This is a genomic window from Massilia varians (assembly GCF_027923905.1).
Lineage (GTDB): Bacteria > Pseudomonadota > Gammaproteobacteria > Burkholderiales > Burkholderiaceae_D > Telluria > Telluria varians_B.
Map to the genome: position 1 here is coordinate 847397 of NZ_AP026966.1, position 202604 is coordinate 1050000.

184 protein-coding genes, 2 tRNA genes and 4 pseudogenes (2 of these 190 running past the window's edge) are annotated in these 202604 nt (G+C 66.3%); 116 read left to right on the plus strand and 74 right to left on the minus strand.

Annotation, left to right across the window (positions count from 1 at the left end):
• The 4 genes from MasN3_RS03920 to MasN3_RS03935 all read right to left on the minus strand — a co-directional run.
• Positions 1-374, minus strand: the 5' portion of a protein-coding gene (locus tag MasN3_RS03920; RefSeq protein WP_281912508.1) for a hypothetical protein. 16 nt of this gene lie to the left of the window's left edge; only the first 374 of its 390 coding nucleotides appear in the window; its start codon is at positions 372-374; the stop codon falls past the left edge of the window.
• Positions 375-440: 66 nt separating this feature from the next.
• Entirely contained in the window at positions 441-2744 is a 2304-nt protein-coding gene (locus MasN3_RS03925) for a hypothetical protein (protein WP_281912510.1), read from the minus strand.
• A 344-nt stretch (positions 2745-3088) separates the two neighbouring features.
• Entirely contained in the window at positions 3089-4423 is a 1335-nt protein-coding gene (locus MasN3_RS03930; RefSeq protein ID WP_281912513.1) for a sigma-54 dependent transcriptional regulator, read from the minus strand.
• A gap of 228 nt (positions 4424-4651) precedes the next feature.
• Positions 4652-6880 carry a hybrid sensor histidine kinase/response regulator gene (locus tag MasN3_RS03935; RefSeq protein WP_281912515.1) on the minus strand — a complete coding sequence of 743 codons (2229 nt, stop codon included), beginning with the start codon at positions 6878-6880 and terminating at the stop codon, positions 4652-4654.
• Positions 6881-7030: 150 nt separating this feature from the next.
• Between MasN3_RS03935 and ubiE the strand changes: the two genes are divergently transcribed.
• The 13 genes from ubiE to MasN3_RS04000 all read left to right on the plus strand — a co-directional run bounded on the left by ubiE (position 7031) and on the right by MasN3_RS04000 (position 18536).
• On the plus strand, positions 7031-7765 hold the full coding sequence (ubiE, locus tag MasN3_RS03940; RefSeq protein WP_036208714.1) for a bifunctional demethylmenaquinone methyltransferase/2-methoxy-6-polyprenyl-1,4-benzoquinol methylase UbiE: 735 nt from the start codon (positions 7031-7033) through the stop codon (positions 7763-7765).
• Between the two features lie 19 nt (positions 7766-7784).
• The gene (locus tag MasN3_RS03945) at positions 7785-8771 is read left to right on the plus strand and encodes a Tim44 domain-containing protein (RefSeq protein ID WP_281912519.1); all 987 of its coding nucleotides are present in this window, start codon (positions 7785-7787) and stop codon (positions 8769-8771) included.
• Between the two features lie 121 nt (positions 8772-8892).
• Positions 8893-9516, plus strand: a complete 624-nt coding sequence (locus MasN3_RS03950; protein WP_281912521.1) for a ubiquinone biosynthesis accessory factor UbiJ — start codon at positions 8893-8895, stop codon at positions 9514-9516.
• Positions 9516-11096: a ubiquinone biosynthesis regulatory protein kinase UbiB gene (ubiB, locus tag MasN3_RS03955; protein WP_281912523.1), complete on the plus strand. Its 1581-nt coding sequence runs from the start codon at positions 9516-9518 to the stop codon at positions 11094-11096. Before MasN3_RS03950 ends, ubiB begins: the two co-directional genes overlap by 1 nt.
• Positions 11086-11700 (plus strand): SAM-dependent methyltransferase, encoded by a 615-nt coding sequence (locus MasN3_RS03960; protein WP_281912525.1) that lies wholly within the window; start codon positions 11086-11088, stop codon positions 11698-11700. Before ubiB ends, MasN3_RS03960 begins: the two co-directional genes overlap by 11 nt.
• A gap of 442 nt (positions 11701-12142) precedes the next feature.
• Positions 12143-12445 carry an FmdB family zinc ribbon protein gene (locus tag MasN3_RS03965; protein WP_281912528.1) on the plus strand — a complete coding sequence of 101 codons (303 nt, stop codon included), beginning with the start codon at positions 12143-12145 and terminating at the stop codon, positions 12443-12445.
• 58 nt (positions 12446-12503) lie between these two features.
• On the plus strand, positions 12504-13091 hold the full coding sequence (locus MasN3_RS03970) for a DUF502 domain-containing protein (RefSeq protein WP_281912530.1): 588 nt from the start codon (positions 12504-12506) through the stop codon (positions 13089-13091).
• Positions 13092-13125: 34 nt separating this feature from the next.
• Entirely contained in the window at positions 13126-14928 is a 1803-nt protein-coding gene (aspS, locus tag MasN3_RS03975) for an aspartate--tRNA ligase (protein WP_281912532.1), read from the plus strand.
• A 91-nt stretch (positions 14929-15019) separates the two neighbouring features.
• Positions 15020-15478, plus strand: a complete 459-nt coding sequence (gene nudB, locus MasN3_RS03980) for a dihydroneopterin triphosphate diphosphatase (RefSeq protein WP_281912535.1) — start codon at positions 15020-15022, stop codon at positions 15476-15478.
• Between the two features lie 365 nt (positions 15479-15843).
• Positions 15844-16044, plus strand: a complete 201-nt coding sequence (locus MasN3_RS03985; RefSeq protein ID WP_281912538.1) for a hypothetical protein — start codon at positions 15844-15846, stop codon at positions 16042-16044.
• Positions 16045-16140: 96 nt separating this feature from the next.
• Positions 16141-16968, plus strand: a complete 828-nt coding sequence (locus MasN3_RS03990) for an endonuclease/exonuclease/phosphatase family protein (RefSeq protein WP_281912540.1) — start codon at positions 16141-16143, stop codon at positions 16966-16968.
• A 3-nt stretch (positions 16969-16971) separates the two neighbouring features.
• Positions 16972-18132: a cardiolipin synthase ClsB gene (gene clsB, locus MasN3_RS03995; protein ID WP_281912542.1), complete on the plus strand. Its 1161-nt coding sequence runs from the start codon at positions 16972-16974 to the stop codon at positions 18130-18132.
• Positions 18133-18152: 20 nt separating this feature from the next.
• A complete protein-coding gene (locus MasN3_RS04000; RefSeq protein ID WP_281912544.1) occupies positions 18153-18536 on the plus strand; it encodes an RNA-binding S4 domain-containing protein in 384 nt (127 codons plus the stop codon).
• Between the two features lie 9 nt (positions 18537-18545).
• On the opposite strand, the gene MasN3_RS04005 is transcribed toward MasN3_RS04000, so the two are convergent.
• The gene (locus MasN3_RS04005; protein ID WP_281912546.1) at positions 18546-19439 is read right to left on the minus strand and encodes a transposase; all 894 of its coding nucleotides are present in this window, start codon (positions 19437-19439) and stop codon (positions 18546-18548) included.
• Between the two features lie 231 nt (positions 19440-19670).
• On the opposite strand from MasN3_RS04005, the gene MasN3_RS04010 reads away from it, so the two are divergent.
• The 6 genes from MasN3_RS04010 (at position 19671) to MasN3_RS04035 (ending at position 28249) form a co-directional block, all read left to right on the plus strand.
• On the plus strand, positions 19671-20915 hold the full coding sequence (locus MasN3_RS04010; RefSeq protein WP_281912548.1) for a DUF819 family protein: 1245 nt from the start codon (positions 19671-19673) through the stop codon (positions 20913-20915).
• A gap of 288 nt (positions 20916-21203) precedes the next feature.
• Positions 21204-21821, plus strand: coding sequence for a TetR/AcrR family transcriptional regulator (locus MasN3_RS04015; RefSeq protein ID WP_281912550.1), 618 nt, complete (start codon positions 21204-21206; stop codon positions 21819-21821).
• A 45-nt stretch (positions 21822-21866) separates the two neighbouring features.
• Complete coding sequence (locus tag MasN3_RS04020; RefSeq protein WP_281912553.1) at positions 21867-23657, plus strand: acyl-CoA dehydrogenase C-terminal domain-containing protein; 1791 nt, start codon at positions 21867-21869, stop codon at positions 23655-23657.
• 61 nt (positions 23658-23718) lie between these two features.
• Positions 23719-26115: a 3-hydroxyacyl-CoA dehydrogenase/enoyl-CoA hydratase family protein gene (locus MasN3_RS04025; protein ID WP_281912555.1), complete on the plus strand. Its 2397-nt coding sequence runs from the start codon at positions 23719-23721 to the stop codon at positions 26113-26115.
• Positions 26116-26142: 27 nt separating this feature from the next.
• Positions 26143-27339: an acetyl-CoA C-acyltransferase gene (locus tag MasN3_RS04030; protein WP_281912558.1), complete on the plus strand. Its 1197-nt coding sequence runs from the start codon at positions 26143-26145 to the stop codon at positions 27337-27339.
• A gap of 130 nt (positions 27340-27469) precedes the next feature.
• Positions 27470-28249 (plus strand): enoyl-CoA hydratase, encoded by a 780-nt coding sequence (locus MasN3_RS04035; RefSeq protein ID WP_281912560.1) that lies wholly within the window; start codon positions 27470-27472, stop codon positions 28247-28249.
• A 1-nt stretch (position 28250) separates the two neighbouring features.
• Here the strand turns inward: MasN3_RS04035 and MasN3_RS04040 are convergent, their stop codons facing one another.
• From MasN3_RS04040 to MasN3_RS04050, 3 genes are all read right to left on the minus strand, one after another.
• On the minus strand, positions 28251-29306 hold the full coding sequence (locus MasN3_RS04040) for a porin (protein ID WP_281912562.1): 1056 nt from the start codon (positions 29304-29306) through the stop codon (positions 28251-28253).
• Between the two features lie 9 nt (positions 29307-29315).
• Complete coding sequence (locus MasN3_RS04045) at positions 29316-30017, minus strand: MarC family protein (RefSeq protein ID WP_281912564.1); 702 nt, start codon at positions 30015-30017, stop codon at positions 29316-29318.
• A 104-nt stretch (positions 30018-30121) separates the two neighbouring features.
• The gene (locus MasN3_RS04050) at positions 30122-32473 is read right to left on the minus strand and encodes a beta-galactosidase (protein WP_281912566.1); all 2352 of its coding nucleotides are present in this window, start codon (positions 32471-32473) and stop codon (positions 30122-30124) included.
• A 142-nt stretch (positions 32474-32615) separates the two neighbouring features.
• Between MasN3_RS04050 and MasN3_RS04055 the strand changes: the two genes are divergently transcribed.
• From MasN3_RS04055 to MasN3_RS04075, 5 genes are all read left to right on the plus strand, one after another.
• Positions 32616-33941 carry a BNR repeat-containing protein gene (locus MasN3_RS04055; RefSeq protein ID WP_281912568.1) on the plus strand — a complete coding sequence of 442 codons (1326 nt, stop codon included), beginning with the start codon at positions 32616-32618 and terminating at the stop codon, positions 33939-33941.
• The gene (locus tag MasN3_RS04060; protein ID WP_281912571.1) at positions 33911-35095 is read left to right on the plus strand and encodes a glycoside hydrolase family 88/105 protein; all 1185 of its coding nucleotides are present in this window, start codon (positions 33911-33913) and stop codon (positions 35093-35095) included. Before MasN3_RS04055 ends, MasN3_RS04060 begins: the two co-directional genes overlap by 31 nt.
• Positions 35096-35107: 12 nt before the next feature.
• The gene (locus MasN3_RS04065; protein WP_281912573.1) at positions 35108-36352 is read left to right on the plus strand and encodes a DUF2264 domain-containing protein; all 1245 of its coding nucleotides are present in this window, start codon (positions 35108-35110) and stop codon (positions 36350-36352) included.
• A 160-nt stretch (positions 36353-36512) separates the two neighbouring features.
• The gene (locus MasN3_RS04070; protein WP_281912575.1) at positions 36513-36698 is read left to right on the plus strand and encodes a hypothetical protein; all 186 of its coding nucleotides are present in this window, start codon (positions 36513-36515) and stop codon (positions 36696-36698) included.
• Positions 36699-36818: 120 nt separating this feature from the next.
• On the plus strand, positions 36819-37976 hold the full coding sequence (locus MasN3_RS04075) for an MFS transporter (protein ID WP_281912577.1): 1158 nt from the start codon (positions 36819-36821) through the stop codon (positions 37974-37976).
• A gap of 10 nt (positions 37977-37986) precedes the next feature.
• On the opposite strand, the gene MasN3_RS04080 is transcribed toward MasN3_RS04075, so the two are convergent.
• From MasN3_RS04080 to MasN3_RS04090, 3 genes are all read right to left on the minus strand, one after another.
• Positions 37987-38304, minus strand: coding sequence for an ArsR/SmtB family transcription factor (locus MasN3_RS04080; RefSeq protein ID WP_281912579.1), 318 nt, complete (start codon positions 38302-38304; stop codon positions 37987-37989).
• Positions 38305-38369: 65 nt separating this feature from the next.
• On the minus strand, positions 38370-39569 hold the full coding sequence (locus tag MasN3_RS04085) for an MFS transporter (protein WP_281912582.1): 1200 nt from the start codon (positions 39567-39569) through the stop codon (positions 38370-38372).
• Positions 39570-39599: 30 nt separating this feature from the next.
• Positions 39600-40913 carry an NAD(P)-binding protein gene (locus MasN3_RS04090; protein WP_281912584.1) on the minus strand — a complete coding sequence of 438 codons (1314 nt, stop codon included), beginning with the start codon at positions 40911-40913 and terminating at the stop codon, positions 39600-39602.
• Positions 40914-41068: 155 nt separating this feature from the next.
• Here MasN3_RS04090 and MasN3_RS04095 point away from each other — a divergent pair, with 155 nt between their 5' ends.
• From MasN3_RS04095 to MasN3_RS04115, 5 genes are read left to right on the plus strand one after another with little or no spacing between them, the layout of a single operon-like run.
• On the plus strand, positions 41069-41386 hold the full coding sequence (locus MasN3_RS04095) for an ArsR/SmtB family transcription factor (RefSeq protein WP_281912586.1): 318 nt from the start codon (positions 41069-41071) through the stop codon (positions 41384-41386).
• A gap of 6 nt (positions 41387-41392) precedes the next feature.
• Positions 41393-41875, plus strand: coding sequence for an arsenate reductase ArsC (locus MasN3_RS04100; RefSeq protein ID WP_281912588.1), 483 nt, complete (start codon positions 41393-41395; stop codon positions 41873-41875).
• A 12-nt stretch (positions 41876-41887) separates the two neighbouring features.
• Positions 41888-43168, plus strand: a complete 1281-nt coding sequence (locus tag MasN3_RS04105) for an arsenic transporter (protein WP_281912590.1) — start codon at positions 41888-41890, stop codon at positions 43166-43168.
• 8 nt (positions 43169-43176) lie between these two features.
• On the plus strand, positions 43177-43893 hold the full coding sequence (gene arsH, locus MasN3_RS04110) for an arsenical resistance protein ArsH (RefSeq protein ID WP_281912592.1): 717 nt from the start codon (positions 43177-43179) through the stop codon (positions 43891-43893).
• 8 nt (positions 43894-43901) lie between these two features.
• Positions 43902-44231 carry a DUF4326 domain-containing protein gene (locus tag MasN3_RS04115; RefSeq protein ID WP_281912594.1) on the plus strand — a complete coding sequence of 110 codons (330 nt, stop codon included), beginning with the start codon at positions 43902-43904 and terminating at the stop codon, positions 44229-44231.
• A gap of 5 nt (positions 44232-44236) precedes the next feature.
• On the opposite strand, the gene MasN3_RS04120 is transcribed toward MasN3_RS04115, so the two are convergent.
• Positions 44237-44860: a GIN domain-containing protein gene (locus tag MasN3_RS04120; RefSeq protein ID WP_281912595.1), complete on the minus strand. Its 624-nt coding sequence runs from the start codon at positions 44858-44860 to the stop codon at positions 44237-44239.
• Positions 44861-45129: 269 nt separating this feature from the next.
• Between MasN3_RS04120 and MasN3_RS04125 the strand changes: the two genes are divergently transcribed.
• The 3 genes from MasN3_RS04125 (at position 45130) to MasN3_RS04135 (ending at position 47518) form a co-directional block, all read left to right on the plus strand.
• Positions 45130-45597, plus strand: a complete 468-nt coding sequence (locus MasN3_RS04125; protein ID WP_281912596.1) for a GyrI-like domain-containing protein — start codon at positions 45130-45132, stop codon at positions 45595-45597.
• A gap of 352 nt (positions 45598-45949) precedes the next feature.
• Positions 45950-46756 (plus strand): DUF4142 domain-containing protein, encoded by an 807-nt coding sequence (locus tag MasN3_RS04130; RefSeq protein ID WP_281912597.1) that lies wholly within the window; start codon positions 45950-45952, stop codon positions 46754-46756.
• Positions 46757-46855: 99 nt separating this feature from the next.
• Positions 46856-47518: a DUF4142 domain-containing protein gene (locus tag MasN3_RS04135; protein WP_281912598.1), complete on the plus strand. Its 663-nt coding sequence runs from the start codon at positions 46856-46858 to the stop codon at positions 47516-47518.
• A gap of 59 nt (positions 47519-47577) precedes the next feature.
• Here MasN3_RS04135 and MasN3_RS04140 read toward each other — a convergent pair whose 3' ends face one another.
• The gene (locus tag MasN3_RS04140) at positions 47578-48114 is read right to left on the minus strand and encodes an FMN-binding negative transcriptional regulator (protein WP_281912599.1); all 537 of its coding nucleotides are present in this window, start codon (positions 48112-48114) and stop codon (positions 47578-47580) included.
• Positions 48115-48239: 125 nt separating this feature from the next.
• Here MasN3_RS04140 and pdxR point away from each other — a divergent pair, with 125 nt between their 5' ends.
• From pdxR to MasN3_RS04180, 8 genes are all read left to right on the plus strand, one after another.
• The gene (pdxR, locus tag MasN3_RS04145) at positions 48240-49727 is read left to right on the plus strand and encodes a MocR-like pyridoxine biosynthesis transcription factor PdxR (RefSeq protein ID WP_281912600.1); all 1488 of its coding nucleotides are present in this window, start codon (positions 48240-48242) and stop codon (positions 49725-49727) included.
• Between the two features lie 123 nt (positions 49728-49850).
• The gene (locus MasN3_RS04150; protein WP_281912601.1) at positions 49851-50531 is read left to right on the plus strand and encodes a class I SAM-dependent methyltransferase; all 681 of its coding nucleotides are present in this window, start codon (positions 49851-49853) and stop codon (positions 50529-50531) included.
• 174 nt (positions 50532-50705) lie between these two features.
• Positions 50706-51740: a glycosyltransferase family 9 protein gene (locus MasN3_RS04155; RefSeq protein ID WP_281912602.1), complete on the plus strand. Its 1035-nt coding sequence runs from the start codon at positions 50706-50708 to the stop codon at positions 51738-51740.
• A complete protein-coding gene (locus tag MasN3_RS04160) occupies positions 51737-52786 on the plus strand; it encodes a glycosyltransferase family 4 protein (RefSeq protein WP_281912603.1) in 1050 nt (349 codons plus the stop codon). The genes MasN3_RS04155 and MasN3_RS04160 overlap by 4 nt, the downstream gene beginning before the upstream one ends.
• A 24-nt stretch (positions 52787-52810) precedes the next feature.
• On the plus strand, positions 52811-53374 hold the full coding sequence (locus tag MasN3_RS04165) for a DNA-3-methyladenine glycosylase I (protein WP_281912604.1): 564 nt from the start codon (positions 52811-52813) through the stop codon (positions 53372-53374).
• Position 53375: 1 nt separating this feature from the next.
• The gene (gene mnmC, locus MasN3_RS04170; RefSeq protein WP_281912605.1) at positions 53376-55031 is read left to right on the plus strand and encodes an FAD-dependent 5-carboxymethylaminomethyl-2-thiouridine(34) oxidoreductase MnmC; all 1656 of its coding nucleotides are present in this window, start codon (positions 53376-53378) and stop codon (positions 55029-55031) included.
• A gap of 218 nt (positions 55032-55249) precedes the next feature.
• The gene (locus MasN3_RS04175; protein WP_281912606.1) at positions 55250-55951 is read left to right on the plus strand and encodes a sensor histidine kinase; all 702 of its coding nucleotides are present in this window, start codon (positions 55250-55252) and stop codon (positions 55949-55951) included.
• A complete protein-coding gene (locus MasN3_RS04180) occupies positions 55948-57645 on the plus strand; it encodes a tetratricopeptide repeat-containing response regulator (protein ID WP_281912607.1) in 1698 nt (565 codons plus the stop codon). The genes MasN3_RS04175 and MasN3_RS04180 overlap by 4 nt, the downstream gene beginning before the upstream one ends.
• A gap of 1 nt (position 57646) precedes the next feature.
• On the opposite strand, the gene MasN3_RS04185 is transcribed toward MasN3_RS04180, so the two are convergent.
• Entirely contained in the window at positions 57647-60910 is a 3264-nt protein-coding gene (locus MasN3_RS04185) for a patatin-like phospholipase family protein (protein ID WP_281912608.1), read from the minus strand.
• Between the two features lie 305 nt (positions 60911-61215).
• On the opposite strand from MasN3_RS04185, the gene MasN3_RS04190 reads away from it, so the two are divergent.
• On the plus strand, positions 61216-61392 hold the full coding sequence (locus tag MasN3_RS04190) for a hypothetical protein (protein ID WP_281912609.1): 177 nt from the start codon (positions 61216-61218) through the stop codon (positions 61390-61392).
• A 359-nt stretch (positions 61393-61751) separates the two neighbouring features.
• On the plus strand, positions 61752-62408 hold the full coding sequence (locus MasN3_RS04195) for a PEP-CTERM sorting domain-containing protein (RefSeq protein WP_281912610.1): 657 nt from the start codon (positions 61752-61754) through the stop codon (positions 62406-62408).
• Positions 62409-62509: 101 nt separating this feature from the next.
• Here the strand turns inward: MasN3_RS04195 and MasN3_RS04200 are convergent, their stop codons facing one another.
• Complete coding sequence (locus tag MasN3_RS04200; protein ID WP_281912611.1) at positions 62510-63223, minus strand: PhaM family polyhydroxyalkanoate granule multifunctional regulatory protein; 714 nt, start codon at positions 63221-63223, stop codon at positions 62510-62512.
• 125 nt (positions 63224-63348) lie between these two features.
• On the opposite strand from MasN3_RS04200, the gene MasN3_RS04205 reads away from it, so the two are divergent.
• The 5 genes from MasN3_RS04205 (at position 63349) to MasN3_RS04225 (ending at position 70275) form a co-directional block, all read left to right on the plus strand.
• Positions 63349-64455, plus strand: a complete 1107-nt coding sequence (locus tag MasN3_RS04205) for a DUF3108 domain-containing protein (RefSeq protein ID WP_281912612.1) — start codon at positions 63349-63351, stop codon at positions 64453-64455.
• 2 nt (positions 64456-64457) lie between these two features.
• Positions 64458-65210 carry a DUF3108 domain-containing protein gene (locus tag MasN3_RS04210; RefSeq protein ID WP_281912614.1) on the plus strand — a complete coding sequence of 251 codons (753 nt, stop codon included), beginning with the start codon at positions 64458-64460 and terminating at the stop codon, positions 65208-65210.
• 165 nt (positions 65211-65375) lie between these two features.
• Positions 65376-66746 carry a hypothetical protein gene (locus MasN3_RS04215; protein WP_281912615.1) on the plus strand — a complete coding sequence of 457 codons (1371 nt, stop codon included), beginning with the start codon at positions 65376-65378 and terminating at the stop codon, positions 66744-66746.
• Positions 66739-67443: a hypothetical protein gene (locus MasN3_RS04220; protein ID WP_281912616.1), complete on the plus strand. Its 705-nt coding sequence runs from the start codon at positions 66739-66741 to the stop codon at positions 67441-67443. The genes MasN3_RS04215 and MasN3_RS04220 overlap by 8 nt, the downstream gene beginning before the upstream one ends.
• Before the next feature lie 9 nt (positions 67444-67452).
• Positions 67453-70275: an ATP-binding protein gene (locus MasN3_RS04225; protein ID WP_281912617.1), complete on the plus strand. Its 2823-nt coding sequence runs from the start codon at positions 67453-67455 to the stop codon at positions 70273-70275.
• Positions 70276-70362: 87 nt separating this feature from the next.
• Here MasN3_RS04225 and MasN3_RS04230 read toward each other — a convergent pair whose 3' ends face one another.
• Together MasN3_RS04230 and MasN3_RS04235 are read right to left on the minus strand one after the other, a co-directional pair.
• Positions 70363-71553, minus strand: a complete 1191-nt coding sequence (locus MasN3_RS04230; protein WP_281912618.1) for an IS4 family transposase — start codon at positions 71551-71553, stop codon at positions 70363-70365.
• Positions 71554-71798: 245 nt separating this feature from the next.
• The gene (locus MasN3_RS04235) at positions 71799-72320 is read right to left on the minus strand and encodes a hypothetical protein (protein ID WP_281912619.1); all 522 of its coding nucleotides are present in this window, start codon (positions 72318-72320) and stop codon (positions 71799-71801) included.
• A gap of 122 nt (positions 72321-72442) precedes the next feature.
• Here MasN3_RS04235 and MasN3_RS04240 point away from each other — a divergent pair, with 122 nt between their 5' ends.
• Positions 72443-72628 (plus strand): hypothetical protein, encoded by a 186-nt coding sequence (locus MasN3_RS04240; RefSeq protein ID WP_281912620.1) that lies wholly within the window; start codon positions 72443-72445, stop codon positions 72626-72628.
• 4 nt (positions 72629-72632) lie between these two features.
• Here the strand turns inward: MasN3_RS04240 and MasN3_RS04245 are convergent, their stop codons facing one another.
• Positions 72633-73631, minus strand: a complete 999-nt coding sequence (locus MasN3_RS04245) for a sodium-dependent bicarbonate transport family permease (protein WP_281912621.1) — start codon at positions 73629-73631, stop codon at positions 72633-72635.
• A 92-nt stretch (positions 73632-73723) separates the two neighbouring features.
• Here MasN3_RS04245 and MasN3_RS04250 point away from each other — a divergent pair, with 92 nt between their 5' ends.
• Positions 73724-74626: a LysR family transcriptional regulator gene (locus tag MasN3_RS04250; RefSeq protein ID WP_281912622.1), complete on the plus strand. Its 903-nt coding sequence runs from the start codon at positions 73724-73726 to the stop codon at positions 74624-74626.
• Here the strand turns inward: MasN3_RS04250 and MasN3_RS04255 are convergent.
• From MasN3_RS04255 to MasN3_RS04265, 3 genes are read right to left on the minus strand one after another with little or no spacing between them, the layout of a single operon-like run.
• Entirely contained in the window at positions 74623-74994 is a 372-nt protein-coding gene (locus tag MasN3_RS04255) for a hypothetical protein (protein WP_281912623.1), read from the minus strand. The genes MasN3_RS04250 and MasN3_RS04255 overlap by 4 nt on opposite strands.
• 25 nt (positions 74995-75019) lie before the next feature.
• Positions 75020-79459, minus strand: coding sequence for a translocation/assembly module TamB domain-containing protein (locus tag MasN3_RS04260; protein ID WP_281912624.1), 4440 nt, complete (start codon positions 79457-79459; stop codon positions 75020-75022).
• A complete protein-coding gene (locus MasN3_RS04265) occupies positions 79459-81309 on the minus strand; it encodes an autotransporter assembly complex protein TamA (protein WP_281912625.1) in 1851 nt (616 codons plus the stop codon). The genes MasN3_RS04260 and MasN3_RS04265 overlap by 1 nt, the downstream gene beginning before the upstream one ends.
• 148 nt (positions 81310-81457) lie before the next feature.
• Between MasN3_RS04265 and queC the strand changes: the two genes are divergently transcribed.
• A complete protein-coding gene (gene queC, locus MasN3_RS04270; RefSeq protein WP_281912626.1) occupies positions 81458-82168 on the plus strand; it encodes a 7-cyano-7-deazaguanine synthase QueC in 711 nt (236 codons plus the stop codon).
• A gap of 91 nt (positions 82169-82259) precedes the next feature.
• Here the strand turns inward: queC and MasN3_RS04275 are convergent, their stop codons facing one another.
• Positions 82260-82688 (minus strand): hypothetical protein, encoded by a 429-nt coding sequence (locus MasN3_RS04275; RefSeq protein WP_281912627.1) that lies wholly within the window; start codon positions 82686-82688, stop codon positions 82260-82262.
• An 89-nt stretch (positions 82689-82777) separates the two neighbouring features.
• On the minus strand, positions 82778-83170 hold the full coding sequence (locus tag MasN3_RS04280; RefSeq protein WP_281912628.1) for a RidA family protein: 393 nt from the start codon (positions 83168-83170) through the stop codon (positions 82778-82780).
• A 118-nt stretch (positions 83171-83288) separates the two neighbouring features.
• Here MasN3_RS04280 and MasN3_RS04285 point away from each other — a divergent pair, with 118 nt between their 5' ends.
• Positions 83289-84263, plus strand: a complete 975-nt coding sequence (locus tag MasN3_RS04285; protein ID WP_281912629.1) for a LysR family transcriptional regulator — start codon at positions 83289-83291, stop codon at positions 84261-84263.
• On the opposite strand, the gene MasN3_RS04290 is transcribed toward MasN3_RS04285, so the two are convergent.
• Positions 84199-84960: an SDR family NAD(P)-dependent oxidoreductase gene (locus MasN3_RS04290; RefSeq protein ID WP_281912630.1), complete on the minus strand. Its 762-nt coding sequence runs from the start codon at positions 84958-84960 to the stop codon at positions 84199-84201. The genes MasN3_RS04285 and MasN3_RS04290 overlap by 65 nt on opposite strands.
• Positions 84961-85178: 218 nt before the next feature.
• Here MasN3_RS04290 and MasN3_RS04295 point away from each other — a divergent pair, with 218 nt between their 5' ends.
• The 3 genes from MasN3_RS04295 to MasN3_RS04305 all read left to right on the plus strand — a co-directional run bounded on the left by MasN3_RS04295 (position 85179) and on the right by MasN3_RS04305 (position 88971).
• Positions 85179-86411, plus strand: a complete 1233-nt coding sequence (locus tag MasN3_RS04295) for a benzoate/H(+) symporter BenE family transporter (protein WP_370662329.1) — start codon at positions 85179-85181, stop codon at positions 86409-86411.
• Between the two features lie 27 nt (positions 86412-86438).
• Entirely contained in the window at positions 86439-87794 is a 1356-nt protein-coding gene (locus tag MasN3_RS04300; protein WP_281912631.1) for an MFS transporter, read from the plus strand.
• Between the two features lie 91 nt (positions 87795-87885).
• Positions 87886-88971: a porin gene (locus tag MasN3_RS04305; protein WP_281912632.1), complete on the plus strand. Its 1086-nt coding sequence runs from the start codon at positions 87886-87888 to the stop codon at positions 88969-88971.
• On the opposite strand, the gene MasN3_RS04310 is transcribed toward MasN3_RS04305, so the two are convergent.
• Positions 88968-89882, minus strand: coding sequence for a LysR family transcriptional regulator (locus tag MasN3_RS04310; protein ID WP_281914630.1), 915 nt, complete (start codon positions 89880-89882; stop codon positions 88968-88970). The genes MasN3_RS04305 and MasN3_RS04310 overlap by 4 nt on opposite strands.
• A 101-nt stretch (positions 89883-89983) precedes the next feature.
• Here MasN3_RS04310 and MasN3_RS04315 point away from each other — a divergent pair, with 101 nt between their 5' ends.
• From MasN3_RS04315 to pcaF, 11 genes are read left to right on the plus strand one after another with little or no spacing between them, the layout of a single operon-like run.
• Entirely contained in the window at positions 89984-91102 is a 1119-nt protein-coding gene (locus MasN3_RS04315) for a muconate/chloromuconate family cycloisomerase (protein ID WP_281912633.1), read from the plus strand.
• Between the two features lie 23 nt (positions 91103-91125).
• Positions 91126-91416: a muconolactone Delta-isomerase gene (gene catC / locus MasN3_RS04320; RefSeq protein WP_281912634.1), complete on the plus strand. Its 291-nt coding sequence runs from the start codon at positions 91126-91128 to the stop codon at positions 91414-91416.
• Between the two features lie 29 nt (positions 91417-91445).
• Positions 91446-92366, plus strand: a complete 921-nt coding sequence (catA, locus tag MasN3_RS04325) for a catechol 1,2-dioxygenase (protein ID WP_281912635.1) — start codon at positions 91446-91448, stop codon at positions 92364-92366.
• A gap of 10 nt (positions 92367-92376) precedes the next feature.
• Positions 92377-93747 (plus strand): benzoate 1,2-dioxygenase large subunit, encoded by a 1371-nt coding sequence (gene benA / locus MasN3_RS04330; RefSeq protein WP_281912636.1) that lies wholly within the window; start codon positions 92377-92379, stop codon positions 93745-93747.
• Positions 93744-94235: a benzoate 1,2-dioxygenase small subunit gene (gene benB, locus MasN3_RS04335; protein WP_281912637.1), complete on the plus strand. Its 492-nt coding sequence runs from the start codon at positions 93744-93746 to the stop codon at positions 94233-94235. The genes benA and benB overlap by 4 nt, the downstream gene beginning before the upstream one ends.
• Before the next feature lie 38 nt (positions 94236-94273).
• On the plus strand, positions 94274-95299 hold the full coding sequence (benC, locus tag MasN3_RS04340; protein ID WP_281912638.1) for a benzoate 1,2-dioxygenase electron transfer component BenC: 1026 nt from the start codon (positions 94274-94276) through the stop codon (positions 95297-95299).
• Complete coding sequence (locus MasN3_RS04345; protein WP_281912639.1) at positions 95296-96081, plus strand: 1,6-dihydroxycyclohexa-2,4-diene-1-carboxylate dehydrogenase; 786 nt, start codon at positions 95296-95298, stop codon at positions 96079-96081. Before benC ends, MasN3_RS04345 begins: the two co-directional genes overlap by 4 nt.
• Before the next feature lie 10 nt (positions 96082-96091).
• Complete coding sequence (pcaD, locus tag MasN3_RS04350) at positions 96092-96868, plus strand: 3-oxoadipate enol-lactonase (RefSeq protein WP_281912640.1); 777 nt, start codon at positions 96092-96094, stop codon at positions 96866-96868.
• A 31-nt stretch (positions 96869-96899) separates the two neighbouring features.
• A complete protein-coding gene (locus MasN3_RS04355) occupies positions 96900-97565 on the plus strand; it encodes a 3-oxoacid CoA-transferase subunit A (protein WP_281912641.1) in 666 nt (221 codons plus the stop codon).
• Positions 97562-98230, plus strand: a complete 669-nt coding sequence (locus MasN3_RS04360; RefSeq protein WP_281912642.1) for a CoA transferase subunit B — start codon at positions 97562-97564, stop codon at positions 98228-98230. Before MasN3_RS04355 ends, MasN3_RS04360 begins: the two co-directional genes overlap by 4 nt.
• 2 nt (positions 98231-98232) lie before the next feature.
• Entirely contained in the window at positions 98233-99435 is a 1203-nt protein-coding gene (pcaF, locus tag MasN3_RS04365; RefSeq protein WP_281912643.1) for a 3-oxoadipyl-CoA thiolase, read from the plus strand.
• A gap of 107 nt (positions 99436-99542) precedes the next feature.
• Here the strand turns inward: pcaF and MasN3_RS04370 are convergent, their stop codons facing one another.
• Complete coding sequence (locus tag MasN3_RS04370; RefSeq protein WP_281912644.1) at positions 99543-99938, minus strand: hypothetical protein; 396 nt, start codon at positions 99936-99938, stop codon at positions 99543-99545.
• A 249-nt stretch (positions 99939-100187) separates the two neighbouring features.
• Between MasN3_RS04370 and MasN3_RS04375 the strand changes: the two genes are divergently transcribed.
• The 3 genes from MasN3_RS04375 (at position 100188) to MasN3_RS04385 (ending at position 103019) form a co-directional block, all read left to right on the plus strand.
• A complete protein-coding gene (locus MasN3_RS04375; RefSeq protein WP_281912645.1) occupies positions 100188-100421 on the plus strand; it encodes a hypothetical protein in 234 nt (77 codons plus the stop codon).
• A gap of 70 nt (positions 100422-100491) precedes the next feature.
• Complete coding sequence (locus MasN3_RS04380; RefSeq protein WP_281912652.1) at positions 100492-100995, plus strand: hypothetical protein; 504 nt, start codon at positions 100492-100494, stop codon at positions 100993-100995.
• A gap of 83 nt (positions 100996-101078) precedes the next feature.
• Entirely contained in the window at positions 101079-103019 is a 1941-nt protein-coding gene (locus MasN3_RS04385) for a GAF domain-containing protein (protein WP_281912654.1), read from the plus strand.
• 112 nt (positions 103020-103131) lie between these two features.
• Here the strand turns inward: MasN3_RS04385 and MasN3_RS04390 are convergent, their stop codons facing one another.
• Together MasN3_RS04390 and MasN3_RS04395 are read right to left on the minus strand one after the other, a co-directional pair.
• The gene (locus tag MasN3_RS04390; protein ID WP_281912656.1) at positions 103132-104637 is read right to left on the minus strand and encodes a response regulator; all 1506 of its coding nucleotides are present in this window, start codon (positions 104635-104637) and stop codon (positions 103132-103134) included.
• A 189-nt stretch (positions 104638-104826) separates the two neighbouring features.
• On the minus strand, positions 104827-105567 hold the full coding sequence (locus MasN3_RS04395) for a DNA-formamidopyrimidine glycosylase family protein (RefSeq protein WP_281912657.1): 741 nt from the start codon (positions 105565-105567) through the stop codon (positions 104827-104829).
• 161 nt (positions 105568-105728) lie between these two features.
• On the opposite strand from MasN3_RS04395, the gene MasN3_RS04400 reads away from it, so the two are divergent.
• From MasN3_RS04400 to MasN3_RS04410, 3 genes are all read left to right on the plus strand, one after another.
• On the plus strand, positions 105729-106223 hold the full coding sequence (locus tag MasN3_RS04400) for a DUF3016 domain-containing protein (RefSeq protein ID WP_281912659.1): 495 nt from the start codon (positions 105729-105731) through the stop codon (positions 106221-106223).
• A gap of 437 nt (positions 106224-106660) precedes the next feature.
• Complete coding sequence (ltrA, locus tag MasN3_RS04405; protein WP_370662384.1) at positions 106661-108022, plus strand: group II intron reverse transcriptase/maturase; 1362 nt, start codon at positions 106661-106663, stop codon at positions 108020-108022.
• A gap of 216 nt (positions 108023-108238) precedes the next feature.
• Positions 108239-108727 carry a DUF3016 domain-containing protein gene (locus MasN3_RS04410; RefSeq protein WP_281912660.1) on the plus strand — a complete coding sequence of 163 codons (489 nt, stop codon included), beginning with the start codon at positions 108239-108241 and terminating at the stop codon, positions 108725-108727.
• A 63-nt stretch (positions 108728-108790) separates the two neighbouring features.
• Here the strand turns inward: MasN3_RS04410 and MasN3_RS04415 are convergent, their stop codons facing one another.
• The 4 genes from MasN3_RS04415 to MasN3_RS04430 all read right to left on the minus strand — a co-directional run bounded on the left by MasN3_RS04415 (position 108791) and on the right by MasN3_RS04430 (position 112309).
• The gene (locus MasN3_RS04415; protein WP_370662345.1) at positions 108791-109990 is read right to left on the minus strand and encodes an ISL3 family transposase; all 1200 of its coding nucleotides are present in this window, start codon (positions 109988-109990) and stop codon (positions 108791-108793) included.
• Positions 109991-110136: 146 nt separating this feature from the next.
• Positions 110137-111186 carry a hypothetical protein gene (locus MasN3_RS04420; RefSeq protein ID WP_281912662.1) on the minus strand — a complete coding sequence of 350 codons (1050 nt, stop codon included), beginning with the start codon at positions 111184-111186 and terminating at the stop codon, positions 110137-110139.
• A gap of 29 nt (positions 111187-111215) precedes the next feature.
• Positions 111216-111704 (minus strand): hypothetical protein, encoded by a 489-nt coding sequence (locus MasN3_RS04425; RefSeq protein ID WP_281912664.1) that lies wholly within the window; start codon positions 111702-111704, stop codon positions 111216-111218.
• Between the two features lie 8 nt (positions 111705-111712).
• Positions 111713-112309, minus strand: coding sequence for an RNA polymerase sigma factor (locus MasN3_RS04430; protein WP_281912665.1), 597 nt, complete (start codon positions 112307-112309; stop codon positions 111713-111715).
• Positions 112310-112456: 147 nt separating this feature from the next.
• Between MasN3_RS04430 and MasN3_RS04435 the strand changes: the two genes are divergently transcribed.
• On the plus strand, positions 112457-112840 hold the full coding sequence (locus tag MasN3_RS04435; protein ID WP_281912666.1) for a hypothetical protein: 384 nt from the start codon (positions 112457-112459) through the stop codon (positions 112838-112840).
• Positions 112841-112859: 19 nt separating this feature from the next.
• Here MasN3_RS04435 and MasN3_RS04440 read toward each other — a convergent pair whose 3' ends face one another.
• The 4 genes from MasN3_RS04440 to MasN3_RS04455 all read right to left on the minus strand — a co-directional run bounded on the left by MasN3_RS04440 (position 112860) and on the right by MasN3_RS04455 (position 116648).
• Positions 112860-113303 carry a thioesterase family protein gene (locus tag MasN3_RS04440; protein WP_281912667.1) on the minus strand — a complete coding sequence of 148 codons (444 nt, stop codon included), beginning with the start codon at positions 113301-113303 and terminating at the stop codon, positions 112860-112862.
• A gap of 15 nt (positions 113304-113318) precedes the next feature.
• Positions 113319-114770 (minus strand): PQQ-dependent sugar dehydrogenase, encoded by a 1452-nt coding sequence (locus MasN3_RS04445; protein ID WP_281912668.1) that lies wholly within the window; start codon positions 114768-114770, stop codon positions 113319-113321.
• Between the two features lie 96 nt (positions 114771-114866).
• Positions 114867-116168, minus strand: coding sequence for a M20/M25/M40 family metallo-hydrolase (locus tag MasN3_RS04450; protein WP_281912670.1), 1302 nt, complete (start codon positions 116166-116168; stop codon positions 114867-114869).
• A gap of 66 nt (positions 116169-116234) precedes the next feature.
• Positions 116235-116648, minus strand: a complete 414-nt coding sequence (locus MasN3_RS04455) for a BLUF domain-containing protein (RefSeq protein WP_281912671.1) — start codon at positions 116646-116648, stop codon at positions 116235-116237.
• Between the two features lie 256 nt (positions 116649-116904).
• Between MasN3_RS04455 and MasN3_RS04460 the strand changes: the two genes are divergently transcribed.
• From MasN3_RS04460 to MasN3_RS04475, 4 genes and pseudogenes are all read left to right on the plus strand, one after another.
• Positions 116905-117786, plus strand: a complete 882-nt coding sequence (locus MasN3_RS04460) for an SPFH domain-containing protein (RefSeq protein WP_281912672.1) — start codon at positions 116905-116907, stop codon at positions 117784-117786.
• A 12-nt stretch (positions 117787-117798) separates the two neighbouring features.
• Positions 117799-118020: a hypothetical protein gene (locus tag MasN3_RS04465; protein WP_281912673.1), complete on the plus strand. Its 222-nt coding sequence runs from the start codon at positions 117799-117801 to the stop codon at positions 118018-118020.
• 140 nt (positions 118021-118160) lie between these two features.
• On the plus strand, positions 118161-118718 hold the full coding sequence (locus MasN3_RS04470; protein WP_281912675.1) for a PEP-CTERM sorting domain-containing protein: 558 nt from the start codon (positions 118161-118163) through the stop codon (positions 118716-118718).
• A gap of 453 nt (positions 118719-119171) precedes the next feature.
• Positions 119172-120010: pseudogene (locus tag MasN3_RS04475) on the plus strand (group II intron maturase-specific domain-containing protein).
• Positions 120011-120074: 64 nt separating this feature from the next.
• Here the strand turns inward: MasN3_RS04475 and MasN3_RS04480 are convergent.
• From MasN3_RS04480 to MasN3_RS04490, 3 genes are read right to left on the minus strand one after another with little or no spacing between them, the layout of a single operon-like run.
• On the minus strand, positions 120075-120380 hold the full coding sequence (locus tag MasN3_RS04480; RefSeq protein WP_281912677.1) for a hypothetical protein: 306 nt from the start codon (positions 120378-120380) through the stop codon (positions 120075-120077).
• Positions 120377-121186 (minus strand): hypothetical protein, encoded by an 810-nt coding sequence (locus MasN3_RS04485; RefSeq protein WP_281912678.1) that lies wholly within the window; start codon positions 121184-121186, stop codon positions 120377-120379. The genes MasN3_RS04480 and MasN3_RS04485 overlap by 4 nt, the downstream gene beginning before the upstream one ends.
• Positions 121187-121190: 4 nt before the next feature.
• Entirely contained in the window at positions 121191-121730 is a 540-nt protein-coding gene (locus MasN3_RS04490; RefSeq protein WP_281912679.1) for a DUF882 domain-containing protein, read from the minus strand.
• A gap of 160 nt (positions 121731-121890) precedes the next feature.
• Here MasN3_RS04490 and MasN3_RS04495 point away from each other — a divergent pair, with 160 nt between their 5' ends.
• Both MasN3_RS04495 and MasN3_RS04500 read left to right on the plus strand, forming a co-directional pair.
• Positions 121891-123030: a PQQ-dependent sugar dehydrogenase gene (locus MasN3_RS04495; RefSeq protein WP_281912680.1), complete on the plus strand. Its 1140-nt coding sequence runs from the start codon at positions 121891-121893 to the stop codon at positions 123028-123030.
• Positions 123031-123262: 232 nt separating this feature from the next.
• A complete protein-coding gene (locus tag MasN3_RS04500) occupies positions 123263-126043 on the plus strand; it encodes a M16 family metallopeptidase (RefSeq protein ID WP_281912681.1) in 2781 nt (926 codons plus the stop codon).
• A 3-nt stretch (positions 126044-126046) separates the two neighbouring features.
• Here MasN3_RS04500 and MasN3_RS04505 read toward each other — a convergent pair whose 3' ends face one another.
• The gene (locus MasN3_RS04505; RefSeq protein WP_281912683.1) at positions 126047-127114 is read right to left on the minus strand and encodes a serine hydrolase domain-containing protein; all 1068 of its coding nucleotides are present in this window, start codon (positions 127112-127114) and stop codon (positions 126047-126049) included.
• Between the two features lie 88 nt (positions 127115-127202).
• Here MasN3_RS04505 and MasN3_RS04510 point away from each other — a divergent pair, with 88 nt between their 5' ends.
• Both MasN3_RS04510 and MasN3_RS04515 read left to right on the plus strand, forming a co-directional pair.
• The gene (locus tag MasN3_RS04510) at positions 127203-127793 is read left to right on the plus strand and encodes an isochorismatase family protein (protein ID WP_281912684.1); all 591 of its coding nucleotides are present in this window, start codon (positions 127203-127205) and stop codon (positions 127791-127793) included.
• A gap of 216 nt (positions 127794-128009) precedes the next feature.
• Positions 128010-128132 (plus strand): hypothetical protein, encoded by a 123-nt coding sequence (locus MasN3_RS04515; RefSeq protein ID WP_281912686.1) that lies wholly within the window; start codon positions 128010-128012, stop codon positions 128130-128132.
• 190 nt (positions 128133-128322) lie between these two features.
• Here MasN3_RS04515 and MasN3_RS04520 read toward each other — a convergent pair whose 3' ends face one another.
• Complete coding sequence (locus tag MasN3_RS04520) at positions 128323-129309, minus strand: LLM class flavin-dependent oxidoreductase (RefSeq protein WP_281912687.1); 987 nt, start codon at positions 129307-129309, stop codon at positions 128323-128325.
• 131 nt (positions 129310-129440) lie between these two features.
• On the opposite strand from MasN3_RS04520, the gene MasN3_RS04525 reads away from it, so the two are divergent.
• Positions 129441-130685, plus strand: coding sequence for a serine hydrolase domain-containing protein (locus tag MasN3_RS04525; RefSeq protein ID WP_281912688.1), 1245 nt, complete (start codon positions 129441-129443; stop codon positions 130683-130685).
• A gap of 132 nt (positions 130686-130817) precedes the next feature.
• Complete coding sequence (locus MasN3_RS04530; RefSeq protein WP_281912689.1) at positions 130818-131507, plus strand: hypothetical protein; 690 nt, start codon at positions 130818-130820, stop codon at positions 131505-131507.
• 112 nt (positions 131508-131619) lie between these two features.
• Here MasN3_RS04530 and MasN3_RS04535 read toward each other — a convergent pair whose 3' ends face one another.
• The 3 genes from MasN3_RS04535 to MasN3_RS04545 form a co-directional block, all read right to left on the minus strand.
• Entirely contained in the window at positions 131620-133242 is a 1623-nt protein-coding gene (locus MasN3_RS04535; RefSeq protein ID WP_281912690.1) for a methyl-accepting chemotaxis protein, read from the minus strand.
• Positions 133243-133437: 195 nt separating this feature from the next.
• On the minus strand, positions 133438-135027 hold the full coding sequence (locus MasN3_RS04540; RefSeq protein ID WP_281912691.1) for an FAD-dependent oxidoreductase: 1590 nt from the start codon (positions 135025-135027) through the stop codon (positions 133438-133440).
• Between the two features lie 212 nt (positions 135028-135239).
• Entirely contained in the window at positions 135240-136829 is a 1590-nt protein-coding gene (locus MasN3_RS04545; protein WP_281912692.1) for an outer membrane protein assembly factor BamB family protein, read from the minus strand.
• A 234-nt stretch (positions 136830-137063) separates the two neighbouring features.
• Here MasN3_RS04545 and MasN3_RS04550 point away from each other — a divergent pair, with 234 nt between their 5' ends.
• From MasN3_RS04550 to MasN3_RS04560, 3 genes are all read left to right on the plus strand, one after another.
• Positions 137064-137609 carry a DUF2058 domain-containing protein gene (locus MasN3_RS04550; RefSeq protein WP_281912693.1) on the plus strand — a complete coding sequence of 182 codons (546 nt, stop codon included), beginning with the start codon at positions 137064-137066 and terminating at the stop codon, positions 137607-137609.
• Positions 137610-137718: 109 nt separating this feature from the next.
• The gene (locus tag MasN3_RS04555) at positions 137719-138693 is read left to right on the plus strand and encodes a MerR family transcriptional regulator (protein ID WP_281912695.1); all 975 of its coding nucleotides are present in this window, start codon (positions 137719-137721) and stop codon (positions 138691-138693) included.
• 31 nt (positions 138694-138724) lie between these two features.
• On the plus strand, positions 138725-138934 hold the full coding sequence (locus MasN3_RS04560; protein ID WP_281912696.1) for a DUF2945 domain-containing protein: 210 nt from the start codon (positions 138725-138727) through the stop codon (positions 138932-138934).
• Here the strand turns inward: MasN3_RS04560 and MasN3_RS04565 are convergent.
• From MasN3_RS04565 to MasN3_RS04575, 3 genes and pseudogenes are all read right to left on the minus strand, one after another.
• The gene (locus MasN3_RS04565) at positions 138921-139166 is read right to left on the minus strand and encodes a DUF1059 domain-containing protein (RefSeq protein WP_281912698.1); all 246 of its coding nucleotides are present in this window, start codon (positions 139164-139166) and stop codon (positions 138921-138923) included. The genes MasN3_RS04560 and MasN3_RS04565 overlap by 14 nt on opposite strands.
• A 30-nt stretch (positions 139167-139196) precedes the next feature.
• Positions 139197-140595: pseudogene (locus MasN3_RS04570) on the minus strand (FAD-binding oxidoreductase).
• 82 nt (positions 140596-140677) lie between these two features.
• The gene (locus MasN3_RS04575; protein WP_281912700.1) at positions 140678-141517 is read right to left on the minus strand and encodes a DMT family transporter; all 840 of its coding nucleotides are present in this window, start codon (positions 141515-141517) and stop codon (positions 140678-140680) included.
• Between the two features lie 136 nt (positions 141518-141653).
• On the opposite strand from MasN3_RS04575, the gene MasN3_RS04580 reads away from it, so the two are divergent.
• The 7 genes from MasN3_RS04580 to MasN3_RS04610 all read left to right on the plus strand — a co-directional run bounded on the left by MasN3_RS04580 (position 141654) and on the right by MasN3_RS04610 (position 149185).
• Positions 141654-142769, plus strand: a complete 1116-nt coding sequence (locus MasN3_RS04580; protein ID WP_281912701.1) for a toxic anion resistance protein — start codon at positions 141654-141656, stop codon at positions 142767-142769.
• A 35-nt stretch (positions 142770-142804) separates the two neighbouring features.
• Positions 142805-143392, plus strand: a complete 588-nt coding sequence (locus MasN3_RS04585) for a TerD family protein (protein ID WP_281912702.1) — start codon at positions 142805-142807, stop codon at positions 143390-143392.
• Between the two features lie 34 nt (positions 143393-143426).
• Positions 143427-144326: a hypothetical protein gene (locus MasN3_RS04590; RefSeq protein ID WP_281912703.1), complete on the plus strand. Its 900-nt coding sequence runs from the start codon at positions 143427-143429 to the stop codon at positions 144324-144326.
• A gap of 108 nt (positions 144327-144434) precedes the next feature.
• The gene (locus tag MasN3_RS04595; RefSeq protein WP_281912704.1) at positions 144435-145877 is read left to right on the plus strand and encodes a TolC family protein; all 1443 of its coding nucleotides are present in this window, start codon (positions 144435-144437) and stop codon (positions 145875-145877) included.
• On the plus strand, positions 145874-146854 hold the full coding sequence (locus MasN3_RS04600) for an HlyD family secretion protein (RefSeq protein WP_281912705.1): 981 nt from the start codon (positions 145874-145876) through the stop codon (positions 146852-146854). Before MasN3_RS04595 ends, MasN3_RS04600 begins: the two co-directional genes overlap by 4 nt.
• Positions 146855-146861: 7 nt before the next feature.
• Positions 146862-148043 (plus strand): ABC transporter permease, encoded by a 1182-nt coding sequence (locus MasN3_RS04605; RefSeq protein ID WP_281912706.1) that lies wholly within the window; start codon positions 146862-146864, stop codon positions 148041-148043.
• Positions 148040-149185: an ABC transporter permease gene (locus MasN3_RS04610; RefSeq protein WP_281912708.1), complete on the plus strand. Its 1146-nt coding sequence runs from the start codon at positions 148040-148042 to the stop codon at positions 149183-149185. The genes MasN3_RS04605 and MasN3_RS04610 overlap by 4 nt, the downstream gene beginning before the upstream one ends.
• A 1-nt stretch (position 149186) precedes the next feature.
• Here MasN3_RS04610 and MasN3_RS04615 read toward each other — a convergent pair whose 3' ends face one another.
• The 3 genes from MasN3_RS04615 to gdhA form a co-directional block, all read right to left on the minus strand.
• Complete coding sequence (locus tag MasN3_RS04615; RefSeq protein WP_281914633.1) at positions 149187-149882, minus strand: SDR family NAD(P)-dependent oxidoreductase; 696 nt, start codon at positions 149880-149882, stop codon at positions 149187-149189.
• A gap of 10 nt (positions 149883-149892) precedes the next feature.
• Positions 149893-150552: an SOUL family heme-binding protein gene (locus tag MasN3_RS04620; RefSeq protein ID WP_281912709.1), complete on the minus strand. Its 660-nt coding sequence runs from the start codon at positions 150550-150552 to the stop codon at positions 149893-149895.
• Positions 150553-150718: 166 nt separating this feature from the next.
• The gene (gdhA, locus tag MasN3_RS04625) at positions 150719-152062 is read right to left on the minus strand and encodes an NADP-specific glutamate dehydrogenase (RefSeq protein ID WP_281912710.1); all 1344 of its coding nucleotides are present in this window, start codon (positions 152060-152062) and stop codon (positions 150719-150721) included.
• A gap of 414 nt (positions 152063-152476) precedes the next feature.
• On the opposite strand from gdhA, the gene MasN3_RS04630 reads away from it, so the two are divergent.
• Positions 152477-153325, plus strand: a complete 849-nt coding sequence (locus MasN3_RS04630) for a hypothetical protein (protein ID WP_281912711.1) — start codon at positions 152477-152479, stop codon at positions 153323-153325.
• 246 nt (positions 153326-153571) lie between these two features.
• The gene (locus tag MasN3_RS04635; RefSeq protein WP_281912712.1) at positions 153572-153997 is read left to right on the plus strand and encodes a hypothetical protein; all 426 of its coding nucleotides are present in this window, start codon (positions 153572-153574) and stop codon (positions 153995-153997) included.
• 67 nt (positions 153998-154064) lie between these two features.
• Here MasN3_RS04635 and MasN3_RS04640 read toward each other — a convergent pair.
• From MasN3_RS04640 to MasN3_RS04655, 4 genes are all read right to left on the minus strand, one after another.
• Positions 154065-154140, minus strand: a tRNA-Phe gene (locus tag MasN3_RS04640).
• Between the two features lie 67 nt (positions 154141-154207).
• Positions 154208-154774, minus strand: a complete 567-nt coding sequence (locus MasN3_RS04645) for a lipocalin family protein (protein ID WP_370662330.1) — start codon at positions 154772-154774, stop codon at positions 154208-154210.
• 81 nt (positions 154775-154855) lie between these two features.
• Positions 154856-155341, minus strand: coding sequence for an acyl-CoA thioesterase (locus MasN3_RS04650; protein WP_281912713.1), 486 nt, complete (start codon positions 155339-155341; stop codon positions 154856-154858).
• A gap of 75 nt (positions 155342-155416) precedes the next feature.
• Positions 155417-157177 (minus strand): methyl-accepting chemotaxis protein, encoded by a 1761-nt coding sequence (locus MasN3_RS04655; protein WP_281912714.1) that lies wholly within the window; start codon positions 157175-157177, stop codon positions 155417-155419.
• 216 nt (positions 157178-157393) lie between these two features.
• On the opposite strand from MasN3_RS04655, the gene epsC reads away from it, so the two are divergent.
• The 3 genes from epsC (at position 157394) to MasN3_RS04670 (ending at position 161542) form a co-directional block, all read left to right on the plus strand.
• Positions 157394-158311 (plus strand): serine O-acetyltransferase EpsC, encoded by a 918-nt coding sequence (gene epsC / locus MasN3_RS04660; RefSeq protein ID WP_281912715.1) that lies wholly within the window; start codon positions 157394-157396, stop codon positions 158309-158311.
• A gap of 83 nt (positions 158312-158394) precedes the next feature.
• Positions 158395-159090 carry an alpha/beta fold hydrolase gene (locus MasN3_RS04665; RefSeq protein WP_281912716.1) on the plus strand — a complete coding sequence of 232 codons (696 nt, stop codon included), beginning with the start codon at positions 158395-158397 and terminating at the stop codon, positions 159088-159090.
• Positions 159091-159238: 148 nt separating this feature from the next.
• Positions 159239-161542, plus strand: a complete 2304-nt coding sequence (locus tag MasN3_RS04670) for a trypsin-like peptidase domain-containing protein (RefSeq protein WP_281912717.1) — start codon at positions 159239-159241, stop codon at positions 161540-161542.
• A 38-nt stretch (positions 161543-161580) separates the two neighbouring features.
• Here MasN3_RS04670 and uvsE read toward each other — a convergent pair whose 3' ends face one another.
• Entirely contained in the window at positions 161581-162471 is an 891-nt protein-coding gene (uvsE, locus tag MasN3_RS04675; protein WP_281912719.1) for a UV DNA damage repair endonuclease UvsE, read from the minus strand.
• A 136-nt stretch (positions 162472-162607) separates the two neighbouring features.
• Positions 162608-163510 (minus strand): CAP domain-containing protein, encoded by a 903-nt coding sequence (locus MasN3_RS04680; RefSeq protein ID WP_281912720.1) that lies wholly within the window; start codon positions 163508-163510, stop codon positions 162608-162610.
• Between the two features lie 426 nt (positions 163511-163936).
• Here MasN3_RS04680 and MasN3_RS04685 point away from each other — a divergent pair, with 426 nt between their 5' ends.
• The gene (locus MasN3_RS04685; protein WP_281912721.1) at positions 163937-165262 is read left to right on the plus strand and encodes a GGDEF domain-containing protein; all 1326 of its coding nucleotides are present in this window, start codon (positions 163937-163939) and stop codon (positions 165260-165262) included.
• A gap of 57 nt (positions 165263-165319) precedes the next feature.
• On the opposite strand, the gene MasN3_RS04690 is transcribed toward MasN3_RS04685, so the two are convergent.
• Positions 165320-165829, minus strand: coding sequence for a host attachment protein (locus tag MasN3_RS04690; RefSeq protein ID WP_281912722.1), 510 nt, complete (start codon positions 165827-165829; stop codon positions 165320-165322).
• Between the two features lie 322 nt (positions 165830-166151).
• Here MasN3_RS04690 and MasN3_RS04695 point away from each other — a divergent pair.
• The 4 genes and pseudogenes from MasN3_RS04695 to MasN3_RS04710 all read left to right on the plus strand — a co-directional run bounded on the left by MasN3_RS04695 (position 166152) and on the right by MasN3_RS04710 (position 174244).
• Positions 166152-167027: pseudogene (locus MasN3_RS04695) on the plus strand (class I SAM-dependent methyltransferase).
• Between the two features lie 82 nt (positions 167028-167109).
• Entirely contained in the window at positions 167110-168246 is a 1137-nt protein-coding gene (locus MasN3_RS04700) for a branched-chain amino acid ABC transporter substrate-binding protein (protein ID WP_281912724.1), read from the plus strand.
• A 130-nt stretch (positions 168247-168376) separates the two neighbouring features.
• Positions 168377-170452 (plus strand): M13 family metallopeptidase, encoded by a 2076-nt coding sequence (locus tag MasN3_RS04705; RefSeq protein WP_281912725.1) that lies wholly within the window; start codon positions 168377-168379, stop codon positions 170450-170452.
• Positions 170453-170959: 507 nt separating this feature from the next.
• Positions 170960-174244 carry a DEAD/DEAH box helicase gene (locus MasN3_RS04710; RefSeq protein WP_281912727.1) on the plus strand — a complete coding sequence of 1095 codons (3285 nt, stop codon included), beginning with the start codon at positions 170960-170962 and terminating at the stop codon, positions 174242-174244.
• A gap of 23 nt (positions 174245-174267) precedes the next feature.
• On the opposite strand, the gene MasN3_RS04715 is transcribed toward MasN3_RS04710, so the two are convergent.
• Together MasN3_RS04715 and MasN3_RS04720 are read right to left on the minus strand one after the other, a co-directional pair.
• Complete coding sequence (locus tag MasN3_RS04715; RefSeq protein ID WP_281912729.1) at positions 174268-174714, minus strand: nuclear transport factor 2 family protein; 447 nt, start codon at positions 174712-174714, stop codon at positions 174268-174270.
• A 79-nt stretch (positions 174715-174793) separates the two neighbouring features.
• Positions 174794-175165, minus strand: coding sequence for a VOC family protein (locus MasN3_RS04720; RefSeq protein WP_281912730.1), 372 nt, complete (start codon positions 175163-175165; stop codon positions 174794-174796).
• Positions 175166-175325: 160 nt separating this feature from the next.
• Between MasN3_RS04720 and MasN3_RS04725 the strand changes: the two genes are divergently transcribed.
• The 3 genes from MasN3_RS04725 to MasN3_RS04735 are packed head-to-tail and all read left to right on the plus strand — an operon-like array spanning position 175326 to position 179193.
• Positions 175326-175865 (plus strand): hypothetical protein, encoded by a 540-nt coding sequence (locus MasN3_RS04725; protein ID WP_281912731.1) that lies wholly within the window; start codon positions 175326-175328, stop codon positions 175863-175865.
• Positions 175866-175913: 48 nt separating this feature from the next.
• On the plus strand, positions 175914-177506 hold the full coding sequence (locus MasN3_RS04730; RefSeq protein WP_281912732.1) for an AbgT family transporter: 1593 nt from the start codon (positions 175914-175916) through the stop codon (positions 177504-177506).
• Positions 177507-177543: 37 nt separating this feature from the next.
• Positions 177544-179193 carry a M28 family metallopeptidase gene (locus MasN3_RS04735; protein WP_307730401.1) on the plus strand — a complete coding sequence of 550 codons (1650 nt, stop codon included), beginning with the start codon at positions 177544-177546 and terminating at the stop codon, positions 179191-179193.
• A gap of 53 nt (positions 179194-179246) precedes the next feature.
• On the opposite strand, the gene MasN3_RS04740 is transcribed toward MasN3_RS04735, so the two are convergent.
• The 6 genes and pseudogenes from MasN3_RS04740 to MasN3_RS04765 form a co-directional block, all read right to left on the minus strand.
• On the minus strand, positions 179247-180002 hold the full coding sequence (locus MasN3_RS04740; protein ID WP_281912735.1) for a YoaK family protein: 756 nt from the start codon (positions 180000-180002) through the stop codon (positions 179247-179249).
• 80 nt (positions 180003-180082) lie between these two features.
• Positions 180083-180276 (minus strand): annotated as a pseudogene (locus MasN3_RS04745) (PhnA domain-containing protein); the annotation flags it as partial.
• Between the two features lie 220 nt (positions 180277-180496).
• Positions 180497-181144, minus strand: coding sequence for a PEP-CTERM sorting domain-containing protein (locus tag MasN3_RS04750; protein WP_281912736.1), 648 nt, complete (start codon positions 181142-181144; stop codon positions 180497-180499).
• An 81-nt stretch (positions 181145-181225) separates the two neighbouring features.
• Positions 181226-181504 carry a hypothetical protein gene (locus tag MasN3_RS04755; protein WP_281912737.1) on the minus strand — a complete coding sequence of 93 codons (279 nt, stop codon included), beginning with the start codon at positions 181502-181504 and terminating at the stop codon, positions 181226-181228.
• Positions 181505-181519: 15 nt separating this feature from the next.
• A complete protein-coding gene (locus tag MasN3_RS04760) occupies positions 181520-181864 on the minus strand; it encodes a zinc ribbon domain-containing protein YjdM (protein WP_281912739.1) in 345 nt (114 codons plus the stop codon).
• A 77-nt stretch (positions 181865-181941) separates the two neighbouring features.
• Positions 181942-182017, minus strand: a tRNA-Phe gene (locus MasN3_RS04765).
• A gap of 131 nt (positions 182018-182148) precedes the next feature.
• Between MasN3_RS04765 and MasN3_RS04770 the strand changes: the two genes are divergently transcribed.
• The 7 genes from MasN3_RS04770 to MasN3_RS04800 all read left to right on the plus strand — a co-directional run bounded on the left by MasN3_RS04770 (position 182149) and on the right by MasN3_RS04800 (position 190807).
• Positions 182149-183366, plus strand: a complete 1218-nt coding sequence (locus MasN3_RS04770; RefSeq protein ID WP_370662331.1) for an FAD-dependent monooxygenase — start codon at positions 182149-182151, stop codon at positions 183364-183366.
• 18 nt (positions 183367-183384) lie between these two features.
• Positions 183385-184104: a DsbC family protein gene (locus tag MasN3_RS04775; RefSeq protein WP_281912743.1), complete on the plus strand. Its 720-nt coding sequence runs from the start codon at positions 183385-183387 to the stop codon at positions 184102-184104.
• A 146-nt stretch (positions 184105-184250) separates the two neighbouring features.
• On the plus strand, positions 184251-184709 hold the full coding sequence (locus MasN3_RS04780; RefSeq protein ID WP_281912744.1) for a (2Fe-2S)-binding protein: 459 nt from the start codon (positions 184251-184253) through the stop codon (positions 184707-184709).
• A gap of 10 nt (positions 184710-184719) precedes the next feature.
• On the plus strand, positions 184720-186933 hold the full coding sequence (locus MasN3_RS04785; RefSeq protein WP_281912745.1) for a xanthine dehydrogenase family protein molybdopterin-binding subunit: 2214 nt from the start codon (positions 184720-184722) through the stop codon (positions 186931-186933).
• Between the two features lie 4 nt (positions 186934-186937).
• A complete protein-coding gene (locus MasN3_RS04790; RefSeq protein ID WP_281912746.1) occupies positions 186938-187510 on the plus strand; it encodes a nucleotidyltransferase family protein in 573 nt (190 codons plus the stop codon).
• Between the two features lie 79 nt (positions 187511-187589).
• On the plus strand, positions 187590-189419 hold the full coding sequence (locus MasN3_RS04795) for a M61 family metallopeptidase (RefSeq protein ID WP_281912747.1): 1830 nt from the start codon (positions 187590-187592) through the stop codon (positions 189417-189419).
• An 80-nt stretch (positions 189420-189499) separates the two neighbouring features.
• Entirely contained in the window at positions 189500-190807 is a 1308-nt protein-coding gene (locus MasN3_RS04800; RefSeq protein WP_281912748.1) for an amidohydrolase, read from the plus strand.
• Between the two features lie 5 nt (positions 190808-190812).
• Here MasN3_RS04800 and MasN3_RS04805 read toward each other — a convergent pair whose 3' ends face one another.
• From MasN3_RS04805 to rpe, 7 genes are all read right to left on the minus strand, one after another.
• Entirely contained in the window at positions 190813-191301 is a 489-nt protein-coding gene (locus MasN3_RS04805; RefSeq protein ID WP_281912750.1) for an energy transducer TonB, read from the minus strand.
• Positions 191302-191401: 100 nt separating this feature from the next.
• The gene (gene trpC / locus MasN3_RS04810) at positions 191402-192202 is read right to left on the minus strand and encodes an indole-3-glycerol phosphate synthase TrpC (RefSeq protein ID WP_281912751.1); all 801 of its coding nucleotides are present in this window, start codon (positions 192200-192202) and stop codon (positions 191402-191404) included.
• Positions 192203-192234: 32 nt separating this feature from the next.
• Positions 192235-193272, minus strand: coding sequence for an anthranilate phosphoribosyltransferase (trpD, locus tag MasN3_RS04815; protein ID WP_281912752.1), 1038 nt, complete (start codon positions 193270-193272; stop codon positions 192235-192237).
• A gap of 80 nt (positions 193273-193352) precedes the next feature.
• On the minus strand, positions 193353-193916 hold the full coding sequence (locus tag MasN3_RS04820) for an anthranilate synthase component II (protein WP_281912753.1): 564 nt from the start codon (positions 193914-193916) through the stop codon (positions 193353-193355).
• A 1-nt stretch (position 193917) separates the two neighbouring features.
• Complete coding sequence (gene trpE / locus MasN3_RS04825; RefSeq protein WP_281912754.1) at positions 193918-195414, minus strand: anthranilate synthase component I; 1497 nt, start codon at positions 195412-195414, stop codon at positions 193918-193920.
• 190 nt (positions 195415-195604) lie between these two features.
• The gene (locus tag MasN3_RS04830; RefSeq protein ID WP_281912755.1) at positions 195605-196303 is read right to left on the minus strand and encodes a phosphoglycolate phosphatase; all 699 of its coding nucleotides are present in this window, start codon (positions 196301-196303) and stop codon (positions 195605-195607) included.
• Positions 196303-196974 (minus strand): ribulose-phosphate 3-epimerase, encoded by a 672-nt coding sequence (gene rpe, locus MasN3_RS04835; RefSeq protein ID WP_281912756.1) that lies wholly within the window; start codon positions 196972-196974, stop codon positions 196303-196305. The genes MasN3_RS04830 and rpe overlap by 1 nt, the downstream gene beginning before the upstream one ends.
• Positions 196975-197132: 158 nt before the next feature.
• On the opposite strand from rpe, the gene apaG reads away from it, so the two are divergent.
• Positions 197133-197507 carry a Co2+/Mg2+ efflux protein ApaG gene (apaG, locus tag MasN3_RS04840; protein WP_281912757.1) on the plus strand — a complete coding sequence of 125 codons (375 nt, stop codon included), beginning with the start codon at positions 197133-197135 and terminating at the stop codon, positions 197505-197507.
• Between the two features lie 15 nt (positions 197508-197522).
• On the opposite strand, the gene MasN3_RS04845 is transcribed toward apaG, so the two are convergent.
• Entirely contained in the window at positions 197523-197660 is a 138-nt protein-coding gene (locus MasN3_RS04845) for a hypothetical protein (RefSeq protein WP_200879918.1), read from the minus strand.
• Between the two features lie 26 nt (positions 197661-197686).
• Here MasN3_RS04845 and mltA point away from each other — a divergent pair, with 26 nt between their 5' ends.
• On the plus strand, positions 197687-198916 hold the full coding sequence (gene mltA, locus MasN3_RS04850; RefSeq protein WP_281912758.1) for a murein transglycosylase A: 1230 nt from the start codon (positions 197687-197689) through the stop codon (positions 198914-198916).
• Between the two features lie 8 nt (positions 198917-198924).
• Here the strand turns inward: mltA and MasN3_RS04855 are convergent, their stop codons facing one another.
• A complete protein-coding gene (locus tag MasN3_RS04855; RefSeq protein ID WP_281912759.1) occupies positions 198925-200142 on the minus strand; it encodes an MFS transporter in 1218 nt (405 codons plus the stop codon).
• Between the two features lie 172 nt (positions 200143-200314).
• On the opposite strand from MasN3_RS04855, the gene MasN3_RS04860 reads away from it, so the two are divergent.
• The gene (locus MasN3_RS04860; protein WP_281912761.1) at positions 200315-201094 is read left to right on the plus strand and encodes an enoyl-CoA hydratase-related protein; all 780 of its coding nucleotides are present in this window, start codon (positions 200315-200317) and stop codon (positions 201092-201094) included.
• Positions 201095-201097: 3 nt separating this feature from the next.
• Positions 201098-202604, plus strand: partial view of a phospholipase D family protein gene (locus tag MasN3_RS04865; RefSeq protein ID WP_281912762.1) — the 5' portion only. It continues 59 nt past the right edge of the window; only the first 1507 of its 1566 coding nucleotides appear in the window; its start codon is at positions 201098-201100; its stop codon lies off the right edge, out of view.

Genomic DNA, 202604 nt, shown 5'->3' on the forward strand with positions numbered 1-202604 from the left:
TTGATGACGGTGGCGTTCTGGATCAGCACGTTCGAACCGCTGTTCTGGATCACCATCGGCAAGCCTTGCGCATTCGCGAACGAACCGCTGTCGATGACGTTGTTGCCGCTGACCGTATTGATCGCGGTGTTGTTGCCTACCGTACCGCCCAGCACCGCTTCGGTGTGGATGTTGTCGTCCTTGCCGGCGGTGCGCCCCAGGCGCTCGCTGGTAACGGCTTCGCCCCAGGCGCCGGTGTTGCCGCCTGCAGTCGGGGCAACGTTCACTTCGGTCAGGAAGCCGAGCTTGATCGGCAGCTTCTCCTGATCGGCAGCCTGGACCGCCAGCGGGAGCGCGACAAGCGCCGCCAGCAGGCATCGGTTCACAGCTTTCATAGGAATCTCCCCTTGAGTCGGAAAAACCGCCGCGCGGCATCGGCCGCGCGGCGGTCACTACTGGTCTTACTGGCCGCTGCCCACGTTCATGTTCGACTGAACGTTGACGCTCTGCTGGATCAGCGAGGAGAAGCCGTTGTTCTGGCTGATCACCGAGACGCCGGCTGCCGCCGCGGCGACGTTCGACATGGTGTTCGACATGTCGAAGGCGCCGGTGGTCACCGACTGGGTGCCGCCGTTGCCGCCGGTACCGTTGCCGCCGTTGCCGGCCATGGCTTCGCCGCCGGTGGTGGTGCCGCCCGCGCCGCCGTTGCCGCCGGTCGAGGTGCCGCCCATGCCGCCTTCGCCGCCGTTGCCGCCGGTACCCGAGCCCGAGGTGCCGCTGCCGCTGGCCGAATCGCCGTTGGTGGCTGCACCGCCTGCTTCGCCGCTGCCGCTGGAGTTCGAGGCCGCGCCGCTGGCCGCGCCCGAACCGCCCATGCCGCCTGCTGCGCCCGAGCCGCCTGCCGCGCCGGCGCCGCCGTCGCCGCCCGAGCCGCCTGCGCCGCCGGTGCCGCCTGCGCCGCCTGCTGCGCCGGCGCCGCCGGTCGAGGTGCCCGAAGCGCCCGCACCGCCGGTCGAGGTGCCTTCTGCACCATTGCCGCCGGTCGAGGTGCCTGCCGCGCCTGCGCCGCCTGCGCCGCCTTCACCGCCGCTGCCCGAAGCGCCGGCGCCGCCGGTGCCCGAACCTGCAGCGCCGCCGGTGCCGCTCAGGGCTGCGCCTGCGCCGCCGGTGCCGCCGGTCGATTGGCCGCCTGCCGCGCCTGCGCCGCCGGTCGAGGTGCCCGAGGCGCCTGCGCCGCCTTCGCCGCCTGCCGCGCCTGCGCCGCCAGCGCCCGAGGTCGAATCGCCGCCGGTGTTCATGGTATCGCCATTGGTGCCGGCGCCCGAGGTCACCGAACCAGCGGTGCCGTTGGCAGCGCCGCTGGTGCCGCCTGCGCCGCCTTCCATGCCTGGCATGACTGCGCCGCTGGAGGCGCCGTTGTCGCCCTGGCCGGCGCCGCCGGTGCCTGCGCCGCTGGACGCGGTCTGGGTCGAGCCGCTCGAGGAGCCGCCTGCGCCGCCCATGCCGCCTGCGCCGCCTGCTGCGCCCGCGCCGCCGGTGGCGCCCGAGCCGCCGCCCATGCCGCCTGCGCCCGAAGTGGTGGCGCCGCTGTTGCCGCCGTTGCCGCCGTCGAGGGCGCCGGTTGCGCCGCCTGCGCCGCCGGTGGCGTCGCCGCCCAGGCCGCCGGTGCCCGCACCGCCCGAGGCGCCTGCGCCGCCCATGCCGCCGGTGGCGCCCGAAGCGCCGCCCAGGCCGCCGGTCGCGCCCGAATCGCCGCCTGCGCCGCCGGTTGAGGCCGAACCGCCGCCGAAGCCGCCCGCGCCGCCGGCTGCGCCTGCGCCGCCGGCGTTGCCGCCCGCGCCTGCGCCGCCCATGCCGCCGGCCGCGCCCGCGCCGCCCATGCCGCCGGCTGCGCCCGAGCCGCCCATGCCGCTCGATGCGTTGCCGGTGTTGCCGCCGGCGCCGCCCATGCCGCCGGCTGCGTTGCCGATCGAGGCAGCGCCGCTCGAAGCGGCGCCGCTCACGCCCTGGCCGCCTGCGCCGGCCGAAGCGCCGTTGGCGCTACCGGCTGCACCGCCGGCTGCACCGGCAGCACCGTTTGCCTCGCCGCCGGTGGCCATGCCGCCCGCTGCACCGTAGCCGGCCGCGCCGCTGGCGTTGCCGCTGCTGTTGGCGACGTTGCCGATGTTGTTGATACGGTTGCCGCTGACTTCGCCGCGCAGGTTGCTGGTCGAATTGGCGCTCGAGCTGTTGTAGGAGTTGCTCATGCTCGAGGTCGCGTTGCCGCCGTTGTTGGCGGCGGCTGCGCCGGCAGCCGAAGCGGAAGCGTCGCCGGAGCTGCGGTTCTGGCCCGAGGCGTCGCGCGAGTTGTTGGTGTTGGTGGTGTTCGTGGTGGTGCTGTTGTTCGAACGGTCGCTATTGTCCGACGCGTCGGTGGTGGTCGTGTTCGTGGTGGTGCGGGTGCTGTTGTCCGAGTTGTCGCTGTTGTTCGAGCGGTCGCTGTTGTCCGAACGGTCGGTGGTGGTGGTGGTCGTGTTCGTGGTCGTGCGGGTGCTGTTGTCCGAGTTGTCGCTGTTATTCGAACGGTCGCTGCTGTCGGTATTGGTCGTGGTATTGGTACGGGTGCTGTTGTTGGTGTTGTCGGTCGAGTTGGTGCTGTTGTTCGAACGGTCGATGCTGGTGGTTTGGGTGTTATCGCCACGGACGCGGTCAACGGTGTTGCCGGTTTGTGCGTGGGCCAGACCAAATGCCGAAGCGATCGCGATCGCCAGAATAGTGCGCTTCATCTGTTACTCCCCTATGTGTATCACTGAAAAGTTGAAATGCCCGGCGTTCCATGTCACCGGTCCATCCTCCTCATAGCAGTTTGCGTGCCAGCTCTTTAGGATCTTGCAAGTCTTTGATTAATCTGGTGATTTTTATGCTGAGCAAGCTTGTAGGACTAAGTTGATGAGGCAGTTCAATAACTCTGAAAAAAGCTGTCTCAAAACTGTGACAGTTGTAACAAGATTGTCACCAGACTGTATCACCCTGTAACAGCGCGCACAGGCGTGCAGAAGCAGACGCGGAATTGCGCTTGCTTCGAGAATGTAGGAGAAAAAGAAGGGTAAAGCGCCCAGGCCAGGCGTGATCAGGGAGCGATCGAGTGCTTGGCCATCAGGCGATACAGCGTCATGCGCGAGACACCGAGCTCGCGCGCGGCCTGACTGATGTTGTTGCCGCACTTGGCCAGGCTGTTCCAGATGGCGGTGCGTTCCGCGCTGCCGCGCGAGTGGTCGAGGTCGTCACGCAGGATGATGGCGTCGTCCTGGGGCGCCAGCTCGAGGTCTTCCGGCATGATCAGACGGTGCTCGGCGAGCACCATGGCGCGCCGCATGCGGTTGATCAGCTCGCGGATATTGCCCGGCCAGTCGTGCTGGGCCATGGCGCGCAGGGCCTGCTTGCTGATGCCCTTGAGCTGCGGACTCTTCTCATCGGCAAATTTGTTAAAAATGATCTCGGTGATCAAGGGAAGGTCTTCCTTGCGCTCGCGCAGCGGCGGTACCCGGATCGGGAACACGCTGAGGCGGTAGTACAGGTCTTCGCGGAAGCGTCCCGCGGCCACCGCCTTGGGCAAGTCAACGTGGGTGGCGGTGATCACGCGCGCATCGACCGCCACCGTGCGGGTACCGCCGACGCGGTAGATGGTGCGTTCCTGCAGGAAGCGCAGCAGGCTGGCTTGCAGGTCGAGCGGCAGGTCGCCGATCTCGTCCAGGAAAATGCTGCCGCCGGAAGCTGCCTCGATCAGGCCCGGCTTGTCTCTCGCCGCACCGGTAAAGGCGCCGCGCTCGTAGCCGAACAGCTCGGAGTGGATCAGCGATGGCGGAATCGCAGCGCAATTAATAGCAATAAAAGGCCCGCTGGCGCGCGGCGACTGCGCGTGGATTTCCTGCGCCGCCAGTTCCTTGCCGCTCCCGCTTTCGCCCGAGATCAGCACCGGCGCGTCGACGGCGGCGATCTTGTCGATGTGGGCGCGCAGGCGCCGGATCGCTACCGAGTTGCCGTCGATGTGGCGCGCGTTTGACGCGCGCTTGTGCGGCGGCGTCGACCTGGCCAGCATGGCCATGCCGTGCGCGTGGCCGAGCGAATGGTGCAGGCGCACCGTGTCCACCGGACGGGTATGGAAATCGCACAGGTGGGTGGCGATGGCCTGGCGCAGCTGCGGCCGGTGCAGCAGGTCGGGACCGAACACGCCGATCCAGCGGACGTGGTGGTGCTGCTGCAGGAAGCGTTCGGTGTCGTCGTGCTCGAGGCTGCCGTCGCCGTCGAACAGCAGTCCGACCGCATAGTGCTGCTGTGCCAGCACCTTGCGCGCGGCCGCGATACTGTCGACCGTGCACACGTCCCAGCCCCGCAAGTCCCCGCAGGCGGCACGCACGCCCGCATTTCCCTCAGTTGTGATGCACAAGAGTCGTTTGACCGACACATTAACCTCGTTGTTATTCGTTATTGCTGGTAATGCAGGCGACCTTGCCGGCCGAAATCCCCGAAGGTTTTGTAGGAAAAACACCGGGGAGAGAATGCCGGACTCGTCCGACACCGCGTTGACTGTGATTTAACCAGAAACGGCCACTTTTTGGCGCACGAATATTGCCGAGTTGGTAATTCGCATCGTAAAAATTCCCACAGGAATCAATGCCTTATAGTATTTACTTCAGTGCGTGCGATTGGCGCCGGCACGGACCAGCAGGGTAACCAGGCGTTCGATGGGATAGGGCTTGGCCAGCACCTGCACCCCGGGAATGGCGGGCTGGCGTTCGGTGTAACCGGTGGCAAGCACCACCGGCAAGCCGGGGTCGCGCCGGCGCACGATGGCGGCCAGGTCGATGCCGTTCACGCTGCCCGGCATGACGATGTCGGAGAACACCACGTCGGGTTGGGCGCCGCCCTCGAGCAGGGCCACGGCCTGGTCGCCGTCGTGCGCCGTCAGCACCTCGAAGCCGGCTTCGGCGAGCGCGTGCGAGACCGCCTCGCGCACCAGTGGGTCGTCCTCGACGAACAGCACGACGCCGCGCCCGCGCGGCAGCGGCGCCTCGGTCGGCGCTGGCGTCGGCGGCTCCGGCGCCTGTTCGGCGCGCGGCAGCCAGAGGTCGACCCGGGTTCCCTTGCCGGGCTCGCTGTCGAGCAGCAGCAGGCCATGCGACTGCAGGGCAAACGCATAGGCTTGCGGGAGGCCGAGCCCGGTGCCCTGGCCTTGTGCCTTGGTGGTATAGAAGGGATCGAGCGCGCGCGCCAGCACCTCGGGCGTCATGCCGCTGCCGGTGTCGCTGACCGTCACGCGCACGTAGTCGCCTGCGGGGAGGGCTGCGAGGGCGGAGTCGCCGGCGGGCTGGGCAAGGCTGATGTTGCGTGCCTCGATGCGCAGCATGCCGCCGCGCGGCATGGCGTCGCGTGCGTTCACGGCCAGGTTCAGCAGCGCCAGGTCGAATTGCAGGGGCTCGACCTTCACCGGCCAGGCCGGCTCGTCGCAGTCGATCTGCAGGTCGATGTCGGCGCGCAGGGCGCCGCTCATCAGCTGGCGCGCGCTGCGCAGCTGCTGGCAGGCATCCACCGTTTGCTGGCGTGCTTCCTGGATCCGGCCGAAGGAGCCGAGCTGGCCGGTGAGGCCGGCGGCGCGCTGCACGGTCTTCTTGCAGGTCTGGAGCAGGCCGCGCACGGTATTGTCCCGGTTCTTGAGTTCGGCCAGCTGCAGCGCCGTGCTCAGCGTTTGCAGGAGGTTGTTGAACTCATGGGCGATGCCGCCGGTCAGGCGGCCCAGGGCTTCCAGCTTCTGCGACTTGAGCAGGGCGCCCTGCGCGCGCTCGGTGGCCGCGACGGCTTCGGCCACGCGCCGCTCGAGTTCCTGCTGGGCCTGGTGGATCTGGCGCCCGGCGTCGCGCATGCGCTGCGCCACGCTGTCGATCTCGACGATGCCTTGCGGCTGGTAGCCCGGTTCCTTGCCCTGGCCGAGTTCGTCGGCGGCCTGGCCGAGGCGCTCGATCGGCCCGATCGCGCGCCGCGCCAGCCAGCGCGCCGCCAGCACGCCGGCCGCCAGCAGGGCCGCCATCAGCCCGGCCAGCATGGCCGCGGCTTCCAGCGGCACGCGCCGGATCTCGCTCACCGGGATGCTGACCAACACCTTCCAGTCCGACATCGGCACCGTGCTGAAAAAAGCGCGCACGGCGATTCCGTCGAGGGTGCGGCTCGGGTAGATACCCTCGCGGGAGCGGTTCAGGATCTCGCGGCTGTAATTGCGCACCGGCTTGCCGACGAACTGTTCCGGCTGGCGCGAGCGGGCCAGCACCACGCCCTTGCGGTCGACGATGGTGGCAGTCCATCCGGTACGGAAATGCTGGCGCTCCAGCAGGTTTTGCAGGCTCGCCACGCTGACGCCCAGCAGCAGGTAGTAGCGCAGGGCGCCGTCCACCATTACCGGCACCTGCACGCTGTAGTCGTAGATCTTGCCGATCGGCGCCATGAAGACGTCGGACACATAGGTCGCCGCGGGGCCGCCACGCTGCATCAGTTCGCCGACGTTGGACGAGCGCCGCGTCGGCAGCGCCGCGCCGAAGGGCTTGCGTGTGTTGATCAGTTGCTTCCCATCCAGGTCGGCCAGCACGATCACGGTGTCCCATGCCGGTGCCATGCCGCGCGCATGCTCGTAGAATTCGCGCAGGTCGCCTCGGTGCAGGGACGGGGCGACGGCCAGGGTGCGCAGGACCGCGGTACGCGCCTGCAGTTCGTTGTCGACCATCAGGGCAAAGGCGCGGGTGGCCTCGCTGACGCTCTGCACCTGCGATTTCTGCTCTTCCCGGTAGACATAGCTGACCGCCAGCGCGGCTGCGATGAAGGAGGGCACCAGGATGGCCAGGACCAGGATCAGGAGACGGCTGCGGATACGCATGGGATGGCTGGAAGCCGCTATCTATGCAATTTGACGATTATACAAGAGCTGCAATGTTGTCAGGAAAGCTATTTGACGTTGCCCGGCCCGCCAAACGGCGCCGGCGCGGCCAGCTTGTATAATGTTGGCAACCCTACACCGCAAGCACATATGACCAATACCACCCACTTCGGCTACAAGACCGTCGCCGAGGACCAGAAGGTCCAGGAAGTCGCCAAGGTCTTCCATTCGGTCGCTTCGAAATACGACGTCATGAACGACCTGATGTCGGCCGGCCTGCACCGCGCCTGGAAGATGTTCACGATCGCGCAGGCGGGCGTGCGCCCGGGCTTCAAGGTGCTCGACATCGCCGGCGGCACCGGTGACCTGGCCAAGGCCTTCGCCAAGCAGGCGGGCCGCACCGGCGAGGTCTGGCTCACCGACATCAACGAATCGATGCTGCGCGTGGGCCGGGATAGACTATTGAATAAGGGCCTGGTGACCCCAACTTTGCTGTGTGATGCAGAGAAGCTGCCCTTCCCGGACAATTATTTCGACCGGGTCAGCGTGGCCTTTGGCTTGCGCAACATGACGCACAAGGACCAGGCGCTGGCGGAAATGCGCCGCGTCCTCAAGCCGGGCGGCAAGCTCTTGGTGCTGGAATTCTCGAAAGTCATCGAGCCGCTGCAGAAGCCCTACGACCTGTATTCGTTCTCGGTGCTGCCGTGGCTGGGCCAGAAGATCGCGGGCGATGCCGAGAGCTATCGCTACCTGGCGGAATCGATCCGCATGCATCCGGACCAGGAAACCCTGAAGTCCATGATGCTCGATGCGGGACTGGAGCGGGTCCAGTACCACAACCTGACGGCGGGTGTGGCTGCACTGCATACCGGTATCAAACTGTAGGACGACAAAGGAAGCAAAGATGAAAAAATTCGTGGCAACCATGGTTCTGGCGGTCACCGCGGTCTCGATGATCGCGGAGGCCACTGCACGCCCGATGGGCGGCAAGCGCTCGATCGGCCGCCAGTCTCAGCCCGTCAAGCAGATGCAGGCCCCGGCTCCGGCGCCCACCCCGGGCATGCAGCCGCAGCGCGCGCCTGCCGCGGCACCGGCTGCCGCCGGCGCTGCCGGCGCAGCCGCTGCCCAGGCCAAGCGCCCGAGCATGTGGAAGGGCATCCTCGGCGGCGCCCTGCTGGGTCTCGGCCTGGGTGCGCTGCTGTCGCACTTCGGCATCGGCGGCGCCCTGGCGAGCGCGATCTCGGCCATCCTCATGATCGGTCTCCTGGTGCTGGCCGTGCTGTTCATCGTGCGCATGTTCCGCCGCAAGGACACCCCGGCCAATCCAGCCTTCGGCGGCTACACCAACCCGGTACCGGCCGGCGCTTCGCCGAACCCGGCCGCCGGTGCGGTCGCGACCCCGGAAATCGGTTCCGGCCTGCGCCAGCCGGCGGGTTTCCAGAGCCAGAACGGGTTCGGCGGCGTCTCGCTGGGTAAATCTGATGCGGCAGCGCCTGCGGCGCACCAGCAGTGGGGCGTGCCGGCCGATTTCGACCAGGATGCCTTCCTGCGCCATGCGAAAGCTTCCTTCATCCGCATGCAGGCCGCCTGGGACCGCGGCGACACCAACGACCTGCGCGAGTTCACTTCGCCGGAAGTATTCGCCGAGCTGAAGATGCAGATCCAGGAGCGGGGCGGCGCCACCGACTTTACCGACGTGGTGACGATCGACGGCCAGCTGCTGGGCATCGAGACCACCGCTACCGACTACCTGGCCAGCGTGCAGTTCAACGGCATGATCCGCACCGCCCCGAACGCGCCGGCCGAGCCCTTCGTGGAAGTCTGGAACATGTCCAAGCCGCTGTCGGGCCAGGGCGGCTGGGTACTCGCCGGCATCCAGCAGGTTGCTTAATATTTTCCAGTTAAGTTCCGTGCTGCCGGGTTTGCGCCCGGCAAACTGGTAAGATCGAACCGCCCGCTAACACCGGGCGGTTTTTTTATAACGTGTGCTGCCAATGATCCCGAGTTCTTCCATGCTGGCGACGCCTGCCGTCGCCACGATCAACCACCTGCTGGCCCAGGAAGCCTGGGCGCGCGAATCGCTCGTCCGGCATGCCGGCAAGGAAGCCTGCATCGACACGGGCCACCTTCAGCTGCGCCTGCGCGTGGCCCGCGATGGCATGCTCGAGCCCGGCACGGCCGAAGGCCCGGCCAACGTGACCATCCGCGTCAAGTTGACCGACCTGCCGCTGATCGCCCAGAACCGCGACCGTGCTTTTTCCTACGTGAAAATCGAAGGCGACGCCGAGTTCGCCAACACCATCTCCTCGCTGTCGAAAGGTCTGCGCTGGGATGCCGAATACGACCTGGAGCGCATCGTCGGCCCGCTCGGTGCACGCGGCCTGGTGCAGGGCGCGCGCGGCGCCGCGACCGGGGCGCTGGGCGCCGGCCGCCGGCTGGCCGAGAACGTGGCCGAGTTCCTGCTGGAAGAGCGGCCTGTGCTGGTGCGTCCGACCGCGGTGAACGCATTCGCGGCCGACGTGGTGCGCCTGCGCGACGACGTCGAGCGCACCGCCAAGCGCATTGCAAAACTGGAGCAGCGCCTGGCGCAGAACGCTGCTCCGACGAAGAGCGTGATATTGAGTCCGGATAACTGATGATATTGAAATTCCTGCGCCTGCTGAAAATCCTCGCCGTCGCGACCAAGTACGGTCTCGACGAGATCGCGGTCACGAGCCTGCATGCTCCGCGCACCGCGCGTATCATGAGCACCCTGTTCTTCTGGCGCCGCATCACCTCGCCGCGCGCCATCCGCCTGCGCCAGGCGCTCGAGGAGCTGGGGCCGATCTTCATCAAGTTCGGCCAGGTGCTGTCGACCCGGCGCGACCTGATGCCGCAAGACATCGCCGACGAGCTGTCGCTGCTGCAGGACCGCGTGCCGCCTTTCGATTCCGACCTGGCGATCGCCCAGATCACCGAAGCGCTCGGCGCCCACCCCGAGCAGCTGTTCGGCAGCTTCGACCGGGTGCCGGTGGCCTCGGCCTCGATTGCCCAGGTGCACTTCGCGACCCTGAAGAACGGCACCGAGGTGGCGGTCAAGGTGCTGCGTCCGGGCATGCGCAAGACCATCGACGAAGACCTGGCGCTGATGGACATGGCCGCCGGCCTGATCGAAAAGGTGTGGGCCGAAAGCCGCCGCCTGAAACCGCGCGAGGTCGTTGCCGAGTTCGACAAGTACCTGCACGACGAGCTCGACCTGATGCGCGAAGCCGCCAACGCCAGCCAGCTGCGCCGCAACTTCGCCGGGTCGAACCTGCTGATGGTGCCGGAGATGTACTGGGACTATTGCTCGAGCAGTGTGATCGTGATGGAGCGCATGCGCGGCATCCCGGTGTCGCAGATCGACCGCCTGGCGGCCGAGGGCGTGGACCTCAAGAAGCTGTCGAGCGATGGCGTGGAGATTTTCTTCACCCAGGTGTTCCGCGACGGCTTCTTTCACGCTGACATGCACCCGGGGAACATCCTGGTCTCGGTCGAGAAGGAAACCTTCGGCCGCTACATTGCCCTCGACTTCGGCATCGTCGGCACCCTGAACGATTTCGACAAGGATTACCTGTCGCAGAACTTCCTGGCTTTCTTCCGGCGCGACTACAAGCGCGTGGCCGAGGCCCACATCGAGTCGGGCTGGGCGCCGCGCGACACCCGCGTCGACGAGCTCGAATCGGCGGTGCGCGCCTGCTGCGAGCCGATCTTCGACCGTCCATTGAAAGACATTTCCTTCGGCCAGATCCTGCTGCGCCTGTTCCAGACCTCGCGCCGCTTCAACGTCGAAGTGCAGCCGCAACTGGTGCTGTTGCAGAAGACCCTGCTCAACATCGAGGGCCTGGGCCGCCAGCTCGACCCCGAGCTCGACCTGTGGAAGACCGCCAAGCCCTACCTGGAACGCTGGATGAGCGAGCAGGTGGGCTGGCAGGGCATGGTCGAGCGCCTGCGCGCCGAAGCGCCGCGCTACGCCCACATCTTCCCGCAGCTGCCGCGCCTGCTGCACCAGACCCTGGAGCGCCACGCCCATTCGGGCATGGCGACGCAGAACGGGCATCCGGTCGGGAATGCCGACCTGATGGCGGCCCTGCTGGTCGAGCAGCGCCGCACCAACCGCCTGCTGGCCTTCCTGGGCGCCGTGGTGGTGCTGGCGGGCAGCCTGGTGGCCGGCTATGTCGTGCTGCATGGCGGCTGATCCGCCAAGCTTCGCCAGCCGCGATCCGCTCAGCCCGGCTTTCTGGGACGAGCGTTTCGCCACATCCTTCACACCCTGGGACCGCGGCGGCGTGCCGCAAGCCCTGCGTGACTTCGTGGCGCGCAGTCCGGCGCCGCTGTCGACCCTGGTTCCGGGCAGCGGAAGTAGCTACGAACTGGTGTTCCTGTGCCAGGCCGGCTGGGATGCCACGGCGATCGACTTCGCGCCGCAAGCGGTGGCGCGCGGCAAGGCGCTGGCAGGGCAGTGGGCAGATCGTGTGGTGGAGGCCGATTTCTTCGCCTGGCAGCCGCGGCAAGCGCTCGACTTCATCTATGAATGCGCCTTCCTGTGCGCCTTGCCGCCGGCCATGCGGCCGCGGGTCGCGGCGCGCTGGGCCGAGCTGCTGCCAGCGGGCGGCCGGCTGGGCGGCTTCTTCTTTTTTGACCAAACGGTAAAAGGTCCGCCCTTCGGAATCGACAGGGCCGGGCTGGAAGCGCTCCTGATGCCTTGCTTCGAACTGGTCGGGGATGCGCCGGTAACCGATTCGATTCCCATCTTCGCCGGCAAGGAACGCTGGATGCTCTGGCAGCGCCGCTCAAGCTAAATCGGGGTCAGGTCTGACATTCAGACACGGCCTCAAGCATGAGATAAAGCAGAGCTCGTGTCTAAATGTCAGACCTGACCCCCGCCGTACATAAATGTCAGACCTGACCCCCGCCGTACAAAAGAAAAGCCCGCATCAGCGGGCTTCCAAGTACAGCGTTCTTTTACGGACCAGCGGCGGTGCAGCACCGCGCAAAATCTTCTGTTTCTTCTTAACGGTGGGCAGCAGAGCTTGCCTACTGCCATCATGTTCTTAAGAAAGATGCTATTTAATCACCCGGGCCTGTTCTTGCGCAAACGAAACAGCGTATGGCGATGACGAAAAACAACACCTGGAAGGCCAGCGGGCACGCCCCCAGCCGGGCTGCTGCGGCTGAAACAGGCAAAGCCTCCCATAAAAGCTTTATAATTCAGGGTTTTGAAGATTTTTGCGGAGTACCGAGATGCCGATTTACGCTTACCGCTGCGATGAATGCGGTTTTACCAAAGATGTACTGCAAAAAATTTCTGACCCGGTGCTGACGGTCTGCCCGTCGTGCAGCAAGGAAGCCTTCAAAAAACAGGTGACCGCTGCCGGCTTTCAGCTCAAGGGCACGGGATGGTATGTGACCGACTTCCGTGGCGGCACCCCGCCGGCCACGGGTACGGCGAGCGGGGCTGCGGCCCCGGCGGCCGCATCCGAAGGCGCCAGCAGCACGCCGGCGCCTGCGCCTGCCGCCACCGGCGGCGACAAGAGCAGTACCTGAAGCAAATGAGCAGCTGCGGCCGGTGAGGCCGCAGCCCCAACAAGAACAAGAGAATTCGATGCGCAAATATTTCCTGACCGGCCTGCTGGTGCTGGTGCCCCTGGTGATCACGGTCTGGGTCCTGAGCGCCATCATCAGCACCCTGGACCAGTCGCTGCTGTTCGTGCCGGAAGCCTGGCAGCCGCGCTCCTTGTTCGGCAGGGACGTGCCCGGTTTCGGCGCGGTGCTGACGCTCGCCATCGTCTTCCTCACCGGCCTGCTGACCAATAACCTGGTCGGTCGCTACATCGTACGCCTGGGCGACCGCATCATGAAGCGGATTCCGGTGGTCAGCTCGCTGTACGGCAGCGTCAAGCAGGTGTCGGACACGCTGTTCTCCTCCTCGGGCAACGCGTTCCGCACGCCGGTGCTGATCCCGTACCCGCACGCGGATTCCTATACCATCGCATTCCTGACCGGCGTGCCGGGCGGCGACGTGAAGAACCACCTGGTGGGCGACTACGTGAGCGTGTACGTGCCGACCACCCCGAACCCGACCTCGGGCTTCTTCCTGATGATGGAGCGCAGCAAGGTCGTGGAACTGAACATGTCCGTGGACGCGGCCCTGAAGCACATCGTTTCGATGGGCGTCGTCGCTCCCGAGTAAACCAAAACGAATCAATCAACCTGGAACGAAAACCATGACCTCCATGCGTACCAACTACTGCGGCCTCGTCACCGAGGAACTGCTGGGCCAAACCGTCAGCCTGTGCGGCTGGGTGCACCGTCGCCGCGACCACGGCGGCGTGATCTTCATCGACCTGCGCGACCGCGAAGGCCTGGTGCAGGTGGTCTGCCACCCGGATAACGCCGAGGTGTTCAAGGCCGCGGAGCACGTGCGCAACGAATACTGCCTGCGCATCACCGGCACCGTGGTGAACCGTCTGGAGGGCACCGCCAACGCCAACCTGAAGTCGGGCAAGATCGAGATCAACACCACGGAGCTGGAAGTGCTGAACGCTTCGGTGCCGGTGCCTTTCCAGCTGGACGACGACAACCTGTCGGAAACCACCCGCCTGACCCACCGCGTGCTCGATCTGCGCCGCCAGCAGATGCAGCACAACCTGCGCCTGCGTTACAAAGTGTCGATGGAAGTGCGCAAGTACCTGGACAACCTGGGCTTCATCGACATCGAAACCCCGATGCTGACCAAGTCGACCCCGGAAGGCGCGCGCGACTACCTGGTGCCTTCGCGCGTCAATCCGGGCAACTTCTTCGCGCTGCCGCAGTCGCCGCAGCTGTTCAAGCAGCTGCTCATGGTCGCCAACTTCGACCGCTACTACCAGATCACCAAGTGCTTCCGCGACGAAGACCTGCGCGCCGACCGCCAGCCGGAATTCACCCAGATCGACTGCGAAACCTCGTTCCTGACCGAGCAGGAAATCCGTGACCTGTTCGAAGACATGATGCGCGTCGTGTTCAAGAACGCGGCCGGCATCGACCTGCCGAACCCGTTCCCGGTGATGGACTTCGCCACCGCCATGGGCTCCTACGGTTCGGACAAGCCGGACATGCGCGTCAAGCTGCAGTTCACCGAACTGACCGAGCTGATGAAGTCGGTCGAGTTCAAGGTGTTCAACGGCGCCGCCAACATGGCCGGCGGCCGCGTTGTCGGCCTGCGCGTGCCGCAGGGCGCGTCGATGCCGCGTTCGGAAATCGATGCGTACACCCAGTTCGTCGCCATCTACGGCGCCAAGGGCCTGGCCTACATCAAGGTCAACGAGAAGGCCAAGGGCCGTGACGGTCTGCAGTCGCCGATCGTCAAGAACATCTCGGACGAGATCCTGGCCCAGGTTCTGGAACTGACCGGCGCCGAGGACGGCGACCTGATCTTCTTCGGCGCCGACAAGGCCAAGGTCGTCAACGACGCCATGGGCGCGCTGCGCGTGAAAATTGGTCACTCGGAATTCGGCAAGAAGGCCGGCCTGTTCGACGACGTCTGGGCGCCGCTGTGGGTCATCGACTTCCCGATGTTCGAATACGACGAGGACGGCGACCGCTGGAACGCCACCCACCACCCGTTCACCGCACCGAAGGACGGCCACGAAGACATGCTCGAGACCAACCCGGGCGCCTGCGTCGCCAAGGCTTACGACATGGTCCTGAACGGCTGGGAGCTGGGCGGCGGCTCGATCCGTATCCACCGCGAAGACGTGCAGAGCAAGGTGTTCCGCGCCCTGAAGATCGATGCCGAAGAAGCCCAGCTGAAGTTCGGCTTCCTGCTCGACGCCCTGCAGTACGGCGCGCCGCCGCACGGTGGCCTGGCCTTCGGCCTGGACCGCCTGATCACCCTGATGACCGGCTCCGAGTCGATCCGCGACGTGATCGCCTTCCCGAAGACCCAGCGCGCGCAGGATCTCCTGACCAATGCGCCGTCGGAAGTCGACGAGAAGCAGCTCAAGGAACTGCACATCCGCCTGCGTAACGAGCCGAAAGTCGCTTAAGGAGTAGCGCGGTCGGCAAAGCCGACCGCGCATTCAACTGACGCGGGCGCGGCCATATAATGGCTCCGCCCGCGTTTGTTTTTCTAGCCCCATGCCCCACAAAATCCCCGAATCGGTCCTGGTCGTCATCCATACCTCCGCCATGGAGGTGCTGCTGATCGAACGCGCCGACCGCCCGGGTTTCTGGCAATCCGTCACCGGCTCGCTCGACGCCCACGACGAACCGCTCGAACGCACCGCGGCCCGCGAATTGTTCGAGGAAACCGGCATCGTCGCCGACGGCGAGCGCATCCGCCTGCACGACTGGCGACTCTCCAATGTCTACGAAATCTACCCGGTCTGGCGTCACCGCTACGCCCCCGGCGTCACCCACAATACCGAACACGTGTTCTCGGTCTGCGTACCGCGCGACATCCCCGTGGTCCTGAGCCCGCGCGAGCATACGCAATACGCCTGGCTGCCTTATCTCGAGGCTGCCGACCGCTGTTTTTCCTCCTCGAACGCCGAAGCCATACTCCAGTTGCCGCGCCATATCCTTGCTGCAGAGTAAATCTTTGCTCAATATCCTTTAGGCATAGGCTGATTGTTAATTCCTGCAGGAAAATAAACTGTCGTGGTACCACAACAATCACCAAATTTTTTTTTGTGCACGGTGATTCACTTCCTTGACAAGTTTCCAATCGTTTGTGTGGATTTGATGTCAACTTGATCTCATAAACTGTTGTTTTTGCAGATATTGCTGAGTTATTCGAGATGATTTTCGTAATTAGTTTGCCGAAGGAAATTAGTCTTTTTCTTATCTGCACGATAGATTCGTCGTTTGACAGCCGTCAATCTCTGGCATATCGTCGCTGAGGTCGCTTGTAACAATTTTCGCGACGCAACTCTAACTAGATAGATCTACAGGGAGAAAACATGGACCTCGAACTGAAGAACGACGATAAGGTAAAAGAGATCAGCATCGGCAACGGCTGTATCCAGATTGACCTGTTGTCTGGCCTGAGGTTGTCCGGACCTCTGCTGTCGAACGACGAAGTGACCCGTGTATCCGCGCGCCCACGCCGGATGATGGTAAGCGGCCACGAGGCCGTATCTGGCCAGATGGCATTTGTCTGAACGCAGCGGGCTCTGACCCCGCACCCGATCACCCGGCAGCGCACAATTGGGCCTCGTTCCACGAGGACAACCGCCCGATGCGGTTAGAATGTTCCCATGAAAATTCGTGTGGCTACCTACAACATTCACAAGGGCGTCTCGTCATTGCGTAGTACGCCCCGGGTGATCGCCCTCAAGAAAGCAATCGCAGAATTCAACGCCGACGTCGTCTTCCTCCAGGAGGTGCAGGGACGGCACGACCGCTTCCAGGCGCGCTACGGCAGGGAAGACCTGGCGCACCGGCACTGGCCCGAAACGGCGCAATACGATTACTTCAAGAACGAGAAGCACCACAGCGCCTACGGCATGAACGCGGTATACGACCACGGCCACCATGGCAATGCGCTGCTGAGCGCCTTCCCGATCGCGAATTCGCACAACCACGACGTGTCCGACCACGCCTACGAGCAGCGCGGCATCCTGCACTGCGTGCTGAACACGCAGGCCGGCAAGGTCCACTGCTATGTGGTGCACCTGGGCCTGTTCGAAGGCAGCCGCGGGCGCCAGACCGACGCCCTGATCGAGCACGTCAACGGGTCGTCCGATGGCGAACCGGTGATCATCGCCGGCGACTTCAACGACTGGCGCAACACCCTCAGCGACCGCCTGCGCAATGCGCTCGGCGTGAAGGAGGTGTTCGATGAGCTGGGACCGAAATCGCCGCTGGGCGACATGGTGCGCGGCTGGGCCGGCCGCCAGCCGCCGCCGCGCCGCCAGCCGCGCCTGGCCCCGGCGCGCACCTTCCCGGCCATGCTGCCCTGGTTCCGCCTCGACCGCATCTACGTGCGCGGCTTCAAGGTGGACAACGCCCAGGTGATGCACGGCCCGCTGTGGGCCAAGCTGTCCGACCATGCGCCGATCGTGGCGGAACTGCAGCTCTCGTAGGCCATGCGCCACGTCAGCTTCGTAGACAACAACGACGTCACCCTCCTGGAAAGCGGCACCGCCTATTTCCCGGCGCTGATCGCGGCGCTCGATGCGGCGCAGTACGAGGTCTTCTTCGAGACCTATATCTTCGCCGAGGACGACACCGCCGGGACCGTGCGCGACGCCCTGATTCGCGCATCGCAACGGGGCGTCAAGGTGCGCGTGCTGGTGGACTGGATCGGCACCGAGCACCGCCCATGCGCGCGCCTGGGCGAGGCATTCGCCGCGACGGGCGTGCAGTACCGCGTCTTCAACCCCTGGTGCAAGCGCGGCATCGCGCGCTCGCACCGCAAGATCGCCGTCATCGACCGCGAAGTCGCCTTCGTGGGCGGCATCAACATCAACGACGACTGGCAGTGCGACCACGCCGACAAGCACCGGCTGCCGGCCCCGCGCTGGGACTTCACGGTGCGGGTAACGGGGCCGCTGGTGGCCCAGATCCACGACGAAGCGCAAGGGCAGTGGCTGCGCGCGGGACGCCTGCGGATCCGGCAGCGCATCGAGCTGTTCAAGGAAATGCGCAAGGATCCGCCGCAATCCTGCGCGCATCCGGCGCGTGCCGCCTTCGTGGTGCGCGACAACCTGCGCAACCGTTCCACGATCCAGCGCGCCTACCTGCAGGCGCTGGGACGCGCCAAGGACAGCGTGCTGCTGGCCACGCCATATTTCGCGCCGGGCCGCAAGTTCCGCAAGGCGCTGGCCCATGCGGCGCGGCGCGGCGTGCAGGTCACCCTGCTGATCGGGGTAGGGGAGTTCAAGATTCAGGACATGGTGGCCCGTTCCTTCTATCCGAAGCTGCTGGCCGACGGCGTGCGCCTGGTCGAGTACCGCAAGACCCAGCTGCACGCCAAGGTCGCGGTGGTCGACGACGACTGGGCCACGGTCGGCTCGAGCAACTGCGACGGCCTGTCGCTGTTCCTGAACCAGGAAGCCAACGTGGTGGTGCTGGACCAGCGCTTCGCCGCCACCATGCGCGCGCACATCGAGCGCGGCATCGCCGACGGCGTGCCGGTCCGCGCCGAGGACTTCGCCCACATCGGCTGGTTCCGGCGCGCGAGCTATGGTTTGGCCTATATGGCGTATAAACTGGTCATGCGGATCTTTGCGATCGGCTATGCATGAATGGAAGCAAAAGGAACACCATGGAAGACAACAACGTACGCATCGATAAATGGCTGTGGGCCGCGCGCTTCTTCAAGACGCGCTCGCTGGCGGCCGACGCGGTCGACCGCGGCCGCGTGCGCATCGGCGGCGAACCGGTGAAACCGGCGCGCAACGTCAAGGTCAACGACAAGATCTTCATCGACAACGGCTCCGACCGCTGGGAAGTGATCGTGGCCGCCATCTCGGGCACGCGCGGCCCGGCGCCGGTCGCGCGCACGCTCTACTTCGAAACCGACGAAAGCATCGCCAAGCGCGAGAACGACAAGACCGCGCGCCGCCTGTTCCCCGAACCGAGCGCCGACATCAAGGGCCGCCCGACCAAGCGCGACCGCCGCGCCATGACCCGCGTCGGTGAAGAATAATAGCGGGGGTCAGGTCTGACATTTGGACACGGCCTCTGCTGTAGAGGATTCCTCGGCCCGGCAGCCCAGTTGTTCGAAGGCAGCGACCGCGCGGCTGACGGTCTTGGTCGACACGCCGAAGGCGCAGGCAATCTGCGGCATCGTGAAGGCGGTCGAGCGGTAGGCGCGCGCCATTGCCTCATCACGATTGGCGTAGCTGGCCTGATACTCGGCCAATGACAGCGCGACCGCCCGGCGCTCTGGCCGTGGCGCTTCGACGAAGGCTTCTGCCAGCTGCAATTTCTGGTGTGCCGAGACGAAGTCGTCGTCTCCCAGAAGAACTCGATGACGCACGGCGGCAAGCGGACTCGCTTTGCCTACGCCGGCCAGCACGAACGCCTGATAAGCGGCTATGGCAACTGCGGGCGCCTGGCCGAACTGGCTGAGCAACCAGTCGCGTTGGAACCATGTGGGTGCAGGCTTGCTACCGGTGAGGAAATGATGGCTGCTCCATTGCCATTCGTCTGGTGAAAACACCATCCCCGCCCGTAAAGGATTCAGCACGATGTAGCGGCTCAGTTCCAGCAGATGGCTCTCTTTCTGTACCAGGACGGCGTGATAGCGCCCCTGGAAAAGGTGCCCGACGAGTTCGTGGCGCCGGTTGATGTGCTGTGAATAGAGTCCATTGAGTTGGCGCATCCCTTGCGAGAGATTCGCCTCCACCGTTTCCACCAGCAAGTGATAGTGATTCGTCATCTGACAGAAAGCATGGACAACAAAATTGTGGCGTTCGCATACGTGCGCCAGCACGTCCAGCCATCGATGGCGGTCGGCGTCCTGATGATAAATTGGCTTGTGTCGGTTGCCTCGCGCCGTGACGTGGTAGAGCGCGTGGGGGAATTCGAGTCGGAGAGGTCGTGTCATGCCGAGCACCTTACTGGACGCGCAATGTCCGGCGCTGAGATGGCGCAGCGGTCGGCCGGATGGCGGGCCAACGCTTGAGCTCGTGTCCGAATGTCAGACCTGACCCCTGAGGTATTGGCCTTCTTTGCTGCCGGGAATGTAGAATGCGATTTCCCGGCCGCAAGAATCGCTGAGGCGTAAAGACGCACGAAGCGGCTTGGCGGTCTCCGCCAACCTCTTCGTTTCTTTCCCATGCAGACTGCTGTCCCTCTCGTCACCAACGATGCCGTCGTGCTCGGCATCCTCGCATCGATTCTCGGTTTCGTCTTCTGGTCCTCCTCGCGGGCCGATGGCTTCTGGAAGAAGTTCTATACCTATGTGCCGGCCCTGCTGCTGTGCTACCTGGTCCCGGCCATCCTGAATACCCTCGGCGTCATCGACGGCAGCCTGTCGAAGCTGTACCCGGTGGCGCGCGACTATCTGCTCCCGAGTGCGCTGGTACTGCTCTGCATCGCCATCGACTTCGGCGCCATCGTGCGGCTCGGCCCGAAGGCGATCATCATGTTCCTGACCGGCACCGCCGGCATCATGCTCGGCGCCGTTGCCTCGTTCGAGATCATGCGCGTCATCCATCCGGAGACGGTGGCCGGCGAGACCTGGCGCGGCATGACCACCATCACCGGCGCCTGGATCGGCGGCGGCGCCAACCAGGCCGCGATGAAGGAAGTGTTCGAGGTCGATGCCACCCTGTTCGGCCAGTTCGTCGCCGTCGACGTGCTGGTGGCAAACGTCTGGATGGCGGTGCTGCTGTTCCTGGCCGGTCGTGCCCAGGCTTTCGATCGCTGGACCGGCGCCGACCTCTCCGCCATCAATGCCCTGAAGGCGCGCATCGAGACCTACCAGGCCGAGCATGCGCGCATGCCGACCCTGACCGACGTGATGGTGATCCTGGCCGTGGGCCTGGGCGTCACCGGCCTGTCGCATGCGCTGACCGGTCCCACCGTGGGCTGGATCGCCAGCCTGCCGCAGGAGTGGCGCCTGCAGGACTACAGCCTGACCTCGTCCTTCTTCTGGATCGTGGTGTTCGCCACCACCTTCGGCATGCTGCTCAGCTTCACCAGGGCGCGCAGCCTGGAAGGGGCCGGCGCCTCGACGCTCGGTTCGGCCATGCTGTACTTCCTGGTGGCGACCATCGGCATGCAGATGGACCTGAACGCGCTGCTCGACCGCCCGTGGCTGTTCGTGCTGGGCCTGATCTGGATCTGCGTGCACGGCGGCCTGCTGCTGCTGGTGGCCAAGCTGATCCGCGCGCCGCTGTTCTTCATGGCGGTCGGCTCGCAGGCCAACGTCGGCGGCGCCGCCTCGGCGCCGGTGGTGGCCAGCGCCTTCCACCCGGCGCTGGCGCCAGTGGGCGTGCTGCTGGCGGTGCTGGGTTATGCGCTGGGCACGTATTGCGCCTATATCACCGGACTCGTGCTGCGCGGCCTGGCGACCTGAGGCCGTCATGGGCGGGCGCAGTGGCGCCCGCCTGAAATCTCCGGTACACGCCTGCGGCATACGCCACAAGCACCAAAAATGCTGTACCTTTACATCTGCGACAACGTTTGTCCTCGCCAGCTCTGGCGAGGAACGCTCCGCAGGCGGCTTCACCCCGCTTGCCGTTGTCCTGCATCAATAGAATCTCGCCTCTAAGTTCCCGTTTGACATTTCATCTCTGGTAGATAATAGTACGAGCGTTCGGATTTTTTCGATTCAGGGGCAGCTATCACTACTTCAGCCAAATTCATGCGCAAGGGCGAACTCACGCGGGCAGCGATCCTGGACGTGGCGCTCGAGCTGTCGAGCCGCGACGGCCTCGAAGGCCTGACCATCGGCGTGCTGGCCGACCGGATGAACATGAGCAAATCCGGGGTGTTCGCGCACTTCGGTTCGCGCGAGGACCTGCAGCTGGAGGTGGTCAAGCTGTACCACCACCGCTTCGAGCAGGAAGTGTTCTTCCCGAGCGTGCGCGAGCCGCGCGGCCTGCCGCGCCTGCAGTCGATGTTCGACCGCTGGCTGGCGCGCGTGTCGGTCGAGATCGCGTCCGGCTGCATCTATATCAGCGGCGCCGTCGAATACGACGATCGTCCGGGCCCGATCCGCGAGGAGCTGGTCAAGATGGTGCAGGACTGGCAGGACGCGCTGCGCCGCGCCGCGCGCCAGGCGATCGAGGTCGGCCACCTGCGTGCCGATGCCGATGCCGAGCAGCTGGTGTATGAAATGTATGGGCTGATCCTGGCCCTGCACCACGATGCCCGCTTCCTGCGCAATGCTGGCGCGGTCGAGCGCGCGCGCCGCGGCTTCGAGCGGCTGGTCGAGAACTATCGCAATCCAACTCCGCCGCAAGGCGCCCCGGCGCAATAACAGCCGGACAGTCAAACAACTTTTACCTTCGTTCAGGAGAAAACCATGGGTCAGTACGTCGCGCCAATCCGGGATATGCAGTTCGTTCTGCACGAATTCCTCAACGTCAGCGAAGAGTTCAAGAACCTGCCTGCCTACCAGGAGATCGACGCCGACATCATCAACCAGGTGCTCGAAGAAGGTGCGAAGTTCACGCAGGAAGTGCTGTTCCCGCTGAACCACTCGGGCGACCGCGAAGGCTGCCATTTCGACGCCGCCACCAAGGCCGTCACCACCCCGAAGGGCTTCAAGGAAGCGTATAAACAGTACGTCGAAGGCGGCTGGGCCGCACTGGCGTGCGATCCGGAATACGGCGGCCAGGGCCTGCCGGTCTCGCTGAACAACTCGTTTTACGAGATGCTGAACTCCTCGAACCAGGCATGGACCATGTACCCGGGCCTGTCGCACGGCGCCTACGAGTGCCTGAAGGAGCACGGCACCGACGAGCAGAAGAAGCTGTTCCTGCCGAAGCTGGTCTCGGGCGAGTGGACCGGCACCATGTGCCTGACCGAAGCGCACTGCGGCACCGACCTGGGCCTGCTGCGCACCAAGGCCGAACCGCAGGCCGACGGCAGCTATGCAATCACCGGTTCCAAGATCTTCATCTCGGCCGGCGAACACGACATGGCCGAGAACATCGTCCACCTGGTGCTGGCACGCCTGCCGGACGCGCCCGAAGGCTCGAAAGGCATCTCGCTGTTCCTGGTGCCGAAGTTCAAGGTCAATGCCGACGGCTCGCTGGGCGAGCGCAACGGCATCGCCTGCGGCGCCATCGAAGAGAAGATGGGCATCCACGGCAACGCCACCTGCCAGATGAACCTGGACGGCGCGATCGGCACCCTGATCGGCCAGCCGCACAAGGGCCTGCAGGCGATGTTCGTGTTCATGAACGCCGCCCGCCTGGGCGTCGGCATGCAGTCGCTGGGCCTGACCGAAGTCGCGTACCAGAACGCGCTGGTCTACGCCAAGGAACGCATCCAGATGCGTTCGCTGTCGGGCCCGAAGGACCCTAGCAAGCCGGCCGACCCGATCATCGTGCACCCGGACGTACGCCGCATGCTGCTCACCGCTAAAGCCTTCGCCGAAGGCGCGCGCGCCCTGACCTCGTACATCGCGCTGCAGATCGACCGCGAGCTGAACCACCCGGACGAGGAAGTGCGCAAGGAAGCCGCCGGCGAAGTCGCGCTGCTGACCCCGATCGTCAAGGCCTTCATCACCGACAACGGCTGGATCGCCACCTCGGAAGCGATGCAGGTGTACGGCGGCCACGGCTACATCAGCGAGTGGGGCATGGAGCAGTACGTGCGCGACGCCCGCATCAACATGATCTACGAAGGCACCAACACCGTGCAGTCGCTGGACCTGCTGGGCCGTAAGATCCTGATGGACAACGGCGCCAAGCTGCGCGCCTTCGGCGAGAAGATCAAGGCCTTCGTCGAAGAGAACGGCCTGGACGAATCGATGTCCGAGTTCGTGACCCCGCTGGGCGAGCTGGGTGAGAAGGTCACCAAGCTGACCATGGAAATCGGCATGAAGGCCTTCCAGAACCAGGACGAAGTCGGCGCCGCCGCCGTGCCTTACCTGCGCGTCGTGGGCCACCTGGTGTTCAGCTACTTCTTCGCGCAGATGGCGAAGATCGCGCTGGCCAAGCAGGATTCGGGCGACAAGTTCTACGAGGCCAAGCTGCACACCGCGCGCTTCTACTTTGCCCGCCTGTATCCGGAAACCGCGATGCTGATCCGCCAGGCACGTTCGGGTGCATCGAACCTGCTGGCCATGGACGCAGACCTGTTCTAACACACCATCACGCGGCCTTCGCTCGAATAGCGGAGGCCGCGACTTATCCAAGGAAATAAGAATGTCCAATTTCATCGTCAAGAAAGTCGCCGTGCTGGGCGCCGGCGTGATGGGCGCGCAGATCGCTGCGCACTGCGTGAACGCGAAGGTGCCGGTCGTGCTGTTCGACCTGCCGGCCAAGGAAGGCCCGAAAAACGGCATCGTCCTGAAGGCCATCGAAAACCTGAAAAAGCTGTCGCCGGCCCCGCTGGGCAACAAGGATGACGCTGCCCTGATCGAAGTGGCCAACTACGAGGACAACCTCGACGTGCTGGCCGGCTGCGACCTGATCATCGAAGCCATCGCCGAGCGCATGGACTGGAAGCACGACCTGTACAAGAAGGTCGCCCCGCACATCGCCCCGAACGCGATCTTCGCCTCCAACACCTCGGGCCTGTCGATCAACAAGCTGGCCGAGGGGTTTGATGACGAACTGAAGGCGCGCTTCTGCGGCGTGCACTTCTTCAACCCGCCGCGCTACATGCACCTGGTCGAACTGATCCCGACCACCAGCACCCGCCCGGAAATCCTGGACCAGCTCGAAACCTTCCTGACCTCGACCCTGGGCAAGGGCGTGGTGCGTGCAAAAGATACCCCGAACTTCATCGCCAACCGCGTCGGCATCTTCGGCATGCTGGCCACCATCCACGAAGCGGAAAAATTCGGCCTGTCGGTGGACGTGGTCGACGACCTGACCGGCGCCAAGCTGGGCCGCGCCAAGTCCGGCACCTTCCGCACCGCCGACGTCGTGGGCCTGGACACCATGGGCCACGTGATCAAGACCATGCAGGACACCCTGCAGGACGACCCGTTCTTCAGCCTGTACAAGACCCCGGACGTGCTGGCCAAGCTGATCGAGAAGGGCGCACTGGGCCAGAAGGCCGGCGGCGGCTTCTATAAAAAGGTCGGCAAGGAGATCCAGCGCCTCGACTTCGCCACCGGCGAATACGTGGCCAGCGGCGCCAAGGCCGCCGACATCGTCGGCCGCATCCTGAAAGAAAAGGACCCGGTCAAGAAGTTCAAGGCCATGCGCGAATCGACCAATCCGCAGGCGCAGTTCCTGTGGGCGATCTTCCGCGACGCCTTCCACTACATTGCGTTCCACCTGGAGTCGATTGCCGACAACGCGCGCGACGTCGACTTTGCGATGCGCTGGGGCTTCGGCTGGAGCGTCGGCCCGTTCGAAACCTGGCAGGCCGCCGGCTGGACCCAGATCGCCCAGTGGGTGAAGGAAGACATCGACGCCGGCAAGGCGCTGTGCAACGCACCGCTGCCAGCCTGGGTGTTCGAAGGCCAGGTCGCCGAGAAGGGCGTGCACACCGCCGAAGGTTCGTACTCGGCCTCGAAGAACGCCTACGTGCCGGCATCCGACCTGCCGGTGTACCAGCGCCAGCAGTTCCGTGCGCCGGTGCTGGGTTCCACCACGGTTGACCCGAAGACCTTCGGCACCACCGTGTTCGAAGACGACTCGGTGCGCCTGTGGCACTCGGACGACGAAGTGCTGGTCATCTCGCTCAAGACCAAGATGCACGTCATCGGCGAAGGCGTGGTGAAGGGCCTGCAGCGCGCCATGGCGGAAGCCGAGAAGGGCTTCAAGGGCCTGGTGATCTGGAATACCGACGCGGCCGAAGGCGGCGCCTTCTCGGCCGGCGCCGACCTGCAGTCGGCGCTGCCGGCCTTCATGATGGGCGGCGCCAAGGCGATGGAACCGATGGTGCGCGACCTGCAGAACGTGTTCATGCAGATGAAGTACTCGAACATCCCGGTGGTGGCCGCTGTCGCGGGCCTGGCGCTGGGCGGCGGCTGCGAGATGATGCTGCACGCTTCCAAGCGCGTGGCCTCGATCGAATCCTACATCGGCCTGGTCGAAGTCGGCGTCGGCCTGGTGCCGGCAGGCGGCGGCCTGAAGGAAGCGGCCGTGCGCGCCTTCACCGAAGCGAAAGGCAACGACATCCTGCAATTCCTGAAGACCGGCTTCACCAACGCGGCCACCGCGCAGGTGTCGAAGTCGGCCCTGGAAGCCAAGGCGATGGGCTACCTGAAGGAAGACGACGTCATCGTCTTCAACCCCTACGAACTGCTGCACGTGGCCAAGACCACCGCACGCGCCATGTTCGACGCCGGCTACCGCGCACCGATGCGCCGCCCGATTACCGTCACCGGCCGCTACGGCTGGGCGACGATCCGCGGCCAGCTGGTCAACATGCGTGACGGCGGCTTCATCTCGGCCTACGACTACCACCTGGGCGACACCATCGCCGAGATCGTGACCGGCGGCGACATCGACCAGGGCAGCGTGGTGTCCGAGCAGTGGCTGCTCGACATGGAGCGCAAGGCCTTCATCGCGCTGCTGAGCAATCCGAAGACCCAGGAGCGCATCATGGGCATGATGCAGAACGGTAAGCCGGTCCGTAACTAAGCGACGAACGAACAGGACGAACAAATCATGAGCAAACAACTTCAAGACGCATACATCGTCGCAGCGACCCGCACCCCGATCGGCAAGGCGCCGCGCGGCTTCTTCAACAAGACCCGCCCGGACGACCTGCTGGTGCACGCCATCCGCGGCGCCATGGCCGCCGTGCCGAACCTGGACCCGGCCCTGATCGTCGACGCCATCGTCGGCTGCTCGTTCCCGGAAGCGGAGCAGGGCTTCAACGTGGCGCGTAACGCGGTGGTGCTGGCAGGCCTGCCGAACACCGTGGGCGGCGTCACCGTCAACCGCTACTGCGCCTCGGGCATCACCGCCCTGGCCATGGCGGCCGACCGCATCCGCGTGGGCGAAGCCGACGTGATGATCGCCGGCGGCGTCGAATCGATGTCGATGGTCCCGATGATGGGCCACCATCCTTCGATTAACATGGAAACGTTCAAGGACGAGAACGTGGGCCTGGCCTACGGCATGGGCCTGACCGCCGAGAAGGTGGCCGAGCAGTGGAAGATCTCGCGCGAAGACCAGGACGCCTTCGGCCTGGAATCGCACCGCCGCGCCATCGCCGCCCAGCAGGCCGGCCTGTTCAAGGACGAGATCACCCCGGTGGAAATCGTCACCCGCACCCCGAACCTGAAGACCGGCGAGGTCGACGTCAAGCGCCGCACCGTCGACCTGGACGAAGGTCCGCGCGCCGACGCCTCGATGGAAGGCATGGCCAAGCTCAAGCCGGTGTTCGCCGCCAAGGGCAGCGTGACCGCCGCGACCTCGTCGCAGATGTCGGACGGCGCCGGCGCGCTGATCGTCGTCAGCGAAAAGATCCTGAAGGAGCACAACCTGACCCCGCTGGCCAAGTTCTCCTCCTTCGCCGTGCGCGGCGTGCCGCCGGAGATCATGGGCATCGGCCCGAAGGTCGCCATTCCTGCCGCACTGGCGGCGGCCGGTATCACCCAGGACCAGCTGGACTGGATCGAGCTGAACGAAGCCTTCGCCGCACAGGCGCTGGCCGTGATCCGCGACCTGGGCCTGGACACCAGCAAGGTCAACCCGATGGGCGGCGCGATCGCCCTGGGCCACCCGCTGGGCGCGACCGGCGCCATCCGCGCCGCGACCGTCGTGCACGCACTGCGCCGCAACAACCTGAAGTACGGCATGGTGACGATGTGCGTCGGCGCCGGCATGGGCGCGGCCGGTATCATCGAGCGCGTTTAATGAAAGAGGGCGGCGCGGTAACGCAGCCGCCACGTACCACCCCGTGGGCGGGAGGACCCGCCCACCCTACCAATGCGGAGCTGCCGCCCACGCGTTCAACCAGACCCAGAATAGACGGGAGACTCCAAGAATGGACATGCTGATCTCGAAGGCCAACGGCCTCCTGACCATCGAATTCAACCGCCTCGAGCGCAAGAACGCGATCACTGCCGCGATGTACCAGGCTATGGCCGACGCGCTGCTGGACGCGGAAAGCGACAGCGCCGTGCGCGCCATCCTCATCGCCGGCAAGCCGGAGATCTTCACCGCCGGCAACGACCTCGACGACTTCATGAAGAACTCGGCGCCCGTGCCCGGCGTGCCGGCCGAAAACCGCCCGGTCTTCCAGTTCATGCGCGCACTGCACGGCTCGACCAAGCCCGTAGTCGCTGCCGTCGCCGGCGCCGCCATCGGCATCGGCACCACCATGCTGATGCACTGCGACCTGGTCTACGCCGCCGACAACGCCAAATTCTCGGTCCCGTTCACCCAGCTCGGCCTGTGCCCGGAATTCGCCTCCTCGCTGCTGCTGCCGCAACTAGCCGGCTACCCGCGCGCCGCCGAGAAGCTGCTGCTGGGCGAAGCCTTCGGCGCCCAGGAAGCCTTCGAGATGGGCCTGCTGACGAAAGTGCTGCCGGCCGCCGAGCTGCGCGCCTTTGCCGAGCAGCAGGCCGCCAAGCTGGTGGCGCTGCCGGCCGCGTCGATCCGCACGACGAAAGCGCTGATGAAGCGCCCGCGCATCGCCGACATCGAAGCGGCGATCGCCGCCGAGAACGAGCGCTTCGCCGCCATGCTGCTGGCGCCGGAAGCGAAGGAAGCGTTTACCGCCTTCTTTGAGAAGCGCAAGCCGGACTTCAGCAAGTTCGACTGAGTCAGAAGTCGACACGGATGCCGACAGCAAGGGCCTGACCGCCCTTGAAACCGGCATCGAAATCGTCCAGCCCTCCGCGGCGCGGCGTGAGGACGGCGGTCGAGCCTTCCCGATAATATTCGGCGAACACCTTCAAGGCATCCGAGACCTGGTGGTCGACGCCGAGATGGACGATGTTGTCGCCATAGTGTTCCACCCTCGCCAGCATCAATTTGAACGTGGTCTTGCCCATCGCATAGCTGCCGAACAGGTTGAGCGCTTGGTTGCCGTCGCTCGAGAAGCTGCCGCGCTGGCGGTTCCCGGTGTCGAAACGCTCGTATTTGGCGGCCAGGTAGAGATTGCCGGCCTGGTGGCTGGCCGACAGCCCGACGATCCGGTTGCGCCCGTAACCGGCATCGCCGCGGTCGTCCACGCCGACCGCAAGGCGAGTATCGCCGCTGACATAGGTGGCGGCGGCTTGCCGGCGCGGCGCATCGATGCGCGAGGTCGAGCGTGCATTGCTACTGCGACCGGTGTAGGCAGCGCTGAACGAGAGTCCCGAGAATTCCGGCGAGGCATACGCAAGGGTTTGCGCCACCCGGAAGACGGTATAGGTCGCAAAGCCGCTGTAATAGGTGCTGAACATGTCCACCGGCGCCGCGACCGCATTGTAGTAGGGCATCCACTGCTGGCCGTAGGTGAGCGATCCGAAGCTGCCGCGCAAGCCGAGATGGGCGAGTCTGATGCGCTCCCCGTGGGGACGCTGGGCATCGCCCTGGTCGTAGGGATCGCGCATCCTGAAGTTGGCGGAATCGACGGGGAGTTCGAGTTGTCCCGTCAGCGCCAGTTCGGCGCCCAGCGGATAGTCGAACTTGACCCCCACCCGCGAGTAGGCGTCGCGGATGCCCACATAACTGTCCAGGCGCTCGTCGCGATCCGGGCTGACCGCCTCGGCCTGGGTACGCAGCGAGGCATAGAAGTCGACGGCGGGAGTGTCCTGGGCGGCGGCAGTGGTCCCCGCCAGGCAAGCCGCCAGTCCAAGCGACAGGCTTCCCGGTATTAAACGTGTATTCAACATGTTTGCTCCCTAGGCTGCAACCAGGTGGGTCGGCACGCTCATGACCTCGAGCAGCAGTTCGCTGACGCCATCCCACACGATCTGCACGCCAAGGCACAGCAGGATGAAGGCGGTCAGGCGCAGGAAGACGGCGGTGCCGGCTTCGCCGATCAGGCGCAGGAAGTGTTCCCCATAGCGGAAGGCGAGATACAGCAGCACGCCGATGAGCGCCAGCGCCAGCAGTGCCCCGCCCATCCGCGCCAGTGACAGCACCATCCGGACATCGTGCAGCGAAACGCCGACGGTGATGGCGACCGAGATCGAGGCCGGGCCGCAGCTGATCGGAAACGTCAGCGGATAAAAGGCCTGGCGGTGCGCATGGTCGGGTGTGTAGGCTTCGGCCAGGGCGGCGCGGCTGTCGGGCGTGGACGGTGTCGCCCCCAGCAGGCGCCAGGCCACCGAGGCGAGCAGCAGGCCGCCGCCGATGCGGACGATGGGCAGCGAGATGCCGAAGAAGTCGAGCACATAAGAACCGATCAGCATCGAGCCCGTCATCAGCCAGAACATGTTGCGCGCGATACGGCGCGCCAGCAGGGTGCGGGTCGCGGCCGATGCGCCATCGGTCATGCTGAGGAAAATCGGCGCTGTTGCTGCCGGATTCAGGATCGGCAGCATGGTTGCCAGCACAAACAGGAAGCCCTTGGCTGCCGCCAGCAATAATTCAGTCGTCATGACAATCTCTGCAGTTTACGACACGGGCTGCATCGCAAGAAGGTCTGGAACGAGAGTATAGGGCCGGGGCGAAAATCCTGACGCCCCGCTGCAGGTCCGGCGGCTTACATCTGCTGCACCAGCCGGTCGCCGACGTACACGCGATAACGTCGGATCCGCCCCGTCACGGTGTCCGGCCCCTGGCGCGGCGTATAGCGCAGCCCGGCGATATCGACCGGTGCGCCCAGGTCGATGATCAGCCGCGCCGGCCCCGCCGGAGGAAGCCCCTTGCTGTACGCCGTATGCCAGTAGTCGCTGGCCTGACCATTGATGGCATTCAGGGCGCCGCCGTCTTCCTTGTGCGCTTCTTCGCTGCTGGCGTAGGCGATCGTCCAGGCGCTCTGGTTCATCGGCTTGCCGTCCAGGCCGAGCAGGGCGAGTTCTGCCACGGCCGCATGCGGCTTGCCGTCGAAGCTGTCGACCACTTCGAGGCACAGCTGGCGCCCGCGCGCCGGCTGTTCGAACCTGGCTTCCTGGGTGGCGGGGCCGCTGGCGAACTGTCCGGCATGCACCGGCGCCACCCCGGTCAGGCGCGGACGCGCGGTGCTGGCCGGACGCGCCAGGTCGCGCTCGGGGTGCAGTTCATCGAGGATGGGCGTGGTGCGCCCTTCGATGCGGCTGGCGCGCGGCCCGGTGAGATCGAGCACCACGACCTCATTACGGCCCGTCTTCATCCAGGGACCTGGCAGGTACATGGTCTGGGTCGGGCCGATGCTCCAGTAGCGGCCCAGGCAGCGGCCGTTGATCCAGACGATGCCCTGGCCCCAGCTCGACATGTCGAGGAAGGTATCGGCCTGTTCCTTCACATCGAAGCTGCCGCGCCAGAAAGCCGGGCCGGCAACGCGTTTGGCCTGCCAGCGCAGGGGCCGCAGCTCGCCGTCGTCGCCGAAATCAATGGCGCGGATCTCCCAGCCAGTGAGCGCCCGCGCGGCGCCGTCCTTCGTGCGCAGCAGCACCGGGCCCTGCAGCCCCTTGCGGTCGTGGACCTCGACGCCGAAATTCACACGCGCGATCGTGTACAGCAGGATCTCGACCCGGGTCGGCTCGGTGCGCGCCGGCAGCTCGACGCCGAAACGGCGGTGGCGCGTATCCATGGTGCCCAGCAGGCGTTCGCCGGCGTAGACCCAGGCCAGGTCGCGCGCGTTCGCGGCTTCCAGCCTGGCCGCCGGGCCGGGCGGCAGCGTGATGGTGTAGGCAACGAGGCCGCGGCTGATGTCGTACTGTTCGATGTTGCGCGGCGAAGCGTCCCGGATCACCGCACCGGGCAGGTTCGCGAACACGGGCGCGGTCTCCTTCAGGGCAAAAGCGGGGATCGCCATCACGGGAAGCTGCGCCGGCGCCTCGGGCAGGGTTTCGCCGGGTTCCAGGTGCTTGCCGAGGCATTCGCGGTAGCTGCGGAATTTCTCGCCCAGCCATCCGGCCTCGCTGATCGGGGCATCGTAGTCGTAGCTGGTCGTATCGGGACGGAAGGGGCGGTCGCAGCCGCCCCACAGGCCGAAGGTGGTGCCGCCATGCGCCATGTACAGGCTGAACGAGCCGTTCGCCTTGAGCATGGTGTCGATGTCGCGGATGGCGCGCGCATTGTCGCCGCGCTTGTGCGGCGTGCCCCAGGTGTCGAACCAGCCGGAATAGTATTCGCCGCACATCAGGGGCCCTTGCTGTACGCTGGCCAGGGCCTTGAAACCGCGCTCCGGGTCGCTGCCGAAGTTGGCCACCGAGAGCAGTTCCGGGATGTGGGTCTTGGCCACCGCATTGGTCGGATTGCACTGGAACAGCGGGACATCGAAGCGCGCGTCGAGCAGGGCCTGGCGCATGAGGCGCATGTAGTCGCGGTCTTCGCCGAAGAAGCCATACTCGTTCTCGACCTGCACCATGAGGATCGGGCCGCCCTGGGTCAGCTGCATCGGCGCCAGCACCCGGCCGACTTCCTTCAGCCAGCGCCGCGCCGGTTCCACGAAGGCCGGGGCGCGGCTGCGCAAGAAACTGTCGCCCGGGTGCTTCAGCAGCCACCAGGGCAGGCCGCCCATTTCCCATTCCGCGCAGGCGTAAGGGCCGGGGCGCAGGATCACCCACAGGCCTTCCGCCTGCGCCATCCGGCAGAATTCGGCGGCATCGCGCTGCCCATCCCAGCGGTAGCGGCCTTCGCGCCATTCATGGTAGTTCCAGAATAGGTAGGCGCAGACCGTATTCAGGCCCATGGCCTTGATCGCTTTTAGCCGGTGCGCCCAGTATTCACGCGGGACCCGGGCGAAATGCATCTCGCCGCAGCGGATCTGCAGCGGCTTCCCGTCGAGCAGGAAATCCTTGTCGCCGATGGTGAAGCGGGGCGATGCGGCGGCAGCTCCCGGTACGTTCAATGCAAGAGCGGTGCCGGCGGCGGCGCCGAGGAAGCTGCGGCGCGATGGATGAAGGGGCATGGCTGGTCCTGGACGAAGGCGGGTATGCTTCATGGTAGAGGAACACGGCATGCCGCAGTGCGTCCCCCGCACAATACTCATCAGGATGATTCCGGCGGCGCGGATTTGCAGTGTAAGGTAGCCGGGTTCACGTGGAGAATTGATGAGAATCCTGCCGATCGGCATCGTGCTTGCCTGCTCCGTCCTGCTGTGCGCATGCGCAGGCCTGAAACAGCAGCAGGCCGTGCGCGTCGTCGAGGTGGCGGACGGCTGGGCGGCCAATTCGGTCAATGCCGTGGTGTTCCGCAAGAATTCGCTCGTCACGCACGAGGGCAGCCAGTACATCGCCTTCTACGACGCCGGCGGCAGGCTGGTGCTGGGCAAGCGCCGCCTGGGCGCCCTTGAGTGGCAGCTGGCGCCCACCCAGTACCTGGGCAAGGCCAGCGACGCCCATAACAGCATCAGCATCATGGTCGACGGCGCAGGCTTCCTGCACGTGGCCTGGGACCACCACAATGGCCCCTTGCGCTACGCGCGCGGCACCGCGCCCGGCGTCCTGCGCCTCGGCCCGCAGCAGGCGATGACCGGGCGCGGCGAGAAGTCCGTGTCGTATCCGGAGTTCTACCGCATGCCGGACGGCGGCCTGCTGTTCCTCTACCGCGACGGCGGCTCTGGCCGCGGCAACCTGGTGATCAACCGCTACGACCCGCAAGACCAGGCCTGGCAGCGGCTGCAGGACAATCTCCTGAGCGGGGAAGGGCGGCGCAACGCCTACTGGCAGGCCTTCGTGGACAGGGCGGGGACGCTGCATCTGTCCTGGGTATGGCGCGAGTCGCCCGACGTCGCCAGCAACCATGATCTGGCCTATGCCCGGTCGCGCGACGGCGGCCGCACCTGGGAGCGCAGCAGGGGCGGGCCTTACCGATTGCCGATCACCGCGGACACGGCGGAAGTGGCGGCGCAGGTCCCGCCAAGCAGCGAACTGATCAATCAGACCGCGATGGCCGCCGACCGCGACGGCAAGCCCGTCATTGTCAGCTACTGGCGCGATCCCGGCAGCACCGTTCCGCAATACCGCGTGGTGCGCCACGACGGCCAGGGCTGGCAAACGCAAAGCCTGGCTTTCCGGAAGACGGCGTTCTCGCTGTCGGGCCTGGGAACCAAGGCGATCCCGATCTCGCGTCCGCAGATCCTGGTCGGCAGCAGCGGGGCGGCCTGGCTTGTGTTCCGCGATGCGGAGCGGGGTCACAAGGTATCCGTGGCCTGCACGCCGGGCCTGGACCGGGGCCGCTGGCAGGTGAGCGACCTGCTCGAGCGTCCGATGGGGGCCTGGGAGCCGAGCTTCGACACCGAATTGTGGCGCGACACCGGGCAGCTCCATCTCTACCTGCAAGCGGTCCACCAGCTGGACGCCGAAGGCGTCGTGCCGAGCGGTCCGACCAGGGTCGGCGTACTCGAATGGACGCCGGCCTGCCCACCTTCACCATGAACGACATGAATCCAAAAAACATCTTCACCGGCATGCTGGCCGCGCTGGTCCTGGTCCTGGTGCTGGGCGGCTGCGCGGCGCCGCCGCCACCGGATGCCGGTGTCAAGCGCAGCGAGGTGCTCGCCATCATCGACAAGGTCAACACCCACTGGCAGGCCAGGACGCCCGCGAAGCAATGGGCCTTCTGGGACGTGGCGGCCTACCACACCGGGAACATCGAAGCCTATCGCGTCACCGGCATCGAGCGCTACCGCCGCTATTCGGAGGTGTGGGCCGAGCACAATGCCTGGATGGGCGCGAAGTCGCCGGACAAGCGCAGGTGGAAGTACGACTATGGCGAAACCGACGAACATGTGTTGTTCGGCGACTGGCAGATCGCCTTCCAGACCTATGCCGACCTGTACCAGCTGGACAAGGACCCGCGCAAGATCGCCCGCGCCCGCGAGGTCATGGAATACCAGATGGGCACCCCCAACAAGGATTACTGGTGGTGGGCCGACGGCCTGTACATGGTGATGCCGGTCATGACCAAGCTGTACAAGATCACCGGCAATCCCCAGTACCTCGAGAAGCTGCACGCGTACTACACGTATGCCAACAGCATCATGTACGACCCGGAAGAAAAGCTCTACTACCGCGACGCCAAGTACGTCTATCCGAAGCACAAGAGCGCCAGCGGCAAGAAGGATTTCTGGGCGCGCGGCGATGGCTGGGTGTTCGCGGGACTGGCCAAGGTGCTGGCCGAACTGCCGGCAAGCGATCCGCATCGCGCCGAGTACGTCGAACGCTTCCAGGCAATGGCGGCAAGCGTGGCGCGCAGCCAGCAGCCGGGGGGCTACTGGACCCGCAGCATGCTGGACCCGGCCCATGCGCCGGGACCGGAGACCAGCGGCACCGCCTTCTTCACCTACGGGATGCTATGGGGGATCAACAACGGCCTGCTGGCGCGCGGCGCCTACCTGCCGGTCGCGCAGCGCGGCTGGCATTACCTGAGCACCGTCGCCTTGCAGGCGGACGGCAGGGTCGGCTACGTCCAGCCGATCGGCGAGCGCGCGATTCCCGGGCAGGTCGTGAACCAGGACTCGACCACGCCTTTCGGCGTGGGCGCCTTCCTGCTGGCCGCGGCGGAAATGGCGCGCCTCGCCGGCCGATAACGAGAGACGAACATGGAACGACGACACTTCATGGGGGCGCTGGCCGCCGCGCCGGCCCTGGGCGCAGCGGCAGCGGCGCCGGCTGCGATCCCGGCCGGCACCGAACGCGCCTACCTGCTGCGCCTGCTGCAGCGGATGGCCGAGCCGATACTGGGCCTGATGTCGAAGGGGCAACTGAAACAGAAGTTCGCGCTCGAGCTGAGCCCGACCTGGGATGGGCGCGACCGTTCGGTGGCCTACCTCGAGTGCTTCGGCCGCCTGATGTCGGGTATCGCCCCGTGGCTGGCCCTGCCGGTCGACGCGACACCGGAAGGCAGCTTGCGCCGGCGCCTGCAGGACATGGCGCTGCAAAGCTATGCCAACGCGGTCGATCCGCGCAGCCCGGACTACCTGAAGTGGAAGGGCGAGGGCCAGGCGCTGGTCGATTCCGCCTATTTCACCAACGCCCTGCTGCGCGCGCCCAAGGTGCTGTGGGAGCCGTTGGAGGCCGCGACCAGGGCGCGCATCATCGCGGAAATCAAGGGCCTGCGCCGGGTCGATCCCCCCAACACCAACTGGCTGCTGTTCGCCGCGATGAACGAAGCCTGGCTGCTGTCGATCGGGGAAGAGCACGACCCGATGCGCCTGAACGGCGCGATCCGCAAGATCAACGAGTGGTACGTCGGCGACGGCTGGATCAAGGATGGAAAAGATTTCCACTTCGATTACTACAACTCCTATGTGATGTATCCGATGCTGCTGGAAGTGCTGGACGTGCTGGCGGCGAAGAAGGCGCCCTTCTGGCAGGCCAGGCCGCAGGAACTGCTGGCCCAGGCTAACAGGCGTGCGCAGCGCTATTGCGAACACCTGGAGCGCTTCGTCGGCCCGGACGGCAGCTTCCCGCCGATCGGCCGCTCGCTCACCTACCGCACCGCGGCCTTCCAGCCGCTGGCGCTGCTGGCCTGGCGCAAGCAGCTGCCGGCTTCGCTGCCGGAAGGGCAGGTGCGCGCCGCGCTGCATGCGGTGCACCGGGCCATCTGGGATGTGCCGGGCAACTTCACGGACGCCGGTTTCCTGACCATCGGCTTTCGCGGCCACCAGCCCGAGCTGGGCGACTGGTATTCGAACAACGGCAGCATGTACATCGCTTCCAACGGCCTGCTGGCGCTGGGCCTGCCCGCCAGCGACAGCTTCTGGAGCGCACCCGGCCAGGACTGGACCCAGAAGAAGGCCTTTGGCGGGCGCGGCTTCCCCAAGGATTATCCGGTGAGCTACTAATGCGAATGCGGCATCGGGCGTGACAATCCGAGCCTATTGACGCGACGGCTGGGTGCTACAGTCCGGATCGGGCGGCGTCTTCGCCCGCGCGACCAGCTACGACTTCGCTTCCGGCATCTAGGCCGCCCTGGCCTTCCTGCGCAGCCGTCCCGAGGCCGACGTGCCCCTCAGGCAGGCGCTGGCGGCCAATCCGCGTGCGCGGGTGGAACGCCTGGCCGGCCTGAACCACTTCTTTCAGAGCGCGCAGACCGGCGAGTTTTCCGAAGTGGCGGGCATCCGCGAAACCATGTCGCCGCGCGCGCTGGCCCTGATCGGCGGCTGGGCGCTGCAGCAGCCGGCCCGCTAGGACCGTGGCGGCCGGCGACGCGTTCCGGCCGAGCGTAGTACACTGACAAGGCTTTCCACCGTGCCTTCCCCCATGTCCACATCATCTTCCCCAGCATCCGCCGCGCCGCCGTCAGTAGTGATGCAGATCCTGTTTTCGGTCGCCTTTGTCCACTTGCTGAACGACTGCGTGCAGGCGGTCCTGCCCGCCATTTATCCGCTGCTCAAGCAGGAATTCGCGCTCAGCTTCACCCAGATCGGCCTGATCACGCTGACCTTTCAGTGCACCGCCTCGCTGCTGCAGCCCTGGATCGGCCTGTATACCGACCGGCGTCCGATCCCCTTCCTGCTGCCGGCCGGAATGTGCGTCACGCTGGGCGGCGTCGCCCTGCTGGCGACGGCCGGCAGCTTCGCCATGCTGCTGCTGGCGGCCGGCCTGATCGGCATCGGTTCCTCGACCTTCCACCCGGAGGCCTCGCGCGTGGCGCGTCTCGCATCGGGCGGGCGCTTCGGCTTCGCGCAGTCGCTGTTCCAGGTGGGCGGGAATCTAGGGTCGGCGTTCGGCCCGCTGCTGGCCGCCGCCATCATCGTGGGCCAGGGCCAGGGCAGGATCGCCTGGCTGATGCTGTTGGTGCTGCTGGCGGTCGCGGTGCTGGTCGGCGTGAGCCGCTGGTATGCGGGCCACCTGCGCACCGTGACGCGCCGGCTGGCCGTCCATGCCGGACCGGGCCTGTCGCGCGGGCGCGTCATCTGGGCCCTGACGGTGCTGGCGCTGCTGGTGTTCTCCAAGTACATCTACATGGCCAGCCTGTCGAGCTACTACACCTTCTACCTGATCAAGCGCTTCCAGGTTTCGGTGGAGGCGGCCCAGATGTACCTGTTCCTGTTCCTCGCGGCGGTGGCGGCGGGCACCTTCGCGGGCGGCCCGATCGGCGACCGCATCGGCCGCAAGCGCGTGATCTGGTTCTCGATCCTGGGCGCCGCGCCGTTCGCGCTGGCGCTGCCCTACGCGAGCCTGTTCTGGACCGCCGTGCTGTCGGTGGTGATCGGACTGGTGATGTCGTCCGCGTTCTCGGCCATCGTGGTGTTCGCGCAGGAGCTGGTGCCGGACAAGGTGGGCATGATCGCCGGCCTGTTCTTCGGCCTGATGTTCGGCATCAGCGGCATCGGCGCCGCCGTCATGGGCGCGGTCGCCGACACCACCGGCATCGAATACGTGTACCGGATCGCCTCCTTCCTGCCGCTGCTGGGCATCTTGGCCGTGTTCCTGCCGCGCATGCCGTCGCAGCGGCGTCCCTGAACGGCGGAGTCTACAGCGCGCCTATCATCGCCTTGAGCTGGACCAGCCGGTCCGGCCGCACGCAGTAGCAGACGCGCTGCAGGTCGGACGAGCCTTCGATCAGGCCGGCCTCCTTCAGGATCGAGACGTGCTTCGAAATGGTGGAGGCGGCGAGCGGCAGCACGTCGGCCAGGCTGCCGAAGTAACACTCGCCATGCTTGATCAGGTGCCGCAGCAACTGCAGCCTGGCGGGATGGCCAATCGCCTTGCACAGCGCGGCGAGGTCGTCGACGTCGATGTCGGGGCGGGGTTCTGGCGTGACGGCCGGGCCGCAGCAGGAACTGGTCATGGGTGCTTTCGATCTGGTATTGAGCGCTGAGGATAGAAAGCCGGCGCATTCTCGTCAAGTTCGCGTCAAGCGCCCGCGGTTTCCGCTGAGCTTGCTGCAAACGGCTTGACCGCCGACAGGTAGAGCAGGAGCGAGGCCAGCGCGCAGCCGAACAGCACCAGCGGCAACATCATCGGGCCCGATGCGCCGGAGAGCAGCGCCGCCCCGACCAGCGGACCGACGGCCTTCGACAGCAGCGAAGGGGCCGCCATGGCCCCGGTGATCGCGCCGTAGTTGCGCGGCCCGAACAGCGCGCGCGGCAGGGTGCCGCGGATGATGGTCAGCACGCCGTTGCTCATCCCGTACAGCACGCAGAACAGCGCCACCGCCCAGGCACGGGTGCCCAGCAGCGCCAGCGCCAGCAGGCCGAAGGGCAGGGTGGCGAACACGAAGCACCCCACCGTCTGCGGCGCCTTGTCGCGCGCCAGCGTGCGTTCGCCGATGCGGCCGGCCACCTGCATCGGCCCCACCAGGGCGGCCAGCAGCACGGCGCTGGCGGCGCCATGGCCGAGCGACTGCAGCAGCGGGATCAGGTTGATCGCCAGCGCCGAGAAGATGAAGACGTTGGCCGAGAAGGCCAGCGCCAGCTTCCAGAATGCCGGATGGCCCACCGCTTCGGCCAGTGTGTGGCTGTCGCGCGGCGCGTTCGCGCACACCGGCGTGCGCGCGGCGTCGCGTCCCAGCCAGAGATGCAGCGGCAGGCAGGCGGCCAGCTGCAGGGCCGCGTAGGCCAGGTAGGTGTCGCGCCAGCCGATGCGCGCCGCGACGAACTGCGTCAGCGGCCAGAAGATGGTGCTGGCGAACCCGGCGAACAGCGTCAGGTTCGAGATGGCGCGCGGCGCGCCTACCTCGAGCTTGCGGTTGATGGTGGCGAAGGCTGCTTCATACAGCGTCAGCGCCATTGCCAGCCCGATCAGGGTCCAGGCGCCGAAATAGGAAGCGGGCGTGGTGCATTGCGACAGCCATGCCATGCCAAGGGCGCTGGCCAGCGAGCCCGCCGCCATGACCCAGCGTCCGCCATGGCGGTCGACCAGCGCGCCGACCGGCGTGGCCGCGACCCCCGCCACCAGCAGGCTCCAGGAAAACGCGGCAAACGCGGTTTCTGCGGCAATGCCGAGCTCGCGCCCGATCGCTGGCGCCAGGACGGCGAAGGCATAGTACAGCGATCCCCACGACGTGATCTGCGTGAAGGCGAGGATGCCGATGGTCTTGCGGGCGGACGACAAGCTGTTCTCCTGAAACGATGCTGCGAACGCTCAGCAACAGGTGGCGTCGGCAGCCTTCACTGTACAGCAGGCCGTGCTTTGCTGCTGGTAGGCCGGCCGGGTATTGCAGACGCCCGTTTCCGGCAGTTCGAGCTGGACGTCGTCGGCGCTGGCGATATCGCCGGCGAGCGCCGCCACCACCGAGCGCACCTGCTCGTAGCCGGTGGCCAGCAGGAAGTTCGGCGCGCGGCCGTAGCTCTTGGCGCCGACGGCGTAGTAGTCGGTCTCGGGGTGGGCCAGCTCACGATGGCCATGCGGGCGCACCGTGCCGCAACTGTGCTCGTTCGGGTCGATCAGGGGGGCCAGCGCGTCGGTGCTCTCCAGCCACGGGTCGTGGCGCGTGCGCAGTTCGCGCGTCAGCGACAGGTCGGGCCGGGCGCCGGTGGCGCAGACAATCTCGTCGATCCCCTCGATGCGGCGGCCGGCGACATCGATCATAGTGATGCGGCCCTCGCTTTCCACCAGGCGCACGATCGGGAAATCCTGGCGCATCTCCAGCTGTCCGGTGTCGCGCAGTGTCTGCAGACGCTGCCCCAGCCGCCCACGCGCCGGCAGGCCGTCGGCATCGCCGCCGCCGAACACGCGCGCCAGCCGGCTGCCGCGCGTCGCCCACACCAGTTGCGTGCCAGGATGTTCGGCAGCGAGCTGGGCCAGCGCCAGCAGGGTGCCGGCGGCGGAGTGGCCAGCCCCCGCCACCAGCACACGCCGGCCTGCATAACGGGCGCGTCCACTGCCCAGCACGTCCGGCATGCCGTAGGCGATGCGCGCCGCCAGCGCCGCTTCGCCGAGCGCCGGAATGCCGCTGGCGCCGAGCGGGTTCGGCTGCGACCAGGTGCCGGTGGCGTCGATCACGGCGCGTGCGGCGAACTCGCGCGGGCCGTCCGGCGTATCGGCGCGGATCAGGAAGGGCGCGTCCTCGCGTCCGCGGGTTTTTACCTTGTCGGTGCCGGCGCGGGTGATCGCGGTGGCGCGATGCTGCAGGCGCAGGGCGCCGGCGATGCAGGACAGGGCAGCCAGCGGCGCCAGGTAGGCGTCGCGCAGGGCGCCGGCGGTGGGCAGGGCTTGCGGGTCCGGCATGGTCCAGCCCGCGCCTTCGAGTAGGCGGCGCGCGGCCTTGTCGACGTTGTACTGCCAGGGCGAGAACAGCTGCACGTGACGATAGCTGTCGAGGTTGGCGCCGACGGCGGCGCCGGCTTCCAGCAGCAGGGGCGTCATGCCGCGTTCACGCAGGTGCGCGGCGGCGGCAAGTCCGACGGGGCCGGCGCCAAGCACGGCGACGGGCAGGGTGACATCGATCTGGTTCATGGCAGCTCTCTCCTGTTCGTTATTCGTTATTCGTAATTTGACGAAATAAGAATAGTGCGATGTCATGAAGCTGTCAAATTATTTCGATAATATTCGAAGGGTTCGCCAAGCTTCGCTATAATTCGATAACCATGGAAACGATCAAGGGAGTGCGCATGGATACCAAGTCCGCCACCGTCGCGCTGGCCGCACTGGCCCAGGAAACCCGGCTGGCCACGTTCCGGCTGCTGGTGCAGGCGGGGCCTGCCGGCATGGCGGCCAGCAGGATCGCCGAGGCGCTCGGCGTGCCGGCGTCCTCGCTGTCCTTCCATCTGAAGGAACTGAACCACGCGGGCCTGATCACGGCGCGCCAGGAGGGGCGCTTCATCATCTACGCAGCGCAGTTCGACACCATGAACGGCCTGCTGGCCTTCCTGGTCGAGAACTGCTGCGGCGGCAATCCATGCACGCCCGTGTGCGGCACCAAGACTTGAAATACCATGAACGTGCTCTTCCTTTGTACCGGCAATTCCTGCCGCTCCCTGATCGGCGAAGCCGTCTTCAACCACCTTGCCGTGCCGGGATGGAAAGCGCTGAGCGCCGGCAGCCAGCCGACTGGCCGCCTGAACGCGCGCGCCCTGCAGCTGCTGGCGGAAAAGGGCATCCCGACCGAGGGCTACTACAGCAAGTCCTGGGATGCGCTGCCGGCGGCGCCCGACATCGTCGTCACCGTCTGCGCCAGCGCGGCCGGCGAGACCTGTCCCGCCTACCTCGGCCCGGTCCTGCGCACGCACTGGGGCGTCGATGACCCCAGCCATGCCGAAGGCACGCCGGAAGAGATCACTGCTGCCTTCGAGCGCGCCTATGCCATCCTGTACGCCCGCATCGAGGCCTTCCTCGCGCTTCCCCTCGATGAACTGGTGCAGGACCGTGCCCGCCTCAAGACGGCGCTGGACCGCATCGGCAGCCTGTTGCCGCGCTGAGGAGGAACGCGCTTGCTGCCCGCCTTCCTGATCTTCCTCGCCACCCTCATCCTCGTCATCTGGCAACCGCGCGGCCTCGGCATCGGCTGGAGCGCGTCCGCCGGCGCGCTCGCCGCGCTGCTGGCCGGGGTGATCCAGTTATCCGACATCCCGGTCGTCTGGAACATCGTCTGGAACGCCACCGGGGCCTTTGTTGCCGTGATCATCATCAGCCTGCTGCTGGACAAGGCCGGCTTCTTCGAATGGGCCGCCCTGCACGTGGCCCGCTGGGGCGGGGGCAAGGGCCGGCGCCTGTTCATCCTGCTCGTGCTGCTGGGGGCGGCCGTGGCCGCACTGTTCGCGAACGACGGCGCCGCGCTGATCCTGACGCCGATCGTGATCGCGATGCTCGCCGCCCTGCGCTTCTCCGCGCGCGCCACGCTCGCTTTCGTGATGGCGGCCGGCTTCATTGCCGATACCGCCAGCCTGCCGCTGGTGGTATCGAACCTCGTGAACATCGTGTCCGCCGACTACTTCGGCATCGGCTTCGCGCGCTATGCCGCCGTCATGGTGCCCGTCAACCTGGTGTCGGTGGCCGCCACGCTCGCCGCCCTGGTCTGGTTCTTCCACAAGGACATCCCGACCGATTACGACCTGGCCCAGCTCAGGCCTCCAGGTGAAGCGATCCATGACCGCGCCACCTTCGTGACCGGCTGGTGGGTGCTCGCGATGCTGTTGGTCGGCTTTTTCTGGCTGGACGACGTCGGCATTCCCATCAGTGCGGTCGCAGCGGCGGGCGCGGGCCTGCTGCTGGCCGTGGCCGCACGCGGCCACCGGATCTCGACGCGCGAGGTGCTGCGCGGCGCGCCCTGGCAGGTCGTGGTGTTTTCGCTGGGGATGTACCTGGTGGTCTATGGACTGCGCAATGCCGGACTGCTCGCCTACCTGACGGCGCTGCTGGAGCGTTGCGCCGGATATGGCGTATGGGGCGCCGCACTCGGCACTGGTTTCATCACGGCGATCCTGTCCTCCATCATGAACAACATGCCGACCGTGCTGGTGGGGGCGCTGGCGATCGACGCCACCGCGACGACGGGCGTGGTGCGCGAAGCCATGGTGTACGCCAACGTGATCGGCGCCGACCTGGGACCGAAGATCACGCCGATCGGCAGTCTGGCCACGCTGTTGTGGCTGCACGTGCTGGCATCGAAGAACATCCAGGTCTCCTGGAGGTACTATTTCCGGGTCGGCGTCGTGCTGACGCTGCCGATCCTGCTGGTCACCCTGTGTGCGCTGGCGCTTCGTCTAAGCTGAGAAAGATCATGGAACGCATACCGGAACTCCCGAACATCCACCCTGAGCAGTTCGACATGCCGAGCATGGAGAAGCTCGCCCCCGTCGGCGACATGGACCATCCGCCGCGCATCCTGATGTTGTACGGCTCGCTGCGCGAGTGTTCCTTCAGCCGCTTCCTCACCTGGGAGGCGGCACGCATCCTCGAGCATTTCGGCGCGGAGGTGAAGATATTCGACCCCATGGAGCTGCCGATGGCCGGCAGCGTCCCCGAGACACATCCGAAGGTGGTGGAGTTGCGCGAGCTGTCGCTGTGGTCGGAAGGGCAGGTATGGTGCTGCCCCGAGCGCCATGGGGCGATCACGGCGGTGATGAAGAACCAGATCGACTGGATCCCGCTGGAGCAGGGCGCGCTGCGGCCGAGCCAGGGGCGCACGCTCGCGGTGATGCAGGTGTGCGGCGGGTCGCAGTCCTTCAACGTGGTCAACACGATGCGGCTGCTGGGACGCTGGATGCGCATGTTCACGATCCCGAACCAGTCCTCGGTGCCGATGGCGTATAAAGAGTTTGACGAGGCGGGGCGGATGCGCCCCTCGGCCTATTACGACCGGGTGGTGGACGTGATGGAGGAGCTCTTCAAGATCACCCTGCTCATGCGCGGGCGCACCGACTACCTGACCGACCGGTATAGTGAGCGCAGCGAGCGCGCATTGCGCAAGATCGACGCGCAGATCGCGAAACTATAAGGAAGGAAATGAAACCGGTACGCGTCCAACTGAGCAGGAAGAAGGGCTGGAAGCTGCCGCCGGACACGGTGTCGGTGGCGCGCCCCGGGCGCTGGGGCAATCCGTTCTCGGTGGTGCCGGACGCGGTGCCGGGCACGCCGGTGGGTAGCCGGTATACGGCGATGCCGAGCGTGGCGGAGGCGGTGGCGGCCTACCGGCGCTGGTTAGAAACCAGTCCGGAAGGGCAGCAACTGGCCGCCGAGGCGCGCGCAGCGCTGCGCGGCAAGAACCTGGCCTGCTGGTGCCCGCTCGACGGTCCCTGCCATGCCGAGGTCCTATTGGAGATCGCCAACCGCTGAGCGGCTTACTTGGCCGCCACCACGCTGCCGATGCCCGACACCGACTTGTTCACCACGCGCGGGTTGCCGTAATAGGTGAGGTTGCCCATGCCGCGCACGTTGGCGTTCAGCTTGTCCCTGGCATAGATGTTCACCGAGCCGATGCCTTCGAAGCTGACGTTGGCGTCCTGCGCCACCAGTGCCTTGGTATCGACTTCGCCCACGCCCTGGGCGGACAGGCGCAGTTCACGCACTTCGCCGTCGATGGCCAGGCGGCCGGCGCCGCGGTAATTGACGTCCAGGCGCTCGCCGCGCACATTGGTCAGGCGCATCTCCCCGGCGCCTTCACCCTTGAAGGTCTGTAGCGAGGGCAAGGTCACGACCACGCGGTCGCTGCTTTTCAGGCTGTTGCGCGTGCTGTCCTTCATGTCCAGGCGCAGTTCGCCGTCCACCACTTCACTGGTGACGCGTTCGATGAAGCGCGGGTCGCCCTGCACCCTGAGCGAATACGATTTACCGGCTTCCACCACCAGGCTGACCGGGCCGTGCACGGCGATGCCCTTGAATGGGCTCACGCTGCGCACTTGCTCATCGGCATTGGCCGTGACCGAAACGAGGGACAGGACGGCGGCGAGGATCAGGGCTTTCATGTTGGTCTCCGGTAAGTGGTTATGAATCCATTGTAGGGAGACGAAGGGCGTCCGGGTGCCGTTTGCGACGAACTGCAAAAATGCGAGGCTGGACGGTGGCAAAGGCGGTATGTATGTACTGTGCGCGCCCGGCGTCAATACCCCTGTGTGCGCTGTTGCACATACGTCCTGCCAGAACACGAAAAATAGGTGCGCACGATTGCGTCCGTGACAATATTGTCGAGGAGTTAAGGCTATAATTTTCTTCGTCCACTTGCGTAGCCGATACCATGCACATCTCGACTGTTACCTTACCTGAAATGAAACTCGCCGGGCTGCCGCTTGCGGGTCCGCTCTCGGAACTGGAAGCGGACATGCCGGACATCTGGAGCACCTTCCTGGAGCGCGAAAGCGAACTGGGCGACACCAACGGGCTGCGCTACGGCGTGAGCCTGCAAGACAAGCAGGGAGTGCGCATCGAGTGCATCGCCGCCGAGGTCAGCGACCTCAATGCACTGCCGCCGGGCATGATCGGTATCCGCATCCCGGAGCGCCGCTACGCGATGCTGACGCACCGCGGGCCGGTGACGCGCGTGCAGGCCACCTACCTGACCGGCCACGCCGCCATCGAGCAGCTGGGCATGGTGCAGGACGAGGAAGGCTGGCGCATCGAGCGTTACGACCGCCGCTACACCCCGACGCTCCATGACGGCAACCGTCCGGACAACGCTTACGACATCCTGATCCCGCTGTTGTAATGGTGGCGCCCTGCGTGTGCGACACGGCCGCAGGGCGACGAATTGGTGCCGGTATATTTCCCGACCGCCGGCGCCGGTAGGGCGGCTTGCGCCGCCGAGATCCCTTCCCAAGGACAAGCGTATTCTGCCTGCCGAATGTGACAGGCGTTTGACGTGGGTGTCCCGTTTTGGTTCTCCGAACCGGTTCCTGTGACGCCTGTATGAGCGCGCAATTGCTATACGGCTAACGTGCGCTACCCGTGAATACGCGGCGCTACACTCAAACGCGCTCGACATCGCCAGAGGTCGGAAGGAGACGCCCGCCCGGCGTTCCGGAGCGGCAGCCCCACCCATCGAATAACAGGAGAACGTCATGCAAAAGAAACAGATCCTCAAGCAGTTGCTCGCAGTTGGTGTCGTGGCCGCCATGTTCGGCGCCGCCGGCGTACAGGCCCAGACCACTGGCCAGAGCGCCCAGTCGATGAGCAACCAGAGCGCGACCGGCAACCCTAACCTGACCGGCAAAACCGCCGCCGACGGCACCGTCAACAACACCAGCAGCCAGGGCATGGAAGACCGCAGCGCGCAGGCCGGCGCGCATGGCAGCTCCGGCAGCCAGGGCACCACCCGGGCCGAAGGCGCCAAGTCGCACACGTCCGGGTCCATGCAGTCGACCTCGGGCGCGTCGGGCGCCGCCGGCGCCACCGGTTCCGGTACGGCCAAGCTGAGCAATGCCGACAAGAAGGCGATGACCGACATGGCGATCGCCAACATGGCCGAGGTCGAAACCGGCAAGCTGGCGCTGAGCAAGAGCCAGAACGCCGAAGTGAAGACCTTCGCCCAGCAGATGATCGATGACCACGGCAAGGCCTTGTCCGAACTGCAGACCCTGGCCCAGGCCAAGGGCGTGACCCTGCCGACCGAACTCGACGCCAAGCACAAGTCGATGGCGGCCAAGCTGGAAAAGCTCAGCGGCGATGCCTTCGACAAGCAATACATGAAGATGGCCGGCCTGAAAGACCACAAGGACACCCACGCCAAGCTGCAGAAGATCAGCAAGAGCGCCAAGGATCCTGACGTCAAGGCCGCCGCCGAGAAGACCATCCCGACGGTCGAGCAGCACCTGAAGGCGGCCCAGCAGATGTCCATGGCCAAGTCCGGCACGACCTCGGGCAAGTAAGCAGCAAGTACGCGGGCTGCCGGCCGGCAGCCACGCTTCACCCGCCGGCGGCCGTGCAGTGCGTCCGCCGCTTACACGCAAGTGTCAAGGAGAACCCCCATGCAGAAAACACTGCGTATCCACCGTGTACTGGCGCTGTCGATCGCGGGCGCCCTGTTCGCCGCCGGCGCAGCCCAGGCCCAGGCGGCCAGCCAGGCGACGGTGCCGGCCGCTGCGGCGGCTCCGGCAAGCACCGCGAGCAAGCTGGACCGTTCAGACCGCAAGCTGCTCGAAATGATGGCCGAGTCCAATATCGCCGAAATCAATGCCGGCAAGCTGGCCTTGACCAAGGCAAGCAATCCCGAGGTCAAGGCCTACGCCCGGCGCATGGTCGACGAGCACAGCAAGTCCCTGGCCGAAGTGCAGACCCTGGCCCGGGCCAAGGGCGTCGAGTTGCCGAAAGAGTCGAACGTCAAGCACAAGGCCAAGGAATCGATGCTCTCGGCGCTGAGCGGCGACATCTTCGACCGCACCTATGTGAAGCAGTCGGGCCGGCGCGACCACCGCGTCACGCACGAGCACCTGCGCGACAACATGGACAAGATCAAGGATCCGGACATCAAGGCGCTGGCCATGAAGATGCGGCCGATCGTCGAGCAGCACCTGCTGGCGGCGGACGAGCTCATCGCCAAGACGGCGCGCGGCGCCACCGGCACTGCGGGCACGCCGGGCAACGATACCAGCACCGCGACCGGCAAGGAGCCGATCCCGAACAAGAAGTAAGTGCGCTCCGGTCCGCCGGACCAGATCGCCTGGTCCACCGGACCGGATCGCTTCCGCGCTCAGCGCTGCGGAGTGCCTTTCCACTTCCCTTCGATGCGCTTGACGTCGATCTCGATGCCGACGATCGCCTTGAGCATCCCGTCGATATAGCTGCGCGGCGCATCGGCCACCGACCATGGTTGCGGCTGGCCCGCTTCGTGGTGCCGCGTCTGCGCATGCAGGACGTCCAGCAGCCAGGCCGGCTCCTCGATCGCACGCAGGGGCCCGTACACGTGCACGACATGGTAGTCCCAGGTCGGCACCACCTTGCCGCCGCTGGCGGCTTTTTCCTGCGGGTCGGGCGGCACGTAGCCGGCGGGGCCGCGAAAGACCGCCAGCACCTGCTGGCCGGCGCGGCGCCATACCGGGTTGGCGCGGGCCACGTGGGCGCGCAGCAGACCCAGGCCGCCGGCGCCGCCTTCGACGAACTCGAAGGGCAGGTGGTCGGCGTCGGGCAGTTCCCCATTGCGCGTGACCAGCATGCCCAGGGCATGCTCCCTGATGAGCGAGCGCATGGCTTGCGGGTCCTGCTGGCGGTGTCGGGTCGGCAGGTACATCAGCGCACCCCCAGGGGCAGCGACAGGGACACCCTTGCCTCGAACTCGTTCATGCTTCCTCCGTGATGGTCTGGCCCCATCTTACGTGGCCACTTGGCTTGCCCAAAGTACCAATCGGCGCGAAGATGGGCGTACCAATGCACATCGACGACCTGATCGCCGCCGCCCCGCTCGAGCGCGCCGCCACGACCCCGCTGTTCCGCCAGCTCTATGCGCGGCTGAAGGACGCCATCCTGCACGGACGCCTGGCGCCCGGCACGCGCCTGCCGGCCACCCGCGAGCTGGCGCGGCAGTTGCGGGTGTCGCGCCAGACCGTGCTGGCCGCCTACGAGCAGCTGACGGCCGAGGGCTACCTGCGCGGCGGGGTGGGGCGGGGCACCTTCGTGGACGCCAGCCTGCCCGCCGCGCGCCCGGCGCCAGATCCTGGCGGCGCGCCTGGCATGCCGCGGCCGCTGCCGGCACGCGGCCTGGCGCTGGCGTCCGGCATGGCGCGGGTCAGGCCGCACCAGGGCCCGCTGCGCGCCTTCAGGCCGAGCATGCCGGGCCTGGACCTGTTTCCCTTCGAGGTCTGGCGCAAGCTGGAAGCGCATCACTGGCGCCGCCGCGAGCTGCCGCTGGGTTACGGCGGCGCCGCCGGCCTTCCGCTGCTGCGCGAGCTGCTGTGCGCCTACCTGAACGCGTCGCGCGGGGTGCGCTGCACGCCCGAACAGATCATCGTCACCAGCGGCTCGCAGCAGGCCCTCTACCTGCTGGCGCAGCTGTTGCTGGCGCCGGGCGAGGGCGTGTGGCTGGAGTCGCCCGGCTACCAGGGCGCGGCCGCGCCTTTCGAGGCGGCCGGTGCGCGCATGTGCCTGGTGCCGGTCGACGCCGAAGGCATGGACGTCGGCCATGCCGCCGTCCACCATCCGGATGCGGCGCTGGTGTTCGCCACCCCGTCGCACCAGCTGCCCCTGGGCGTAACCATGAGCCTGGGCCGGCGCCTGGCGCTGCTGCGCTGGGCCGAGGCGAACCGCGCCTGGGTCGTCGAAGACGACTACGACAGCGAATACCGCTACACCGGCCCGCCCCTGGCCTCGCTGCAGAGCCTCGACCGCGCCGGCTGCGTGATCTATGTCGGCACCCTGTCCAAGGTGCTGTTCCCGGGCCTGCGCCTGGGCTATGTGGTGGCGCCGCCGGCCCTGGTCGAACCCTTGACGCAGGCCAAAGCGGTGGCCGATCGCCACAGCCCGGTCGTGCCACAGGCGGTGCTGGCCGACTTCATCCGGCAGGGCCATTTTGCACGCCACATCCGGCGCACCCGCGACGCTTATGCCGAACGCCGCGGCGTCATGCTGGAGGCGCTGCAAAGCCGCCTGGGCGGCATGCTGGCCTGCGGGCCGACGGACACCGGCCTGGATGTCTGCGCGCGCATCACCGGCCCCCTGGACGAAGCCGAGGCCGCGGCGCGTGCCCTGGCCGCCGGCGTCGACCTGCGTCCACTGTCCTACTACGTGCATCCGCAGGCCGGCCCGGCATGCGCGGCGCCGCCCGGGATGCTGCTGGGCTTTTCGGCGTTCACGCCGGCCGAGATCCGCACCGGCGCAGCCCGTCTCGAACAGGCCCTGGTGCCCTGAGCGCTAATGGCATTTAAGGAAACATTGCCTTTTGATCAGCTAGAATTGCCGTTTTGCTTGAACACGAGAGTCATATGGCGACGCAGGGCGAATACGAGTTTCAAGAGGATCGGCGAAGCGGGCATGCAGCACTCGACCCACAAGCCCTGGTCCGACGCCCATTGCGGCCTGTACATGATGGAGCTGGGCGCCATGCTCGGCCTGATGCCGGAGGGGGGACGCCTGCTCGACATGGGCTGCGGCACCGGATGGACCAGCGTGCTGTTCGCCAAGCGCGGCTACGACGTGACCGGCACCGACCTGGTGCCGGAAGCCATCGATGCCGGACGCCGGCTCCGGGACAAGGAAGGACTGGCGAACCTCGACTTCGTGGTCGGCGACTACGAGTCGCTGTCCTTCCGCGAAGAGTTCGACGTGGTGGTGTTCTTCGACTGCCTGCACCATGCGGTGGACGAGGTCAGCGCCCTGCAGAGCGCCTGGCGCGCCCTGAAACCGGGCGGCATCTGCATCACCTCGGAGCCCGGCCTGGGCCACGCGCGCCGCTCGGCCGCCGTCATGGCGGAATTCGGCACGACCGAGCGCGACATGCATCCCGCGAAGATCATCCGCGCTGGCAAGAAAGTGGGCTTCCGCGCCTTCAGCGTGCATCCGCACGCCTCCTACCTCTACATTGCCCTGTACCGCAGGCACGCCAACAACCTGGTGGGCAAGCTGCTGCGCATTCCCGGCATGCGCGCCCTGGCGGGCCTGGCCACCGTGCTGTTCTCGAAGCATCAGGCCGGCATCGTCGTGCTGCGCAAATAAGCGCGCCTAAGGCTTTAAGCTGTTGTCTTTCGTATTCCAACGGTTGTGTTGCAGGCAAGAACATGTAAAGATGGGCCGGAATCCAGCAGTTGTGAATAAATAAGGGGAGCCCTGGCGCGACCAGGCCGGGGACTCCCTCAAGATTTTTCGGAAATCCGGTTCATGCATTCTGCCTTGTCTCGCATCCTTATCTGCCGCACGGATAACATCGGCGACGTCGTCCTCACCCTGCCGCTGGCCGGCTTCCTGAAGCAGGCGATCCCGGGCGTCCAGGTCGACATGGTGTGCCGCGCCTATGCCGCGCCGGTGGTGCGCTGCTGCCGCCACATCGACCGCGTGCTGGCGCTGGAAGAACTGGACATCGAGCGCCTGTTCCGCGACCGGGACTACGACACCGTCATCTTCGCCTTCCCGCACCGGGCCATCGGCCGCGCGGCACGGCGCGCCCACGTGCCGAACCGCGTGGGAAGCAGCCACCGGCTGCACCACTGGATCAGCTGCAACCGGCTGGCGCACTTCAGCCGGGCGCGTTCGAACCTGCACGAAGCCCAGCTGAATTTCGCCCTGCTCAAGCCGCTCGGCATCGACCACCAGCCGGCCCTGGACGCGCTCTGGCCCCTGTACGGCATGGGGGCGCCGGTGGATGCCGGCGTGGTCGATCTCTTCGATCCGGCCCGCTTGAACCTGATCCTGCATCCCAAGTCCAACGGCAACGGCCGCGAGTGGCCGCTGGCGCGCTACACCGAACTAGCCGCGCTGCTGCAGGACGATCCCAGCATCGCGCTCTGGGTCACGGGCAGCCGCGCCGAGGGCGAACTGCTGGCGCGCGAGGCGCCGGCGCTCCTGGCCAGCCCGAACGTACGCAACCTGTGCGGCCAGGTGGACCTGAACGGACTGGTGGCGCTGATCGGCATGGCGGACGGCCTGGTCGCCAGCGGCACCGGACCGCTGCATATCGCGGCGGCGCTGGGACGGCCGACGCTCGGCCTGTTCCCGCCGATCAAACCGATCGACATCGCCCGCTGGGGCGCGCTGGGCCGGCATGCCCGGTCGCTCTGCGGCGCGCAGGCCTGCGGCAGCTGCAGCGACGCGCGCCACTGCCGCTGCATGGAGGCGATCGGCGCGTCCCAGGTGGCGCAGGTGGTCGCCGGGTGGCGCGCCACGCAAGCGCAGCAGCGCGCCGAACGCATGGAAGAAGCCGCAGCGTGAGGCCGAGGGTCCTGGTCACGCTCGATTCCATGCGTTTCGAGAATACCGGCCTGCACACTTTCGGCCACAGCCTGGCGAGCGAGCTGGCCAGGCAGGGACAGGGCAGCGTCGATCTGAGCGCCTACACCTACCCCGCGCAGCACGGCTTCCTGGGCGACCAGGTCTCCTACGTCGGGCACCGTGGCTTCCACCGCTGGCTGTTTCCGCGCAAGCGCGAGTTCGACGTGGTCCACTTCGCCGACCAGTACTGCCGCTTCGGCCCGGAGCGGGTGCGCGCCAGGACCGTGATGACGGTCCACGACCTCAACCAGGTACACGAACGCACGCCGGGCACGGCGAAATACCAGCGCTACCTACGCAGAATGCGCCGCAAGATCCGCGGCGTCGACCGCATCGTGGCGATCTCCGAATTCGTGAAGAGCGACATCCTGCGCTTCTTCCCGGAAGCGCGGGACAAGATCTCGGTCATCTACAACGGCACCACGCCGAGCCATGCGCCCGCAGGGCACCGGCCGCGCTTCGTGCCGCCCGGCCGCTTCCTGTTCGCGGTCGGGATGGTCTGCCCGAAGAAGAATTTCCACGTGCTCGTGCCCCTGCTGCGCGCGAACGACGCCACCCTGGTGATCGCCGGCGTGGTCAAGGAGCCCTACCGCGACAGGATCATGCAGGAAGCGGCGCGCTTCGGCGTGGCCGAGCGGGTAGTGGTGACCGGGCCGGTCAGCCAGTTCGACAAGGACTGGTACTACGCGCATTGCGAGGCCTTCCTGTTCCCCTCGCTCGCCGAAGGCTTCGGCCTGCCGGTGCTGGAGGCGATGCACCACGGCCGCCCGGTGTTCCTGTCGCGCTTCACCAGCCTGCCGGAAGTGGGCGGCGACGCCGCCTTCTATTTCGACAATTTCGATCCGGACCACATGAACGAGGTCCTGGCGACGGGCCTGGCTCGCTTCGCCCGCGAGGACGGCGCCGAACGCGCACGCGCCCATGCGCGCCGCTTCAGCTGGGAACAGGCGGGGGCGGCCTACCTGGCGCTGTACCGGCAGCTCTGAGCCGGCCAGGTTTATACTGCCGGCATGAACCAGACGCGCTGCTCCTGGGCCAACATGGCCAATCCCCGCTACATCGCCTACCACGACCACGAGTGGGGCGTGCCTTGCCATGACGAGACGACCTTGTTCGAGATGCTGAACCTGGAGGGGGCGCAGGCCGGCCTGTCGTGGGAGACCATCCTGAACAAGCGCGACAGCTACCGTGCGGCTTTCGATCACTGGGATGCGCAAAAAATCGCCGCCTACGACGCCGCCAAGGTGGCCGAGCTGCTGGCCAACCCGGGCATCGTGCGCAACCGCCTGAAGGTGGCGGCGGCGATCGGCAATGCGAAAGCCTACCTGGCGATGCGCGAACAGGGGCTCACGCTGGACGCCTACCTGTGGGGCTGGGTCGACGGCAAGCCGCTCGTCAACGACTGGCCGGATGGCTCCCGTCCCGCCAGGACGGCGCTGTCGGACCGCATCTCGAAGGACCTGTCCAAACGCGGCTTCAAGTTCGTCGGCTCGACCATCATCTATGCCTACCTGCAGGGCGTCGGCGTCGTCAACGACCACGACAAGGCCTGCTTCCGTTTCGCGGGAGCTTGACGTGGACCTGCGCGCGCACTGGCGCGGCCGCGCACGCTACACCGTGTTCGACACCCGCTACGGCGACGGCGCCCGGGTGCGCGCCTGGCAGGAAGCCTGGCGCGCCGACCCGGAAGCGCCGGCGCGGCTGCACGTCGTGGCCCTGGCCGACGGCCTGCTGCCGGGATTTCACCGCATTCCCCAAGATGACCCGCGGCTGACCCTGACCCTGCTGGCGGCGCCGTTCGAGGTTGCCCTCGCGCAGCTGGGCGCGCAGCCAGATTATGTGTATCTGGATGCCGTCGCGGGCGCCGGTTTCGCCCGGCCGTTGGCGCGTATCGCAGGGAGCGGGGCACGCCTGCATGCGGCGGCTCTGGACGCGGAGCAGCGCGCGGCGCTGCAGGCGCAGGGCTTCATCTTCGAGGGCGACGGTGCGGTCTTCGCGAGCCGCAAGCCGCGCCTGCCGCAGCCCCCGGTGCTGGCGCAGGAGCACAAGCGCGCCCTGGTCATCGGCGCGGGACTGGCCGGCTCCGCCGCCTGCGCCAGCCTGTGCGCGCGCGGCTGGCAGGTCACGCTGGTCGAGCGCCATGCGGCGCCGGCGATGGAAGCCTCGGGCAACCTGGCCGGCATCTTCATGCCGCTGCTGTCGCGCGACGACAATATCCCGACCCGCCTGACCCGCGCCGCCTACCTGTACGCGCTGCGCGCCTGGCGCGCGCTGGGCGGCATCGGCGCGGCCATCGAAGGGCAGGCCTGCGGCGTGCTGCAATTGGCACGCGATGCCGGCCATGCCGAGGTCTCGCGCAGCATCGCGCGCGACGCGCATTACCCGCCCGAATACGCACGCTGGCTGGAAGCGCGCGAGGCCGAGGCCCTGCTCGGGTTGCCGGCGCCCAGCGGCGGCTGGCTGTTCCCGCAAGGCGGCTGGGCGCGTCCCGGCAGCGTGTGCGAGGCGATGCTGCGCTCCTGCGGCGAGCGGCTTGCAACGCGCTTCGGCGCCGGCAGCATCAGCCTGGAGCGCGACGGCGACGAATGGCTGGCGCGCGCCGAGGACGGCAGGGTGGTCGCGCAGGCGCCGACCGTGGTGCTGGCGAGCGGCGCCGGCGCGCGCAGCCTGGCCCAATCGCGCGCGCTGCCGCTGGCGGCCCTGCGCGGGCAGGTCAGCCACCTGGACAGCAGCAAGCTGCCCGCCTTGCCCCTGGTGCTGTGCCGCGAAGCCTACCTGACCCCGGCGGCGGGCGGCATCGCCTGCGCCGGCGCCACCTACGACCTCGACGCCGACCCGCAGCTGCGCCTGTCGAGCCACGACGAGAACCTCGAACGCCTGCGCGGCCTCCTGTCCGACCCGCTGGCTGCGGCAGGGGCGCCGCTGGCCGGCCGCGTGGGGTTCCGCTGCGTGGCCCCGGACCGCCTGCCGCTGGTCGGCCGCCTGCCGGACTTCGGCGCCGCCGGCGCCACCGAACGCCTGCGCGACGTGCCGCGCCACCCCGGCCTGCACGCGCTGCTCGGCTATGCGTCGCGCGGCCTGATCTGGGCGCCCCTGGCGGCGGAGCTGCTGGCAGCCCAGCTCGAGGGCGAGCCGCTGCCGCTGGAGACCAGTCTGGTCGATGCACTCGACCCGGCGCGCTTCGTCCTGCGTGCCCGCCGCGCGCCTCGCGGGCCCGGTATTGAGCCTTGAGCAAGCTGTAGGGTGGCCGGCTCTGCCGGCCGCGCGTTCAACCAGCAGATGAACTGCCAATGCGTCTGATCTTGGCGGAGTTGAACGCGCGTTCGGCATAGCCGAACACCCTACGTGTTGGGTTAGCGCAATAAGTTACATTCCGCCGGAAAGTGTCAAATCGCCGGCGGTATAATTGACTGACGGTAACTTTTTTAGGCTGGAAGCCGGCCACTCCGATGGAAGACCCCCACTCACCCCTGTCCATGTTCCTCGCGTCGACCGCGCACGACATGAAGAATTCGATCAGCGTCCTGTCCGGCACGCTCGAGCGCCTGCTCGACGACGCCTCGCCCGAGACCGAGAAGGCCTATCCGCAGATGGCGCAGATGCTGTACCAGACGCGCCGCCTGAACGACAGCCTGATGCAGCTGTTGGCGCTGTACAAGCACGTCGGCACGCCCGCGTATCCCTTCGACGTGCAGCCGCTCGAAGTCGGCCAGCTGGCCGAGCAGGTGGTCGCTCTGGAGCGGGTGCTGCTGGAGTCGCGCGGCATCGGGCTCGAACTCGACATCGATCCCGAGCTGGTATGGCATTTCGACGAGGACCTGATCGTCGGCGTGGTCTCGCATGCCGTCAACAACGCCGTGCACTACACGCGCGACCGCATCTTGCTGGGCGCGCGCGAACGCGACGGCTGGCTCGAGATCCGCGTCGAAGACAATGGCGCCGGCTTCCCGGCAGCCTTGCTCGAGGCGGGCGGCGCGGCCATGAACGGCATGGCATCCGGCGTCAACTTCCTGACCAACAGCGCCGGCCTGGGACTGCATTTTTCGCGCGAAGTGGCGCGCATGCACCGCCACCGTGAGCGCAGCGGCGCCGTGCGCCTCGAAAACGGCGGCCGGCTGGGCGGCGGCTGCTTCATCCTGACCCTGCCATGAACGCCGTCATCAACAGCCTGGTGGCGCCCGGCGCCGAGCAGGTGGACTGGGCAGCCAAGACCTACCTGGTGGTCGACGATTTCATCGGCGTGCGCCAGCTGCTGCGCGAGGCGCTGCGCAGCCTGGGCGCGCGCAACATCGACCAGGCCTCCAGCGGCGGTGAGGCCATGGGCCTGCTCAACAAGACGCGCTACGACGTGGTGCTGTGCGACTTCAACCTCGGCGAGGGCAAGAACGGCCAGCAGGTGCTGGAAGAAGCGCGCATGCGCAACCTGCTGCTGCCCTCGAGCGTGTTCCTGATGGTGTCGGCCGAGAAGAGCGTGGAGTCGGTGATGGGGGCGGCCGAGCACCAGCCGGACGCCTACCTGGTCAAGCCGATCACCGAAGGCGTGCTGCTCAGCCGCCTGAACCGGGTGTGGCGCAAGAAGCAGGTGTTCAGCCTGATCGACCAGGCCTATGCCGAGAAGGACTACCTGCGCGCCGCCCGCCTGTGCGACGAGCAGATCGCGGTGAGCAAGGCGCACGAGATCGACCTGCTGCGCATGAAGGCGCGCCTGATGGAGAAAAGCGGCGAGCCGGCCAAGGCGCGCGAGACCTACGAGCGCGTGCTGGCCCAGCACGAGTACCAGTGGGCGCGCTCCGGCCTGGCCAAGATCCGCATGGCCGACGGCGACTACGAGCAGGCGCGCCAGATGTTCCAGACCGTGATCGCCGAGAACCGCTATTACATCGACGCCTACGACCAGCTGGCGCTGGCCTGGCAGAACATGGGCAAGCACGAGGAAGCGCTGAACGTGCTGGAGCGCGCGGCCAAGCTGTCGCCGAATTCCGTGCCGCGCCAGCGCAACCTCGGCCAGGCTAGCCTGAAGCTGGGCAACGTCGGCATGGCCGAGAAGGCCTTCCGCAAATGCATCTCGATCGGCGAGTACTCGATCCGCAAGACGCCCGATGCCTACCTCGGGCTGGCGCGCGTGTGTGGCCTGAAGAACGATCCGAAGGAAGCGCTGCAGCTCTTGATCGCGGCGCAGCGCGAGTTCGGCGCCGACCACCCGGACATGGAACTGCGCGCCAAGATCACCGAAGGCCTGGTGTACCACGAGAGCGGCGACTACCGCCGCGCGCGCAAGGCCGGCGACGAACTCGAAGCGCTGCTGCAGGCGAGCACGGAGCGTCCCGACGTGCCGACCTGCCTCGAGATGGCGACCCTGCTGTTCGCGGTGGGCGTCAAGGAAGCGCCGGTCGACCTGCTGTGCTACGTGGTTCGCAACAACCACGACAACAGCTTCCTGCAGGACGAGGTGCAGCAGATCTTCGAGAAGGCGCGCATGGGCGAGGAGGGCGAAAAGCTGATCCGCGGCGCGCGCAAGGAAGCGATCGACCTGATGAACCAGGGCGTGCTGCTGTGGAAGACCAACAAGCTGGCCGAAGCCGTGGAGTGGATGCGCAATGCCAGGGCAGCGCTGCCGCACAACGTGCGGATCCTGTTCAACTCGGCGCAGATCCTGATCTCGCACATGCAGCAGCGCGGCTACAGCGCCGAGCTGATGGAAGAGGCGCACGGGGTGCTGGCCCACGTCGACCGGGTGCAGCCCGGGCAGCAGCGCTTTGCCCAGCTGATGGAGCAGTTGCTGGCGCTGGTGCCGAAGGTGGAAGCGCAAGCCCCGAAGGAGGCGGCCGGCCAGGCCGCAGCCTGAGTCAGCGCCAGCTCCCCCGCACGTCCTCGCAGCGCTGTCCCTGCGCGGCCTGGCCGTGCCGCCGCGCCAGCTCCGCGCACAAGAGCCCGACGTCGAGCCCGCCGTCGCGGGTGCGCGCCGCCTCCATCGCCCCGTCCAGCGCGCATTCGCCGATGTACTGCCCCAGCGCCCGGTAGCTCTCGAACTGAGTCTCGTCGAACCACTGGTCGACCGAGCTCTCGTGCGGATAGGCCGGGTGCACCTTGCGGTAGTTGAGCAGGTCGGCGTTCTCGCGGCCGACGATGGCGGGCTTGATGTACAGCAGCGTGCCGTCCACGCCGCCGTGGTCCACCTGACTGTAGCGCAGCGTGCCGACCGCGCAGCTGGCGCCGCACAGGCCGCCGCCGCCCAGCTGCGCCAGCTTCGAGACGTCGAGGTCGATGCGCACGTGCAGGTCGGTGCCGACCTTGCGGATCGCATTGCCGAGGTCGGCGAAGGCCAGGTCGCCATCGCTGGCCACGTCCACCGCGATGATCAGGCGGCAGCGCCGCCGCACCAGCTCGTAGATGCCGAGGTTGTCGAAATGCCCGCCGTCGGACAGGTAGACGTAGGTGGCGTCGGCATTGGTCAGGCCGAACAGCTCGGCCAGCAGGCTGAACAGGCCGAGACGCGGCGAGGATTGCTGCCAGGCCGCCTTGCGCGGATTGGGACACCAGCGGCCCAGGCGCACGTTGAACATCGTCATCAGGAAGTTCAGCGGCGGCGAGGAGTGCGCGCCCATGTTCGGGCTGGCCGCCGCGCCGGAGACCGCGACCGCCATCCCGAGCCGCACGCCGGCATCGTCGTCGGCCCCGGCGCCCGCGCGCGAGCCGTAGGCGCCGGTCGGGCGGTAGCAGCCGCGCGCGGCATCCAGGGACTGGGCGCTGCCGGCCACGCCGTGCACGGCGGCGCTGCCCACCGATCCGGGCGGCAGCTCGAAGCCGCAGTAGCGCGGCGTGAAGGTGAACGAGGCCGCCTTGCGGGTGCGCCAGGCCAGCTCCTCGCCGCCGACCAGGTTGAGCGAGGTATTGATGATGTGACAGGGGCGCTGCTGCTTCAGGTCCGCCAGCAGCGGGTCGTCGCCGGGGTCGAAGCCGGTGAAGGGGTGGGGCTTGCGTGCGCGGCTGCTGGCGCCGAAGTAGGCGCGCACCAGGCGGTTCCGGTACAGCATGTAGAGCGAGAACTTGTTGATGTCCACGCGCCATCCGAGCAGCAGCGCGGCGCCCAGGAAAATCGCGAACGCCCACGCCAGCCGGCTGCCGCTGGTGGCCAGGGTGGCGCTGGCGTGGGCGCCGTAGACACAGGTGAGCGTGACCGGCTCGGGACAGGCGATGCGCGGCGGCGCCACCGCGGCCTGCACCAGCGCGCTCAGCAGGGCGAACACGCCGGCGGTGAACACGTAGGGCGCGAGCCGCGCCGCCACCTCGAAGCGCGTGTCGCCCGCGCGCAGGCCGCCGGCCCAGGTGCCGGTCCTGCTGCCGCTGCCGGCCTTCAGGCCAAACCAGGTCATGAGCAGCCAGCCGGCGGCGGTGGTGATGTGCGACCACACGTTCAGGGTCAGCCAGGCCCAGTGCAGCAGCGGGGCCAGGAAGAAGGAGACGCCGAACATCGAGACCCAGGCCAGCGCGAAGATCCAGGTCCAGGCGCCCTGGCGGCTCCACCATTCGCGGCTGGCGTCGCTGTACAGGCGGCCGATCAGGCCGATCATCAGCGTCATGGTGCCGGCGAACAGCGCCATCATCAGCGGCATGCCGAAGGTGGTGAGGGCGATCGCGTTGTTCAGCACCGGGTGCGTCTTCGGATCGGGCAGCATCGACAGCCCGGCCAGCAGCAGCAGGGTGCCGATCCCGAGGGCGCCGAGGGCGCAGGCCAGGTGCGACAGGCCTTCGATCATCTCGGCGCGCGTCAGGTCGGCCGAGGGCGGATGCGGATGCAGCAGGCGCGGCACCACAGCGAGGGCGCTGGCCACCATGAGCAGCACCACGAACAGGGCCACCAGGCCGTTGACCAGCAGGTCGCAGGCGTCCCGTGCCATGAAGCGCACCATGGTTTCCGGCGCGAAGGCGCGCGCCGCCGCGCACAGCACCGCCAGCACGGCCACGAAGGACGCCCCGCAGACCATGTAGCCGGCGCGCCGGTAGATGCTGGTGCGGTCGTGCGCCAGGTACCAGCCGCAGGCCCACACCACGAAGTAGGCGAAGCCCGGCGCCAGCAGCCAGAGTTCGCGTCCCGCCAGCTGCGCCGGCAGCGCGGTCCATTCCCAGAAAGGCGTTTCGCCGCCGTGCCGCCACAGGCCCAGGCTGCCGAGGAAGCCCGCCAGCAGCAGCGGCAGGTTGATCCACCAGAGCACCGCGCCCTGCGACAGCGGGAAGCGGCGCCGTCCGCGCGAACCGGTCGGCTTGCTGGACACGCTCAGGGCGATGCAGAACACGGCGAACAGGAACAGCAGCACGCCGGCCATCCAGGCCAGGTCGGCATACATGGCCCACGGTCCGCCGGGGTCGACGGTGCGGTGCACGGCCCATACGGCGGCGCGCGGCAGCAGGAGCAGGGCGCACAGCCAGGCCACCAGCATCGTCAGGTTCAGGCCGGTGTTGCGGGCGTAGCTGCCGATCAGGGTCCAGGTGTCGGCGCTGAACATGCCGCCGTGCGGGGACAGGTAGTTGCAGTACTGGCGCAGGAAGCGGATCGCGGGCGCCTCGGCGCTGCCGGCCGCACTGGCGCTCTTGCGCGCCAACATCTCTTCGACCAGGCGCACGTCGCCGCCCTGTTCGTGGATGCACTTGGACAGCCAGCCGCCGATGAAGCCGCCGCCGGAGACGGTCGACAGGTAGTCGAGGTGGCGCAGCAGCCGCTGGTCCGCCATGGCCTGCAGCACGCCGAGGCCGAAGGTGGCGCTGCGCACGCCGCCGCCGGACAGCGCCAGCCCGATCATGCCGGCCTTGTGGGCGCGGGCGGCGAGATCGGCGCCGGGGGCGGCCTCGGGGTCCGGGCGCAGCAGCTCGAGTTCGTCGCGGAAGACGTCCTGGAAGGTCGCGCCGCTGACCTCGTTCAGGCGCTGCAGGGTTGCGTCGTCGAGCACGCCGCGTCCGGCGATGCCCTCGCGCCGGCGGAATTCGACGATCGCCTCGGCCAACTCGTCCAGCGTGCAGGCATGGGCCGGCGGGCGGCAGCCGGCCGCCTCCAGTTTGCGGCGCAGGTCGGCGATGTGCACCGGAGCCAGGCTGGCGGGGGCGAACGAGGACACGGGCACTCCTCATGATGACGGGCGGGCAGGTACATCCCGACCCGCTAAGTCCAGTTCAGCACGCCGGGAAAGCGGACGCTACCGAATGGATCAAGAGTGCGCCCTCCAATCAGTCTGGTAGTCTTGCTGATGGTGAAGGCAGCCCCATGCCTGCTTTTTTTGTCGCGACGTGTATTGTGGAAAAGCTAATGACCAAGATATTTCTCCTGATCGGCGTGCTGTTCTCGGGCGTCGCCGCCTTGCTCTACTTCGCGCCCAGGCTCAGGCTCCTGAACTTCGTCGACTAAGACGCGCCTTCATCGGTCGTGCGCATCAACCGCTACGCGGCGCCGCGACTGCTGCTTCCCGTCGGCGTGAGCGCCGGGTGCGCCTATCTCGCCGGGATGTGGCCGGAACTGGCCTTGCCGCTCCTGTTCCCGGTCATGATTTCGATCCTGGCCGCGGTAGTCTGGATTTCTGCCGGCCTCAGTCGTCTGAAATGAGCCGCAAGTGTGGCAAGCCGGGAATCGTTCCGACAAGAATTTTACCTTGTTGGCATAGTGCAATATCGAATTTGTCGGGAATATTTACAGGTAAAACGCGATTGTTCGGGACTTATTCACAGATTTGGGTAGGATTGTCATCAAATTCATCATTTCATCGCAAATTGTTATTGCGAGGAAAAAGTAGACTTGGTTTTCACTGCAATGGAGAAAGAATCGTCGGAACTTTTTCCAGATTTTATTTAACTTTCATAAAATCGGGCCTAAGTCATTGAATTTTTTGAGTATTTGCATCTGGCACATTCGTTGCTTTTCAGTGACATGCTGTTCCCCATGTCATCATCTGAAAGAGACGAAAAATGAAAATCAAACAGTTCTTCCTGGGTCTGGTCGCTGCAAGCTGCCTGGCCGTGCCCGCATTTGCTGCACCGATTCCATTCCAGATCAACACCATCACCTTGACGCCCGGCTCTGGCTACGGTCCTGGAAACGGCAACCAGGAACAGCTCGACGTCGTCTTCCAAGCGTTCGCCGCACCGGCCGCTTTCGGCCTCGACGTCGGTCAATCCTTCACGTTCAACGTTGCCAACGTCATTCTGAGCGAGGCGTGCATCAATCCGGGCGGCTGCCCTGCCAGTGGCAACGGCCCGAATGACGAAACCGATGGTCTCAATCTCGGGGTCAAGTTCAATTTCACCAATCCGTTTAGCGGAGTTCAGGATCTGCTGATGATCGGTACCGCCTATCCGGGCCCCGTCAACGATGCGGATGAGGATTACAAGCTCGTGTTCGCCCCGAAGGAAGTCACCTTCGGTAACGGCGGCCGCTTCAGCCTCGACCTGCTGGACCTGAGCTTTACCAATGTCGGCACGAAGAACCTGACCGCCACCCTCACCCTGCTGAACGCACCCGCCAGCGAAGGCGGCGGCAACGAGGTGCCCGAGCCTGCCAGCCTGGCATTGATCGGCCTCGGCCTTGCCGGTCTGCGTATCGGCGTCAAGCGCCGCAAGGCCTGAGCTTCGGCCAAGCCCCAGCAGACAGCGCCCCCCTTGCGGGGGCGTTGTCATATGCGCTGTCAGCTTCAGGCCGCCGCCGCTGAAGCGCCGTGACGCGGCCCTCAGCCCTTGTCGGCCTTGACGCGCGGATTGCGGCCCACCCGGCCGGAACCGCCCGGGCTGGCTGGCGACGCGGGTTGCGCGCCGCCGGACACGTCCAGCGGCGAGCCGCCGCGCGCTTTCGGGTTGGCCGGGGCCGGCCTGGCCGCGCCATCGTTGGCGCCGGCGGGTGCTTCCGCCGCGGTGCCGGCCGCCGGCATGGCGCTGCTGACGGCCTGACGGAATTGATCCTGCAACAAATTCCACCACGCGACGGCCGCCGGCATGGCGCTGTTCGCGGCCGCCTGGCCGGACGACTCCGCCTGACCGGACGGGGGGGCGGCCTGCTCGGCCTGCGCTTCCGGCGCCGGTGGCGGGGGAGGGGTGGGGGCGCCGGCCGCCTGTGCGAAGAACTGCGTGAAGGGCGCCGCCATGGCCGGGTCGCTGCCGGCGCGCTGCATGGCCTGCGCCATGCTGTCGCCCATGGCTTTCAGGGTGGCGAGGGTGCCGCGCTGGACTTCGAGCGCCTGGATGGTCCCGCGCAGCATGCCCAGGTTCAGGTTGAGCCAGGATTCGACCGCCTTGAGGTCGGCGATCTTTTTGTCCAGCTCGTCCACGGACAGGCTGGAGCCGGTCATGCCCGGCACGCCGACGCCGGGGATGTTCATGCTTCCCCAGAGGTTCTTGACGAATTCGAGCGTATCGGGCATTCCGGCAGCGTTGGGCGGCTTGAGCATCGGTCTTCTCCTTGGCTAGAAGCTTCAAGCGTAGCAGATAAATAACACGCGACAAAGCTTGCACGGCAAACGCGCCAATGTGCCGCGTCCCTGCGCCCCGGCGGCGCTCAGGCTACACTAGCAGCATGAGTTCCGCTTTTCCTCCTCAGCGGCTGCGCGCCCTGGTGCTGGGCACGCTCATCGTGCTGCTGCACTGGCTGGTGCTGGGCTGGCTCACCGCGGGCACGCAGGGCATCGCGCTGCCGGCGCGCGAGGGCGAAGCCTCAATCAGCCTGGCGCAGCTGCTGCCGCCGGCGCCGTTCGACGCGCCGGCGACCGAATCCGTGCCGCCGCCGGCGCCGAAGCTGGTGCAGCCGCCCTTGCCGGACTTCGGACCGCTACCCACGATCGCGGTGACCGAGGAGGCGGTAGGGGAGCCGGTGCGCCCCGGTCCGCCGGCGCAGGCGACCACGCTACCGGCCGAGCCCGCTGCCGCGGCGCCGGTGGCCATCCAAGCCGAACCGGCCGCGGCCGAACCCGAGCCCGGTCCGGCGCCGCTCGTGCACACGGTGCGGCGCTACCAGGTGGACGTGCCGCCGCCGGCCGAGCTCAGCTACAAGGTGGCGCGCACCGACGCCGACGGCACCACCTGGAGCGGCCAGGCTTTGCTGTCCTGGAAGCGCAACGACCAGGCTTACCGGATGCGCTTCGAAGCCGGCATCAAGATCGTGTTCGCGCGCGTGAACCTGGCGGTGCTCACCAGCGAAGGCCATCTCGGCAACACCGGCCTGGCGCCGGTGAAGATGACCGAAAAGCGCCGCGGCCGGGCGCTGACGGCGACCCATTTCGACTGGCCCGCCAACAAGCTGAGCTTCTCTGCTTCGGAGGGCAGCTACGCCTTGCAGCCAGGCGCGCAGGACAAGGCCACGGTGCCGCTGCAGCTGGCTGCCATCGCGCGCGGCGACCCGGCCCAGCTGAGCGGCGACATCGACATCTTCGTCGGCGAAGAGCGCTGGGGCGCCATGTACACCTTCAAGGTGACGGGACCGGAGGACATCGACACCCCGCTGGGCCGTTTGCAGACCGTGCGCATCACGCGCCCGCCGAAGCCGGGTTCGTACAAGTCGCGGCTGGACATCTGGCTCTCGCCCGCGCATGGCTGGCTGCCGGTGCAGATCCGCAGCAGCGAAGCCAACGGCGCGGTAACCACGCAAACGGCGAGTGACATCGCCATGACCCAACCAGGATTCTAGATATGCAAAACTCTGCCCTACGACATGCCGGCTGCGGCCTGCTGCTGGCGCTTACCCTGGGCACTGCCGCCGCACAGGATGCCCCGGCCGCCATCAAGCGCAAGTTCGAATTGCCGCCTTCGGCCGATCTCCACTACGAATTGCAGGCCCGCCAGCGCGGCTTCGGCCTGAAGGGCGAAGCCATCGTCAGCTGGCGCGCCGGCGACGGCAAGTACACCGTGAGCGCCGAATCGAAGGTGCCGCTGCTGGGCACCATCACCCAGGACCGCAGCAGCGGCACGATCGACGCCTTCGGCCTGGCCCCCGCCGAATTCGTCGAAAAACGCATGCGCAAGGACCCGACCACGGCCACCTTCGACCGCGAGGCGAAAGCGCTGCGCTTCAGCGAAAGCAAGCAGGTCTATCCGCTCAAGGGCGGCGAACAGGACCGCGTCTCGATCACCTGGCAGCTGGCCGCCGTGGCGCGCGGCGCCGGCGAGCGCTTCAAGCCGGGTTCCGAGTGGCCCTTTTTCGTGGCCGGCCGCCGCGATGCGGAAACCTGGGTGTTCAAGGTGATCAGGCGCGAAAAAGTGCGCACCGGCCTGGGCGAGGTCGAGGCCGTCCTGGTGGCGCGCCAGCCGGTGGCCGACAAGAAGGACCAGGTGCTCGAGGTGTGGCTGGCGCCGCAGCAGGAGTGGTACCCGGTCAAGCTGCGCTATGCCGACGGCGACAAGGAACAGATCGAACAGACCCTCAAAACTGTGACGAAACCCTGAATTGGATTTCACAAAATGCAATATTGTCTTGTTTTTAAGGCAATGGATAGGTGTGTCTTTCCTGCAATCGCGGGCCCCCGCAGCCGCTAGTTGCCGATCCTAAACTGTTATACTGGCGCCCCCGCGGACCGGTTGAGCCGGTCCGCGCCAGAGAACGGTACTTATATGATCGACCACCTTGGCGGCGCGGCGCTCGCCGTAGAATCCCTTTCGACTCCACTGGAAGACGACCCCCTGCAGGCGCACTTCCAGGACGGCGTCGCGCCCGACGAGATCGAGCAGGTTTACCACCTCAAGCGCGCCCAGCCCATGCTGTCAGCCTTCACGGCGCTGTTCCACGGCACCCAGGACGGCGTGCTGGTGCGCCTCCTGGTGCTGCGCGAGCTGGCCAGCGACACTGGCGCATCAAGCTTCTCGCGTGCCGACATCAACAACAAGCTGGCCTACCTGACCGCGGAAAGCCTGGAGACGGTCCTGAACCGCCTGCGCAGCCACGGCCTGCTGGCCTGGGACGGCCCCAGCGCCGTCTACCGCATCACGCCGCTGGCGCGCAACGTGCTGTCCGCGCTCGACACCCTGATCGCGCTGGCCAAGCCGGAAGAAGACGATGCCGAGATGGGCTTCCTGCTGTCGCAGGTGGCCGGCGCCCAGGCCGTGGGCGGGGTCACCGTGGAGCAGCTGCGCCACCTGCTGGGACGCCTGGTCGAACTCACCGAGGAGTTCCGCGACGCCATCGCTTCTGGTTCCGAATTCCGCCTGCGCACCTCGCAGGCGAAGTGGCACATGGCCTGCGACTGGGTCGAGAAGGGCTCGGTCATCCTGCGCGCCATCCTCCAGGACCCGGCCGCCGACGCGGCCACCCACAAGGCGGCGCAGGCCATCGGCCGCGCCCAGAGCGCGCTGCTGAACATGCAGGGCATGTTCTCGCGCGCCCTGAACCAGATCGAGCGCCAGCGCGTGCACCTGGGCCAGTCCGGCCTGTCGACCACCGACGTGAAACGCTGGCTGCTGGCCCACGAGGACCTGGCCAGCCTGGCCGAGGACGCGATCGACCGTCCGGTGGTGCCGCTGTTCGGCACCCCGGCCGAGATGATCGACGTGGCCGAGACCGAGCTGCTGCTCGAGCGCGTGACCTCGACCGGCCCGAAAGGCCTGCCGACCGGTACCGACGCACCCTTGACCGTCAACGACAACCCGGCGATGCAGGCCGAACTGAACGACTGGATCAACAAGCTGGCCGACTTCGCCAACCTCGGCAACTTCCCCGAGTTCTCGGACAGCGGCCCGAAGAAGGTGGCGCTGCACGAGTCGCTGCTGCCGGCCAGCTTCGCCGTTGCGTCCTACCGGGCGTCGCTGCTGCCCCTGCTGGGCGATGCGTCCGAGGCCAGCCTGCAGGGCGCGACCGCCGAGCTGGCGCGCCTGCCCGTGAAATTCGAACCGACCGACGAGATGATCCAGCTCGACGACCCGGAAGTGGCGGCGATGTCGATCGCCTCCCTCTCACTGAATCTTGAAAGCGGTAACCCCGATGAATGACGACGCACAAATCCTGATCGCGCGCCTGCTGACGCACCAGACCCTGCGCCGCGACGACAAGATGGTCAAGCGCGCGCTGTCGGACGAGCAGTTCCGCCAGGAGGTGGACAAGCGCCTGCTGGAATGCGGCCTGAAGCTGCTCGACAACGTCTACGCCGACCACGTGACGATCGCCCTGCACCGTAACGTCGAGCCGAAGATCTTCGGCGCCAAGGACATCTGGCAGAACAACAACTTCGGCCTGACCCGCGACGGCGTGGCCCTCCTGGTGGTGCTGTGGGCGCAGATCATCCTCCCGAAGCGCGAGCGCCAGGAAACCCACACCACGGTGGCGGACGACCAGACCGACATGTTCGGGCAGGACACGCCGATCCCGCGTGCCGAGGATACCTCGATCGGCATCTCCTACACCGCGCTGCTGTCCGACTTCGGCGACAAGCTGGGCAAGAAGACCCGCATGGACATGAACCTGGGCGTGCTGTCCAAGCTCGGCTTCATCGAGCGCCGCGGCGACGTGATCCTGGAAGGCCCGCTGCTGGACCTGATGATGGACACCGACCTGCTGAAGGAGCGCATCATCAACGGCGCCCTGGCCGAGGTGTTCAAGCGCGCGCCGCTGGCCGCCGCCCCGCGCAAGATCGATGCCGCCAACGATGCGGTCGTCGAAGCCGCCGCTGACGAAGAAACTCCGAACTAAGGTAAGCCCATGTTCCACATCAAATCACTCGAACTGGTCCACTGGGATTACTGGCAGCGGATCAAGAACATCCCGCTGGACGCCAAGATCATCACGATCGCCGGCCAGAACGGCTCCGGCAAGACCACGCTGCTCGACGCGCTGCGCACCCTGTTCGGCCTGGACTGCTCGATGGGCCGCACCTATAAACACTATGCGCGCCACTCGGGCCAGCAGAGTGCCTGGCTGCGCGCCGTGGTCGACAACAAGCCGTCCGGCCGCCAGCTGTCGAACCGCCCGTTCCGCCATTCCGGCTTCTTCGCCGACGACGAAGTGACCCTGTTCTGCCAGGTGCAGAAGAACGGCGGCGACTGGAAGCGCCAGTACCTGATGCGCCCAGGGAACGTCGAGATCGAGGAAGTCACCGACGCCACCGACTGGCTGGGCGTGGAGAACTACAAGAAGCGCCTGGCCTCGGCCGGCCTGTCGCCGGCGATGTCGAAGGTGCTGGCGCTGGAGCAGGGCGAGACCGACAAGCTGTGCGAATACGCGCCGCGCCAGCTGCTGGATCTGGTGTTCCAGGTCTTCGGCGACAAGGAAGTGCTGGACGCCTACGACGAAGCCAAGCGCCACCAGCGCGATACCGAGACGGAACTGAAGCGCTTCGAGGCCGAACTGGAAACCTCGCGCATCAACCTGGAAGGCCTGCGCCTGCGCGTGGCCAACTACCACCAGTGGGAAGACCTGCACAAGGAAAAGCGCGAACTGCAGGAAGAGGTGCTGCCGGCGCTCGAATACATTGAAGCGCGCGAAAAGGCCGCCTTCACCAGCCGCAACCTCAAGGAAGCCCGCAAGCCGCTGTTGCAGGCCGATTCGATCCTGGCCGAGAAGCGCCAGCAGCTGGCAGCCCAGCAGCGCGCGCTCACCGAAGCGCAGAAGCAGGAAACCCAGCTGGAACAGGAAGCCACCGAGCTGGCCAGCCGCCTCACCCAGGTCAACCAGAAGCTCAAGCCGCTGGAAAGCCTGCTGGAACAGAAGGAGCGCCTGCAGAAGCTGTCGCTGGATGCCGGCGCCGACCTGGCGGAAGTCGCCAACCAGCTGAACGAAAAAGAAGCGGAACTCGCCAAGCAAAAAGCAACGCGCGACAACATCGCCGCAAAAATCGCCGGCGAGCTGGCCACCATCTCGGCGCTGCAGGGCAAGAGCGCGATGCCGGAGCCGGAAGCCCAGCGCCAGATGCGCCGTGCGCTGCGCGACGAGGGCATCGCCCATGCCATGCTGTCGGACATCGTCGAAGTGACCGATCCGAAGTGGCAGGGCGCGGTCGAGGGCGTGCTGGGCGGCTACGCCTCGGTGGTGCTGCTTGAAAAAGCCAAGGATGCGCCGGCGGCCTACCGCCTGGCCGAGAAGGAGCGCTATCGCCACTTCATCGTGCCCGACTGCGTCGAGGCGCCGGTGGTCAAGGATGCCAGCCTGCTGTCGGTGGTGCGTTTTTCCGGCAAGGCGCCGGGCTGGCTGATCGACCAGCTGGAACGCATCGAGCGCGTGGATTCGGTGGACGCCGGCTTCAAGTCGGATTGCGACGAATGGATCACCCCGGACGCCTACCACCGCGAACGCCGCGGCGGACGCTCGCTGTTCGTGGAACCTTCGCGCTACCGCTTCGGCTCCGCCGGCAAGACCCAGCGCCTGGAAGCGATCCAGAAGTCGCTCCCGGCACTGGAAGCGCAGGAAGACGCGCTGACCCTGGCGATCAGCAAGCTCGCCGCCGAGGTAGGCGCCTTGAAGGGCCGCATCGCCGGCGTCGACGCCGCCAAGGAACTGGCCGCGCGCCAGGCCGAGTTCGAGGAAGTCGCACGCGCGCTGGCCCCGCTCAAGGCCGAGCGCCTGGAAGTGGGCGCGCGCCTGGGCGAACTGTCGTTGCTGACCAAGAACGCGACGGTGGCGCGCACCCGCGCCGACACCGTGTGGCAGAACGCGCGCATGGCCCTGTCCGAAGCCGAAGCCGGCATGCGCCTGAACAACCGCCGCACGATCGAGCAGCGCCTTGAGCATGCCAAAGCGCTGCTGGCGCTGCGCAAGAGCTGGCGCGACGTGCCGAAGAACTGGAAGAACGCCGGCTGGCGCGGCGACCTGGTGGCCAAGCACCAGAACGCGCACCAGGTCAACCTGCGCCTGTCCTCGCTCGAGCACGCCCTGGCACGCGACGACTGGGAACAGGACAACACCGTCATCGACCAGTACGCGCGCCTGAACGACCAGCTCAGTGGCCGTCAATCCGAAACCGAGGAGCGCCGCTACCAGAACAACCGCGCGATCGAGGCCACCGCCAACGCGCGCGGCGCCTACATCGAGCGCCTGCGCTACACCATCAAGACCTACTCCAAGAACATCAAGGAGCTGGGCGAGCTGGCGGGCATCGACGTGCAGGCCGATCCGGTGCGCCTGGAGAACGACGACGTGCAGCTGGCCCAGGCCGGCCTGCACGTGCGCTTCAAGTTCGACGGCAAGGACCAGATCGGCATGAACGACGGCGAGGCCTCTGGCGGCCAGCAGGTGATGAAGTCGCTGGTGCTCTTGATCGGCCTGCTGAAGTCGGAAGAAGGCTCGGGCGGCTTCGTGTTCATCGACGAACCCTTCGCCCACCTGGATATCCGCAACATCCAGCTGGTCGGCGAGTTCCTGAAGAACACCGACGCCCAGTACCTGATGACCACGCCGCTGACGCACAACACCGACGTGTACGACCCGTCGGAGCTGACGCTCATCACCAGCAAGAAGAAGAAGGACGTGCAGTGGGCGCAGCCGATCTTCGTGCTGCAGCGAAGGAAGGACGAGGCGAAGGCCGCGTAAGCGAAGGGGAGCCTGGCCGGTTCCCCTTTTTATTGTTGGCTTAGAACGTCATCCCCGCACTCCGGGGTCAGGTCCTGACCCTTCCCCTCAAATTTTCACTACCTGCACCAGATTGATCAGTGTAAGTAGGGCGAGCTGGAAGGCGTGCCGATCTAGCCGAGGTCGCACGCAATCGGTCAAGTAATGACGTGCCAGGGTAAGTATCGAGAGCGTTGGCCCTGACTTCTTCGTGTTGCCATAGTTGATTTGGTAGCCAGCATTTGCTGCCGCCAAGCCGATCAGCCAGAGGGCATAGCTGATCAATGCTCCAAGCATCAAGAGCACTTCCAGGCGTTGGGGCGCGCGCGTCTGGCTTTCTGTTAATGCCATTCCCCATTGCGCATTTTTTAAATCCCGGAAGGTTTGCTCGATCTGCATCCGGCCAGCGTAGATCTCTACTACCTGTCTCGCACTCAATGCTTCCAAGTCCGAGGAGACGGCGAGTAACCAGGGTTCAACTTGGGCAGCCCTGTTCTTCTTGCTGTTGGAGCTCATTGTCTTCTTGCCGAAGCTGGTGCGGTGATGACGCCCTTGCGGTGCCTTTTTGTACAGCACCAGCTGGCATGGTGTCGCGTTGGCGCGTGCATACTGAAAACGGCCAAGACAGCGTGGCTTGGCTGTCGCTCCGGCATACCAAGTCTTGCATCCATCCCACTGTCCGGATCCTTCGGCACATACCATGTCACGGTTCCGGATACGCCCAACCCACGAAATGTGCATTCCCGTGGCCAGCTTGAACCACGTTGCCCGGAATCCGGCATCCGTGACCAGTATCGGCCGGCATTGATCGGGCAATAGCGAGCATAGCGTCTCGAGGAAGCAGCGGTGTACTTTTGAAGAACCCAGGTCGGATTCCTCGTGCACCTCTTCGTAAAGAACGAAGGCACGTCCCTTGACGGTGACCGCAGCACGCAAGAGATGCAAGCTTCCATCAGGCACCAAAACGGACCAGTCGACAGTAATGGCAATGTGCCGATGACCAGCCAGAACGGCTTCGTCCAGAGCATGAAAAATCGTTAGCCGCTCAGACAACAGATGACGATTACTCAGCAGACGATCACAGCACTTGATGCGATGACGAATGCTCGTCTTCGCCTCTAGAGAGCGCCCCATCTTGACAACGCCAAGCCCGCCGATTCTGCCGGCCTCAGCCACTTTCGCGATGCAGCAGCGGCGCTTGGCATGGATCTGGGAACACTTCGTGTCCAACAGATTTTGTATGATGCGGTGTGCGTGCATGGTTGCTTCTCCTTCGCAGTTTGGTCGCTACGAAAGAGAGGGCTAACACAGCCATGCATGCACCAGCTTTTTTCACAGGAAGCTAACAGCAACCCCATCCACCTACAAGAAAAATATGTGGGGAAGGGTCAGGGTCAGGTCTGACATTCGGACACGGACTGAGCAATACAATCAAAGTAATGCTCGAGCTCGTGTCTAAATGTCAGACCTGACCCTCATAAAGGAATGGGGCCGGTAGCCCATTTTCATCCGAGGTCGATCGCCTTGCGCAGCTTGCGCCGCCACAGCAACAGGCCGGCCGAGTAGCGTTCGAAATAGCCCGCGGTCAGCCCAACGCACAGCATGCTCAGCATGTCGTCCGTCAGCTTCGGCGCCGGGATGCCCTTGCCTTGGTTGGCATAGATCTCGACCCCGAGGTAGAGGATGCGCGCCACCAGAATCATCGCGAACAGGATGCCCAGCTGCGCCGGCGGCGTGAAGTAGTAGCCCTGTTCGGTGTCCTCGAAGCGGGTGCGCGTCAAGGCGTAATGGCCCCAGCCGAGACCGAAGGCCGAACCGGCCAGCAGCGCAGCCAGCTGGGTCGGCCGGTCGAACAGCTGCGCCAGCGGCACCAGAATCATGGCGCCGAATACCAGCACGCCGGTGTAGTGGCGCGAGACGATCGAGCGCTGGCGGAGCATGCGGGCCTTGATGCGCTGGTAGACGCGCCAGACCAGCAGCGGGGTCAGGATGAGCAGGGCGAGGGTGGTAATCGAAAGTTCTTGCATGGCGGGATGAGTTGGTTCAAGCCTGCCATTGTAGCCGCCCCGCACGGAAGACGGCAGCGAACGGCGGCCCGCAGGCCATCATGGTAAGGTGTCCGCTCCGCTTTGACGAGGAGATTCCCGCCATGAATGCAGAGCCGTTCGCCCATGTTCCCCTGAGGGCGCACCGCGCGCCGGACCCGGCCCCGATCGAGGAACCGGCGCCCGATCCCTTCGATACGCCCCATCCGCACCACCAGCCCGGCCACCCGCATCTGCCGCAGGGCGAGGAGGAACCGGTGCCCGATCCCAAGCCCAGCCTGTTTTCCTGAAGCTTTACAGCACCGCGCCGGCTACCCAGGCATAGGCAGGAATGCCCAGCAGGATGTTCAGGGGGAAGGTGACCCCGAGCGACATGCTGAAGTACACCGACGGGTTGGCTTCCGGGATCGCATAGCGCAGCGCCGCCGGGACGGCGATGTACGAGGCGCTGCCGGCCAGCACCATCAGCAGGGTGGCGTTGCCCACCGATAGGCCGAGCAGGGCGGCCAGGCAGAGGGCCAGGCTGGCATGCACCACCGGCGCACCGGCCGCGTAGGCCAGCAGCCAGCGCGACTGGTTGCGCAGCTTGCCCAGGTTGCGTGCGGTGTGCAAGCCCATGTCGAGCAGGAAGAAGGCCAGCATGCCCTTGAACAGGTCGATCGAGAAGGGCGCCATGGCGGCCTTGCCGGCTTCGCCCGTCAGCAGGCCCACTGCCATGGCGCCGATCAGCAGCAGCTGGGTGCCGTCGGTAAATGACTCGTGCAGGATCTTGCCGAGGCCGACGCGCGGTCCCGGCGCGCCCAGCGTGGCGCTGCCGTTCGCGCCCGGCAGCACGGCCGGCGCCCCGGCCTGGCGCAGCGAATTGGCCAGCACCACGGCAATCACGATGGCGGGCGACTCCATCAGGGCCATCGCCGCCGCCATGTGGCCGCCATAGGCGATCCCGTGGACGTCCAGGTATTGGGTCGCCGTGATGAAGGTGACCGCGCTGACCGAACCGTAGGTGGCCGCGACCGCGGCCGCGTCGAAGCCGGACACGAAACGCTTCAGCAAGGGATAGGCGGCCAGCGGGATGGCGACCGCCAGCAGCACGGCGGCGCCGAGGCTGGCCGCGATTTCCGCGGTCAGGCCGGATTGGGCGAGGGCGAAACCGCCTTTCAGGCCGAGCGCCATCAGGAGGTAGAGCGACAGGAAGCGCGCGATCGGCTGGGGAATCTCGAGGTTCGATTTCACGCAGCCGGCCAGGATGCCGAAGGCAAAAAACAGGATGGCAGGGTCGAGGAAGTTGTTCATGTGTTCGGACTCAACAGAAGGTCCTGCATCCTAAGCGCTGCCGGCAATAAAGAAAAATCGATTATTATGATGCGTGGTATAGATAAATCTCTATGAACGCGACCTTTCGCCAGCTGCGCCTCTTTCTTGCCTTTGCCGAACACCTGAGTGTGACGGCGGCCGCCCGCGCCTGCCATGTAACGCAGCCGACCGCGTCGATGCAGCTGCGCGAGCTGGCCGACGGGATCGGCATGCCGCTCTATGAGCAGGTGGGCAAGCGCTTGTACCTGACCGCGGCCGGGGAGGCCCTGGCGCGCACGGCGCGCGCCATGATGGACGAGTGGACGGCCTTCGAACAGCACATGGACGGCATCCAGGGCATGACCCGCGGCCGCCTGCGGCTGTCGGTGGTCAGTACGGCAAGATACTTCGTGCCCCGTCTTCTCGGAACCTTTTGCGCGGCCTTTCCGGATATCGACATCGCGCTCGAAGTGCTCAACCGCGACGGTGTGCTCAAGCGCCTGCGCGACAACCTCGACGACCTCTACATCATGTCGATGCCGCCGGGCGACCTGGAACTCGAGCGCCACGCCTTCCTGTCCAATCCCCTCGACGTGATCGCCTCGGCCTCGCATCCGCTGGTCGGGCGCGAGCGCATCGCCTTGGCCGAGTTGGCGCCGCTGCGCTTCATCCTGCGCGAAAAGGGATCGGGAACCCGGCTGGCCTGCGACCGGCATTTCAAGGCGCTGGGATTCCGGCCGGACGTGCGCATGGAGCTGGGCAGCAACGAAGCGATCATGCAGGCAGTGGCGGCCAGCCTGGGCCTGGGTGTGATCTCGCGCCATGCGCTGGGCGAGCGTCCGGCCGAGGAGCATCTGGTGTCGCTCCCGGTGGAAGGATTTCCGGTGCAGTCGAACTGGTGGACGCTGTACCGGAAAGGCAAGAAGCTGTCACCGGTGGCCGCGGCCTTCCTGCATCACCTCGAGCATGCCGGCCGGGCGGGGAAGCATTCCTAGTTGCGCCGCAGCGGGCAGCGGTAGCGCACCAGCGGCGGCGTGCTCCTGAGGTCGGTCAGGCTGCGCCCGTCGCGCGCCAGCTGGAAGTGGGCGGCATGCAGACGCGTTTCTCCTTCCCCCTTCAGTTCGGCGATCAGGACGAGTTCCCGCTCGCGCGCCACCGCGGCCCGCACCGGGCCGGTGCTCTCGAAGTAGGCTAGCTGGTTGCCATGCAGGCGCAGCACCGAGTCGTTGCGCGATGTGCCGCAGTCCTTCAGGTGCATGTTCCATTCGCCTTGATAAGCGCGCGGGATCTTCTGCTGGGGCTGGGCAGCGCCGTCGAGGCTGGCGAGCAGCAGCAGCAGGGGCACGAACTGTTCTGTCATCATCTCTGCCTCCGGAGGGCCAGGCGGATTAATCGAAGGCCCAGGCGTACAGCACGTCCAGCGCGGTATTGGTGCCGGTCTGGAACTGCAGCGTGATGCGCGGGGTCCATTTGTAGCGCAGGCGTACCAGGCTCGAGGCCGTGGTCGCGCCCTGCTCGAAGCTGAGGTAGGTGCGCGACGAGATGCGCTTGCCCACCGTCACTACCGTGTCCGCCAGGCCGCCGTTGCCGCCGTTCGCCTGCTTCAGGCCCAGTTCGTCCACGCCGAGCGAGGTCGCCAGCTTCTGCGTGATGCCGCCGGTGCCGCCCTTGCCGCCGAGCAGGGCGGCGGCCGCGGCGGCCAGCACGTCCTTCTCGTTGCCGCTGGTGCCTTCCATGCCGTGGCCGAGCACCAGCCAGGACAGTTTCTCGCTGTCCGGCACGTTCGGCGTCGATACCAGCCGCGCTTCCGGCGCCTGGGCGGTGCCGCGTACCTGCACGCCAGCTTCCACATTGGTTTCGGTCAGCTGCTCGCCCTCGGGCCGCGCGCGCACTGCCAGCACGTCGAGCGCCGGGTTGTCGTAGGGACCGCTGAAGGTGATGACGGCGCGCCGGATCTCCAGCCGCTGTCCATAGGCCGCATAATCGCCTTCGACCGCGCGGATGGTCCCGTTCACGCGCGGCGCGCCGGCGCCGACCTTGCGCATGCGCACGTTGCCGGCCAGGGTGGCGTCGATGCCCAGGCCGCGCAGTCGGAACTCGTCGCCCAGGTCGGCGCGCAGGTCGATGGTGAGCGGCAGTTCTTCTTTCTTGTTCGAGGGCTGCGGCCTGGTGCCGCCCTGGCCCAGCACGATGACGTCGTCCGACATGGTCGGCCGGCCCTGCGGCGCGAATTCGATCAGGGCGCGGTCGGCGCGCACGTTGCCTTCGATCGCGAAGCGCTCGGCGTCGCGCACCAGCGAGGCCTTGCCGCTGAGGACCACGGTGCGGTCCGGGCGCGACAGCGCTTCGAGCTTGTCCAGCGTCAGACGCAGGTCGGCCGCGGCCAGGCCGCTGGAAAAGCGCAGGAAGCCGTCGGCCGAGGCGCTGCCCTGGCGGCCCTGGAAGTAGAGGCGCTGCAGCTGCAGCCGGTCGCCGGCCAGGCTGGCGCGCAGCTCGCCGTTCTGCAGGCGCAGGCCCTGTTCGGGCCAGCGCACCGCCAGCTTGTCGCCCTGCACGCTGCCGTCCAGGCGCGGCGTGCCGATCGTGCCGGTTCCTGTCAGGGCCAGGCGCAGCGCGCCGTCCAGCTCGAGCCCGGACTGGCCGGCGAACGAGGCCAGCCAGGCGATCGAGCCGATGTCGGCCCTGGCCGTCATGCGCAGCGGGCTGTCGCCGTCCAGGCGGCCCTGCAGCAGCTGGGCGGTGGCGTCGACCTCGACGCTGCCGGTGCGGGCGCCGTCGAGGTCGAGGCCGACCTTCAGCGAGCTGCCGACGACGTCGGCGCGCGCCTCGAAAGTGCGCAGGCCGAGCGGCACCGGGCGGTCGCCGCCGGCGATCACGTCGCCCTTTTCGCGGAACACGTGGACCATGCCGTCCAGCGCCGGTGCGCCGCCGGTGGCGGTCGCGGTGCGCAGGTCGAGCTCCCATTTCGCGCCCAGGGTCAGGTCGCCGCGCGCGTTGTCGCGGATGGTGGGCGAGAACTGCGACAGGTAGGTGAGCGGCACGTTGTCGGCATGGCCGCGGCTGGCCCAGCGCGGGCCGTTCTTGACCAGCGAGTCGACCGTGATGCTGCCGGCCGGCAGGCGAATGACGGCGCCGTTGAAGGCGATGCTTTGCGGCTTGGCCAGGCCCATGAATCCGCTGCCGGGCGCGCCGCTGATGCGCAGCGGCACCGGTGCCTGCAGCGTCATCGCGTAGCGGCCGCGGTTCTGCAAGGCGGCCAGGGTACCGCTCCAGGTGTCGCGCGCGAAGCCGCCGCGCACCTCGAGGTTGGCATCGAAAGCGTCGCCGACCGCGGCCGCGCGCAGGGTATGGGCGCCGCGCGTGCCTTCCGTTTTCAGGCTGGCAGAAGCGACGCGGGTGTCGCCGCTGGCGTACTCGGTGACCTGGATGTCGGTCGCCAGTGCGTCGTTGGCGCCGCGACCGGAGCCGAGCTTGGCGCTGGCGCGCAGCGCGCGGATGCTGTGGACGCCGAGCAGGCGCAGGTTCTGGCCTTCCAGCGCGGCGCCGAACGAGGGCGCATCCATGGTGCCGGAAAGAAGGCCCTGGCCGCGCAGCACGCCGGCGAAGTCGGGGCCGAGCGCGGCCAGCTGCGGGGCGTCGATGCGCCAGTCAAGTTGATCCTTGCCCGCGCCGAAGCTGCCCTTGGCGGCCAGCACGTTGGCGCCCACGTGCAGGTCGACGTCGGCATGCGAGATGTGGCGGCGGTCGGCCGTGAGTTTGGCGTGGCCCCACAGCGGCGAATTCGACAGAAGCGAGTCTTGCACCCGCAGGTCGACCGCGCCGCGCCAGTCGGCCCCGCTACGGCCGCTGGCGTCGAACGCGCCGTTGATCGAGCCGGCCAGGGGCGAACCGAAGGCGGCGGGATTAAAGCGCTGCATCGCGCCGCTCATCTTCGCTTCGACGAAGCGCGCGCCTTCGCCCCCGGCCAGCCAGGCTTCGCCGCTGGCGCGCAGGCTGCCGCCCGCATTCTTGCGCTGGGCGGCGACCCAGCCCAGGCCATTGGCATTGACTTCGAAAGTGGTGCGCGGCGCCGCCATGCTGCCGGTGGCGACGCCGCTTGCCGTGACGGCGCCGTACAAGTCGCTGCGCAGCGCCGACAGCTGGCGTCCGTCGACGCGCCATTGCAGGCGGTCGCCCGCGCCGCCGAAGGCGCCCCTCAAGGCCACCGTGTTCTGGCCCAGCGCCAGGTCGGCATCGATGCCGCTGATGCGCTTGGCGTCAGCGTGCAGCTTGCCCTGGCCGGACAGCGCCTGGTTCATCAGGCGGCTACGGCGCACCGCGAAGTCGGCATCCACGCGCCAGGCCGGGGCGAGCGCGCCGGCCGCATTGACGCTGGCGTTGATGTCGGCTTGCGGGAAGTCGCCGAAATCGGCCGGGTTGAAGCGGCTGGCGCTGGCGCTGGCCTTGAAGGCCTTGTCTTCCAGCAGGTTCATGCTGCCGCTGAGGTCTACCCGGCTGCTGCCGCTGGACAGGCGCGCTTCGCGCACCGTGACCACGTTGTTCTGCAGCGTCGCCAGCGCGGCCAGGCGCAGCGCCTTGTCGGCCAGGTTGGCCTGCAGGGTTTGCGTGTCGCCGGCATTCGTCACCTGGATGTCGCCGCGGATCGCGGTGGGCTTCATGGCGGAATGGATGCCCTTCAGGTCGAAGCGGTCGGTGTGCAGGGTGAAGCGCGCGGTGCCGAGACCTTCCTCGTTCTTGTCGCGCTGCACGCCGCCGGTGCCCGTGAAGCGGCCGGCGGCGCCGAAATCCATCAGCACGTCGGACACCTGCAGGGCGTCCAGGTTGCCGCCCAGCTGGCCGCGCATGAGGCGCAGCGGCAGGCGCTGCTGGTCGATGGTGCCTTCCGGCCCGTCGTTGCTGATGTCGACGCGGCCGCTGATATTGCGTTTGTCGTCCAGCTTGCCGGCGATGGCGAAAGTCAGGTCGGCGGTCGGCAGCGACGGGTTGAAGAAGCCCGGGTCGACGTTGCGGCCGTTGATGCGCATTTCGCGCAGCGGAATCTCGGCATAGGGCGAGAGCACGAAGCGGGCGTCGCCCACCGCGCGGCCGGCCTGGCCATTGGCGTCGACCAGGGTGGTCTCCAGGTCGCCGCCGAGCTTCAAGCGCAGCTGGGCGGCTCTGGCGCCGGCCTTGGCCTGCGACTGGGTCAGGCTGGCGGTGGCGTCGAGCTTGAAGGGGCGCTGGGCGCCGATGCTGCCGTTGGCGGCCACCTCGCCCCAGGGCGTCACGGCGGCGGCGTCGCGTAGCTGCCAGCGCTGCTTGCTGCCCTCCACGCGCAGGCGGATGTTGTCGATGTGGGTTTCCGCGCCCTGGTTGACGAAGGTGGCCCGGTTCAGGCGCGCGTCGTCGATCGAGACCGTGAACGGCGGCGCCAGCGTCGCCGGCATCGGCGAGCGCTCCTCGCTTTCCTTGAGGGTCTCGACCCGCAGGTTGGCCGCGTGCAGCTTGTCCACCAGGATGCCGCGCGAGACGATCTGCCCCGGCGACCAGTGCAGGTTGATCTTGTTGGCGATGACCAGCTGCTCGTCGGTGCGCCACACCGCGCGTTCGATGGTCATGGTGCCGTACAGGGAGCCGCGCACGCCGGTCAGGGTGAGCTTGCCGCCGGTGGACGCGGCCACCTTCTGCGCGATCATCTGCAGCGTGGTCTCGCGCCCCAGGTACCAGAGCGTGCCGCCGACGATCACGCCCGTGACGACGACGCCGATGGCGACGCGGCGCGGCCAGCGCCGCGGCTTGGGCTGCGCCGCGGGCGTAGCCTGGTCGGTGGAGGTGTCGTTCGTGTCCATCAGAAGGTGAATCCCAGGGAGAAGTGCAGGCGCGCCTTTTTCACGGCATGGCCATAGGCCAGGTCGACGTTGATCGGGCCCACCGGGCTGCGCCAGCGCGCGCCGACGCCGAAGCCGGATTTCGGTTTCAGGTCGCCGACCTTGTCGGCGGCATTGCCGACGTCATAGAACACGGCCACGCCCCAGGGCGGGCGGAAGAAATACTGGTATTCGGCGCTCGCGGTGAGCAGGTACTTGCCGCCGACGATGGCGCCGTTCTCGCGCACGCCCAGTTCGCGGTAGCCGTAGCCGCGCACCGACTGGTCGCCGCCGGCGCGGAACAGGAAGGTCGACGGCACGCCCAGCTTTTCCTTGGCCGCCACCGCGCCGAATTCTCCGCGCAGCACCAGGGTGCCGGCTTCGCCCAGCGGCTTGAACATCTGGCCGCGCAGGTAGAGGCGCAGGAATTTTTCGTCGGTCAGGATCGGCAGCAGGGCGCCGCCCAGCTGGCCCTGCAGCACGTAGCCGTTGGTAGGCTGGATCAGGCTGTCGAGCTTGCGCTTGGTGATGGCGTAGGTAAGCGGCACGCTGCGCGCGGTGGTCGGCTCGCTCGGCGGCACTTCGCGTCGTTCGATCAGCGCTTCGAGCGTCAGGCTGCGCTCGAGCAGGGGCGAGCCCCAGGAACGGCGCGCCGCGACCGTGGCCAGGGTGGTGATCTCGCCGCGCACGTCGTTGCGCTCGACGCCGGCGCCGACGCTGTCGTTGTAGCCCTTGGGCGTGGTCGGCCAGAAGAAGTCGACGCGCGCGGTCTGGCGCCGCTGTTCGTAGATCAGGTCGCTCTTCATGCGCTTGCCGAACACGTTCAGGTCGTCGTAGCTGGCCTGGGCACGCGCGCCGGTATCGGTCGAGAAGCCGAGGCCGACCTCGACGTTCTTGCGCTTGTTCTCGACCACGCGCACCAGCACCGGCAGCACGGTCGGGCCGGTCGGCGGTTCCGGCGTGGCAGGGTTGGCGTCGGCGTCGCCGTCGCCTTCCTTCAGTTCCTGCAGCTCGGCGTTGAGCACCTGGCGCATGTCGGCGCTGACCTCGACGCTGCTGAAGTAGCCGGTGTCCTGCAGGCGCGATTGCAGGGCGGTCAGCGCCGCCTCGCTGTACTGGTCGCCCGGATTGATCTTGTTCAGGTTGGTGATGACCTCGCGCGGATAGCGTTTCAGGCCGCGGATGCGCAGCTCGCCGAAGCGCATCTCCGGGCCGCTGTCGATGACCACGCGCAGCAAGGCGCGGCGCTCTTCCGGATCGACGGTGGCGCTGGTTTCCACCAGGCGCGCACGCGGGAAGCGCGTCTGCGCCACTTCGCGCAGCAGGCCGCGCTTGGCCGCTTCCCAGTCCTCCTGGCGGAAGCGCGCCCCCACCGGCAGCGACCAGCGCTGGCGCAGGGCGCCGGCGTCGAACGGCGCGCTGCCCTCGTCGATCGGGGCGAAGCCCTGCAGCACCAGGTCGACGTCGCCGACCACGGTGGCCGGACCTGGATCGACGATGACGCGCGCCACCGGCCGGCCGCCGCTGGTATCCAGGCCGGCCGAGATCTTGGGCGAGTAATAGCCCTCGGTGGCGATGAAGGTCCTGGCCTGTTCCGGGGCTTCCTTGACCAGGCGCTGCAGCTGCTCCATGTCCACGCGCGGGTTGCCGCGCCAGCGCATCAGGTCGAGGTTTTCCTCGAGCATGTTCTCGATCTGGCGCGGGGCGTCGATGCGGACCTGGTAATCGATTCCCTGTGCGTGCAATGCCGTTGCAAATAGCAATGCGCCCATGCCGGCCAGGAGACGGGGCAGGGGGCGCAAACGGCGCGGGATCGATCTTGCAGGAAACATAAGACTCCACAGATAAAATTCATGGCAATCTTAACGGATTGGCAAAAATGATGACGAACTCTTCGCCCAGCAGTGCGCTTGCCGCGGCGCACGCATGCCCCTGTTTTATGCCAGAATTCGCGCTTTCTTCCGTTCACGGACCTCGATCATGCACACCAACGACACCGCCCTCGTCCTGTTCAGCGGCGGCCAGGATTCCACCACTTGCCTCGCGTGGGCGCTGCAGCGCTATGCGCGCGTGGAGACCATCGGCTTCGACTATGGCCAGCGCCACGCCATCGAGCTGGACGTGCGCCTGCCGCTGCTGGCGAAGATGCGCGCACTGCGGCCGGACTGGGACGCGCGCCTGGGCGAGGACCACCTGATCGACCTGTCCCTGATCGGCAAGATCTCGGATACCGCCCTGACCAGCAATGTGGCGATCGCGATGCAGGAAAACGGCTTGCCGAACACCTTCGTGCCGGGCCGTAACCTGATGTTCATGATGGTGGCGGCCACGGTGGCCTACCGGCGCGGCCTGAACGTGCTGGTGGGCGGCATGTGCGAGACCGATTTCTCGGGCTACCCGGACTGCCGCGACGACACCATGAAGGCGCTGCAGGTGGCCCTGAACCTCGGCATGGCCACGCGCCTGAAGGTCGAGACGCCGCTGATGTGGATCGACAAAGCCGAGACCTGGCAGCTGGCCCAGGACTGCGGCGGCGAGGCGCTGGTGGACCTGATCCGCTTCGACACCCATACCTGCTACCTGGGCGAGCGCGGGGAGGCCCATGCCTGGGGGCATGGCTGCGGGACCTGCCCGGCCTGCGCGCTGCGGGCGCGCGGCTACCAGCAGTACGTGGCGCGCAAGGGCGCTTGATTAAGGGCTGTTGCGCAAGAACTCCGCTTCCTGCCCGCCGTCCATCAGCTGCTGTTCCGGAATACGGCTGACCCTGAGGATTCTGCCCTCTTTAGCGTAGACGAGAAAGGTCTGACCGACGTCTTTCTCCCTTGGGCAAGCTGTCCTGGATGTTGCTGTGGCAATTGACCACGACCAGGGTCTGGTTGGTCCGGAAGCCCAGCGCCAGGCCCGTCGGGTACTTGCCTTTGATTTCAGTGGGGTTGAGGAAGCTTGCCTGGTGTGCCCGCATGACGGTGGGAGAAGCGGACCCGGCATCGACGGTCATGTCATGGTAGGTCAGTTTCTGCAGGTAGCCGACAAACACCAGGTCCGCTTCGTCCCTGAGCGCCAGGACCTTCGCCTGCATCGTGCGCAGGGCTGCCTCGCGTCCGCGGCCGACTTCCTCCGGGGAGTAGAGCCGGCATGCCGATGCCGGGATGGCCGCGCTACCGGCCAGGAGGAGCAATACGGCAACGAAGGTCGGTATCGAAGCAGGCATGGGATGAACGATGGCGAGTGGTATGTCGCCATCATGCCCGATTCCGTGCGGCCGAAAATGCGCGAAAGCTCACATCGCCGGCCTGCGCCTCATTCCGGTACCCGGGCGATCGCCTTGATCTCGAACTGGAAGCCGTACAGCCAGGTCACCCCCACCGCCGTGATATTGGGGTAGGGCGCCTCGCCCCAGTATTCGCGCGCCACCTCCCAGATACGCTCGAATGTCGACTCCGGATCGACGATGAACACGGTCACGTCGACCACGTCCCCAAACGTGCAGCCGGCCGCATCCAGCACGGCATTCAGGTTCTGGAAGGCGCGCCGCACCTGGGCATCGAGTTCCGGTTCGGGCGAGCCATCCTCGCGGCTGCCGACCTGGCCGGACACGAACAGGAAGCCGCCGGAACGTACGGCGGGCGAATAGCGGTTCTGTTCATACAGGGCCTGGCGGCCGGCCGGGAAAACGACATCACGGATAGTCATGGGTGCACTCCTTGCTGTTGGTGGATGCTCGCACTGTAGCGCTCCGATTTGCCCAGATAAACCACCAAATGACGTCAAGACTGTTTGTATAATCCACACAATCGATAGCGGAGGCCTGATGGACAGATTTGACGGCATGCGGGCATTCGTCCGGGTGGTCGAGGCGGGCAGCTTTACCCGGGCGGCCGAGACGCTCGGCATGAGCCGCACCAGCGTGACCCAGCTGGTGCAGCAGCTGGAAGCCCACCTGCGCCTCAAGCTGCTCAACCGCACCACCCGCAAGGTGAACGTCACCGCCGACGGCGCCGCCTACTACGAGCGCGTGGTGCGCCTGCTGGCCGAGCTGCACGACATCGAGAACAATCTTCCCGGCTCTTCAAACGCGCCGCGCGGCCTGTTGCGGGTGGACGTGCCCAGTCCGTTTGCGAACATGATCCTGGTGCCGGCGCTGCCGGCCTTCCACGCGCGCTACCCCGAGATCCAGTTCGACCTCGGCGCCAGCGACCGCAAGGTCGACCTGATCGGCGAGAACGTCGACTGCGTGGTGCGCGGCGGCCAGGTGTCCGACCTGTCGCTGGTGGCGCGCCACGTCGGCGATCTGCAGCTGGGCGTCTATGCGGCGCCTTCCTACCTGGCCCAGGCCGGCACGCCGCTGCACCCCAATGATCTGCAGGACCCGCGCCACCGCATCGTGCGCTTCCGCTGGGCCAACGGCCTGCCTTACGCCATGCACAGGAGCGGCGAGACGGTGAAGATCGGCGGGCGCTACGTACTGGCGATCGACGACGGCAACGCCTACCTGACGGCGGGCCTGGCCGGATTGGGCGTGCTGTGGCTGCCCGACTACATGGCGCGCGAGCATGCGGCCAAGGGGGCCTTGGTGCGCCTGTTCGCGGATTGGGAGATCGACCCGATGCCGCTCTACGTGGCCTATCCGCCCAACCGCTACCTGGGCAAGGCGCTGCGGGTGTTCATCGACTGGATCGTGGAGTTGATGGGGCAGCATGCGCCGCTGGCGGCGAAGCTTCCTACTGGTGCGGCTGCCCGTTCGACGCCATCAGGCCCGCATCCACCGGCAGGTTCACCCCCGTGATCAGGCGCGCATCCTCGCTCGCCAGGAACACCATCGCCGCCGCAACGCCCTCCGGATCCTCGGGCGCGCCGAGAGGCATGCGCTTGTTGAATTCGGCGACCAGCTCCGGATCGTTCACCATGTCCTCGGTCATCCGGGTAACCGTGAAGCTCGGATTGACGGCGTTCACCCGCACGCCATCCTTGGCCGCATCCATCGCCATCGCGCGCACCATGTTGCTGACGGCGCCCTTCGAGGTGTTGTAGGCGAACAGCTCCCAGTCGCCGCCCAGCCCCGACACGGAAGAGGTCATGACGATCGAACCGCGGGTCTTCACCAGCTCGGGCATCGCCGCCTTGGCCATGTGGAAGTAGCCGGCCACGTTGACCGCCATGACGCGCTCGAAGTCTTCCTCGCTGGTCGCCATGATGTCGCCCTCGGTCGCCACCCCGGCGTTGTTGACGAGGACGTGCAGCCCGCCGAACTTCTCGACCGCGGCCTTGACGGCGGTGACGGCCGTTTGCCTGTCGGCGGTATCGCCGACCTGCACCAGGATGCGGTCCTGCGGCAGTGCGGCAGCGGACTCTTGAAGGCAGGCTGCGTCGATATCGAGCATCACGACCCGGGCGCCCTCGTCGAGGAAGCGGCGGGCAACCGCCAGGCCGATGCCGGAAGCCGCACCTGTCACCAGTACGGTCTTGTCCTTGAAGCGGTTCATCCTTCCTCCTTCGAGCGCGCGTGTGAACGGGTCGAACGACCATAGCACAGCTCCGCGAACCCGGATTTTCAAATGCAGACAGGCAAGCCCGACCGATACCCCTGAGGTATCGATTGCATACCAAATCAGTGTTGGACTGAGCCCGCGGGCTTAACTACTCTGCAATGCAGGAAGCGCCCACGACGGCGCTTCTCCAGAAAAAACGAAACGGAGACAGCATGCAGGGTCAGGGCCATCACAGCCGTGGCGCGGGCGAAGCCATGCCCGCGCTGTCCAATACGCAGCATGGCGGGGCAGCTTCCATGCTGCCCGCCATCGTCGCCGGCTTCCTGGCCGTGCTGGTCTCGTTCTCCGGCCCGCTGGCGATCTTCTTCCAGGCGGCCCAGGCGGCGCGCATCTCGAACGAGATGTCCGCCTCCTGGGTCTGGGGCATCTCCATCGGCGCGGCCGTCGCCGGCATCGTTCTGAGCTGGCGCCTGAAAATCCCCGTCATCACCGCCTGGTCGGCGCCGGGCACCGCGCTCCTGATCACGCTGTTTCCGGACCTGTCGCTGAACGAGGCGGTCGGCGCCTACCTGACGGCCGCCGCGATCCTGCTCGCCATCGGCCTGTCCGGCTGGGTCGAGCGCGTCGCCGCCTGGGTGCCGCCCGGGGTGGCCAGCGGCATGATGGCGGGCATCCTGATTCCCTTCGGGCTCAAGGCATTCACCGGCCTGCAGACCATGCCGGTGCTGGTGCTGGGCATGCTCGCCGCCTACCTCGTCTTCAAGCGCACCACGCCCCGCTACTGCATCGCGCTGCTGCTGGCCACCGGCGCGGCCATCGCCTGGGCCGGCGGGAGCACCGATGTCGGCGGGCTCGCCTTCGAGCTCGCGCTGCCGCAATTCATCCAGCCGGCCTGGTCCTGGTCGAGCACCTTCAGCCTGGCCCTGCCGCTGGTGCTGGTCACGCTCACCGGCCAGTACCTGCCGGGCATGACGGTCCTGAGGACCTCGGGCTACGACAGCCCGGTGCGGCCGATCATCGCCACCAGCAGCCTGGTGTCGCTGCTGGTCGCCTTCAGCGGCGGCATCACGATCGCGATCGCCGCCATCACGGCCGCCATGTGCACCGGCCGCGAAGCGCACGAGGATCCGGGCCGCCGCTACATCGCCGGCATCGCCAACGGCGTCTTCTACCTGGTCGCGGGACTGTTCGGCGGCTCGATCGTGATGCTGTTCGCGGCCTTCCCGAAAGAGCTGGTGATGACCCTGGCCGGACTGGCGCTGCTCGGCCCGATCCTGGCCAACCTCGGCGCCATGGTGGCCGCGCAGGACCACTGCGAGGCCTCCCTGATCGCCTTCGTGGCCACCGCCTCGGGCACCAGCTTCCTCGGCCTGGGCTCGGCCTTCTGGGGCATCATCATCGGGATCGTGGCCTGCCGGGTGCTGCACGGCCCCCGCAACAAATAACACCCACAAACGACAGGAGACAGCAACATGCGACACATCGACGTACACAAGCTGGCCGACGAGGCCCGCTTCAACCGCTTCCATCTCGGCATCCTCACCTGGTGCGCGCTCATCATCATCTGCGACGGCTACGACCTGGCCGTGGCCGGGATCGCGCTGCCCTCGATCATGCAGGAGATGGGCGTCACCGCCCAGAGCGCCGGCTTCATGGTCAGCTCGGCCCTGTTCGGCATGATGTTCGGCGCGATCTTCCTCGGCACCATCGCCGACAGGATCGGCCGGCGCCTGGCGATCGTCATCTGCCTGGCCCTGTTCAGCGTGTTCACGGCGGCCGCCGGCTTCGCCAGCGACCCCTACACCTTCAGCGTGATGCGCTTTCTCGCCGGCCTGGGCATCGGCGGCGTGATGCCGAACGTGGTAGCCCAGATGACCGAGTATTCGCCCAAGCGCATCCGCTCCACCATGGTCACGCTGATGTTCAGCGGCTATGCGGTGGGCGGCATGCTGGCCGCCCTGCTGGGCAAGGGCATGATCGAAGCCTACGGCTGGCAGTCGGTGTTCCTGGCCGCCGGCGTGCCGGTGATCCTGATTCCCTTCATCCTGAAAGGCCTGCCCGAATCGATGCCCTTCCTGATCCGCCTGGGCCGCCAGGCCGAGCTGCAGGACATCCTGGTGCGCATGGAGCCGAGCTACCGCGTGCAGAAGGACGACAGCTACACGCTGCCGGCGGCCGACCGCGCGCAAGGAGCGCCGATCGGCCGGCTGTTCCAGGACGGCCGCGGCTTCTCCACTATCATGTTCTGGATCGCCTTCTTCATGTGCCTGTTCATGGTGTACGCGCTCAGCTCCTGGCTGGCCAAGCTGATGGCCGGCGCCGGCTACAGCCTGGGCTCGGCCCTCACCTTCGTGCTGGTGCTGAACTTCGGCGCCGTGATCGGCGCGGTGGGCGGCGGCTGGCTGGCCGACCGCTTCCACATCAAGTATGTGCTGGTGGGGATGTACCTGCTGGCCGCGGTGTCGATCACGCTGCTGGGCTACAAGGTGTCGACGCCGGTGCTGTTCCTGCTGGTCGGCCTGGCGGGCGCCTCGACCATCGGCACCCAGATCGTCACCTATGCCTATGCCGGCCAGTTCTACCCGATGGCGGTGCGCTCCACCGGCATCGGCTGGGCCTCGGGCGTCGGCCGCAGCGGCGCGATCCTGGCGCCGATCGTGATCGGCACCCTGGTCGGCATGGCCCTGCCGCTGCAGCAGAACTTCCTCGCGATCGCCATCCCCGCCGCCATCGCAGCGGTGGCCGTGGCCTGCATCCGCCACGGCCGCTCGGCCTCGGCCCGTCCGGCGCTGCGCAGCGCCACACTGGCGGAACCGACCAAGGCCTGATTCCAACCCTGGCACAACACCTGGCCGCCCCCTGAACGGGGCGCGGCCCGTGCACGTGCGCGCGTACGAATACAAACAGAAGGAGACATGCATGAAAGCAGTACCAAGCCTCGCCCTTGCCGCCATGGTGTGCAGCGCCGCCGCCCATGCCCAGACCCAGGTCACGGTGTACGGCATCGTCGATGCCGCCGTGGCCCGCACCACCAATGCCGACGCCGCCGGCAATGCCCTCACCAAGGTCTCTTCGCTGTCCGGCAGCCTGCCTTCGCGCATCGGCTTTCGCGGCAGCGAAGACCTGGGCGGCGGCCTGGCCGCCGTGTTCGCGCTGGAGAGTGGCTTCAATCCGGACACCGGCGTCTCGGGGCAGGGAGGACGCCTGTTCGGGCGCCAGGCCTGGATCGGACTGAAGGGCAATTGGGGCACGCTGCAGGTCGGGCGCATCCTCAACATGACTTTCCTCGCTACCGCCAAGAGCGACGTGCTGGGGCCGAACCTGTTCTCGATCAACAGCATCGACCTCTACCTGCCGAACGCGCGCAGCGACAATGCGGTCGGCTACCTGGGTAGCTTCCAGGGCGTCACCGTGGGCGCCACCTACAGCTTCGGGCGCGACGCCTCGGCCGCGGGCGGCCCCTCGGCCACCAACTGCGGCGGCGAGGTGGCCGGCAACAGCAAGGCCTGCCGCCAGGTGACGGCGCTGCTCGGCTATGACGGCGCCGCGTATGGGATGAACGTGAGCTATGACAAGCTGTATGGGAACACGGGCGCGGCCGGCGGCCTTACCAGCAGCGAACGCTTCGACCGGCGCGTCACCGTCAACGGCTACGCCATGCTGGGCGCGACCAAGGTCGGCGCGGGCATCATCGACCGCAAGACGGATGCGGCCACCGGCATTGCCGAGTCCGACCTGGTCTACCTCGGTGTGAGCCACCCGCTGGCACCTGGCCTGACCCTGGATGCGCAGGTGGCGCGCAAGGATGTCAAGCGCTCCGGCGACGATACCAGGATGGCCGTGGCGCGCCTGACCTACGCGTTCTCGAAGCGCACCGCGGTGTACGGGGCGGTGGGGCGGATGGACAACGACGGCCTGGCCGCCGTCGCCCTCGACGCCGGCGGCACGGTGGCGCCGGGAGGAGCGCAGAACGGCGTCATGGCGGGCTTGCGTCACGCATTTTAAAGCGTCTCCTTGGTGTGCGGCAGCCCGTAGTCGTCGTAGATCTCGTAGATCACCGCCAGCATCTGTTCCAGCTCCGGCGTGCGCTCCATGTGACGCACGCTGAAGAAGATCGGCGAGAACGCGTGCTTGTCCTCGATGGGACGGTACACCACGTTCCGGTGGTGCATGCCCTGCACGCTCGCCGGCACGATGGCCAGGCCCTGTTCGGCCGCCACCAGGCCCATCGCGATCTGTAGTTCGCGCACTTCGACCACGTGGTCCGGGGTCAGGTGCGCTTCGCTGAACAGGCCCAGCACCTGGTCGGCGAAGCTCGGGCGCGGCGTGCTCGGGTAGACCAGCAGCGGCTCGTGCACCAGGTCCACCAGGCGTAGCGGCGCGTCGCCGGCGGCCAGGCGGTGGCCGGGAAATAACGCCAGCACCATGCGCTCCTCGCGCAGCAGGATCCGGCGGATGCTCGGATCCTCGCTCTTCAGGCGTCCGAAGCCGACGTCGATGCGGCCTTCCTTCAGGGCCTTCATCTGTTCGATGGTGGTCATCTCGTGCATCACCACTTCGACCTCGGGATGGGCCGCGCGGTAGCGCCGGATGATGTCCGGCAGCAGGCCGTACAGGGTCGAGGCGACGAAACCGGCGTTGATGGTGCGCTCCAGCTTGCCCACGCGCTGGGTCATGCTCTTGAGGTCGCGCACCTGGTCGAGCAGGGGCTTGGCATGGGCCAGGAAGAACTGCCCGGCCTCGGTCAGGCGCAGCGGACGGGTGCCTTTTTCGATCAGGGCCACGCCCAGGTATTCCTCGAGCTGCTGGATCTGGCGGCTCAGCGGCGGCTGTGCGATATGCAGGCGCTCGGCCGCCCGGGTGAAGTTGCGTTCTTCCGCCACGGCGACGAAATAGCGCAGGTGACGCAGTTCCAACATCATACCTCCCAGGTATCGAATCGATACCAACTTAGTCTTGGACGACGCTGTTAAGCGGGATTATCGTGCTTCTACCGACAGAATTATACGCATTGAATATGAAAACCAATATCGCGAACATCGAAACTTTCCTGGTCGACGTGCCGACGATCCGCCCCCACAAGCTGTCGGTCGCCACCATGAATACCCAGACCCTGGTGCTGGTGCGGGTGCGCTGCGAGGACGGCATCACCGGCTGGGGCGAGGCCACCACCATCGGCGGCCTGGCCTACGGCGAAGAGAGCCCGGAAAGCATCAAGACCAATATCGACACCTACATCGCCCCGCTGCTGGTCGGCATGGACGCAAGCGGCGTGGCCAAGGCGATGGCCAAGCTGCGCAAGGCATTCCAGGGCAACCGTTTCGCCAAATGCGCGATCGAGACCGCGCTGCTGGACGCCCAGGCGCGCCGCATCAAGGTGCCGCTCTCGGAACTGCTGGGCGGCCGGGTGCGCGACGCGCTGCCGGTGGCCTGGACCCTGGCCAGCGGCGACACCAGCCGCGACATCCAGGAAGCCGAGCAGATGCTCGAGCTGCGCCGCCACCGCATCTTCAAGCTGAAGATCGGTCTGCGCGAAGTCGACCAGGACGTCCAGCACGTGCTGGCCATCAAGCGCGCGCTGGGCGACCGCGCCAGCGTGCGGGTCGACGTCAACCAGGCCTGGAGCGAGCTCGATGCCGTGCGCGGCATCGCCGCCCTGGAAGCCGGCGGCGTCGACCTGATCGAGCAGCCGGTCAAGGCCGGCAACGTCGCGGCGCTCGCCAGGCTGAAGGCGCGCTTCGATGTGGCAATCATGGCCGACGAAGCCCTGCACGGCCCGGACGACGCGATGGCGATCGCCCGCGCCGACGGCGCCGACGTGTATGCCGTCAAGATCAACCAGTCCGGCGGCCTGACCCCGGCGTTGGAGGTGGCGACCGTGGCGCGTCTGGCCGGCATCGACCTGTACGGCGGCACCATGCTCGAAGGCGGCATCGGCACCGCGGCCACCGCCCACGTCTGCGCCACCTTCGCCGAACTGGCCTGGGGCACCGAGCTGTTCGGGCCCCTGCTGCTGACCCAGGAAATCCTGGCCGAACCGCTGGTCTACCGCGATTTCATGCTGCAGGTGCCGACCGGCCCCGGCCTTGGCGTCGAGCCCGACCTGGACAAGCTGCATGCAATGCAGCGCCGCTAACCGAATACCCGAGGAGACCAGACATGCTGTTCCACGTCCGCATGAACGTTCAACTGCCGCCATCGATGCCGGCGGATGAAGCCGCCCGCCTGAAGGCCGACGAGAAGGTCCTGGCCCAGCGCCTGCAGGAAGAGGGCGCCTGGCGCCACCTGTGGCGCATCGCCGGCCAGTACGCCAACGTCAGCATCTTCGACGTCGAGAGCAACGAAGCCCTGCACGCGCTGTTGATGTCGCTGCCCCTGTTCCCCTACATGCAGATCGAGGTGACGCCCCTGTGCCGCCATCCGTCCTCGATCCGGCTTGACGATCGCTAACCCACCACCCATACCTAAAGGAGACTGAAATGAACCACGCAGATATCGAAACCCTGGCGAAGAACTGGGTCGTGGACGCCGCATCGAAGCCGGCCGACCCGCGAGTGCAGCAAGTCGTCGTGCGCCTGCTGGGCGACCTGTGCAAGGCCATCGAAGACCTCGACATCAGCCCGAGCGAATTCTGGAGCGGCGTGTCCTACATGTCGGCCGCCGGCGCCGCCAACGAGCTGGGCCTGCTGGCCGCCGGCCTGGGCCTGGAGCGTTTCCTGGACATCCGCGCCGACGAAGCCGAAGCGAAAGCCGGCCTGGAAGGCGGCACCCCGCGCACCATCGAAGGCCCGCTGTACGTGGCCGGCGCCCCGGAAAGCGTGGGCTTCGCCCGCCTCGACGACGGCACCGAAAGCGCGCAGGCCGAAACCCTGTTCATGCAGGGCACCGTGTTCGACGGCGCCGGCCAGCCGCTGGCCGGCGCCAAGGTCGAAGTCTGGCACGCCAACCTGCTGGGCAACTACTCCTTCTTCGACCGCACCCAGTCGGACTTCAACCTGCGCCGCACCATCGTCACGGACGAAGAGGGCCGCTATGCCTTCCGCAGCATCCTGCCCAAGGGCTACGGCTGCCCGCCGAACGGCACCACCCAGCAGCTGCTCGACAAGCTGGGCCGCCACGGCCAGCGTCCGGCCCACATCCACTTCTTCGTGTCCGCGCCGGGCCACCGCAAGCTGACCACCCAGATCAACATCGACGGCGACGAGTACCTGTGGGACGACTTCGCCTTCGCCAGCCGCGAAGGCCTGGTGCCGGCGGTGAAGCGCATCGACGACCCGGCCCAGCTGGATGCGAAGCGCGTGGACGCGCCGTTCGCCTCCATCGACTTCGATTTCCGCCTGTACCGCGACACCGCCGGCGCCCCGAGCCCGGTGGTGGAGCGCGCCCGCGCCGCCGCCTGAGGAGAACGCCATGATCCCGATCCGTCCGGTCAGCGCTTTTGCCCCGAAGCGCATCGACGACTACCTGATCGAAGACGAAGCCAGCGGCGACTACCGCCTGCACCGCAACGCCTTCACCGACGAAGCCCTGTTCGAACTCGAGCTGAAGCACATCTTCGAGGGCAACTGGATCTACCTGGCCCACGAAAGCCAGGTCCCGAACGTCAACGATTACTACACGACGCACATCGGCCGCCAGCCGGTGTTCATCGCGCGTAACCGCCAGGGCGAGCTGAACGCCTTCATCAACGCCTGCAGCCACCGCGGCGCCCAGCTGTGCCGCCACAAGCGCGGCAACAAGGCGACCTACACCTGCCCGTTCCACGGCTGGACCTTCAACAACAGCGGCAAGCTGCTGAAAGTGAAGGACCCGGAAGACGCCGGCTATCCGGAGTGCTTCAACAAGGAAGGCTCGCACGACCTGAAGAAGGTGGCGCGCTTCGGCAACTACAAGGGCTTCCTGTTCGGCAGCCTGAATCCGGACGTGCCGTCGCTGGAAGAGTTCCTGGGCGACGCCGGCAAGATCATCGACATGATCGTCGACCAATCGCCGGACGGCCTGGAAGTGCTGCGCGGCTCCTCGACCTATACCTTTGATGGCAACTGGAAGCTGCAGGCCGAGAACGGCGCCGACGGCTACCACGTGAGCGCGGTGCACTGGAACTACGCGGCCACCACCAGCCGCCGCAAGGAAGAGCAGGCGATCCGCGAAGACAAGATCCGCGCCATGGATGCCGGCAAATGGGGACGCCAGGGCGGCGGTTTCTACGCCTTCGACCACGGCCACATGCTGTTGTGGACCAAGTGGGCCAACCCGGAAGACCGGCCGAACTTCGCACGCCATGCCGAGTACGCCGAGCAGTACGGCAAGAGCACCGCCGACTGGATGGTGGAGCGCTCGCGCAACCTGTGCCTGTATCCGAACGTCTACCTGATGGACCAGTTCGGCTCGCAGATCCGCGTGCTGCGTCCGCTGGCCGTGAACAAGACCGAGGTCACGATCTACTGCATCGCCCCGAAAGGCGAATCGGATGAAGCCCGTGCACGCCGCATCCGCCAGTACGAGGACTTCTTCAACGTCAGCGGCATGGCCACGCCGGACGACCTGGAAGAATTCCGCGCCTGCCAGGAAGGCTATGCCGGCGGCGCCATGCAATGGAACGATATGTGCCGCGGCGCCACCCACTGGATCAAGGGTCCGGACGAGGCGGCCAAGGAGATCGGCCTGCAGCCGGTGATGAGCGGCCTGCGCACCGAGGACGAGGGTCTGTACACGGTGCAGCACCGCTACTGGCTGGAAGTGATGAAGGACGCCCTGGCCAAGGAAGGGGAATCGAAATGAGCGAAGTTACCATGGACAAGCTGTGCGCCTTCCTGTACCGCGAGGCCCGGCTGCTCGACGACGAGCAGTGGGACGACTGGCTGGAATGCTACGACCCGGAGGCGCAGTTCTGGATGCCGGCCTGGGACGATGACGGCAAGCTGGTCTCGGACCCGCAGCGCGAAATCTCGCTGATCTACTACCCGACCCGCCAGGGCCTGGAAGACCGCGTGTTCCGCATCAAGACCGAGCGCTCCAGCGCCACCATGCCGGACACCCGCACCAGCCACAACATCGCCAACGTGGAAGTCGAGAAGCTTGAGGGAACGCGCCTGACGGTGCGCTTCAACTGGCACACCCTGAGCCACCGCTACAAGACAACCTACAGCCATTTCGGCATGTCGCGCTACGTGATCGAGTTCGGCGGCGCGACGCCGAAGATCCTGGACAAGTACGTGGTCCTGAAAAACGACTACATCAGCCAGGTCATCGACGTGTACCACATCTGATTGACAAGCAAGCAGCAACACAGGAGCAGGAGACCTTGATGAGCCATACCATCGCACTGCAGTTCGAGGACGGCGTGACCCGTTTCATCAGCTGTAACCCCAACGAGAAACTGGCGGACGCCGCTTACCGCCAGAAAGTCAACATTCCGCTCGACTGCCGCGATGGCGCCTGCGGCACCTGCCGCGGGCTGTGCGAATCCGGCCAGTACGAGATGCCGCCGGAGAGCTACATCGAGGACGCGCTCGAGCCGCAGGATGCCGCGGCAGGGTACGTGCTGGCCTGCCAGATGCGTCCCACCTCGGACTGCGTGGTGCGCATCCCGGCCACCTCGAGCGCCTGCAAGACCGGCGTGCACAGCTTCGCCGGCAAGATCGCCGAAGTGACGGCGCTGTCGCCGTCGAGCTTCCGCTTCTCGGTGGCGCTGGACACGCCCGACGCGCTCGACTTCCTGCCCGGCCAGTACGTGAACGTCACCGTGCCCGGCACCCAGGAAACCCGCTCGTATTCGTTCAGTTCGGCGCCGGGCGCATCCCTGGCAAGCTTCGTGGTGCGCAACGTGCCCGGTGGCCTGATGAGCGGCTACCTGGGCGGCGCGGCCAAGGTGGGCGACGCGGTCAGCTTCGCCGGCCCCTTCGGCAGCTTCTACCTGCGTCCGCTCCAGCGTCCATTGCTGCTGCTGGCAGGCGGCACCGGCATCGCGCCTTTCCTGTCGATGCTCGACGTGCTCGACAAGCAGGGCTTCACCCAGCCCGTGAAAATGGTCTACGCCGTCACCAACGACCACGACCTGGTCGAGCTGGAGCACCTGGACCGCATCGCCGCCGCGCATCCGCAGTTCGAGTACCTGACCTGCGTCTCGAGCGACGCCAGTTGCCACCTGCGCAAGGGCTATGCCACCGCGCACGTCGAACCCGCCTGGGTGAACGGCGGCGACGTCGACGTCTACCTGTGCGGCCCGGTGCCGATGGTGGAGGCGGTGCGCGGCTGGCTCGACGGCCAGGGCGTCAAGCCGGCCAACTTCTACTTCGAGAAATTCTCGGCCAGCAGCGGAGGTGCAGCATGATCCATCCGGACCGTTTCAAGGACCAGGTGATGGTCGTGACCGGCGCCGCCCAGGGCATCGGCCGCGGCGTGGCCCTGGCGGCGGCGCGCGAAGGCGCCCAGCTGCTGCTGGCCGACCGCTCGCCGCTGGTGCATGAGGTGGCGCAGGAAGCCGCCGCGCTCGGAGCCCAGGTGGTGGTGGTCGAGGTCGACCTGGAAACCTGGGCCGGGGCGAGCCAGATGGCGGCCCGCGCGCTCGAGGATTACGGGCGCATCGACATCCTGGTCAACAACGTGGGCGGCACCATCTGGGCCAAGCCCTACCAGGAATACGAAGAGGCGCAGATCGAGGCCGAGATCCGGCGCTCGCTGTTCCCGACCCTGTGGGGATGCCGGGCGGTGCTGCCGGCCATGCTGGCAGGCGGCGGGGGCGCCATCGTCAACGTGTCCTCGGTGGCCACGCGCGGCATCTACCGCATTCCGTACTCGGCGGCCAAGGGCGGCGTCAACGCTCTGACCGCCAGCCTGGCCTTCGAGCACGCCGGCAACAACATCCGCGTCAACGCGGTGGCCACCGGCGGCACCGAGGCGCCGCCGCGCAAGGTCCCGCGCAATCCGCAGCCGCTGAGCGAGATGGAAGAGCTCTGGTATGCCGGCATCGTCGAGCAGACCCGCTCGAGCAGCCAGATGAAGCGCTACGGCACCATCGACGAACAGGTCGGCGCGATCCTGTTCCTGGCTTCGAACGAGGCATCGTACATCACGGGAACCGTGCTGCCGGTCGGCGGCGGTGACCAGGGATAAGGGAAACATCATGGCATTCGCACACCTCGACGATATCGAGCTGTACTACCAGCTCGACGGCAAGCGCGACAAACCCTGCCTGCTGCTGTCGAACTCCCTCGGGACCGACCTGAGCATGTGGGACCGGCAGGCCACCGCCCTGGCGGCGCACTTCTTCGTGGTGCGCTACGACACCCGCGGCCATGGCCGCTCGGGCAGCGCCGGCCCGGTGACGATCGAGCGGCTCGGCCGCGACGTGCTGGGCCTGATGGACCACCTGGACATCGGGCGCGCGCATTTCTGCGGCATCTCGATGGGCGGCCTCACCGGCCAATGGCTGGGCGTGCACGCCCCCGCCCGCATCGGCAAGCTGGTGGTGGCCAATACCGCCGCGCGCATCGGCACGCGGGAAGCCTGGCTGGCCCGCGCCGCCCAGGTGCGCGCCGACGGCATGAAGGGCGTGGCCGGCAGCTCCGCCGGACGCTGGTTCACTCCCGGCTTCATCGACCGCGAGCCGGCCGCGGTGGACCGCCTGGTGCAGGGCTTGCGCGCCACCTCGGCGGAAGGCTATGCCGCCTGCTGCGAAGCGCTGGCCGAGGCCGACCTGCGCGCCGAGGTTGCCACCATCGCCAACCCGCTGCTCGCGATCGCCGGCCGCTACGACCCGGTCACGACGGTCGAGGACGCCCGCTGGCTGTCCGCGCAGGCGCAGGACGCGCAGGTCGAGGAACTGGCAGCCTCGCATCTTTCCAACATCGAATGCCCCGAGGAATTCAGCGCCTGCCTGCGCCGCTTCCTGGCGGCGTGAGCGGCATCCGGGCAACCACACAGAGGACACCATGATCGACAAGACATGCGCATCGCTGGAGCAGGCCGTGGCCGGCATCCCCGACGGCGCCACCATCATGATCGGGGGCTTCGGCAACGCCGGCATGCCGGCCGCGCTGATCGACGCGCTGCTGGCCCAGGGCGCGCGCGAACTCACCATCGTCAACAACAACGCCGGCAACGGCGAAACCGGCCTGGCGGCGCTGATCCGTGAAAAGCGCGTGCGCAAGATGATCTGCTCTTTCCCGCGCCAGCACGACTCCCACCATTTCGACGCGCTCTACCGCGCCGGCGAGATCGAGCTCGAGCTGACGCCCCAGGGCAACCTGGCCGAGCGCATCCGCGCCGCCGGCGCCGGCATCGGCGGCTTCTTCACGCCCACCGGCTACGGCACCCTGCTGGCCGAGGGCAAGGAAACCCGCGTCATCGACGGCCGCCACTACGTGCTGGAGTCGCCGATCCACGCCGACTTCGCCCTGATCAAGGCGCTGCGCGGCGACCGCTGGGGCAACCTCGTGTACCGCAAGACGGCACGCAACTTCGGCCCGATCATGGCGATGGCGGCCAAGGTCACCATCGCCCAGGTGGCGGAGGTGGTGGAGCTGGGCGACATCGATCCGGAAACGGTCGTCACCCCCGGCATTTTCGTTCAACGTGTCGTCAAGGAGGCAGCATGAGCCAGGCATCGGATCGATTCAGCCGTGACCAGATGGCCGCGCGCGTGGCGCAGGACATTCCGGAAGGCGCCTACGTCAACCTCGGCATCGGCCTGCCGACCAAGGTCGCCAACTTCCTGCCGCCCGAGCGCGAAGTGTTCCTGCACAGCGAGAACGGCCTGCTCGGCATGGGCCCGGCGCCGGCGCCCGGCGAGGAAGACGAAGACCTGATCAACGCCGGCAAGCAGCCGGTGACCCTGTTGACGGGCGGCTCGTATTTCCACCACGCCGACTCGTTCGCGATGATGCGCGGCGGCCACCTCGACATCTGCGTGCTGGGCGCCTTCCAGGTGTCCGGCAGCGGCGACCTGGCCAACTGGCACACTGGCGCGCCGGACGCGATTCCCGCCGTGGGCGGGGCCATGGACCTGGCGATCGGCGCCAAGCAGGTGTTCGTGATGATGGAGCACCAGACCAAGACCGGCGAGTCGAAGCTGGTCGAGCGCTGCAGCTATCCGCTCACCGGCATCGGTTGCGTCGACCGCATCTACACCGACCTGGCGGTGCTCGACGTCACGCCGGAAGGGCTGCGCGTGCGCGAGATGGCCCCGGGCCTGACTTTCAACGACCTGCAGGCGGTGACCGGGGCGCGGCTGCTGCCCCCCACCGGCGAACAAGGAGCATGAGCATGAACGACGCATTCATCTGCGATGCGATCCGCACCCCGATCGGCCGCTACGGCGGCGCCCTGAAGGATGTGCGCGCCGACGACCTCGGTGCCGTGCCGCTGCGTGAGCTGATGCGGCGCAACCCCGGCGTGGACTGGAGCGCCGTCGACGACGTGATCATGGGCTGCGCCAACCAGGCCGGCGAGGACAACCGCAACGTGGCGCGCATGTCGCTGCTGCTGGCGGGCCTGCCCTCGGAGGTGCCGGGTTCCACCGTCAACCGCCTGTGCGGCTCCGGACTGGATGCGGTCGGCAGCGCCGCGCGCGCCATCCGCAGCGGCGAAGCGCGCCTGATGATCGCCGGCGGCGTCGAATCGATGACCCGCGCGCCTTTCGTCATGGGCAAGGCCGACAGCGCCTTCTCGCGCAATGCGGCGATCTACGACACGACAATCGGCTGGCGCTTCCCGAATCCGCGCATGAAGGAACTGCACGGACTGGATGCGATGCCCGAGACGGCGGAGAACGTCGCCGTCGACTACGGCGTCTCGCGCGCCGACCAGGACCTGTTTGCCCTCAGGAGCCAGCAGAAGGCGGCCCAGGCGCAGCGCGACGGCTTGTTTGCGGAAGAAATCGTGCCGGTGCTGGTGCCCCAGAAGAAAGGCGATCCCATCAGTTTCGAGCGCGACGAGCATCCGCGCGAGACCAGCCTCGAGGCGCTGGCGAAACTGAAGGGCGTGGTGCGTGCGGACGGCAGTGTCACCGCCGGCAACGCCTCGGGCGTGAACGACGGCGCCTGCGCGCTGCTGCTGGCGAACGCCGAGGCGGCGCAGGCCTACGGCCTGGTCCCGCGTGCCCGCATCATCGGCATGGCCGCGGGCGGCGTGGCGCCGCGCGTGATGGGCATCGGTCCGGCCCCGGCGACGCAGAAACTGCTGCGCCAGCTCGGCATGACGCTCGACCAGGTCGACCTCATCGAACTGAACGAAGCCTTCGCTTGCCAGGGCCTGGCCGTGCTGCGCGAACTGGGCGTGGCCGACGACGACCCGCGCGTGAATCCCTACGGCGGCGCCATCGCGCTCGGCCACCCGCTCGGCATGTCGGGCGCGCGCCTGGTGACGACCGCCACCTACCAGCTGCAGCGTACCAAGGGCCGCTTCGCGCTGTGCACCATGTGCGTCGGCGTCGGCCAGGGCATCGCCCTGATGATCGAGCGGGTGTAATGCAGTAACGGGGGCGCTCAGGGCGAGCGTCCCGGCAGCACGCCGCACCGCCAACGAAAACGGCCGGGAAATTCCCGGCCGTTGTTTCTGGATGCGCACTGCGGAGATCAGGCCGCCGGCTGCGCCGGTTTCATCGGCTGTTCGATGGGGGTCTTGCGGCTGCGGCTGACCAGGTACCAGATGATCGCCACCGGCACCAGCAGCGGCAGCAGCAGCGGCGACAGCGCCAGGGCGACGGCCAGCGCGGCAAAGCCGAGCGCACCGACGACGATCACGCCCACGCCGGCGAACACCACCGCCAGCACCGCGCCTACCACCAGCATGACCACGCCGGCAATCACCAGGCCGCCGCCCGCGAAGAGCACGGCCAGCAGGGCGCCCAGCGGCCCGTCGACCCGGTCGCCGTCGATATTGAAGCTCATGAAGTCGGCGGCATCGAAGGCGATGTCCAGCAGCAGGACGGCGAACACGAACAGGATGGCGATCTTGGCAAAGTTTTTCATGGTGGTCCTCTTGATTGGGCTGGGTTATGTGTGCGCGTATCGATGCGGCATGGTTGAACTGTAAGGGCGCGTGCCGGGTGCGGCCACGGGTTTGCGACAGGCTGCAAGATTGACGCGCCGGGACGCGTGCAGACGCGATAAATGGGGCGCGGACAGTGAAAACACGCGGCAACAAACGTGGTCGATTTGGCCTTGCAATGAACGTATCCTTTCCTATACTGACAGCCTGTTCTGCAACAGGGGGAAGCTATGCACGCTGTCATCCAGAAAATCGGGGACCGCCTGGCCCTTCTGCATCCTGCGTTGGCCAACAACGGTCCGAAAGGCCCGCCATCGGCGCCACCTGCCATCCCGCCGATCATTATCAATCCGTTCAATCGGGAAACGCCCTCTCCCGCGGTCGATCCGCGTCCGACCCCGGTACGCCCGCCGCTGCGGCCGCCGCGCGGCCCGGACTGGCGCTGCCCGCGCTACGCCTGTTAAGGCAATCGGGCTTCTTCCTGGGGCCGGTTTCCTCTATGATCTCTGCTTTGAGGCATGAGGAAACACGACCATGAACGAACACGACGAACACGAGCACGAAGGCGAAGAAAATGCCCTGGTGCAGGAACCCCGCCTGTGGCAGGGGAACGGCTGGACCGCGCGCGTGATCAAGAACGACGACGATGAAGGCTGGGCCGTCGCCATGTACAAGGACGGCGAGCGGGAACCGGCCCTGGTCGGTCCCTGGACCATGGGGCGCGACAAGAAGAACCCCAAGCCGCTCGACGTCAATGCCTTCAACACGCTGATCAAAACGGCGTCCGAAGTGATCCGCCGCCATGAGCAGCACCTGCACGCGATCCTGCACAAGAAGACCACGGTCTCCACCGAGAACGGCGAACTGAAGGTGACGCTGGACATCGTGCCGGACGACGACGACCCGTATGCCATCCTGGCCGCCACCGACGAGATGGGCGAACAGGTGGCCAAGGTGCGGGTGCCGGCCAGCTTCAAGCTGACCCCGGCCTCTGCCACCGCCTGGATCGAGAACGATTTCCGCGCCCCGCGCGCATAAACGACAGTTGTTCCAATAAGGCTTCGACTACACGGCCTGAACTGCTAATATTTCCTCTTGGAATTAATTACCATGAGGAAGCAATGGACCGTCTCGCCAGGCTGGAAGCAGTCCAGTCGATGCTGCTCGAAATCGGGGAGCTGTCGACCAGCTGCAACGACATCGTCGACTTCATCGGCGCGGTGCACCGCGCGCTCGGCCGCATCATGTATGCGGCCAATTTTTATGTGGCGCTGTGCGATCGCGAGGAAGGGACGATCTGGTTCCCGTATTTCGTCGACGAAGCCGACGCCGACGTGCCGGTCACGGGGCGCAAGGTGCGGCTGGCGGCGCCGGAAGAGTCGCCCACGTCCTGGGTGGTGGTCAACAAGCGCCGCCTGATGATCACCGCCGACGACTTCCTGGCGCGCGAGCGCGAAGGGATGCGCTGGGGTCACGGCGCCGCCGCCGAGCACTGGATGGGCGCGCCCCTGCTCGACCGCCACCATCAGGCGCTGGGCGCGATGGTCATCCAGAGCTACACGGAGGGCGTCACCTACAGCGAGGAAGACCAGGCGCTGTTTTCGGAAATCGCCAACCACGTGTCGAATGCGCTGCAGGGCCTGCAGAGCATGGACCGGCTGGAGCGCGCGGTGCAGGAGCGCACCGCGGCGCTGGCGGTCGAGGTGGCCGAGCGCCGCCGCGCCGAGCAGGTGCAGCACGCGCTGTACCAGATCGCCAGCCTGTCGGCCCAGGCCCTGGACACCGCCACGCTCACCGCCAGCCTGCACGGCATCATCGGCGAGCTGATGGTGGCGAAGAACTTCCTGATCGCGCTGCACCACCCGGATACCCGGGAAATCAGCATTCCCTATTTCGTGGACGAGAAGGACGGCGCGGCGCCGGTGACGCGCTTCCCGGTGGGGCAGGGCATGTGCTCCTACGTCCTGACGAGCAAGCAGGCCCAGCTCCACGACGCCACCAGCGTCAAGCACCTGGTCGCCAACGGCCTGGTCAGGGAGCCCTTCGGGAACCCCGACATCGCCAGCTGGATGGGCGCGCCGATGCTGGTGCACGACCAGCCTTACGGCGTGCTGGTGGTGCAGAGCTACGACCCCGCGGTGACCTACACCAAGGCGGAACTGGACCTGCTAGCCTTCATGGCCAGCCACGTCGCGGTGGCGCTGGCGCGCATGCAGGCCGACCGCAGGATCCGCAAGACCAAGGAGGCGCTGGAAGTGCAGAACGCGGCGCTGAACGAAGCGCTGCACAAGCTGCAGGTCGCGCAGGGAGAGCTGGTGCGCCAGGAGAAAATGGCCTCGCTGGGCGGCCTGGTGGCCGGCGTGGCCCACGAGATCAACACCCCGCTGGGCATCTGCGTGACCGCCACCAGCCACCTGGTGCAGGAGCTCAAGCTCACGCGCGAAGAGCTGGCCGCGGGCGAGTTGACCGAGGACAGCCTGAATGCCTTCCTCGACATCGTCGACCAGTCGCTGCGCATCATGACCACCAATACCCAGCGCGCGGCCAGCCTGGTGCGCAGCTTCAAGCAGGTGGCGGTGGACCAGTCCTCGGGCGACATCCGCAATTTCAAGCTCGACGCTTACCTGCGCGAAGTGCTGCTGTCGCTGCAGCCCAAGCTCAAGGGGCGGCCGGTCAAGGTGGAACTGGACTGCCCGTCCGACCTGGTGCTGGACAGCTCGCCGGGCGCGGTGTCGCAGATCGTCACCAACATGGTGGTGAACTCGCTGCTGCACGGCTTCGAGCGCGACCAGCGCGGCACCATCCGGATCCGTGCGGCGCTCGAGGGCGAGCAGGTGGTGTTCGACTATGCGGACGACGGCGCGGGAATGGACCAGGAGACCCTGGGCAAGCTGTTCGATCCCTTCTTCACCACCAAGCGCGGCCTAGGGGGCAGCGGACTGGGAGCGCACATCCTGTACAACCTGGTGACCGGGGCGCTGGGCGGGACGGTGACGGTGGAGAGCGCGCCGGGGGAGGGACTGCGGTATCAGCTCAAGTTCCCGCGCTCGCTGAAGAAGTAGGGTGGTCGGCTCTGCCGGCCGCGCGTTCAACCAGCTTGTGCTCAGTAATACACGTTGCCGCTGCGCGATTGAAGTTTGAACGCGCGGACGGCGAAGCCGTCCACCCTACCAGTCAGTCCGGCCAGGCCGCGTTGATCTCGAGCGCCTTGTCCATGTTCTTGATGAGCAGATCCACGTAGTACGGATCCAGGTGGTGCCCCGCCACCTCGCGCAGGTGCTCGGTGACTTTCGCCGCCGGCCAGGCGTCCTTGTAGCAGCGCTTGTGGGAGAGCGCGTCGAACACGTCGGCCACCGCCACGATGCGGGCGTAAGGGTGGATGGCCTCGCCGCGCAGGCCCTGCGGGTAGCCGCTGCCGTCGAACTTCTCGTGGTGCTGGTGGGCGATCACGGCGGCGGCCTTCAGGATCGGGCGCTGCGAGCCGTCCAGGATCTGCAGGCCCACGGTCGGGTGCTGCTTCATCACTTCCCACTCGTCCTCGGTCAGCTTGCCCGGCTTGAGCAGCACCGCGTCCGGGGTGGCGATCTTGCCCACGTCATGCATCGGCGCGGCGTGCATCAGGGTCGCGACTTCGTCTTCCGGCATGCCGGAGGCCTGGGCCAGCAGGTGGCAGACCTGGGCCATGCGGCGCACGTGGTTGCCGGCTTCGTTCGAGCGCGACTCCACCACGTCGCCGAGGCGCAGGATCAGTTCCGCCTGGGTGTCGGTGATCTCCTGGTTCAGCAGGATGTTGTCGAAAGCGATCGCCACGCCCGAGCAGAACACCTCGAGCAGCTGGGCGTCGATCTCCGCGATCTCTTCCACACCCTTGAGCACCAGCAGCGAGGCCTTGCCGGTGCGGTTCGGGAAGTAGCCGACGTAGGTGTCGCCGTGCAGGCGCGAAATGCGGTTGTGACGCGCGTCGTCGAGCTGGGCCACCAGTTCATGGCCGATCTCGTGGCCTTCCATGTCGCCGATCTGGGCCAATACCTCGTACTGGCTCTCGCCCGTGATCACGCTGGCGCCCTTCAGGCGCAGCAGCATGCTCTGCTCCAGGCGCAGCAGCGCCACCACCTGCTGCAGCAGACCGTTGGCGAAATCCTTCAGGCTGCGCTGCTGGAAGATGTGGGTGGAGGCGGCGATCACGCGCTCCAGGCCTTCGCGGTAGGTCTGCTGCGCGCGGCGCGCATCCTCGACCTTCATGATGTCGCGGTAGGCGCGCAGGGCGGCGAAGGTGGTGGTGAACAGCTTGGTGCGATCGAGCTCGGTCTTTTCCTTGTAATCGTTGATGTCGTAATCGACGATCACGCGCTCTTCCGGCGCCTGGCCCGGCTGGCCGGTGCGCAGCACGATGCGGGTGAACTGGTTGTCCAGGTCCTGGCGCATCCAGCGCGCCACTTCCAGGCCGCTGTCCTCGCGTTCCATCACCACGTCCAGGAACACCAGGGCGACGTCCTTCTCGCGTGCCAGCACCTCCTTGGCCTCCTCGCCGCTGTAGGCGTGCAGGAAATGCAGCGCGCGGCCGTCGAGGCGGAAGCGGGACAGGGTCAGCTTGGTGATGTCATGGATGTCGGGTTCGTCGTCGACCAGCAGGACTTTCCATGGAGCCAGCTTTGGCGCCGCGTTGGAGAGAAAGGACATAGGCTTACCGTATGTTCGGGTTGATCAATCGCAACATTCAGCGGCGAAAAACGTATAAGACATAGCCGCGGGTCAAAATCGATTGTAGTACGGCTATCAATCCTTAACAACAGGCAACATTAAAAGTGTTGGTTAACGATGTTACATAGCTGAAAACTATGTAAGACGGTTAAGGAAAAGCCAGGGCTCCTAGCTGTAGCGTTTCTGGCAGCGTTCGCAGTAGAAGCTGCGCCGGTTGCTGCGGCCGAGCTTGGCTTTCAGGAAGGGGATGTCGCAACGCGGGCAGATGCGTTTTGCATGCGCCAGCCAGTGCTGCTTGAGCACGTATTGGCGCTTCCATTCCAGGAAGTCGAATGAGTATTGGCGGGCCTCGTCGACCAGCAGGCGCAGCTTGGGCGCGGGCAGGGCGCCGATGGTCGACAGCGGATGCACGCGGATGCGAAACAGCACTTCGTTCTTGATGATGTTGCCGACGCCGGAAAAGATGTCCTGGTCGAGCAGGGCGTCGCAGGCCAGCATGTCGGGCCGGGCGCGCAGCTTCTTGCGCGCTTTCCTGGGGTCCCAGGCGTCCGACATGACGTCGGCACTGAAGTCGTAAGCGGCAAAGGTCGCGCGGTCGATCTCGCGGACCTGGCAGGCATAGAGGTTGAGCTCGTCGCCATTGGCGGTTTCGATGGACAGGCGCGGGGTCTTCTCCTCGCGCCGCTCGTTGATGCGGTAGGTGCCGAACAGCAGGAAGTGGACGCGCACTACCATGCCGGGTGTCTCGATCAGCAGGTGCTTGCCCCAGGTGTGGATCGCCTCGATGCGCTGGCCCACCAGGCGCGCAGGGTCGATGGCGCGGACGTTGCCGTCGGCACGGACGATTTCCTGGCCGGTGAAATCCCTAACCAGTTCCTTCAAGATATATAGCGACGGTCCCTCGGGCATGGTGCGACATCCTCCCCGCCATTGTCGGCCGAGTCCGGAATATGCCCTGTGCGTAATCTAACTGTCGGCCTACAAAACTTCTCCAAAAGAGGCTGGCAGGCAGGCACAAAGGGCGTATATTTACTGATGGGTAAACATATTGAACAGTGAAGGGAAGCGACATGAAGACAAGGGTTTTCAAAGCGGCTCTCGCAGCGGCACTCGCACTGGGCGCCGGCGTCGCGTCGGCGGAAGTGACCGTCAACTACGTCAATATGGAGCAGTTCGCTGACCTTCCCAGCGGCGAATGGGAGCGCAAGGATGTCCTGAACAGGCTGGCGGATTACATCAAGAAGCTGGGCGCCGACTTGCCTGCGGGCACTGACCTGACTGTCAACATCTACAACGTCGACCTGGCCGGGCGCGAATATCCGGGCCAGCGCGCCAGCGGCGACATGCGCGTCCTCGAAGGCAAGTCCGACTGGCCCCTGATCGAACTGCAGTACGCCCTGAGCAGCAATGGCCAGGTGTTCGACAGCGGCACTGCCCAGATCTCCGACGTGATCTACATGCAGCGCATAATGAAGCGTTCCCAGGAAACGGACAACCTGCGCTACGAGAAGCGCATGCTGCAGGACTGGTTCAAGAAGACCATCCTGACCAAGAAGCCCGGCTGAGCCATGCCGGGACGATGGCAGCACGGCGCCGCGCGGCGCCGTTTTCATTGTGCGCCCAGCATGGGCGCACTCTTGCGGGTGCAAGTCCCGCCGTGAGCTGACCACAGCGAGCGAAGTGAAGCGCAACTGCCTAAGGGCGACCGAGCGTGGGGAGGAAGCGTGGAGCGAAACTGCGAGCCGATGGACAAGAACCGGATAGAAGGCGCTGCCGAGCAGGGCGAGCGGGCAATGATCCGCGAAGCTCTCGTGGTCAAGGCGAAGTGGCGTAAATCCGGCGGTTGTGCAGTGAAGGAGTGCGTTCTTACCTTGGGGAGATCTCGCCTCATGCCTGAAAGGGCGACGTGGCGACACGGAGCGAGAAGTCAGCAGAGGCCATAGTAGCTGAGTTTTTTTTTCAGCGAAGGGCTGAACGAGTAGGAGTGTCGAACAACTTGTCGATGAATCGTGTACGGCATCAGATGCCCGCATCAGCGGGGCGGGTCGCGGCAAGGCGGGGTGAAGCCTCGTCCGATGCAACCAGCGATGAAACACGACTCCCGCGACAGGAACTGGAAGACACAGGGCGAGACTTGCTTGTGCAAGCGCTCGCGAGGGAGAACATGCAACGCGCGTGGAAACGCGTGAAGACGAACAAGGGAGCCGCAGGCGTCGATGGTCTGGACATTGCCCAGACCGGACAGCACCTGAAGCACGCTTGGCCTGCCATCAGGAAGCAACTGTTGGAAGGCACGTACCTGCCCATGCCGGTGCGGCGCGTCGGCATTCCAAAGCCGGACGGAAGCGAGCGTGAACTGGGAATACCCACCGTAACCGACCGTTTGATTCAGCAGGCACTATTGCAGGTGCTGCAACCGCTGATCGATCCCACCTTTAGTGAACACAGCCACGGGTTCCGGCCCGGCCGGCGTGCGCGTGATGCCGTGCTTGCAGCACAGCAATACGTGCAACAAGGCTACCGCACCGTGGTCGACGTCGATCTGTCGAAGTTCTTTGATCGGGTCAACCACGACATCCTGATCGACCGCCTAAGGAAACGCGTGAACGACGCCGGAGTTATCCGGCTGGTACGCGCCTACCTGAACGCGGGGATCATGGATGGCGGCGTGGTGGTCGAGCGGGGAGAAGGGACGCCGCAAGGCGGACCGCTCTCGCCGCTTCTGGCCAACGTGCTTCTCGACGAGGTGGATCGGATGCTGGAACGACAGGGGCATCGCTTTGCCCGCTATGCCGATGACTGCAACGTGTACGTGCGCAGCCAGAAGGCAGGCGAGCGGGTAATGATCTTGCTCAAGCGCCGGTACGACAAGCTGCACCTGAAGATCAACGAATCGAAAAGTGCAGTGAGCCGGGCGTTTGACCGCAAATTCCTGGGCTATGAGCTGTGGATGGGCCCTGAAGGCGAGGTGAAACGCGCGGTGTCGAAGAAGGCGCTGGAGGCATTCCGGCAGAAGATCAGGCAACTTACTCGTCGATCAGGTGGACGCAGCATTGCCGAGGTAATTGATGGGCTGCGTAGCTACGTATTGGGATGGAAAGCATATTTCGGACTGGCGCAAACCCCGACTGCCCTGCGAGAGCTGGACAAGTGGATGCGCCACCGTCTACGTGCAATTCACCTGAAACAGTGGCGATGTGGGCCTACCATCTATCGAGAGCTGCGAAAGTTGGGGGCAACGCCGAAAGTCGCTGCTCTGGTTGCGGGGAACAACCGCAGCTGGTGGCGCAACAGCAGGCTTGCCCTGAACAACGTCCTGACGATTGGCTACTTCGACCGCCTTGGCATGCCTCGCCTCACTTAACCTCAACTACTCGAACCGCCCGGTGCGGACCCGCATGCCGGGTGGTGTGGGAGGGGCCAGTCAGCACGCTGACTGCCCCTATCCCGATTACCGGAGCCATTTGTACTGCGGACCTAACATTTCGATACAAAACGCCGACAAGGCGATACTGGAAAGGCGCCGCAAAGGGCGTATATTCGGAACATGAAGCAGTCCGGAACAATGAAAGGGAAAGCAATGAAAACGGTGATTGGCAAAGCGGCCCTCGCGGCCCTGCTCGCGCTGGCTGCCGGCGCCGCCTCGGCGGGCGTGACCGTCCATTATGTGGAGTCCGACAAGTTCTCCGACCTGCCATTCGCACCGTGGGAGCGCAAGGAAGTACTCGACAGCCTGGCGGATTATTTTGTCCAACTGGGCAAGTCACTGCCGGCAGGGCAGGAGCTGACGGTGGACGTAACCGACATCGACCTTGCCGGCCGCGAATACCCGAACACGCGCGGCGGGAACGACCTGCGCGTGCTCAAGGGCATGGCGGACTGGCCGGTGATGGAGCTGCGCTACACCCTGAGCGCCAACGGCCAGGTCGTCAAGAGCGGCAAGGCCAAGCTGTCGGACATGAACTACCTGCAGCGCGGCAGCCGCATGCACGACAGCGAGCCCCTGCGCTTCGAGAAGCGCATGATCCAGGAGTGGTTCGACAAGACCATCCTGGAGAAGAAGTCCTGAATCGTTTCCTGATCACCCAATGAAACATGGCGCCCCGGCGAACCGGGGCGCCATTTTTTTGGTTCATCGCGTTTTGCCGGGAAACGCATCCTTGATTTTCAGGAAGAAGTAGGATGCATCCCGAAATCCGTAGGCCATGCGCTTGATGACTTTGATGCGGTTGTTGACGCCTTCCAGGATCGATGAGTTCATCGGATAGATGGCCGAAGCCAGAATGCCGCGCCGGTACTTGGCCAGCCGTTTGGCAAACTGGATCAGCGGTGTGATATGGCTTTCCAAGGCGAGTTTGAGCCAAGCCTTCCATCGACGAGCACCTTCCCGGACCGATGGCGCATACCAGATCTCTTTCAATTCGGTCTTGAGCAGGTAGACCGTTGCCAGCGGCTGATTGGCGGCGAGCAGTTCTTCGAGCTTGACGGCCTGTTCGGCCTTGAGGTTGTCGCGGTTGCGTAGTAACAGCCAGCGGCTACGCTTGATGACCTGGCGCGCTTTTGGTTCGGCCCGTAACGTATTGGCTTGATCGACGCGCACCCGGTCGACGACTTCGCGGCCGAAGCGGGCCACGACATGAAACAAATCGTAGACCACCTCCGCGTTTGGACATTGCTGACGCACTTCAAGGTCCATGGCCGTGTTCATATCCATGGCCACCGCCTCGATTCGCTGGCAGCCTTGCTCGCCCAGCAGCTCAAAGAATGGCCGGATCGCTTCCCGGCTGTTGCCTTCCCCAACCCACAAGACGCGCATACGCTCGGCATCCATGGCCACGGTAGCGTAGCGATGGCCCTTGTGCAGGGCAAATTCGTCCATGACCAAGCGGCGTACGCCCACCGCCGAGAAGTCGCCGTGCAGCTGCTTTAGTCGCCGATGATCAATCTCTTTGATGGTATGCCAGTGCAGCCCGGTCAACCGGGCTATATGGGCTATGGGCAGCAACTGCGCCAGCGCCTCGACCCACAGACGCACGCGGTGCGTGATGCGCGCCCGGCGGTCGAGCCAAACAATGTGCTCGGCCACTCGTGCATTGCAGTGATGGCAGTCCAGCCGCCGTACCGGCACATCGAGCCAGACGCGCTTGTCCAGAACGTCGCGATCGCGCACCTTACGCCTTCGGCGCTCATGCACCAGGGCGCAAGGCTGGTGGCACGCTCCGCACACAGCATCCCTTGCCGGGCAGGTATCGAGAACGATTAACAGTGATCCGTCTTCTTGTTCTTGGACGGTGTCGACAATATGGCCTTCCCAAAACGGGACAGACGACATAGCATTGAGCATGGCGGTGGTTTGATAGACTGATTTGTTTGGCGACTATCAATCTACCAACATCAGGCCACCGCCACCACCTCCCGATTAGATCGTCAACCCCGTCTTCCCCCATTCCCCGCGAAGAACCATTTTTTTCTGGCCTGTCAGCCGTTCTTGCCGGCCTTGGCGCGCGCCGCGGCCGCTTTCTCGGCCGCCTCCCGGGCCAGCGCCGCCGTGTCCTTCACCGTGTAGTCGGATGGCACCGTGAACAGGGCCGCCGCCGGCTCCTCGCGCTTCAGGTTTTCCGCGCGGTAGACGAATTCGCCGCTGCGCGGGTCGCTGCGCTTCTGGTACACCACGGCCTGCAACTCGGGCGCGGTCCAGGTCTCGGTGCTGACCACGATCGGATTGCGGTTGCCGATCTCGCCGGCGGGGATCTCGTAGCTGCGCTGCACGCCGGTCGCCTTCACGCCATGGAAGTCGCGGGTGCCGAGGTCCCTGGTTTCCGCCTTGCTGGCCCATTTGTGGTCGCCGAGCGCGCCGGCGAGCACTGGCGCCACGCGCGCCGCCGCCTGCGGTCCCGCCACCTGGGCGATGCGGATCTGCACGTCCTTGTGCTCACCGGCGCCGGCGCCGGAACGCTCGACCTGCTTGACGATGAAACGCTCGCCTTCCGGCAGCTTGCCTTCGCGGCGCAATTCCTCGATCTTCATGCGCGCCTGGGCGCCGGCCGCGCGGGCCTGTTCACGGATGGCGGCGCCATTCGGCGCCGCGATCCTGATCGCGCTCTTGTCGCGTGGGCGCAGGACGTAGCGTACGCCTTCGACCGGATCGTGGATCATCACGGTGCGCAGTTCGCCGTCTTCGCCGCGCACCTCGGTGCGGGTGCGGCCGGCGCTGTCGCGGTAGCTCATCGTGATGGTCTTGCGCACGATCTGGTTGCCGTCGCCCAGGGTCTGGGTGCGTTCCGACACCATCTCGGCGCTGTAAGGCGCGTTCTTGATCATGCGCCCGCGCGCCATGTGCACCATCGTGGTGGCCCCGCCCATGGCGTCGGCGACGTCCATGCCATCCGGGCCGGCGTGCAGCTCGCCGCCGCTACGGGTGACGATGCGGCGCTCGACGGCCTGTTCTTCGTCCAGGCCCATGTCATAGGCCAGGGCCGGGGCAACAGCGCAGGCCAGCAATGCTGCAAGCAGAATCTTCTTGTTCATGTCATTTCCTCTTGTGGGTGAATATCGACCTAGTTGGTGGAACTGAGCCGCACGGCCAGCGGATGACCGTCGGCGGCGACCAGCATCTCGGCACGCACGGTGTCGGCCGCGTTTTCCGGGCTGACCGGCACGCCCAGCGGCGCCAGCGCGGTGCGCGGCACCTCGGTTTCGACCAGCCGCGCGTCGGGCTCGGCCTCGATCCGCTCGAGCGTATCGAGGGCGACGAAGGCGCCGCCGTTGTCGAAGCTGATCAGGGGCTGGCTGCTCACGCGCACGGCCTGGTGCGGCGCATGCGCCAGCAGCAGCACCACCACCGTCAGCGAACACAGGGCGCCGGCGGTGCCCCATTGGGGCAGGCTCAGGGCCTGGTACCAGCGGCGCTTCGGCGGGAACTGGCGCGCGAACGCCTGCAGCAGTTCCTTCTCGACGCAGCGCGGGGTGTCGATGCCGGCCAGCTCGCCGCGCAGCGCGGCAAAGCAGGGAGCCAGTTCGTCTTGCTTGTCCTTGGTATCCATCATCTACTCCATCAATTCGCGGGGCATGCCGCCGGCGCATGCGCGCGCAGGCGCTTGGCCAGGGCCGCCCGGCCGCGCGACAAGCGCGAGCGCACGGTGCCGATATCCACCTGGCAGACCATGGCGATCTCCTGGTACGACAGTTCATGCAGTTCAAACAGGATGACCACGTCGCGGTAGTGTGCCGGCAGCAGGGCCAGCGCGCGCCGCACTTCCTCGGCCGCTTCGATGCCCAGCAGGCGTGCCAGCGGCTCGGGGCCTTCGCAGGCGAGGTCGAGTTCGAGCTCGCCGTCCTCGTCTGGCTCCGGCAGCGCCACCTGGCGCCGGCGCGATTCTTCCAGCTTCAGGATCAGATTGCGCGCCACGCCGAACAGGAAATGCTGTAGCTGGCCGCGCAGCGGATCGAAGCCGAAGCGCTGCGTCAAGAGGCCCATGAAGGCTTCCTGCACCACGTCGGCCGCCATGTCCGCGGAGCCGCAGCGCATCAGCGCGTAGCGGTACAGGGGGCCCTGGTGGCGTCGGTACAGTGCCGTGAAGGCATCGGCGCGGCCCGCATGCGTCAGGCGCAGCAGTTCGTGGTCGGCGGTGTCGGGGGTAATCGTGCTCATGGTCGTCATCTTTACCTGTATTCCGATGACGGGGCCGGAAAGTTCCAAGTATTTTCGGGGGGCACAAAGAAACAATCCGCGCGTTTTGAAGGGCGGAAGATGGCTATCATCCGAATTGGCCGACAGCCTTCCAGACCGGAGCAAACGATGAAGATGATTGTCCTTGCCATTGCGGCAGCGATGGGCGCGAGCAGCGCCAAGGCAGGCCCCTGTCCGGAGCTGGATGCCTTTGCCAGGCGTTACGGGATCACCTTCGGTGGCTTTGCCACGCCGATCCCGGCCGTGAAGCTGCCGACGTTGTCGAAGGACGGCCGCTTACTGCACTTGCGGATCGTGACGCCCGAGCTCGTCAGCGATGGATTCCGGCACAAGATCCTGTTCGACAGCGCGACGCGCAAGGCATGGATCCTGCGCACCGGCGGTTTCGTTGGCATGCGTCAGTGGTATGGGCCGGTGGATGCCGGCGACGCCAGGCTCGAGAACTGCCAGGCCGAGGCCGAACGGATCGAGGAGCCTTTGCGGAGAAGTTGAAACGTCCTGCCTGCCTGGTTCAGTCGATCCAGTTCACCCGGTCGAACTTGCCGCGGAAGTCCTCGGGCATGATGACGACCTGGCTGCTCTTGTAGTTGAAGAAGACGAAGCCCTGCTTGGCCATGGCGATCAGCTTGCGGTCGCGCGGACGCGTGATGCGGAAGATGATGTCGCCGCCGTACTTGTTGAAGTCCATGACCCCCACCTCGAACAGCAACTGGTCGCGCGCGTGCGCCTCGGCGCGGTAGGTCGTGGCCAGGTCGGTGACGATGATGCCGGTGCCGTCGCGTTCGGTCTCGGCGACGCCGAACTCGAACAGGAAGCGCGCCCGTGCCTCGGAGATCATCGAGATCATCGAGTCGTTGCCGAGGTGATTGCCCGCATTGATGTCGGTAACGCGTACCGACATCGGGGTGGAATAGTAGAACTGGTCTTCGGGGAAAGTAAGCTGTAATCGTGCCATTACTTTATTGTGAGCTCATGGAGTGGTCGAACGGGTCATTTTATAGAGGATGCCGCGCGACGTCATGAGGTACAGCTCGCCCTGGCCGTCCTGCCCGAAGGAGACCACGTTGCCGATGTCGCCCACGTTCCAGTCGCGCTGCTCGCTGACACTGCCGCCGCTGGCGAGGAAACTCTTCAGGAAACCGCGGCAGTAATCGGAATAGAAGTAGCGCCCCTGCAGCCCGGGAATGGCGCTGCCGCGGTAGACGAAGCCCCCCGTGATCGAACAGCCGTTGGCGTCGTTGCTGCCGTGGTCGTATTCGAAGACCGGCAGGGTCAGGCCGCTGCGATCGCAGGTGGCGGCGTTGTAGCACAGCGTGCCTTCCATCGTGTTCCAGCCGTAGTCGAGGCCCGCCGCGCCGGCCGCGCCGATGTTGACCTCTTCGCGCCGGTCCTGGCCGACGTCGCTCAGGTAGAGCTGGTTGCCGTCGAAAGCGAAGCGCCAGGGATTGCGCAGCCCGGACGCCCAGATCTCGGCGCGCCGGCCGGTCTGGCCGATGTAGGGATTGCCGGCCGGGATCGCGTAGGGCTGGGCGGCGCTGGCATTGCGCACGTCGATCCGCAGCAGCTTGCCCAGCAGGGAACCAAGGTTGCGGGCGTTGCGGTTCGGGTCGCCCGCGCCGCCGCCGTCGCCGGTAGCCAGGTACAGGTTGCCGTCCGGGCCGAAGGCCAGCTGGCCGCCGAAGTGATTGCTGAAGCCCGGGTGCGGGATGCGCAGGATCACCAGGCCTGAAGTCGGATCGGCCAGGTCGGGATTGCTGCCAAGGCTGAAGCGCTCGATGACGATGTTCTGCTGCGGATCGGTGTAGTAGAGGTAGAAGTAACCGTTGCCGCCAAACTGCGGGTCGAAAGCCATCGACAGCAGGCCGCCTTCGCCGCCGGTGAAGACACGGCCGCTGATGTCGAGGAAGGGGGCGGTGAGCGTCGTGCCGTTGTGGACGATGCGGATGCGTCCCGCACGCTCGACGATGAACAGGCGCGTGTCGCCGGGCGGGGCGGAGAGATAGGTCGGGTTGTCGAGGTTGAGCGCCACCTGGCTCAGCGCGATGTTCACCGGCGCGTTGGCATAGGCCACCGTGGCGCTGGCGGTGGCGCCGGCGCTGACGACCGCGCTCTGCGAAGCGGGAGAAGGGGTGTAGGTGAGGCCGCCGGCGGTCACCGGCGCGGCGGCAAGATTGTAGCTGCCGGGCGCGAGATTCGACAGGGTTTGCGAGCCAGTCAGGTCTTGCTGGAAATTGGCAGGGCCGTTGATGCGCACCGAGGCATTCACGCCGGCCGGCAGGCCGCTGGTGGTGATGGCCAGCGCCCCGGTGGTGGCCGTTGGCGGCGTCGGGGCCGGGCCGGTCGTGCCGGGGCTGCCGCCGCCTCCGCCGCAGGCGCTCATGCAGAAGGAAACAAGGATCAGCAGATAGGTCCACGCACGCATGACAGCCCCCTGGATGGTCGCGAATGCTCCGGCAAGGGCTATTCTGCAGCGAAGCGGCTGGCTTTGCCACGGAAATTCGCCAGCCGTGCGCTCCCTCTAACGTGTCAGGCGGTACATCAACAGTGCGGCGCGGATCGCCGAGCGCTCCAGTGAAGCAAGGTCGACGTGCTCGTCGGGCGAATGGGCCGCGCCGCCGCTGGCGCCCAGGCCATCGAGGCTGTCGACGATGGGCGCCACGAACTGGATGTCGCCGGCGCCGCGCATGGTCGCCGGCACCGCGCCGACCGCGCCCAGTCCGGCATCCAGGCTGGCCTGCGAATACAGCGCGAGCAACTGCAGGTTGCCGGGCGTGACCGCCATCGGCGGATAGGAATCGCGGAAGCTGATCGTGGCGCTGGCCCCCGGCAGGCTGTGCGCGACGATCTCGCGCATGCGCGCGTGGGCGCGGTCGCGCTGGGCGTAGTCGAGGTAGCGCAGGTCGCCGCGCACCGTCACCGTGTTGGCGACGACATTGGTCTTGCCGGCGGCCGTGCCTTTCGCATTGGCCTCGTCGAGCGTGACCTCGGTGCCGCCCAGGATCAGGCCGGGGTTGAAGCTCAGGCCGGGCTCGACCACCTGCTGGCGGAAGCCGTCGAGGATGCGCGCCGCCTCGTACACGGCGCCGTAGCCGGCGGGGCCGAACACGCCCTGCGAGTGGCCTTGCCGGCCCTTGACGTCGAGGTCGAAGAAGGCGGTGGCACGGCGCCCGACGGTCGCCATCGGCTGGCCGTCCGGGCCGGTGACGGCGCCCTCGAAACCGAGCGCCACGTCGCTCAGTTTCGCCAGCGCGATCAGGTCGCGGCGCGAGACTTCGCGCGGGTAGCCGGCTTCTTCCTCGTCGCCGGTGAACACCACGGTGATGGTGGTGTTCTCGAGCGCGCCGGCGCGGTGCAGGGCGCGCAGGGCGGCAATCGCGACCACGTTTCCGCCCTTCATGTCGGCCACGCCCTGGCCGCGCGCCGTGGTCTCGCTCACGCGTTCCCACAGCGGCGCGGGCGCGTCGGGTTCGAACACGGTGTCGAGGTGGCCGAGCAGCAGCAGGCGTTTTCCCTGCTTGCCCATGCGGTTGGCGACCAGGTGGCCGGCGCGCCCCATCGCGCGCGGCATGTCGATCCAGACGGTCTTGAAGCCCAGCGCGTCCAGCTCCTGGCGAAACACCTCGCCGGTAGCGCGCACGCCGGCCAGGTTGAAGCTGCCGCTGTTGATGCGGGCGCTGCGTTCGAGCAGCTTGATGGCGTCGGGCTGCCAGGCCTTGACCTCGTCGGCGATGCGCTGCTCGGTTGGCGACAGGCCCTGGGCCTGTGCGCCCGTGGCGAGCAGTGCTGCCAAAACGAAGGAAAGGGCGAGTGTGCGCGGCATGACGTCATCCTGTGCAATGAAGATGCGCAACTTTACTACGGCAAGCGTAGTGGGGAAAACCTCGGCTCAGCCTTTGAACAGTTTCAACAAGGTCACCGCCGGCGAGGCGGAACCGATCTTGCGATTGCTCCGGATGGCGTCGATGACTTCGACAAGCTCGTCGTACTTGTCGGCCTGGCGTTCATCCAGGTTGGTCATGTTCATGTTCCAGCGAGGAAAAGTACGGAAGCTTGCCGGCTCGTTGTAGAGCACGCGCGAGTTCTTGTGGCGGGGATCGCTCTCGATTTTTTTGTACAGCTTGGCAAGTGTCGGGGCGGGGCCCTCGAGCACCTGAAGAAACCATCCGCCGTTGTAGAACAGGCTTCCTGTCACATCGATCAGCTCGTTATTGGAGCGCGCCTTGACATGGATCTCGCGCAGATCGTCGACCGACATCTTGCGCACCGCTTGACTAACATAGACGAGTTGATTGATTGACATAAGTTCTTTCTAAAGGGTTAAAGGACTGATCCAGTTGAACCGCGCGGGAACCGCATTTATACTAAGAAAAATTACTTTTATCACGGAAACTCTAGTAAATGAACCGATAAAAGCGGGTCAATAGCTGTTTTCCCATGTTGAGGTGAGTGATTCTTCAATTCGCATAGTCCCGTGTCTGTTGGAATTGCTTGACAATCATTTTTAGTGATCTTAAAGTGATATCACTTTGATGTTACCTAGCCAGGAGGAGTCGAGCATGCACGCAGCACCTACGCGCCACGAAAAGGCGTTCTCATCCGTGAATGGTTACCTGGCGGCCGCTGCCGGCGTTGTCCTGCTCCTGGCCGCCATCTACCTGTTTGCGTCAGGGGAGTTTCCCGCCATCGTGGCGAGTTTCCTCGTGGGCCTGGCCGCTGCCGCCTGCCTGGGCGGCCTGTTCATGCTCCAGCCTAACGAAAGCGCGATCCTGACCCTGTTCGGCAAGTACATCGGCACCGACCGCAGCGAAGGCCTGCGCTGGGCCTTTCCGCTGTACGTGAAGCGGCGCCTGTCGCTGCGCGCGCGCAATTTCAACGCCCCGACGCTGAAGGTCAACGACAAGCGCGGCAATCCGGTGGAGATCAGCGCGGCGGTCGTCTGGCGCGTGCGCGACACCGCCCAGGCCGTGTTCGAAGTGGATGACTTCGAGCGCTATGTCGCGATCCAGGCGGAAGCGGCGCTGCGCCACCTGGCATCGCAATACGCCTACGACGAGGGCGAGGACCTGCCGGAAGGCGAAACCACGCTGCGCGCCGGCATGGACGTGGTGGCCGACGCCCTCAAGCGCGAGCTGCAGGCGCGCTTCGAAGGGGCGGGTGTCGAGGTGCTCGATGCAAAGCTTACCCATTTGGCATATGCTGCCGAGATTGCGCAGGTCATGCTGCGTCGCCAGCAGGCCGAGGCAATCATCAGCGCCCGTGCCAAGATCGTGCACGGCGCGGTCAGCATGGTGGAAGCGGCGCTGCGGGGCCTGTCCGAGCGGGGCATCGTCGAGCTCGACGACGAACGCAAGGCGGCCATGGTGAGCAACCTGCTCGTGGTGCTGTGTTCGGACAAGGAAACCCAGCCGATCGTCAACACGGGCACACTTTATAACTAGCAGTCGAAGAGCATGGCAAGTCCTGGCAAAAAAGCGTTTCCTTTACGGATAGACCCGGCCTTGTGGGAGGAGTTGCAGCGCCTGGCCGCCCGCGATTTGCGCAGCGTGAACGCGGAGATCGAATTCCTGCTCAGGGAAGGCCTTGCCAGGCGCGGCATCAGACATGTCGAGGCCAGGGGCAAGGGCGACGAGGCAGGCACGGAGCAGGGCGCCGAAGCATCAGGGGAGATTTAACAATTCGGTGTCGGATTTCTTTACACTAATAAATTTTTTACAGAGGCATTAATTCTTTCCTCATAGTAGAAAGTTCTAGTTGGCATGGATGTTGCTTCATATGGGTCATGCACCATCCATCAGAATGAGGTAATTAATCCATGAAACAATTCTTCAAGGTTGCAATCGCAGCCGCCGCCTTCGCCACCAGCACCTTTGCGCAAGCAAATGTGATTGAGATCAAAGCAGACTACAAGTCGAACACCAAGCTGGTCGCTACCAACGCCAGTGCCGGTTTCTTCTTTGATCTCTCGTTGCTGAATCTTGCCAATTTCACGTTCAACAAGGGTGTCGATGTGATCGAATCCGCATCCTTGACGTTCAATCTGAATGACAATGGCGGCACCGAGGCCTATACCATTCAAATCGGATCGAACCCGATCTACAAGAGCCCAGTCATGGATATCCCTAACAGCGGCGCGTTGTACACCTATGCTGTGCCGACTGCCGATCTTCTCAGCTTCGCCACTACCGGCGTGCTCAATGGCAGCGTCAAGCGTGATGCCGGCAATTTCACCTTCAAAACGGTCACCCTCAACGCCAGCATTCGCCAGGCCCAGGAAGGCTCGTCCGCCGAAGTGCCTGAGCCGCTCGGCGTCACGCTGTTTGGTATCGGCATGATGGGGCTGCTCGCGGCACGCCGTAAAGCAAAGGCCTGAACCGCTCTTGCTCATCAAAATAGCCTGCGCTTGCAGGCTATTTTTTTATGGGTGCGCCCAGCATGGGCGCACTCCTGCGGGTGAAAGTCCCGCCGCGAGCTGACCACAGTGAGCGAAGTGAAGCGCAACTGCGGAAGGGTAACCGACCGTGGGAAGGAAGCGTGGAGCATAAGTCACGGGCCGAGGAACACGAACCGCATAGAAGGCGTTGCCGATCAGGGCGAGCGGGCCCATAACCGCGAAGCTCTTGTGGTCAAAGCAAAGCGGCGTAGATGCGGCGGCTGTGTGATGAAGGAGTGCGGCCCTTACCTGGGGACGCCCCGCCTTGTGCCTGAAAGGGCGACGAAAAAAAAATCGGAGCGGGGTCTCAGCAGAGGTCATAGTAGTCGGAGGTAGCGCCGGGAAGGCTCGACTCCGCCGACGAAGGACCAAACGAGTGGGAGTGAATCCGATATGCCGATGCAGAAGGTACAGCGTCAGATGCCCGCTAACGCGGGGCGGGAAGCCGTAGGGCAAGGTGAAGCCATGCCTGACGCTTTCAGCGACGAAGCGTTCTGCCCGCGGCATGCAACCGGAAACACGGGGTCGGCGCTGTTGCAAGCGGCGCTGACGACAGAGAACCTGCGGCGGGCGTTCAAGCGTGTGCGGGCCAACAAGGGAGCTGCCGGCGTGGATGGACTGGACATTGACCAGACTTCACGGCTGCTGGCGACCGAATGGCCACACATACGGGAACAACTGCTGACGGGGACGTACCGGCCCAAGCCGGTACGTCGGGTGACGATACCGAAGCCCGACGGTGGCGAGCGCGAGCTCGGCATTCCGACGGTGACGGATCGGCTGATCCAGCAAGCACTATTGCAGGTGCTGCAACCGATCCTTGACCCCACTTTCAGGTCAAACGCAAGGTGGCGGAAAAGCCGCTGCAGGCTTACAAGCAACGCATTCGGGAACTGACCTGCCCGTCCGGCGGACGCAGCATGCCGGATGTGGTGCAGGGACTTCGTTCCTATATGCTGGGTTGGAAAGGGTACTTCCAGCTGGCGCAAACCCCAAAGGTCTGGCGCGGACTCGATGAATGGTTGCGGCACAGGCTGCGAGCTATCCAGCTCAAACACTGGAAACGCGGAAGCACCATGTATCGGGAACTGCTCAAGCTTGGGGCTTGGCGGTCGGCAGCAAGGCACGTGGCGGCGAACAGCCGCCGCTGGTGGCACAACAGCGATAGGCTACTCAAAACAGTAATGACTATCGGCTACTTCGACCGACTGGGCGTACCTCGCCTGTCCTAACCTCAACTACTCGAACCGCCCGGTGCGGACCCGCATGCCGGGTGGTGTGGCAGGGGAGCGGCCCTCAGGGCCGTCCCCTATGCCGATCCGGGCCTGTTCGCGTCTTTGCAACAATGCCGGCGGGATTGATAAGAACGACAAATTCGGAAAACCGTCCTGCGCCGCTTGCGGACTGATACAGCCAGGCCTCGTAGCCGCTGTCGAACACGACGCTTTTGGTCGGCCCGAACGCCGCCAGCAATTGCGCCTTGGTGGTCGTGCCCGGGATGACGCCCTGCTGCAGGCGCTCGGCCGGCACCTGCGTGCCCGGCGGGGCCGCCGTGGTGGCGCAGCCGGCCAACAGGAGGGCCGCGAACAGCGCCCGCTTCATGGCGCATCCTCCATGTAGTCGAACTCCACCAGCGTATCGTCCGGCCAGGACTTGTCCCAGATCGGCGCATAGAAGGTACGGTCCAGCATGACCTGGCAGTCGCAGTACTGCAAGTCGGCCTTGCTCAGTTCTCCCCCCGCATACAGCATGCTGAAGGGCAGGGTCTCGACCCGCTCATGTGCCCCGTTCGCGGCGCGCAGGCGGACCGAGAATACCGGCCGTTCGGCGAAGAACAGGTAATTGCCGTTCGGGCTGTTGCACACCTGCTCGGGCGTGCTCAAGGCATTGGCGATCCAGCCGAACAGCGGAGAGCTGTTGGAGACCAGTCCGGCTTCGACACCCACCAGGCATTCCAGGCGCATGTCGCCCAGGCGCCGGGTGCCGGCGGGCAGGCCGGGCGTGATGATCTGCGCGCGCCAGGTCATGCTGGTGGTCTTGCGGTTGGCGAGGACGGCCGCGTCTTCGCGCAGCGCGGTCTCGTGACGCGGCAGGACGAAGCTGTTGTCCGGCGCCACCTCGACCGGCACGCTGACCGTGTCGCCCGCGATCCGCAGCGTGATGCCACGCATGTCGACGGTCGGCAGGCGCGGCAGCAGCTGGAAGCGCAGCGGCGCGGAGGGCGCCAGGGCATGCTCGCGTTCGAAGCGTTCCATGCCCTTGATCATTTTTCTGTAGGATTTGTCGACCGGATCGCGCGTGGATTGCACCTTGACGGTCGCAGGCTGCCCTGCGGCTTGTGCGTGGGCAGCCTGGTGCCCGGCCAGAACGGCCAGGCCGAGGACGACGCGGACCAGGAGCCGCGTCATGGCCTTACCAGTAACGGACGCGGCCGGTGTCCATGTGGACGAACTGCGAGCTGGCATAGTAGCCGACGCCGCCGCCCTTGAGGGACATGGCCGCCTTGTGCAGCATTTTGAGGTCCTTGCCCGGCAGGCGGATATCGATCGCCTTGGCATCCATGTGCAGGCTGCGCTTGGCGACGCCGCCGCTGGCGGCGTGCAGCTTGGCGTTCGACTCCGGCGAGCGGTAGCCGGAAATGATGTGCAGTTCGCGGTTGTTGTCCAGCTTGTCGTTCAGCTGGGTGAGCAGCAGCAGGAGCTCCGGGTCCATCTGCGCGATCTTGTTGTTGCGATGGTCGCGCAGCACCTTGTTGATGTCCTTCATCGCATCGGGAATGAACTCGCCCTCGGCCCAGAAGGTGCTCTTCAGCTTTTCGCCGGTGTGCGTGTTATACAGACGCAGGACACGCTCGCCCGTGGCGGGTTGTGCTGTTTTGGCAAGTGCTGGGATGCTGAGGGTGGGTGCTGCGAGGAGGAGGGAGGACTTCAGGAATGCGCGGCGTTGCATCATCGTGGGAGATCCTTATGGTGAGTTTCTCTCAAACGTAAATTCTACGCCTCTTGTGTTAAACGTGCAGAGAAATGCAGGAAAATGCGGTAAAAAGGCCACTTTATTAATGCTTTGACCAATCCCGGGAGATATTTTAATGACGACTTATCAAGGAATTGTCGTGTCCGTTGCTACCCTGATCACGCTGGCGTGCTCGAGTAGCCTGGCGCAGGAAGTCGAACCGGTGGCGCAGCCGCCCGCCGCCAAGGGCTGGAAAGTCGAGACCGTGGTGGACAGCCTGCCGCAGCCCTGGGGCATGGCCTGGCTGGCCGATGGCCGCATGCTGGTCACCGGCAAGAAGGGCACGCTGCACCTGGTGGACGGCAAGCGGGTCCAGGACATCCCGGTCGAAGGCTTGCCCGCGCTGTTCACGGAGGGGCAGGGCGGCCTGCTCGACATCGCCGTGCACCCGTCCGACAAGGGGCCGAATCCGCGCATCTACATGAGCATGGCCAGCGGCACCGCGGAGGCGAATTCGACGGCCCTGGTGCAGGGTGTCTTCGACGGCAAGCGCGTCCACGGCATCAAGACCATTTTCAAGGCCTCGCCCACCAAGAGCGGCGGCCAGCACTTCGGCTCGCGCATCGTGTTCCTGAAGGACGGCACCATCTTGATGAGCATCGGCGACGGCGGCAATCCGCCCGCGCGCGTGGGTAACATGCTGGCGCGCGACCAGGCCCAGAACCTGGGCAGCCATAACGGTTCGATCCTGCGCCTGACTAGCGAGGGCCAGGCGGCGCCGGGCAATCCGCTGGCGGCGCAGAAGGGCGCCTTGCCGGAGCTGTGGAGCATCGGCCACCGTAACATCCAGGGCATGACCGTCGACCCGCAGGGCCGCGTATGGGCCAGCGAGCATGGTCCGCGCGGCGGCGACGAGATCAACCTGATCGAAGGCGGCAAGAACTACGGCTGGCCGCTGCAAAGCTACGGCCTGGATTACAAGACCCGCGAGCCGATCGGCAAGCACGTGGTCGCGGGCATGGTGAGTCCGCTGGTCGTGTGGACGCCCTCGACCGGGGCCTCGGGCCTCGCCTGGTACACCGGTCAAGCCTTCCCGGCCTGGCGCGGCAGCCTGTTCTCGGGCGGCCTGGCCACCGAGGACATCCGGCGCGTGGCCTTCGATGCCGAGGGCAAGGTGGTCAAGCAGGAGCGCCTGGACATCGGCAAGCGCGTGCGCGACGTGCGCCAGGGGCCGGACGGGTACCTGTATGCGATCACCGACGAGGCCAAGGGCAGCCTGCTGCGGATTGTTCCCCAGTAGGCTCTCCGGCTTTGCCGAACGCGCGTTCAAACCGTGTTCGAACAGATGCACGCTGCTATGCATGCACTGCTTGAACGCGCGGACGGCGTAGCCGTCCGCCCTACGAAAAACCCACAATCCAATGCTCTGCGCATGGATTCCCTCTGCCTGCGCAATTAGTTCTTTGTTGCAATAACAAAAGCTGCCTAGAATGCAAGGATCGGCAACCCGCCGTTTCCTTTGGAGGAGCAGCATGGCAGTATCCGTTCGTCGCACTCTCCAGATGGCCGTCGCGCTCGCGCTGGCCACTGGCGTCTCGGCCGCAAGCGCGGCCCCGGCCACATCCGCCGCCAGCACGCCCGACATCCCCATCCCCGACATCAAGTACACCAAGTTCACCTTGAAGAACGGGCTGACGGTGCTGGTGCACGAGGACCGCAAGACGCCGGTGGTGGCGATCAACACCTGGTACCACGTCGGGTCCAAGAATGAAAAGCCGGGCAAGACCGGCTTCGCGCACCTGTTCGAACACCTGATGTTCGGCGGCAGCGACAACTTCAAGAAGACCTACCTGAGCGCGCTGCAGGGCATCGGTGCGACCGACCTGAACGGCACCACCAACCAGGACCGCACCAACTACTTCCAGAACGTGCCGACCTCGATGCTCGACTATGCGCTGTTCGCCGAGAGCGACCGCATGGGCCACCTGCTCGGCACCGTCGACAAGAAGACGCTCGACCTGCAGCGCGGCGTCGTGCAGAACGAGAAGCGCCAGGGCGAGAACCAGCCCTACGGCCTGGCCTACGAACTGCTGGTGACCAACACCTACCCGGTCGGCCACCCGTATTCCTGGACCGTGATCGGCAAGATGGAAGACCTGGACGCGGCCTCGATGACCGACGTGCACGACTGGTTCAAGACCAACTACGGCCCGAACAACACGGTGCTGGTGCTGTCCGGCGACATCAGCCCGGAAGTGGCGCGCCAGAAGGTCGAGCAGTACTACGGCCACATTCCTCCGGGCCCGCCGCTGGCCAAGCACCAGGCCTGGATCGCCAAGCGCACCGGCACCCACCGCACGGTGGCGCAGGACCGCGTGACGCAGACGCGCATCTACCGCACCTGGAACGTGCCGGGCGCGCACACGCCGGAAGAAGCGCAGCTCGACCTGGCGGCCCTGGTGCTGGGTGGCGGCAAGACCTCGCGCCTGTACAAGCGCCTGGTCTACAAGGACCAGCTGGCCACCAGCGCATCCGCCAGCGACGACGCCTCGGAAATCGGCGGCCAGTTCGACATCACCCTGACCGCGCGCCCGGGCGCCGATGTCGCCAGGATGGAGCGCATCGCCGACGAAGAGCTGCAGGCCCTGATGAAGAACGGTCCGACGGAAAGCGAACTGCGCCTGGCCAAGACCACCATCCTGGCCCAGTACACCCGCATGATCGAGCGCGTCGGCGGCTTCGGCGGCAAGAGCGACCTGCTGGCCTCGTGCCAGACCTATACCGGCAACCCGGACTGCTACAAGGTTTACCTGCAGCGCATCAAGGCAGCCACCCCGGCCAGCGTGAAGAAGGCCATGAACGACTGGCTCAGCACCGGCGACTTCGTCCTGCAGGTCGATCCCTACCCGACCGGCCTGGCCGCGGGCAAGCCGGGCGTGGACCGCAGCAAGGAGCCGGCCATCGGCAAGCCGATGGCACTGAAGCTGCCGGAAATGCAGAAGACCACCCTGTCGAACGGCCTGAAGATCGTGCTGGCCGAGCGTCATGACGCGCCGGTGGTGAACTTCCAGCTGCTGGTGGACAGCGGCTATGCCTCGGATGCGCAGGACAAGCCGGGCGTCGCCAGCCTGGCCATGCGCATGCTCGAAGAAGGCACGAAAACCCGCAAGTCGCTCGAGATCGGCGAAGCCTTCGAGAGCCTGGGCACCAACTTCGGCGCCGGCGCCAACCTGGACAGCGGCATCGTGTACATGAACACGCTCAAGGCCACCATGCCGCAGGCGCTGAGCTTGTACGCGGACCTGGTGCTGAATCCGGCCTTCCCGCAGAACGAGTTCGAGCGCCTGCAGAAGGACCGCCTGGCCGCGATCGCGCGCGAGAAGACCGTGCCGCAGACGATGGCGATGCGCGTGTTGCCGAGCATCCTGTACGGCCAGAACCACCCGTATGCCAAGCCCTTCACCGGCACCGGCACCGAAGAAGCGGTGAAGCGCATGACCCGCGACGACCTGGTCAAGTACCACGCCACCTGGTTCAAGCCGAACAACGCCACCCTGCTGGTGGTGGGCGACACCACGCTGGCCGAGGTCAAGCCGATGCTGGAGAAAGCCTTCGCCGGCTGGAAGGCGGGCGAGGTGCCGAAGAAGGTGCTGAACGAGGTCGCCGCGCCTGAAAAGAACGTGGTCTACCTGGTCGACCGTCCGGGCGCGCTGCAGAGCGTGATCGTCGGCGCCCAGCTGGCCGTGCCGCGCAAGCACGAGGACGCGCTGTCGCTGGAAATCGTCAACCACCTGTTCGGCGGCTCCTTCAATTCGCGCATCAACATGAACCTGCGCGAAGACAAGCACTGGTCCTATGGCGTGCGCAGCTCGCTGCAGCCGGCGATCGGCCAGCGTGCGTTCATGAGCGTCTCGCCGGTGCAGACCGACAAGACCCGCGAAGCGATGCAGGAACTGGTGCGCGAGTACCGCGACATCGCCGGCGGCAAGCCGATCACGGTGGAAGAGCTCAAGGCAGCGGTCGACAACAACACGCTCGGCCTGCCGGGCGGCTTCGAGACGGCCGGCCAGCTGACCAGCGCCTATACCACCATCGTGCAGTACGGCCTGCCGGACGACTACTACAACACCTATACGCAGAAGGCCGTGTCGCTCACGTCCCAGCAGGCTAACACCCTGGCGGCGCGCAGCTTCACGCCGGACCGCCTGGTGTGGGTGGTGGTCGGCGACCTGAGCAAGATCGAGCCGGGCATCCGCGCGCTGAACATCGGCGAGGTCCGCAAGATCGACGCCGACGGCAAGCCGATTCAGTAAGACTTACATGTCCTGGAACAGCGCGATCGCGATCTTCGCCTGTTCCGACTGCGGCATGTCGGTGTTGTTCAGCAGGACCACGGCCCGGCCGTCCGCCGGGTCGTAGGCGAGCAGCGTCTTGTAGGCCCCGATGGCGCCCGCTTCCCACGCAAGGGAGCGGGCGCCGTTTTTCGTGCTCACGGTTTTCACCTTCCCACCCAGCGCATAGTCTTCCGCCGGCACCACCACGGTGGACAGCGCCTTGCGCGCCTTCTCCGACAGCAGCTTGCCGCGGTAGACCGTGTCCGCGATCGCGACCAGGTCGCTCGCCGTGCTGTACAGGGTGCCGCTGGCCGCGATCATCGGCGGCACGGACGAGGTCTTGCGCTGGCCTTCGGCGTTATAGGCAACGGCCATGCCGACTTCGTCCTCGTAGCCGGTGGCGGCGAAACTGGTGTCCTTCACGCCGCTCGGCGCCAGCACCAGTTCTTCCACGGTTTCCGTAAACGGCTCCTTGCGGGCGCGTTCGACGACCGCCGCGACCAGGATCCAGTTGGTGAAGGAATAATCCCATTTCTCGCCCGGGGCCGCGCTCAGGGCGCCGGCGCCGAAGCGCAGGGCCGCCTCGACCGGGCCGATCTCGAGCTTGTCGACCGCCCTGTCCTTGCGCAGGGCGTCCGCCAGGCCGTTCGGAATGCCGCTGCGGTTCGACATCAGCTGGCGCAGGGTGACGGCGCCGTTCGCCGCAGGCAGTTCCGGCAGGTGGCGCGCAATCGGCGCATCGAGGTCGAGCGTGCCCATGTCGGCCAGGCGCAGCACGGTGACGGCGGTGATCCATTTGGTCATCGAGCCGACCAGGAAGCGGGTGTCCTTGGTGACGGGCTGCTTCTCTTCGCGCAGGGCCAGGCCGCTGGCATGGACCACCAGGGGCGCGGCCGCATCCTTGCGCACGGCGATCACGCCGCTGTAATCGGTGGGGACGTGGCGCGCGATCAGCGGGCCGGTGCTCAGGTTCGCGATGGCGGCGCAGCCGGACAGCAGGGCGGCGCCCGCAGCGAGCGACGAAAGGCGGATGAACTGGCGACGTTGCATGCTTGCTCCAGAAAGAAGGGTTCGGCGCATTGTAGCCGTGTGCGCCGAAGCAGGCGCGAATCGTGAATACTGCGTTCAGGAGGATGCCATGACCGAACAATCCCTGAACCTGGCGCGCACCGCCCTGGTGTTGATCGATTTGCAAAACAGCAATGTCGGGCGCGAACTGGCCCCATATACCGCCGAGCAGGCGGTCGGCAACTGCGTGCTGCTGGCGCAGGAAATGCGCAACCGCGGCGCGATGATCGTGTACGTGCGGGTGCTGGTGGGTGAATTGCCAACTCCGCTGGCCGACGCCCCGATGCGCCCGCCCGGCGCCGCCGCGCCGCCCTACGACGCCTCCGAGCTGGCCCCGATGGCCGACGTGGAGGCGAGCGACATCGTGGTCACCAAGCGCCAGTGGGGCGCCTTCTACGGCACCGAGCTGGACCAGCTGCTGCGGCGGCGCGGGATCGATACGCTGGTGCTGGGCGGCATCGCGACCAATTTCGGTGTCGAATCGACGGCGCGCGCGGCCTTTGACCGCAACTACAAGCTGGTGTTCGCGGAAGATGCGATGACCAGCATGGAGGCCGAGGCCCACCGCTTCGCCTGCAAGCACATCTTCCCGCGCATGGGCAGGGTACGCTCGACGCGGGCGCTGATCGACCTGTTGCAGGTGGGGACGGGCGACGCTTGAGTCGCCGCAATGCGTAGGGTGGGCGGCTCCACCTCGTCGGTGAATCATCCGGTTCATGAGCGCCGCCCACGCGTTCAACTCCCTGTTGAGCAGCCAGTGCGGCTATTCTTATTCTGGTTGAACGCGTGGGCGGCGTCCACCGGTCCAGGCTGAACCGGCTGCCGGGTGAAGCCGCCCACCCTACAACACATCAGCCGTTGCGGTCGATAAGATGCGATGACCAGCATGGAGGCCGAGGCCCACCGCTTCGCCTGCAAGCACATCTTCCCGCGCATGGGCAGGGTACGCTCGACGCGGGCGCTGATCGACCTGTTGCAGGTGGGGACGGGCGACGCTTGAGTCGCCGCAATGCGTAGGGCGGGCGGCTCCACCTCGTCGGTGAATCATCCGGTTCATGAGCGCCGCCCACGCGTTCAACTCCCTGTTGAGCAGCCAGTGCGGCTATTCTTATTCCGGTTGAACGCGTGGGCGGCGTCCACCGGTCCAGGCTGAACCGCCTGCCGGGTGAAGCCGCCCACCCTACAACACATCAGCCCTTGCGGTTGATCTCGGCCGTGATCTCGTAGGCACGCAGGCGCGCCGCGTGGTCGAAGACCTGCGAGGTGATCATCAGCTCGTCCGGCCTGGTGCGCGCGATGAAGCTGCGCAGCTGGCTTTCCACCGTGGCCGGCGAACCGATCGCGGTGCAGGACAGCACGCTCTCCAGCATCATGCGCTCGGCCGTGCCCAGGCTTTCCAGGTAGCCCGGCACGGGCGGCTGCAGCTTGCTCGGGCGGCCGCTGCGCAGGTTCACGAAGGCCTGCTGCATCGAGGTCGCCAGCACCTGCGCCTCCTCGTCGGTGTCCGCCGCGAACACGTTAAAGCCGAGCATCACGTAGGGCTTGTCGAGCTGCTTGGAAGGCCGGAAGGTCGAGCGGTAGATCTCGATGGCCTGCATCATCATCTGCGGCGCGAAGTGCGAGGCGAACGCATAGGGCAGGCCGAGCGCCGCCGCCAACTGGGCGCCGAACAGGCTGGAGCCGAGGATCCAGACCGGCACGTCCAGGCCCGCGCCCGGCACCGCGCGCACGGAGCGGCGCGGCGAGTCGGCAAAATAATCCATCAGCTCGACGACGTCCTGCGGGAATTCGTCGGCATCCGAGGCCAGGTTGCGGCGCAGGGCGCGCGCGGTGGTGTGGTCCGAGCCGGGCGCGCGGCCCAGGCCGAGGTCGATGCGTCCCGGGTAGAGCGACTCGAGCGTGCCGAACTGCTCGGCGATCACCAGCGGCGAGTGATTCGGCAGCATGATGCCGCCGGCGCCGACGCGGATGGTCCTGGTACCGGCGGCCACGTGGCCGATCAGCACCGCGGTGGCCGCGCTGGCAATGCCCGGCATGCCGTGGTGTTCGGCCAGCCAGAAACGCCCATAGCCCCAGCGCTCGCCGTGCTGGGCGAGGTCTAGTGAACGGTGGAAAGAAGTTGCCGCATCGCTGCCTTCGACGATGGGCGAGAGGTCGAGAATGGAGAATGGAATCATCCATGTATCATACGCCGATGTGACATTTGGCGTGCGCGGCTGAGATGGAATTGCTGCTCGTAAATATTGACCCATGGCGGACCCGTCCTTATGATCGTCCGCACCAACCGAGCCACCCCAGCCTCCCGCCCATGACCAGATTCCCGACTTCGCCACGCCGCCGCACCACCCTCCTCACCGCGCTCTGCGTCTCCCTGCTGGGCGCCGGCTGCGTACAGCTGCCGGAGCAGGGCAGCGGCACGCGCGCCGGCGCGCGGCTGGACAGCGCGCGGCTGGCGGAGATCGACCGCGCCATCCTGGACCACATCGCCGCGCGCAAGCTGCCCGGCGCCGTGTTCCACCTCGAGCGCGAGGGCGCGGTCTACGAGCAGGCCTACGGCCGCCATACCTATGAGGAGGGGGCAACCCCGGTGGCCCTGGATACCGTGTTCGATGCCGCCTCGCTGAGCAAGGTGCTGTCGACGGCGCCCTCGGTGCTGCTGCTGGCCGAGGAGGGCAAGCTCGACCTCGAAGCGCCGCTGGTGCGCTATTTTCCGGAGTGCGCCAACGGCGCCAAGGAAACGATCACGGTGCGCCAGCTGCTGACCCATTCGTCCGGGCTGCCGGCGGGCTTGCCCGCCAAGCCGGCATGGGCCGGCAAGGAGGCTTCCCTGGCCCTTGCCTGCATCCAGGCGCCGACCCACACGCCAGGAAGTTTTTTCCGCTACTCGGACATCAATTACATCCTGCTTGGCCACCTGGTCGAGCGTGTCGCAGGCATGCCGCTGGAACGCTTCGCGCAGCAGCGCATTTTCGCGCCGCTCGGCATGCGCGATACCGGCTACCTGCCGCTGGCGCGCACGCCAGCCGCGCGCATCGCGCCGACCCAGCGCGGTCCGGACACGCCGGATGCGTCCCTGCATGAGGATGTGGCGCCGGGCCAGCTGCTGGCCGGCGTCGTGCACGACCCGACCGTGCGGCGCATGGGCGGCGTGGGCGGTTCCGCCGGCGTGTTCTCCACCGCGCGCGACGTGGCGCGTTTCGGCCGTATGTTGATCAATGGGGGCGAACTCGATGGCGTGCGTGTGTTAAGCCCGGAGAGCGTGCGCCTGCTCACCACCGTGCAGTCGCCGCCCGGCCTGGCGCTGCGCGGCATGGGCATGGACATCGACTCGCCCTATGCGCAGCGGCCGCGCGGCACCGTGTTCCCGGTCGGATCGTACGGACATACCGGTTTCACCGGCTGCATCCTGTGGGTCGATCCGCAGTCGCGCACCTTCTATGTGTTCCTGTCGAACCGCGTTTACCCGGACGACAAGAGCAATGTGCTGACGCTGTACACCGAGCTCGGCACGCTGTCGGCCCAGGCCGCGGGTCTCGCGGTGTCGGCCCAGTAACCCTCGGTATTTTCCGAGAGGCTACCGTGCGCCTCCCCCCAATCGGCCTCTCTAAACTCAGAGCCCTGAATTCAATATCTTATTGATATTGTTGAGCATTTCAGCCCTGGAGACAAATTGAGGAGATTGATCATGAAACTGAACAAGTTACTGAAAGGCCTGCTGGGCGCTTCCATTGCCGCAGCCATGTTTGGCGCCACCACCGTGCATGCCCAATCGTCGGACAGTACGCAGAATACCAGCAGCGCCAGCCAGCAAAGCGGCAGCATGAACGATCAGAGCAGCGGCAGTTCCTCGGCCAGCGCGACCGGGAGCTCGGACCAGCCGCACAAGCAGCACAAGAAGCACGCCAAGAAGCACCACGGCAAGAGCCATGGCGGCTACACCGGTGCGAGCGGTTCCAGCAGCTCGGGCAGCATGAGCGGCTCGAGTGGATCGAGCGGTTCGATGGGCACCGACAGCTCTGGCGTCGAAGCCGGCCGCACCAGCACCGGCCGTTCGAGCGAACCGGAAACCCGTAGCTCGACCAGCGGCTCGATGGGCACCAGCGGCTCGATGGGCACCAGCGGTTCGTCGGGCACCAGCGGCACCACCAGCGGCTCGATGGGCACCGGCGCCACCGGCACCTCGGACGCGACCGGCACCATGGGCACCAGCGGTTCGACCGGCACCATGGACGCCACCGGCCGCAGCGGCACCACCGGCACCTCGGGCACCACCGGCACTACCGGCACCACCGGCTCGGGTAGCACCGGCGGCACCACCGGTTCCAGCACCACCAGCGGCGGCACCGGCGGCGGCACCACCGGCCGCGGCTACTGACCGGCGCGCCGGCACGCCAGCCCTGGACGCGACCGCCGGCGGCCCCCGGCGGCCCCGGCGGCCGCACGCGACACCAGCCTGCGGGCTGGTGTCGTCGTTAACGCGCCGTGGTTCAGGCGGCCAGGGCAGGGCGCGCGCGCGTCATGCGCTGCTGGGCCTGCGCGGGTAGCGCCGATGCGGCTTCGCGCTCGTCGAGGCGGAAGGTGGACACCAGCTGCGACAGGGCGTGCGCCTGTTCGCGCAGCGCGTCCGACGCCGCGGCCGCTTCCTCGACCAGGGCCGCATTCTCCTGCGTCACCTGGTCCATCTGCGTCACGGCCTGGTTGACCTGCTCGATGCCGAGCGACTGCTCGCCGCTGGCCGCCGCGATCTCGGCCATGATCGTCGACACGCCGGCGATGCCGGCCACGATCTCTTCCATGGTGGCGCCGGCCTGGGCCACCAGGCGGCTGCCTTCGTCGACCTTGCCGGCGGAATCGCCGATCAAGATTTTGATCTCCCTGGCCGCGGTGGCCGAGCGTTGCGCCAGCGCGCGCACTTCGGCAGCCACCACCGCGAAGCCGCGGCCCTGCTCGCCCGCGCGCGCCGCTTCCACCGCCGCGTTCAGCGCCAGGATATTGGTCTGGAAAGCGATGCCGTCGATGACGCCGACGATCTCGCCGATCTTGTGCGAGGCGCTGCTGATGTCGGCCATGGTGCGCACCACTTCGCCCACGGTCTCGCCGCCGCGCGCCGCGCTGGTCGATGCCGCGCGCGCCAGCGCGTTCGCCTGCTGGGCATGGTCGGCGTTCTGGCGCACGGTCGAGGTGAGTTCTTCCATCGAGGCGGCGGTTTCTTCCAGCGAGCTGGCTTGCTGCTCGGTGCGCGCCGACAGCTCCAGGTTGCCGCCCGAGATCTGCTGCGATGCGCTGGCGATGGTGTCGGTGCCGCGCCGGACTTCGCCGACGATGCCGCGCAGGCTGTCGCGCATCTCCTTCAGCGCCGCCATCAGCTGGCCGGTCTCGTTGCGTGCGTCGGCCTCGATGTGCCCGGACAGGTCGCCGCGCGCGACCTGCCTGGCCACGTCCAGCGCCCCCTGCAGCGGGCGCGCAATGGCGCGCGTGATCAGGACGGCGAAGGCGAGGCCAGTGGCGACCGCGGCGGCGCTCAGCGCGAGCTGCAGCGTGCGGCTGGTGGCGACGTAGGCGTCGATGGCTTCGCCCTGGCTGGCCACCGCGCGCTTCTGGTAGGCCACCATGGCTTCCAGGCTGCCCACGTAGTCGCTCACCTTCGGCATCATCTCGGTCTCGAAGAAGCGCGCGGCCGATTCCAGCTGGCCTTCCTTCTTCTGCCTGAAGGCTTCGGCGCGCGCCTTGCGATAGGCTTCGCGGCTGGCGACGATGCGCTCGAACAGACGCTGCCCTTCCGGGTCCTTGGCCATCGCTTCCTGCACCTCCTTCTGCAGCTGGTTGGCGCGCTCGGACGACTTGTTGACGGCATCGAGGAAAAACTGTTCGGTCGCCGGGTCGTCCGCCCTGGCCACGGCGATGGTGCGCGCCGCATTGACTTCGATGACCGCCTTCCATTCCTGCAGCAGGTTCGACTTGCGCAGTCCGTCGCGGGTCAGCTGGTGGGTCATCTCGTTGGCGATATGCGTGGTGGACAGCGCCACCGCGACCAGCACCAGCATCAGGGCCAGCACGGCCCCGAAACCGAGGGCCAGCAGGCCGCGGATTTTCATCGTTTCGAGTTTCATGGATAGTCTCATCTCATCAGGCAAGGATAGTGGCATGTGCGATGCATGCTTGCGCCGCCGGCTGGGGCCGGTCTTTATCGATGAGTATCCTGTTTCCGTGCGGCATGTAAATGCCTGTGCGGTTTATGCGTGATAAATACAACGCTTCGTTGGCGCGGCGTTAACGACAGTTGGTGGCCGGCCTGTGACGGCCGGTCAACGCGCGCTGCGCCCGCGCGTGCCGGCACGCGGCGTGCGCGGCGGCGGCGTCTGGTCGGCCAGTTCGACCTTTTCCAGCGGTTCGGGGGCCGGTCCGTGCAGCACCTTGCCCTCGATGTCGAAGCGCGAGGCGTGGCAGGGGCAGTCCCAGGAACGCTCGGCCGAATTCCAGTGCACGGCGCAGCCGAGGTGGGTGCACTTGGCCGAGACCGCGTGCAGGCCGCCCTGGGCGTCGCGGTAGACCGCGATCTTGCGCAGGCCGTCGCGCACCACCGCGCCTTCGCCGGCGGCGATTTCCTGGACCGAGTCGACGTCGCCGCCGGTGAGCCATTCGCCGTAGCGCGCCATGGTATTGGCCTGCTCGTGGGTGAAGTCGGCCAGGCCGTGCACCGGCTTGCGCGAAGGGTCGTACAGGGCCGCCCATGGGTTGTCGCGGCCGCCGATCAGGTCGGTGACGAGCATGGCGCCGATGGTGCAGTGGGTCATGCCGTTGCCGGAGTCGCCCGTGATCAGGTAGACGTTGTCGTCGTCCATCGGGTTGCGGCCGAGGTAGGCCAGGCCGTCGGACGGCTCCATCACCTCGCCCGACCAGCGGTAGGCCACCGCCCCCGCCATCGGGAAGTGCTCGCGGGTCCAGCGCTCGATCTCGCCGTAGCGGTGCTCGGGATGGTCGTCCTGGCCGGTCTTGTGGTCGGCGCCGCCCACCACCAGGATGTCGTGGTCCGCGCCGGCGTCCGGGGTCTCCAGGCGCACGTAGTAGTAAGGCTTGCCGGTATCCCACAGCAGGATGCGCGGCAGCGCGCCGCGCGGCACCCGCATGCCGACCACGTAGGTGCGGTAGCCGGCCTGCTTGGTGTGCATCACCACGCGGTCGTTGAAGGGCGTGTGCGTCGCCAGCACCACGTGGCGGGCGCGGATCTCGCCGTGGTCGGTGATGACGGTCTGCTGCTCCTGGTCGCCGCGCACGCGATGCGCGTGGGTGGCGCCGTACAGGTGACCGCCGAGGCGTTCGATGGCCCGCGCCAGTCCGGCCAGGTATTTGAGCGGGTGGAACTGGGCCTGGTTGGCGTAGCGCACGGCCGGGCCGCTGTCGAAAGGCAGGCCGGGCACGCCGGGCAGGAATTCCGCCGCCACGCCGGCGCGCCGGGCACTCTGGTATTCCTTCTCGAGGTCCTTGAAGCCGTTGCCGGGCAGGGCGTACAGGTAGCCGTCGAGGCGCTCGAATTCGCAGTCGATATGTTCCTGCGCCGCGATCGATTCGACCAGGTCGATGGCGCGCGCATAGCTGTCCGCCACCAGACGCGCATTGGCGGCGCCGAACTTGTCTTCGATGAAGGTGTACCACTCGTCCGGCGGGAACAGGTGGGCGGTGGTGCGCCCGGTCTCGCCGGCGCCGATGCCGAGGGCGTCGATCACCACGACGCTGCGGCCCTCCCTGGCAAGCAGGTAGGCGGTGGTGAGGCCGGCGATGCCGCCGCCGATCACGCAGACCTCGGTATCGAGGTCGCCGGACAGGGGAGGGCAGGTCGGCAGCTCGGCACTGTCCATCCAGACCGACATCGAAGCGCCATTGGTGGAAGCAGACATGTCGCATCCTTTCTGTGCAGGGCGCCGCGCTGGGCCTGGCGACGCGCGTTGATCGGAACCTGCGGACAGTCTACTGTGCGGAAAAAAAGGCGGGAGCACGATCCGGCCCCCGCTGCGCCTTCCTTGAACTATCAGTAAAACTAATATTTGCAGACGATTTATCTGATGAGCTTCTGAATAATGGCCGGTATGCCTGGCACGTCCCGGCAGCCTTACTTCAGGCGGATCGCCACCAGCCTGCCGTCGCTTTCAGTTGCGCCGGTAGCGATGTACAGCGTGCGCCCGGCCGACAGCGCCAGCATGCCCGGCTCGGGATGGCGCCAGACGGTCTTCTTCGTCGCCAGGTCGATCGCATAGACGGCGCGGTCGGTGCTGACGAACAGCAGGTTGCGCGTCACGATGATGTTGCGGTGCAGGGTTTCGCCGGACTCCGGCGGGAACCAGTTCCACAGCACCTTGCCGCTGGCCTCGTCCATGGCGTCGAGCACCGCAGGCTGGTTGCGGCCGGCGTACAGCACGCCCTCGGCCAGCGCCGGCACCGTGAGGTAGGCGCTGGCGCTGCTCCAGCCGTAGCGCCGCGCTTCCAGGTCGAAGCTCGACAGCACGCGCTGCTCGTACTGTTCCACGTTGGACGATGCCCGTCCGCTGAAGGCGCCGCCCGCGAAGGAGATGGCGTTGCGCTTGCTGCCCAGCAGCGGCGCGCCATGGTAGGCATAGCCGCTGCTATTGCCCATCGGGTCGTCGATCTTCGCGGCCGTGGCGCCGGTAGCGCGCTCGATCAGGTAGAGCGCGAGGCCGTTGTGGTGGTAGACGTAGGTCTCGTCGGCCGCCGGCGCCCACATGTCCCATGCGCCGCCCGCCTGGTGCACCCAGTTGCGCGCACCCGTCGTGGCCGAGAACGCATACGTCTCGCCGCCGAAGTAGCCGGCGCCGGTCAGCACCTGGTCGCGGAACACGGTCGGGGCCATCACGTGCGGCCACTGGCCCGAGAAGCCCGATTTGGCGCGGACCTCGCCCCCGGCCGCATCGAAGGACCAGAGCGCGGTCTGTTCGTGGCCGGTGACGGCGGCGTACACGCGTCCGCCGCTGACCGCGGGCGGGCCGAAGGCGGGCACCTGGCCGAGCGAGCGGCGCCAGGCTTCGCTGCCGTCTTTCTCGTTCAGCGCCAGCACCAGGCCTTCGCCGAAGTACACGTCGGTGGTGACGAACACCTTCCCGCCGGCCGCGACGACCGGATTGATGCCGCCGATCGGTTCGCTGCCGGCGGCGCGTTTCCATTCCCAGGCCCTGGCGAAGCGGGCCGGGTTGAGCGTGACCGGCACATAGCCGGTGTGGGCCGCGTCGCGCTGGTGCATTTCCCAGTCGCCGACCGCGGACACTCTGAGCGTATAGGCCAGCGTGGCCGTGCCCGGCCAGGTGACGGCGCAGGCCGGGTCCTTGCAGGCGCGCACCTCGATGCTGCCAGCATGGCTGCCGGTAGCCAGGTCCGGCAGTGTGCTCAGGGCGAAGCTGAAGCTGTTGCCGCTGGCAGCCTGGGCCTGTGGCTGGGTGAAGCGGCCCGCACCGTCGCGCACGCTCAGGTAGACCGGGCCGTCGAGATGCTGGCCGTTCCAGCCGCCTTCGACGGTAACGCCGACCTCGTCACCGGCGGCGAGATCGCGGCTGAGCGGGGCGCTGGACAGCGTCAGCGACACCGATGGCTGCGGGGGCGCGGGCGGGGCCGAGGAACCGCCGCCGCCGCCGCAGGCGGACAGCAGCGACAATGCAAGACAGGAAACCAGGCAAGGCAGGCGCAAGGACATGAAGGAGCTCCAGTAAGGATGAGCGGAAAGCTGGCGATTCTGGCACCCGCGGGAACATGGCTCGGGAAGGTCAACGTGAAGCGTTCAATATGGATGAGGAGACAGTCGCTGTCCATATGATGTGCATAAATCATGCGATCGGATGGCTTCCACAGGCGGTGCGGTTTGTTATGCTAGCGGCTTCGCCGGGCGGCGCCGTGCCGCCGGCCACCCGTGCAATGAAGGAGTACAACGATGGTGTCGCTGCAGGAGCAGTTGCTGAAAGCCGGCCTGGTGGACAAGAAAAAGGTCCAGAAGGTCAACCAGGACAAGAGCAAGCAGAAAAAGATCGAGCGCCGTACCGGTACCGAATCGGTCAACGAAGCGCGCGAGGCGGCGCTGGAGATGCAGCGCAAGAATGCCGAGCGGGCGCGCGAACTGAATGCCCAGCGCGACGCCGAAGCCGCGCAGAAGGCGGTGAAGGCGCAGATCGCCCAGCTGGTGGAGCAGAACCGCCAGCCGCGCGCGAAGAACGGCAAGGGCGACATCGCCTACAACTTCACGCACGGCACCAAGATCGAACGCATCTACGTTTCCGAACAGGTGCGCCAGCACCTGGTGGCGGGGCGGCTGGTGATCGTGTTCTTGAAAGGTAACTATGAACTGGTGCCCAAGGTGATCGGCGAGAAGATCGCCGAGCGCGACCCGGGCAGCGTCATCCAGGTCAAGCAGGCCGCCGCCCAGACCGAAGAGGATGATCCCTACGCGGATTTCAAGATCCCGGACGATTTCACTTGGTAAGTCTGTGAAACGTGATTGAACAGCTATATTTAACGATTTGGAGTTAAACTAGCAACGTCTCGCATTTGTAGCGGGATACTCATCAGATCACTGTTCAATGGCGGGTCATATGAACGACAGAATGCATCAAGAGCGGGGCGAGGGCCGCGAAGTCACCTATCGCAGCGGGGTCGCGGCGCGTCTGGCGGGCTTGCCCGTAGAGACGCTGCGCGTCTGGGAACGGCGCTATGCGCTGTCGGACACCCAGCGCTCGGCGCACGGCCAGCGCCTCTACACGGCCGAGCAGGTGCGGCGCCTCGGGCTGCTCAAGCAACTGGTCGACCTCGGACACCCGATCGGCGTCCTGACCGGGCTGCCGGTCGAGCGGCTGGAAGAGATGGTCGCCCCGAATGCGGCGCGTGCGGCCGAAGTCAGCGGTCCGATGCGCACGCTGGTGGTCGGCGAAAGCCTGGTGCGCCGCATCGCCGCCAGCGGCCGCGACGGACGCGCGCTGCAGGTGCAGCGTCACTGCGCCCGGCTCGACCAGGTGGCCGCGCTGGCGGACGGCGCGGCCCTGGACGTGCTGCTGATCGAAGCCTCGGAACTCGACGAAGCCTCGGTGGCGCAGGTGGCGGCGGCGCGCGACCTCACCCGCCCGCAAGCGACCGTGGTGCTGTACCGCTTCTGCGGCAGCGCCACCATCCGCGCGCTGCGCGCCCAGGGCTGCCTGGTGGCGCGCGTGCCGGCCGAGATCGGCGAGCTGGTGCTGCTGTGCCGTTCCGCGCTGGCGGGGCAGGGCCTGCCGGCCTCCGAGCCGCAAGGGGAGCCGGTCGCGCCGCGCCGCTTCGACGACCAGGCGCTGGCGGCCATCACGGCGGCCGGCAACCGCCTGTCCTGCGAATGCCCGCGCCACCTGTCGGACATCCTCATGATGGTCGGCAGCTTCGAGCGCTACAGCGCCCAATGCGCCGCGCGCAACCAGGAAGACGCACGCCTGCACCGCGAACTCGAGCTGGCCTCGGGCCGCGCCCGCATGGTGCTGGAAGCGGCCATGGAAAGGCTGGCGCTGGCGGAAGGGCTGCCCATGCCGGGCAAGCCGGCCTGAACCTGCGGCGCACGCTTCACAGGAGCCCAGCATGGCAGACACGTTCAAAGCCGGCGACAAAGTGCAATGGCAATCGTCGCAGGGCACGGTGTACGGCACCGTCAAGAAGAAACTGACATCCCCCACCGAGATCAAGGGCCACCACGTGGCCGCCTCGCGCGAACATCCCGAATACCTGGTCGTCAGCGACAAGACCGGCGCCGAGGCGGCGCACAAGGCGGACGCGCTCAAGAAGGCTTGACGCCGCGTCCCCGTTCAGCCCGGCCGCTCATGGGAAGCTGTTCGGGCGGCGTGCCGTCCTTGAACAACTGGCGCAGTTGCTGGCGCAGCTCGGGCGTATCGTCGTGGCGGTGCACCGACACCGCGTGCTGTACCGCGGCCTGCAGCAGCTCGTCCTCGCTGTCGGCCGAGATGGCGACCGAGCAATGCATGTCGCTCGGGAATTCCCGGCAATCGATGAATTTGCGTGTCATGATCGACTCCTGTGATGGAATGGAGCGCATTCAGGCGGCAGCGCTCGCGGCCGGACGGATATTCTGGTTGGCGCGGAACACATTGTCGGGATCGTACTTGCGCTTGATCTCGGCCAGCCGCTGGTAGTTGGCGCCGTAGGCATCGGGGGTGCGCTCGGTTTCGTCCTGCGGCATGAAATTCACGTAGACGCCCCCGTGTGCGTATGGCGCGGCATCCCTGAAGAAATCGCGGGCCCAGGCAATGCAGCGCGCGTCGTCGGCCGGATCGTCCCAGCGGGTGTGCACGTTCATCACGTACAAGGCGTCGCGGTGTGGATAGGCCATGGCCTGTGACGGCGGCGCCGATGCCTGCGCGCCCAGCAATCCGAGGAAGATCTCGCACTGCGGCGTCGGCAGCATGCCGGCATAGCGCATGACGACGTCGATGGCCTCGTCGCTCAGCCGGGCGAAATTATGCGATTTCCAGTAATTGCGCGCACCCGGCGTCAGCAAGGGGTCGAAGATCTGCTGCCAGGCAGTGTAGGGCATGGGGCCGACGTGCATGCCCAGCGGCTCACCCAGCTTGCCGATGCGCGCGATCGCCGCATCCACCGATGCGCCGCGCGACGGCGAGAACACCGGCAGCACCAGCACGTCCTGGCATGCGCCCCGGTCGGCAGGAAGGGCAGCGGAGGCGCCTTGCGCAGCACCGCCCACACCGTCATGTCGGCGGGCATGGCGTCGACGGCATCGCGGTACTGCATCACGACCGTCCTGGCCTGGGCGACGGAAACACGATCAGCCCGGCCGTGATCTCCGGCCCCACCGGGTGCAGCCGGAAGTCGAAGCGCGTGACCACGCCGAAGTTGCCGCAGCCGCCGCGGATGGCCCAGAACAGGTCGGGATGGTCGGTCTCGCTCACGTGCAGGCGCTGGGCGTCGGCCGTGACCATCTCGGCCGACAGCAGGTTGTCGGCTGCCAGGCCCAGCGTGCGGCTGAGCCAGCCGAAGCCCCCGCCCAGCGTCAGCCCGGCCACCCCGGTGGTGGAATTGATTCCCAGGGGTGTGGCCAGCCCGTAGGACTGGGCTTCGTGGTCGAAGTCGCGCAGGCTGGCCCCGCCTTCCTCCCAGGCGCGGCGCTGCCCGGCGTCGACCTGGACCGAGCGCATGCCGGACAGATCGATCACCAGTCCGTCCTCGCACAAGGCGCTGCCTGCGATATTGTGGTCGCCGCCGCGCACGGCGAGGGGAAGCCTGTGCTTGCGCGCGTAGGCCAGCGCGGCGCATACGTCGGCCGACCCGGCGCAGCGCACGATGATGGCCGGATGCCGGTCGATCATCGCGTTCCAGACCGTGCGGGCGGCATCGTAGCCGGCGTCGCCCGCCTGCAGGATGTCTCCTCGAATCGCACCCTTCAGCTCGTTGAATTGCCCATTCGTCAGCGTATTCATCGCATCTCCCGGACGCTTGGTTGAAATCCCTCCATTCATGATAGGAAGGCGGGGCGGGCCGAGGCAAGCAGAGCAGGCCAGCTTATGTGCGCGGGCGCAGGATCACCAGCGCAATGCCGCCGACGATCGCGATCGATGCGGCCAGCAGCCGCAGCGTGAGCGGCTCGTCGAGGAAGGCAACGCCGCCCAGGGCGGCAATCACGGGAACGCTCAATTGCACGGCCGCCGCGCTGGTCGACTTCAGGAAGGGCAGCGCCGTGTACCAGATGGCATAGCCGACGCCCGAGGTGAGCGCGCCGGACAGGACGGCATACCCGCTTCCGGCCGGATCGAACGAGGCATCGCGCAGCAGCAGCAGGCTCAGCACCAGCGCCATCGGCACGGCGCGCACGAAATTTCCGGCAGTGACCTGGAGGGCGTCGCCGGCGCCCTTGCCGCGCACCGAATAGATGCCCCAGGCCACGCCGGCGCCCAGCATGAGCGAGGCGCTCGGCAACGGGGGCGCGGACCAGCCGGGCAGCAGCAGGCCGACCAGGCCCCCTCCCGCAAGCAGCAAGCCGGCCAGTTGCGCCGGACGCAGGCGCTCGCCCGACCAGATCCCGACGGCGATCATGGTCGTTTGCACGGCGCCGAACAGGATCAGCGCGCCGGCCGCGGCCGGCAGGTGGAGGTAAGCGAAGGAAAAGCCGGCTGCGTAGGCGAACAGGGCCAGCGCGGACAGGAAACTGCCTTGTCCGCTCCGGCCGCCACCGCGCAGCCTCACCAGGATCCACAGCACGAGCGCGCCCGACAGCAGGCGCAGGCTCGTGAAGCTGGCGGCATCGATATACGAGCGGGACAGGGCGGCCCGGCACAGCAGGGAGTTGCCCGCGAACGCGGCCAGTGCCAGTACCGTCAGGACGACGACGCGCGCATGCGACATGGAGGGACTCCTGCTGTGGAGTGGTTATACTGACCCAAGGCGGGTAGACAAGCAAGGCATGTAGCGCCGGCGCTGGCCCAGCCGGATTGTCCAGTGGTAAGCTATTCACGTTGTCACTTCCACCTGAAGGAATCCCATGAAACCGTTGTTCTCCTCCGACGACGAAGCGAACGCATCCGCCGTGCCCGCAACGCCCGCGTTTCCGCCCTTGCTGGATCCTTCCTCGACGGCGAACACGCTGCCGGCGGCGCGTCCCGAGGCGGGCGCGGCCCCGATCGTCCGTGTCGACGTCTCCGGGATCGACGACAAGGCCATCGAGGCACTGGGCGGTTCCACCGGCGCCGGCGTGGCGAAGGTGTCGGCCAAGCTGCTCGGCACCGTCCGCGCATCGGACGCGGACGTGTTCGGCACGCAGCTGAACGAGCTGATCGCCACCTCCAAGGGCCTGGACCCGGCCAAGCTGCGTTCCGGCGGCCTGGTGTCGCGCCTGACGAACATGTTCGGCTCGGTCAAGGAAAAGATGCTGTCGCAGTACCAGGTGGTCGAGTCGCGCATGGACACCCTGGTCACGGAAATGACGCGGCATGCCAACGTGCACCGGGCGCGCATCCAGGATTTCGACGAGATGTACAAGGGCCTGGAAACCTACTACCAGGGCCTGGACGCCGACGTGAAGAAGGGCGAGGAATGGGCGTCGCGGCTGCGCCAGGCGGTCGCGCAGCAGGCCGCGCCGGCCAACGCCTTCGAGGCGCAGCAGGCTACCGAGCTCAAGCGTCGTCTGGAACGCCTCGAAAAGCGCATCGACGACCTGAAGCGCGCCATGCTGATGGCCACGCAGATGGTGCCGCAGATCCGCCTGTCGCAGGACAATGCCCGCGCCTTGACCGACACCTTCACGGACATCGTCAACGTGTCGATTCCGGCCTGGCGCAACGTGTTCTCGCTTTACCTGCTGCAACTGGAAGCCAAGCAGAGCGCGGCGGTCGCCAACGCCGCCTACGACGCCACCGACGCCGCCTTCCGCGCCCAGGCCGACATGCTGCTGGAAAATACCGAGACCGTGGCGCGCGCCAAGCAGCGCTCCCTGGTCAGCCTGGAAACCGCCCAGCACGTCCAGACCCAGCTGGTGAGCGCCTTCGACAAGCTCGAGCAGATCTCGAAGGAAGGCCAGCAGCGCCGCCAGGCCGAGCTGCCGAAACTGCAGGAGCTGGAGCGCGAGCTGATTGCGCGCTTTTCGCCCGGCGGCGCTTGAATCCCATCTTCATCCCATCAGGAAAAGGAAAGCCCATGTCGACGACGCTCCACACTGGCCATCGCATCAACCTCGAAAAGACCGCGCCGGGCTTGAAGCGCGTGCGCATCGGCCTCGGATGGAAGGTCAACGCGGTCGAGGGCCAGCCATTCGACCTCGACTCGTCGGTATTCCTGTGCAGGCGGGATGCGAGCGACCATCCGGTCATGATCAGTAACGCCCATTTCGTGTACTACAACCACACCATCTCCCCGGACGGCGCCGTCGTGCACTCGGGCGACAACCGGACCGGCGACAAGGATGGCGACGACGAAGTCATCACCGTCGACCTGGCCAAGGTCGAGGCGGAAGTGGTGGAGATGCCGATCGTGGTGACCATCCACGATGCCGACGTGCGCAAGCAGACCTTCGGCATGGTCACGCACGCCTACGTCAAGGTGTACAACGACGAGACCGGCGAGACGATCGCGGAATACGACCTGGACGAAGACTACGCGGACAAGACCGCGCTGCAGTTCGGCTCGCTGTACCGCAAGGATGGCGAATGGCGCTTCCAGGCCGTCGGCGCCGGCTTCAAGCTGAATCTGGCGACCTTCATCCGCAAGCTCGGCGGCACCGTCTGAGGAGCACGTGCTCCTGCTCGATGCCGGGTAGCCGATGACCCAGCACACGCCCAAGGCATTCGACTTCGGCGCGGAGCCCGAGCTCCCCGCCGAGCCGGCCGGCGCTGCCTTGGCGCCGCAGGCCTTCGACTTCGGCGATGCCGAGCAAGCCGCCGCGGCGCCTGCCGGCGACAGTGTGCCGAGGGCGCTGTCCTTCGACGAGCTTCCCGCCGCGCCACCTTCCGCCGTGCCCTCGAAAGCCGCGGCCAGGGTCTTGTTCGAGAGCGAGGATCATCCGGCGGTGCGCGATGCGCTGGCGATCGCGCAGCGCGACCATCCGGCATTGTTCGAGCCGGACGGGCAGCGCCTGGCGGCGCTGTTTCGGCGCCTGCTGCCGATAAGGCTTTCGGTGGTCGCGGAGTGGGCCGAGCGGCCGCTCATGGAACAGGCCGCGCTGCTGCAGCCGATCACCGAGCTGGTCCTGGCTTTCACCCGGATGGCGGTGCCGGCGCTGCTCGAATCGGCGCTGGAGAGCACCAGGACGCCGGCCGGCGTGTTCGACAAGCTGTTCCGCCGCCCGGCGCCGCCCGCCCAGTTCAAGCCGGCGCTGGCGTCGAGCCGTGCGCAGCTGCTGCAGCTCATCGCGGACAGCGATGCCGCCATGCGCGAGCTGGAAGCGTCGGCGGCCAACCTGGCCCTGCACGCGGCTGCGCTCGCCGTCGCGTCGACCCTCGCCGGCGGCGCGCTGGACGCGACCCTGTCGGATGCCCTCATCCAGCGCCGCACCCTGATCCAGCAGGCGGTGCGCCAGGCCGAGCTGTCGATCCTGCAGATGGGGCAGGTGCGCCAGCAGGCCGCCGAGCTGGTCGGCCAGGTGTCGTCCTTCCTGACGGTGACCCTGCCGGCGCTGGAGATGGCGCAGGCGCAGGGCGGCACCGGGAAAAGCAGCGGCTAGTAAATAATACGGTGGTGCCCGGGACACGGCGCGCCTGCCAGTCGTGTGGCCGGTCGTGGCGAAGCGGCGCTATCATCGTCGGTAAATACTGATGAGTTTGCGGAGAGAATGGTGAAGCCGTCCAAGACCTGTATTACACCGCTCGCCCTGGCGCTGGCCTGCTGCGCCGTGTTGCCGGTCCGGGCGCAGCAGACCGGCACCCTCGATTATGGCGAGGCGTGGCGCCGGATGCAGGTGCGTTCGGGCGCGGTGCGCGGCGCCGAGCTCGACTATCAAGCCAGGCAATTGCAGGCCGAGGCGCTGCGCCGCATCGACGGGCCCGACCTGCGCCTGAACGGATTCGCCGGGCGTCTCTCGACCTCGCTGAATATCGATACCGGCCGCCTGGCGCAATCCCTGGAGCCGGCCCTGCAACCGGTGCTCGAGGTGCTGCCGCCGCTGCCCGGGCTGGCCTTGCCGGAACTGCCCGCCAGCCTCGAGGCCGAGCGCACGTTCACGGTCCGCTCGCTGGGGCTGGCCTCGGTCTGGCCCTTGTACACCGGCGGACGCCTGGATGCGCTCAAGGAGGTGGCCGCCGGGCGCGCCGCCGAGGCCGGCGCGGGTCTGCAGACGGCGCAGGACGAGGCGGCGCTGTTGCTGGCGCAGCGCTATTTTGGCGTGCAGCTGGCGCGCCATGCCGCTCGGCTGCGCACTGCGGCGCTGGCGGTGGCGCGCGAACACCAGGAGATGGCGCGCAAGCTCGAGCGCACCGGACTGATCGCGCGCGTCGAACGCCTCAAGGCCGACGTCGCCGTCGACAAGTCCGCGCGCGAGGCGGCCAAGGCCGCCAGCGACGCGGAGGTCGCCGAGCTGGCCCTGCGCCGCTTGCTGGGCGAGGAGCAGGCGGTCGAGCCCGCAACGCCGCTGTTCGTGCACGAGCAGCCGGTCGGCTCGCTGGCCTCGTTCGTGGAAGCCGCCATGCACGCGAATGCCGCCTGGAAGCAGATCGACAGCAAGCGCGCCCAGGCGGCCGCCAATCTCAAGCTGCAGGGCAAGGCCTTCAGCCCGACCCTGGTCGGCATCGCCAACTACAACCTGAACCGCGGCGGGGCCGCGCGCGCCAACTGGCTGGTGGGGGTGGCGCTGAGCATGCCGCTGGTCGACCGGGTCGACCGCGCGCGCCTGACGGCCGCCGCACGGCTCGAACAACAGCGCGTCGAAGCAGCCGCGGAACAGGCTGGACGCGACATCCCGACCCTGGCCGAAACCCAGTGGCGCGCCATGGAAGATGCGCGCCAGCATTACCTGGCCATGGCCTCGGCGATCGAGCTGGCGCGAGAAAGCCTGCGGCTGGCGCAGGTATCGTTCCGCAACGGTCAGGCGACCACGGCCGACGTGGACGACGCTTCCCTGAACCTGACCAAGGCCGGGATCGAGCGGACCCAGGCCGCCCACGATTATGTGCTGGCGCTGGCGCGCCTGCTCGCCACCACCGGCCGGCCCGAGCGCCTGGTCGAGCATGCGCGCTCCGCACCCCACCAGCTCGATCCCGCGAAGGAGTCCACCCGATGAGCGAGACAAGCCGCAAAAAACGCGTGCCGGCCGTACTGGCCGGCGTGCTGGTCCTGGCCCTGCTGGCCTGGGGCCTGGTACGCGCCTTCCAGCCGGTGCCCGAAGTGCTGCAAGGGCAGATTGAAGCGCAAGAAGTGAACGTGTCGTCCAAGGTGCCCGGGCGCGTCGGCCGGGTGCACGTGCAACTGGGGCAGGCGGTGAGCCGTGGCCAGCTGCTGTTCGAGCTGGACAGTCCCGAAGTGCGCGCCAAGCTCGATCAGGCGCAGGCGGCGCGCGACGCCGCCGCCGCCGTGGCGCGCAAGGCGCAGGCGGGCGCACGGCCCGAGGAGGTCGTCGCCGCGCGCGCCAACTGGGAGCGCGCCGAGGCCGGTGCGCGGCTGGCCGAGCTGACCGACAGGCGGGTGGCGGCCATGGTGGCCGAAGGCGTGCTGGCGCGCCAGAAAGGTGACGACGCCCGCGCCCAGGCGCGCTCGGCGCGCGAGCTGGCGACCGCCGCGCGCGCCCAGTACGAGCTGGCGCGCCAGGGCGCGCGGCCCGAGGACAAGCAGGCGGCGCAGGCCCAGGCGCGCCAGGTGGACGGGGTGGTGGCGGAAGCCGATGCGGCCCTGGCCGAGACGCGCATCCTGGCACCAAGCGCCGGCGAGGTGAGCAAGCTGGCGATCCAGGCCGGCGAACTGGCGCCGCAGGGCTTTCCGGTGGTGACCCTGGTCAACCTCGACGACGTCTGGGCCGTGCTGGCGGTGCGCGAGGACATGTTCAAGCCCTTCGCCAAGGGAAGCGTGCACCGGGGCTATGTGCCGGCGCTGAAAGCGCGTACCGATTTCAAGGTCGAGACCGTATCGGCCTTGCCGGCCTTCGCCACCTGGCGCGCCGCGCGTCCCGGCGGCACCGACCTGCGCACCTTCGAGCTGCGGCTGCGGCCCATGGCGCCGCTGCCGGGCCTGCGTCCGGGAATGACGGTGGTGTTCGAGCGCTGAACCGCCCATGCCCGCTCCCGCCGCTTCCGCCTGGCAGGCCTCGCTCGCGCGCGAGTGGGCGCGCCTGCGCGCCGACCGCTGGGACCTGGCGATGCTGGGGTGGATTCCATTATCCCTGTACTTTCTGACCTGGTGGATTTTTTCCGCCGGCATCGCCCGCGACCTGCCGCTGGCGGTGCGCGACCTTGACCAGTCCGCGCAGTCGCGCACCCTGGTGCGCATGCTGGACCAGTCGCCGGGCCTGCGGCCGGTGCCAGCCGCCAGCGATGCCGAGGCGCTGGCGGCGCTGCGCGCCGGCGAGGTGTTCGGCATCGTGTCGATCCCGGCGCAGATGGGAGAGCGTCTGGCGCGCGGCGAAGCGCTCGGCCTGCAATGGGCGTACAACGCCCAGTACCCATCCCATACCGGCGCGATGACGCGCGACGTGCGCGCCGTGGTGGCGACCATGTCGGCCGGCGCCGAGCTGCAGGGACGCGCCAGGCGCGGCGCCGCCCCGGTCCAGGCCGCGCAGCAGGTCGAGCCGGTCGCCACCCGCGCGGTGGCGCTGTTCAACGAGAACGGCAGCATGATCCCGGCGCTGGCCTTGCCGGCCGTGTGGAGCCTGCTGCACATCTGCGCCACCCTGGCCGCGCTGACCGCGATCGGGCGCGAACTGCGCGCCGCCACCGTGCCCGACTGGCTGGCTGCAGCCCGGGGACGGCCAGCCGTGGCCTTGCTGTCCAAGCTGGCGATCCCGGCGGTGGTCTTCCTGCTGCACGCGGTCCTGGTGGGTATCGGTTTCGGCGCGCTGCTCGGCTGGCCGGTGCTGGGCAGCGTGCTGGCGATGACGCTCGGCACCGTCCTGTTCGTCGCGGCCTGCCTGGCCCTGGGCACCTTCATCGTCGCATTCTCCGGCTCGCTGCGCTCGGCGCTGTCGGCCTGCGCCTTCGTCACCGCGCCCGCCTTCGCCTTTTCCGGCCAGGGCTTCCCGATTCTGGCGATGCCCGCCGCGGCGCGCCTGTGGGCCGAGGCGCTGCCGCTGACCCATTTCCTGGGCTTGGTCAACAACACCTGGCTGTCCGGCGCGCCGCTGCGCTTCAGCCTGGGCGCGCTGGCCGCGCTGGCCGGCTTCAGCGCCGTGCTGGGCGCGGCTGGCTACCTGCGGCTGGCCGCGCGCATGCGCCAGCCCGACAGCTGGGGCAAGACATGAGCCGCCTGGCGGCCGCGTGCCAGGCCTGGCGCCTCACCTGGCGCGCGATCCTGGGCGACAAGGCGGCGCTGCTGCTGTTCTTCATCTCCGGCATCGTGTATTCCTTCTTCTATCCCTTGCCCTACAGCGGCGAAACGGTGCGCCGGGTGCCGGTGGCGGTGGTGGACCAGGATGGCTCGGCCCTGTCGCGCCAGCTGATCCGCTGGGCCGGCGCCCATCCGGGCCTGAGCGTGGCCGGCGTCACCACCCGCCCCGAGCAGGCCCAGGAATGGATCTGGCGCGGCGAGGCCGCTGGCGTGATGGTCATTCCCGCCGATTTCAGCGGCAAGCTGCTGGCCGGCAGGCAGCCGGAGGTCGAGGTAGGCGGCATCGGCGCCTATCCACTGCTGAACAAGGTGGCGCTCAACGGCCTCGCTGAAGTGGTGGGCACGCTGTCGGCCGGCATCGAACTCAAGCGCCTGGGCGCCGCCACGCCGTCGGCGCAGCAGGCCGCCGCGCAGCGCCAGCCCTTGTCGGTCGAGGCGCTGCCGATGTTCAATGTCAGCGAAGGCTATGCCTCGTACATCGTCCCGGGCGTGGTGGTTTTGCTGATGCAGCAGACCTTCCTGCTCGGGATCGGCCTGTTGTTCGGCAGCTGGGCCAGCACCGGGACCTTCCCCTATGCGGCCGGGACTGCCGCCTATGCCGGCGCGCTGGGCGCATTTGCCAGCGTGGTGCTGCTCAATGCCGCGTACTACTTCGGCTTCGTGCTCTGGTGGCAGGACTATCCGCGCGGCGGCAACCCGGCGGCCACCCTGGTGTTGAGCCTGCTGTACAGCGTCTGCGTGGCGGCGCTCGGGATCGTCATGGGCCTGTTCTTCCGCACCCGCGAGCGCAGCGTGCAGTTGCTGGTGGCCAGTTCGATGCCGGTGCTGTTCCTGGCGGGCCTGGTCTGGCCGGCCAGCGCCTTGCCGTGGCCGCTGCAAGCGCTGCGCTGGCTGCTGCCCTCGACCGCCGCGATCCAGGGTTTCGTCGCGGCCAACCAGATGGGTGCTTCACTGGCCGAACTGCGCCGTGAAGTGCTGGTCCTGGCGGGCCTGGCGCTGGTGTTCATCGGATTGGGCCTGCGCGGCTGGCGCCGGCGCGGGCATGCTGCTGTTTAGCCTACCAGGGCAACACGCTGCCGTCCCAGGACCGGAAGCTGCCGCTGTCGGCAGGCGTCAGCGCATCGAGCACGCGCAGCATGTCGGCGGCGGCGTCCCGGGCCGGGCGTCCGATGCTGTCGCCGCGGAAGGGCCGCGACAGATTGGAAGCGACCGTTCCCGGGTGCAGCGCGACCAGCACCGCATTCTTGTGGCTGCGCGCCACTTCGATGGCGGCGGTGTTGACCAGCATGTTGAGGGCGGCCTTGGACGCCCGGTAGCTGTACCAGCCGCCCAGCCGGTTGTCGCCGATGCTGCCCACCTTTGCCGACAGCATGGCCATGATGGCGCGTTCGCTGGCCAGCAGCGGGACAAAGTGACGCATGAGCAGGGCGGGCCCGAAGGCGTTGGCCTGGAAGGTCGCGAGCAGCTGCGGGTAGTGCAGGTCGGCCAGTCGTTTTTCCGGCATGAAGTCCGCCCCGTGCAGGAGTCCTGCCGCATTGACGATCAGGTGGTAGCGCGGCCCGTCCGCCAGCACGTGCGCCGCTTGCGCGATGCTGTCTTCGTCGGCGAAATCGAGGGGCGGCGTGGAATGGCGGTGCAGGGCGCGCACCGAGGCGCAGCGCGGCGCCTCGCCAAGCAAGTCGACGAAGGCGGCCCCGATCGACCCGGAAGCGCCCACCACCAGGGCGTGGAAGCCGTCGGGAAGGCTGTTCATCGTCATGTTGTCAATCGAGCGCGAGCCAGATTTCGTTGCGCCGCATGAACCAGGGCGTGATCGGGGCGTCGTAGCGGGACAGCACCGGCTCGCCTTGCCAGGCGAGGCCTGCCGCGCGCAAGGCATCCTGGAGCCTGGCCAGGTGCCGGTCGTAGTTCGACTGTGACCAGAAGCCGGAATAGCGGATCACCGCGACCCGCTCGGGCGGCATGTCGCGCAACCTGACGCGCGAGTCCAGGGGTTCCGGCGCGTCCGCCGCGCTGATGCCCGCCGGCAGGACGAACTGGACCAGGAAGCCGTCCCGGCTGGCGCTTTGCGTCACCGGCGCCGTCATCTCCAGCTTGACGGGCGTGGCCGCCTGGGTCACCGGCGCGGTCATGGCCAGCTTGCGCTCGCCCTTGTTGTTGCCGAAGATATAGCCGGCCAGGATGGGGAAGGCGCGGTTGCCGGCATCGCTCCCGGGACCCGGCACCACCACCTCGGCGACGGCATAGCCGGCATACTGCCGGATTTCAAAAGCAGGGAAGCGCTCTACGGTCGTGTAGGCAGGCTCTTCGACCGCGTGACTGCTCATGGGCCATATTGCCAGCGCGAGCAGGGCCACCGAGCCGATCAGCCATGCCACCTGCCCGGGCAGGGCGCGGCGGCGGACGTGTGGAACGCGTTGCATGGAAGGCCTCCAGTGCGTGATGATCGGTTGACTACCCAGCTTTATCTTCCGGCGAAACCAGAGGGGTGACAAGCCCGCGCGGGACCAGGAGGGGCCTGCAGCGGGTCTTGTACGGGTCAAGATCGCGCGCGTGCCTGGAACCCGGGCGCAAGGACAGCGGCAAGGCTCAGATCACCCCTTGGGCCAGCATGGCGTCGGCCACTTTGACGAACCCGGCAATATTCGCCCCATCCACATAACTGATGCTGCCATCGGCGCGTTTGCCGTATTTCAGGCACGAGGCATGGATGCCCTGCATGATCTGCAGCAGGCGGCCGTCGACTTCGTCGCTCGGCCAGGACAGGCGCGCGGCATTCTGGCTCATCTCCAGTCCGGAGGTCGCGACGCCGCCGGCATTGCTGGCCTTGCCCGGCGCGTACAGCACGCCGGCCGCTTCGAATGCCTTGGCGGCCTCGATGGTCGAGGGCATGTTGGCCCCTTCGGCCACGCACAGGACGCCGTTGCGGATCAGGACCGCGGCGTCGTCGGCATCCAGCTCGTTCTGGGTGGCGCAGGGCAGCGCCACGTCGACCGGAACATGCCACGGTCGCACGCCTGCTTCGAAGCGGGTGCCGGTGCGCTGCGCGTAATCGCCGACGCGGCCATACAGGTGGTTTTTCACTTCCATCAGGACGGCCAGCTTTTCGCTGGTAAAGCCATCCATGTCGATCACCGTGCCGCTCGAGTCGGAGACGGTGACGACCCTGGCGCCCAGGGAGAGCGCCTTTTCCACGGCGTACTGCGCCACGTTGCCGGAACCGGACACGCTCACGCGCAGGCCTTCGAAGGAACGGCCGCGCGTCTTGAGCATCTCTTCCGCAAAATACACGGTCCCGTAGCCGGTGGCTTCCGGCCGCATCAGCGAGCCGCCGAAGCTCAGGCCCTTGCCGGTGAAGACGCAGTCGGCGCGATTGCTCAGTTTTTTCATCATGCCGGCCATGTAGCCGACTTCGCGGCCGCCGACGCCGATGTCGCCGGCAGGAACGTCGGTGTCGGCCCCGACATGGCGGAACAACTCGCTCACGAAGGCCTGGCAGAAGCGCATGACTTCGCCCGGGCTCTTGCCCTTGGGATCGAAGTCGGAGCCGCCCTTGCCGCCACCCATGGGCAGGGTGGTCAAGGCATTCTTGAAGGTCTGTTCAAAAGCGAGGAACTTCAGTACCGACAGGTTGACGGAAGGGTGGAAGCGCAAGCCGCCCTTGTACGGACCAATCGCCATGCTGTGCTGGATCCGGTAGCCGCGGTTCACCTGTACCTGCCCATGGTCATCTACCCACGAGACCCGGAACATCACCACACGATCCGGCTCGACCAGGCGGTCGAGCAGGCCTTGCTCGGCATACCTGGGATGCTGTTCGATGAAGGGCCACAGGCTCTCCATGACTTCGGTGACGGCCTGCAGGAACTCCGGCTGGCCGGGATTGCGGTCGGCGACGTGCTGCAAAAACTGATGTACAGATGCGTATTTCATGTGGTGTCCAAGATCGAGAATGTCTGAGTCCAGGCAGCTCCATCGACGGCCATCGTCGACGTGATGCACGGGAGCGGCGAGCGCGACCAAGCTCCGGCGCCTTGCCGGCGGCTCGTCGTAGTGCGGCAGGCGTCACCTTGTGGGATCCGCCTCGCCGTATGGAGGAGTGGGTTGGCTACCCGAAGACAGAAACACCGATTTCATGGATCGGTGTCTCGATGTTGTTGTCGGCGCATGCGATGGATGCTCGCGCGCCAGGGGACTATGGTAGCAGAAGCGGCTGGGAGGGGCGATGGATGGAGCGGAAACGGCAAGCAGTGAGGGAAGGTGTTTCGTCGCTGATGAGCCCAAGGAGAAAGTTCCATTATCGGAAGAGAAATGGTTTAATGTAAAAACATTTCTTATGGGGCTCGTATGGCGGAACTTCTTCAATACGCGGAAAATGCCGAAAAGGTATTCGTGTTCGACCAGGTCTATCCTCTGAGCGCTGCTACCGAGCAAGCGAATCAGAAAAAATTGAATGCTTTCGGGATGTTGGCGAAGCTTAATCCGTTCAAGCGCCCGAAAGAAGAAACCGTCCTCCTCTCGAAACACGTCTTGCGTTACGAGCCGTTCTGGCATGTGGTGACGACACGTTCTGTCGATTACTCGCGCGAGCTGGTCTATCCCGTGGAGATCGGTAATGCGTATGCAAAGAAAGTACTGATCAACGGGATGGAGTATTCGATCGCAGAGCAGGGAAATAAACGGTCGATCAACCTGCAGGCAGTCGAGTTCTCTCATCGCAAGATCAATTACGAAGACCATCTGGACGGACTGTTGCGTGACCTGAAAAAGGGCGTGCTGGCAAATTACATCAACAAGTACAAGGTGCAGGAACATACGGTACTGGAGCTGTCCGAAGCGATTGTTCCACAACTGCGCCTGCCGATGCTCCTGCAAAAAATACGACAGACGCTGGACGCAGAAGTCATCAATGCCCATGAGTTCCAGGAAGACATCGTTACGATCGAAAAAATCTACCTGTACTACCGTCCGGTGTTTGCATTCGAATTCGCCTGGACGACCGAGGACAAGGTAGGCGTCATTGAAGTCGACGGCCTGACCGGCGAAGTGATCGAGAACGGGCAGTGGTTCAAGGAAAAGCTCCAGGCGATCACGACGCGTGAAATGCTGTTTGAAATGGGCTCGGAGCTGGCCGGCGCCCTGGTTCCCGGTGGTGGAACGGCTGTCAAGGTGATCGAAAGGATCACCGCCAGCTAATGCATGCGCCGGCAAGCTTCCAGGGGGAGCATGCCGCACTCCCAGCTTGCCCTCATCGAGCCAACGCCACCCTAGGGTGGCGTTGTTGCTTGCGTCATCCGCTCGGCATGGCCGTGACCGGGCAGGCCAGGCACAGTATTGTTAGAATCCGCCATACCTTTCACGTTCATCTGCAGGAGTACACAAATCCTACGTCTTTTGATCAATGCGGCAATACGTTCGCCCAAGTTAACGCTCGCCGTTGCCTTGCTGCTGCTGGCAGCGCTGGCCGGTACGATGACCTATACCGGCTTCCTGGTCATCGGGGTGCTGGCCGCTCATTTCGGCACGAGCCGGTTTCTGGCGGGACTGCTGCTTGCCGTCCTGTTTGCACGATTTCCCTCGATAAGCAAGGGCAAGCTGCGCGTCGTCGGTCTCTTGCCCAAACCCGTGCGCCGGCCGCTGATGGCGGGCATCCTCGCACTGTGCTTGCTGAACTTCGTGTGGTTGGGCGACAGCGTGTCCGCAATATTTACGGGCTTTAGCCTGGCGTTTCTTCTCGGCTATCCCTGGTTACGGCGAACCCTGTTCGATCGGATCGTCGCGTCCGTCTCCACGTTCACCGGCCGGCGCCCCGCGAACAGCCGCGACGATATGGTGATCGACGGCGAATTCAGGGAAAAGAAGGAATGAGAGGAATCTGAGTTCCGGAAACAAAAACGCCAACCTGCATGGGTTGGCGTTTTTACTGCGACGTTCTTGGTGGCCCGGGGCGGAATCGAACCACCGACACAAGGATTTTCAATCCTCTGCTCTACCAACTGAGCTACCAGGCCAAGGGCTCGCATTCTAGCACAAGGCCGGGCGCTGCGGTAGTGCCTGATTGAAATCAGGCCGGAATCCTCATTCGCCCTGCCTGGTCGGCACCAGCCGGTTCATGTCCAGCCCCTGGGCGCGCAGCCGGCCGAGCAGGGCGTCGTAGACGGCCGGGTCGACCTTCGGCGTGCGCGACAGGATCCACAGGTATTCGCGTTTCGGTTCGCTGACCGCGGCCAGCTGGTAGTCCGGGTCGAGGTCGATCACCCAGTAGTCGCCCCACACCATCGGCAGCCAGGACACGATGGCGGGCGCGAAGCGCACTTTCAGCTTCGGCGAGGTGGCCTCGCCGATCTGGCGCGCCACGGCCTTGGCATCGTCGGTACTGCCGTCGGCGCGCCGGCAGCGGTTGAGCACGTCCACCCGGCCGTCGTCGCGCAGGCTGTAGGTGGCGGTGGTGAAGCCGACGCACTTCTTCTGGAAGTCGTTCGGAAACTTCGCGATCTCGTACCAGGTGCCCATGTAGCGCTTGACGTCGAGCGCGGGAATCGTGGCCAGCGGTTTGGCGCCGGCTTCGGCCGTGTCCGCGGCCCGGGCCGGGGCCACGGACAGCATCAGCAGGGACAGCATCGGTGCAAGCAGGAAGGTTTTCATCGTCGTTCCCGTGAATGGTCGAGCGTCGATGGTAGCCGAAGCGGGCGCGGCCCCGCCGTACGCCAGCGCACGAAATACGCGCTAGGTGCGCGCGGCGGCGCGCTCGGCGTGGCGGCGTTCGAGTTCCAGCCGGGCGGCCTTGCGCGCCCGGGCTTCCTCGAAGCGGCGATGCTCGTCCTGGGTCGCCGGCTGCAGGGGCGGCACCGCCACCGGCTTGCGGTCGTCGCCTACGGCCACCATCGTGAAGAAGCAGCTGTTCACGTGGCGCACCACTTTTGAACGGATGTCCTCGGCGATCACCTTGATCCCGATCTCCATCGAGCTGCGGCCGGCATAGTTCACCGAGGCCAGGAAGGTCACCAGCTCGCCGACGTGGATCGGCTGGCGGAAGGTGACCTGGTCGACGCTCATCGTGACCACGTAGCGGCCGGCGTAGCGGCTGGCGCAGGCATAGGCCACCTGGTCGAGCAGCTTGAGGATGGTGCCGCCGTGGACGTTACCGGAGAAGTTGGCCGTGTCAGGGGTCATCAGGACCGTCATCGACAGCTGGTGGGAAGGCAGGTTCATGCAGGACTCGACAGAAGCTAGGATGACGCTATGGTGCGCCAGAATCGCCCGGCCGGCAATGCCGGCCGGCGGCGCTCAGAATTCCTCCCACTCCGCGTCGGCGGTCTTGCGCTCCGCGCGCGCAGGAGGGGCAGGGCGGGCAGCCGGCTTGGCGCGCGCCGCCGGGGCCGTCGCCGCGTCGGGTTTGGCGGGCGGGGTGGCTGCCTTGGCGATGCGCGGCGCGGCCTTGCCGGCGCTGGCGCGGACCGGCCGGTCGGCCAGCTTGAAGACCGCGACGATCTGCGCCAGGTGCGCGGCCTCTTCCTTCATCGACTCGGTCGCCGCCGCCGATTCCTCCACCAGCGTCGCGTTCTGCTGGGTGACGCCGTCCATGTCGGACACCGCGCGGTGCACCTGCTGGATGCCGCTCGCCTGTTCCTTGCTCGAATCGACGATCTCGCCCATGATCGCGGTCACCCGGCCGATGCTCTCCACGATGCCGTTCATGGTGGCGCCGGCGCGGCCGGCCAGGTCGGCGCCCTGCGCCACGCGCAGCGTCGAGTCGTCGATCAGTTCCTTGATCTCCTTCGCCGCGGCCGCCGAGCGCTGGGCCAGGCTGCGCACCTCGCCGGCCACCACGGCGAAGCCGCGTCCCTGTTCGCCGGCACGCGCCGCTTCCACCGCGGCGTTCAGGGCCAGGATATTGGTCTGGAAAGCGATGCCGTCGATGACGCCGATGATGTCGACGATGCGCGCCGACGAGGCATTGATCGCCCCCATGGTGTCCACCAGCTGGCCCACCATGGCGCCGCCCTGCTGCGCCACCGTCGAGGCGGCTACCACAAGGCCGTTTGCCTCTTCGGCGCTGGCGGCGCTGTGCTGGACCGCGTGCGCCAGCTCGTTCATCGAGGAGGCGGTCTGTTCCAGCGCCGCCGCCTGGCTCTCGGTGCGGCGCGACAGCTCCTGCGCTTCGCTGGCCATCGCATCGCTCGATGCGCCGATGGTCGAGGTGCCGTCGCGCACCTGGCCGACGATCTGCGCCAGGCTGTCGCGCATGCGCCGCAGGGCGTGCAGCAGGCTCGAATCGTCGCCCGGCCGCAGCGCGATCCGCACGTCCAGCTTGCCGGCGGCAATCTCGCCCGCCACGCGCGCCGCTTCGGCCGGTTCGCCGCCCAGGCGCCGGAACAGCGCGCGCGCGAACAGCATGGCTGCCGCGACGCTGCCGGCAAGGCTCGACAGGCATAGGACAATCAACATGGTGGTGCTGGCGGCGGCGCCCTCCAGCACGTCCTGCGCCATGCTGTCGATGGTCTTGTGCTGCAGGGCCTGCAGCGCCGCCACCTTGTCCAGGTAGAGCTGGGTGGCCGGCACGAATTCGCGCTCGTACTGGGCCAGTGCATCGGGCGACTTGCCGTCGGCCTTCAGCTTCATTACCTGGTCGCGGGTCTCGATGTAGCGTGCGCGCGCTTCGGCGATCGCATCGAACAGCGCCTTTTCCTCCGGCGTGTCGAGCAGTTTGCCGACCTTGTCCTGCAACACGCTGGTGCGCTGGCTCGACTCGAGGCTCTCGGCCGCGAAGGCCTTGGCCAGTTCCGGATCGCTCGAACGGGCGACCGCGGCGGTGCGCTTGGCCGACACCGAGGTGTTGAGCAGCCACTGCGAGGCCAGGGGCTCCTTGACCAGCGGGTGCCGGGTGAGCGCCTCGGTTTCTCGGGACATGAGCTGCAGGCGCCAGATGGCGACTGCGGCGGCGAGGGTAGAAATGACGATGACGATGGCAAAAACGAGGCGTAGCTGAACGCGGACACTGGACATGGCGTTGGACACGGCGTCTCCCGAAGTGATGGTGGGCTCCATGCCGGTGCGGCCTGCCCGGATTCGGGGCGGCCGGCGGCACGTCGGAGAAGCGCACCCTGCTGTCAGGGCGGCAATCCATTAACTTAGAGCAAAATGTGGACCAGAAGTAATGAAGTCGATCAAACTATGCGCGGACAATCTTTCATAACGATTTCCGCATAAGAAGCTGTGATTTAAATCGTTCTCCCAAGCCGGCAAAGCAGGTAGGCTCGGCACATGAACAGCGAACTCCCGCCCCCATCCGGCTCCGTGCAGTGGCACCTGGGCCCCATCATCGACGCGCTGCGCACCTCGCGCGAATCCACCCACAACATCCGCCACCAGGGCCGCGTGCGCGAGCTGCCCTCGCGCGAAGTGCTCACCCAGGTGGTGGGCGGCGTATCGGCGGCGCTGTTTCCTACCCATTACGGCCGGCCCGACCTGAACGACGAGAGCATCGATTATTTTGTCGGCGACACGCTCAACGTCACGCTCGACCGGCTAGTGGGGCAAGTGCGGCGCGCGCTGCGCTTTGCTCCCCAGTTCGAAGAAGCCGACGAGGCCGCATTGGCGGAGCACGCGCAGGCGATCACGCGCGAATTCGCGGCCAGCTTGCCGGGCATCCGCGCACTGCTGGTGTCGGACGTGCAGGCCGCGCTGGCCGGCGATCCGGCCGCCAGCTCGGTGGCCGAGATCATGCTGTGCTATCCGGGCACCATCGCCATCCTCTACCACCGGCTGGCGCACTGCCTGCACCGCCTTGGCGTGCCCTTCCTGGCACGCCTGATCGCCGACATCGGCCATTCGCTGACCGGCATCGACATCCATCCCGCGGCCAGCATCGGCGGCAGTTTCTTCATCGACCACGGCACCGGCGTCGTCATCGGCGAGACCGCCATCATCGGCGAGCGGGTGCGCCTGTACCAGGCGGTCACCCTGGGCGCCAAGCGCTTCCCGGTGGATGCCAGCGGCGCACTGGTCAAGGGTGCGCCGCGCCACCCGATCGTCGAGGACGACGTGGTCATCTATGCCGGGGCCACGGTACTGGGGCGCATCACGGTCGGCGCCGGCTCGACCATCGGCGGCAATGTCTGGCTGACGCAAAGCGTCCCGCCGGGCAGCAACGTGTCGCAGGCGCAGTCGCGCAATACCTGACGCAGGGTACCTGACGCAGGGTAGCTGACGCAGGGTAGCTGACGCAGGGTAGTAAGCGGCGGCGCCTTTGCTATCATGGCGCGATGTCCATCCTGCTCGTACCCGGCTACATGGCCGACGAAACGCTCTGGGACGACGTGGCGGGGCCGCTCGAACGATTCGGGCCGCTCGTGCACGCCGACCTGCGCCACGATTCCTCCATCGAAGCCATGGCCAGCCGCGCGCTCGCCGCTGCTCCTGCCAGCTTCATCCTGGTCGGCTTCTCGATGGGCGGCTATGTCGCCCGCGAGATCGCGCGCCTGGCGCCCGGCCGGGTGCGCGCGCTGGTCCTGATCGCCACCTCCACCCGCGCCGATACCCCTTCGCTGCGCCACAGCCGCGCCACGGTCGGCAAGGCCGCGCCTTCGGTCGCCTTCTCCGGCCTGAGCAAAACTGCGATCGCCACCTCGCTGCATCCAAAACAGGCCGCCAACGAGGCCCTCATCGAGCGGGTGCGCGCGATGGGCGTGCGCCTGGGCGGCGAGGTGTTCCGACGCCAGTCGGCGATCGTGCGCAGCAGCGACCGCGAGCGGCTGATTGACATCCGCTGCCCGACGCTGATCATTGCGGCGGGGCAGGATCGGCTGCGCTCGCGCGAGGAATCCGAGGAGATGCATGCCGCGATTCCCGGATCCGAACTCGCCGTCATCGAGGACAGCGGCCACATGCTGCCGCTCGAGGCGCCGCAGGCGCTGCTGGCCATCGTCGGGCCCTGGCTTCAGAAAGTGACGGCAGCCTGAGCAGGGTGTAGACGGCTAGCTTGATCTGTTCTCGCCTGTCTATTGCCGCGCGCAAGGTCAATCCCTATCAGCCTTGAGCTTCCTCAAAGCTCGCCCTTCGTCACGCCAAGATGTCGCCGGTCTAACCGACGTGACGAAGGAGACTTCCATGGACGACAATCCGGCCGCAAGCCTGGTTTCGCAGAAGGGCGTTCATCCGGCGCCGGCGCCTGCGCACATCGCCGCGCTCAAGGAGCGGCAGAACCGTGCCGCAGCCGGGCGTTTCGAGGCGAGGAAGGCAGTTCGGCAACAAGCCGACAAGCTGAGGGACCAGGGATTGTTCCTTGAACTCGAAGACCCGGCACACATTGCAGAGCGTGCCGCGCGCAAGGGAGGACAGGCGCAGGCAAGTCCCCATCTCGTACAGGCGGTGATCAGCTCCACCAAGATGCCCGCGCGCAGCATGAGCGCGGCCATCGAACGCCTCATCGGCAGCAACGATCTGCTGCCGGTGGCCTATTTCGAGCGCAGCGCCCTGGCTGCCGATGCAGTCGGGCGCATGGTCACGAGCGACGGGCAAGGCCACGAGCTGAGCTATGGCACCGGCTTCCTGGTGGCGCCAGGAGTGATCCTCACCAACCACCACGTCTTGCCGGATGCGGACACGGCCGGGCTGAGCGTCATCCAGTTCGACTACCAGGCCGGCATCGACGGACAGATGGAACATGTCGACGTTGCGCACATCGACAAGAGCCGCTACCTGTCGAACGAAGAGTTGGACTTTGCTTTGGCCGGCATCGTTCCGGCGCCGGGATCCCGCCAGCGGACCGTGGTGCCGTTGATCGCCTCCACCGCGAAGATACTTCCTGACGAGCCGGTCTCGATCATCGAGCATCCCGGGGCCCAGCCCAAGCAGGTGGCCCTGCGCGACAACAAGGTGGTCGACCTGCTGCCCGACTTCGTGCATTACACGACCGACACCGAGCTAGGCGCATCGGGATCGCCGGTGTTCAACGACCAGTGGGAAGTCGTGGCGCTGCACCATGCAAGTGTGCCCGGCGACGGGACGGGCGCGGCGGGCGTACCGGCCAGCTGGGTGGCCAACGAGGGAGTCCGGATCAGCCGTATCGTGTCCTACCTGAAGGCATTGGACAATCTGCCGGCACCGGTCCGGCAGATGGTTTCCCTCGTCTTGCAGCAAGAGGCGGTCACGCCCTTGCCCAGCCTCGATGGCGGCGCAGCAGCCAGCCCGGCAGCCGGCCCGGCACCCGGGCCCGGTGAGCACCAGGGAAAGCAGAGGGAAACAAAGACCGTCGCGCCGGCGACCCGCTGTTCCCTCGACGCCGGTGCCTACCTGACCGAGATCACGATCAGCGTCCGCCCGAACGATGCGCGCGCGCCCATGCCGGCGCGCCACGAGGGCCTGGGATTGGACCTCGTGCGCGGAATGTCGGGCATGCAGACCAGCTTGCCCGCCTTTATCCAGACGCTCGAGCCCGGCGATGTCCTGCTGTACAACGGCACGGGAATCCTGTCGGATGCGATCAAGTATTTCACCAACAGTGACGTGAGCCATGCCGCCTTGTACCTGGGCGGGGACGGCAAGGGCCTCATCGGCGAGGCGGTGGATGCCGGCCTGATCCGCGATCCCCCGGAACAAAGCTTTCCCGGTCACAACTGGGTCGTGGTGCACCGTTTCCGCGACAAGCGCGACATGCGGCCCGTGCTTGATCGAGGCAATTACTACCTGGACAAGAAGCTGCAGTACGCCTATCCGCAGCTTGTTTTCCTCGGCATCTTGCTGCTGACGAGAAAGTTACGTCCTTCAGGCATGCTGGGGAAGATGATCCAGGCGGTGTCGGTGGCTGCGGCAGAGACCCTCGACAAGTTCCTCGAAAGCGGAAAGGAACTGATGATCTGCTCGGAATTCGTGTACCGGGCCTATGACGAAGCGCTCAGCGGCCAGGGCAATCCATTTCACCTGCAGATTCCCGGGGGCGCCACGGAAGCCTACGCCCCGACCGCGCCCGCCATCGAGGAGGGAAGCATCGCCGCTACCTTGCTGGCGCAGCCGCAGTTGCTGCAACCGGGTTTTGCCGAGGCGGCCGAGCGTGCGGCCGTGCAGTTGCCGCTCAACCAGGAGCTGCTTCAGAAGCAGGCTGAAAAGTTCGTGGCCGAGTACCTGGCCGAGCTTCACTACGGCAGGCCGCCGAGCGAACCGAGCGAGCGCCTTGTTCTGGAAGCGCAACTCGGCGCCGCCGTGTCGAGGTTCGCCATCGCCTTGGCCGCCGTACGCTACCAGAACGCCGGAGCAGGCAAGGAAGAAGCGCTGGCGGCCGCGCGCCAACCGGCAGCCTTCGGAGGAGGGCTGCCCCCGGCGCTGCAGGCCCTGTTCCGATCACCCGCCGACTTCGTGACGCCGGCAGACCTGCGGCAGTCGCCCAGCCTGGCCGAGGTCGGCCGCATCTTCTGATGCGACTGGCCAAGTCCTTGATGGTGTCAGGCGTGCTGTCAAGCCATCGCAGAGGCCGACCAGCCGCGCAGGCCGCGGATCGCCTCTTCCTTGAGCTTGGCTTCGATCTCGATGTAGGGCGCGGCCAGGTAGGAGGAGGGCATCACCTCGATCAGGTCCGCATGCTGGCGGTCGTTGAAGCCTTCGCGCCCGTTCGAGATGTGCACCAGCTGGTGCGCGGGATCGGCCCAGGTTTCCCTCGCCTTGCGCAGCATGGCGCCCACGCTGGGGTCTTCATAGCTGTCCAGCTTGGCGTGCACCACATGGTGGTGGGCGTCGAAGACCATCGGCACGCCGGCGCGCATGCAGATCTCGTAGATTTCCTGCGCGCCATAGGCGTATTCATCGTTTTCCAGCCCCAGGCGGCAGCGGATCGCATCGGGCAGCAGGGCGATGCGCTCCACCAGCGCGTCGGCGCGATTGCCCTTGCCGCCGTGGATCTCTAGCAGTGCCCAGGGTGAGCGCGGCTGCTCCAGGAGGTCCATGATCTCGGCATGCATCTGCAGGATCTTGACGCTGTTCGCCACCACGCCTTCCGAATCCGAATTGAGCACGACGAACTGGTCCGGGTGCATCACCAGCCGGATGCCGCGTTCCAGCGCGCGCCGGCCCGAGCGTCCCAGGGTCGTGGCGAAGGGCGCCAGCACCTCGCGTCCGATGTCTTCGTCGGCGAAGGGGAAAATCGAGGAGGGCAGGCGGTACAGGCGGATGTCCTCGGCTTCGCAATAGCGCAGCGCCTTGTCCAGGGTCTGGATGTTGTCGCGGTACAGGTCTTCGAGCAGCTTGCGCTGGGCGTCCAGGCTGTGCTCGAGCAAGCGCTTGCGCGTGACCGTGCGGTAGCGGACGTCTTTCGAGGCGGTGATGCAGACGAGGCCGAGGTTCGGTTGCATGGTGTCCTGGGGTGGGGTGATGGTGCGTTCCAGTCTATCCACATTGGCTTTGCCGGCGCGTTCGCTTAAGGCGCCTTGCGCCATGTTCCCGGGACAGCTCAGGGACAGGACTCCGCACCGTGCGGAATTGCCCGCTTCAGCGCGGCCTGCCGAACACCTGGGTCCAGTACACGATGCCGCTGCGCTTTTCCGTAGTGACGCCATAGGCCGCGCCCATGTCGGTAAAGCCCGGGTTCATGATGTTGGCGCAGTGCCCCGGGCTGTCGAGCCAGCCGGCGATGGCTTCGTCGGGCGTGCTCTGGCCGAAGGCGATGTTCTCGCCCACCCGCTGCCAGGCATAGCCGGCCCGCGTCGCGCGGTCGGCCGGCATGCTGCCGTCCCTGGCCCTGTGGCCGAAATAGCGTCGCGCCGCCATGTCGCGGCTGTGGGACAGCGCGGCTTCGCCCAGTTGCGGATTCCAGCTCACGGGCGGCGCCGCCGCGAACTGCTGCTTGCCGCAGCGGCGCGCGCTGGCCCGGGCCGCATTCACGCCGTCCAGGATGGCCTTGCCGGCCACGTGCCAGTCCGGAAACGATTCGGACGGCAGCGGCGGCGCCGGACGGGCCAGGATCACAGTCCATTCGTTCCCCTCTCGGTAACTGCCGACGGCCGAGTAGCGGGTGTCGAGCAGGGTCCTGCAGTATTTTTCCTGCAGCACCGCCATCGCTTCCGCCGCGGACTGCGGGCCGTTGACGCTGACCGATACGGCGCGCTCGGCGGCGTACCCGGCGTGCTCGAGCGCGAGTTCGATGAAGGTGCCCGGGCCGATGCGCACCCGCGCCAGTGCCGGATGTGCCGTCAGCGCCGCGGCCGGCGCGGCGGCCCGGCCCGCGCAACTGCCCGGCGCGCTGCGATAGGCATTGACCAGGGTGGTGAGCTGCTCGGCGCCATAGGCTGGCGCCGGCACGGCTGCGGCCATGCCGGGCCACGCGGCGAGCGCGAGCAGCAGCGGCGGGGCGGCGCGTGAAAGACTTGGCAGAGTCAGGATGTTCGTTGGCAAGATCAACCCCAGCCGCGCGTACCGCGGCCATGCATCGCATTGAATCAATAGCAATTGACAGGAAACTAAGCCGGCCCCAATGCAAAAACGCCGACCCCAGGTCAGCGTTTGTCGGGCCGGACAGAAGCAATGGCGCCGCTGTCCGATGCATCCACTATAGCAGCGCCGCCGTCAGCGGCAAAGCGCGACGCTGTAACAAGCCGCAACAGCGTGGCCCTGCCTTGTATGCGCCAATCGACGGTCATGCGCGCGTCATCTGCCGCTGTTAAGCTAAATTTCTTGAAAGAAATTTTTTGCTTACTTGTTGCACTTGCGACCGAAGTGTTTGCCTTTTACCGCGGACCGGAACACAATTGGATTCCTGCAATAAACACAACACAGGAACCGCGCAGCCAGCACCGCATCCAGCAAGGAAGTCGAGGCACCATGACGCAAGCCATGCCGTTGTACAGGAATCAGGTCCTGCTCTTATCGCAGAGCTTTTTCATCAAGGACAACCGGGCCGAGCTGCTCCTGCACGCCCATAAGTATGACTTCGACATGCTGTTCTTCGATGACGTGTCGCGTTTCGTCGAGGCGGTGGCGCAGGACGGCGGCGACAATCTGTACGTGATCGACCTCGATGCCCTGCACAACATGCAGGCCGACATGCCGGAAGGCCGCCGTACCCTGATGCTGGGCGAGCTGCTGCAGCGCCTGCCCGCCAACCACCGCTACGTCTACCTGCAGAGCGCGCGCCAGGGCAGCCGCTTCCTGCTGCAGCAACGCTTGGTCGACAGCAATTGCCTGGCCTATGCCGAAAAGCCGATCCCCAACGACGTGTTGGTCGACAAGCTGTTCAACCTGTTCGTGCAGAAGAAGCGCGGCGACGCCGTGCGCATGGTCGTGCTGGGGGCGGTGCCGGGGCTGGACGACGACTTGCTGCAGCAGCGCAACCTCGAGGTGATCCGCCATCCGGAGGCGCAGACGCTGCACCTGCGGGTCAAGGAGCTGCAGCCCGACCTGGTGCTGGTGACCGATGGCGAATACCTGCGCACCGAAGCCATCGTGCGGGTGCTGCAAAGGAATATCGAGGCCGACCCGGTGCGCGAGATCGCCTTGCTGCAGTGCCGTCCGGACCCGGCACTGGCCCGGCGCGCGCTGGCTGACGGCTTCGACGCCGTGCTGGCGACCGGCGAGCCCGGACTGCTGGAAGCCCAGCTTGTGAACCGCAGCAACAAGATCCGCATCAACAAGGACCTGATCGGGAAGGACCGCGCCACCGGCCTGCTCAACAAGGTCGGCCTGCAGAAGAAGGCGCAGGCCATGGTCCGGCGCGCCGCCCAGGAAGGCTGCGAACTGGCCTTCGGCGTCATCGACATCGATAAATTCAAGACCATCAACGATACCTGGGGGCACCACTTCGGCGACATCGTGATCAAGCGCCTGTCCCTGACCCTGGCGCCGCAGTTGGGCGAGTCGGACCTGCTCAGCCGCTTCGGCGGCGAGGAATTCGTCGTGGTGTTCTGGAACTGCGGCCGCGAGGAGGGCAGGCGACGTCTGGACGCGATGCGTGAGGCTTTCTGCGCGATTCCCTTCGAGGTGGGCCCGGGCGACCTGCGCCATTTTTCCTTCAGCGGCGGGGTGGCGGCCTATCCCGAATGCCGCAGCGAGAACGAACTGTTCCTGCGCGCGGACGCCATGCTGTACGTGGCGAAGCAGGGCGGGCGCAACCGGATCTGTGCGGAGGAAACGGGACTGCAGTGCGCGTGAACGAAAAAAACGCCAGCCGCGGCTGGCGTTCGATACGCGCCGAAGACTGGCGCCGGCTTACTCGGCGGTCTTGGCCTGGTGGGCCTGCAACTGCTCGCGCAGCTGCTGCGGACCCGAGTGCGTGTAGTCCTTGTTGAACTCGGCCTTGACCAGTTTCTGGACCTGAGGATCGAGCTTGGTGCGGAGCACGCCCAGGAAATCCGGCGAGGCGGAGATGAGCAGCTGCTGGTAGCGGCCCTCGTTCTGCGCTTTCAGCAGGTAGGTCGCGACATCCTTCGCGAACAGGTCGGCCGCGTGCTGGTCGGGCGTCTGCGCCGGCTGGTACAGCTTGTTCGGCGCTCCCGCTTTCGCGTTGTGGGCAAGTCCGGCGCCTTCGTTGCCGCCGATATTGTGACGGCTACCCGAGGCGGCGGTCGGATCGAGCCGGTCGGTCTCGGTATCCACCGTGCGCAACTGCGCCGCGGAGTTGACCATGTCTTCGATTTCCTGCAGCGGCTCGGACGGAGCGGACTCCGCGAAGAACCTCGCGCGGCCGTTATTGGCCGAAAGAATCCAGGTTGTTGGCATGCTACCCCCTGTCAGTAGTGAATCGTTAGTATCGTTCTGGAACGACCAGGAATGGCGTCCCGGAAACAAGGTATGGCGCGGCAATCGACATGCGACTCGCGTGCATGTCGATCAGGCTATGAATCCAGTATATCGCCGCTTCCGGAACCCCGGCGCACCGACGCGGCACTGCCGTGCGCACGCATGAGCACCGGGAAAACAGGACTGGAATTCCGCCGGCGCTGGCTTAAGCTGAAGGAACCGGCAGGTGCCTGTCGCATCGTCCCGTCTCCCTCCGTGTCCAGGCATGCACCCGTTGTCGGGTATTTCTCAGGAGACAGTCATGACCCACACCATCGCTTCCACTCCCTCGCCACGCCAGCCGCCCGACACCGGCGCTCCCGACTATGCGGCGATCAAGCAGCGCCAGCAGGCCACCTGGGCAAGCGGCGACTTCGCCATCATCGGCGTGACCCTGCAGATCGTCGGCGAGTCGCTCGCCGAAGCCGCCGACGTCCGGGCCGGCGAGCGCGTGATCGACATCGCGGCCGGCAACGGCAACGCCACGCTCGCCGCCGCCCGCCGCTTCGCGCGCGTGACCTCGACCGACTACGTGCCGGCCTTGCTCGACAAGGGCCGCACCCGCGCCGCCGCCGAAGGCCTGACGGTCGAGTTCCGCGAAGCCGATGCCGAGGCGCTGCCCTTCTACGACGGCAGCTTCGACGTCGCGCTCTCGACCTTTGGGGTGATGTTCGCCCCCGACCATGCGCGCTGCGCCGCCGAAATGATGCGGGTGGTGCGCGGGGGCGGCCGCATCGGCATCGCCAGCTGGACGCCGGAAGGCTTCATCGGCCAGCTGTTCAAGACCGTCGGGCGCCATGTTCCGCCCCCAGGCGGGCTGGCCTCGCCGGCCATGTGGGGCAAGGAAGACTACCTGCGCCAGTTGTTCGGCCCTAATGCGGCCAGCATCCGCGCCCAGCCGAAGATGTTCAACTTCCGCTACGCCTCGCCCGCGCACATGATCCAGGTGTTTCGCGACTATTACGGACCGGTGCACAAGGCCTTCGCCGCGCTTGATCCGGCCGGCTAGCAGGCGCTGGAGCAGGACATGATCGCCTTGCTCGACCGTCACAACACGGCGGGCGACAACTCGCTGGTGGTGCCGGCAGAGTACCTGGAAGCCGTCATCATCAAGCGCACGCCCGAGGTCCTTCACTAGTTCCAGGCTTGCGCACGCATGACGGTTGGTGGCAGGGCGGCACGGCGTTACAATCGGCGGCATCCAGTCGAGAAAGGGTGCCATGCGTTTCGCCGCCGTCCTGTCCTCCCTGCTGCTCGCCGCCGTGCCGGCCAGCGCCCAGACCGAAGTGAAGATCGGCACCGCCTCGCCGCTGTCGGGCCCCGGCGCCCACCAGGGCAAGGACATCGAGAACGGCGCCCGCATGGCGATCGACGAACTCAATGCCAAGGGCATCGCGATCGGCGGCGAGAAGATCAAGTGGGTGCTGCAGGTGGAAGACGACGCCAGCGACCCCAGGACCGGCACGGCGGTGGCCCAGAAGCTGGTCGACGCGCGCGTGGCGGGCGTCGTCGGACACCTGAACTCGGGGCCGACCGTGCCGGCCTCGAAGATCTATGCCAGCGCCGGCATTCCGCAGATCTCGCCGGCCGCCACCACGCCGGTGTACACCGACCAGGGCTACAAGACCGCCTTCCGGGTAGTGGCCAACGACAAGCTGATCGGGCGCACGCTGGCGCGCCATGCACTCGGCGCGCTCAAGGCGAAGCGGATCGCCGTGATCGACGACCGCACCGCCTTCGGCCAGGGCCTGGCGGACCAGTTCGCGCGCGAAGTGAAGAGCGGCGGCGGCGCCACCATCGTCAGCCGCCAGTTCACCCACGACAAGGCGACCGACTTCAGCGCCATCCTGACCCAGATCCGCGCCCAGCGCCCGGACCTGATCTTCTACGGCGGCATGGATGCGGTGGCCGGACCCATGCTCAAGCAGATGAAGACCCTGGGGTTGCAGGCGACATTCGTGTCCGGCGACGGCGTCTGCTCGGAAAAGCTGCCGCTGCTGGCCGGCGACGCGCTCGGCGACGACAAGCTGTTCTGCGCGGTCGCCGGCGGCGTCACCGGCGCCCAGGAGGCCCGCTTCAATGTCTTCACCGAGCGCTACCGCCAGCGCTACGGCAGCCCGGTCGAAACCTATGCGCCCTATGCCTACGACGCGGTGATGGTGTTCGCGGCCGCGATGCAGAAGGCCCAGTCGGTCGAACCCGCGCGCTTCCTGCCGGCCCTGGCGGCCATCCGGCACGAGGGCGTCACCGGCAGCATCGCCTTCGACGCGAAAGGCGACCTGCGCGACGCCGCAATGACCCTCTATACCTACCGCCAGGGCAAGAAGGTCAAGCTGCAGGTGGTGCGCGGAAAGTGAGCCGGCAGGCCGGGAAGCCCGTATTGACGGGCGCTTTGAAACAAGATGCATACAAAAATGGGCTTGGCATTGCTTCTCCAGTTCGATTAGGATCGTTCGGTTCCTAACATCAACAATTCTGGAGAGAGAGATGAAACCTAGCCTGTGCAGCACCTTGATCGCGGGCCTGTTCGCAGTGGCGTCCCAGGCCGGCGCGTATGAAGCCCCGGCCACGCCCAACACCGTGGCGCCAGCGGCAGCGGCCGCCGCAGCCGCATCCGGCATCGATGTCGCCGCGATGGACACCGGCGTGCGCGCACAGGACGACTTCTTCCGCTACACCCAGGGCAAATGGCTGAAGGACGTCGACATTCCGTCGGACCGTTCCAGCTGGAGCGCCTTCAGCATCGCGCAGGAGCGCGTCGAGCAGCAGGTCAGCGCCATCATCGGCGAAGCAGCAAGCCAGAAGAACGCCAAGGCCGGTTCGGAAGCCCAGAAGATGGGTGACTTCTACACCAGCTACGTGGACGAGAAGCGCCGCAACGAGCTCGGCCTGGCGCCGCTCAAGGCGGAACGCGCCCGCATTGGCGCGCTGAAGGACAAGCGCGAGCTGGCCGGCCTGATGGCGCGCTTCGACCGCATCGACGTCGGCGGCCCGCTCGGCATGGGCGTCGGCCAGGACAACAAGGATTCGACCCGCTACATCATGGGCATCTCGCAGTCGGGCCTGGGCATGCCGAACCGCGATTACTACCTGCAGGACGAAGCGCGCCTGAAGGACATCCGCACCAAGTACCAGGCGCACATCGGCAAGATGCTGGCGCTGGCCGGCCACCAGGACGCCGAAGCGAAAGCCGCCCAGATCGTGGCGCTGGAAACCGAGATCGCACGCGCGCAGTGGAGCGCGGTCGAAAACCGCGACCCGGTCAAGCGCTACAACAAGCACACCCTGGCCCAGCTGCGCACCCTGGCTCCCGGCATCGACTGGGACGCCTACCTGAAGGGCGTGGGCGCGGCCGGCAAGGTCGATGCCGTGATCGTCAGCCAGCCGAGCTACGTGGCCGCGCTCGACAAGCTGATCGCCGCGGCCCCGCTGAACACCTGGAAGTCCTACTTCGAATTCCGCCTGCTGAGCGCCTACGCGCCCTACCTGTCGCAGCCCTTCGTCGACGAGGGCTTCGCCTTCCGCGGCGGCGTGCTGGGCGGCGCCACCGCCAACCGTCCGGTCGAGAAGCGCGCGATCGCCGAGATCAACCGCAACCTGAGCGAAGTGGTGGGCAAGGCCTACGTGGCCCAGCATTTCCCGCCGGAGCGCAAGCAGCAGGTGCTGGACATGGCGAAGAACTTCATCACCGCCTTCGGCGAAGGCATCGACCAGCTGGAATGGATGTCGCCGGAAACCAAGAAGCAGGCCCATACCAAGCTCTCGAAGATCAACGTCAAGATCGGCTACCCGGACAAGTGGCGCGACTATTCCGGCCTGAAGATCGTGCGCGGCGACCTGGTCGGCAACGTGATGCGCTCGCGCGAGTTCGGCCATGAATACATGATCAACCGCCTCGGCAAGCCGGTCGACCGCAGCGTCTGGAGCATGTCGCCGCAGACCGTCAACGCCTATTACAGCCCGACCCTGAACGAGGTCGTGTTCCCGGCGGCGCGCCTGCAGTACCCGCTGTACGACGCGAACGCGGAACCGGCGGTCAACTACGGCTCGGTCGGCATCTCGATCGGCCACGAGATCAGCCACGCCTTCGATGACAAGGGTTCGCAGTACGACGGCGACGGCAACCTGCGCAACTGGTGGACCGAGGAAGATGCGAAGCAGTTCGCGGCGCGCGGCAAGGTGCTGGTGTCGCAGTATGCCGGCTACAGCCCGCTGCCGGGCTACAACGTGAACGGCGAGCTGACCCTGGGCGAGAACATCGCCGACAACGCCGGCGCCATCATGGCCAGCCGCGCCTACAAGATCTACCTGAAGGGCAAGCCGGGTCCGGTGATCGACGGCTTCACCGCCGAGCAGCGTATCTTCATGGGCCTGTCGCAGGCACGCAAGGGCAAGGCGCGCGACGCGGCCCTGATCTCGCAGGTCAAATCGGACCCGCACTCGCCGTCGGAATTCCGCGTCAACGGCAGCCTGCGCAACCACCCGGGCTTCTATGAGGCCTTCGACGTCAAGCCGGGCGACAAGATGTACCTGGAACCGAAGGACCGCGTGATCTTCTGGTAAGACCCATGACGCGCGCCGGCCTGCCGGTGCCGCCCCGTGCGAACGCCACCCTCGGGTGGCGTTTTTTTAGTGATCCCACCGGGGTCAGGTCTGACATTTAGACACGGGCTGAGCAATACAAGAATGTAACGCTCGAGTTCGTGTCCGAATGTCAGACCTGACCCTGACCCTTCCCCTCAAATTTTCACTACCTGCACCAGATTGGTCAGTGTAAGCAGGGCGAGCTGGAAGGCGTGCCGATCTAGCCGAGGTCGCACGCAATCGGTCAGATCCCACCGGGGTCAGGTCTGACATTTAGACACGGGCTGAGCAATACAAGAATGTAACGCTCGAGTTCGTGTCCGAATGTCAGACCTGACCCTCGGGAAGGCTAGCCGGGCGACAAGATGTACCTGGAACCGAAGGACCGCGTGATCTTCTGGTAATCATGTGGCGCCCCGGCCGCTATTCACGGCTGCGGCCATCGGCGATAATGCAGGTCGCCCCCGCATTGTCAGCTGATTTCCCATGCATTACACCTTCGAAGACATTGTCCGCCAGTTCGACTCGGCCACCTTCGCGCGCGGCGAGCGCTATGCCCGCCAGGGCATGGTCGTCGATGTCGACTTCTTCGACAGCACGATCACTGGCGAGGTCGAGGGCAGCTACAACAATGTCTACGAGCAAACGATCTTCGTCGAAGCAGGCCGTCACGGCATCAGGTTCGACAGCGATTGCAGCTGTCCGGTGGGAGGCGCCTGCAAGCACGTGGTTGCCGTGCTGCTGCATGGCCTGGAACAGCGCAAGGCCGATGCAAGGGACGGCCTGCCGCCGATGGCCGAGCAATGGCTGCAGCAATTCGCCATGCTGCAGTCCTGCACGGATTCCGGGCCGCCGCCTGCGCCGAAAGAGCGGCTCCTCTACGTCCTGGCGCCCGAGCGCGGCGCCGGTGCGCCGCGCCTGCACCTGTGCCGGGCGCGCTTGCGCAAGGATGGCAGCATCGGCAGCACCACCATCCAGAACGAGACGTATCAGCTGCTCGCCACCCGACCTGCCTATGTCCAGGAAGAAGACGAAGAACCGATCCGCCTGATCGCCGGACTGCATGCGGGGAGACGCTACCTCGAAGCGGCCAGCCCGGCCGGCAGGCTGGGCGCCCGCTTGCTGGATCAGCTGTGTGCCGAAGGCCGGCTGTGGTGGGCCGAGTCGAGCGCAAGCCTCAGGCGCGGCGATCTGCGCCTGATACACCCGGGGCCGCAATGCAGTGCGCAATTGTGCTGGCATGCGAACGAGGTGGATGGATCGGTCGAGCTGAGCTGGCGATGCGAAGACGGCAGCGCGGTCGGCCACGTACTGGCGACCGAACCGATGCGCTACCTCAAGGACGGCTTGCTGGGCGAACTTGTACCGCCTGCCGCGCTCGCGGCGTTGCCGCCGGAGGCGCTGCAGAAACTGGTGGATGCGGCACCCCGCCTGGCGCCAGAGCAGCGCGCGCCCATGGCCGAGCGTTTCGTGGCGCTGGGACTGGACCGCGTCCTCCCGCCGCCGCAAGCGCTGCAGACCCGCCGGCGCAAGGATCTCCTGCCCACGCCCTTGCTGGTGCTGGACAGCCTGGGAGCGAGCGCGCGCGGCGGGCTGCACTGGCACGATCATGCCATGCTGTTCTTTCACTACGACGGCATGCCGGCTGAAGAAGGTGAGGCCGAGCTGCGCAGCATCGCGGATGGCGTTGTCGAACTCATCGAGCGCAATGTGGAGGCGGAAGCCGCGGCGCAGGTCCGGCTCCTCGAACTCGGCTTCGCCGCGCCGGATGCGCAATCGTTGCTGGCGGACTATCCCGGTGCGCTGGTGCTACCGTCCGAGGCGGCGTGGGTGGACTTCGCGCGGCATGAGGTGGAGCGCCTGCGCGCGGCCGGCTGGGAGATCGAGTTTGGCGATAATTATCGCTACGAGCTGCTGGACGTGCAAGAGTGGTACGCGGAACTCAACGAGGAGGGCGAGGGCGCAGGCGCATGGTTCGCACTTGAACTCGGCGTGCTGGTCGATGGCCAGCGCCACTCGCTGCTGCCTCTGCTGCTGGAAATGATTCGCGAGGCGCCCCGGGAGTTCGACGCCGCTGCGCTGGCGGCCCGCGACGACGGGGGCGCACTCGTGGTGGAGCTGCCGGACTTCACGCGCGTCGCCTTGCCATGGAGCCGGGTCAAGCCCATCCTTGCCACGCTGGGCGAGCTTTATTTCAGCGATCGCATCGGGGAGTCGCTGCGCCTGCCCGTCATGGACGCCGCGCGCCTGGCCGAGCTGGAAGAGGTGGCGCAGCTGCGCTGGATGGGAGGCGAGCGCCTGCGCGAGCTGGGCCGGAAGCTGGACGGCTTCAGGGGGATGCCGCAAGTCGATCCGCCTGTCGGCCTGCAGGCAACGCTACGCCCTTATCAACAGATGGGTCTGTCTTGGATGCAATTTTTGCGCGAGTACAGCTTCGGCGGCATTCTGGCCGACGACATGGGACTCGGCAAGACCATCCAGACTCTTGCCCACATCCTGGCCGAAAAGGAAGCCGGCCGGCTCGATGCCCCGGCGCTGGTGGTGGCGCCCACCAGCCTGATGGGCAACTGGCAGGCTGAAGCCGCCAGGTTCGCACCGGGATTGCAAGTGCTTCTCCTGCACGGCAAAGAGCGCTCGGCGCAGTTCGACCGGATCGCCGGTGCCGACCTGGTGCTCACTACCTACCCGTTGCTGGCGCGCGACGAGGAGGCGCTGCGCCGCCATCATTATCACCTGCTGATCCTGGACGAGGCGCAGTACATCAAGAACAGCCGCTCCAAGGCGGCCCAGAGCGCCCGCCTGATCGAGGCAAGGCATCGCTTGTGCCTGACCGGAACGCCGGTGCAGAATCACCTGGGCGAATTGTGGTCACAGTTTCACTTTTTGATGCCAGGATTGCTGGGTGAGGAGAAAGCCTTCAACGCGGCGTTCCGCAAGCCGATCGAGCAGCAGGGCGACAGCTTGCGCAGGGATTTGCTGGCTCGGCGTGTCAGGCCGTTCATGTTGCGGCGTACTAAGGACAAGGTGGCGACCGAGCTGCCGCCCAAAACGGATATCGTGCTGCCGGTCGAGTTCGGTGTGGCCCAGCGTGACCTGTACGAAACCGTGCGGCTGGCAATGGACCGCAAGGTGCGCGAGGAAATCGATCGCAAGGGCCTCGCGCGCAGCCAGATCGTGATCCTCGACGCCTTGCTCAAGCTGCGCCAGGTGTGCTGCGACCCGCGCTTGTTGAAGACGGCCGGCAGGGCTGCCGATTCGTCGAAGCTGAGCGTGTTGATGGAATTGCTGGAGACCCTGCTGAGCGAGGGGCGCAAGATACTCGTCTTTTCCCAGTTCACCAGCATGCTGGCTCTGATTGGGGCGACGCTGCGTGAACGCGCCATCGACTACGTCGAGCTCACCGGCGATACCGTCGACCGCGCCGCGCCGGTCGCCGCCTTCCAGCAAGGGCGCACTGCGGTATTCCTGATCAGCCTGAAAGCTGGCGGTGTCGGGCTGAACTTGACGGCGGCCGACACGGTCATCCATTACGATCCTTGGTGGAATCCAGCCAGCGAGAACCAGGCCACGGATCGGGCCTGGCGCATTGGCCAGGAGCAGCCGGTGTTTGTCTACAAGCTGATTGCCCGGGGCACGCTGGAGGAAAAAATTCAGGACATGCAGCGTCGCAAAGGAGAGCTGGCACGGGGACTGCTTGATGCCGACGGCGGGCTGTCGGCCGCCATCGGCGTGGACGACCTGCAGGCCATCTTCGCGCCCCTTGCCCCCTGAGGCACGCCGGCCTGCGATGCCCGTCAATGGGGCGCCGGGCTGCCTGCGGCGCTTCCCGCCGCCAGCGGCGCGCATTCGAGGCATTCGGCGCCCAGGTGGGAGCCGAGATATTCGCGGAAGGCCGACACCCTGCCGTCCTCGAGGGTGAACACGTGCACCCAGTCGCTCTCGATGTGCACGTTTGTTTCCTTCGCCGTCCAGGCGCTGTGCCCGAGGACGACCACCTTGTCGCCCTGCGCGATGTATTCCCTGGGTGTGAATTCCCGTACCGCGAGCTTCTTGTCGAACTGCTCGAAGTAGTCGGCGACCTGCTCGCATCCCTTCCGTTTTCCGGTGAAAGCCAGGCCCGGCACGTCCGTCAGTTCCCAATCGATGTCGGGTGTCATGCGTGCGAAGAACTTGTCGAGATCCTTGCGCCCATACGCGGCATAGCACTCCTGAACTTCCTTGACATTCTGCTGCTCCAGCATGATCGCCTCCGGTCGGTAAAGAGTGGAATTTCAGTATGCGCCAGCAAACCGGATGTGCAAGGAACTTATCCGGTTTCGCTCAGGGGCGGGCGGCCTCGATCAGCTCGATCCGGTTGCCGAACGGGTCCTCGATGCCGGCGCGGCGCCGGCCGTCGACCTGCACTTCTTCCCGCACCGTCACGCCGCGTTCGCGCAGCAGCGCGCAGTAATCGTCGAAGTCTTCAATGACGAAGGCTGGATGCGCCTTTTTGGCGGGCACGAAACCGGCCTGGCCGCCGATGTGCAACTGGCCGGTGCCAGTCTGGAACCACAGGCCGCCGGAGGCGTTCAGCGGTGCCGGTTTGGGAATCTCGGTCAGGCCCAGCACGCCGCCATAAAAAGCGCGGGCAGCCTCGTCGGCGCCCGGTGGGGTGGCGACCTGAACGTGGTCGATTCCGGCGATATGGGGCATGGCGTTCTCCACGGTGCTTGAGCGATGCGGCATTATCGCATCGGCCCGTATCCAGTGCTGCGCCCGAGCGTAAACACGAGCGGAGCCATCGCTTTTTTCCGCCCAAGCCGCCGGACTGCTGTGCTACTCTCACAGTTTGTCCAACAAGCAACAGGTCACCATGCGCTCTCTGCTTCCCGCTTTCGCCGCCACCGTCCTGCTGGCCGGCTGCGCCGCCGCACCGCCCGTCCCAGACGCCCGCGACGCATTCATGGCCACGCTACAAGGCATGTGTGGCCAGCGCTTCGAAGGCGCACTGGCGTATGCGATCGACCCCAACAGCGAATTCGCCAACAAGACCATCTCGACCGAGGTGGTCTGCAAGGCCGATGCCGTGCGGATGCCGGTGCAGGTCGGCGCGGACCGCTCACGTACCTGGATCTTCACCCGCCACGCGGCGGGGCTGGAACTGCGCCACGACCACCGCCACCCGGACGGCTCGCCCGATGCGGTGACCATGTACGGCGGCATGGCGAAGGAGGGCGGCACGGCGCGCTCCCAGGCCTTCCTGGCCGATGCCTATACCGCCAAGCTCGTTCCGGGCGCCGAGACCAATGTCTGGACAGTCAGCCTCAGCCAGGATGGCAGCGTGCTGAGCTATCGCCTGGACCGTCATGACAAGCCACGCGCGGAATTCGTCCTGAAGCGCGTCTCCGGCTGAACGTTTTCTTCAACCACGACCTTCGTCGCCTGAACACAAGGGTAAGCAATGGCCGAACAAACGCTGACGCAAACGCAAGCACCCGCCGGGAAAACCGGCGCACTGAACCGCATCCTGAACCTGATCGAAAAGGTCGGCAACAAGCTGCCCGATCCGGCGATCCTGTTCGCCCTCCTGCTGGCCGTGGTCTGGCTGACGTCCTGGGCCATGTCGGGCATGGTGTTTACCGAGATCGATCCGCGCTCCGGCCAGGCTATCCAGGTCAAGAACCTGCTGGCGCCCACCGCCCTGACCGATTTCACGGCGCGCATGGTCAACACCTTCGTCACCTTCCCGCCGCTGGGTGTGGTGCTGGTGGCGATGCTGGGCCTGGGCGTGGCGGAATACACCGGCTTCATCAACGCCGGCCTGCGCAAGATCCTGTCCGTCACCCCGCGCCGCCTGCTCACGCCGGTGCTGGTCGCCGTGGGCGTGCTGAGCCACATCGCCGTCGATGCCGGCTACGTGCTGGTAATCCCGCTGGGGGCCGTGATCTTCTATGCGGCCGGACGCCATCCGCTGGCCGGCATCTCGGCCGCCTTCTTCGGCGTCTCGGGCGGCTTCTCGGCCACCTTCTTCCTGCCTTCGAGCCTCGATCCGCTGCTGGCCGGGCTGACCCAGGTGGCTGCGCGGCTCTCGTCCGATCCGGCCGCCGCCGCGATCGTCATCAACCCCCTGAACAACTTCTACTTCACGACGGCCTCGCTGTTCCTGGTGATCTCGGTCGGCTGGTTCCTGACCGATAAAGTCATCGAGCCGCGCCTGAAGAAAACGGCCGCCATCGATGCCGATCCGGCCGACCTGCCCAAGATGGATGCGCTGCAGCCCCGGGAGCGCAAGGGCCTGCGCTGGGCCGGCCTGGCGATGGTCATCAGCCTGGCGCTGCTGGCGTGGTCGATCGTGCCGGAAGGCTCGGCATGGCGCGCACCCGACACGCGCGAGATCACGCACGCGGGAGCGCCGCTGATGCAGTCGATCGTCCCGCTGATCTTCATCTTCTTCCTGATTCCGGGCGTGGTGTACGGCTACGTGGCCGGCACCGCGAAGAACCACCGCGACATCGTCAAGGGGATGAGCCATGCCATGAGCGGCATGGGCTACTACGTGGTCATGGCCTTTTTCTGCGCCCAGTTCATCTTCGCCTTCGGACAATCGAACCTGGGTGCGCTGCTGGCGATCAAGGGCGCCTTGTGGCTGAAGGAGATGGCCTTCCCGATGGGCGTCACCCTGGCCGGCATCGTGCTCCTGACGGCATCGGTCAACCTGTTCATCGGCTCGGCCTCGGCCAAGTGGGCGCTGATCGGCTCGGTGATGGTGCCGATGCTGATGGAACTCGGCGTCTCGCCCGACTTCACCCAGGCCGCCTACCGCGTGGGCGACTCCTCGACCAACATCATCACGCCGCTGCTGCCTTACTTCCCCCTGATTATCGTGTTCTGCCGAAAATACGTGCAGTCGACCGGCATCGGCACCCTGATCGCCCTGATGCTGCCGTACTCGGTGGCGATGCTGGTATGCTGGACCGCGTTCCTGCTCGGCTTCTGGGCGCTGGACATTCCGCTGGGCGTCGGCTCGACCTACACCTACCCGGCGGCAAGCTGAAGGCAATACCGTTAATCGCTACGACATGGAGACTCGTTTGAAATACGCTACCCTAGTTCTGATGGGCCTTGCGGTTACCGCCGCGCAGGCCGCCGACGGTCCACGCTTCGACCCCAAGCGCCTGGCCCAAGACGTCAAGACCTTGTCCTCGGACGAATTCGAAGGCCGCGGTCCCAACACCGCGGGTGAAACCAAGACGGTCGATTACCTCGTGCAGCAGTTCAAGGCGGCCGGCCTGCAGCCGGGCGGCGACCTGAAGGACGGCAAGCGCGCCTGGACCCAGGACGTGCCCCTGGGCCGTTTCGAGATCAAGGGGCCGGTCAAGCTGACCCTCACCCAGGGCGGCGCCAGCCGCGAGCTGAAGCAGGGGCCGGACATGGCCGTGCGCGCCTCGATGAGCGGCCTGAAACAGGTGTCCTTCAAGGACGCGCCGCTGGTCTTCGTCGGCTACGGCGTCACCGCGCCGGAACGCAAGTGGGACGACTTCAAGGGCGTGGACCTGAAGGGCAAGCTGGCGGTGGTCCTGATCAACGATCCGGATTTCGAAACCGGGCAGGGCGAGTTCGGCGGCAAGGCGATGACCTATTACGGCCGCTGGACCTACAAGTATGAAGAGATGGCGCGGCGCGGCGCACTCGGCACCATCATCGTGCACGAGACCGCGCCGGCTTCCTACGGCTGGGCAACGGTGCAGAACTCGAATACCAACGTCATGTACGACGTGGTGCGCAAGGAACCGCGCAAGTCGCATGCGCCGATGGAAGCCTGGGTGCAGCGCGACCTGGCGGCCTCGATGTTCAAGGCGGCCGGCCTCGATTTCGAGGCGGCCAAGAAGCAGGCCCAGACCCGCGACTTCAAGCCGGTCGAGCTCAAGGGTGTCAGCCTGTCGGCCGACTACACCACCGACTCCCAGGTCGTCACCTCGAAGAACGTGGTCGCGATCCGCGAGGGCAGCAAACAGCCGAAGCAGTACGTGATCTACAGCGGCCACTGGGACCACCTTGGCGTGGGCCAGCCGGACGCCACCGGCGACAAGATCTATAACGGCGCGGTGGACAATGCCACCGGCATCGCCGCCATGCTGGAACTGGCGCGTGTCTACGCCAAGCAGCCGGCGCCGCAGCGCAGCGTCGTGTTCCTGGCGGTGACGGCGGAAGAGAAGGGCTTGCTCGGTTCGGAATACTACGCCTCGAATCCCCTGTATCCGCTGACCTCGACGGTGGCCTTGATCAACATGGACGCACTGAACCCGCAGGGCCCGGCACGCGATTTCACGATCTCGGGCAGCGCCAAGCTGGAACTGCTGGACCAGCTGACCGCCAAGGCCAAGCGCTGGAACATGACGTACTCGCCGGATCCGAAACCGGAAGCGGGCTACTTCTTCCGTTCCGACCACTTCCCCTTCGCCAAGCGCGGCGTACCGGCGATCTCCTTCGGCTCGGGCAAGAACTGGATCGACGGCGGCACCCAGGCGGGCATGGCGGACGAAGCGTCGTATACCGAGAAGCATTATCACCAGCCTTCGGATGCCTTCAACCCGAACTGGAGCTTCACCGGCATGGCGCGCGACCTGGAGCTGCTGTATGCGCTGGGATCGGACCTGGCCAATTCGAGCGCCTGGCCGAACTGGGCGCCGGAGTCGGAGTTCCGCGCGGCGCGCGACAGGTCGGCGGCCGAGCGCAAGTAAGCGGTCCCACAGGATGAACGCCACCGCACGCGGTGGCGTTTGTTTTTCCGCGCTTACTTCCTGGCGCGCCGGCGCCGCAGCCGTTCCAGGTCGTCGAGTGCCGGAACGATCGCCAGCACGCACAGGACGACGGCAAGCGGCACCGTCGACCGGAAGCCGATGTGCGCGAATCCGAGGGCGCCGATCACGCCGCCCAAGAAGAAGGACAGCACCAGCACGGTGTGGATCCCGAGCCGGTCGCGGTTCGGCACGACCCTGCCGGCGCCGGGCGCCGCCCGCTGATACGCCAGCTTCCCCAGTTCGATCCCGATGTCGGTGATGATGCCGGTCATGTGCGTCGTCCTGATCTCGGCCTTGGACAGCTTGGTGATCAAGGCATTCTGCAGGCCCATGATGAAGCACAGCAGCATGACGGTCAGCGGCACGAACAGGCCTTCGATCCTGGCGAGGTGGCCGCCAAGCAGGCCGAAGCCGAGCAGGAGCCCGGCCTCGAGCAGCAGGGGCAGCGCGTATTCGCTGTGCATGCGGCGCTGGCGGGCGTGGCTGACCATCAGGGCGGTGCAGGTGGCGCCCAGCAGGAAGGACAGGATCGCGCCGAAGCCGGCCAGTACCGGCGCATAGTCTCCTAGCGCCAGGTGATCCGCCATGCCCGACACGATGCCGGTCATGTGCGAAGTGTATTGCTGTACGGCGAGAAAACCGCCCGCGTTGATGGCGCCCGCGATGAATGCCAGCGCCACACCGAGATGCCTGTTGGCATCGACGCTGCGCTTGTGCCCGGTAAGGCGTCTGGCAAAATGGATCGGCACGGCTTGCCTACCCCTTGGCTGTTCGACAGGATGGATGAACCTATCTTAAGCTATCTTGCCTGACTGCACAAAAGTAGGCCTCAGCTCTTGCGCACGAACGCCGATTTCAGGCTCATGGCGCCGAACCCCTCGATCTCGCAGTCGGTGTCGTGGTCGCACTCGACCAGGCGGATATTCTTGACCTTGATTCCTGCTTGACCACGCCGACCCCGCATTTCAGCTTGAGTTCCTTGATGACGGTGACGGTATCGCCGTCCTGAAGGATGCTGCCGGTGGCGTCGTCAGATCCAGGCCGCCTCGGCTGACTCGTCCTGCACCGGCCATTCGTGGGGCATTCCGGGCAGGGAGGCGGGGCGTGAATGTGGAGATCTTTGAAAGCAAGAACGCCACCCGGTGGGTGCCGTTCTTGAATACCTGGTGGCCCGGAGCGAATCGAAGCACCGACACGAGGATGCTCAATCCTCGGCGCATCGCTGCCGAGCTATGGATGTTATTTACTTCGTGGCGCGGCGCCGTGCGGCGGCGAAGCCGATCATGCCAAGGCCCAGCAAAGCCAGGGAGCCTGGTTCAGGCACTTCGGTGGACTTCAGTTTGACCGTTGCCTGAAGGGGTGACCAGCTGTTGTTGGAGTTGCTGAACGACAAATCATTCAGAGAAATCATGTAGCTGCCGCCATTGCCGAAATTGACCGTCATTGGGTCCCAGGTCAGTTTGTAGTCGACCTCACGATCATTGATTCGCCCGAGATAAGCGGTTCCGGTTGCCTGCAGCGTATTGATAATCGAACCAGGGGCGCCGAAGCTCAGGGCCAGCGATACGCCCAGGTTGTCGAGCTCACCTTCGGTGATGCCGTAGGTACCAAGCAACCAGACATCTGCCTCCCTGAAGGAAACTTGACCGACGTTGAAAGTCACAGAATCGCCGACATTGATCAGATCAAAGTTTTTTGCAGCGAAATTAGTCGTGGAAAAGAGTACGTCAAGCTTCGAACCACTGCAAAAAAAACCTATTTCGCAGCTGTCCGTACCATAGCCGGAACCCGGCGTCAGTACCGATTTGGTCACGCTGAACGGTGTTGCGGATACAATTTGTGCAGCGGTGATCAAGCAGACAGCAAGCATTGACTTGTTAAACATCTTCATTTCAGAACTCCTTCTCAGTTTGTAACAATAATTTTTAATTAATGGGATGTACTGCTGTCTAGGAATGGTTGTTGTTCAAAATTATCCATGCAGCGGCAGTATAAGCAACATTAATGCCAGATAAAAATTATTGTTTAATTTTAATAATTTACGAATTCCAATGATGTGTTCGATGAAGCATGTGTAAAGTTTCTCGACATTAAGCTTGATCCGCATCTCCCATCGGAAATTAACAATTGTATTGATGCGATGATTCCCCTGGACGCCAGAAGCGACAACGCCCACTTCAGGGAGTGGGCGTTGTGCAAACGGTTCTTGGTGGTGCGGAGCGGATCGAACCACCGGCACCAGGGCTTTCAAGCTTCGCTCATGCGTTCAGATCTTCCGAACGAACTCGGATTTCAGACTCATCGCGCCAAAACCGTCGATCTTGCAGTCGATGTCGTGGTCGCCGTCGACCAGGCGGATGTTCTTGACTCTGGTTCCTTGTTTGACCACGCCGCCTCCGCCTTTCAATTTCAGATCCTTGATGACGGTCACGGCATCTCCATCCTGCAACAGCTTGCCAGCGGCGTCGCGCCACACGCGAACTGCTTCTTCTGTGGCCGCCTCGGCCTTGATCGGCCATTCATGCGCGCACTCCGGGCAGACGTAGTTGCCCAAGCCGTCTTCGTAGGTCAGCGTGGAAGCGCATGCAGGGCAAGGCGGGGGCGAGCTCATGGCAGTATCCGAGGACGACAAGCGTAAACAAAAAGTAAAACAAAAACGCCACCCGAAGGTGGCGCTTTCTGAATTCTTGGTGGCCCGGGGCGGAATCGAACCACCGACACAAGGATTTTCAATCCTCTGCTCTACCAACTGAGCTACCAGGCCAAGAGAGGCATGATTATAGCCAGCGATTTTCATCTGCGCAAGCCCCCGTGCGCACGGGGCATTCCGCCAACGACTGTGGCACGCATCAAGATGCCCGAGCGCGCTGTTGACATCTCGCTATAATGTGTTTCATGACTACCACCTCCGCCCAGTACCGCAGCGACGTCTGCATCGTCGGCAACGGCGCCATCGCCAAGACTGCCGCCCTCGGTTTTGCCCAGTCGGGATACAGCGTCACCCTCCTGGTGCCGCCGGCGCGCCCGGCGCCAGAGACGCCCGGCACCTCGGCGGCGGACAAACCCTGGGACGTGCGCGTCTATGCCCTCAACCACACCGCCCACGACCTGCTGGCGTCGCTCAAGGTCTGGGGCGCCCTCGACCTGGCGCGCGTGCAGCCGGTCGATGCGATGGACATCAAGGGCGACGGCCAGCAGGGCGGCAATCTCGGTTTCGACGCCTTCGGCGCCCACGTCGGCACCCTGGCCTGGATCGTCGAGGACAGCAACCTGAACGGCGCGCTGGATGCGGCCCTGAAGTTCGCCGCCAACGTCCAGATGGTCTCCGGCTGCGCCTGCGACCTGACGTGCAGCGAACTGGGCGCCGCCGTGCTGCTCGAAGACGGCACGAAAATCGCCTGCGAACTGGTGGTCGGCGCCGACGGGCGCGAATCCTGGGTGCGCGGCCAGTGCGACATCGGCGTCGATTACCGCATGTACCACCAGCGCGCCATCGTCACCAATTTTGCCTGCGACAAGCCGCACCACGGCGTCGCCTACCAGTGGTTCACCTGCGCCGACGGCATCATCGCGCTGCTGCCGCTGCCGGGCAACCGCGTGTCGCTGGTGTGGTCGGCGCCGGAAACCCTGGCCGATACCCTGATGGACGAGTCGCTCGGCGAGCTGGCGATCCGCCTGGCCGAATACGCCGACGACAAGCTCGGCACCCTGCGCCCCTTGCTGCCGGAAGCCGTCAAGGCGGTGCCGCTGGCGCTGGTGCGCCCGCACTCGCCGGTGGCGCCGCGCGTGGCGCTGGTGGGCGACGCCGCGCATGCGGTGCACCCGCTGGCCGGCCACGGCATGAACCTGGGCTTCGGCGACATCGTCGACCTGCTGCAGGTGCTGCGCGAGCGCGAAGACCGGCGCGGCATCGCCGACGAGCGGGTGCTGGCGCGCTTTGCCCGCAAGCGCAAGGAAGACGTGCTGCTCATGCAATGGGCCACCGACGGGCTCGAACGTCTGTTCGGCGCCAACCTGGAGCCGGTGCGCGTCGTGCGTAATTTCGGCTTAAACTTGCTCGATAAATTGCCTTCGGTAAAGCGGCGCCTGATGGCGCATGCGATGGGCAAGTAAATCTATTAAGGAATTAACATGTTGAAAACCAAGATCGCCGTCTTGTTGGCGACGGGTCTGCTTGCATCCTGCGTGGAAGCGCAGAACACCACCGAAGCCACGATCAAGAAGGCGCTCGAACCGCGCCTGGGCGGCGCCAAGATCGAATCGATCCGCGAGACGCCCTACAGCGGCCTGTACGAAGTGCGCGTCGCCGGCGACATCCTGTATACGGACAAGAAGGGCGACTACCTGTTCATCGGCCACGTCTACGACACCAAGACCTCGACCAACCTGACCCGCGCCCGCATCGAGGAGGTCAACAAGATCAAGTTCAGCGAGCTGCCGCTCGAGCTGGCGCTCAAGCAGGTCAAGGGCAACGGCAAGCGCGTGATCGCCGTGTTCGAGGACCCGAACTGCGGCTACTGCAAGCGCCTGCGCCAGACCGCGCTCAAGGAAATCGACAACGTCACGATCTACACCTTCATGTACAACATCCTGTCCGAGGATTCCTTCGTGAAGTCGAAGAACATCTGGTGCGCGGCGGACCGCGTCAAGGCCTGGGACGACTGGATGCTCAACAACAAGCTGCCGCCGAATGCGCCGGCGGGCTGCGAGTCGCCCAACGAGCAGGTCCTGGCCCTCGGCCAGAAACTGCGTATCCAGGGCACGCCGGCCATCTTCTTCACGGACGGTTCGCGCATCCCCGGCGCGATCGACCTGAAGGGCCTGGAAGCCAAGCTGCAGTCGCTGAAGTAAACCGTAGCGTGGGCGGGTTTCCCGCCCACGCGTTCAACAAGTGCATGCTCTGCAGCGGTGCTCCCGAGAGTTGAACGCGTGGGCAGCGAAGCTGCCCACCCTACGAAAAACGATAACAACCACGTAGTCCACACAGGGAGCAGCACATGGTCACCTTGAACGTCAACGGGCGCGAGCTCCAGGTCGACGCCGATCCCGGCACGCCCATCCTCTGGGCATTGCGCGACAACCTCGACATGACCGGCACCAAGTTCGGCTGCGGCGCAGCGCTGTGCGGCGCCTGCACCGTGCACCTGGACGGCAACCCGATCCGCTCCTGCGTCACGCCGATATCGAGCGCGCAGGGCATGAAGATCACCACCATCGAAGCGATGGAAAACGACAAGGTCGGCAAGGCCGTGCAGGACGCCTGGGTCAAGCACGACGTGCCGCAGTGCGGCTACTGCCAGAGCGGCCAGGTGATGAGCGCCGTCGCCCTGCTGCGCACCAACAAGCGTCCGAACGACACCGACATCGACAATGCGATGAGCGGCAATATCTGCCGCTGCGGCACCTACCAACGGATCCGCGCGGCCATCAAGGATGCCGCCCAGACCCTGGCCTGAGGAGAGCGCGATGACATTCGATTGGATCGACCGCGCAGCCATTGCACGCTCCGCCGGCGCCGGCCTGTCGCGCCGCGGCTTCCTGAAGACGGCCGGTGCCGCCACGGGCGGCCTGGTGCTGGGCTTCATGCTGCCGGGCGCACACCGCTTCGCCCAGGCTGTCGATGCAAAAGTGTATGCGCCGAACGCCTTCCTGCGCGTGGCGCCGGACAACACCATCACCGTCATGGTCAACCGCCTCGAATTCGGTCAGGGCGTGCACACCTCGCTGCCGATGCTGATCGCCGAGGAGCTCGATGCCGACTGGTCGCAGATGCGCGGCGAACTGGCCCCGGCCGGCGAGGCCTACAAGGATTCGGCCTTCGGCATGCAGATCACCGGCGGTTCGGGCAGCATCGCACGCGGCTTCACGCAGTACCGCGAAATCGGCGCGCGGGCCCGCGCGATGCTGGTCGCCGCCGCGGCCGAGCAGTGGAAGGTCGGCCCGGCGCAGTGCCGCACCTCGAAAGGCATGGTGTTCGGTCCGAACGGCCAGAAGGCGAGCTACGGCGCGCTGGCCGAGGCCGCGATGAAGCAGCCCGTGCCCGCCACCGTCGTGCTGAAGGAAGCGAAGCAGTTCCGCTACATCGGCAAGCCGATGCGTCGCATCGATGCGCGCGCCAAGTCGAGCGGCCGCCAGCAGTTCGGCATCGACTTCGTGCCGGAACATGCGCTGACCGTGCTGGTGGCGCGTCCGCCGGTGTTTGGCGCGAAAGTCACGAAATTCGACGCCGCCGCCGCGCGCGCCGTCAAGGGCGTGGTCGAGGTGCTGGAGGTGGAACTGGACCGCGGCGCTCGTGGCGTCGCGGTGTTCGCACAAGGCTACTGGCCGGCGAAGCAGGGCCGTGAGGCGCTGCAGGCCGAGTGGGACACGAGCGGCCTCGAGAAGGTCAGCAGCGCAGGGCAGCTGGAAGCCTTCCGCACGCAGGCCAAGGCCGCCGGCGGCGCGGTCGCGCGCAAGGCCGACGTGTCGCAACTGGCGGGCGCCGCCCACAAGATCTCGGCGGTCTATGAATTCCCCTACCTAGCGCATGCGCCGATGGAGCCGCTCAACTGCGTGGTCGACCTGCAGGACAATGCCTGCACGATCTGGGCCGGCACCCAGTCGCAAACGGTCGACCAGCAGGTGGCGGCAGCAATCCTCGGCCTCAAGCCGGAGCAGGTGACGATCAATACGATGATGGCGGGCGGCGGCTTCGGACGCCGTGCGGTGCTGTCGTCGGACTGGGTCGGCGACACGGTGCGCATCGCCAAGGCCTGGCGTGCCGCGGGTAAAAGCGGCCCGGTCAAGCTGGTGTGGAGCCGCGAGGACGACATCCGCGGCGGCTACTACCGCCCGTCCTACGTGCACCGCGCCGACCTCGGCATCGACGGCAAGGGCCGGATCGTGGCCTGGGACCACAAGATCGTCGGCCAGTCGATCATGGCCGGCACCATCTTCGAGCAGGGCATGGTCAAGGATGGCGTGGACGGCAGCACGACCGAAGGCATGGGAGCGCCGTACGACGTGCCGCTGAACCTGGCGGTCGAGGGCGTGAAGCAGAACGTGCCGGTGCTGTGGTGGCGCTCGGTCGGTTCCACTCACACCGCCTACGTGATGGAGACCCTGATCGACGAGGCCGCGCACATCGCCAAGGCCGACCCGGTCGCCTACCGCAAGCAGCTGATGGGTGCACAGCACCCACGCCATCGCGCGGCGCTCGACCTGGCGGTGGCGAAATCCGGCTACGGCACGAAGAAGCTGCCGAAGGGACGCGCCTGGGGCGTGGCGGTGCACGAGTCCTTCGGCTCGGTGGTCGCCTATGTGGTCGAAGCCTCGGTGGTCGACGGCGTGCCGAAGCTGCACCGCGCGGTCGCGGGCGTGCACTGTAACCAGCCGGTCAATCCGCTGTCGATCGAGGCGCAGATCCAGGGTGCGGCCCTGATGGGGCTGGGCATGACCCTGCCGGGCGCCGCCATCACGCTCAAGGACGGCGTGGTCGAACAGCAGAACTTCGGCGACTACACGGTGGCGCGCATGCACGACATGCCGCAGATCGAGGTGCACATCGTGCCCTCGAACGACCCGCCCACCGGCATCGGCGAACCCGGCCTGCCGCCGCTGGCGCCGGCATTTGCCAACGCCGTGTTCCGGCTGACCGGCAAGCGCCTGCGCAAGCTGCCTTTCGACCTGGCGTCGGCTTGACGTCATGGGCTTGACCGGCATCCTGCTCGCGGCCGGCCGGGGCCGGCGCTTCGACCCCGGTGGCGGGCAGAACAAGCTGCTCCAGCGCCTGCCCGGCGGCGACCCGGTCGTCGTCGCCAGCGCGCGCCGCCTGCTCGCCTGCGTGCCGCGCGTAGTCGCGGTGGTCGCGCCCATGGACGGCGGCGTGGGCGACATCCTGCGTGCGCTCGGCTGCGACGTCACCGTGTGTCCTGACGCCGATACCGGTATGGGCGCCTCGCTGGCCCACGCGATCCGCCACTCGCTGCCGGCCGAGGGCTGGCTGGTGGCGCTGGGCGACATGCCCTTCGTGGCGGCATCCACCCTGGAAGCGCTGCGCGACGCGCTGGAGGCGGGCGCCGGCATCGCGGTGCCGGTGCACGGCGGCCGGCGCGGCAACCCGGTCGGCTTCGGGCCCGTTCACCGCAACGCGCTGCTGGCGATGGCGGGCGATCAGGGCGCGCGCCGGCTGCTGCAGGCGTATCCGGTACAAGACATCCCCGTGGCCGACCCCGGCATCCTGCAGGACATCGATACGCCCGCCGACCTGCCGGCGTGATGTATACATGTCAATATTTTCCTGTTGTGATCGAATCCGATTACACTAGGGAGCATATTTGGCCGCATCACCTATCGATATGAAAAAACCTTCCCAGAAAAAGAAGCCCGAGCAGCCCGCCATCCTCTACACCATCGTTCCCAAGGACCTGGCCGGCCACCTGTTCAACGTCACGGTCACGGTTGCCAGCCCCGATCCTGAAGGACAGGTATTCTCGCTGCCGGCCTGGATCCCCGGCAGCTACATGATCCGCGAATTCGCCCGCAACATCGTGCGCATCCGCGCCGAGAGCGGCGGCCAGGACGTGGCCTTGAGCAAACTGGACAAGCATTCCTGGCGCGCGGCGCGCACCAGCGGTCCCTTGACCCTGCACTACGAGGTCTATGCCTGGGACCTGTCGGTCCGTGCCGCCCACCTCGACCAGACCCACGGCTTCTTCAACGGCACCAGCGTGTTCCTGCGCGTGGTCGGCCAGGAGCTTCTTCCCCACCAGGTCGACATCCAGCGCCCCGGCGACCCGGTCGCGAAGGGCTGGCGCGTCGCCACCGCGATGAAGGAGCTGGGCGCCAAGCGCTACGGTTTCGGCACCTACACAGCAAGCGACTACGACGAGCTGATCGATCATCCGGTCGAGATGGGCGACTTCGAGCTGGCCAGCTTCAAGGCCCACGGCATCCCGCACGACATCGTCATTACCGGCCGCGTGCCCAACCTCGACATGGCGCGCCTGCAGGCGGACCTGAAAGCCATCTGCGAAACCCAGATCGCCTTCTTCGAGCCGCACACCAAACGCGCCCCGATGGACCGCTACGTCTTCATGACGATGGCCGTCGGCGACGGCTACGGCGGCCTGGAACACCGCGCTTCCACCGCCCTGATCTGCGCCCGCGCCGACCTGCCGAGCACGGCCAGCCCGAAGAGCGCCGAGCCGGGCGAAGGCTACCTGCGCTTCCTGGGCCTGTGCAGCCACGAGTACTTCCACACCTGGAACGTCAAGCGCATCAAGCCGGCGGTGTTCGCGCCCTACGACCTGCAGGTGGAGAACTACACGCCGCTGCTGTGGCTGTTCGAAGGCTTCACCAGCTACTACGACGACCTGATGCTGGTGCGCGCCGGGATCATCGGCGAAGCGACCTATTTCAAGCTGCTGTCCAAGACCGTCGGCGGCGTCCTGCGCGGCAGCGGCCGCCTCAAGCAGAGCGTGGCCGATTCCAGCTTCGACGCCTGGAGCAAGTACTACCGCCAGGACGAGAACTCGCCGAACGCGATCATCAGCTACTACACCAAGGGTTCCCTGATCGGCCTGGCATTCGACCTGACGATCCGCGCCAGGACCAACGGCGCCAAATCGCTGGACGACGTGATGCTGGCCTTGTGGGAGCGCTTCGGCCGTGACTTCTACAGCGGCGCGGGCCGCGGCGTGACGGAGGCCGAGGTCGAGGCGATCTTCGACGAGGTGGCCGGCACCCGCCTGCGCACCCAGTTCGAACGCTGGGTGCGCGGCACCGACGACCTGCCGCTGGCCAAGCTGTACGCGCCCTTCGGCGTCAAGCTGGTGGACGAGCGCAAGGGCGGCAAGCCGTCGCTGGACGCCGGCATCGGCCGCGATCCGCTGGGCGCCAAGCTGACCCAGGTGCACGAGGGCGGCGCCGCGCACCGCGCCGGCCTGTCGGCGCACGACGTCATCATCGCCATCGACGGCCTGCGCGCCAACGGCAACCCGCCCAACGTGGACACGCTGCTCGGCCGCTACCGCGTCGGCGACAAGGTGACGGTGCACGCCTTCCGCCGCGACGAGCTGATGGCCTTCGATGTGACGCTGCAGGGCGACAAGGTGCCGACCATCACCCTGTCGCAGGCCGTCGCCGGCAAGAAGTCGACCGCCTTGAAGCGCCCGAGCGGCATCTGACTCTTACGCGACGGCTTGTATTCCGTGCCACTGGCACGGAATACTCCGCGCGTCCAAACCGAACCTGCACCGAGACTGAATTGAAAAAATCCCTGACCGCCGTCGTCCTCGCCCTCTGCACCGCAACCGCCTCCGCCCAGCTCCCCGCCCCGCTCAAAACCGACATCAAGACCCGCGTCGACGCCATGTACCCCTGGCTCGACACGGTCTACAAGGACCTGCACGCCAACCCGGAAATCGCCTTCCAGGAAGTGCGCACCGCCGCCAAGCTCGCCGGCGAGATGCGCAAGCTCGGCTTCGAAGTGACGGAGAAGGTCGGCAAGACCGGCATCGTGGCGGTCCTGAAGAATGGCGCCGGCCCGACGGTGCTGGTACGCACCGAGATGGACGGCCTGCCGATGGAAGAGAAGACCGGCTTGCCCTACGCCAGCCGCGCCAGGGCCGTGAGCAACGGCGCCGAGAGCTTCGTCACCCACAGCTGCGGTCACGACGTCCACATGGCCGGCTGGCTGGGCACGGCGCGCCTGCTTGCCGAGATGAAGGCCAAGTGGAAGGGCACGCTGGTCTTCATCGCCCAGCCGGCCGAAGAGATCGTCTCCGGCGCCAGGGCGATGCTGGACGACGGCCTGTTCCAGCGTTTCCCCAAGCCCGACTACGCATTTGCCCTGCATTCCTGGCCGCTGGCATATGGCACCGTGGGCTTCAATTCCGGTCCGGTCTCGTCCAACTCTGACGCGATCGAGATCGTCTTCAACGGGCGCGGCGGCCATGGTTCGGCGCCTGACAAATCGGTCGACCCGATCACGATCGCCGCCCGTTTCGTGGTGGACGTGCAGACCGTGGTCAGCCGCGAGAAGGATCCGAAGGAATTCGGCGTAGTGACCATCGGCGCGATCCAGGGCGGCACGGTCGGCAACATCATTCCGGACAAGGTGCAGGTGCGCGGCACCATCCGCTCGTACAGCCCGGAGGTGCGCGCCAAGCTGCTCGAGGGCGTGCGCCGCGTCGCCAACGCCTCCGCTGCCATGGCCGGTGCGCCGGCGCCGGACGTCCAGCTCATCAGCGGTGGCGCGGCCATCGTCAACAGCGAAGCGCTGGTGGCCAGCACCGAGGCCGTGTTCAAGGACGCTTTCGGGGCCGACAAGGCCCAGCGCATGCCGGCCATGACCGCCAGCGAAGACTTCTCGCTCTTCGTCAACGAGGGCGTGCCGTCGATGTTCTTCTTCACCGGTGTTTACGACCCGAAAGCGGTGGCTGAGGCCGAACGTCCCGGCGGCAAACCGATCGCTTTCAACCACTCGCCGTTCTACGCGCCGGTGCCGGAGCCGTCGATCAAGACCGCCGCCCAGGCGATGAGCCTGGCCGTGCTGAACGTCCTCAAGCGCTGACGACGCTATTGCGGCCCGGCCAGCGTGCGCAGCTGGAAGCGGTAGTCGCGGTCGAACAGGAAGGTTTCCGAGAAGGTCATGGCACGGCTGTTCGCCGCGAGCAATCCATGCGGCCGGGGCAGGGGACCGCTGCGCAGCATCGAGGCCAGCGCCACCCTGGCGGCATCCGGATCGCGCGAACGCTGCACCCGCACGTCGGTCAGCTGGCCGTCCTGGTCCACCGTGATGCTGACCACCACGATTGCCGGCAGCATCGGCGGCAGGCGCCCGCTGAAGGTACGCTCGGCATTGCGCTGGACGATGTGGCGCGCCACGTGGGCCTTGTAGGCGTCGAGCGTGAGGGAGGGCGGCGGAGCGGGAGCGGCCGTCGGTTCGCGCCCGATGGCGATGGTGCTGCGTTCTTCGACGGGAACGGGAGGCGGAGAACTGGCGCATCCGCACAGGACTGCCAGAAGCGTCGCGAAAAGCGCTGTACTGCGAAGAGATAGGTTCATGGCGGATGAGTGAAGCGTCGCAGGTTGGCGCCTCGAGGGCGCTCAGCTTCGACGCCGCGCATTCATCCTTAGTTCCGCTGAGTGTCGTCAGCCCCCGACATCAGCCAAACAGCCTCTGCAGCTCTACACCCGGTTCCGGCGCCCGCATGAAGGCTTCGCCGACCAGGAAGGCATGCACGTTCGCCTCGCGCATCCGCCGCACATCCGCCGGCCCCATGATGCCGGACTCGGTCACCACCAGGCGTTCCGCCGGAATGCGCGGCAACAGGCCGAGCGTGGTATCGAGCGACACCTCGAAGGTCCGCAGGTTGCGGTTGTTGATGCCCAGCAGCGGGGTCTTCAATTTCAGCGCCGCAGTCAGTTCCTCGCCGTCGTGCACCTCGACCAGCACGTCCATGCCGAGGTCCATCGCGCAGGCTTCCAGTTCCGCCATCAGGCCATGGTCCAGGGCCGAGACGATCAGCAGGATCGCATCCGCGCCCATCGCGCGCGCCTCGTACACCTGGTAGTGGTCGACGATGAAGTCCTTGCGGATCACCGGTAGCGCGCAGGCCGCGCGCGCCTGGCGCAGGTAGGCTTCCGAGCCCTGGAAGAACTGCACGTCGGTCAGCACCGAAAGGCAGGCCGCGCCGTGTTCGGCATAGCTTTGCGCGATCGCCGCCGGCTGGAAGTCCGGGCGCAGCACGCCTTTCGAGGGCGAGGCCTTCTTCACCTCGGCGATGATGCCGGCCCGGCCCGCGGAAATTTTGCTGCGCAGGCTGTTCTCGAAACCGCGGATGGCGCGGCGCGCTTCCAGGTCGCTTTCCGCCTCGCGGCGCAGGCTGGCCAGGTCGCGCGCCTTCTTCGCCGCGGCCACTTCGTCGGCCTTGACGGCCAGGATCTTGTTCAGGATATCGGACATAAGACTCTCAATACGTTGGCTGGCTGCCTTGCTCAGGCGTGGCCGCCGAGCTGGCGCGTGACGGTGACGAACTGCTCGAGCTTGGCCAGGGCCGCGCCGGATGCGATCGTCGCCCGCGCCTTCGCCAGGCCTTCCTCGATCGAGCCGACCACGCCGGCCGCGTACAGGGCGGTGCCGGCATTGAGGGCCACGATGTCGGTGGCGGGGCCCGGTTCGCCGCGCAGCGCTTCCATCACGCGCTCCTTCGACTCCGCCGTGTTCGCCACTTTCAGGTTGCGGCTCGAGATCATCGACATGCCGAAATCTTCCGGATGGATCTCATATTCGCGGATCTCGCCGTCGACCAGTTCACCCACCAGGGTGCCGGCGCCGAGCGAGACTTCGTCCATGTTGTCGCGGCCCCACACCACCATCGCATGCTGGGCGCCGAGGCGCTGCAGCACGCGCACCTGGATGCCGACCAGGTCGGGGTGGAACACGCCCATCAGGATGTTGGGTGCGCCGGCCGGGTTGGTCAGCGGTCCCAGGATGTTGAAGATGCTGCGCACGCCCAGTTCGCGGCGCACCGGCGCCACGTGCTTCATGGCGGCGTGGTGGTTGGGCGCGAACATGAAACCGATGCCGGTCTGGGCGATCGACTGGGCGATCTGCTCGGGCTTCAGGTCGATCTGGGCGCCGAGCGACTCGATCAGGTCGGCGCTGCCGGAGGACGAGGACACGCTGCGTCCGCCGTGCTTGGCCACGCGCGCGCCGCCGGCGGCGGCGACGAACATCGACGCGCTCGAGATATTGAAGGTGTTGGCGCCGTCGCCGCCGGTGCCGACGATGTCGAGCAGGTTGGTGGTGTCGGCCATCGGCACCTTGGTCGAGAATTCGCGCATCACCTGGGCGGCGGCGGTGATCTCGCCGATGGTTTCCTTCTTCACGCGCAGGCCCATGGTCAGGGCCGCGACCATGGTCGGCGACATCTCGCCCGACATGATGCTCCGGAACAGGTGCAGCATTTCGTCGTGGAAGATTTCGCGGTGTTCGATACAGCGCAGCAGGGCTTCTTGTGGGGTGATCGGCATGGTGGTTTCTTCAGCTAGACGTTAGGTGGGCTGTCATGCGTGGGCGCGGCGCCGCAGACGCGGCGCACGCACCGGGCGCATCAGCGCGCGAGGAAGTTCTTGAACAGCGCGTGGCCGTGTTCCGACAGGATCGACTCGGGATGGAACTGCACTCCCTCGATGTCATATTCCTTATGGCGCACGCCCATGATCTCGCCGTCGTCGGTCCATGCCGTCACTTCCAGGCAGTCCGGCAGCGAAGCGCGCTCGATCGCCAGCGAGTGGTAGCGGATCACGGTGAAGGGACTTGGCAAACCCTTGAACACGCCTTCGCCGGTGTGGGCGATGAGCGAGGTCTTGCCGTGCATGACCTGCTTGGCGCGGATCACCTTGCCCCCAAACGCTTCGCCAATCGCCTGGTGGCCGAGGCACACGCCCAGGATCGGCAGCTTGCCCTTGAATTCGCGCAGGATGTCGAGCGAGATGCCGGCATCCTTCGGCGCCTTCGGCCCCGGCGAGATGCAGATGCGCTCGGGCGCCATCGCTTCGATATCTTTCAAAGTGATTTCGTCGTTGCGCACCGTGCGCACGTCCTCGCCCAGCTCGCCCAGGTACTGGACGATGTTGTAGGTGAACGAGTCGTAGTTGTCGATCATGAGCAGCATGTCAGAACTCCCCATCCAGGCCGTCTTGCACCTGTTCGGCCGCGCGCAGCACGGCGCGCGCCTTGTTTTCCGTTTCCTGCCATTCCATCTCGGGGATAGAGTCGGCCACGATGCCGGCCGCGGCCTGCACGTACAGGTTGCCGTCCTTGATCACGCCGGTGCGGATCGCGATCGCCACGTCCATCTCGCCGCCAAAGGACAGGTAGCCGCACGCGCCGCCGTAAATCCCGCGCTTGACCGGCTCCAGCTCGTCGATCACTTCCATCGCGCGCACCTTCGGCGCACCGGTGAGGGTGCCGGCCGGGAAGGTGGCGCGCAGCACGTCGAGGTTCGACATGCCGTCCTTGAGTCGGCCTTCGACGTTGGAGACGATGTGCTGCACGTGCGAGTACTTCTCGATGACCAGGCGGTCGGTGACCTTGACGCTGCCGGTGTCGGCGATGCGGCCGATGTCGTTGCGCGCCAGGTCGATCAGCATCACGTGCTCCGCGATCTCCTTCGGGTCGGCCAGCAGCTCGGCCGCCAGCTCGAGGTCGCGTTCCGGCGTGGCGCCGCGCGGGCGGGTGCCGGCGATCGGGCGCAGCGTGACCTTCTTGCCGCCATCCGGCGTCGCTTCGTTGCGCACCAGGATCTCGGGCGAGGCGCCGACGATCTGCATGTCGCCGAAGTTGTAGTAGTACATGTAGGGCGACGGGTTCAGCGAACGCAGCGAGCGGTACAGCGACAGCGGCGAATCCACGTAGGGCTTGCGGATGCGCTGGCCGATCTGCACCTGCATCAGGTCGCCCGCCATCACGTATTCGTGGGCGCGGGCCACCGCCTTCAGATAATCTTCCTTGTTGAAGTCGCGCACCGCCTCGGTACGCACCGAGCTGGACGTCACCGGCGCGTCGACGCTGCGGCGCAGCATCACGCGCAGGTCCTTCAGGCGCTGGCGGGCCTTGGCATAGGCTTCCGGCTGGGCCGGGTCGGCGTACACGATCAGGTAGAGCTTGCCCGACAGGTTGTCGATCACCGCCAGTTCTTCGGTCAGCAACAGCTGGATGTCCGGCAGGCCCAGTTCGTCGGGCGGGCAGCTGTGTTCCAGCTTGCGCTCGATGTGACGCACGGTGTCGTAGCCGAAGTAGCCGGCCAGGCCGCCGCAGAAGCGCGGCATGCCCGGGCGCAGGGCGACCTTGAAGCGCGCCTGGTAGGCCTCGATGAATTCGAGCGGATTGCCTTCGTGCGTCTCGATCACTTCGCCGTGTTTGACCACTTCGGTATGCTTGCCGCTGTTGCGGATCAGGGTCGACGCCGGCAGGCCGATGAAGGAATAGCGGCCGAAGCGCTCGCCGCCGACCACCGACTCCAGCAGGAAGGTGTTCTTGCCGCCCTGCTGGGACTGGGCCAGCTTGAGGTAGAGCGTCAGCGGGGTCTCGAGGTCGGCAAAGGCTTCCGCGATCAAGGGAATGCGGTTGTAGCCCTGGTTGGCCAGCGATTTGAATTCGAGTTCGGTCATGCTTTTCTCCAGACCGCCCAAGGGAGGGGAAGGGCGGTGGTTCACTTCAAAAAACCTGTCGGACGAGCACGGCCGACAGCAATCGGGACGGGTCAGTTAGCCCAGGATTGCCAGCGTCGCCACAGCCAGGCCTCAAGGGTGCCGGTCTGGTTGACAGTGTGTTTTTTGGTGAAAAACATGTATAGATAACTTATTTTGCGGTGTGGTTATGCGCAGATATCTGCTCTGCCGCTTCTAGCAGCGAACTCACTATACCATCAGAATTAATTTCTTGTATAGGCCGTCCGTGGTTATAACCATATGGCACCGTCAGCACATAGCAACCGGCGGCGCGTGCGCTTTCCGCGTCGTTGGACGAGTCACCGATCGCCACCACGTGTGACGGCGGCAGGTCCAGCGCGGCGCAGGCGCCCAGCATCGGCATCGGGTCCGGCTTCTTCCTGGCGAAGGAATCGCCGCCGAACACACGTTCGAAATACGGCGCCAGGCCCTTCTGGTCCAGCAGGGGAAGCGTGAAAGCGATGGGCTTGTTGGTCACGCACACCAGGCGCAAACCCTGCTCGCGCATGGCCTGCAGGCCCTCGATCACACCCTCGAACAAGGTGGAGCGATCGCCGTTGATGGCGAGGTAGTGGCGCTGGTAGCCGGCCAGCGCCTGGTCGAATACCTCGTCCACGCGCGCCGCGTCCCAATCGAGCAGCAGCGCGTCGCGCACCAGTTTTTCGGAGCCCTTGCCGACCAGCGGCTTGATGACCGCCTGCGTGATCGGCGCCAGGCCCAGGTCGGCGCGCATGCCGTTCAGGGCCGCCTCGAAGTCGGGCACCGTGTCGAGCATGGTGCCGTCCAGGTCGATGATGGCGGCCCGGATGGCTGCCGCGCCGGCCCGCATTACTTCGACACCTTGGCCAGCTCGCCGCGCATCGCGTCGATCACGGCCTTGTAGTCCGGCTTGCCGAAGATCGCCGAACCTGCGACGAAGGTGTCGGCGCCTGCTGCGGCGGCTTCGGCGATGTTGTCGGCCTTGATGCCGCCATCGACTTCCAGCATGATGTCGCGGCCCGATTCGTCGATCATGCGGCGCGCCATCGCGATCTTCTTCAGCGCCTGCGGGATGAAGGACTGGCCGCCGAAGCCCGGGTTCACCGACATGATCAGGATCATGTCGATCTTGTCCATCACGTGTTCGAGGTAGTGCAGCGGGGTGTGCGGGTTGAACACCAGGCCGGCCTTGCAGCCGTTATCGCGGATCAGCTGCAGGGTGCGGTCGATATGCTCCGAGGCTTCCGGGTGGAAGGTGATGATGTCGGCGCCGGCCTTGGCGAAGTCCGGAATGATGCGGTCGACCGGCTTGACCATCAGGTGCACGTCGATCGGCACCTGCACGTGCGGGCGGATCGCCTGGCACACCAGCGGGCCGATGGTCAGGTTCGGGACGTAGTGGTTGTCCATCACGTCGAAGTGGATGATGTCGGCGCCGGCGGCGACGACATTGCGCACTTCCTCGCCCAGGCGGGCGAAATCGGCGGACAGGATGCTGGGAGCGATGCGGTAGGTGGTCATGGGCGATCGTGCGTGAATAAGAGAATCCGCTATTTTACGCTGATGAAGCGCATGCCCGCTCTGCCTGTGCCGACCAGGAAGGGCGGCGCGCGGTATGATTGTCGTTTGCGCCATACAAGGCGCTTCCACCAATATTGACGATCACGCAAGGAATCCCCATGCCCGCCTATGAATTCGCTGTCAAGGTCAGGACCCAGTACCTGGCCGAACAGTCCAACCCGGAACGGGACCAGTACGTGTTCAGCTACACCATCACGATTACCAACACGGGCACCATTGCCGCCCAGCTGATCTCGCGCCACTGGGTGATCACCGACGCCAACAACGTGGTGCAGGAAGTGAACGGCCTGGGCGTGGTCGGCCACCAGCCGCTGCTGCAGCCGGGCCAGCAGTTCGAGTACACCAGCGGCACCCAGGCGGCGACGCCGCAGGGCTCGATGAAGGGCGAATACTTCTGCGTGGCCGAGGACGGCCATCGCTTCGAGGTGCCGATCCCGGAATTCGTGCTGGCCCAGCCGGGCGCGCTGCACTGATCAGCGCAGTACGGCTTACTGCTCGCCGGCGTCACGTTCCTTCTGTGCCGGCTCGTCGCGCGGCACGTCCTTGCGGCCCGCGAACATCGTCCACCAGACGATAAAGACGAGCAGGAAGAGTGCCACGCCGGCTTCCACCATCAAGATCCACATATCGGTCCTTCAGTCCTTAGGTTCTTATGTCATCGACACGCCGCAGTGTAACCGCTTCGCTTGCCCTCGTCGCCTTGTTAAGCGCCTGCTCGACCACGCCGCCGCAGCCGCAGCAGCCTCCCAAGCCCGCCGAACCGGTGCGCATGCCGCCGCCGGTCGGCCCGGTGTATGTGCCGGAGCAGCCGGCGCCGGTGCCGCCGACCCCGCCGGCACCTGTTCCGCTCATGACGCCGACCACCTTCAGCGCCTTGCCGGGCTGGGCGCAGGATGACGTGCGCCAGGCTTGGCCGGCCCTGCTGCAATCCTGCCGCGGCCTGGCCAGCAAGCCTGACTGGAAAGCGGTGTGCGCCGCAGCCCGCGCCATCGATGGCAGCGACGGCGCCGCGGTGCGCGGCTTCTTCGAGAGCCGGTTCGTCCCGCACCTGGTGCGCGCCGCCGATGGCGCCGATACCGGCCTGATCACCGGCTATTACGAAGCGATGCTGTACGGCGCGCGCAAGCGCGGCGGCGCCTACCAGACGCCGCTCTACCGCGTACCAGGCGACCTGCTCACGGTCGACCTGGGCAGCGTGTACCCCCAGCTGAAGGGCATGCGCCTGCGCGGCCGCCTGTCAGGCCAGACCGTGGTCCCCTACAGCACCCGCGCCGAGATCGCGCGCGCGCCTCTCAAGGACAAGGAACTGCTGTGGGTGAACGATCCGGTCGAGGCCTTCTTCCTCGAGGTACAGGGTTCCGGCCGCGTCCAACTGGACACGGGCGAGACCGTGCGCGTGGCTTACGCCGACCAGAACGGCCATCCGTACAAGGCGATCGGGCGCTGGCTGGTGGAGCAGGGCGAACTCACTGCCGAGCAGGCCACGGCCCAGGGCATCCGCGCCTGGATCGCCGCCAACCCAGGCCGGCGCCAGGAGCTGTTCAACGTGAACCCCAGCTACATCTTCTTCCGCGAAGAGAAGCTGCCGGATCCGTCGCTCGGCCCGAAGGGCGCGCTGGGCGTGCCGCTCACGCCGGGCCGCTCGGTGGCGATCGACCCGGCCTTCGTGCCGCTCGGCGCGCCGCTGTACCTGGCGACCACCGAAGCCGGCAGCGAGGTGCCGATGCGGCGCCTGATGATGGCGCAGGATACCGGCGGCGCGATCCGCGGCGCGGTGCGGGCCGACTTCTTCTACGGTTTCGGTCCGGAGGCGATGGACCGGGCGGGCAAGATGAAGCAGCGCGGCACGGTCTGGGTGCTGCTGCCGCGCGCGGCGCAGTAATCCCGGACTTACTCCCTGGCCGCTTTGAGGCGGGTGCCGAACACGCCGCCGGCCGCCAGCAGGACGGCGCCGGCAGCGATGCAGCCCAGGCCTGCGCGCACGCCGAAGCCTTCGCCCAGCCCGCCCGCGAGCAGGGCGCCCAGCGGCGCGGCGGCCACGGTCAGGGCGCGCATCGTCGCCACCATCCGGCCCAGCACCGCGTCCGGCGTCACGCGCTGGCGCAGGGCGATGTAGGGCACGAAGAACAGGGTCGCGCCGCAGTCGATCCAGAACACCACGATCGCATAGGCCGCGACCGTCCATGCTTCGCTGCCGTCCTGCGCCGGCGGGATGGCCGGCATCAGGGCGAAGCCGAGCGCCGACACGCACAGGCCGACCAGGATGCCGCCGCCGGTGCCCAGGCGTCTCGAGAGCGGCTTGACCAGCAGCGAGGCCGCCAGCACGCCCAGGCCGCCCAGCATGTTGGCCATGCCCATGGTCCCCGGTGTCATGCCGAGCACGCGGGTGGCGAACAGCACGTGCAGGGCGGTGTAGCCATAAAACAGCAGGTGCCAGCAGGCCGAGACCCAGGCCAGGGTGCGCAGCAGCGGCTGGTTCCAGACGAAGGCCAGGCCTTCCTGGATGTCGCGCAGCGGATGCGAGTTGGACGGCGGCGGCTGCGGCTCGCGGGCGCGAATGCGGCGCAGGTTGAGCAGCGAGACGATGAAGCCTGCCACATTGCACAGGATGGCGATCGGCGCGCCCAGCAGCTGCACCAGGCCGCCCGCCATGCCGGGACCGACCACGCGCGCGGCCGATTCCGTGGCCGCGAACCTGGCCTGGGCGTCGACCAGGCCGTCACGCCCGACCAGGAAGGTCAGGAACACCTGTTCCGCACTGCCGCCCACCACGTGGCCGGCGCCGATCACGAAGCCGACCGCATACAGCCAGGGGATGGTGAGCACGCCCAGCCACCAGGCCAGCGGCACGCTGGCCAGCGCAATGGCCACCATGGCATCGCTGCACATCATGACGGGCAGGCGCCGGCCGCGGTCCAGCAGGACGCCGGAGGGGAGGCCGAACAGCAGGAAGGGTAGAGACTCGAAGGCGGCCAGGGTGCCCATCTGGGCCGGCGTCGCATGCAGCATCAGCACCGCGCAGATCGGCAGGGCCAGCAGCGTGATCTGGGCGCCGAAATGCGCCAGGACGCTGCTGAACCAGAAGCGGCGGAAGTCGGCGCTGCGCATCACCGAGCCGGCCGGAATGCGCTTTTGCAGCCAGGAATGTAGCTGACGGGTGCCAAACGAAAGAATGATAATCTCGCACAGAATATTGCTGAACAAATAATCATATCGTGTTTGAATCGGCGCAAGACGTTACAATCCCGGCAATCCGTCCAAGCTCACAAAGGGAACTCACATGGAATATGCAGATCTGCTGATTGAAAACCACGGCAAGGTCGTCGTGATCCGCCTGAACCGTCCAAAGGCGATGAATGCGCTGAACGACAACATGATGAACGAGCTGGGTGATGCGCTGGTCAAGTTCGACGCCGACCCGGCGGTCAACGTCATCATCCTGACCGGCAGCGACAAGGTCTTCGCGGCGGGCGCCGACATCGCCGCCATGGCGAACTACACCTACGCGGCGGACACCTACCCGGGCAACTACATCGGCCGCAACTGGGAGCACATTCTGAACATCCGCAAGCCGGTGGTCGGCGTGGTGTCGGGCTACTGCCTGGGCGGCGGCTGCGAACTGGCCATGATGTGCGACTTCCTCATCGCGTCCGAGACCGCCAAGTTCGGCCAGCCGGAAATCAAGGTGGGCGTGACCCCGGGAGCCGGCGGCACCCAGCGCCTGCCGCGCGCGATCTCGAAGTCGAAGGCGATGGACATGCTCCTGACCACCCGCATGATCGACGCCCTTGAAGCCGAGCGCACCGGCCTGGTGTCGCGCGTGTACCCGGTCGAGAGCGTGATGGAAGAGGCGATCAAGGTGGCGCAGGGCATCGCCGAGATGCCGGTGTCGGTCGCCATGCAGATCAAGGATTGCGTCAACCAGGCCTACCAGATGCCGCTGAACGAAGGCGTGCGCTACGAGCGCCGTTACTTCCACGCCGGCTTCGGCACGCCTGCACAGAAAGAAGGCATGTCGGCCTTCCTCGAGAAGCGCAAGCCGAACTTCGAAGGAATGTAAGCGATGCGGGCGGCGGCGTTCCCGGCATTGCGTCGAGGAGCGGCGGCGCTCGTCATCGTCGCCGTCGCGGTGGCGGCCTACGGCTGCAGCGCGCTGCCGCCACTCGGCCAGCGCAACGCCAGCTTCACGCTGGACGGCACCCACACGACACGGCTGGGACAGGCCATCGCCCCCGTGGCGGCCGCCCACCCCGGCCGCTCGGGGATCCACCCCTTGATCGATGGACGCGATGCCTTTGCGGCGCGCGTCCTGCTCGCCCGCAGTGCCCAGCGCAGCCTCGACGTCCAGTACTATATATGGCGTGACGACCTCACCGGCACGCTGATGCTCGACGCCTTGCGCGAGGCCGCGGCGCGCGGCGTGCGCGTCCGCCTGCTGCTGGACGATAACAATACCGCCGGACTCGATCCGGTCCTGGCGGCCCTCGACCGCGAACCGAACGTCGAGGTACGGCTCTTCAATCCCTTCGCACTGCGCCGCTGGCGCAGCCTGGGCTACCTCACCGACTTCAGCCGCCTGAACCGGCGCATGCATAACAAGTCCTTCACGGCGGACGGCCAGGCGACGATCATCGGCGGACGCAACGTGGGCGACGAATACTTCGGCGCGACCGGAGACATGCTGTTCGTCGACCTCGACGTGCTGGCCGTCGGCCCCGTGGTGCGCGACGTATCGCAGGATTTCGACCGCTACTGGAACAGTGCTTCCGCCTATCCCGTCATGGCGCTGGTCGATGCGCAAGACGCGGCGCCTCCAGGCGCACTGGCCGCAAGCGCGGCCGCCTTGAATACGAAGCCCGCCGCCCAGCGCTACCTGGAGGCGATCCGGACCTCGCCGTTCGTCGAGCAGCTGATGGCGGGGCAACTGCCGCTGGAGTGGAGCCTTGCGCGCCTGGTCAGCGACGATCCGGCGAAAGTGCTGGGCAAGGCCGATCCGGACGACCGCATGGCCGTGGGTTTGCGCAAACTGCTGGGCGAGCCGAAGCGGCAGCTCGACCTGGTCTCGCCATATTTCGTCCCCAGCAAGGATGCGGCAAACACGCTGGGCGATATCGCACGTGCGGGCGTGCACGTGCGGGTGCTGACCAACTCCCTCGAAGCGACCGATGTGGCGGCCGTGCACGCCGGCTATGCCAAGTGGCGCCACCAACTGATCAGCGCGGGTGTTTCCTTGTACGAGCTGCGCCGCAGATGGGGAGCGGAACTGCCCGAAAAAGGGAAGGGGCGCTTCGGCAGCTCCGCCTCTAGCCTGCACGCCAAGACCTTCGGCGTGGACGGTCGCGCGGTATATGTAGGCTCCTTCAATATGGACCGGCGCTCGATCGACCTGAATACCGAGATGGGCCTGGTGATCGACAGCGCGCAATTGGCCGGGCAGCTGGGCCAGACCCTCGACGACAGCATTCCCGAAACCGCCTACGAAGTCCGCCTGGACGAGCAGGGACGGCTGTATTGGCTGGAACGGACGGGCGGCAAGCTCAGGCGGCATGACCAGGAACCGGGCACCACGG

Coding starts and splice junctions, on each gene's coding strand:
- MasN3_RS04620 (WP_281912709.1), bottom strand. CDS start 150,552: ATGCAACGCGTTCCACACGTCCGCCGCCGCGCCCTGCCCGGGCAGGTG.
- MasN3_RS04265 (WP_281912625.1), bottom strand. CDS start 81,309: ATGTTTCCTGCAAGATCGATCCCGCGCCGTTTGCGCCCCCTGCCCCGT.
- MasN3_RS04585 (WP_281912702.1), top strand. CDS start 142,805: ATGTCGACGACGCTCCACACTGGCCATCGCATCAACCTCGAAAAGACC.
- MasN3_RS04210 (WP_281912614.1), top strand. CDS start 64,458: ATGCAAAACTCTGCCCTACGACATGCCGGCTGCGGCCTGCTGCTGGCG.
- queC (WP_281912626.1), top strand. CDS start 81,458: ATGCACACCAACGACACCGCCCTCGTCCTGTTCAGCGGCGGCCAGGAT.
- MasN3_RS04400 (WP_281912659.1), top strand. CDS start 105,729: ATGAAGACAAGGGTTTTCAAAGCGGCTCTCGCAGCGGCACTCGCACTG.
- MasN3_RS04005 (WP_281912546.1), bottom strand. CDS start 19,439: ATGACACGACCTCTCCGACTCGAATTCCCCCACGCGCTCTACCACGTC.
- MasN3_RS04725 (WP_281912731.1), top strand. CDS start 175,326: ATGCGCTCTCTGCTTCCCGCTTTCGCCGCCACCGTCCTGCTGGCCGGC.
- MasN3_RS04795 (WP_281912747.1), top strand. CDS start 187,590: ATGAAAAAACCTTCCCAGAAAAAGAAGCCCGAGCAGCCCGCCATCCTC.
- uvsE (WP_281912719.1), bottom strand. CDS start 162,471: ATGCAACCGAACCTCGGCCTCGTCTGCATCACCGCCTCGAAAGACGTC.
- MasN3_RS04830 (WP_281912755.1), bottom strand. CDS start 196,303: ATGCGGGCCGGCGCGGCAGCCATCCGGGCCGCCATCATCGACCTGGAC.
- MasN3_RS04440 (WP_281912667.1), bottom strand. CDS start 113,303: ATGGCACGATTACAGCTTACTTTCCCCGAAGACCAGTTCTACTATTCC.
- MasN3_RS04395 (WP_281912657.1), bottom strand. CDS start 105,567: ATGCCCGAGGGACCGTCGCTATATATCTTGAAGGAACTGGTTAGGGAT.
- MasN3_RS04520 (WP_281912687.1), bottom strand. CDS start 129,309: ATGATTCCATTCTCCATTCTCGACCTCTCGCCCATCGTCGAAGGCAGC.
- MasN3_RS04260 (WP_281912624.1), bottom strand. CDS start 79,459: ATGGACACGAACGACACCTCCACCGACCAGGCTACGCCCGCGGCGCAG.
- MasN3_RS04690 (WP_281912722.1), bottom strand. CDS start 165,829: ATGCCAACAACCTGGATTCTTTCGGCCAATAACGGCCGCGCGAGGTTC.
- MasN3_RS04120 (WP_281912595.1), bottom strand. CDS start 44,860: ATGAAAGCCCTGATCCTCGCCGCCGTCCTGTCCCTCGTTTCGGTCACG.
- trpE (WP_281912754.1), bottom strand. CDS start 195,414: ATGACCGAACTCGAATTCAAATCGCTGGCCAACCAGGGCTACAACCGC.
- MasN3_RS04645 (WP_370662330.1), bottom strand. CDS start 154,774: ATGAAAACCTTCCTGCTTGCACCGATGCTGTCCCTGCTGATGCTGTCC.
- catC (WP_281912634.1), top strand. CDS start 91,126: ATGCTGTTCCACGTCCGCATGAACGTTCAACTGCCGCCATCGATGCCG.
- MasN3_RS04860 (WP_281912761.1), top strand. CDS start 200,315: ATGGAATATGCAGATCTGCTGATTGAAAACCACGGCAAGGTCGTCGTG.
- MasN3_RS04750 (WP_281912736.1), bottom strand. CDS start 181,144: ATGAAGATGTTTAACAAGTCAATGCTTGCTGTCTGCTTGATCACCGCT.
- MasN3_RS04010 (WP_281912548.1), top strand. CDS start 19,671: ATGCAGACTGCTGTCCCTCTCGTCACCAACGATGCCGTCGTGCTCGGC.
- MasN3_RS04230 (WP_281912618.1), bottom strand. CDS start 71,553: ATGCACGCACACCGCATCATACAAAATCTGTTGGACACGAAGTGTTCC.
- pdxR (WP_281912600.1), top strand. CDS start 48,240: ATGGGCGTACCAATGCACATCGACGACCTGATCGCCGCCGCCCCGCTC.
- gdhA (WP_281912710.1), bottom strand. CDS start 152,062: ATGAAATACGCATCTGTACATCAGTTTTTGCAGCACGTCGCCGACCGC.
- MasN3_RS04065 (WP_281912573.1), top strand. CDS start 35,108: ATGGAACGACGACACTTCATGGGGGCGCTGGCCGCCGCGCCGGCCCTG.
- MasN3_RS04540 (WP_281912691.1), bottom strand. CDS start 135,027: ATGTCTGCTTCCACCAATGGCGCTTCGATGTCGGTCTGGATGGACAGT.
- trpD (WP_281912752.1), bottom strand. CDS start 193,272: ATGCCGATCACCCCACAAGAAGCCCTGCTGCGCTGTATCGAACACCGC.
- MasN3_RS04215 (WP_281912615.1), top strand. CDS start 65,376: ATGATCGACCACCTTGGCGGCGCGGCGCTCGCCGTAGAATCCCTTTCG.
- MasN3_RS04715 (WP_281912729.1), bottom strand. CDS start 174,714: ATGCTGGAGCAGCAGAATGTCAAGGAAGTTCAGGAGTGCTATGCCGCG.
- MasN3_RS04855 (WP_281912759.1), bottom strand. CDS start 200,142: ATGCGCAGCGCCGACTTCCGCCGCTTCTGGTTCAGCAGCGTCCTGGCG.
- MasN3_RS04150 (WP_281912601.1), top strand. CDS start 49,851: ATGCAGCACTCGACCCACAAGCCCTGGTCCGACGCCCATTGCGGCCTG.
- MasN3_RS04525 (WP_281912688.1), top strand. CDS start 129,441: ATGACCAGATTCCCGACTTCGCCACGCCGCCGCACCACCCTCCTCACC.
- MasN3_RS04565 (WP_281912698.1), bottom strand. CDS start 139,166: ATGACACGCAAATTCATCGATTGCCGGGAATTCCCGAGCGACATGCAT.
- MasN3_RS04290 (WP_281912630.1), bottom strand. CDS start 84,960: ATGAACCGCTTCAAGGACAAGACCGTACTGGTGACAGGTGCGGCTTCC.
- ubiB (WP_281912523.1), top strand. CDS start 9,516: ATGATATTGAAATTCCTGCGCCTGCTGAAAATCCTCGCCGTCGCGACC.
- MasN3_RS04385 (WP_281912654.1), top strand. CDS start 101,079: ATGGACCGTCTCGCCAGGCTGGAAGCAGTCCAGTCGATGCTGCTCGAA.
- MasN3_RS04820 (WP_281912753.1), bottom strand. CDS start 193,916: ATGCTGCTCATGATCGACAACTACGACTCGTTCACCTACAACATCGTC.
- MasN3_RS04250 (WP_281912622.1), top strand. CDS start 73,724: ATGAACGCGACCTTTCGCCAGCTGCGCCTCTTTCTTGCCTTTGCCGAA.
- MasN3_RS04060 (WP_281912571.1), top strand. CDS start 33,911: ATGGACGCCGGCCTGCCCACCTTCACCATGAACGACATGAATCCAAAA.
- MasN3_RS04515 (WP_281912686.1), top strand. CDS start 128,010: ATGACCAGCATGGAGGCCGAGGCCCACCGCTTCGCCTGCAAGCACATC.
- MasN3_RS04040 (WP_281912562.1), bottom strand. CDS start 29,306: ATGTTGAATACACGTTTAATACCGGGAAGCCTGTCGCTTGGACTGGCG.
- MasN3_RS04080 (WP_281912579.1), bottom strand. CDS start 38,304: ATGACCAGTTCCTGCTGCGGCCCGGCCGTCACGCCAGAACCCCGCCCC.
- MasN3_RS04090 (WP_281912584.1), bottom strand. CDS start 40,913: ATGAACCAGATCGATGTCACCCTGCCCGTCGCCGTGCTTGGCGCCGGC.
- MasN3_RS03935 (WP_281912515.1), bottom strand. CDS start 6,880: ATGCGTATCCGCAGCCGTCTCCTGATCCTGGTCCTGGCCATCCTGGTG.
- MasN3_RS04435 (WP_281912666.1), top strand. CDS start 112,457: ATGAAGATGATTGTCCTTGCCATTGCGGCAGCGATGGGCGCGAGCAGC.
- MasN3_RS04255 (WP_281912623.1), bottom strand. CDS start 74,994: ATGATGACAGAACAGTTCGTGCCCCTGCTGCTGCTGCTCGCCAGCCTC.
- MasN3_RS04470 (WP_281912675.1), top strand. CDS start 118,161: ATGAAACAATTCTTCAAGGTTGCAATCGCAGCCGCCGCCTTCGCCACC.
- MasN3_RS04455 (WP_281912671.1), bottom strand. CDS start 116,648: ATGTCAATCAATCAACTCGTCTATGTTAGTCAAGCGGTGCGCAAGATG.
- nudB (WP_281912535.1), top strand. CDS start 15,020: ATGCCCCACAAAATCCCCGAATCGGTCCTGGTCGTCATCCATACCTCC.
- MasN3_RS04595 (WP_281912704.1), top strand. CDS start 144,435: ATGGTGAAGCCGTCCAAGACCTGTATTACACCGCTCGCCCTGGCGCTG.
- MasN3_RS03970 (WP_281912530.1), top strand. CDS start 12,504: ATGCGCAAATATTTCCTGACCGGCCTGCTGGTGCTGGTGCCCCTGGTG.
- MasN3_RS04760 (WP_281912739.1), bottom strand. CDS start 181,864: ATGAGCTCGCCCCCGCCTTGCCCTGCATGCGCTTCCACGCTGACCTAC.
- MasN3_RS04485 (WP_281912678.1), bottom strand. CDS start 121,186: ATGACGCGGCTCCTGGTCCGCGTCGTCCTCGGCCTGGCCGTTCTGGCC.
- benC (WP_281912638.1), top strand. CDS start 94,274: ATGAGCCATACCATCGCACTGCAGTTCGAGGACGGCGTGACCCGTTTC.
- mltA (WP_281912758.1), top strand. CDS start 197,687: ATGTCATCGACACGCCGCAGTGTAACCGCTTCGCTTGCCCTCGTCGCC.
- MasN3_RS04295 (WP_370662329.1), top strand. CDS start 85,179: ATGCAGGGTCAGGGCCATCACAGCCGTGGCGCGGGCGAAGCCATGCCC.
- MasN3_RS03945 (WP_281912519.1), top strand. CDS start 7,785: ATGAAAAAATTCGTGGCAACCATGGTTCTGGCGGTCACCGCGGTCTCG.
- MasN3_RS04370 (WP_281912644.1), bottom strand. CDS start 99,938: ATGAAAAACTTTGCCAAGATCGCCATCCTGTTCGTGTTCGCCGTCCTG.
- MasN3_RS04555 (WP_281912695.1), top strand. CDS start 137,719: ATGAACGACAGAATGCATCAAGAGCGGGGCGAGGGCCGCGAAGTCACC.
- MasN3_RS04705 (WP_281912725.1), top strand. CDS start 168,377: ATGAAACCTAGCCTGTGCAGCACCTTGATCGCGGGCCTGTTCGCAGTG.
- MasN3_RS03990 (WP_281912540.1), top strand. CDS start 16,141: ATGAAAATTCGTGTGGCTACCTACAACATTCACAAGGGCGTCTCGTCA.
- aspS (WP_281912532.1), top strand. CDS start 13,126: ATGACCTCCATGCGTACCAACTACTGCGGCCTCGTCACCGAGGAACTG.
- MasN3_RS04180 (WP_281912607.1), top strand. CDS start 55,948: ATGAACGCCGTCATCAACAGCCTGGTGGCGCCCGGCGCCGAGCAGGTG.
- benB (WP_281912637.1), top strand. CDS start 93,744: ATGAGCGAAGTTACCATGGACAAGCTGTGCGCCTTCCTGTACCGCGAG.
- trpC (WP_281912751.1), bottom strand. CDS start 192,202: ATGTCCGATATCCTGAACAAGATCCTGGCCGTCAAGGCCGACGAAGTG.
- MasN3_RS04490 (WP_281912679.1), bottom strand. CDS start 121,730: ATGATGCAACGCCGCGCATTCCTGAAGTCCTCCCTCCTCCTCGCAGCA.
- MasN3_RS04545 (WP_281912692.1), bottom strand. CDS start 136,829: ATGTCCTTGCGCCTGCCTTGCCTGGTTTCCTGTCTTGCATTGTCGCTG.
- MasN3_RS04245 (WP_281912621.1), bottom strand. CDS start 73,631: ATGAACAACTTCCTCGACCCTGCCATCCTGTTTTTTGCCTTCGGCATC.
- MasN3_RS04425 (WP_281912664.1), bottom strand. CDS start 111,704: ATGATGGATACCAAGGACAAGCAAGACGAACTGGCTCCCTGCTTTGCC.
- MasN3_RS03950 (WP_281912521.1), top strand. CDS start 8,893: ATGCTGGCGACGCCTGCCGTCGCCACGATCAACCACCTGCTGGCCCAG.
- MasN3_RS04590 (WP_281912703.1), top strand. CDS start 143,427: ATGACCCAGCACACGCCCAAGGCATTCGACTTCGGCGCGGAGCCCGAG.
- MasN3_RS04710 (WP_281912727.1), top strand. CDS start 170,960: ATGCATTACACCTTCGAAGACATTGTCCGCCAGTTCGACTCGGCCACC.
- ltrA (WP_370662384.1), top strand. CDS start 106,661: ATGAATCGTGTACGGCATCAGATGCCCGCATCAGCGGGGCGGGTCGCG.
- MasN3_RS04140 (WP_281912599.1), bottom strand. CDS start 48,114: ATGTACCTGCCGACCCGACACCGCCAGCAGGACCCGCAAGCCATGCGC.
- MasN3_RS04670 (WP_281912717.1), top strand. CDS start 159,239: ATGGACGACAATCCGGCCGCAAGCCTGGTTTCGCAGAAGGGCGTTCAT.
- MasN3_RS04300 (WP_281912631.1), top strand. CDS start 86,439: ATGCGACACATCGACGTACACAAGCTGGCCGACGAGGCCCGCTTCAAC.
- MasN3_RS04280 (WP_281912628.1), bottom strand. CDS start 83,170: ATGACTATCCGTGATGTCGTTTTCCCGGCCGGCCGCCAGGCCCTGTAT.
- MasN3_RS04685 (WP_281912721.1), top strand. CDS start 163,937: ATGACGCAAGCCATGCCGTTGTACAGGAATCAGGTCCTGCTCTTATCG.
- MasN3_RS04000 (WP_281912544.1), top strand. CDS start 18,153: ATGGAAGACAACAACGTACGCATCGATAAATGGCTGTGGGCCGCGCGC.
- MasN3_RS04510 (WP_281912684.1), top strand. CDS start 127,203: ATGACCGAACAATCCCTGAACCTGGCGCGCACCGCCCTGGTGTTGATC.
- MasN3_RS04195 (WP_281912610.1), top strand. CDS start 61,752: ATGAAAATCAAACAGTTCTTCCTGGGTCTGGTCGCTGCAAGCTGCCTG.
- MasN3_RS04075 (WP_281912577.1), top strand. CDS start 36,819: ATGCAGATCCTGTTTTCGGTCGCCTTTGTCCACTTGCTGAACGACTGC.
- MasN3_RS04560 (WP_281912696.1), top strand. CDS start 138,725: ATGGCAGACACGTTCAAAGCCGGCGACAAAGTGCAATGGCAATCGTCG.
- MasN3_RS04115 (WP_281912594.1), top strand. CDS start 43,902: ATGAAACCGGTACGCGTCCAACTGAGCAGGAAGAAGGGCTGGAAGCTG.
- MasN3_RS04785 (WP_281912745.1), top strand. CDS start 184,720: ATGACATTCGATTGGATCGACCGCGCAGCCATTGCACGCTCCGCCGGC.
- MasN3_RS04600 (WP_281912705.1), top strand. CDS start 145,874: ATGAGCGAGACAAGCCGCAAAAAACGCGTGCCGGCCGTACTGGCCGGC.
- MasN3_RS04720 (WP_281912730.1), bottom strand. CDS start 175,165: ATGCCCCATATCGCCGGAATCGACCACGTTCAGGTCGCCACCCCACCG.
- MasN3_RS04575 (WP_281912700.1), bottom strand. CDS start 141,517: ATGTCGCATGCGCGCGTCGTCGTCCTGACGGTACTGGCACTGGCCGCG.
- MasN3_RS04205 (WP_281912612.1), top strand. CDS start 63,349: ATGAGTTCCGCTTTTCCTCCTCAGCGGCTGCGCGCCCTGGTGCTGGGC.
- MasN3_RS04805 (WP_281912750.1), bottom strand. CDS start 191,301: ATGAACCTATCTCTTCGCAGTACAGCGCTTTTCGCGACGCTTCTGGCA.
- MasN3_RS04630 (WP_281912711.1), top strand. CDS start 152,477: ATGGCGGAACTTCTTCAATACGCGGAAAATGCCGAAAAGGTATTCGTG.
- MasN3_RS04020 (WP_281912553.1), top strand. CDS start 21,867: ATGGGTCAGTACGTCGCGCCAATCCGGGATATGCAGTTCGTTCTGCAC.
- MasN3_RS04275 (WP_281912627.1), bottom strand. CDS start 82,688: ATGCCTGCTTCGATACCGACCTTCGTTGCCGTATTGCTCCTCCTGGCC.
- MasN3_RS03925 (WP_281912510.1), bottom strand. CDS start 2,744: ATGAAGCGCACTATTCTGGCGATCGCGATCGCTTCGGCATTTGGTCTG.
- MasN3_RS04650 (WP_281912713.1), bottom strand. CDS start 155,341: ATGAACCTGCCTTCCCACCAGCTGTCGATGACGGTCCTGATGACCCCT.
- MasN3_RS04100 (WP_281912588.1), top strand. CDS start 41,393: ATGAACGTGCTCTTCCTTTGTACCGGCAATTCCTGCCGCTCCCTGATC.
- MasN3_RS04430 (WP_281912665.1), bottom strand. CDS start 112,309: ATGAGCACGATTACCCCCGACACCGCCGACCACGAACTGCTGCGCCTG.
- MasN3_RS04035 (WP_281912560.1), top strand. CDS start 27,470: ATGGACATGCTGATCTCGAAGGCCAACGGCCTCCTGACCATCGAATTC.
- MasN3_RS04535 (WP_281912690.1), bottom strand. CDS start 133,242: ATGAAACTCGAAACGATGAAAATCCGCGGCCTGCTGGCCCTCGGTTTC.
- MasN3_RS04175 (WP_281912606.1), top strand. CDS start 55,250: ATGGAAGACCCCCACTCACCCCTGTCCATGTTCCTCGCGTCGACCGCG.
- MasN3_RS03965 (WP_281912528.1), top strand. CDS start 12,143: ATGCCGATTTACGCTTACCGCTGCGATGAATGCGGTTTTACCAAAGAT.
- clsB (WP_281912542.1), top strand. CDS start 16,972: ATGCGCCACGTCAGCTTCGTAGACAACAACGACGTCACCCTCCTGGAA.
- MasN3_RS04615 (WP_281914633.1), bottom strand. CDS start 149,882: ATGAACAGCCTTCCCGACGGCTTCCACGCCCTGGTGGTGGGCGCTTCC.
- MasN3_RS04730 (WP_281912732.1), top strand. CDS start 175,914: ATGGCCGAACAAACGCTGACGCAAACGCAAGCACCCGCCGGGAAAACC.
- MasN3_RS04665 (WP_281912716.1), top strand. CDS start 158,395: ATGTCCATCCTGCTCGTACCCGGCTACATGGCCGACGAAACGCTCTGG.
- MasN3_RS04125 (WP_281912596.1), top strand. CDS start 45,130: ATGCACATCTCGACTGTTACCTTACCTGAAATGAAACTCGCCGGGCTG.
- MasN3_RS04200 (WP_281912611.1), bottom strand. CDS start 63,223: ATGCTCAAGCCGCCCAACGCTGCCGGAATGCCCGATACGCTCGAATTC.
- MasN3_RS04530 (WP_281912689.1), top strand. CDS start 130,818: ATGAAACTGAACAAGTTACTGAAAGGCCTGCTGGGCGCTTCCATTGCC.
- MasN3_RS04045 (WP_281912564.1), bottom strand. CDS start 30,017: ATGACGACTGAATTATTGCTGGCGGCAGCCAAGGGCTTCCTGTTTGTG.
- MasN3_RS04655 (WP_281912714.1), bottom strand. CDS start 157,177: ATGGAGCCCACCATCACTTCGGGAGACGCCGTGTCCAACGCCATGTCC.
- MasN3_RS04610 (WP_281912708.1), top strand. CDS start 148,040: ATGAGCCGCCTGGCGGCCGCGTGCCAGGCCTGGCGCCTCACCTGGCGC.
- MasN3_RS04025 (WP_281912555.1), top strand. CDS start 23,719: ATGTCCAATTTCATCGTCAAGAAAGTCGCCGTGCTGGGCGCCGGCGTG.
- MasN3_RS04225 (WP_281912617.1), top strand. CDS start 67,453: ATGTTCCACATCAAATCACTCGAACTGGTCCACTGGGATTACTGGCAG.
- MasN3_RS04420 (WP_281912662.1), bottom strand. CDS start 111,186: ATGAACAAGAAGATTCTGCTTGCAGCATTGCTGGCCTGCGCTGTTGCC.
- MasN3_RS04605 (WP_281912706.1), top strand. CDS start 146,862: ATGCCCGCTCCCGCCGCTTCCGCCTGGCAGGCCTCGCTCGCGCGCGAG.
- MasN3_RS04235 (WP_281912619.1), bottom strand. CDS start 72,320: ATGCAAGAACTTTCGATTACCACCCTCGCCCTGCTCATCCTGACCCCG.
- MasN3_RS04240 (WP_281912620.1), top strand. CDS start 72,443: ATGAATGCAGAGCCGTTCGCCCATGTTCCCCTGAGGGCGCACCGCGCG.
- MasN3_RS04460 (WP_281912672.1), top strand. CDS start 116,905: ATGCACGCAGCACCTACGCGCCACGAAAAGGCGTTCTCATCCGTGAAT.
- MasN3_RS04375 (WP_281912645.1), top strand. CDS start 100,188: ATGCACGCTGTCATCCAGAAAATCGGGGACCGCCTGGCCCTTCTGCAT.
- MasN3_RS04415 (WP_370662345.1), bottom strand. CDS start 109,990: ATGTCGTCTGTCCCGTTTTGGGAAGGCCATATTGTCGACACCGTCCAA.
- MasN3_RS04055 (WP_281912568.1), top strand. CDS start 32,616: ATGAGAATCCTGCCGATCGGCATCGTGCTTGCCTGCTCCGTCCTGCTG.
- MasN3_RS04790 (WP_281912746.1), top strand. CDS start 186,938: ATGGGCTTGACCGGCATCCTGCTCGCGGCCGGCCGGGGCCGGCGCTTC.
- MasN3_RS04390 (WP_281912656.1), bottom strand. CDS start 104,637: ATGTCCTTTCTCTCCAACGCGGCGCCAAAGCTGGCTCCATGGAAAGTC.
- MasN3_RS04445 (WP_281912668.1), bottom strand. CDS start 114,770: ATGCGTGCGTGGACCTATCTGCTGATCCTTGTTTCCTTCTGCATGAGC.
- MasN3_RS04465 (WP_281912673.1), top strand. CDS start 117,799: ATGGCAAGTCCTGGCAAAAAAGCGTTTCCTTTACGGATAGACCCGGCC.
- MasN3_RS04305 (WP_281912632.1), top strand. CDS start 87,886: ATGAAAGCAGTACCAAGCCTCGCCCTTGCCGCCATGGTGTGCAGCGCC.
- MasN3_RS04845 (WP_200879918.1), bottom strand. CDS start 197,660: ATGTGGATCTTGATGGTGGAAGCCGGCGTGGCACTCTTCCTGCTCGTC.
- rpe (WP_281912756.1), bottom strand. CDS start 196,974: ATGACCACCTACCGCATCGCTCCCAGCATCCTGTCCGCCGATTTCGCC.
- MasN3_RS04700 (WP_281912724.1), top strand. CDS start 167,110: ATGCGTTTCGCCGCCGTCCTGTCCTCCCTGCTGCTCGCCGCCGTGCCG.
- ubiE (WP_036208714.1), top strand. CDS start 7,031: ATGACCAATACCACCCACTTCGGCTACAAGACCGTCGCCGAGGACCAG.
- MasN3_RS04500 (WP_281912681.1), top strand. CDS start 123,263: ATGGCAGTATCCGTTCGTCGCACTCTCCAGATGGCCGTCGCGCTCGCG.
- MasN3_RS04315 (WP_281912633.1), top strand. CDS start 89,984: ATGAAAACCAATATCGCGAACATCGAAACTTTCCTGGTCGACGTGCCG.
- arsH (WP_281912592.1), top strand. CDS start 43,177: ATGGAACGCATACCGGAACTCCCGAACATCCACCCTGAGCAGTTCGAC.
- MasN3_RS04780 (WP_281912744.1), top strand. CDS start 184,251: ATGGTCACCTTGAACGTCAACGGGCGCGAGCTCCAGGTCGACGCCGAT.
- MasN3_RS04355 (WP_281912641.1), top strand. CDS start 96,900: ATGATCGACAAGACATGCGCATCGCTGGAGCAGGCCGTGGCCGGCATC.
- MasN3_RS04580 (WP_281912701.1), top strand. CDS start 141,654: ATGAAACCGTTGTTCTCCTCCGACGACGAAGCGAACGCATCCGCCGTG.
- MasN3_RS04015 (WP_281912550.1), top strand. CDS start 21,204: ATGCGCAAGGGCGAACTCACGCGGGCAGCGATCCTGGACGTGGCGCTC.
- MasN3_RS04360 (WP_281912642.1), top strand. CDS start 97,562: ATGAGCCAGGCATCGGATCGATTCAGCCGTGACCAGATGGCCGCGCGC.
- pcaD (WP_281912640.1), top strand. CDS start 96,092: ATGGCATTCGCACACCTCGACGATATCGAGCTGTACTACCAGCTCGAC.
- MasN3_RS04030 (WP_281912558.1), top strand. CDS start 26,143: ATGAGCAAACAACTTCAAGACGCATACATCGTCGCAGCGACCCGCACC.
- catA (WP_281912635.1), top strand. CDS start 91,446: ATGAACCACGCAGATATCGAAACCCTGGCGAAGAACTGGGTCGTGGAC.
- MasN3_RS03960 (WP_281912525.1), top strand. CDS start 11,086: ATGGCGGCTGATCCGCCAAGCTTCGCCAGCCGCGATCCGCTCAGCCCG.
- MasN3_RS04480 (WP_281912677.1), bottom strand. CDS start 120,380: ATGAAGCGGGCGCTGTTCGCGGCCCTCCTGTTGGCCGGCTGCGCCACC.
- MasN3_RS04410 (WP_281912660.1), top strand. CDS start 108,239: ATGAAAACGGTGATTGGCAAAGCGGCCCTCGCGGCCCTGCTCGCGCTG.
- MasN3_RS04450 (WP_281912670.1), bottom strand. CDS start 116,168: ATGCCGCGCACACTCGCCCTTTCCTTCGTTTTGGCAGCACTGCTCGCC.
- MasN3_RS04380 (WP_281912652.1), top strand. CDS start 100,492: ATGAACGAACACGACGAACACGAGCACGAAGGCGAAGAAAATGCCCTG.
- MasN3_RS04220 (WP_281912616.1), top strand. CDS start 66,739: ATGAATGACGACGCACAAATCCTGATCGCGCGCCTGCTGACGCACCAG.
- MasN3_RS04135 (WP_281912598.1), top strand. CDS start 46,856: ATGCAGAAAACACTGCGTATCCACCGTGTACTGGCGCTGTCGATCGCG.
- MasN3_RS04050 (WP_281912566.1), bottom strand. CDS start 32,473: ATGCCCCTTCATCCATCGCGCCGCAGCTTCCTCGGCGCCGCCGCCGGC.
- MasN3_RS04130 (WP_281912597.1), top strand. CDS start 45,950: ATGCAAAAGAAACAGATCCTCAAGCAGTTGCTCGCAGTTGGTGTCGTG.
- epsC (WP_281912715.1), top strand. CDS start 157,394: ATGAACAGCGAACTCCCGCCCCCATCCGGCTCCGTGCAGTGGCACCTG.
- pcaF (WP_281912643.1), top strand. CDS start 98,233: ATGAACGACGCATTCATCTGCGATGCGATCCGCACCCCGATCGGCCGC.
- MasN3_RS04165 (WP_281912604.1), top strand. CDS start 52,811: ATGAACCAGACGCGCTGCTCCTGGGCCAACATGGCCAATCCCCGCTAC.
- apaG (WP_281912757.1), top strand. CDS start 197,133: ATGCCCGCCTATGAATTCGCTGTCAAGGTCAGGACCCAGTACCTGGCC.
- MasN3_RS04770 (WP_370662331.1), top strand. CDS start 182,149: ATGACTACCACCTCCGCCCAGTACCGCAGCGACGTCTGCATCGTCGGC.
- benA (WP_281912636.1), top strand. CDS start 92,377: ATGATCCCGATCCGTCCGGTCAGCGCTTTTGCCCCGAAGCGCATCGAC.
- MasN3_RS04345 (WP_281912639.1), top strand. CDS start 95,296: ATGATCCATCCGGACCGTTTCAAGGACCAGGTGATGGTCGTGACCGGC.
- MasN3_RS04285 (WP_281912629.1), top strand. CDS start 83,289: ATGGACAGATTTGACGGCATGCGGGCATTCGTCCGGGTGGTCGAGGCG.
- MasN3_RS04550 (WP_281912693.1), top strand. CDS start 137,064: ATGGTGTCGCTGCAGGAGCAGTTGCTGAAAGCCGGCCTGGTGGACAAG.
- MasN3_RS04095 (WP_281912586.1), top strand. CDS start 41,069: ATGGATACCAAGTCCGCCACCGTCGCGCTGGCCGCACTGGCCCAGGAA.
- MasN3_RS04775 (WP_281912743.1), top strand. CDS start 183,385: ATGTTGAAAACCAAGATCGCCGTCTTGTTGGCGACGGGTCTGCTTGCA.
- MasN3_RS03985 (WP_281912538.1), top strand. CDS start 15,844: ATGGACCTCGAACTGAAGAACGACGATAAGGTAAAAGAGATCAGCATC.
- MasN3_RS04505 (WP_281912683.1), bottom strand. CDS start 127,114: ATGCAACGTCGCCAGTTCATCCGCCTTTCGTCGCTCGCTGCGGGCGCC.